The sequence below is a fragment of the Methylobacterium sp. TK31 genome (assembly GCF_055361545.1).
The window spans coordinates 2716589-2941545 of record NZ_CM143964.1 but is presented as its reverse complement, the minus strand read 5'-3'; the positions used below and the strand labels follow the sequence as shown (position 1 = coordinate 2941545).

The window sequence follows — 224957 nt, the reverse complement described above, 5'->3', positions numbered from 1 at the left end:
CGACGGTCGCGCAGGTAGTACAGCTTGGCGCGGCGCACCTTGCCGCGGCGGACGACGGCGATCGAATCGATCAGCGGCGAGTAGAGCGGGAACACGCGCTCGACGCCCTCGCCGTAGGAGATCTTGCGGACGGTGAAGCTCTCGTTGAGGCCGCCGCCGGAGCGGGCGATGCAGACGCCCTCGTAGGCCTGAACGCGGGTGCGCTCGCCTTCCTTCACCTTGACGTTCACGGTGACCGTGTCGCCGGGCTGGAAATCGGGAATGGTCTTGCCGAGCGAAGCGATCTGCTCCTGCTCGAGCTGCTGGATGATGTTCATGGGTTATGTCCTGCCGGTGCGCGCCCGTGATCCCCGGATGGGACCGCGTGCGTCAGGATTTCGGCATCCTGTTTTGAATTGAGGCGGGCCATACACGAGGCGGGGGCCCTTGTCCACGTTTCGTGGAACGGACCGGCGACCGGCCGTCGCGCGCCCGCGCAGGCGACACGCGCGCCCGGCGCGCGCGTCCGACGTGCGCATCCGACGTGGTTGAGAAATTCCCGCGCGCGGTCCACATGGGGAGAGCGGCGGGGACGTCCGCCGCCATTCCCGGCCGGCCTTGAACCGGCGCAGCGGACGAGGATCCTGTCCACCATGTTCATCCAGACCGAAGCCACCCCGAACCCCGCCACCCTGAAGTTCCTGCCCGGCCGGGTCGTGCTGCCCGAGGGCACCTTCGAGGCGCGCGATTCCGAGGCCGCCGCCCGCTCGCCGCTGGCCAGCCGGCTGTTCGACGTCCCCGGCGTCAGCGGGGTCTATCTCGGTCACGACTTCATCTCCGTCACCAAGGCCGAGGACGACAACCTCTGGCCCCAGGTGAAGCCGGCCGTCCTCGGCGCGATCATGGAGCACTTCCAGTCCGGCGCCCCGGCCCTGGCCGAGGGCCACGTCGCCGGCAGCGAGGATGCCGAGGAGTTCTTCGACCCGGCCGACATCGAGACCGTCGAGACCATCAAGGACCTGCTCGAGACCCGCGTGCGCCCGGCGGTGGCCGGCGACGGCGGCGACATCACCTTCCGGGGCTACAAGGAGGGCGTCGTCTACCTCGAGATGAAGGGCGCCTGCTCGGGCTGCCCGTCCTCCACCGCGACCCTGCGCAACGGCGTGCAGAACCTGTTCCGGCACTTCCTGCCGGAGATCCGCGAAGTCCAGGCGATCTGACCCGCGCGAATTCCGGCGCGCCGACGCAAAGCCGCAACAGGTTCGCCCAAATTCGTCCATGATGGCCGCTCCGCCCTGACGGAGCGGCCGTTTTTGTCTTAAACTCGTGTCCCCGGACGCCGTGGCGCGCTCCGGGCCTGTGGCACGATCGGGAGTGACGTTGCGTATCCTCGCCATCGACACGGCGCTCGACGCCTGTTCCGTCTGCATCGCCTCGGATTCCACCGACGATCTCCTCGCGCACGAGTCGATGGTCCTCGGCCGCGGCCACGCGGAAGCGCTGCTGCCGATGATCGAGCGGGTGGTCGCCCGGGCGGAGGGCGGCTTCGAGGCCCTGGATCGGGTCGCCGTCACGGTCGGGCCGGGCAGCTATACCGGCCTGCGGGTCGGGCTCTCCGCGGCCCGGGCCATCGGGCTCGCCACCGGTATTCCCGTGGTCGGCGTCACCACCCTGTCCGCCCTGCTGGCGCCGCTGCTCGCGCAGAATGGCGAGGGCCTGATCGTGGCCGCCATCGATGCCCGGCACGGCTCGGTCTATCTCCAGGCGATGAGCATGACCGACGGTATCGTCGTGCCGCCGAGCCACCTGCCGGTGGCGGAGGCGGCGGCGATGCTCGACGGCGCCGTCACCCTCGTCGGCTCGGGCGCCCCCCTGGTCGCCCAGGCCGCCAGGGCGCGGGGACTCGACATCGCGGTCGCCGGCACCGGGGCGGCGGAGATCGCCTGGGTGGCCTCGCTCGGCATGCTGGCCGACCCCGCCCAGGCGCTCGCCCGGCCGCTCTACCTGCGCGGCCCCGACGCCCAGCCGCAAGATCACGCGAGACTCGCCCGCCGATGACCCGTTCGCTGACGCCGTTCTGGCCCTTCGAGGTCTGGTCCGCCTGGTGGGAAGCCTGGGGCACGGCGCCCTACGTCACCCTGCTGCGGGATTCCGGGCAGGCGCGGGCCCTGGCCCGCATCCATGCCACCGCCTTCGCCCGCCCCTGGGACGCGCACGAATTCGAGCGGATGCTGTGCGAGCGATCCACCGAGGCGCATGCCCTGTGGAAGGGCGGCGCGATCCAGGGCTTCGTGCTCTCGCGCCGGGCGGCGGACGAGGCCGAGATCCTCACCGTCGTGCTGGCGCCGGCCGCGCGGGGCGGCGGCCTCTCGCACAAGCTCATCGCCGCCCATCTCGAGCACCTCGTCCAGGCCGGGGTCCGGACGGTCCATCTCGAGGTCGACGAGGGCAATGCGCCGGCCCTGAAGCTCTATGCCCGCCACGGCTTCCGGCAGGTGGGCGAGCGGACGGGCTACTACACCCGCGCCGACGGCGCCCGCGCCACGGCCCTGACCATGACGGCGGTGCTGGCGTGACGCCAGCCGGCGCGCGCTAGCCGCCCGATGTCCCGCCTCGGTGCCTTCTGCCGCCTGGCGCTCTGCGCCCTGGCGTTCCTCGTCATCGTCGGGCCCCACCTCATCAGCCTCCGGTACGGGCGAGGCCGCATCGCGGCCTGGATGCCGGTGCTGTTCCACCGGGTCTTCGTCGCCCTGTTCGGCCTGCGCGTGACTCAGAGCGGCACGCCGCCGGGGGAGGAGGAGCCGGCGCTCGTCCTCTCGAATCACGTCTCCTGGCTCGACATCATCGTGCTCGGCTCCCTGCGGCCGCTCTCGTTCGTGGCGAAGTCCGAGATCGCCGGCTGGCCGGTGGTCGGCACCCTGGCCCGGCTGCAGCGCACGGTGTTCATCGACCGGGCGCGCCGGGCCGACACCGCCAACGTCAACGCCACGGTGGCGCAGCGCCTCGCCCGGGGCGACCTGATCGTGCTCTTCGCCGAGGGCACCACCGGGGACGGCACCCGCCTGCTGCCGTTCCGCTCCTCGCTGGTCGGCGCCGCCCGGGCGGCGGTGGCCGGGGAGGGGCCCGCCCGCATCCGGCTCCAGCCGCTGGCCATCACCTATCCGCGCCGCAACGGCCTGCCTCTGGTGCGCGCCGAGCGCCCGGAGGTGGCTTGGTACGGCGACATGGACCTCGCCCCCCACCTCGCCGCCTTCTTCGACGGCGGCCCCATCGACGTGCACGTGGTCTGGGGCACGCCGATCGCCGTGGAGGCCGGCACCGACCGCAAGCGCGCCACCGCCTTGGCGGAGGCCTCGGTGCGGACCGCCCTCCAGCGCGGCGTCACGGGCCGGCCACCCCTGGGACCGGTCTGGTCGGGACGCCGGATGCAGCCGTTCCATGAGGACGCGGCGACTCCGGATCGAGGGGTCGCGACGCCGTTGACGAACCGTGCTATGCGCGGCGCTGAGATGGTGTCACCGGAATCGGACTGTTGAAGAAAGCCTACGTCAAATCCTACGGCTGCCAGATGAACGCCTACGACGCCGCCCGGATGGCGGACGTGCTGGGCGCCGAGGGCTACGCGGCGACCGACGCGGTGGAGGAGGCGGACGTCGTCATCCTCAACACCTGCCACATCCGCGAGAAGGCCGCCGACAAGGTCTATTCCGAGCTCGGGCGCCTGCGGGTGCTCAAGGGTGAGCGCGCCGCGGCCGGACACGAGACCCGGATCGTCGTCGCCGGCTGCGTCGCCCAGGCCGAGGGCGCCGAGATCCTGGCCCGCGCCCCCACCGTCGACGTGGTGGTCGGCCCCCAGAACTATCACCGCCTGCCGGACCTGCTGGCGCGCTCGGCCACGAAGCGCGTGGTCGACACCGAGTTTCCGGTGGAGGACAAGTTCGACCACCTCCCGGCCCGCCGCACCCACGGGGTCACCGCCTTCCTGACTGTGCAGGAGGGCTGCGACAAGTTCTGCGCCTTCTGCGTCGTGCCCTATACCCGCGGCGCCGAGGTCTCGCGTTCGGTGGCCGCGATCCTGGCCGAGGCGGAGAAACTGGTGCGGGGGGGCGTCCGCGAGATCACCCTGATCGGGCAGAACGTGAACGCCTATCACGGCGCCGGGCCGGACGGCACCAGCGCGACGCTGCCGACGCTGATGCACGCCCTGGAGCGCATCCCCGGCCTGCTGCGCCTGCGCTACACCACCAGCCATCCCAACGACATGGACGACGACCTCATCACCGCCCACGGCACGCTGCCGGCGCTGATGCCCTACCTGCACCTGCCGGTGCAGTCGGGTTCCGACCGGGTGCTCAAGGCGATGAACCGCAAGCACACGGGCGACGCCTACCGCCGGATCATCGAGCGCGTGCGCGCGGCCCGGCCGGACATCGCCCTGTCCTCCGACTTCATCGTCGGCTTCCCCGGCGAGACCGATGCCGAGTTCGAGGACACGATGCGGCTGGTGCGCGACATCGGCTTCGCCAGCGCCTTCTCGTTCAAGTACAGCCCGCGCCCCGGGACCCCGGCGGCCGAGAGCGCCGATGCGGTTCCCGAGGCCGTGAAGTCCGAGCGCCTCGCCGCCCTCCAGGCGCTCCTCGACGCGCAGCGCCACGCCTTCAACGCCTCCGCCGTCGGCCACGTGGTCGAGGTGCTGGTGGAGAAGCTCGGCCGCCATCCCGGGCAGGTCGCCGGCAAGACGCCTCACCTCCTCCCGGTCCAGTTCGACGCCCCGGCCGCCACGATCGGCACCGTGGTGCCGGTCCGGGTGATCCGCGCGGGCTCGAACAGCCTGTTCGGCGAGGCCGTCGGCGGCACGGCGGCGGCCGCTTGAGGGCGTGCCCCGGCCCTGTCGGTCGATACGCCGCGCCGCTGCGCCCCTGTCCGGCGCGCGCCTTGTGCCCATCTCGGCATCGTCTGCGACGCGGCGTGCTTGCGCAATGCCGGCGCGGATTTCCTGTAGCGAATGAAGGACGACGGCGTGCCAGGATCTGAAGGGGCGGGGGGACGCGGGGGCGCGCTGCGCGGGCGCGGCCCGGCGGCGCGGATCGGGGGACTGGTCGAGACCGAGGAAGTCTCCCTGACCTTCGACGACAATCGCCTCGCGAGCCTCGTCTTCGGCCAGTACGACCAGAACGTCGCCCATATCGAGCGGCGCCTCTCCGTCACCGCCACGGCGCTCGGCAACCACCTCGTGGTGAAGGGCAGCGTCGAGGCGGCCGAGAAGGCCCGCAAGGTCTTCGAGCGGCTCTACGCCCGGGTGCGGGCCAGCGGCCTGCCCCTGACCCTCGGCGACGTCGACGGGGCGATCCAGGAGACGACCCAGCAGGGCAACCTCTTCCCGGCCGCCGAGGTCAGCGCCGAGCCGGACCGGGCGGTCTTCGACCAGATCGCCACCCGCAAGCGCGGGGCGGTGCGCGCCCGCAACGCGGCGCAGGACGCCTACATCAAGGCCCTGCGCGGGCAGGAACTCGTCTTCGCCGAGGGTCCGGCCGGCACCGGCAAGACCTGGCTGGCCGTGGGCTACGCCGTCTCCCTGCTGGAGCAGGGCCATGTCGAGCGCCTGATCCTGTCGCGCCCCGCCGTGGAGGCCGGCGAGCGCCTCGGTTTCCTGCCCGGCGACATGCGCGAGAAGGTCGATCCCTACCTGCGCCCGATCTACGACGCGCTCTACGACTTCATGGAGGCGCGCCACGTCGATCGCGGCCTGCAGACCGGCGTCATCGAGATCGCGCCGCTGGCCTTCATGCGCGGCCGCACCCTCACCAACGCCGTGGTCCTCCTCGACGAGGCGCAGAACACCACCTCGATGCAGATGAAGATGTTCCTCACCCGCCTCGGGGAGAACTCGCGCATGATCATCACCGGCGATCCGAGCCAGATCGACCTGCCGCCGGGCCAGAAGTCCGGCCTCGTCGAGGCGGTGCGCGTCCTCGACGGCGTCGAGGGCATCGGCCGCGTCACCTTCCGCGACGTCGACGTGGTGCGCCACGACCTCGTCCGCCGCATCGTCACCGCCTACGAGGCCGCCTCCCACGGGGAGGGCGATGCCGACCGCAACGCGGTCTCGCGCCGGAGGCCGCTGTCGTGAGCGCCGGCCCCGCCTGCGCGGCGGAGATCGACGTGGCGGTGGAAGACCCGCGCTGGGAGAGCGTGGCGCCCGACCTCGAGGGCTTCGTGATTCGCGCCGTCGAGGCCGGCCTCGCCGTGGCCCCCGAGCCACCGGAAGGCGCCGTCGAGATCAGCATCCTGCTCGCCACCGACGCGGTGGTGCAGGACCTGAACCGGACCTGGCGCGGCAAGGACAAGCCCACCAACGTGCTGTCCTTCCCCGCGCCGGAGCAGCCCGCCCATGCGGGCATGCCGGTGCCGCTCGGCGACGTGGTTCTTGCGTATGACACGATGCTGCGCGAAAGTGCGGAGCAGTCGAAGCCGCTCAGCGACCATCTGGCCCATCTCCTCGTCCATGGCACCCTTCACCTGCTCGGTCAGGACCACGAGACCGGCGAGGCGGATGCCGACGCGATGGAAGCCCTCGAGGTGGCGGCCCTCCGCAGCCTCGGCGTTCCCGACCCCTACGCGGCGGACCCCTCCGCCGAGTGAGCGGCACCGTGGGCGGCCAGACCGCCCGACATCCCAGATCAGAGAGACATGACAAACGATCGAAGTCGCGGCGCGGCCCAGGCCGCGCCCAGTTCCGGTGACGGTGAGAGCCAGGCCCGCGAGCCCTGGTACGACCGCCTCCTGCACGTCTTCCACCTGCGTCCCCGCGATTCGCTGCGGGACGACATCGAGGACGCGCTGGCCGAGCCCGACACCGGCGAGAACGCCTTCTCGCCCCTCGAACGCGCCATGCTCAAGAACGTGCTCGGCCTGCACAAGGTGCGGGTCGACGACGTGATGATTCCCCGGGCCGACATCGTGGCGGTCTCGATGGAGACCAGCCTCGGCGATCTCCTGAAGCTGTTCCGGACCGCCGGGCATTCGCGCCTGCCGGTCTATGGCGAGACCCTCGACGATCCGCGCGGCATGGTCCACATCCGCGACTTCGTCGACCACATCGCCGCCCGGGCCGAGGCCGGCAGCCGCCGGACCCCGCCCGCGGGCCCGGCGGGCGAGGGCGAGGCCGCCCCCGTGCTGCCGCCCCGGGCGCGGCGCGGCACGCGGGCCCTGCGCACGCTCAACCTCGCGCATGTCGACCTCTCGGCCACCCTGGCGGCCACCCGCATCCAGCGCCCCGTGCTGTTCGTGCCCCCCTCGATGCCGGCCATCGACCTCCTGGTGCGGATGCAGGCGACGCGCACCCACATGGCCCTCGTCATCGACGAGTACGGCGGCACCGACGGCCTCATCTCCATCGAGGACCTGATCGAGATGGTGGTGGGCGATATCGAGGACGAGCACGACGTCGCCGAGGGACACCTCATCCAGCGCGTGGACGGGGAGGGCGACGTCTTCGTCGCCGATGCCCGGGCCGGCCTCGCCGAGGTCTCGGCGGCCAGCGGCGTCGACCTGGTGGCGGCGGTGGGCGAGATGGCCGAGGAGATCGACACCATCGGCGGCCTCATCGTCACCCTCGCGGGGCGGGTGCCCTCGCGCGGCGAGCTCATCAGCGGGCCCGGCGACCTCGAATTCGAGGTCCTCGACGCCGATCCGCGCCGGGTGAAGCGCCTGCGCCTGCAGCGCGGCGACGCGCGCATCACCGCCGTGGTGCCCCTGGCCCTGCCGGCCCCGACGCCGACGCCCGAATCGCCCGCCCCGTGACGGAGCCGGCATGACCACGATCCCCGCGGACCGCGCCGGGCGCGGTCCGGCGACGGGACCGCTCGCCGCCCTGGCCCAGTGGGTCATGCTCACCGCCGGCTGGCGCCGCCTCGCCGTGGCGATGGCCTCCGGCGCGCTCGGCGCCCTCGCCATGCCGCCTTTCGGGCTCTTCCCCGCCCTCGTCGTGTCCCTGAGCGTCGCCGTCTGGCTGATCGACGGGGCCGCCAGCGGGCGCAGGGCCACCCGCGGCGCGGTGCTCGCCAGCGCGGTGATCGGCTGGGCCTGGGGCTTCGGCTACCTCACCGCCGGCCTGTGGTGGCTCGGCTCGGCCTTCCTGGTGGAGGCCGAGGAATTCCTCTGGGCGCTGCCCCTCGGGGTCGTCGGCCTGCCGGCGGTGCTCGCCCTGTTCTACGCCCTCGGCTTCGCGCTCGCCCGGCTCGTCTGGTCGCGCGGCGCCCTGCGCATCGTCGCCCTCGCCCTCGGCCTGTCCGCCTGCGAGTGGCTGCGCGGGCACCTCTTCACCGGGTTTCCCTGGAACACTCTCGGCATGGCCCTCGGCCAGAACCTCTGGCTGATGCAGGGGGCGGCCGTCGTCGGCCTCTACGGCCTGACCTTCCTGGCGATCCTCGTCGCGGCGGCGCCCGCGACCCTGGCGGTCGCGGAGACCCGGCGCGGACGCTACGTCCCCCTCGGGCTCGCCGGCCTCGCCCTGGCGGGCCTCGCGGGCTTCGGGGCCCTTCGGGTTCCGGCGACGGCCGATCCCGTGGTCAAGGGCGTGCGCCTGCGCCTCGTCCAGCCGAACCTCAACCAGGACGCCAAGTTCCGGCCCGAGAACCGCCAGGACATCCTCGACCGCTACCTCGAACTTAGCGACCGGGCCGCCGCCCCCGACCGCACCGGGATCGCCGACGTCACCCATGTGATCTGGCCGGAATCGGCCTTCCCGTTCCTGATCCAGCGCGACCCGGAAGCCCTGGCCCGGATCGCCGCCGCCTTCCCGCCGGGCAAGCAGCTCATCACCGGCGCGGCCCGGGCCGAGGTGCCGGTGGGCGACGAGCGGCCACGCTTCTTCAACAGCATCCTGACGATCTCCGCCGGACCGAAGCTCGGCGACATCTACGACAAGGTCCACCTCGTGCCCTTCGGCGAGTACCTGCCGGGACCCCTGGACGCGACCCTGCGCGCCCTGCGCATCCGCCAGTTCGTCTCGATCCCGGGCGGCTTCACGGCGGGCGACCGGGCGACCCAGCGGATCATGAGCGTGCCGGGCCTGCCGCCGGTGGCGGCGACGATCTGCTACGAGGCGATCTTTCCCGGGGCGATTGTGCCGGGCGCCGCGCCCAGCGGCCCGCCCCCGGTGCCGGGCCTGATCCTCAACCTCACCAACGATGCCTGGTTCGGCGATACCCCGGGGCCGCGCCAGCACTTCGCCCAGGCGCGCCTGCGCGCCGTGGAGGAGGGGTTGCCCCTGGTGCGCGACGCCAATACCGGCATCTCGGCGGTGATCGACGCCCATGGCCGGATCACCGCGAGCCTGCCCCTCGGGGTCGAGGGCGTCCTCGACGCCGACCTCCCGGCGCGCCTGTCCGGGCGGACGGTCTATGCCAGCCTCGGCGATCTGCCCTTCGCCCTGGTCTGGCTCGGGGCGCTCCTCACCACCCTGGCGGCACGGCGGCGCAGCGCGTGAAGACAAGCCCTTCGGTGTCGGCCCGGCCGATCCTCCTCGGCCTCAGCATCATGCTGGTCGCCTTCAACATGCGCCCGGCCCTGACCACGGTCGGCCCGCTCCTCGAGCGCATTCGCGCCGAGACGGCCCTCACCGCCGCCGGGGCGGCCCTGCTCACCACCCTGCCGGTGCTCTGCATCGGCCTCGCCTGCACGCTCGGCCCCTGGGTGATGCGCCGCCTCGGGGCCGATCGCGGCGTTCTCCTCGCGGTCGCGATCGTCGCCCTCGGCTCCGGCCTGCGCGGGTTCGGCGGCCTGGGCCCGCTCTTCGTCGGGGCCTGCCTCGCCGCCCTCGGCATCGGCCTGTCCGGCGTGCTCCTGCCGGGGCTGGTCAAGCGCGACTTCCCCGGCCTCACCGGAATCGTCACCGGCCTTTACACGATGGTGCTCTGCCTCGGCGCCGCGGCGGGGGCGGGCCTGTCGGTGCCCCTCTCCGACGGGCTCGCCGGCTGGCCCGAGGCCCTGGCCCTCTGGGCCGTACCCGCCATCGTCGCCACCCTCGCCTGGGCGCCCTTCGCCCGGGCGCCCGAGACCGCAGGAAGCGCGGCGCGGCCGATCTCGCTCTGGCGCGACCGCCTGGCCTGGCAGGTCACCGGCTTCATGGGCCTGCAATCGTCGCTGGCCTACATCATGTTCGGCTGGCTGCCCCTGGTGCTGCACGACCGGGGCCTCAGCGCGGTCGAGGCCGGATTCGTGTCCTCGCTGATGAGCATCGGGCAGGCCCCGGCGGCGCTCCTGGTGCCGTCCTTCGCCGCCCGCGTCCGCGACCAGCGCGGCTTCGCCGCCGGCCTCCTCGGCCTCTGCACCCTGGCCCTGGTCACCCTGGTCTACGGGCCGCTCGCCTGGGCGCTTCCGGTCGGCATGCTGCTCGGCGCCGGCCTCGGCGGCCTGTTCGGTCTCGGGCTCACCATCATCGTCCTGAGGGCCCGCGACCCGGCCGCGGCCGGCAGCCTCGCGGCGATGTCCCAGAGCGTCGGCTACACCGTGGCCTCGCTGGGCCCCCTGAGCTTCGGGCTGGCGCACGACCTGACCGGCGGCTGGGCCGCCTCGACGGCCCTGTTCTGCGCGATCGCCGCCTGCGCGTTCCTGTGCAGCCTCCAGGCCGGACGCGACCGCTACGTCGGGGCGCCCTGACGTTCGGATCCGACGGGCCGAGCAGCGCCCGCGACGCGCGCGCCTCCCGTTACCTGCGCCGGCCGCATCGAATCGGGGGGTATCCCTGCTCTCTCGGACCGGCCCCCTGGATCGCCGACGCTGAGCCTGGCGATCCGGTCCCACGGCGGCGATCCGGATCGCACCCCCGCACAAACAAAAAAGGCCCCGCTCGCGCGGGGCCGTTTCACCGTCCGACCGGAGTTCAGACGGCGATCCGCTCTTCGCCCTCGTTGGGTTCGCGCAGGACGTAGCCGCGGCCCCAGACGGTCTCGATGTAGTTCTTGCCCTGGCTGGCATTGGCGAGCTTCTTGCGCAGCTTGCAGATGAAGACGTCGATGATCTTCAGCTCGGGCTCGTCCATGCCGCCGTAGAGATGGTTCAGGAACATCTCCTTGGTCAGCGTCGTGCCCTTCCGCAGCGAGAGGAGTTCCAGCATCTGGTACTCCTTGCCGGTCAGGTGAACGCGGCTGCCGGAGACCTCGACGGTCTTCTGGTCGAGGTTCACGATCAGGTCGCCGGTGGTGATCACCGACTGGGCGTGGCCCTTCGAGCGGCGCACGATCGCGTGGATGCGGGCGACGAGCTCGTCCTTGTGGAAGGGCTTCGTCAGGTAGTCGTCGGCGCCGAAGCCGAGGCCCTTCACCTTGTCCTCGATGCCGGCCATGCCGGAGAGAATCAGGATCGGGGTCTTCACCTTGGCGACACGGAGATTTCGCAGGACCTCGTAGCCCGACATGTCCGGCAGGTTCAGGTCGAGCAGGATGATGTCGTAGTCGTAGAGCTTGCCGAGATCGATCCCTTCCTCACCGAGGTCGGTGGTGTAGGTGTTGAAGCTCTCGGACTTGAGCATCAGCTCGATGCTCTGCGCGGTCGCGCTGTCGTCCTCGATCAGAAGTACCCGCATCGTCGGTCCCCAGCCCAGCCGGCCGTGTGCAGCGTACGGGCAAGCCCCCGCCGTTCGTCCGCCACCGGCCCGTGGCGAACGCTCCCTCGTCAATGACGTGAAACGCTATTCGTTAATCGTTAACAAACCCTGATTCACGGACGCAAGCACCCATTTGGCTCCGCGATCCGGCCACGCTTCCCGCCGTTGACGGTCTGTTCTCGTCCGACCGCCTCCGAACCGGATGCGAAACCTTCACCTGTACCGATAAGTGCCTCGCCCGCTTGAACTTGTCGCGCGCTGTCTCTTCGGAACAACGACACCGGAATGTCGCCTGCCGAACAGAAATCTTTTCCGCCCCGGCGTGAGCCGGCCGCGCGCTACAAGCCCGATGCACACAGTGTTAAGGAGGGAGGTAAACGAATGGTTGAGAGAACCGCCGATGACCGACCGGGACCCTGGCGTCGCACGCTTGCGCCTGGCTGACGCACGCGGCGCCCTCGACGGAATCCAGGTGCTGGAGACCTACGGGCGGGTGGTGGCGATTCGCGGCCTGCTGATCGAGGTGGCCGGTCCGGTGGCGGCGATGCGCCTCGGCGGACGGCTCGACATCGCCGTCGAGAACGGCCTCGGCGCCGTACCCTGCGAGATCATCGGCTTCCAGGGCGACCGGGCGCTGGCCATGCCGTTCGGGTCCCTGGAGGGGGTGCGGCGCGGCTGTCCGGCGATGGTGCGGGACGAGGCCGCCGGCGCGGTGCGGCCCTCGGCGGCCTGGCTCGGGCGGACCATCGACGCCCTCGGCCGGCCCATCGACGGACTCGGGCCGCTGCCCTCCGGCCCGGCCATCTATCCCCTCCGGGCCGATCCGCCCCCGGCCCATGCCCGCAAGCGGGTCGGGCCGCCCCTCGACCTCGGCATCCGCTGCATCAACACCTTCCTGACCATGTGCGCCGGCCAGCGCATGGGCATCTTCGCCGGCTCCGGCGTCGGCAAGTCGGTGCTGCTCTCCATGCTCGCCCGCTACACCGCCGCCGACGTGGCGGTGATCGGCCTCGTCGGCGAGCGCGGCCGCGAGGTGCAGGAATTCCTCCAGGACGATCTCGGGGCCGCCGGCCTCGCCCGCTCGGTGGTGGTCGTGGCGACCTCGGACGAGCCGGCCCTGATGCGGCGCAACGCGGCCTACGTCACCCTGGCGATGGCCGAGTACTTCCGCGATCAGGGCGCGCAGGTCCTGTGCATGATCGATTCGATCACTCGCTTCGCCATGGCCCAGCGCGACATCGGCCTCGCGGCCGGCGAGCCGCCCACCGCCAAGGGCTACACGCCGACGGTCTTCAGCGAGTTGCCCCGGCTGCTCGAGCGGGCCGGACCCGGGACGGGGCAGGGGGCGATCTCCGGCCTGTTCACCGTGCTCGTCGAGGGCGACGACCACAACGAGCCGGTCGCCGACGCGGTGCGGGGCATCCTCGACGGCCATATCGTGATGGAGCGCGGCATCGCCGAGCGCGGGCGCTACCCGGCCATCAACGTCCTGCGCTCGGTCTCCCGCACCATGCCGCGGGCCTGCGACCCCGAGCACCTGCCCACCGTCCGCCGGGCCCGGCGGCTGCTCTCGACCTACGCGGACATGGAGGAGCTGATCCGGCTCGGGGCCTACCGGGCCGGCGCCTCGCCGGAAGTCGACGAGGCGATCGCGCTCATGCCCGAAATGGAGGCTTTTCTGGGTCAGGGTAAGGAAGAAGCAACTTCGATCGGCGAGGGTTACCGTCGCCTGGCAGAGATCGTCGGCGCCCCCTGAGGGGACGCCCCGACACCGTCTCCCGAAGCCGGGCCCGGGGCGCGGCCAGTCGCGCACCGGCGAGCCGTGCGTTGCGTGGAGTGAGACCGCCCATGAAATCCCGTGACACGTTGATCCGGCTGCGGCGCTTCCAGGTCGACGAGAAGCGTCGGCGCGTGACGCAGATCGAGATGATGAAGGCGGACTTCACCCGCATGGCGATGGAACTCGACCGCGAGGTCGCCCATGAGGAGAGCCGCGCCGGCATCTCCGACCCCGCGCATTTCGCCTATCCGACCTATGCCCGGGCCGCCGCCACCCGCCGGGACAACATGCGCCAGTCGGCCGCCGCCCTCGAGGGGCAGCTGGCCGAGGCCAAGGCCGAGCTCGGCGAGGCCTTCGAGGACCTGAAGAAGATCGAGATCCTGGACGACCGCGAGCGCAACGCCGAGCGCGTCGCCGAGGCCGCCCGCGACCAGGCCGCCATGGACGGAATCGGCCTGTCGCGCATCCGCGCCTGACCGAGGCGCCGTGCCGGCCCGAGGAACGGCCGGCACGAAACCGTCATGATCCCGTGGGAAGAGCCCTCCCTGCCGGGGCTGCGCGGAACCTTGCTTGCGATGGCACGCGTCGTCGTGCAGGGAGGGCCCCGAAGAAGGGGCTCGTCCGAACGACTATGAAGAAGATCAGCGATTTCATCTGGCCGATCATCGGCCTCGCCGCCGTCATCGGTTCGGGCTACCTGCTCTACAAGGAGCTGGCGGGCATCTCGGTGGCGGAGATCAAGGGCAGCTTCGCCGCGATCCCGCTCCATCGCTTCCTTCTCGCCGCCCTCTCGACCCTCGTCGCCTACGCCGCCCTGGCTTGGTACGACCGGATCGCGCTGCTGCATCTCGGCATCCGCCACATCTCGTGGTTCTTCGTCTCGGTCTGCTCCTTCACCACCTACGCGCTCTCCCACAACATCGGCGCCTCGGTGTTCTCCGGCGCCGTGGTGCGCTACCGCGCCTACACCGCCAAGGGCCTCTCCGCCGCCCAGGTCGCGGTGCTGGTGGCCCTCTGCTCCTTCACCTTCGGCCTCGGCACGATCCTGCTCGGCGGCTTCGTCCTGACCGTCCTGCCCGATACCCTGACGCGCCTGAACGGCTACCTGCCGGCGATCCTGACCGACCCCGCCACCGCCCGCATCCTCGGCGCCGGCCTGCTCGGCTTCGTCGCCCTCTACGTCGCGGGATCGCTACTGCACCTGAAGCCGCTGACGATCCGCAAGTTCAAGCTCGAATATCCCCGCCCGCGCATCATGGGCCGCCAGCTGATCGCCGCGCCGCTCGAACTGCTGGGTGCCGCCGGCATCATCTACTTCGCCCTGCCGGAGGCCGGGAATCCGGGCTTCCTCGTCGTGCTCGCGGTCTTCCTCGCCTCGTTCTCGGCGGCCCTGGTGTCGAACGCGCCCGGCGGCCTCGGCGTGTTCGAGCTGGTCTTCGTGGTGGCGATGCCCGACATCGCCCGCCCCTCGGTGATCGCCGCCCTGCTGGTCTTCCGGCTGTTCTACTTCTGGCTCCCGTTCCTGATCTCGGTGGTGGTCGTGCTGATGTACGAGCGCAACCGCCTCGCCTCGGCCCTGAGGGACCAGCCGCACGACCCCTCCACTCCGGAGGCCCCCTTCACCGCCCCGGGCCTCGACGCGCACGCCATCGAGCGCCGTATGGAGAAGAAGCCGGTCTGATCCGCTGGGCGCTTCGCCAAGGTCAAACGCTCCCGGGCACGACCCTGAGGGCCTGTCGCCGATCTCCCGTCCGGAGGGGTCGGCGACAGGCCTTTTTCGTTGCCGGAGGCGAGCCGGGTCAGACCGAGCCGACGGTCCGGAGCCGGGCGCGGGGATGGATCTCCGCCTGGCTCATCACCGGGGTCTCGCGCCGGAAGCGCTCGATGATCGAGCGTACGAAGGGCCGGGCCTGGACCGAGGTGACCAGCACCGGCATCTCGCCCATGCGGGCGGCGGTCTCGAAGCGGTCGCGCACCGTGTTGACGAATTCCGAGAGGCGCGAGGGCTGCATCGCGAGGTAGCGCTCGTCGCGCTCGCCCGCGATCGATTCCAGGAAGGCCTGCTCCCAGGCCGGCGACAGGGTGATGATCGGCAGCATGCCGTCCGGCCCCTGGTATTGGGCGCAGATCTGGCGCCCGAGGCGGGCGCGGACGTGCTCGACGATGTCGCGCGGATTCTTCACGTGGCCGGCGACCTCGGCGATGCCCTCGATGATCGCCCCGAGGTCGCGGATCGAGACCCGCTCGGCCAGCAGGAACTGCAGCACGCGCTGGATGCCGGTGGTGCCGATCTGGCTCGGCATCACCTCCTTGAGAAGCTCGGCATGCTCCTTCGAGACCTCGCGCAGGAGCTTCTGCACCTCGACGTGGTTGAGAAGCTCGGAGACGTGGGCCTTGATGATCTCGGTGAGATGGGTCGAGACCACGGTGGCGGCGTCGACCACCGTGTAGCCCTTCAGCTGGGCCTGGTCGCGCAGCGAGGCGTCGATCCAGGTGGCGGGCAGGCCGAAGGTCGGCTCCAGCATGTGCTGGCCGGGCAGCTGCACCTGCCCGCCCATCGGGTCCATCGCCATGAACTGGCCGGGGAAGATCTGCCCCGTGCCGGCCTCGATCTCCTTGACGCGGACCACGTAGGCGTTGGCGTCGAGCTGGACGTTGTCGAGGATGCGCACGGAGGGCATCACGAAGCCGAGCTCGGCGGCGAGCTGCCGGCGCAGGGCCTTGATCTGATCCGTGAGGCGGTCCTGACCCTCCGGGCCGTTGACCAGGGCCAGGAGCGCGTAGCCCATCTCGAGCTTGAGGTCGTCGAGCTTGAGGAGGTCGGTGACGGTCTCCTCCTTGGCGGCGGCCGCCGCGGCCACCGCGGAGGCGTCCATCGGCGCGCCGTCGGCGTCGAGGGGCGGCGCCTCGCGGGCGATCTTGGCGAAGTGCCAGGCGGCGTAGCCGGAGGCGCCGGCCAGCGCCAGGAACGGCAGCATCGGCATGCCGGGCAGGAGGGCGATCAGCACCATCACGCCCGACGACATGCCCAGGGCCTTCGGGTAGTTGGCGAGCTGCTTGCCGAGCGCCTTGTCGGCCGAGCCCTTCACGCCCGCCTTGGAGACCAGGATGCCGGCGGCCGTGGAGACGATGAGCGCGGGCACCTGGGAGGCCAGGCCGTCACCGATGGTGAGCAGCGTGTAGGACTTGGCCGCCCCCAGGAACGGCATGCCCTGCTGGGCGACGCCGATGATGATGCCGCCGATGACGTTGATGAAGGTGATCAGCAGGGCCGCGATCGCGTCGCCGCGGACGAACTTCGAGGCACCGTCCATGGCGCCGAAGAAGGAGGATTCCTCCTCGAGGGCGGCGCGGCGGGCCTTCGCCACCTTCTCGTCGATGAGCCCCGCCGAGAGGTCGGCGTCGATAGCCATCTGCTTGCCCGGCATCGCGTCGAGGGTGAAGCGCGCGGCCACCTCGGCGATACGGCCGGAGCCCTTGGTGATCACGACGAAGTTCACGATGATCAGGATCGCGAAGACGATTATCCCGATGACGAAGTTGCCGCCCATCACGAAGTTGCCGAAGGCCTCGATGACGTGGCCGGCGGCCGCCGTGCCCTCGTGCCCGTGGCCGAGGATGAGGCGGGTGGAGGCGAGGTTGAGGGCGAGGCGCAGCAGCGTCGCCACGAGCAGCAGGGTCGGGAAGACCGTGAACTCGAGCGGATTGTCGATGAACAGCCCGGTCATCATGATCAGCACCGAGATGATGATCGAGACCGCGAGCAGCAGGTCGAGCAGGAAGGCCGGCAGCGGGAAGATGAGCACCGTGAGGATGCCCATCACGGCGGTGGCGAAGAACAGGTCCGTGCGCTTGGAGAGCGCGTTCAGGTTGGCCCGGTTCGGGATCGCGAAGCTCGCGAACTGTGTGAGGCTCCCTCCCGAGCCCCCCGCCGGAGCCGGCGCGGCAGCAGCCGTCTCGCTCATCGTCACCCTCACTGCCCCCGAGGTTCGGGAGCCCGGCAAGATTTGCCGGGTGCAGGGTTAGCGAAGGGTTAACGCCGGGCCGCCCATCGCCGGGCGCGGCCGGAAAACCTCCGTCAGGCGAGGTATTTGCGGGTGACCACCGCCAGGGCGAACACCATCGCGGCGCCCCCCGAGATCAGGCAGATCATCAGCAGGCGCCGGGGCTGCTGCGAGGATTCCGGCTTCACCGGCTCGACGATCATGCTGAAGAACTCGATCTGGCGCTCCGCGATGATCCGGGCGCGCTCGTTCGAGGCCAGCACCTTGGCGAAGTACTTCTCCGCCTCCGAGCGGTCGGTGTCGTAGGCCTCGAACCGGGTGAGCGCGTTGGCCAGGATGCGGCGCTGCTCCGGGTCCTCGCTCGCCGACTGGCGCTCGATCCGGGCGATGTTGTCGTCGAGGTCCTTGAGCTGGGCCTTCATGTCCTGGATGCGCCGGGTCTCCGGCGAGAGGTCGCGCTGCCCCTGGATGAGCTGGACCGCCAGGTTGATGCGGGCCGTCCGGAGCTCTCCCAGGACCTTGAGGTTGCTCTCGTTGGTCTTCTGGGCGTCGAGGACGCCGTCGCGGTTGCGCAGGGCCGCGACCTCGGTGCGGATCTTCATCATCCGCTCCTCGGCGCGCTTCAGCTCGCGCTGGCTCTCGAGGACGGCATCCTCCCGGGCCCGGCCGCTGAGGGCGTTCACCATGCGCTCGCTCTCGGCCAGGATCGCGTTCGAGAGATCAAGGGCGTCCTGCGGGTCGAAGGCGTCGACGGTCAGGCTGATGATGCCGGAGCCGGACTCGACCTTGGGATGCACCCGCTCGTGCCAGTACTTGACCAGCTTCTCGATCGGCTTGTCCGGATTGAAGCGCGAGAAAAAGTCGATCCCGGACCGGGAGAACATCTCCCGGAGGGGATACTTCTTCTCGATGATCTCGATCATCGGCCGGCTGAGGATGTAGTTGGTCGCGATCAGGGTGTCCTGCGCCACCATCTGGCGGGTCGGAGAGCCCGAATTGGTGCCGACCTGATCGGGTGAGGCCTTGTCGACGTTGCCCAGGGCGGGGCGCAGCGCGAAGCGCGATTCGACGACGAAGCGGTCGGAGGCGATGAAGCCGTAATAGGCGATGGCCGCCAGGGTCGGGATCAGGAAGCAGACGACGAACAGCACCGGGATCAGCGCGTCGGTCTTCACGTGGCTCTGGTAGGAGCGGATGCCCTTCTTGCGGTCGGCGAAGCGCGAGACGCGGGCGATCTGCTTCAGGGATTCCGCGACGGCATTCGAGCGGTCGGCCGTGGTGAGCGGCTGCCCCTGCGGGTTGCGGATTTCGATGCTCATGCGCCCCGGTATTCCATGTCGTCCGGCCGTCCGACGGCTACGATACACCCTTTGCACCGGCCGCGCGGCAAAACCGTGGCCGGCTCGCGCTCGTCAGGCGTTGAGGCGGCGATAGACCTCGATGGCGTCGTCGATGTTCTCGTAGACGATGGCGCGCCCGTTAATGATCACGATGCCCTGCTGGCACCAGGTGCGCAGGGTGTCCATGGCGTGCGAGACCATGATCACGTCGGCGTTCTCGCGGCGCGCCGCGAAGGCCTCCTCGCAGCGCTTCTGGAAGCGGGCATCGCCCACCGCCGTCACCTCGTCGATGAGGTAGCAGTCGAACGGGATGGCCATGCTCATGCCAAAGGCGAGGCGCGAGCCCATGCCGGAGGAGTAGGTCCGGATCGGCACGTCGAGGTAGCTGCCGAGCTCCGAGAAATCCTCGACGAATTCCAGCACCTTGCGCGGGTCCTCGCCGTAGATCCGGGCCACGAAGATGATGTTGTCGCGCCCCGTCATGGCCGGATGGAAGCCGCCGGCGAAGCCCAGCGGCCAGGACACGCGGGTGGTGCGGACCACGCGGCCCTTCGTAGGCATCTCGGTGCCGGCCAGGAGGCGCAGGGAGGTCGACTTGCCGGCGCCGTTGATCCCGAGGATGCCGTAGCTGACGCCCGGCTTCAGGGTGAACGAGACGCGCTCCAGGATCGTGCGGCGATGGCCGTCCGTCCGGTAGACCTTGGTCACGTTGTCGAAGCGGATCACGGCGGAGAACGACTCCCGGGGCCTTCGGGCGGCGCGACGCCGCCCCCAGCGCATCGGGTGCAAAAGCGGCGAATCTGAGAACCGTCGCACCGCGCCCGATCCCCGGACCTGCGAAATCGCGACGGATTCGACAGCTTTGCCGTTCGAAGGCTTGCACGCCGCCGGTGCGGCTTGTACAGGACGCCTCCCGGCGCCTTCGCGAAGCCCGGCCGCCCCCGGCGGCTGCGAGACGCGATGCCGGGACCGGAGGGGTGGCCGAGTGGTTGAAGGCGCACGCCTGGAAAGTGTGTATACCGGAAACGGTATCGCGGGTTCGAATCCCGCTCCCTCCGCCAACGCTTTGCTAAGTGGCTGATGCGCCACTAAATGCACCGAAATCAACGGCTTACGAGTAGGCGACTGCTACCCCACGGTGTTATCCGGGAGCATGTCCGACGTGAGCCGCCACACCTACCTAGCGCAGCGCAAAGGCTCGGCGGCTTGGTACTTCAAGGCCAAGGTGCCTCGGGACTTGGTAGCCGCCTTCGGACGGGAGCAGGTCTGGAAGTCACTTCGCACCGCTGATCTGGCGGAGGCCAAGCGCCGGGTCCGCGACGAGGCGGACGCATTCGACAAGCAGTGCCGAGCCCTGCGTGACCGGGCATCATCCGATGGCGGCGACACGGTCGGGAGCGTCCCGCTTACATCGTTGAGCGAGACCGCGATCGACCAAATGGCGATCGATTGGTTCGGCACCGTTGCTGCCGAAGGGGAGCATCGGGCGCGAATGGCGGTCCCGCTCGATCAGGACGAAGCGCTGATCGGCTTGGGCCAGGAAGAGGCGGCACTGAACGACCCGGACGACCTGGGCCTTGATGCGTCCTATCACACCGCGATCCGGCTTCTGAGGGCCGCCAACGTTCGATTGCTCCGGCGCCAACTAAGTCCGATCCGTACCGGCGGATTGCCGTTGCCATTCTTGGTGAGCCGAGAGGACGCGGCGTCTGCCCAATTTCGCCGGCTGCTGGCGCTGCTGCGCAGGGGCCGGCTTGAGGACATTCACCGCAGCCGAGCGCGGCTTTCGGGCGACTACCGGGATGTCGCGTTCGATCCGATGTTCCGCCCGCGTGCCGAGCCGGGCGGGAAGACCCTCGCACAGGCAATCGCCGCCTTCCGCGACGAGCCGCAGCGCGCCACCCTCATCGCCAAATCACAGCAGACCTACGACGTTGTCTTTCGCCTCGCTAGCGAGCTGTTCGGCGCCGATCGGCCCATCCGCGAGATCGGCCGCGAGGATTGCAAAGCGTTCCGTGCCACCGTCCAGGCGTTGCCGCCAAACGCCGCCAAGCGTTTCCCTGGGAAGACGCTGGTGGAGGTTGCTGAGCTGACCCTGCCAGCTTCGGATCGTCTGCACACAACCACGGTCAACCACTACGTGCACGGCCTTTCCGCCTTGATGAACTATGCGCATCACGAGGGGTGGGTCGCACAGAACCCGGGCAAGGGGCTCGCGATCAAGGGGGTGAAAAAGCGCCATCGGCGCGACCCGTTCACCGCCGCGGAGCTAACCAAAATCTTCAAAGCGCCGCTCTACACCGGTTGCCTGGACGATCAGAGCGGTTACGCGAAGCCCGGACCGAACCGGCCGCGGCGCGGGCGGTTCTGGATACCGCTAGTCAGCCTGTTCACTGGGATGCGCCAGGGCGAAGTAGCGCAGCTCCGCATAGAGGATGTGCGCCTCTTTCAGGGAGTGCTGTGCATGTTCATTGAGGCGGATGGCGACGACGTTGATGAGGCCGACCGCAAGCGCGTCAAGACTGAGGCTGGCGAGCGCTATGTGCCGGTCCATCCCACGTTGGAGCAGATCGGCTTCGCCCGACACGTCGAGAGGATGCGCAAGGCTGGCGCCGAGCGGCTATTCCCAGACATCGTGCGGGGTGCCGATGGGTACTTCAGCCCGTTCTCGAAATGGTTCTCGCGGTTCCTCGCAGAAGCGGGCGTGAAGCGCCAGCGGAACGCGTTTCATTCTTTCCGCCACACGTTCCGCGACGCAATGCGCGAGGCGAGCGTGCCGCCGGATATAGTGACAGCCTTGGGTGGGTGGGTCCGTGGTGGCCTTGAAGAGCATTACGGAAGCGGACGGATCACGGCGCCGGTGCTTCAGGAGCATATGACACGCATCCGCTACGATGGGCTGAACCTCTCACACCTGACTGATCGATGATGCGCATAACCCCGCTGCTAGATCCGGTCAGTGAAACCGGTTGCGCTCGGCCAGGGTCAGGCGTGCCCGGCGACCGGGTGTAAACGACCACCAGCAGCTAGGCGGGAAGCCGGCTAAGGGCGCGTTGCACCTGTACAGCGGTCCATGTGCCGCCCCTGGCAGTGGGGACGCGCCGCGCGGTAAGCGCTGCCGCTATATCACGCAACGACGTGGCCCCGGCTTCGCGAATGTCCGCGAGGATGGGGGCGAGATCCGCCGCCCTTTTGTCCGCCTTGGCGATCTGCAAGGCCCGGCCGGCAGGTGCCCCGGTCAGGTGGATCGTGGCGGAGTTCTTGCGCCAGCCGCCGAGTGGGATGCCGCGGGCCTTGGCAGCGGTGAGGGCCTTCCGGGTACGTTCACCAACCATCCCGGCCTCCAGCTCGGCCACGGACACCATTTGCGTAAGCAAAAAGCGCCCGGTGGCGCCCTCGATCTGGGGAAGGTCGCAGAAGCGCACGTCCACGCCAGCCTCCAGAAGCCGCGAGAGGAAGGCCACAGACCGGGTCAGGCGGGACACGTTGGCCACGATGAGGGTGGCTCCCATCACGCGGCACCGGGCGAGCGCCCTGGCGAGTTCCGGACGGGCATTGGACCGGCCGCTTTCAATCTCCACGAACTCGGCCGTCAACGTCCAGTCGCCTCCGTTCAAGAAGGTCCGGACCGTCTCCCGCTGCGCCTCCAGGCCCAGGCCGGAGACCCCCTGCCGAGAGGTACTGACCCTGAGATAGGCGACGAAGGTGCCGTTGGCCATCTTGCGCTCCGCTGCTCCCCGGAGGGTGCTGCCGATGGTACGATCAACTTATGCATCGAACGTTGCATTAGTTGTAACACCCCTGTCCTAGTCCGTTTCGACGGTGTACACAAGGCTCGATGATCCCGATTTCGCGGGAATGTGGAGGAGAGCATGGCTGTTAGAACAACGAAGGCGCTGAAGACGGTTATGGCAGACCATCAAACCGCGGGGCCACTCCCTCTTGGGAAGGAGTTCAAGGTTGCGCACGGGGGTGATCCGGCCAAGGGCGGGGCCGCCACTCGGGAAAGGGCAGACAGGCGCGCCGCGGAACTGACCCCGATCGTCGCCGAGCTGAAGGCGGCTGGTCACACGTCCGTCCGCAAGCTCGCGGAGGCCCTGAGTGCACGCAGGGTGCCCACCGAACGCGGTGGTCCCTGGCAGGTGACGGGGGTGCAACGCCTCTTGAAGCGGATCGAGCGGTTCAAGCCCGTGGGGGACGAGTACGGAACGTCTGTTGATCCCTAGATACGAATTGAGGCGGTACTCGTCTCATGCTAATGACTAATCATGCAACGCTCGACCGTTCGCCAGAACCACATCACTCCCCGCCCTGCTCATCCCGAGCGGAACTCGACGTTCGTTGCGCCGGCGATCAAGCAACGCCAGGCGCGCAAGGCGATCGCGCTTCGGCTACGCTTGGTCGCGGCGGCAGCCGAAGCCGACAAGGGTCTGTTGGGGACGGATGTGACCGATATGTCGTCGAAGGACTTCATCGCGCTTCTTCGCCGCTGACATCAGCCGGTACGGGGAATGCCCGTTAACCTGAAGCTTGCGCATCTTGAGCAAAAGCCGAAAAAAATCATCCTAGCTCCAACGTTCCGCGATCCCGCGGGCTTGGCCCAGGTCACGGCATTTGCGAACGCTGTTGATTACATCCGTAAGTGCATCGCCAACGGAACGCCTCTGCGATCCACTTTCTACAGCAAGGGTGCCGGTAAAACGCCGGACTACATGCTGGCGAACTACGGCATCATGCATCTGCATCTTGGAAACTGGAACACCAATGAACTGCTCTGGCTGGTCCAGTACCCAGAGCACGTAGTTTTCCTCGAACTAAGCGACCACCGACCGTTTAGAACGACGCCGCCGGGCATCCTCATGCACAACTTCCACCTCCAGGGCATCCGGCTTCGCGAGAGTGAGATCGACCAGCAGACGGCGGCAGATCTTGCGGCTGGGAAGGCCCCACGGCTGACGTTCGGCATGAAGCGACGGCTCGGGCTGATCGCAAGGCCGAAGAACCCGTCGAGGAAGTAGGGGTCGGCTCGTAGATGGGGTTCGAAGCCATCTGCCAGCAGCACGGGTCCGAAGAGAGCCTCCCTCATGCCAAAACCGACCTCCGCCGAGCGGCGCGCTCTTGATGCCGTGTTTGGGATGTCCGGCGGCTACGTCTTGGACTTCGTCGATCGCACCATGGCTGAGTGGTTCGAAGAAGGGTTCGGCCTCGATATCCAATCGGGTGCCTATGACGCTGCCGGCTCATCGAAGGCCAAGCGCCTGCGCACCTTCATCGAAGTCGAGGACGGGCATACTGTCGGTGCAGTGCTGCGTGCGTTGTGGGTCTACGCCGAGGAGATGAAGGACCAGCGCGTCGATCCGCCGGGCGAGGCGGAAGTGGCCACGGTCTTCGCCTTCATCGACCGCATCGAGGCCTCAGAGGGGCGGCCACGCACAGACGCCCTAGAGAGGTTCAAACGCGATGAGACCCTCGACGAGCTGATCGCTGCCATCCAGCGCGACATCGCTGCCAACAAGCCGGCCCCTGCCCTAGACCGGCTGCACCTCTACTGCATGAAGAAGTTCGCCCACCTTCTCGACGAACGACGTATCCCGTGGGATCGGCAGGAGCCGTTGCATAGCCGCGTCGGCAAGTACGTGAAGGCGCTGGAGCGTGAGCGCGAGCTACGGCGGATCACGGTGAGGGTGCTCAAGAACGCGATCGGTATCCTCGACGACCTGAACGATGTCCGGAACAACCGCTCCTTCGCCCACGACAACGATCTCGTCGATGCAGCGGAAGCGCGGTTCATCTTCGACGCGGTCAGCTCCATCCTTCGCTTCGTGAAGAGCGTCGATACGGGGCGGTTTGGGAGCTGAGCAGCGCACCTAGCACACGGCTCCATCGTGAGGGTCCGTTAATCACCAGGGAGCGATGGGAGGCCTGATCCCCCCACTGACGGCCCCACCCAACTCCCTATAGTTAGCCCATCCAGGGGGGTGTGATAGGCGCCTGAAGATCAGCCGGTTTTAACGCGTGGTGATCCGGCAGTGAAACGGGTTACCCTAAACCGAGCGCCAGAGGTCCAAGGATAAGGCCCCGTCCACTTCCCCTAGTTCCGCAAAGCCATCTGCGCAGCAGAAACTTCAATCAATCTTGCTCCGACATATCCTTGAAATATACCTGGAAAAATCTTCGGTAAGAAGAAACCATTTATATGATAAGCTCCATTTGCAAATATTATAGGAGAGCTTTTAGATCCATCTTCAGGACTTACGGAAAGCTCCATGCCACCGTTGGGAAGCCCTTCGTAAAGAGGATTTCTTAGCGTCAGGACATGATAAGTATTTCCCTCTTCATCAGAAACCTCGGACAATATATCTTCTTGATCCATAGATACGCGCGCACGTACTCTCACTATATTATTTTCATTTTTGTAGACGAAGTCCGAAAATTCTTTCGCGTTCGCTTCGGTTACCTCGCCAACGAATTCCGGTATGCGTTTCTTCTTCGGCTGCCTCGGGAACAGCCATGTGAGAAGGGCCACTACGAGGGCGATGACCGCGACGATAACGCCAACGGTATCCCAACCAATCTGTATCAACGCGCACCTTCCTGTGCCTTCGACCACCAAGCATCATCTAATAGCTGTGACGGGGAGCGGAAGGCCGTCCTCAAGCTGGGTTAATGGGTCCTTAAACCTGAGCGGCGATGGTGGGACTATGGGGGATCAGACCCCCTCACGAATGGTCCCATTCAACCCCCATAGGCGCCCCCATGTCCGGCGACGCTGTCCGGTGGATGACCTACGCGGAGATTGCCGACGCCCTCGGGATCGGCAGCGACAGCGCACGCAACCTTGTGCGCCGGAAACGATGGGTGCGGCAGGCTGGCAATGACGGGCTCGCCCGCATCGGTGTCCCGCTGGAGCACCTGGAGGCCCACAGCAGTGGGGGGTCCGATGCCCCCGCCGATCTCCCCCTCGGTCCCCCTACCAATGAAGATACTGATTGGGGGGACCATAGCCGCCATGGAGGCCCATCTTGGCAGCCTCCAGTCAGAGGTCGCGCGCCTTGCCGCCCTCAACGTCACCGGACGGGCTGATCTCGAACGGGAACAGGGCAGGGGCGATGCCCTCGTGCGAGAGCTGGCAGAGGGACGGGAAACGCTGGCCACGGTCGCCGCTGCCCGTGATGTAGAAGCGGCACGAGCTGGGCAGGTCGCGGTGTTGAACGCCGTCCTGGACCTGGGGCGTACCCGCCTCGCGGAGGCTCGGCAGGAAGCCGACAGATGGAGAAGAACCCGCGAGAGCTCCCGGGGGGCTGGCGGCCATCGTAGCGCGCTTCCGACGCCCTTCGGCCGCCTGATCACGGCGGTGGGACAGCCTCCTGGGACACAGGCCAGCTCAGTGAACCCGGTTTCACCTGCAGCTCGAAGAGCTAGGCGGGGGCCGCTGTACGTCGCGTAGGGGACCAGAAGGCGGAATGACCAACACGGGCCAGTACACCGCCGAATTCCTGGCCACGGCCTTCGAGAACGCCGAACTGCGCCAACCCTCGCCGAGGTGCAGGACCAGTGTGTTGAGCTGGCCGTGGAAGCCGGCGAGCTGCACGCCGAAATCGAGGCGTTGCGAGCCCGTCTGGTCGAGGCTTAGCGGGATCGAGACCGGTGTCGGGCGGAAGCCGAACGGAGGATGACCGCCTGACCACGGAAGCGGAAAGGAGCGGAACGGGTGTTTTTCGGCCGTAACGCGGCGATAGGGGCGCAGCTCCACCCTTTGCGAGGGTAGGAGATCGAGCCCCTTTCAAAGCCCAAGGCTAGATGCGGGTCGGGTAGCTCGAAAAAGGGCCTACAGGAGCAGATCGGGGCGATTTCTCTTTCCCTCCCTTCATAGAGGGGAAAAAGATGGAAAGGGTGGCTTGAAAAAAGGGTACCCAGGAGGATCGGAGGAGGCCCTAGGGATCTCGGGTGCTTCAGGGGATGCACTAGGGGGAGGGGGCTCCCGCGGACTTGAAATAACGGTACCCCCCGCGATCTCGGTGCAACCGGTTTCACTGGACAGCCCAACGTCTGCAAGGGGTGGCAACCGGACCTTGATCCTTGATCCGGAAGCAGACGTTCCGCCTCCGACCCAACGCAGTCGTTCACGCGCGGCCGCGCTGATCCCGTAAGCGGACGTGTGATGGACCGCCCCTCTGGCTGCTTCGCGCTCATCCCGATCATTCAGCCGCCTCTCTCGGCTTCTCCAAAGCGGACATCGACACGCCTTGCCACTGATTGCAGTCGCGCGAGTGGCAGGTTGACAGGCGGGAAGACCCAAAAGTTCGCAGATGGCTGTACGTCAATTATTGCGCGGACCGGTTCTGCAATCCTTCATCCTCTCGCTCACGCAGCAGATCCGGGTCGGCGACCATAGACCACGCGGCGCTTCCGTTGAGCGCTCTCCGACCAGCACAAGCGACGGCGCCCCGTTCCTTATTTGGCGGAAGGGTGTCGCGCGATGAGGAACGTGACGCGGCAAGCGGCTGCTCGAATGCTGTAGCCAACCATCTTCCGCGCGAGATTTCCACCTTCCAATCCAGAGACTTAGATCCGCTCTGTCAGCTCGATCAATGAACCATTATGCTTGGACGACATCTCACATGCTTGCTCAGCAGGTCGATCGGGCAAGCTTGGCCTCAGCCAGCAGTTCGGGCACGGTAGGCGCTATTCGCTAGGAAGACGCCTCCGTGAATGGGAAATCAGGTCTGCGAATGGCCGTGTTTACGGCCAGCATCACTGTATTGCAGGGTTGCATCGCCCTGGAGCCGCGGCAGCCGCTTCCATCCGCCCTTTCGGTCGGTGCGCGCCCGGAAGGCTTCCCCGACAGCATTCGATTTTGGGGAGACGCGGTGACGCCTGATCTTCGAGCCGCGCTCACGCGGCAGTACGGGCAGCTGCGCAACACCTCCGTAGGAGGGCGGCAGACCGTCGCGACGCAGGCCAATTTCCTAGCTATCTCCGGGGGGGGAGGCGATGGGGCTTACGCGGCTGGCCTGCTCAAGGGATGGACCGAGCGAGGTACGCGGCCCGTTTTCGAGGTCGTGACCGGCGTCTCAACCGGCGCGCTCGCCGCGCCCTTCGCGTTCCTTGGGCCGGCCTACGACGATAGTCTCGCCGAGATCTACACGGCCTACGGCGATGACGACCTCTACCGCAGCAACGGTCCGCTCGGCCTTCTCGGCACGTCCATGAACGATACGGCGCCGTTGCGCCGCCTTATCGAGCGCTACGTCACGGATGACTTCCTCGACCGCGTCGCGGCCGAGGGACGGCTTGGCCGACGCCTGCTGGTGCAAACGACCAACCTCGACGCGCAACGCCCGGTCATCTGGGACCTCACGGCGATCGCTTCCGGCGATCGTAGCGCTCGACGCGAGCTGTTCGTACGGCTTCTCCTGGCCTCCTCCGCCATCCCCGCGGTGTTCCCACCGCAGCGCATCCGTGTGACTGCCGGAGACAGTCGCGACTACGACGAACTGCACGTGGACGGCGGCGTTTCTTCCCAGGTCTTTTTCGCTCCGCCACAGATGCGGCTTGAGAACGTCGAGCTGCGAACGTTCGGGCACACCCGTGCACGCACGCTGTATGTCGTCCGGAACGGCAAGCTGGGGCCGGAGTATCAAACCTCGGAGGAGAAGACGCTTTAGATCGCGAAGCGGTCCATCGCCGCCCTCATAAAGGGGCAGAGCCTCGCAGATCTCGGCAACTTGGCAAGAGCCGCACGCGCAAGTCGCACGCGTTTCCACTACAGCGCAATACCCGAGAGCTTCAACGGGGTGGCAGACGGAAACTTTGACCGTCGATACATGTCACAGCTCTACGAGGTCGGCCGTAGCGTGGGGCGCGACGGGCGCTGGTCGCAAACGAGTTCGGCGCCGAACTTCTGATGTCTGCCACTTCAATACCGTCAAGCGACTGGCCGGCTCGTGCCCAACGTGACATTCGCTGCGGCGGCATTCGACAGGACATGGCGTAGCAGTTCAGATCTCACACGTGCCTGGCTGCCGGGAACCGTGCGGATCGACACCCCGAACCGGACAGAGGTCTCCGACAGTGCCATCGCCCCCAGAAAACGCGGTGTCGCTATCAGCAATGATTCAAGGTCTGCATCCGCTTCGACCGCGTCGATCGCCGCTCTGATGACGTCCGCGGCCGCCTCGTATGACACGCCGGGCGACACGAAGACCGGCACCTCCAGACCGGCCCAATCCCGCGAGAAGTTCGTGACCGCCTTAAGCTCGCCGAACGCGACGGTGTGCATGTGCCCATTGTCATCGCGCAGCCGCACAGAGCGCAACGAGAACGCCTCGACTTGGCCTTGCAGGCTGCCACTCTCGATGGTCTCGCCGACACGGAACGCATCATCCAGCAACAGAAACAATCCGGCGATGACGTCGCGCACCAGGGCCTGTGCGCCGAAACCGATGGTTAGGCCAACGACGCCCGCGCCCGCGAGGAGCGGCCCGATCCGCAAGCCGAAGGTCGAGGCCATACTCAGGGCTGCCGTGGCCGCTAGGGCGACGAGCACCCCTGTTCGGAAGGCCGGCAGGACAGTGGCGAGGCGATCCGCACGCCGGTCTTTTCCTACGCGAGCGAGACCGCGGTCGATCAGGCTGCTGATGATTTGCCACGCGAGATCCGTCCCGAGCAGGATCAGTAAAGCGGACCCGATCTCGGCCGTCATCGGTAAGCCCAAAGCCCCCTCCGCACCGGGACGGCCTTCGACTAGAAGGAGCAGAGCCGCGATGAAGGCGATATTGCGCGCCGCGCGCGCAACGATACGCTCCTCACGGCTGAACGTGCCGGAGCGATTCGGGCCGAACGCGATCGTCCGGGCTGCATCGCCCAGCACGAGGGACAGAGCCGGCGCTAGGCCCAGCACCAGGACAGCCCAGGCAGCTCCGGAAAGACCGGCCTGCGCCAGCAACCACGAGATCGCCGGAACAAGCGCCATGGCAACAGCGGCCGGCCGCGGCGCGCGGTGGTCCGCCCCTCGTGAGGATAGGACGACCGCACCGATCGCGAAGGGCACCAGCAATGCGGTGAGCAGCAACGTCGAATGCGCGACGGCATCGGCAACGGTCGCGTCGGCGCCACCCAATCGCAGCATGGCCGACCATAGGAGGCCCGCAGCCGCGACGAAGGCTATGGCTGTTGCGCCCCGTTGCGCACGCCACGCCGCGACTGTCGACAGGGCGACGAGGCGAAGCCGTGCACCGCCGGGGGCGAGCAGGAAGCGGCCGACCACGCGGGCGCTGCGCACTGCGACGATGGCCAGGAGCGCGTTGAGGGCCATGACGCCTGCCGCGCCCTGGGGTGCGGCGACGAGATAGGAAAGGCAGGAACCGGCCGCGAAGCAGACGACGAGACTCTGAGCGAACAGGAGGCGCTGTGCCTGCGCGGCGGCCCTCTGGCGCAGTGTCGCAAGAGGACTATCGGCGATCCGCCGCATCCAGACAGCGGACCAGCGCCAGAACAGCCGCTCGGCGAGCCACCCACCCAGCCAGAGTAGGCTGAGCCGAGTGACGAGCCCTCTCGGCGTCGTGCGCTCATCGGCGACGAGCATCGCCGCAGCTCGGCCAGTCGCTTCGCGGACGTTCGCCACGGCCGCGAACAGATCGTCCGACCGATCGCGGATCGTGTTCAGACGCTGGTCGATCTCGCGGCTAAGTGAGAAACCGCCGAGGTCGGGTGTGGAGTTCTGCGCGGGCGATGCTGTTGAGAACGCCGAGAGGACGGCGATGATCGTTAGGCGCCCTTGCCAGGACTTCATCAAGGATCACCTACCACGCCTGATCACGACCACGATGGACTGGACGGAATTGCTGACGGGCAAGATCGCGGTCCAATCCACCGCACGTGCTTCCTTGGCCTTACAGACGTTGCAGACCCTAGACTATTGGGGCAGCGGATTCGTTGTTGCGAACGAATAACGTGCAATCTTCCACGCGTCGCCATGTACCTTGTGCAGAATAAATAGCTCGTGGTTAGCGTCGGGAACGCGCTGTTTGATGGCGTTGACAGTTATGTGCCCGTTCGAACTGGTGCGAGCGAAAGCCCAGTCCGGCGCGACCTGCACGACCTCCTCGACCGTTAACTCGGTATCGAAGGTGATCGTCTGAAAAATGCCGTTGTAGGCAGCCCGTATTGCATCAGCGCCGACTGTCGAAGGGTTGTTCGGAGCCATGAAGACGCCATCGGGCGTGAATACGCTCATCACTCTGTCTGGATCCGAGGCGTTCAGCGCCGTCTCATAGGCGAGAAGTACGTTCTCGATGTCGGTTTGGACTGCTGCGGCATCTGTGTTTCTGATTGCCGAGTTCGCGAGTTTCTTCATAGGCTTGCATCCTTCTCCAATTTAGGGTCGTGATTTTCGGATTCAGATTCGCGGTGTTCCCCCGAGTCGCATTGGGGCTGTGAAGCTGTGTTGCGGGTTCCGGAACGCCGCACGCCGTGGTCGGAATCGGTGAGCTGCGGTATCCGTCGTCCCCCTTGAGCGCGGACCTGCGGCCTCGTCGCGTTAGCGAGTCCACCGTGGCACAGCCACTGGATCAGGCCCGCCTTCGCCAAGGAGCTTCCCGTGCGCGGATCAGCTTGCAGCGCTCGGGACCGGCGTGTTCAGCAGCTGTTGCTCCCAAAGATATGCGATCCCGCAACCTGCCGCGTGTTGCTTGAGGACTTCGGTAACCCCGACTGCCGTGTCCAGCCGGGCCCAGTCGCGCTGCCATTCGGCCATCACCGCCAGCCAGGTCATCATATTCACGCCGGCGCGGATCATGCGCTGAATAGCGACCTCGTGGGCCTCGATCGAGACACCGCCGCAGGCGTCGGTGACCACCGTGACGTCCCACCCTTCGCTGGCCGCCTGAATAGCCGGCATCGCGACGCAGACTTCGGTCCAAAGCCCCGCGATAGTCAGCTGCTTGCGATCCGTCGCCTTGACCGCGTCCACGACCTTCTCATCCTCCCAAGTGTTGATAAGTGTTCTGTCGATCACCTCCTGGCCCGCAAAGACTTCGGTCACCTGAGGAAAAATGACCCCACCCCGGTCGGCAAGCACGCTCGTCAGGATGGTCGGAACGTCAAACACCTTCGCGGCCTTCGCCAGAGCCGTTGTGTTGTTGACCACCATGTGCGGATCGTGGCTGTTCAAGCCCGCGAGCTGATATGGCTGGTGATCAATCAGGACGAGGATCGAGTCTTTCGGGCGAATGAGCGATGCAAGGCCATTGCGAACGGTCATGACGATCCTTTGCTGCCGTCGAATAAGATCGAGTTCGGAGAGACGTGCGCCGCCTGAGGCGATGCCGGACCGACAGTGCCCTTGCGCTTTGCGCTACGGTAGCGTCGGTTAAGGACACACTGTGTCGCGGAATCGGGAACGCCGCATTGGACATCGAAGAGCTGAGAACCTTTGTGGAGCTTGCGGATGCTGGAGGCGTAACACCCGCGGCACGGCGCCTTGGTGTCTCCAAATCGATCGTGAGCCGTCGGCTAGCGCGTCTCGAGGCCGACCTGGGCGTGCAGTTGCTCGCCCGGACCACCCGAGGCGCTGCGCTTACGGAAGCGGGAGCGACGTTCCGGGATCATGCGGCCAAAGTCTGCGCCGAGATCGATAGTGCTAAGGAAGCGATCCTGCCTGCTGGGGACGTTCGTGGTCGGTTACGGGTCGCCGCGCCGCTCTCCTTCGGCCCAACCCACCTTGCGGCCGTCTTCGCGGATATGGCTCGCCGTCACCCGCATCTTCAACTTCAAGTCTGCTACAGCGACCGCTTCGTAGATCTCGTCGCCGAAGGCTTCGACTGCGCGGTGAGGCTTGGTCATCTTCAAGACTCAAACCTGATCGCTCGGCGCGTTGGTCCCATCTACGGTAAGCTTGTCGCCAGTCCGGACTATATCAGTGCCCACGGCGCGCCCGAGACGCCCAACGAGCTGCTCAACCACCAAGCTCTCATGCAGGGCACCGAAGCCTGGCAGTTCATGGATGGCCAAAAGACCATCACCATCCGTCCGCAGGGAAGATTCAAAGCCGACAACGGGACCGCACTGGTCGCCGCTGCAACGGCCGGGCTGGGGATTGCTTATCTTCCGGAGAGGCTCATCGAGCAGCAACTCGCGTCCGGAGCGCTTGTCCCCGTCATGAGCAGCTACCCGATCCCGCCGGCAGGATTATTCGTCGTTCGGCCTCCTAGTCAGCATCCTGTGCGAACGGTGCGGATCCTCACTCAGATGCTCATCGAGTGCTTTGATAAGACGTCTTAGAGCCGGAACTCTGCGCGCAATCTCGGAGGGAGGTTCCGGCCCTGCTGGGCGGAGGCAGTGCTGCAATCTATCGAGAGCCGGGTGTTCGAAATCGGCCATTCTGCTTAAGGCCAGGCTCGGTCGTTCGGAATCGATCAGAATGCCGGCAAGCAGACCTTCCGAAGCACCGAGAAGGGTCGTAAGCGGTCCCACCGACTATGTCCGCTTGGATGCACACGCCGTTCGGAAGCGGACGAGCAGGAAACCACCCATCCCAGACGTAGCTCATCCTCTAGCAAGCTACCGCGGAGCAGACCTTCCGAGAGGCTCTGAAGGGTCGATAGCAACCTGAACGATGTGTCGGGTATCCGGTAGTTTACCAGACATATAAAGTTTTAGGCGCTGAGTCTTATCACCGAACGAGCCAAGTACCGACATATGAAAGTGCGGCTGAGTAGATGGAACGTCCCTCCTCGTCAGTGACCATTACTGTGAAGGCTTGATGCTCGCCATCCGCTGGCACCGCACTGGCTGCGATGAGGGGCAGTAATTTTTTCGCCTCCTGAGCAGCCTCATCCGGACCGGCAAGTTCCGTCCCTTCTTCATCGCGCGTCATTACACGATCATACGTGTCAAAGAAGTAGCGAGGCACAAGGTTCTCCGAATGCATCCGGCAAAAACACATAGGTCTCGCAAACGCACGCGCCAGGGAGGGAAAACAAATTTATTTGCGCTCCCGAAACAACGGGATCAAGCAACCGATTAAGTGCTTACCTCCCCTCGTACAGCGGGATTGATAACGCGACTGCGTGTCTTCAGGTACCTGTTAGCTCGGAGCCGAGGTGAAGATATCGAGGATTGAACTCTGAGAAGGCTGTAAGGGCTTTCAAGTTCAAGATATTTACGTGCTTGTCTCTAAATTCTACAAGCTTTTCACCCCTTAGCCTTTGAAGCATACGATTGACGTGGACCGTAGAAAGTCCGGTTGCATCGCCAATGTCAGCTTGGGTCAAGGGTAAGTCGTAACTTTCCTCTCGAGAAAGACCAACAGCTTGGAGGCGCATTAAAAATTCACAAAATAAATGTCCGACTTGTTTTTCAGCCGAACGACACTTTGCAGAGATGAGCCATTCACGCAAGATGCTTTCATCTAACAGGCTCATCCAACGAAAACTTTGGTCCAAAATAGGATGGCTCGAAAGGGTGCTATTTAATGCTTCGCGTGGGATTTGGATTATCTCGCAATCGCTGAGAGTTCGGACTGAGTAGTCGACGGATCCGAGGAGATGTGCGTTGAGATCGCAAAAGTCTCCCGGTATCAAGAAGCTCAGGATCAAACGAGTACCGTCCGCTAAGGCTTTGTAGCGACAAGCGAAACCACTGTAGATGAGGTGCGCATGGTCAGGCGCATCTCCTTCCAGGATGAAACTGTTTCGAGCGCGGACGGGTGCGACATGGACTTTTAGGTCCTCCAGCGCTGCCCTGGCGGCCTTCGAAATCGTGAAGCGGCGTTCGAGCTTTTTTATCAGGGGAGCAAGCATGCTTTTGGGTGCGAAGGTCAGGACGTGATCAATGCTATAAATACGCCTTAATCAGAAACATCAAGTCGATATTTAATTTCCGATTGCTATTACAAATTGTTGTGATCAGAATACTTCGATCTTATGTTAATTTTAGAAGTAAAAATTTGCTTGTAAAATAGTATTCATTATATTGTAGATGTTGTTCGGAATTAATTCATGGCTCAAATTATACGTGAGTTGTGCGTATTTTATTGGTTTTCTAATTAAAACTTATTAGTTACTAAATTTCATAGTTTTGATAAATCTACTTTTTTTAAGAGAAGAAACAAAAAGATTTTTTACGTTCAGCAAGCTCGTACACAAGCTCCTGAAGCGAATTATGAATTCAAATAGCTGGCGTCGAGCCTGAATTTTCGCTCCTTCTGTGACTTATCATACAATTCTCTGGCGTGGACTTTCTAGAGACTGACAGGCGCGTGTTGCAATCTTGCCAAGCGATTTCAGCTTGAAGCGAAGATTGCATCTACATTTCTCACATTATATTTTTGTTAACCAACTGTGTTATTAACTTCGATCATATCACAAATTGGTGACTCGGTCGATGATACGGATTGGGACAGTCAACGCTGACAAAGTTGGACCGCAGGATGAGATTTGGGCTGGACGTATAAGTCCGTTCCACGGACTTATCCTCTCATCGACGAGCTTGTTTGCGTTGCTATGCGCCACCTCTGCTCAGGCGCAGTCAAGTTCCCTTATCGATGTCTGTGCCGGGCTGTCCGTTCGCTTGCCTCACCTGACATCACCGACGCCGATCACAAATTCCTTCAGTCTCGTAAATGGACTTACCTCGACGCTTACGGGGTTGGTCGGTGACATCAATCAAGGGATTGTTGCACCCCTCTCTGATGTCACCCTGCGCGTGGGTGTTCTCGACGCAAACGGTAATCTGATCAGCGCGAACAGCCCCAGCGCTTGCAACCTGAGCGCTTCAACCCTGACCCTTAATTCCAACAAGGGCCTCGCGATTGGTGGCGGGCGCATCACCGGTCTGGGCAGTCTCACCGGCACAGTGGCGAACGCTGGCGACGTCACATCCATCGCGCTCGGCAGTGGCTCTACCACGGCCACGGCGAAGACCGACGCCATCGCGCTGGGATCAAGCGCCAGCGTAACCGCTAATCAAGCGCTCGCGATCGGTTTGCGCGGTAGCGTCAGTGCCGATGATGGCATTGCGCTCGGCACCGACGCGCGCAGTACGGCTGTTGCAGCTCTCGGCCTCGGTGCACGAAGCAACGCGAGCGTCGCAGGCGCTGTGGCGCTCGGAAGCGGTTCCATCGCAAACCGCTCAGGTCTGGCCGGAACTACGGAAGCCTTTAGCGGCGTCACGGTTACATCGACCAGCGGCGCAGTGTCGGTGGGGGATGCAGGTACCGAGCGGCAGATCGTCAACGTCGCGGGTGGGACGAAGCCAACCGATGCCGTCAATTTGCGGCAGCTCTCTGGTGTCGGCAGCAATCTCGCCAATGGACTTGGAGGCGGTGCCAAATTCGATGCCACCACGGGGCTGTTCACGGCGCCGAGCTTCACCATTCAAGGCAGCTCCTACAACAACGTCGGTGGAGCCCTCGGTGCGCTCGACCTTCGCCTGACTGGCAACACCACGGCAATCTCGACCACGGCGGCGAACCTGCAGACCCTGCAGGATCAGGTCACCGGCCTGCCCAACCACGTTCAGCAGGATGCCGTCACGCGCACGCTGACGATCGGAAAGGGTACCGACGGAACGCTCCTGAGCATTTCCGGGCTCAGCGGAGACCGTCGTGTCAGCGGCGTGAGTGCGGGCCTCAACGGCAATGATGCGGTCAATCTCACGCAGCTCCGCGCCTCAGGCCAGTCCCTTGCATTATCCCTGGGGGGCGGCGCCAGCTTCGATGCCGTGACGGGCAGCTATCAAGCTCCAGGTTACAGCATCGGCGGAACCTCGTACGCTTCGGTCGGCGGGGCTCTGGGGGCCCTCGATACCCTGTCGGTGCAGTATGTCCCCGGAAGCAACGGCACGGCGACCGCTTCGATCGACCTCAGTAAGGGCGGCATGCTTGGCGCCGTTGGCATCCATGGCTTGGCGCCCGGCCTTGTCGCCAGTGGCTCAGGCGACGCCATCAACGGTGCGCAGCTCTACGCCACCAACCAACAGGTTGCTTCAAACACCGCGGGTCTTACCAGCCTGCAGAACGTCATCGGCAGCAGTTCCCTCGGCCTCGTCAGCCAGGATCCGACCAGCCGCACCCTGACGCTGGGCGCGGCTACGGATGGCACGCGCGTCAGCGTCGCTGGGACGCTTGGTGCGCGTCAGGTCAGCGGGATCGCATCCGGAACCGTTAGTGCTAATTCGACGGATGCCGTGAACGGAGCGCAGCTCAACGCGACGAACCAGGCGCTAGCAGGCAACGCTGCGGCCGTCACCAGCGTACAAGGCCAGCTCACGAGTACGACCACCAACCTCAACGCCTCGTTGAGCACCTTGCAAGGTCAGCTCGGGACCACGGCAACGTCGTTGGCGAGTACCACGGGCGATCTCACCACCCTGCGCTCCGGCGTGCAGAACGGAACGATTGGTCTCGTACAGCAGAACGCAATCACCCGCGAACTCTCGGTCGGCAGTAGTAGCGATGGTGGCCGGATCAACCTTGCCGGGACCTCAGGCCCTCGACTGGTCACAGGGGTGGCCGCTGGTAGCATGGCGGCCGGCTCGACTGATGCGGTCAATGGCGGACAGCTCGCGGCGACGAACCAGGCCGTGGCCGGCAATGCCGCCGGTCTCGCCAGCCTGCAGGGTCAGGTGAGTGCCCACACGAGCGAGATTGCCAACAACGCCGCGAGCCTGACCACGCTCCAGGGTCAGACCACGACGAACACGAGCGGTCTGGCCAGCACTGCGAGCAGCCTTGCCAATCTGCAGCTTGGACTGGCCAACGGCAGCGTCGGCCTCGTGCAGCAGAATGGCGTTGCCGGAACCGTCACGGTTGCCGGTGATACGGGCGGGAGCCTCGTCAATGTTGCCGGCCGCAGCGCCGATCGTCGTGTGACCGGCGTTGCCGCCGCGACGGGCGCTAACGATGCCGTCAACCTGGCGCAGCTCAACACCATCGTGGCAGGGATCGGCGGCGGTGGCGTGACGGCCCTCGCCAGCAACAATCTCTCGGGTCTTACTTTGCCACAAGCGATGGGGCGCGATGCTGTCAGCCTCGGCTACGGCTCCCTGGCCACAGGTACCCGCAGCGTCGCGCTCGGTGCAGGCTCAATCGCCGATGCCGCCGACACCCTGTCGGTCGGAACCACGGCTGCAACGCGCCGCATCGTCAACGTCAGCGATGGGACTGTATCCGCTAGCTCAAGCGATGCCGTCACCGGGCGGCAGCTCTACGCAGCCAACGAGGCCCTGGCACTGACCGCTGGCCGGGTCGCAAGCGTGCAGGGAGGGCTCGCCAGCCTTGGCCAATCTTTGGGTGGGGGGGCTGCCTTCGACGCTGCCACTGGAACGTTCACGGCTCCTACCTTCACGGTTGCCGGGCTTGGCTATGGCACCGTCTCAGGAGCCATTGGGGCCCTCGATCAGCGTACAGGCCTGAACAGCACCGACATCACGGCCCTGCAGCGCGCCAGCTCGGCCAATGCCGTCACGGTCACGAGCCTCCAGGGACAGGTGACGACGAACACGACCAACCTGACAGGCGTAACAGCGAACCTGGCCAGCCTGCAGACCGGCATCGCCAGCGGTACCCTAGGGCTCGTGCAGCAGGATCCGACGAGCCGCAATCTCAGCGTCGGCGCGACCACGAACGGCACCCAGATCAGTTTGTCCGGAAACGCGGGTGATCGGCGCGTCACGGGCGTCGCCACGGGCCTGAGTGCCAACGATGCCGTCAATGTCGGCCAGCTCAGCGCAGCCTTGACGAACCTAAGCACAGGCAGTTCACCGGGTATTGCCATCAACGGTCAATCCGGCCTGCCGATCGCCGCGGCCACGGGAGGCGACGCCGTTGCCTTGGGCTACGGTGCCTCGGCAGGCGCAACGCGCTCGGTCGCGCTCGGCAGTGGCTCGGTGGCGACGCAGGCTGATACGGTCTCGGTCGGGGCCGTGGGAACTGAGCGCCGCATCGTCAACGTGGCCGGTGGCACGATCGCAGCGGGCTCCACCGATGCAGTCAATGGAGGACAGCTCTACAGCACCAATCAGCAGGTGGGCACGATCTCGACCTCGCTGACCGCACTCCGCGGCAGCCTGGACGATGGCACGATCGGTCTCGTGCAGCAGAACGTCACCAGCGGCAACATCACGGTGGCGGCAGGCACCGGCGGCAGCGTCGTCGATCTCAACGGCTCGCAGGGCACCCGGAAGCTGACCGGACTCACCGCTGGCACGACCGGCAGTGATGCGGTGAACGTTGCTCAGCTCAACGCGGCGGTGACGGGGGTGGGCGCGCGCATCGGCGATTTGCCGCTAGCCGCGAGCAATCAGTCCGGTTTGGCGACGCCGTCCGTCACCGCACGCGATGCCATCGCGCTGGGCCAGGGCGCAAAGGTCACGGCGGACCGCGCCATTGCTCTTGGGAACGGCTCGCTTGCAGATCAAGCCGATACGCTCTCGGTTGGCCGTGTCGGGGCCGAACGGCGCATCGTTCATGTTGCCAGCGGCGGTTTGAGCAGTGCTTCGACCGATGCCATCAACGGTGGTCAGCTCTTTGCCACCAACACGCAGCTGGCCGGTATGCTCGGCGGCGGAGCCCGCTTCGATGCCGCGGCTGGATGGACGGGGCCGAGCTACACCATCCGCGGCAGCACCTACGCGGATGTTGGCAGCGCCCTGAGTGCTGTCGATACGGCTCTGGCCCGGAACAGCTCGGAGATCGGTGCGGTGACGCAGAAGCTCGCTTCGCTGCCGGGCGGTACGGGCGGGGGAGGGGTTACGGTACAGCCAACGAGCACGGGCGGATCCGTCAACGTCGCGGCACAGGTCGGAGGCACGGTCGTCAACGTGTCCGGCATAGAGGGACCGCGTCAGGTCAGCGGTGTCGCCGACGGCAAAGCCGCTGGTGATGCGGTCAACCTTGGCCAGCTCAACACGACGGCGCAGGCTGTCGAGACCAAGCTTCAGGACTTCCCCGTACGGGCAAACAACAGCCGAGGTGCGGCAAAGCCGGTAGCGACCGGCACCGATGCCTACGCGAGTGGGTATGGAGCCAAGGCCATCGGAAGCGCGAGCGTTGCCGTGGGGTCTATGACCAACTCACGCGGCGTTGCGACCACCACCATCGGAAACGACAGCGATGCCATCGCCGACCGAACGACCGCGGTGGGCGCCAGCAGCATGGCGAGTGGCGTCGACAGCGCAGCTTTCGGACAAGGAAGCCAGGCGATGGCAGCTGCAGCGACAGCGATCGGCACGGCTTCTCAAGCGACTTGGGATGGAGCCACGGCCATCGGCTACGGCGCACGGGCCGTGGCCGATCCAACGACCGCTGTCGGCTTCAACACCCTGGCCAGCGGGAACGAAGCCTCGGCGTTTGGCGCCTTTGCCAGTGCAACAGGCGAGAACAGCACGGCGTTGGGTCGCTCAGCCAACACGAGCGGCGCGGGTGCTACAGCCATCGGCGTCAATGCCAGCGCTGAAGGCACAGACGCCGTTTCCCTCGGCCGAGGTGCCGTGGCCAAGCAGGACAACGCAATGGCAATTGGCGCTGGTGTGACCACGACGCGAACCAACCAGGTTGCGATTGGAACCCAGCGCAACAGCTACACCCTGGCGGGTGTCGGCTCGGCTCAGAGCAGGGCAGCGCAGACGGGCTCTACAAACTTCGTGACGGCTGATGCCTCCGGCAATCTAGCAACCTCCGACTATGGACCGGGCCATATCGCGAACCTGGCAAACCAAGTTGGTGCCTTGGGCGCGCAGATCAGCGGTGTCAGTCAGTACGCCACAGCCACGCGTCGAGAAGCACGTCAGGGCATTGCTGCTGCCATGGCGATGACCTCAGCCTCGATGCCTTCGCAGCCGGGCAAGACAAGCTGGACGGTCAACAGCGCCACGTTCCGAGGCGAGTGGGCCGGCGGCATCGGGCTAGCACATCGGCTCGACACCGCAATCCCGATCGCGCTGACCGCCGGCTATAGCTACAGCCAGGCCAATCAACAGGGCGTGCGGGCGGGCCTGGCGGGCGAATTCTAGAAAGACCGTCGCAAGGTGTTCATCCGGAAGCAGACGAGCCGGCTTCCATCCAACCCGGACGTAGATCATCCTCCACCAAGCTGCCAAGAAGCGAACCTTCTGAGGGTCCGCAAAGGGTCGGAAGCGGACCATGCGATCTCGGTGAAACCGGTTTCACTGGCGGATTTCGGGTCAGTCGAAGATGCCAACGGCATCCGCCTCCCGGACCGATGCCGGCGGTGGCCGCTTCAGCTTCAGTGTCCCCGCGGGGGTCGGCCGCATCTGCTTCATGACGGCCTCGAACACGAACCCCTGGAGCACTTCGGCCGGCGTGACCCTCCCGCCCTGCGGATACGCGGCGGTTCGGTGGTCACAGATCAGCTCCACCTGTTTCGCAAGCCAATCCGAGCATTCGAAGCTCATGATCGCCCGACCTTCGTTCGTCATCCCGTGCTACTATCCATCACTGCACCGGACAATCCTGCAAAATTCTCCTGTTTTGTCAAATAATTCTCAGATTACGGACGTTTGGTCCTGACTTTTTGAAATCTATTCTTCCGATTACAGATGTAATGTCACCATGACCCTCCGAAGATGATGCCCTCGAACATCGGCGTTCAGCACGAGAGCACCCCAGGCGGGACGGCGTTGCCTAGTGCATCGCTTTGACATCATCACCAAGCCAGTTTGATTGCGTCCCACGCGGCCGAACCAAAAATTCCGAGCGCTAGAGCGCCAAAAATAACTCGGTGCTTGGTTGCAGCGTCGGCATTCTCGCGGAGGGTATTCACCGGGAACGCCCATTTCGCGTAACCCATAAGGAAGCGGTGATTAGAAGCGCCATCCCCAAACCGTAAATGTAAGCGCCGATGCGGTAGGACGATCGTGGGCCATCGGCAGGGAACAGGCGGTCGACCAGCGATGTAACCATGTAGAGTGAATACGGCAGCCAAAGGAGCCAGAGCCCAATATCGTAGACGAACCGGCCATGGAAGGGAGAGTACCAGAGGCGATCATTCTTAAACGCGCCGTTGATCACACCTTGGACGGCCTGGAAGAAGACTATGTTGTCTGCCTTGACGTGGATCTTCGACAGATTGAGCGTGGGCTCGCTCTGAAGGGGGTTGGGATCGAAGAGCGGTGGCCCATCGAAATGGAGCCAGAGCTTGAAGTTGTTGGGTGGTTCCTCACCGTTTGCCATAGTGCGGTAGGCACTCGCATTAGTGAAAAAGATTGTCCGTATCGGCTTTGGCAGGGCAGTCGAATTGAAGATGCCCTCGCTGTCCCGGTAAGCACTCGCGCCGTCGTAGCCGTAGATCGAGACGGTCAGCCGGAAGGCCCCAGCTAGGATGCGCTCCTTCCGGCTCTCGAACACCTCCTCCAGCTCGTTCTCCGGCTTGACGAAGGATCGGACGATTTTGCGACCTTGATCATCATTGATCTTCTGCAGAGCGCGGTAGACTGCTTTGATGCCTTGCAGGTCGAACCGGTACCCCCGAAGTGGGATCTCAATATCGTAACTCTCGATGTCCTGTGGCACATCTTGCTGCAACTGCTCCGACACGCAAACTCCCGCCCTGGCCCGTCAGTAAGTTAAAAACTTCATAGGCCTCGATCGGCCGATCGACTACGGCTTCGGAACGCTCGCCCCCAAGGCGATCTTGAGCTGATCACCACCCTTCTCGGACGTTCGATGCGAGTACAAGCATCAGATTTTTCCACTAGTTGCTGAAGCTCGAACGCTCCCGCGATGCCCCGGACGCTCCCCCGCCACCCTGGACCGTACCTTCGGGCTGAAGTCCTTGATCGTTAGGGTACGGGGCGGCTCGCGCCGCCCCGCCCGTTCACCTTAGCAAGTAGATCGCCCAGGCGACCGCCGTAACGACCGCAGCAACGTCAACCTTCACGGCTACAATGCCGGTCAGGATGTGACCCAGGTCGTTGCGGCTGCCGCGTGGACAATCTGGGAAGCTAGTTAGGTGGTGGTGGTTAGTGAAACCGGTTTCACTGGCGGGACACGCCTTCCCGGACGCGGGTGTGAACCTTGGGTGGCGTCACCTCGACATCGGCGAGAGCACGGTTGACAGCCTCCCTAATGAAGGAGGCGCGAGAGAAGCTCTCGCCAGGATTTTCCCGACGCCGAGCCAGCACGACGCAGTCAATCTTCTCGACCACATCCGTGCTGTCCTTGTACGATAGCGAAATCACTGCGATCTCCTTCAATCTGTTTTGAGAGTGTATGCCATTTTATGCCGCGGCACAATACACACTACTTGACTATTTCCTACATCTAGAAGATAAAAAACCCTACCCAGGCGCAAACCTGCGGGGTTCTAAAATTGTTAGCACATCGTTCGTCTTGGCGGATCAGCGAAGTGCTCGGGTCAAAACCATGTCAGTGGGATGATGCTCTATCCTAGAGCTTGCTCCCGCAGAACGTCAAGGCAGAGGAGCCTTCGATGCACGCGGCAACTAAGTTTTCTGATACCAACAAGTTCGAAAAATCGTCGTTCGACTTCCTGTTGCTTGAGCGCGCCGTGACCCGGATCGCCGGCACCGTGATCAAAGACCCCTTCGCGATCCTGGTCCTGCGCTTCATCGCGGACCGGACCTTCGGCTGGTCCAAGACCGCCGAGTTCATCTCCTTCTCCCAGTTCATCAACGGTGTCGTGAGCCGGACCGGGGACTTGATCTGTGCCGGCATCCCGGTCGGCAAGACCAAGCTCTACGACAGCATCAACGTGCTGAAGGAAGCGGGCGCCATCGTCGCCGAGCACATCAACGGCCGCATCCGCTACGCCATCCCCCTGGAGTTCGCCATGCAACTGAAGCAGCGGAAGGCCGACCGGGTCGTGGTCAAGCAGAAGGTCGATGCGTCCGACTGGGGCAACGACTTAGAGGTGGAGCAGGCCCCCCCGGCAGTTCGTTCCGCGGACAGCTACCCCGTCAAGCAGGGCAAAGCAGTTCGCCACACGGACACAGAAGAGAGAACCAGTTCTTTCAGAACTATAACTAAACAGGAAAGTGGCGAAGCTGGCGCTTCGCTTTGCGCGGACCTCGTTCTTGCTGTCGTCAAGAAGCAGAGCGGGATCGAAGCGGCTATCGAGTTCGTCCAGGGCAAGGCTGACGCCATGAAGGCGAAGCGCGCTGCTCGCGCTACGGAGCACAACGGGGGGGCCTTGTTCGAGGCGTTCTCCGCTGTCGCTCGGGAGACCTGGGTCGAGGCAGGGCCGCTGCCGCTGCCCACGGGCAAGGATGTCGGCCGGCTGCGCAATCACTCGAAGGCATGGACCCACGAGGGCATCAGCTACCTGGAGTTCTTGAAGTGGTGCGCCGTGAATTGGCGCGGTGTGTGGGAGAGCAAGATGTCCCACGTCCCCGATCCGAAGGTGAAGGAGCTGTTCTCCGAGTACCCGTCGATCGCCAGCTTCCTGATCTATCAGCGGGCCTTCCGCGACAGCTACGACCGCCGGGACACTCAGGCCATCCGGGCTGGTCTGACCCGCCGGGATCGCCTGATCCGCTCCTACCTGTTCAAGGGCTGGTCCCAGGAGCACGCCGAGCGCGATGCCGATGAGGTGATCGCCCGCGAGAAGAAGCGGGAGGATCTGGACAAGCGGGCCCAAGAGGTGAACGCCGCCGCCCGCCGCCTCAAGAGCCGCGAGCAGGACATCGACAACCGCATTGCCATGGGCCGCGCTCGCCTCCCAGTGCAACCGGTTTCACTGACGAACCAACCGCCAAAGCACAAGGTGCTCTACGAGATGGAAGACCTCCCGAAGTTTAAACCGTTCCCTGAATGGAGGGATGATCCGGAGGAGGGGGCCCCCCTGAGTTGGGCTTCTGGGGCAGCGGTTTGAACTCCAGAAAATGCCTATCAGATTGACGTAGATAGCTGCTACCCCAATATGCTACCCCACGGCTAAAGCAGTCAGGTCTAAGTCATTGATTTTAATGCGTTCGGGGGACGCGGACGAATGTCCCGCTCCCTCCGCCAAAGCCGAGCTTTAACCCAGCCAGACCTCGCCCACCCGATCGAGCGAACCCCGCCGGGCGGTGACGCTCAGAACGCGTAACGGACCGTGCAATACGGCATCCGCTCCGCGAGCAGCGCCTTGAAGCGCGCCAGCCACTGTCCCTTCCAGCCGGTGCGGTAGCGCAGGTTGGCGCCGCCGCCCTCGGAGACCTTCGCCTCCTGGATGTCCGGGCGCCAGAGCAGGTCCTCGGCCTTGGGGTGCCAGCCGAGATTGACCGCGTGCAGGTCGGCGTTGTGGGTGAGGAGGATGATCTCCGCCTTGAGCTGCGCCCGGGCCGCGGGGCCGATCGCGCCGTCGATGGCCTCGAACAGCGCCGCCCAGTCCGCCTCCCAGCCCTCGTAGAGGATCACCGGCGAGAAGTTGACGTGGACCTCGTAGCCGGCGGCGACGAAGTCGTCGATCGCGGCGATGCGCTCGGGAATCGGCGCGGTCCGCACGTCGACGATGCGGGCGATGCGCTCGGGCATGAGCGAGAAGCGGATGCGGGTTTTGCCCTGCGGGTCGTAAGCGAGGAGGTCGCGGTTCACCGCCTTGGTGGCGAAGGAGGCCTTGGCGTTGGGAATGTTGCGGAACAGGACCACCAGGTCCCGCACCGTGTCGCTCACCATGGCGTCCACCGAGAGGTCGCCGTTCTCGCCGAGGTCGTAGACCCAGAGCGCGGGGTCGATGGTGTCGGGCTCGGTCAGCGGGCCCTGGCGGGCGGCGTGGCGCGCGATGGCGGCGGCCACGGCCTCGACGTTGACGAACAGCGAGATCGGGTTGGCGAAGCCCTTGCGCCGGGGCACGTAGCAATAGGCGCAGGCCATGGCGCAGCCGTTCGAGGTCGAGGGCGCGATGAAATGGGCGCTGCGCCCGTTCGGCCGCATGGCGAGCCCCTTCTTCACCCCGAGTACCAGGGTGGAGCGCTTGATCCGCACCCAGTCCTCCACCGAGCCCGCGTTGCCGTGCAGGCTCGGGATGTTCCAGTGCGAGGGCACGACGATGCGCTCGGCCTGCGGAAAGCGGTCGAGGATCGCCTGTCCGCGCGGGTAATCCGGCACGGCGGGCTCGTGGTAGATGGTCGAGACGTCGAGGAGGTCGCGGGATCGGGCCATCTGCCTCGCGGGGAACTGATTGCGGTCCGCGTCCGGTGCGCATCCGACCCGGGGCCAACGCCCCGGATTGCCCTGCGATCCGCGCTGCGGCGATCAGAGGCGGGCGAGGAGCTCCGCCTTCTTCGCGGTGAACTCGCCCTCGGTCAGGATGCCCTTGCGGCGCATCTCAGACAGGCGCTCGATCGTCGTCAGGACGTCGCCGCCGGGCGCGGCGGCCGGGGCCGGGGCCGGCGTCTCGGCCCCCGGGGAACCGGCCTCGAACGGCTCGGGCGCGAAGGGGCGCGCCTCGTTGCGCTCGGCCTCGTCGAGGCGCTTCAGGTTCGTCAGATCCACGGGCCCTCCGGGGCCGGAGAAGCGCAGGCCGCTGCTCCCGCCCTGCTGCTGCGAGACGCCGCTGATCGCATGCTCGCCGGTGTCGTAGATCACCGCCCGCCCGTCCGATTCGACGACGAGGCGCCGGTGGGCCGGGAAATAGGCGTAGCGCATGCCGTTCTGCGCCCCGGAGGTCGCCGGCGAGCCCCACTCGGCGGGCCACGCCGATCCGCCGGGGCGCGGCGCCTCGGTCCGGCCGGCCGAGGACGGGTCGGACCAGGCGCCGGCGGGCAGGGCCGCGGCGAGGGTGCTGCAGAGGGCATCGACCCGCGCCTTCAGGTCGGTGTTGAACATGTCGCCGATCATGGTCATGCCCGAGCCCGACCACTGGCCGAAGCCGCCGAGGTCGGGATGGTTGAACTGCGCCATCCGCCCGTTGCCGGCCTCGAGGGCGTGGACGAGGTGGCGCACGGCGTCGAGACTGACCCGGTAGCGGTCGGCGATCGCCTGCAGGCCGTTGGGCTGATCTGTCATGCGCCGGTCTCCTCGTCCACGCGGTCACGGCCGCGCCGCCCGTCGTCTTGCCGCTCACAGTCTTGCCGTTCACAGTCTTGCGCTCACAGTCTTGCCGCAAGCGCAGCCGGGGTGGAAGCCGCCGCGGCCGGTCGCGGCGTGCGATGCAAAAAGATTTCTCCGACAGCGGACCTTCCGGCGAAGCGTGAGCGTTCCTGTCGAGGTTTCCCGGACGGGGCGTCGCGCAGCGCCCTGTCTCGACGCACCCTATGATACCGCCCGGAGCGAACATGGCCGATACGACGAAACCCGCGGACCGCTCGAGCCCGCAGGGCCGCGCCAAACGTTCGCGCATCAAGGAGGGCTCGCCCTATCCGCTCGGCGCGAACTGGGACGGCCTGGGCGTCAATTTCGCCCTGTTCTCGGCCAACGCCACCAAGGTCGAGCTCTGTCTGTTCGACGACGCGGGCGAGAACGAGATCGAGCGCATCGAGCTGCCCGAGTACACGGACGAGATCTGGCACGGCTACCTGCCCGACGCGCGCCCGGGGACGATCTACGGCTACCGGGTGCACGGCCCCTACGAGCCGAAGGCCGGCCACCGCTTCAACCACAACAAGCTGCTCATCGACCCCTATGCCAAGGGCCTCGTCGGCTCGATCACCTGGAACCCGGCCCTGTTCGGCTACCAGATGGAGACGGGCGACGACCTGACCTTCGACGAGCGCGACTCGGCGCCCTTCACCCGGCGCAGCCGCGTCATCGACCCGGCCTTCACCTGGGGCCGGGACCGCAAGCCCCACGTGCCGTGGGAGAAGACCATCTTCTACGAGACCCACGTGAAGGGCTTCACCAAGCTGCATCCGGCCGTCTCGGAGAAGCTGCGCGGGACCTATGCGGGCCTCGGCACCCCGGCGGTGCTCGACTACATCAAGAGCCTCGGCGTCACCTCGGTGGAACTGCTGCCGGTCCACGCCTTCGTGCAGGACGACTACCTGCAGGAGAAGGGACTGGTGAACTACTGGGGCTACAACACCATCTCGTTCTTCACGCCCGCGCGGCGCTACTCGGCGGTGCCGGACTTCGCCTTCTCCGAGTTCAAGGAGATGGTCGCGCGCATGCACGGCGCCGGCCTCGAGGTGATCCTCGACGTGGTCTACAACCACACCGCCGAGGGCAATGAGAAGGGTCCGACCCTGTCGTTCAAGGGCGTCGACAACGCCTCCTACTACCGGCTCATGCCCAAGGAGCCGCGCTACTACATCAACGACACCGGCACCGGGAACACCTTCAACCTGTCGCACCCCCGGGTGCTGCAGCTCGTGACCGACTCCTTGCGCTACTGGGCCACCGAGATGCGGGTCGACGGCTTCCGTTTCGACCTCGCCACCATCCTGGGGCGCGAGCCGCACGGCTTCGACGAGGGCGGCGGCTTCCTCGACACCTGCCGGCAGGACCCGGTGCTGAACAGCGTCAAGCTGATCGCCGAGCCGTGGGATTGCGGTCCGGGCGGCTATCAGGTCGGCGGCTTTCCACCCGGCTGGGCCGAGTGGAACGACCGCTTCCGGGACGACGTGCGCGGCTACTGGCGCGGCGACGAGGGCATGCTGCCCGATCTCGCCGCCCGCCTCACCGGCTCGGCCGACAAGTTCAATAAGCGCGGGCGCAAGCCCTGGGCCTCGGTGAATTTCCTGACCGCCCATGACGGCTTCACGCTGAACGACACCGTGTCGTACAACGAGAAGCACAACATGGCCAACGGCGAGGACAACCGCGACGGCCACTCGCACAACCTCTCGAACAACTACGGCGCCGAGGGACCGACGGACGATCCGGAGATCCGTGCCGTGCGCCTGCGCCAGATGCGCAACATGCTGGCGACGCTGTTCCTCTCCCGCGGCACCCCGATGCTGCTGGCCGGCGACGAGTTCGCCCGCACCCAGAACGGCAACAACAACGCCTATTGCCAGGACAACGAGATCTCCTGGCTCGACTGGGAGGCCGTCGGTCCGGAAGAGCGGGATCTCGCCGAGTTCACGCAGCGCCTGACCCTGCTGCGCGAGGCCCTGCCGATCCTGACCCGCGGGCGCTTCCTGACGGGCGCCTACGACGAGGAGTTCGGCGTCAAGGACGTGACCTGGCTGCGTCCCGACGGCGGGGAGATGTCGCCCGAGAACTGGGGCCAGGGGGATGCCCGCGCGATCGCGGTGCTCCTCGACGGCCGGGCCCAGGCGTCCGGCATCCACCAGCGCGGCGGCGACGCCACCCTGCTGCTGCTCTACAATGCCTACCACGACCTCGTGACCTTCACGCTGCCGGAATCCGTGGGCGGCGTCGGCTGGACCCGGCTCCTCGACACCAACCTGCCCGATAGCCAGGACGTGGTCAGCAAGCCGATCGGCGCGACCTACGAGGTCACGGGACGCTCGATGCTGATGTTCGTCCTCAAGCCGGAGGAGGTCGAAGGCGTCGAGGCCAGCGACATGGAGCGCTCCTACCAGCACGTGATGCAGGCCTTCGAGCGCGCCAACGTCAACAGCGTGCGCTTCGAGACCGAGCAGCGCTGACGCACGAAATGCTGCGCGCTCGCTCCGGGCGCGCAGCAATCCTCGCCGGATCGTCATACCGTAACGGGACTGGCGGGGCGTTCTACCGGGAACGATGATGGTGCAGGGCGTTTGACCCGTGTTAGGGGCGGGCTGTCAGACCCGGCCTCCGAAGCCCCGCCGATGTGATTGCGCGACGATGATCGACACCCACCAGATGCCGTCGGCCGGCGTGCACGCGCAGGACTCGGCCGTTTCGTCGGGCCAGTCCCCCGTCAGCCCCGAAGCGGCGTTCTTCTTCGCGTCCGTGGCCGCCTCCCGCATGCCCATGGTCGTGAGCGACCCGCGCCTGCCCGACAATCCGATCATCTTCACCAACGACGCCTTCCTGGAGATGACCGGCTACCGCCGCGACGAGGTGGTGGACCGCAACTGCCGCTTCCTGCAGGGCCCGGAGACCGACCGGGCGGCCGTGCGCGAGCTCGCCCGGGCGATCGCCGCGCGCGAGAACGTCGCCACCGAGATCGTCAACTACCGCAAGGACGGCACGCCGTTCTGGAACGCGCTGTTCGTCTCGCCGATCTACGACGCGAACGGGACGCTGGTGTACTTCTTCGCCTCGCAGCTCGACGTCTCCCGTCGGCGCGATGCCGAGGAGGCCCTGGGCCAGGCCCAGAAGATGGAGGCGCTCGGTCAGCTCACCGGCGGCATCGCCCACGATTTCAACAACCTGTTGCAGGTGATCGTCGGCTACGTCGACATCCTCGGGGCCGGCCTCGACGATCCGGCGGCGGACCGCAGCCGCCTGCGCCGGGCCACGGACAACATTCGCACCGCCGCCGAGCGCGCCACCACCCTGACGCAGCAGCTTCTGGCCTTCGCGCGCAAGCAGCGCCTCGAAGGCCGCTCGGTGAACCTCAACGCCCTGGTCCAAGGCATGGCCGACATGGCGGGACGGACGCTGGGCGAGACGATCTCCCTCGGCTTCGACCTCAGCCCCGATCTCTGGAACTGCCGGGTCGACCCGAACCAGGCCGAGGTCGCGCTCCTCAACGTCTTCATCAACGCCCGCGACGCGATGCCGGACGGCGGCCGCCTCACGGTTCACACCGAGAACCACGTCATCACCGGCGAGGTCGCCGGACCGCTGGCGCCGGGCCGCTACGTCACGATCAGCGTCAGCGACACCGGCAGCGGCATTCCCCCCCATGTCCTGGCCCGGGTGATGGACCCGTTCTTCACAACCAAGGAGGAGGGCAAGGGCACCGGCCTTGGTCTCTCGATGGTCTATGGATTCGCCAAGCAGTCCGGCGGCGCCGCCCGCATCGAATCCGTCCTGGGGGAGGGGACCGTGGTGCGCCTGTCCTTTCCGGCGACCGAGAGCGCGGTGGTGGAGGTGGCCCCGGCCGCGGTCGGCGCGCAGGAGGGATCCGGCACCGAAACCATCCTCATCGTCGATGACCGCGAGGACGTGGCGGAGCTGGCAAGGACCATCCTGCGCGACTTCGGCTACACAACCCTGGTGGCGCAGAACGGTCGCGAAGCCCTCGACGTGGTGGACAGCGGCAGCACCATCGACCTGCTCTTCACGGACCTGATCATGCCCGGCGGCATGAACGGCATCGCCCTCGGGCGTGAAGCCAAGCGCCGGCGGCCCGAGCTCAAGGTCCTGCTCACCACCGGCTATGCCGAGGCGAGCCTGGAACGAACCGATGCCGGGGGTTCGGAGTTCGATCTGTTGAACAAGCCCTATCGCCGGACGGACCTGATCCGCCGGGTGCGGGCAATCCTCGACGGACCCGCCGCGGCCGGCTGAACCTCCGCCCGCGGGTCCCCCCACCGGAGTGCGCAGGGATGGCCCAGGGCGACAAGTCGAAATACACCGACAAGCAGATCCGGAAGGCCGAGCACATCGCCGAATCCTACGAGGCGCGCGGCGTGCCCGAGAAGGACGCCGAGGCGCGAGCCTGGGCGACGGTCAACAAGGACGACGGCGGCGGCAAGAAGCCGGGGGGCTCCGGACGGGGCAAGGCGAGCAGCCACCCGGCGGCCCATCGCGGCGGCGCGGTCGGCGGCAAGGCCTCGGCCGGCCGCACGGCGGAAGAGCGCTCCGCCTCCGCCAGGAAGGCGGCCGCCACGCGCAAGCGGAACGCGGAGGCCGGGCGCCACGCCTCCTGAGGGTTGTCTGGCTCGAGGGGGACTGGGCGCGGAAGGCCGACCGATCCGATCGCTCTCGGGTGTCCGACCGGCGGGTCGATCGCCGGGTGTCCAGACGCGAAGTCTAGTGAGGTTCCGGGCAATTTGCCGACGGCGCCTCCACGTCATTCCGGGGCGCCGCCGGCGAGCCCGGAATCCAGAGCCGCCAGCAGCGTCGAGTTCGGCGCCATCTGTGTTTCTGGATCCCGGGTTCCGCTGCGCGGCCCCGGGATGACGGGGTGCTGCGCGCGGGCGTTCACCGTATGATGCGCCAGAGCAGACGCCCCGATGACCGAACGCGGGGACCCGACGGACCCCCGCGATCACTCGAACAGAACGCCTCCGGCGAGCCCTGTCAGGCCATCGCAGCCTTGAGGTGCTGGTCGACCTTGTCGAGGAACCCGGTGGTCGAGAGCCACTTCTGGTCGGGGCCGACGAGCAGGGCGAGATCCTTGGTCATGAAGCCGGCCTCGACGGTGTCGACGCAGACGGTCTCCAGCGTGGTGGCGAACTTGGCGAGCGCCGCGTTGTCGTCGAGCTTGGCGCGGTGGGCGAGGCCACGGCTCCAGGCGAAGATCGATGCGATGGAGTTGGTCGAGGTCTCCTTGCCCTTCTGGTGCTCGCGGTAGTGGCGGGTGACCGTGCCGTGCGCGGCCTCGGCCTCGACGGTCTGGCCGTCGGGGGTGAGCAGCACGGAGGTCATCAGGCCGAGCGAGCCGAAGCCCTGCGCCACGGTGTCGGACTGCACGTCGCCGTCGTAGTTCTTGCAGGCCCAGACGTAGCCGCCCGACCACTTGAGGGCCGAGGCCACCATGTCGTCGATCAGGCGGTGTTCGTAGGTGATGCCGGCGGCATCGAACTTGGCCTTGAACTCGTTCTGGAAGACCTCCTCGAACAGGTCCTTAAAGCGACCGTCATAGGCCTTGAGGATGGTGTTCTTGGTCGAGAGGTAGACAGGGTACTTGCGGTTCAGGCCGTAGTTCATCGAGGCGCGGGCGAAGTCGCGGATCGAATCGTCGAGGTTGTACATCGCCTGGGCGACGCCGGGGCTCGGGAACTTGAAGACTTCCTTCTCGATGACCGTGCCGTCCTCGCCCTCGAACTTGATGGTCAGGCGGCCCTTGCCCGGCACCTTGAAGTCGGTGGCCTTGTACTGGTCGCCATAGGCGTGGCGGCCGACGACGATCGGCTGGGTCCAGCCCGGAACCAGGCGGGGCACGTTCTTGCAGATGATCGGCTCGCGGAAGATCACGCCGCCCAGGATGTTGCGGATCGTGCCGTTGGGCGACTTCCACATCTCCTTGAGGTTGAACTCCTTCACCCGCGCCTCGTCGGGGGTGATGGTGGCGCACTTCACGCCCACGCCGTGGCGCTTGATCGCCTCGGCGGCCTGGACGGTGACCTGGTCGTTGGTGGCGTCGCGGTGCTCGACGCCGAGATCGTAATATTCGAGGTTCAGGTCGAGGTAGGGGTGGATCAGCTTGTTCTTGATCTCGCTCCAGATGATCCGGGTCATCTCGTCGCCGTCGAGTTCGACGACCGGGTTCGCAACCTTGATCTTGTCCATCTGCAGCACGCCTTCCTGAGCCAGGTTGTCCGGCGCCACGCAAGGCGGATGCCGAACCCGCGCCGCTCTTAGCCCGCGCGCTCCCGGGGCGGAAGCAGGCTGGCCGCCCCGGGCGCATGACAAAAGTTTTGGCCTGTCAGGGGCCGGCGACGAGACGCGCCTTCTTGGTCGCCTGGTCGAACATCGCGTTCAGCGCTTCCTGTATCTCGCTCGCGGAACTGGCGGTCCGGAAATAGCCGGGGGAGGCGCAGTTCTGCAGGGTGCTCGGCACGGTGGGGATCAACCCGTTCACCACGACGTTCTCGTAGCCGACATTCGTGTTGAACGGGACCGCCAGCGGGACGTAGGGAATGTAGAGCACCGAGACCGTGACGCCCTTGTCCTTGAGCGGCTTGCAGAGGGCCGGATCGAGCAGCTTCGCCTGCGATCCGGTCCAGCCAGTCTTGTTGTCCCAGTACTGGTTGTTGCCGACACCGTCGGTGATGAGGAATACGAACGGCACGGGCTTCGCGGCGCTCGACCCGTCTCCGATCGCCTTGATCTTGGTGTTGATGGTGGAGAACACGTTCTCGTAGTGGGTCCCGCCGCTTCCGCGCGGAACGGTCGAGTCGCCGATATCCATGTAGTTCTCGAGGTTCACCGACGTCAGCGAACCGAGGTTCGTGGTGATGTCGGCCGCCGTCTCGAGATAGCTCACGAAGGGATAGAGGCCGATCCGGTACTGATTGGCCAGGGTCTGGTTCGTCTGAGCTTTCGAGATCAATTGCTGGACGGCATTGCTCACCGTGGCGATGCGCAGCTCGATGTTGTTGGATTTGGCGAGATTGAAGCCTTTCCAGCCGGAGAAATGGCAGGCGAAGGCGCAGTTGTTGCCCTTGGCATCCGCCATGTCGGGGTTCATCTTGGCGAAGGCCACCTGCGCGGCGCTGGAGGTGGGGAAACCCATCGAGCCCGAGGTGTCGAGCAGCAGGTAGAAATCGGCGAAATTGCCCAGCGTCAGGCTCGAGTTCGAGGTGCCGGCGACCGCGATCGAGGTCAGGTTGCCGAGGACCCGACTGAAGGGGGACTCGTAGTTCGATGCGTAGCTCAGAGTCGCCGACACGACTCCGGCGGTCCGGGTCACCGAGAGGTTCGGCTCCAGGGGCATGCTGTTGAGCATCGGCCCGGCATTGACACGGAAGGCCGCGAGGCCCCGCGTCTTGCCCAGCGCCAGGGCCGCCGGAGTCGGATTGGCCTCGTTGTTGGGATTGTTGGAGATGTAGTCTCGCGCCGTGGCGATCGCCGTGATCGTGGCGGCATCGGCGGCCCGGTCGAAATGGGTCCGGTAGTTGATGCCGCGCACGTAGTCGACGCCGAGCCCGGTCAGCCCGATGAGCGGGACGAGCGCGAGGGCGAAGACCATGAGGACGTTGCCGTCGCGCTCGTCGCGCAGGCGCCGCAGCTGGCGTCCGATCCGGGAACGACGGGAGGCGGCGGGGGCACGCATGGGTGAGTTCTCGGGGTCAGGGGCAGGCATTGGCGGAACTGGTTCCACCGCTCGAATCGAAGCTGATCGCCGCGACGTAGCGGGGCGCGAAGTAGAAGGACTTCGCGATGTCGATCGAGCCGACGACGGATTGGAGGATGAGGGGCTTGTAGCTGAACACCACGTCGGCCACGACGAGGAAGCCGGGTCCGAAGGTGTCGCTCGGCAGCGTCGCCGGGCTCGGGCCCGCGGTATTCGGGGCGGCCACCGGGGGGGTCGTGCAGGACCGCTTCTGGCCGGAGGTCCAGACCACCTTCGGCGTGTAGGTGCAGTTGGCGGTGCAGCTCGCCACGGTCTGCGTGAACTTGATGCCCGAGAGCGACCACCGCAGCAGGGTCCAGACCGAGACGTTGGCGTCCTTGGCGGCGGACATCGCCTCCGGGAACATCACCAGCTGGGAGCGCGAGATCGCCAGGATGTCGGTCTGGGAGATCTTGCCCGTGTCGTTGCGCGCCACGAGGTCGGCGAGCGTGCTGGCGGCGAGTTCGATCTTGCGCAGGTAGACGACGTAGCGGACGAGGTCGAAGGTCACGGCCGACAGCGTGATCAGCAGCGGCATGATCAGGGCGAACTCGACGATGGCGATGCCGCGCCTGTCGCGTCCGAAGCGTCTTAGGAGGGGGCGGGTCATCGCGCGTGCCATGCAGACGTCAGCATCCGGTCGTCACGCCGCCATTGACGTAGGGCTCGTTGCGGAACGCCACCGCCGCGCGGGCGAACGCGACCGAGCGAGCGTTCCAGTTCGTGCTGAGGTTCAGGGCGGTCCAGAGCGGGCTGAACACCGGAACCGCATAGAAGACCTGGATGTAGCCGTAGGTCCCCGGCGCGCCCGTGCAGTAGGGGGTCCGGTCATTGTCCATCGTCACCGGGACGAGGCTCTTCTCGTCCGGGCTGACGAAAACCGAATAACCGCCGCCCGAGCCGGACAGCGTGGTGGTCTGCAGGCTGGTGACGATGTTGTCGCAGGCCAGGCCGGCGATCAGCTTGGGGCAGACCACCGAGTTGCGGAAGCCGGCGGCGGTCGAGGCCGAATTGGGTAGCGCACCGACCATGATCGTGCGCGTCGCGTCAGCGGTCGCCTTCTCCAGCGCCGCGTAGCAGAAGACGTACAGGCCACCCTGGAGGATCTCTACGAAGACCAGGATGAAGAGCGGCATGATGAGGGCGAACTCGACCGCCGTCGCGCCGTCCGACGCGCGGCAAAAGCCTCGCAACCAGCCTTTCTTCTGCACGGGGCGGGACATGAGGGTGCCGGGATCGATCGAGTTCCGCTGACGGGGGTCGCTTGGCCTTGCCATCCCGTTCCGACCCGAAGGTTCCTCTGGCGTCGTCGCGAAATGCCGGTGCCCGTGTCCCGTATCGATCAGCGATGCACGCCAAGCCTTAAGGTCGACTTACCCAGGTGTACCAAGGTCGCGCACAATTGGATCGCGCTGTGGACAGGCGCGGGGCGGGGGCCATGCGGGGCGCGGGGGTGGACATTCCGGGCCACACCCGGAATCTGCCGTCCGCGCAGCGCCGACCGGATGGATCGACGCCCCGGTCCGGCACGTTCCGCCCCCGTCCATCCCGCCCCACGTCTTGAGAGATCCCCATGAGCGAACGCATCATCCTCCGAGCCGGCGAGGCCCTGGTGGCCGGAGGCCCGCCGAACACCGCGTCCGAGCCCGAGGTGATCATCGGCGAGCTCGACGGGCCGGTCGGCACCGCGCTCGCCACCCTGACGGGCGACCAGGTCGTCGGCCACAGCCGGGTCTTCGCGCTCCTCAACACCGACATCATGGTGCGACCGGTGACGCTCTGCGTCTCGAAGGTGAGCGTCACCGAGAGCAAGTACACCTCGATCCTCATGGGCACGGTGCAGTTCGCCATCGCCAACGGCGTCCTCGACGCGGTGCGGGCCGGCTACATCCCCAAGGAAAAGGCCAATGATCTCGGCATCATCTGCTCGGTCTGGCTCAGCCCGGGCGTGATCGAGGCGCAGAGCGTCGACCACAAGGCGCTGTTCGACATCCAGCGCCGGGGCATGACCGAGGCGATCCGCAAGGCGATGACGAACGAGCCTTCGATCGACTGGCTGCTGGAGAACCAGGACAAGATCGTCCACAAATATTACCAGATGGGCCTCGACGGAAAGATCTGACGCCGCCCCGGAGCGGGGCCAGCGGTCCTTTGCCGTCGCCCCCCGGCCATGCGAGAGGGCGCGGATGCCGTCACCGTCGCCCGAACCCCCCTCCGCCGCACCCAGCCCGTCCGATTCGATGAACCCGCCCGATCCCCCCGCCGGCCCCGTCGTCATCCTGGTCCAGCCGCAGCTCGCCGAGAACATCGGCATGACGGCCCGGGCCATGGCGAATTTCGGCCTGTCGGAGCTGCGCCTCGTGGCCCCGAAGAACGGGTGGCCCAAGAAGGGGGTGCGCGAGGCGGCCTCGGGGGCCACCCACATCCTCGACGGGGCGGTGGTGTACGACACTCTCGGCGCCGCGATCGCCGACATGCATTACGTGCTGGCCACCACCGCCCGCGAGCGCGGGCAGATGAAGCGCGTCTTCGCCCCGGACGAGGCCATGCGCGACGTCGCGGCCCGGGCGGGCCAGCGGATCGGCATCCTGTTCGGGCGCGAGCGCTCGGGTCTCGACAACGACGAGGTCTCGCTGGCCGACGCCATCGTCACCTTCCCGGTCGATCCGCGCTTCTCCTCGCTCAACCTCGCCCAGGGCGTCCTGCTGATGAGCTACGAGTGGCGGCGGGCGGCCGGTCTCTCGACGCTGCCCTTCACCGGCGAGATGCTGTCCCCGCCCGCGACCCGCGAGGCCATGGCTTCGCTGTTCGGGACACTGGAAGACAGCCTGGCCGCGGCCGGCTTCTACCCACCGGAGAAGCGGGACATCATCGCCCGCAACATGCGCGACATGCTCCATCGCATGGCGATGACCGAGCAGGATGTGCGCACGATGCGGGGCGCGCTGCGCGCTCTGACCGTCCGGCGCCCGCGCGGAAATTAATATAGCCGACCATCTGCACTTTTAACCGCGCCGCTAGATTTGACTGGCACGGTCCCGCGCCATGAAGAACGATCGTCTCATGACTTTCGGGGGTGAATTCGCCTCACGCCCCCGGGAAGCCGCGTTCCAGGCCGAGCGCCTGCCCGAGACCTTGCGCGACACGCAGCTGATCTTTCTCGTCTGCATCGCGGTCAACATGCTGCTTGCCAGCGACGGCAGCCTGAGCGAGACCCGCGACGTCCTCTGGCCGATCCTGACGGCGCGCCTCGGCATCGTCGGCGCGACCCTGGCCGGCCTGTGGGCGCTCTCGCGCATCCGGCGGTTCCAGCGCCTCCAGGCCGTGCTGATGGCCTGGCACTTCATCCTGAGCCTGGCTGGCGCCTACCTGTGCGCGTCGCAATCCGACATCGCCCTCGTGGCCACCCTGATGGTGCCGGCGGCCGTGATGTTGGTCCTGCCCCTCAGCTTCGCCTGGACGGCGGCGGCCAGCAGCATCTCCGTGATCGCGCTGCTTTCCGGATACCTGATGCCGCGGCCGCTCTCGGCGATGGTGCTCGGCCTGACGGTCGAGGTCTTCCTGGCGAACCTCACGATCGTCCTGTTCGTCACCCGGTGGAACCGTCTGCGCCGGCTCGAGTGGATGGCGACCGAGGCCGAGCGCAGGGCCAGCGACGAGCTGGCGGAGAGCCGGGAGCTATCGGAGACCATGTTCCGGGCCGTGCCGGTGCCGATCGTCGTATCCCTGGCGGCCAGCGGGCGGATCATCAGCACCAACGATGCCGGGGTGAAATTCTTCGAACTCGATTCTGGTGACGTCCTCTCGAACTACGCCACGCGCAACTTCATCACGGGCAAGGACCGCCGCGCGATGCAGGCGATCCTCGATCGGCGCGAGGCGATCCATGACCGCGAGACCGGCATCGTCGTGCGCTCGGGCGCGCGCCGCGACGTGCTTCTCTCGATCGAATGCGTCCAGATCGACGGGGTCGCCTGCCACGTCTCGAGTCTGGTCGACATCACGAGCCGCAAGGCCGCCGAGACGCAGATCCGCACGGCCGCCCATCACGACGTGCTCACGGGACTGCCGAACCGGGCTTTGTTCCAGTCTACACTGGACGTGGCGCTGGCGCGCGCCGAGCCCGACTCCGCGCCGGTCGGGCTCATCCTGCTCGATCTCGACGCCTTCAAGGAGATCAACGACACCCTCGGGCACGATTCGGGCGACGCCCTGCTGAAGGAGGTGGCCCAGCGCCTCTGCGCAGTCATCGGGCCCGACGATCTCGTAGCCCGCCTCGGCGGCGACGAATTCGTCGTCATCACCACGGGCCGCGAACCCTCGGGCGCGTCGAGCATCCATGCCCTGGCGGCGCGCATCCTCAATGCCCTGCATCCGCCGATGCCGATCAGCGGCCGCGTGGTGGCCCCCCGGGCCAGCCTCGGCCTCGCGCTCTATCCCGAGCATGCCCGCAACGCGGCCGACCTGTTCACCAATGCGGACCTCGCCCTCTACGCCGCCAAGGCCTCCGGGCGGAACCGGGCGACCCTGTTCATGCCGGCGCTGCGGGCCAGCATCGAGGAGCGGGTGACTGTGACGCGCGAGATGCGCGCGACCCTGGAGGCGGGTACCGGGCCGGTGCCCCACTACCAGCCCAAGATCCACCTCGGCTCCGGTGCGGTGATCGGGTTCGAGGCCCTGGCCCGCTGGCAGCATCCCACGCGCGGCCTGCTGATGCCCGGTGCGTTCTCGGCGGTGTTCGAACGATCCCGAGATCGGTATCGCCGTGGGCGACGCCCTGCGGCGGCGGATCATCGCCGACATCCTGCACTGGACCAGCCTCGGACTCGATCCGGGCCGCGTCTTCCTGAACCTCTCCTCGGCCCAATTCGCCCAGGGCGACCTCGCCGGCACCTTCCTGGACGACGTCGACGCGGCAGGGCTGCCGCGCAGCCGGATCGGGGTCGAGGTGACCGAGACCGTGCTGCTCGGCAGCCATGTGGACCGGGTCAGCGATGTGCTGGCGGCCCTGCACGGCGGCGGCATCCGCGTGGCGCTGGACGATTTCGGCACCGGCTACGCCTCGCTCACCCATCTCAAGCAGTTCCCGGTGGACGAGATCAAGGTGGACCGGAGCTTCATCCGGGACCTGGAACGCGACGCCAACGACGCCGCGATCGTCACGGCGGTGCTCCAGCTCGGCCGCAGCCTCGGCCTCGACGTCACCGCCGAGGGCGTGGAGACCCCCGAGCAGGCCGCCTTCCTGCGCACGCATGGCTGCACGCATGTCCAGGGCTACCTCTACGGGAAGCCGATGGCCGAGGGCCGGGTGCCCTGGTTCCTGCGCGAACACGCCGACCGCCTCGGCGCTTCCGAGACCACGCGGATGCTCCGGACCGCCTGAGGCGGCATCCGACATCGCGCTCCGGCCGTCTGGACGCGGCCTCACCCCGCTCGGGCGGTTCCCGACAGGGCGCCGACCCGCTCGGCCGCGAAGCGCGCGCGCAGCCAGGCCGCGGCAGGACCGCAGGGGCGCTGCTTGTGCCAGACGAGCTCCAGGGCGATCGGCCAGTCGCCCTCATCGAACTGGAGGTCGGGCGTCACGAGGTCCGGAGCGGTCTGGGACGCGGCGATGACGTGATCGGTGACGAAGGCCCAGCCGATCCCGTGCTTCACCAGTTCGAGGATCACCCAGTGGCTCTCGACCCACCAGACCTCGGCGGCGACCCGCAGGCGCCGCTTCTCCGGTCCGTCGCTGCGGGCGGCGACAAGGATCTGACGGTGGCGCTTCAGCTCCTCCCATTCCACCCGCGCCTTCGCCAGCGGATGGTCGCGCCCGCAGACGAGCTTGAGCGGCACCCAGCCGATGGTCTGGAAGCCGAGTTCGGTGGGCAGCACCTCCTGGCGCCACATCACGCCGAGATCGGCCGCCCCGGACTGCACTATCCGGCTGACGTCCTCCATCAGCGGGAAGAGCAGTTCCAGCTCGACGAAGGGAAAGCGCCGGGCAAAATCCGCGAACAGGGCGCCGAGAGCGTGCTCGGGATAGAGCTCGTCGATCGCGACCACGAGTCGGTTCTCGACCCCCTGCTCCAGGCTGCGGGCCACGCCGACGAGGTGCTCCCGACGCTCGAGCACCACGCGCGCCTCCAGGAGCAGCCGCTCGCCCGCCGGGGTGAGGACCGGGTTGCGGCCTGCCCGGCTGAACAGGGTAACCCCGAGATCCGCCTCGAGATTGGCCACCTGGGTGCTCACCGCGGACTGGGCCTTGCGCAGCACGCGGGCCGCGCCCGAGAAGGACCCGGCCTCCGCTGCGGCCACGAACGCCTGAAGCTGGTCGAGCGACACCGTCATCTATCTGATTTCCGGATACGTCCTAACTTGTCGGGCGGGCTGCGCCAGATAGAACCCGGCGCCCCAACCCAGCAGTTCCAGGCAACCCCATGCGCAGTACCCGAGACCGTATCCGCCACGCCATCCTGTTCGAGCTCGTCGGGCTCAGCCTCATGATCCCGCTCGGGACAGTGCTGTTCGGCCTGCACGCCTCGGCCATGGGCGTGATCGGCATGGGCAGCGCCCTGGCCGCGACGGCCTGGAACTACGTCTACAATCTCGGCTTCGACCGGACGATGCAGCGCCTGGCCGGGCATACGCGGAAGAGTCTCTGGCTGCGGGCGATGCACGCCGTGCTGTTCGAGGCCGGCCTGCTCGTGATCCTGCTGCCGCCGATCGCCTGGTATCTCGGCATCGGGCTCGTCGAGGCGTTCTTTATGGATCTCGCGATCGCGGCCTTCTACGTGGCCTACGCCTTCGTCTTCAACTTGGCCTACGATTGGGCCTTTCCCCTGCGGGACTGGGGCGCGGTGGCGACGGGACCGGCGCGCTGAGACGCAGCCTCGCCGCCCGGCTCCGCCCGCGCACATTCGCCCAAAGGGTCTCGATCTCTGAACGGCGGGCGCCGCCCGGGGGAAGGCGGCGTCCGCTACGCTCTCAGAACACCTTCTCGGCAGTGTCGCTGCGCGGGGCCGCCCCCGCGATGCCGGCCCTGGCGTCGGCCTGTTCGGCGGCGCGCTTGTCGAGGGCGCGCTCCACCACCTTGGCGATGCCTACCATGATGGTGTCGAGGACGTAGTCCTTCGGGGTGTAGACCGCCGTGACGCCCATGTTCTTCAGCACCAGCTCGTCGTCCGGCGAGATGATGCCGCCGACCACGAGCGGGATGTGATCGAGGCCGGCCTCGCGCATCTTCGCCCGCACGTCGCGCACCAGCGGCACATGGCTGCCCGAGAGGATCGACAGGCCGACCACGTGGGCGCCGGTGGACTTGGCCTTGGCGACGATCTCGGCGGGCGTCTGACGGATGCCGTCATAGGTCACGTCGAAGCCGACGTCGCGGGCGCGCAGCGCGATCTGCTCGGCGCCGTTGGAATGGCCGTCGAGGCCGGGCTTGCCGACCACGAGCTTCGGCGTCTCGCCCAGGCGCTCGCCGAGGTCCGCGATGAGCAGCTTGGCGTCCTGGGCCGCCCCGGAGGAGATGGTCTCCAGGGTGACGCCGGTGGGCGCGCGGTATTCGCCGAAGACCTGGCGCAGGCGGCTGCCCCACTCGCCGGTCGTCACCCCGGCCTTCGCCGCCGCGATCGAGACCGGCATGATGTTGGCGCCTGAGCGCGCGGCGGCCTCGAGATCGTCGAGGGCCTTCTCCACCGCCTTGCCGTCGCGCTTCGTGCGCCACTCGCGGATGCGCTGCTCGGCCTCCATCTCGACCGTTTCCGAGACGGTGAAGATCGCCCCCTCGCCGGCGGTCAGCGGGGAGGGCTCGCCCGCCTGGAACTTGTTCACGCCGACGACGACCTGATCGCCGGCCTCGATCGCCGAGATGCGCTTGGCGTTGGATTCCACGAGCGCACGCTTGAGGGCACCGGTCTCGACCGCCGCCACGGCGCCGCCGATGCCGCCGATCTCCTCCAGGGCCTTGCGGGTCTCGGCCTTCAGGGCCTCGACCTTGGCGTCGATGACCTTCGAGCCGTCGAAGATGTCGTCGTATTCCAGGAGATCCGTCTCGAAGGCGAGGATCTGCTGCATGCGCATGGACCATTGCTGGTCCCAGGGGCGCGGCAGGCCGAGGGCCTCGTTCCAGGCCGGCAGCTGCACGGCGCGGGCACGGGCGCGCTTCGACAGGGTGACGGCCAGCATCTCGATGAGGATGCGGTGGACGTTGTTCTCGGGCTGCTGCTCCGTGAGCCCGAGGGAGTTCACCTGGACGCCGTAGCGGAAGATGCGCTTCTTCGGGTCGGTAATGCCGTAGCGCTCCTGGGCGATCTCGTCCCAGAGTTCGGAGAACGCCCGCATCTTGCAGATCTCGGTGACGAACCGCATGCCGGCATTCACGAAGAATGAGATCCGGCTGAACACGTCGGCGAAGCTCGCCTCGTCGAAATCGGGATCGTCGCGCACCGTGTCGAGCACCGCGATGGCGATGGCCAGCGCGTAGGACAGCTCCTGCACCGGCGTCGCTCCGGCCTCCTGCAGGTGGTAGGAGCAGACGTTCATCGGGTTCCACTTCGGCACTTCCTTGGTCGTGAACAGGATCACGTCCTTGGTCAGCCGAAGGGAGGGCGCGGGCGGGAACACGTAGGTGCCGCGCGAGAGGTATTCCTTGATGATGTCGTTCTGGGTGGTGCCCTGCAGCCCCGCGAACGGCGCGCCCTGCTCCTCGGCCACCGCGAGGTAGAGCGACAGCAGCCACGGCGCCGTGGCGTTGATCGTCATCGAGGTGTTCATCTGCTGCAGCGGAATCTGGTCGAACAGGGTCCGCATGTCGCCCAGATGCGCGATCGAGACGCCGACCTTGCCGACCTCGCCCCGGGCGAGCTCGTGGTCCGGATCGTAGCCGGTCTGGGTCGGCAGGTCGAAGGCCACCGAGAGCCCGGTCTGCCCCTTGGCCAGGTTTCCGCGGTAGAGCGCGTTCGACTCCTTGGCGTTGGAATGGCCCGCATAGGTGCGGATGATCCACGGCTTGTCGCGCTTCGTCGTCTCGGCGACCGCTGCCTGTCCGCTCATCCCGGAACACTCCCTCAAGACTGAATTTGATGTGATCTCAAATTGCATTTGACTGCTGTCGACCACTTGCCGCGCACCCTAGCGAAGCGCGTTCGCCGCGTCATCAGCACCAAAGAACATCCGGAGCAGCCCGGCACTCCGGTCTCTCGCTGATGCCTCGAACTCACGAAAACGTGCCGCGCGCCCGGGGGGCGTTCGATCCGAGGCGCGCGCCACCGGCCGTCTTCCTCCGGGCGGGGCTTACTGCCCTGTGGACAAAATCCGCGAGCCTATGAGCAGTGGCCGGCTTCCCGACACTTCACAGGATTGGACATTGGTACAAGCCGATGCTCTGCCTGGACCGCCCCGTGCCGGCCGTCCGAAGATCGAAACTCTTCGGGCCTGGGTGAATAAGCCTGGGTATGAAGGGCGCTAAGGGCCCGGCAGACCACAATAATATTGAATACAGGATGGCGAGCCCCCAGGCCGCGGCTTCATCTTGAGGGCGTGAAGGTTTCTTGGCCCCAGTTGAAAAGATTCTTGCCCGTTCGGGCTCTTGGACGGCTCCCGGTTCGCCGATATAGCAAGCAGCACAAGAAGTCATGGGGAGAGCCAAGATGGCCGCGAGCGCTGCGTCGAGCACGACGGAACTGAAGGACCTGTACGAGATGGGCGAGGTTCCGCCCCTCGGTCATGTGCCGGCCAAGATGTACGCCTGGGCGATCCGGCGCGAGCGCCATGGACCGCCGGAGCAGTCGCACCAGCTCGAGGTGCTGCCCGTCTGGGAGATCGGCGACGACGAGGTGCTGGTCTACGTCATGGCCGCCGGCGTGAACTACAACGGCGTCTGGGCCGGCCTCGGCGAGCCGATCTCGCCCTTCGACGTCCACAAGGGCGAGTACCACATCGCCGGCTCGGACGCTTCGGGCATCGTCTGGAAGGTCGGCGCCAAGGTGAAGCGCTGGAAGGTCGGCGACGAGGTCATCGTCCACTGCAACCGCGACGACGGCGACGACGAGGAGTGCAACGGCGGCGACCCGATGTTCTCGCCCTCGCAGCGCATCTGGGGCTACGAGACGGGTGACGGCTCCTTCGCCCAGTTCTGCCGGGTGCAGTCGCGCCAGCTCATGGTCCGCCCCAAGCACCTGACCTGGGAAGAGGCGGCCTGCTACACGCTCACCCTCGCCACGGCCTACCGCATGCTGTTCGGCCACGCGCCCCACACCGTGCGGCCGGGCCAGAACGTGCTGGTCTGGGGCGCGTCGGGCGGTCTCGGCGTGTTCGCGGTGCAGCTCTGCGCGGCCTCGGGCGCCAACGCCATCGCGGTGATCTCCGACGACACCAAGCGCGACTACGTCATGAGCCTGGGCGCCAAGGGCGTGATCAACCGCAAGGAGTTCGACTGCTGGGGCCAGCTGCCCAAGGTGAACTCGCCCGAGTACAACACCTGGCTCAAGGAAGCCCGCAAGTTCGGCAAGGCGATCTGGGACATCACCGGCAAGGGCAACGACGTCGACATCGTCTTCGAGCACCCGGGCGAGTCGACCTTCCCGGTCTCGACCCTGGTGGCCAAGCGCGGCGGCATGATCGTGTTCTGCGCCGGCACCACCGGCTTCAACATCACCTTCGATGCCCGCTACGTCTGGATGCGCCAGAAGCGGATCCAGGGCTCGCACTTCGCCCACCTCAAGCAGGCTTCGGCCGCCAACCAGTTCGTGCTCGACCAGCGCATCGACCCCTGCATGAGCGAGGTCTTCCCCTGGGAGAAGATTCCCCAGGCCCATACGAAGATGTGGAAGAACCAGCACGCCCCGGGCAACATGGCCTGTCTCGTCAACGCCCCCCGCGCCGGTCTGCGCACGGTCGAGGACGTGATCGAAGCCGGAAAGCGCTAGGCGTTCCGCCGCTGCGCCGAACCCGACACGGCCCTCCCGCCTCGGCGGGCGGGCTCGAACCGTCCCTCACCTGCCCTTCTCGGAGGGCAGGTGCTTGGCGTATTCCTCGCGCTCTTCCTTCTGCTTGATCAGGTCCGCGTAGGCTTGGCGCATCTCGGGCGACACCGTCACCGAGCGGGCTTTCTCCTTCTTGCGCTTGGGCGCCTTCTTGAATTGGTTCGTGGTCTCGGCCATCGCTGCCCCCTGTCATGCCTGGACAGCGAGCATAGGCGCGATGCACGACGATCGCGAGACGCGGCGGCCCCGTCTTTCAGGGGCGCCCCCCGGCTGTTAGATGTCGCCCAAGCGCGACGCCCCGACCGTCCCTGGGAAAGGCCTCCGCGCATCGCGAGACCACGGCGACCGGCATCATGGAAAAGTTCACCACCCTGGAGGGCGTCGCGGCGCCCATGCGGATCATCAACGTCGACACCGACCGGATCATCCCGAAGCAGTACCTCAAGACCATCAAGCGCACCGGCCTCGGCAAGGGGCTGTTCTCCGAGATGCGCTACCGCGACGACGGCTCGGAGAACCCGGATTTCGTGCTGAACAAGCCGGCCTACCGCAACGCCCGGATCCTCGTCGTCGGCGACAATTTCGGCTGCGGTTCGTCGCGCGAGCATGCGCCCTGGGCCCTGACCGACTTCGGCATCCGCTGCGTCATCTCGACGAGCTTCGCCGACATCTTCTTCAACAACTGCGCGAAGAACGGCATCCTGGCGATCACGGTCTCGCCGGAGGATCTCGAGAAGCTGTTCGAGGATGCCGAGCGCGGCTCCAACGCGACCCTGTCGGTGGATCTCGAAGCCCAGACCATCAAGGGGCCGGACGGCGGCACCCTGCACTTCGACATCGATCCCGGCCGCAAGGAAAGCCTCCTCAACGGTCTCGACGAGATCGGCCTGACCCTCAAGCGCGCACCGGCCATCGACGCCTACGAGCAGAAGCTCGCCGCGCGCGGCTTCGCCTGAGGCCGTTCGAAGCCGGCTCTCCCGCCCGCTCAGCCGGGGGCCGGGCTCGGGGTGGCCGGGTTCGCATGTCGACCTTTCCGGTCATTCCACCCCGGCCTCAACCGTTCGTTAACCCTGGTATCGCCTGAATCGGCGATCACAGTCTCGACGAACGCATGGGCGGAGAACACGATGGCATTCGGCCGATCGGGCAAGACGGCGACCCTCTCCTGCGGAGCCGCCGCGGCGCTCCTGGCGATCTGCGCACCGGCCCGGGCCGATTTCCAGGATTGCCTCGGGAGCCTCCAGGCGCAGGCCGCCGCACAGGGCATCTCGGCTCAGACCTTCCGGGCGGCGACGGCCGGCATCAGCTACGACGAGAAGGTGATCGAGCTGAGCCAGGCCCAGCCCGAGTTCAAGACGCCGATCTGGGACTACATGGCCGCCCTGGTCGACGAGGAGCGCGTCGACGACGGCAAGGCCGCCATGCGCCAGCATGCGCAGGCCCTGGCCAATGCGGAAGCCCGCTACGGCGTCGACCGGCACACCATCGCGGCGGTCTGGGGCGTCGAGTCGAACTTCGGCAAGAACCTCGGCAAGATGCCGCTGGTGCAGTCCTTCGCCACCCTGATCTGCGCGAACCATCGCCGGAAGGAGTTCTTCAAGGGCGAGCTGATGGCCACATTGAAGATCATCGAGCGCGGCGACATCGATCCCTCTCGGCTGAACGGCTCCTGGGCTGGCGCCTTCGGGCAGACCCAGTTCATGCCCACCACCTATCAGCGCCTCGCCGTCGACGGCGACGGCGACGGGCGCCGCGACCTCGTCGATTCGGTGCCGGATGCCGTCGCCTCCACGGCGAACTTCCTGCGCGTGGCCAAGTGGAACAACGGCCAGCCCTGGGGCTATGAGGTGAAGGTGCCGCGCGGCTTCAATGCCGGCGCGGCCGGGCGCAAGAACAAGAAGGCGATCGCGCACTGGGCCTCCCTCGGGGTGACCCGCATCGACGGGCGTCCGCTCTCGGGCGAGGGCCCCGCCGGCATCCTGCTGCCGGCCGGCATCGACGGACCGGCCTTCCTGGTGACGAAGAACTTCGACGCGCTCTATTCCTACAACGCCGCCGAATCCTACGGCCTCGCCATCGCGGTGCTGTCCGACCGCCTGCGCGGCCGCGGCGGCATTCAGGCCGACTGGCCGACCGACGATCCGCCGCTGTCGCGGGCCGAGCGCCGCGACCTGCAGGCCCGGCTGACGAAGCGCGGCTTCGACGTCGGCGAGCCGGACGGCAAGGTCGGGTCCAAGACCCGCGACGCCATCAAGGAGGTCGAGCGCAGTCTCGGCATGCCGGCGACGGGACGGCCGGGCGCCAAGGTTCTGGAAGCGCTCCGGCGCGGATGAGCGCACGCCGCCTGATCGGGTCCGGCTCGCCCTTCGAGGCGGCCTACGGCTATTCCCGCGCCGTGGTGCAGGGCGGTTTCGTCTTCGTCGCCGGCACCACCGGCTACGACTACGCCACAATGACGATGCCGGAGACGGCCGCCGATCAGGCCGAGGCCTGCTGGCGCACCATCGCGGGCGTGCTGACCGAGGCCGGCGCCGGCCTCTCCGATATCGTCCGGGCGACCTACTACGTCACGGACCGGGCGGGGGCCGACGCGGTGCTCGAAGTCTGCGGCCGGGTCCTGGCCGAGGTCCGGCCCGCCGCGACGATCGTCGTGGTGGCCGGGCTGTTGCGTCCGGAGATGAAGGTCGAGATCGAGGTCACGGCGCTGCGGCCATAGGGAGGGCTCGACCATTGGGCGGACCGCTGATCGCACTCACCGGCGCCACCGGCTTCATCGGGCGCCACCTGCTGCAGAGCCTGACGGGACGCGGCTTTCGGGTGCGCGTCCTGCTCCGCCGCCCGGTGGAGGTCCCGGCGGGCGCGAGCAGCGCCGTCGTCGGCGACCTGGCCCGTCCGATGAATATGGCGGCGGCCCTCGCGGGGGTCGACGCGGTGGTGCATTCCGCCGGTCTGTCCCCGACGATGTCGGGGACGCCGGAGGACGATTTCCGCGCGTCGAACACCCAGGCGACCCTGCGTCTCGCCGAGGCGGCCGTCCGGGCTCGGGTCCAGCGCTTCGTCTTCCTGTCCTCGATCCGGGCCATGACCGGGATCTCGGCGCCCGACATCGTCACGGAGGCCGATGCCCCGGCGCCCACCGAGGCCTATGGCCGCTCGAAGCTCGCCGCCGAGGCGACCCTGGCCGGCACGGACCTCGACTGGGTCGCCCTGCGGCCGGTGCTGGTCTACGGCGCCGGTGTGAAGGGCAATGTCGCGACGTTGCTGCAACTGGCGCGCTCGGCCGCGCCGCTTCCCTTCGCGCGCCTCGACGCCCGGCGCTCCCTCGTCTCGATGGAGTCGCTGGCCGGGGCGGTCGCCGTCGCGCTCGCGGCGCCGGGTCCGCTGCGTCGTCCGCTGATCGTGGCCGAGCCCGATCCGCTGACGCCGGGCGAGATGGTGGCGGCGCTGCGGGCCGGCCTCGGACGGCGCGCCGCGCTGCTGCCGGCACCCACCTCTCTGCTGGGGCTCGCATGTCGGCTGACGGGACGGGAAGCGGTCTTCGCCCGCCTGTCCACCAGCCTCGTCGCCCGCGCCGATGCCCTGTCGGCGCTCGGCTGGGCGCCCGACTGTACGGCGCGGGACGGACTCGCGCGCTTCGCCCGCGGCCAGGCATGACGAAGGCCCGGTGCAGAGCGCCGGGCCTCCAAACACTCGGTATTTCGCGTCGTATACGCTGTCAGCGACGGACGTCGAGGACGTCGCCCGAGCGGCTGTCGAGCACGACGGTGATGTCGTCGCCGCGACGGTCCGAGCCCCGGACGATGAGGCGCGGTCCACGCCGGTCGACGCCGTCGACGTCGACGAGGCCCTCGCGGCGGGCGATGCGCGCCGCTTCGCCCCGGGTCAGCTCGCTGCGCGGCGGGCCGCGATCGTCGAAGCCGCGGCGATAGCCGGGATCGACCTGGACGCCGCCGGGCCCGATCGAGATCCCTTGCGCGACGGCGGGCGCCGCGGCGAGGCCGAGACTCAGGGCGATGAGCCCTCCGGCCCAGATGTTCGTGCGAATAGGCATGGTGTCTTCCCCCTTCTTGCGGGTCCGGCGCCGGTGGACAGCCTCCACCGCCCCAGGACCCGAGATCAGGGCCTCAATCGACCGATATCCGCTTTTGTTCCTTTTTCGCGTCAGCGCACGGACCGCAGGGCGGCCGCGACGGCATCGTCGGTCTGGTCGATATCGGGCGCATCGATGTGCCGGAAGCGCGCCTGGATCAGTCCGAAGGCCCCGAAGGCGAAATGGCCCGCCGCCACGATGGCGAGCAGGACCCAGCCGTAGGGCTGTGCCCGCAGGGCCGCGAAGGCGCCGGCGAGGCCCTTCACCTCGGAGGAGGCCTGATACCAAGCCGCCGCGATGAAGAACCCGCCGATGATCAGGAAGGCGACTCCGCGGGCGGCGTAGCCGAACTGTCCGACCGGTTTGGCCCAGCGGCAATGGTCGGCATCGAGCTTCAGGCGATCGGTCACGTCGCCCTTGAACGCCTTGACCAGGAAGGCGACGCCGCCGCCCATCACGCCGAGGCCGATCAGGCCGACCAGCCAGAGACCGAAGGGCTTGGCCAGCAGCCAGGCCGTCCAGTCCTGCGCGGCGTCGCCGCCCTTGCGCCCGAGCCCCAGGGCGAGGCTCGCCGCGGTGACAGAGAGGCCGGTATAGATCGCGGCGCTCAGAAGGTGGGCGAGGCGGACGACCACGCCCTTGAGGGAGGTCCCGCGCCGGTCGGCATCGGTGATGCTCTCGATGAAGCGCCAGACAGCGAAGCCCAGAAGACCCAGCGCGATCAGACCGACGAGGACGACGCCGAACGGGCCGGCCAGGACCCAGCGGAGCGCGCTCTCGCTGTCGCCGGCCCGACCGCCCTGGCCGATGGCGGCCAGCACCGCCAGCCCCCCGATGATGCAATAGACGATGCCGCGGGCGCCGTAGCCGAACCGAGCGACGCGCTCGATGGTGTTGTGTCCGAGGTTCAGCAAGGCGTTTCCCGGTATCCCGTGACGTCATCCGTCCGAGGAACGCGCAGCCTTCCCGGATAGTGCCACGTAGAATCCGAGGCCGTCGCCGGCCGGCAGGGTCTGGAGTCGATCGACGAGCCCCTTGCGCTTGGCGTCGAGGAGCAGGCGCCCGATCGGCTGGAACAGGGTCTCGCCGCCGCCCTCGGGGGGCGGGGCCAGGCGGATCGCCACCGTCTTGCCCTTCCCGAAGCGGCTGCGTTCCAGCATGTCCGCGAGCGATGCCTCCGCCGTCGGGCGATTGGTCTCGCGCAGGTCGAGGACGGATTCCGCATCGGTGACCCCGAGCGAGCCGCGCAGCTTGTTGGCGTAGAAATCTTCGAAGTGGGGCACCGGGCAACTCAGTCCTGGCTGGAGACGAAGACGGCGAGACGCTTTGCAGCGTCCCGCCATCGTAGACGTCCGTCAGTCCCAGGCACAACGGCCTTCCGATGCCTCACGCATCCTCCCGGCGCGGGCCGCCGTGCCGGGAGGGCGGGAGGGCGCCGGCTCAGCCGTGCACGAGCACGTTCCGGAACTGCCAGGGATCGCTGGTGTCGATGTCCTCGGGGAACAGGCCCGGGCGGCCGGTCAGCGGGGTCCAGTCGGTATAGACGCCGATGACGGGGCCGAGATACGGGGTCTGCACCTCGAGGCAGCGGCGGAAATCCATCTCGTCCGCCTCGACGATGCCGGCCTCCGGGTTCTCAAGCGCCCAGACCATGCCGGCGAGCACGGCGGAGGTCACCTGCAGGCCGGTGGCGTTCTGGTAGGGGGCGATCCGCCGGGTCTCCTCGATGGAGAGCTGCGAGCCGTACCAGTAGGCGTTCTTGGCGTGGCCGTAGAGGAGGACGCCGAGTTCGTCGATGCCGTCCACGATCTCGGTCTCGTCGAGGATGTGGTGCTGCTCCTGCACCTTGCCGCCGTTGCCGAACATCTCGTGCAGCGACAGCACCGCATCGTTGGCCGGATGGTAGGCGTAGTGGCAGGTCGGCCGGTAGGCGGCGCGCTCGCCCTCCAGGACCGTGTAGTAGTCGGAGATCGACACCGCCTCGTTGTGGGTCACGAGGAAGCCGAACTGCGACTGCGCCGTCGGCGTCCACGAGCGGACGCGGGTGTCGGCTCCGGGCTGAAGCAGGTAGATCGCGCAGCGCGAGCCCTTCTCCTGCTGGCGGCCGTTCTCCGGCATCCAGGTCTCGTGGGTGCCCCAGCCGAGTTCGGCGGGCTGGTTGCCCTCGGAGACGAAGCCTTCCACAGACCAGGTGTTCACGAACACGCCCATGGGCTTGGCCGACTTGGCGCGCTGCGTGTCGCGCTCGGCGATGTGGACGCCCTTGACGCCGACCTCGCGCATGAGCCCGGCCCAGCCGGCGCGGTCCTTCGGCTCGGCGGTCTTCAGACCGAGGTCGCCGGCGATGTTCAGGAGGGCCTGCTTGACGAACCACGAGACCATGCCGGGATTGGCGCCGCAGCAGGAGACGGCGGTGGTGCCGCCGGGCGCGGCGGTGCGGGCGTCCAGGATCTCCTGACGCAGCGCGTAGTTGGTGCGGTCGCCCTGGCTCTTGTTCTTGTCGAAGTAGAAGCCCGGCCACGGCTCCGCGACGGTGTCGATGTAGAAGGCGCCGAGTTCGCGGCAGAGCTCCATGATCGCCCGCGACGAGGTGTCGACCGAGAGGTTGACGCAGAAGCCCTGGCCGCCGCCCTCGGTGAGCAGCGGCGTCAGCACGTCGCGATAGTTCTCCTTGGTCAGAGCTACCTGCTCGAAGCGCAGGCCGTGCTGGTCGGCCAGGGCCTTGTGCGCGTCGGAGGGCTCGATGACCGTGAAGCGTGCCTTGTCGTACTCGAAGTGACGCTCGATCAGCGGGAGCGTGCCGCGCCCGATGGAGCCGAAGCCGATCATCACGATGGGGCCGGTGATGCGGCCGTGGACGGGCCAGGAGGAAGCGGCTTCGGTCATAGGCAGGAAATCCTTCTCAAACGCGTCTTGCGGTCGTCGTACGGCGACCGCATGCCTTAGGCGCCGGAAATGACGAACAAGCGACGGGGTCAGTGACGTTTGCAGACCCGGCGGTCAACCGCAGCCTCTCGTCCCGCACACGCGCAGGCGACCGATGCTTACGGAAGATTGAAACTGCGCATGCCCTACACGCAGGGCATCATCCCATTCCGATGTGTTGCGGGGCCTGCCCGCAATCGCAATATTGCAGTGCAACAGAACAAGACAAGAGCGATCTTTCGAGAGGAAGCGTCCGTCACCCTACGCCACGGACCTTTGCCATGCTCGCCCTCATCACCTCACGCCTGGCCGCTCCCGTCGACGAGCCCGTTGATCGCGATCCCGGCATCATCACCCTGGCCGCCTCGCTGCTCCGCGCCGTCACTCGCCGCCACGATGCCGCCTTCCAGCGCCGCTGCGATCTCGCCGCCAAGGCGGACCATCACACCAACGTCTGACCAGGGGCCATGCCGGGCCGCAGGCGCTGCGCCGGCCTGATCGTCAGGCGACCCGTCGTCGGGACGCCGCATCGGCCTCGGCAGCTACGGCCGGTTCCTCGACGAAGGCCGCCGCCTGGTCCCAGGCGCCCGTGGCCCGCAGGATGCCGCGTGCGCCGGCGAGCGCTCCCTGACGCAGTTCGAGTCCCAGGAAGCGCTCGCGTTCGAAGGGGCCGGGCATGAACAGTCCTGCCGCGAGCCCGGCCGAGAAGCCGAAGCGCGCATAATAGGGCGCATCCCCTATCAGCAATACCGCGCCGTGGCCGAGGATTTCCGCCCGGCGCAGGGCCGCCCGCATCAGGATCGAGCCGAGTCCGAGCCCCTGGATCGTCGGGTCGACCGCCAGCGGCCCCAGCAGCAGGGCGGAACGACGCGGGCCGGCCTCCACGTGCCACAGGCGGCAGGTGCCGACGATCCGGCCGTCCTGCTCGGCGGTGAGGGCCAGGCCCTCGGCCGGAAGCCGGCCCTCGCGCAGGCGCTCGGACGTCTTCAGGCGGCGTGCCTCGCCGAGGCAGGCATCGAGGAGGTGCTCGCGGGCGACGACGTCGCCGGCCACTTCATCACGGATCTGGACCAAGGCCGCACCCTTCCCGAACGTTGGGCAGGCGACGAGACGATCCGTGCAGGCGGGCTGCACGGGGCGATTGGAGCTGCGATGCCGGACGCCCCCGATCGGGAGCATCCGGCCTTCGCGTCATGACCTTGAAGAGGTTTAGATGACGTATTGCTGAAGGGGCGGGAAGCCGTTGAACGCCACCGCCGCGTAGGTGGTGGTGTAGGCGCCGGCGCCCTCGATCAGCACCTTGTCGCCGATGGAGAGGGATACCGGCAGCGGGTAGGGCACCTTCTCGTAGAGCACATCGGCCGAATCGCAGGTCGGGCCGGCGAGCACGCAGGGGGCCATGCGGTCCTCGTCGTGCTCTGTGCGGATCGCGTAGCGGATCGACTCGTCCATGGTCTCGGCGAGGCCGCCGAACTTGCCGATGTCGAGATAGACCCAGCGCACCTCGTCCTCCGCGTCGGACTTGCGCGAGACCAGCACCACCTCGGCCTCGATCACGCCGGCATTGCCGACCATGCCGCGGCCCGGCTCGATGATGGTCTCCGGCATGCGGTTGCCGAAGTGCTTGGTCAGCGCGCGGAAGATCGCGTCGCCGTAGGATTCCACGCCCGGCACCGCCTTGAGGTACTGGGTCGGGAAACCGCCGCCGAGATTGACCATCTGCAGGCTGATGCCGCGCTGGGCGCATTCCGCGAAGATCATCGCCGCGGAGGCGAGCGCGCCGTCCCAGGCGCCCGTGTTGCCCTGCTGCGAGCCGACGTGGAACGAGACGCCGTAGGCGGTCAGGCCCTGGCGGTAGGCGTGCTCCAGCACGTCGACGGCCATCTCCGGCACGCAGCCGAACTTGCGGGAGAGCGGCCACTCGGCGCCGGCCCCGTCGCAGAGGATGCGGCAGAACACCTGCACGTCACCGGCTTCGACCCCGACGGCCTCGGCCGCGCGGGCGATCTTCTCGACCTCGGCCTCGCAATCGACGGCGAACAGGCGCACGCCGAGCTTGAGGGCGCGGCCGATGCAGCGCTCCTTCTTGATGGTGTTGCCGAAGGAGACGCGGTCGGCGGTGGCGCCGGCGGCAAGCGCCATCTCGACCTCGACCACCGAGGCGGTGTCGAAGCAGGAGCCCATCTCGGCGAGGAGACGCAGCACCTCCGGAGCCGGGTTCGCCTTCACGGCATAGAACACGCGGGTGTCGGGGAGCGCACGGGCGAAGGCCGTGTAGTTGTCCCGCACGACCTCGAGGTCGAGCACCATCACCGGGCCCTCGTCCTGGCCCATGTCGCGGCGTGCGCGCAGGAAATCGCGGATACGATCGGTCATGGTCGTTCCAACCCACAGGTTCGCGAGCGCCCTGACGGGGCGCGCTGTCGAATGTCAGGACGACAGGATGCCGTCCGGCGTCTGGGGGCGCTGCGACGCGACGCGCCGCGTGCTTTGGAGACACGCGAGGGCGTCGCAGGCGCAAGAGCACCCGGAAGCTGCCTTGGATTGGAAGGGGGACCCCCACCGCACGCCGGGCAAAGAGAAACAAGCCTCTTCGGTGCCGGCCTTTGGAGGGCCGACGAGACCAAAAAAGCCCGTTCGTCGTTGCTTTAAGCTGCGTCCCCCGTGGAGAGCGGGGTTCGCCGGTTTCGCCTCCGGCTGCCGGTTGTTGTCGGGGTCCGGTGTCACCACCTGGATGCCGGCCGGAGGGAATCCACCCTGTCGACCATCGATCCTTTAAGACCCCTGGCGGCTGTCCGGCAGTTGGCCGGATGCCCACCAACCGACACGCGGCCACAGGCACGTGCGAAATTGGGCAAGGCGCATATACGTTCAGGCTGTTCTGGCGACAAGGGAAAACCGTGATTTTTCCCTCGATTTCCCCGTCATCGCCCGCACTGTTGCGCAAAGGCCTCGCGGGCGGCGTTCCGGAGAGCGATGAGCCCTTCCCAAGCGGGTGCGGACCGGTCATCAAGCGCACGGTTTTCCTTCCAGCCGCACCGGATCGCAGGACGATGTCAGAACCCAACCGGCGCAGAATCGTCCAGGGACTTGCCGTCACGACGATCCTGGCGTCGACCGGCGCGGCCCGGGCGCAGCGTCGCGACGGCCGGCCGGACACCCCGTTCGGCTTCGCCGACGTGGAGCGCCGGGCGCAGGATCTGGCGAAGGTCGCGTACGATCCGCGGGTTCCGGCGCTGCCGGCGCCGATCGCCAAGCTCGATTACGATGCCTGGCGCGACATCCGCTTCAAGCCCGACAAGGCCTTCCTCGGCGAGGGAAGCCCGTTCCGGCTCCAGCTCTTCCACCTCGGCTTTCTCTATACCCGCCCGGTGACGGTGAACCTCGTGCGCGGCGGCGTGGCGACGCCGATCGCCTACCAGTCGAGCCTCTACGACATGGGGCGGACGAAACTCGACAGGGCGCTGCCCGTCGATCTGGGATTCGCGGGCCTGCGGATCCACGCCCCACTCAACAAGCCGAACCTCCTCGACGAACTGATCGTCTTCCTGGGCGCCAGCTATTATCGTTTCCTCGGGCGCGACCAGCTCTACGGCCTCTCGGCCCGGGGCATTGCCGTCGACGTCGAGGGGCAGCGCGGCCCCGAGGAGTTCCCGGTCTTCCGCGAGTTCTGGGTCGGCGTGCCGGAGCAGGCGGACGCCGCCCTCACGATCTACGCGCTGCTCGACGGCCCCTCGCTCACCGGCGCCTACCAGTTCACCGTCACGCCGGGCGACGAGACCAGCGTGGCGGTGCGCACGACCCTGATCCCGCGGGTGGACCTCGCGACGGTGGGGCTCGCGCCCCTGACCTCGATGTACTTCATCGGCGAGAACGACCGCCGCCACGCCGACGACTATCGGCCGGAACTGCACGATACCGACGGGCTTCAGATGGCGGCGGGCAGCGGCGAGTGGCTGTGGCGCCCCCTGCATAACCCGCGCGACCGACGCATCTCGTCCTTCGCCGACCGCGACCCGAAGGGCTTCGGCCTGATGCAGCGCGATCGGCACTTCGAGAGCTACCAGGATCTCGAAGCGTCCTACGACCGCCGGCCCGGCTACTTCGTCGAGCCGGACGGCGCCTGGGGCGAGGGCGCGGTGATGCTGATGGAGTTGCCCACCGACACCGAGACCAACGACAACATCGTGGCCTGCTGGCGGCCGGCGCGGGCCTACCCGGCAGGGACGCCGGTGAACCTGTCCTATCGCGTCCGCGCGGTCGGCGGCACCGCGCTTCATCCGGGCGGACGGGTGGTGAACACCTTCAGCGTCGCCCCGGTGGCGAGCGGCACCGCCAAGGCCGAGGAGGCCAAGGGCGGCCTGACCCGGCGCTTCCTCGTGGATTTCGCCGGCGGCGACCTGGACTACTACCTGGCCGATCCGAGCCGGGTGGAGGTGGTGGCAAGCACTTCGGCCGGGCGCATCGGCGCGACCTCCGTGGCGCCCAACGCACACATCAAGGGTCTCCGGGCGGCTTGCGACGTCACCCTTGAGGCGCCGGGTCAGTCCGCCGACCTGCGCCTCTTCCTGCGCGCGTCCGGCCGCACCCTGTCGGAGACCTGGATCTATCCCTGGACCGCCCGGTGAGCGCGCCCTCGATCAAGACCGCTTCGGCGCCGCTGGTGGAAATCCGCCCCGCGACGCCGGAGGATCTCGACGCGCTGGTGGCCCTCGAACATGCCGCTTTCGTCAGCGACCGCGCCGAGCGACGGGCGATCCGCCACGCGATCCGGTCTCCGAGCATGTCGCTCCTGGTGGCGATCATCGCCGACGAGGCGGGGCAGGCGACCCTCGTCGGCTCCGCGACCCTGGAGCGCCGACGCGGCAGCCGCAGCGCACGGCTGTCCTCCATCGCGGTGTCTCCGGCCCGATCGGGCCTCGGCCTCGGCAGCCTCGTGCTCGATGCGGCCGAGGCCGAGGCGCGGGCCCACGGCTGTACCCGCCTCCGCCTCGAAGTCCGCGCCGATAACGGAGCCGGCATCCGGCTCTACGAGCGGCGCGGCTACACGCGCTTCGCCGTCATCCCCGACTATTACGAGGACGGGATGGAAGCCTGGCGCTACGTAAAGGCCCTCTGAAACGGGAAAGCCCGCCCCGGTCGGACCGGAGCGGGCACGGTTAGCCTCGGATAATCGGACGGCTGGGGTCTCAGTCGCAGCTCTCCTTGGTTACCGTCTTGCGGTCGCCGAGGTCGTTCTCCTTGGTCACCGTCTTGGAGGAGCAACCGTCGCTGGACTCGCGGCGCTCGACTGTGCGGCTCTCGGTGGACGGGCGGTCGACGACGACGGTGTCGGGCGCATCGCGACGGATGACCGTGGTCTCGGCCTGGACGGCCGAAGCGCCGAACAGCGTTGCCAGAGTCAACGCGGCGATGATGGGGTTGCGCATGAACATCTCCCTTCAGGAAAATCTGCTGCCCCAACGGCGACCCGAGCGAAACCGTTCCGCTTGATCCTGCTCCAAACTTGCGAATCCCTCGGCTGCCAGGATTTCATCTGTGGAAGTCTCGCACCGGGTCCGCGATGACCTTACCTGAGGGCATCGGCGATGACGGCCGCCAGCGGCGTCGTCGGCCGGCCGATCAGGGTGCGCAGGGCGTGGCCGTCGTCGAACAGGGCACCGCGGGCGGCCCCCGCATCGGAATCCGCCAGGAGGCTCGCCACGCCGTCCGGCAAGCCCGCGCCGAGGAGCGCCGCCCGGTACTCCGCGGGCGGCAGGTCCTGATAGCGGATGGTCCGACCGGAGGCGCGGGCGGCTTCGCTGGCGAAGTCGGCGAGGGTGTAGGCTTCGTCTCCCGCCAGTTCGTGGATGCGCCCAACCGGCGCCTCGGTGGCGAGCACGGCCGCCGCGGCTTCCGCGTAATCAGCGCGGGCCGCGCTGGCGATCCGGCCCTCGCCCGCGCTGCCCAGCATGACTCCGTGGGCGAGGGCCTGGGGCAGGGAGGCCGTGTAGTTCTCGGTATACCAGCCGTTGCGCAGGATCACGGTCTGCATGCCGGATTCCGCCAGGATCGCCTCCGTGGCCCGATGCTCCTCGGCAAGGCCGAGGGGCGAGGTGTCCGCGTGTAGCAGGCTCGTATAGGCGATGAGCCCGATGCCGGCGCGGCCGGCCGCTTCGATGACGTTGCGATGCTGGGGCACGCGCTGGCCGACCTCGCTGGAGGAGATCAGCAGCAGTCGGTCGATGCCCGCGAAGGCCTCCGCCAGGGTCTCGGGGCGTGCGTAGTCCGCGCGGCGGACCGCGACGCCTTGGGCGCGCAGATCCTGCGCCGCGGACGCCTCGGTGTCGCGAACCCCGGCCACGATCTGCGCCGCCGGCACCCGGCGGAGGAGCGCCGCGACGACGAGGCGCCCGAGCTGACCGCTCGCGCCGGTGACGAAGAGCTTTGCGGACGTGATCTCGGACATCTCTCGACCTCGCGTGGTTCTGAACCCAGACGAGGTCTATAAAAGAGACCGGAATGCCCCGTAAGGCGGCAGGTTTTCGATCCCAGGTTACCCGAAGGGAACCCGCCATGACCGAACACGCCGCGCCCGAACCTGCCCACCGCCCGGCGGCCACGGATCTCTCCGAGCGGTTCGCGGCTTGGCAGGATTCCGGCCTCGATCCGCATCACTGTCCGGTCCGCGACGTGCTGGATCACCTCGGGGACAAGTGGACCACGCTGATCATCGTCGTGCTGTCCGACGGCACCCGCCGGTTCGGGGCGATCCACCGGGCGATCCCCGACATCTCGAAGCGGATGCTGACGCAATCCCTGCGCGACCTCGAGCGCGACGGGCTGGTGACCCGCCGCGTCCATCCGACGAGTCCGCCGAGCGTGGAATACAGCCTCACGGCGCTGGGCGGGTCGCTGCTCGGCCCCCTGGCGACGTTGGTCGCCTGGGCGGAACGAAACCATCCCGCGATCCGCGCCGCCCGGACGCGGTTCCTGGCGGAGGCATGAGCCCCGAAGGGCGTCCGCTCAGCCCTCAATGCGCGAGAAGTCCGCGACCTCACGGGTCGCCGCCCGCAGGGCATTGAGCAGGGCGAGGCGGTTCCGGCGCAGGGCCGGGTCGTCGGCGTTCACCGTGACCCGCTCGAAGAACGCATCCACCGGCGCGCGCAGCGTCGAGAGGGCCTGCATGGCGCCGGCGAAATCCTCCGCCGCCACCGCCGCCGAGGCGGTCTGGCGCGCCGCCGCCAGGGCCTCGGCGAGCGCTTGCTCCTCGGGTTCGCCGCGGGCGGCCAAGCCCGCGTCCGGCGCGGCGTCGTAGGCGCGGTTGTCCTTCTTCTCCTCGATGCGCAGGATATTGGCGGCGCGCTTGTAGCCGGCCAGCAGATTCTTGCCGTCGTCCGTCTCGAGGAAGGTGCTCAGGGCCTCCACGCGGCGCACCACCATCAGCAGGTCGTCCTGGCCGGGCAGGGCGAAGACGGCGTCGATGAGATCGTGCCGGGCGCCCTTGTCGCGCAGGTAGACCTTCAGGCGGTCGGCGAAGAAGGCGAGGAGGCTCGTGGCATCCGCGTCCCCGGCGCTCCCCTCGGCGCTCGCCGTGCCGCCGTGATTCGCATGGCCGTCGGCGGCCGCCTGATAACCATCGCGAAGCAGCGACAGCTTGGCGGTGTTCTCGATCAGCAGCCGGATCACCCCGAGGGCTGCGCGTCGCAGGGCGTAGGGGTCCTTGCTGCCCGTCGGCTTCTCGTCGATGGACCAGAACCCCACGAGGGTGTCGAACTTGTCGGCGAGCGCCACGGCCACCGCGACGGGATCGGTGGGCACCCGGTCGGAGGGGCCGACCGGCTTGTAGTGGTCCTCGACCGCCGCCGCGACGCTCGAAGGTTCGCCCTGCAGCGCCGCATATTTGCGCCCCATCAGACCCTGGAGTTCCGGAAACTCACCGACCATCTCGGTCACGAGGTCGGCCTTGGCGAGCGTCGCGGCGCGTTCGGCCTGATCCGGGTCGGCGCCGACCAGGGGCGCGAGCTCGCGGGCCAGGGCCGCGATGCGTTTCACCCGCTCCCCCTGCGTGCCGAGCTTCTCATGGAACACGATGCTGTCGAGCTTCGGCAGCCGGTCCTCCAGGCGGATCGCCTTGTCGGTCTCCCAGAAGAACTTGGCGTCCGACAGCCTTGCGCGCACCACGCGCTCGTTGCCGGCGGTGATGGCGAGGCCGCCGTCGCTGGCGATGAGGTTCGACGTCAGGACGAAGGCCGGCGCCAGGGTGTCGGTGCCGGCCCGGCGCAGGACGAAGCACTTCTGGTTCGCCCGGATGGTGGCACGGATCGCCTCGGCCGGGATGTCCAGGAAGGCTTCGTCGAAGGAGCCCAGCAGCACCACCGGCCATTCGACGAGGCCGGCCACCTCCTCCAGCAGGCCGTCGTCCTCGACGAGTTCGAGGCCGCGCGCGAAGGCGAGGTCGCGGGCGTCGTGCAGGATGATGTCCTTGCGCCGCTCCACGTCGAGCACAACTTTGGCGCGCTCCAGGGCCTGGACGTAGTCGTCGAAGCGCCGGACCTCGATGGCCTCGGGCGCCAGGAAGCGGTGTCCATAGGTGGTGGTCCCGGCCGCGATCCCGTCCACTACGAACGGGACCACGTCCGGCGTCTCGGTCTCGGGTCCGAAGGTGGCCACGATCGATTGCAGCGGGCGCACCCAGCGCAAGGCGCCCGGCTGCGCCGAGGCCTTGCCCCAGCGCATGGATTTCGGCCACGGGAAGCTGCGAATGATTTGCGGTAGGATCTCCGCCAGGACGTCGAGGGTCTCGCGGCCCGGCCGCTCGATCACCGCCACGTAGAACTCGCCCTTCTTGGGGTCCGTCACGATGGTGGCCTGATCAAGGCTCGCCAGCCCCGCGCTCTTCAGGAAGCCCTGGACCGCGCCCTCCGGCGCCCCGACGCGCGGACCTTTCCGCTCCTCGCGCACGTCCTTCCCCCGCGGCGGCAGCCCGGCCACGTGCAGGGTCAGGCGGCGCGGCGTCGCGAAGGCCTTGGCGCCCTCGTAGAGGAAGCCGCGCTCCACCAGGGCGTCGGTGACGAGCTTCTTCAGGTCGTCGGCCGCGCGCCGCTGCATGCGGGCGGGAATCTCTTCAGAGCGAAGTTCGAGGAGGAGGTCGGGCATGGGATCAGGCGGCGTCCAGAAAGGGTGTTCGGGTTGGCGAGGTGCGGTCGGCGAGGCGGATCAGGCCGCGCCGCCCCCCGCCGTGCGCAGGTACGCCGCCCCGCAGGCCTTCGCGAGTTCGCGCACTCGCAGGATGTAGCTCTGGCGCTCGGTCACCGAGATGACGCCGCGGGCGTCGAGCAGGTTGAAGACGTGGCTCGCCTTGATGCATTGGTCATAGGCCGGCTGCGCCATCCGGTGCCGGCCGCCCTCGTCAACGGGCGCACCCGCGTCGAGGTAGGTCCGGCAGGCCTTTTCCGCGTTGGTGAACTGGCGGAACAGCATCGCGGTGTCGGCCGCCTCGAAGTTGTGCCGCGAATACTCCTGCTCGGACTGCAGGAAGACGTCACCGTAGGAGACCCGGTCCTCGCCGGTGCCACCGTTGAAGTTCAGGTCGTAGACGTTCTCGACGCCCTGGACATACATGGCCAACCGCTCGAGACCGTAGGTGAGTTCGCCCGCGACCGGGGCGCACTCGAAGCCAGCGACCTGCTGGAAGTAGGTGAACTGGCTCACCTCCATGCCGTCGCACCAGCACTCCCAGCCGAGGCCCCAGGCGCCGAGCGTCGGGCTCTCCCAGTCGTCCTCGACGAAGCGGATGTCGTGCAGCTTCAGGTCGACGCCGATGGCGTCGAGGGAGGCGAGGTAGAGCTCCTGGAGGTTGGGCGGGTTCGGCTTCAGGATCACCTGGAACTGGTAATAGTGCTGGAGCCGGTTCGGATTCTCGCCGTAGCGGCCGTCCTTCGGGCGACGCGACGGCTGGACATAGGCGGCCTTCCAGGGCTTCGGACCGAGGGCCCGCAGGGTGGTGGCCGGATGAAAGGTGCCGGCACCCACTTCCATGTCGTAGGGCTGCAGGATGACGCAGCCCTGCGCCGCCCAGAAGCGCTGCAGGGTCAGGATCAGGCCCTGGAACGACGTTTTGGGCGCGAGATCGACGGCGCTCGACATGGAATTTCCGGTCCGTGGAGGGGCGGCCAGCGTTTAAGAGGCGGCTCCCCCGTGTCAAGCGACGGGGCGGGACGATGGGCGTGTGCCGACGCACACAATTCTGCCACGATCCGTCATAGCGGTGGAACGGTCTCGCTTGCTGCCAAGTTTATCAGGCAATCAAGGGGTTCTCGCCGCCCTCCAGGGCGGTCGACAATTGGATCATCGCGCCATGCGCTCGTCTTTTGCAGTCTTCGCCGCCCTCGTCGCAACGTCCCTGGTCGCCACGCCGATGGTGATCTCCGCCTCGAACGCACTCGCCACGGCCGAATACTCCGATGCCGTGACGATGCCGGCCGCCGTGACGCCGATCGAGGTCTCGGCCGTCCCGGCGCCCGTCGCAGCGGAGACCTGCACCCGGAAGGTCCGGGTGGTCTATGCCGGCTACGGCACCGAGGCCTGCAAGCGCTGAGGCTCTACAAACCGTAACGGGCGAAAGCGGCGCGATCCTCGATCGCCGCCATGACTTCGCCCGCGACGCTGCTGCCCGGCGCCGAGCGCCGGAGCAGGCGGGCCACGAGCGAGCCTTTCTTCTCGGCGATGAAGACGAGCTCCACCTTGTCGCCATAGCGCGCCCGCAGGGTCGAGCGGGCGTCGCCCAGCGCATCCACCAGCCCGAGCGGCAGCGCCTGTTGGCCCGTCCAGACCGCTCCGGTGAAGAGATTCTCGCCGTTCGGCGCGAGCTTCGGACGGCGCGACCCGACGAGGACCGTGAACAGGGTTTGCACATAGGCCTGGATCGCCTTCAGACGCTCCACATCCGCGGGGTCCTCCGGCCGGAACGGGTCGAGCATCCCCTTTGCCTCGCCCTGGGTATGGACCCGGCGGTCGATGCCGATGCGCTCGATCAGGCGATCGAAGCCGAAGCCCGCCGAGACGACCCCGATCGATCCGGCGAGGGACATGGGATCGGCGATGATCTCGTCCGCCGCGCAGGCGATCATGTAGCCGCCCGAGGCCGCCACATCCTCCACGAAGGCCAGGACGGGTAGCTTCTTCTCGCTTGAGAGCGCACGGATGCGCTGGTGGATCAGGTGCGACTGGGCGGGGGCGCCGCCGGGCGAATTGATCACCAGCGCCACCGCCGAGATGCCGGGCGTCGCGAAGGCCCGCTCCAGGCTGCTCGCCAGACCGCCGATCGAGAGGCCCGCCCGGAAGGGCGACACCGCGCCGATCGCCCCGCTGAGGCGCAGGACGGCGACGCGCGGAACCTCCCGGCGCCAGCGCCGGGGCAGGAGCGCGCGCAGGGGACCCGGCAGGGAAACTGGCATGCTGTCGCGACTCTGGTTCGAGGGGAGGGGGCGGCACCACGCGCCGGCCGATACGGCCGGGTCGGCCGTTTCGAGCGCTGAGGTGGGGCGGGACGAACCATTTTGCCAGCGTCGTCGTTGTCGCCTCACGCCGCCGAACCTTGGCGGCTGTGGGCGTTCGAAATGCCCACGCAGCAGCAAGGGAGACGTGACCATGCGCGTGATGCGTTGGATGGTTCTCGCACTGGGAATGCTGGCCGGTGCGATGGGCTTCGGAGCGACGGCGAACGCCGCGCCACTACCGGTCGCGGCCGCCGCGACCCAGGCTGAGGCGCCCTTGCTGGCGCAGGCGCGTTGGCACGGCTACCGGCGCCACTGGCATCACCGCCGCCACTGGCACCATCGTCATCACTGGCACCATCGCCGCCACTGGCATCGCCGCCATCACTGGCATCATCGGCACCACTGGCGCCGGCATCATGGCTGGGGGCACCGCCACTACGGTTGGCATCGTCCCTACCGGGTGCGGACCTTCTACTGAGGGTATGCTCAGGCTGGATCGGCCGGTGCGCCGATCCAGCCTCGGCCCGCGCTGAGGCCCGCCAGAACCGGCGTGAAGCGGCCACCCTCGTCGTGCAGGTCCAGCGGGGGCAGGAGCGCGAACGGGGCCCGGCTTCCCTTCACGGCAGTGACCAAGATGCGGATCGCCGGCCGGTTCGCGTTCGCGTGGACCGGACGGACCGAGACCGCCCCGAAGCGTCCGGCCAGGGCTTCGAGACAGGCGGGCAGGTGATCCGCCCGATGAATCAGGCCCAGCCGTCCCTGCGGACGCAGCAGGTCGACGCAGGTCCGCAACCAGGCATCCAGCCCGCCTTCCACGAAGTCGTGCGCGCTCGCCTTGCCGGCGACCGGCGAGGATCGGTGCCGGCCCGGCTCGAAGAACGGCGGGTTGGTGAGAACGAGGTCGGCCAGCCCGGGCGCCAGCCCGGCGGCATGCCGTCGCGTCCCTGGGGCCAACACGTCCGCCTCGATGATCGTCGCGCGGGCGGCGAGGCCGTTCTCCTCGGCATTGCGCCGCGCGAAATCGGCGAGCGCGGGATCGCGCTCCACAAGCACCGCGCGGCAGCCGGGGCTGCGGAGCGCCACCGCGAGGCCGACCGCTCCACTCGCCGCACCGACGTCGCAGATCACCGCGCCGGGCTCAGGCGCGATGAGGCCCGCCAGCAGCACCGCGTCCGTTCCAGCTCGATGGGCGCCGCGCGGGGGTTGATGCAGGCGCAGCCGCCCTCCGAGCCAGAGGTCGGGGATGCTCTCAGGCATCGCGCAACTCATGGGCGAGGCCGGCGTCGATGAGGAGCCGGCGCGCCTGCATCGCCTGGTCGTGCGGCACCAGAAGTCGTCGTGCGAAGGCGCCGATCGAACCTTCGAGCAGGCTCATGTGCTGGTCGGCCACCATGGCCGGAATGGCAGCGGCTTCGAGAATCGACTGCGCGAAGCCGATCAGGACGACATCATTGCTGCGGATCAGTTCGGTCATACAACTTCTCCCGGGCATCGATCCGGATGCCGCCGTCGGCAATACCTTGCGGCATGGTGCGTGTTGCAGCGCCCCCGGGCGCATGCGATGGGGTGTCACGGACGCGGCCGATCAGGCTGCGCCACGTTGGCGTAGGGAAGCGGGAGGCCTCAAGGTCTTGGGCGTCGTAGTTCCGATCGATGAGAGAAGCCCCGATCCGGAGGCGAGCCTGGCCGACCTCGTCGCCCTGGTGTCCGGGGGGATGGAGCGCGTCAACGCGACGATCCTGTCCCGGACCGGCTCCGACGTCCAGATGATCCCGGAGGTCGCCAACCACCTCATCTCCTCCGGTGGGAAGCGCCTGCGTCCGATCCTCACCCTCGCGACCGCCGACCTGTGCCACTATGCCGGCGAGGGCGCGGTGAAGCTCGCCGCCAGCGTCGAGTTCATGCACACGGCGACCCTGCTGCACGACGACGTCGTCGACGGCAGCGACATGCGACGCGGCAAGGTCGCGGCACGGATCAAGTGGGGCAACGAAGCGAGCGTCCTCGTCGGCGATTTCCTCCTTGGCCAGGCCTTCCGCATGATGGTCGAGGTCGGGTCCCTAAAGGCCCTCGACATCCTGTCCGCGGCGGCCACCATCATCGCCGAGGGCGAGGTGATGCAGCTCACCGCGGCCAAGAACACCGGAACGAGCGAGGACGAGTACCTCGCGGTGATCAGCGCCAAGACCGCCGAGCTTTTCGCTGCCGCCTGCGAGGTCGGACCCGTTCTTGCGGAGCGCGGCGAGGCCGAGCAGGCGGCCTGCCGGGCCTACGGCATGAATCTCGGCATCGCCTTCCAGCTCATCGACGACGTGCTCGATTACGGCGGCACCAGCGACACCCTGGGCAAGAACGTCGGCGACGATTTCCGCGAGGGCAAGATCACGCTCCCCATCGTCCTGGCGGTACGGCGCGCCACGGGCGTCGAGCGGGCCTTCTGGAAACGCACCCTCGAACTCGGCGAGGTCACGGATGCCGACCTCGACACCGCGCGCGCGATCCTGCGGCGGCACGGAGCCCTCGAGGAGACGATGGCCCGGGCCCGACTCTACGGCGATCGCGCCCGGGACGCCCTCAAGGCGTTTCCCGCCAGCCCGATGAAGCAGGCCCTGCTGCAGGTGGTCGATTTCTGCATCGCCCGGGCGCACTGAGCGCCCCGGCGCGACGGTGGTCCGTCAGGCCGCCGCCTGACGCATCGCCGGCGTCGGCGCGAGGGCGACGAGACCGCAATCGGTGCCCTCGGACGTTTCGGCTTCAGACGGCGCGATCACGATCCGGCCGTCCGCATCGGACCATTGCGTGAGGAGCCCGTCGGTGGTTGTCTTGTCCATGGGCCGCCCGAAGAGGTAGCCCTGGCCGTAGGTGCACCCCTGGCCAGCCAGCCAGTCGACGCTGGTCCCACTCTCGATGCCCTCGGCGGTGGTGAGAAGGCCGAGGCTGGAGCCCAGGGCGATGATCGCATCCACGAGCTTGGCCCGATCGCTGCTCTGGCGCATCGATTCCACGTAGCTGCGATCGATCTTGAGCTTGTCGAATTGCAGCTCGCGCAGGTGGTACAGGCTGGAATAGCCCGTCCCGAAATCGTCAAGGGCGATGCGGACGCCGAAGTTCTGAAGCGACTTGAGGGCGATCCGCGCTGCTTCGAGATCGTTGACGAGCGCCGTCTCGGTGATCTCGATCTCCAGGCGGCCCGGCGCGAAACCGGTCTCCGTCAGGATGCCGAGGATGTGCTCGGGCAGGTGCGGATCGCGCAGTTGCAGCGGCGAGATATTGATCGCCAGTTGGAGATGGGCCGGCCAGAGCCGAGCGTCCCGGCAGGCCCGGCGCATCAGCGACCAGGTGAGCTCGGCGATCAGGCCGGTCTCCTCGGCCAGGCTGATGAAATCGGCAGGGGTGAGGACGCCCAACCGGGGATGATTCCAGCGGGCCAGCACCTCGAACCCGATCAGATCGCGGCCGGGCAGGGACACCACCGGCTGGTAGAACGGCTCGATCTCGCCCCGCTCGATGCCGGCCCGCAATTCGCCCTCGAGCCGGGCGCGCGCCTTCAGGGCCTGGCCCATGTCGAGATGGAAGAAGCGGTAGGTCCCGCGCCCATCCCGCTTACCCTGGTACATGGCGACATCGGCGGCGTGCAGCAGCGCCTCGGCGGTGCGGCTCTCCTCCGTCGCCGTCGCGATGCCGATGGTCGCGCCGATCTCGAGACGGCTCTGGGTCCAGGCGATCGGCTGTGAGAGCGAGGCGATGACGCTCTGTGCGAGGCGGGCCAGGACTTCCGGATCGCTGCCGGTGTCGAGGAGAAGAGCGAACTCATCGCCCCCGAGACGCGCGACGAGGCTCTGGGTCGGGGCAAGGGCCCGCAGACGATCGGCGATGACGCAGAGGACCGCATCGCCCGCGGCATGACCGTGCACGTCGTTGACCGGCTTGAAGCGGTCGAGGTCGATCAGCATCACGGCGACCCGCGGAAGACCAGAGACCATGCGGATGCGCGCTTCGAGGGTTTCCCGGAACAACCGACGATTGGCGAGACCCGTCATCGCATCGTGGCGTGCGACGGCCTCGGCACGGGCCTCAGCCCCGTCCCGATCCTGCATCGCCTTGCGCAGCTTGAACGACTTGCGAATCGCCGCAACGACCACGCCCAGGCTCATGCAAAGGGACAGCATCAGGAGATCGTGAAGCTGATGCGTCCGGGTCGCGTCGAGGAGAACCGTGAAGAATCCGAGCTGGGTGCCGACGATCCAGATGCAGCAGCCGATCATCATCAGGCACAGGAGTTCCCTGAGTTCGCCCTCTCCCCAAGAGTTGTTTTTGTGATCGGGCATGCACCGCTCCTTGCGCGGGCCGATCCTGCAGACTCAAATCTTGAGCGAGCGTAAAGCTGACGTCGCAAGTCGGCGTGGATGCACGAGAAGTTGCTATCCGACTGGGATGCTGAATGCTTAGCGCAGCATCGCCGCGCTGACCCACCAACCAGGATGAGCTCGCCCGATGCTGCGCGCGGCGCGGGCCGCATCGGATCGATGCCCGAAGATTCCGAACACCGTCGCACCGGACCCCGACATCCGTGCCAGACGGCAGCCGGGGGCGGCCCGCAGGGCGTCGAGGGCCACATCGATCACCGGGGCGATGCTCAGCGCCGGGGCTTCGAGGTCGTTGCGCGCGGGGGTGATCGCGCGCAGGAGCGCATCCGCCCCGAGGCCGGCGGCGATGACGGGATGTGCGCCTGTGCCATGGCGATCGCCGACTGCTAGACCGAGGGCCCGGAACACCGGCGCGGTCTCGACCGGGACGCCCGGATTGATGAGGACCGCCGGCAGCGCGGCCAACTCCAGGGCGGGTCCCACGGCCTCGCCTGCCCCCCGCATCATGCGGGCACGGGGCACGAGGCAGACCGGGACGTCGGCGCCCGTCGCCCGCGCCGCCGTCAGGAGGTCCGGGTGATCCGATGGTAAATCGTTCAGGCGGCCGAGGAGGCGCAGGGCCGCTGCGGCATCGGAGGAGCCGCCGCCGATGCCCGCGGCCACCGGAAGCCGCTTCACCAGATGAAAGGCGCCGTGGCGCAGGCCCGGCCGCAGGCGCGCAAGGTGACGCGCCGAGCGGATGACGAGATTGTCGTCGAGGGGGCCGGCCGGGCCTGCCGTCGGGCCTGAGACGGTGAGCGCCAGCTCGGGTCCCGGCGCCAGGGTGAGCGTGTCGCCCGCTCCCGTGAAGACCACGAGGCTTTCGAGCTCGTGGTAGCCGTCGCCGGCCCGGCGGCCCAGGACGTGGAGGGTGAGGTTGATCTTCGCCGGAGCGCGGGTGACGAGGAGGGACACGGACACTCGGAGCTGAAGGGTCGGGCAATCGCGAGGCCGGTCTGACCCCGCGATGCGCGTCCCGTCAAGCCTCCGGCGCGATCAGCCGCCGCTCTTCTTGTCGGCCGCGCCCGGAGGCTCGTTCGGGGCCGGAGCCCCCTTCGGCAGTTCCGGGTTGACCTTGCTTTCGGGCGGGTTCTCAGCGGTGGCCGCGGGCTTGTCGAGTTCCGGCAGGCCGTCCTTCAGCTTGGCGTTGATCTTCTCGAGATCGTCCGGCTCGGGGTTCAGGTCCTTGGCGTGCTGCCACTGGAACTTGCCCTCCAGGCGACGGCCGGCGCGCCAGTAGGCGTCGCCGAGATGGTCGTTGATGGTCGGGTCGCCAGGCTTCAGCTCGATCGCCTTCTCCAGCTCACGCACCGCATCGTCCCAGCGGCCGAGACGGAAATAGGCCCAGCCGAGGCTGTCGATGATCATGCCGTCGCGAGGCGCCGCATCGACGGCCTGCTTCAGCATCGTGAAGGCCTCGTCGATGTTCATGTTCTGGTCGACCCAGGAATAGGCCAGGTAGTTCAGCACCTGGGCCCGGGCGCCGGGCTGGCTCGCGGGCACCAGTTCCAGAGCCTTCTTCAGGTCCGCCTCGGCCTTGGGCCACTGCTTGGCGCGCTCGTAGGCGGTCCCGCGGAAGTAGAACGTCGTCCAGTAATTCGAGGCCGGCCGGTCGCCGATCAGCGCGATGGCGCGGCTGTAGGTCTCGGCCGCCTCCTCGTACTTCTTGCGCGAGCGCTGGACGTTGCCGAGTGCCGTGACGACGTCGATATCGTCCGGATGCGCCTTCATGGCGGCGTCGAGATGGGCGATGGCCTCGTCGCCCTTGCCCATCTGCTCGAGGTTCAGCCCGACCTGGACATCGGCGTTCAGGCGCAGGGGGGACGTGGTCGGGATCTGTGAATAGGCTTCGTTGGCCCGCTCGGTCTGCTTCATCCGGTCGAGGATGTCGGCGAGGGTCAGCCGGGCCAGAGCATGCTCGGGCGCGAGGTAGAGGGCGAGACGCAGGTAGACCACCGCCGGCAGTTCGTCGCCCTGCGTCGAGCCGGCCGAGCCGAGCCCGTACAGCACCTCGCCGGCCCCCTCCTGGGCCGAATTGACCAGGCGGCTGAGGGGCTTGCCCTCCTTTAGCTTGGTCAGGGCGTCGCGCACAATGGGGTGGCGCGGCAGCAGCTTGTCGAATTCGGTGTAGGCCTGGATCGCGAGGTCGGTGCGTCCGGCCTGGGCCTCGAAACGGGCATAGGCGTCGACGATGCGCAGGGTGTTGCGGTCGGCATCGTAGGCGGCCTTGAGGCGCCGCTCGGCTTCCGCCTGGTCGCCGACCAGGCTGGCGATCAGGCCGGCATGGAAGTCGCGGAAGGTGTTGTAGTAACGCTCGCCCTTCAGCTTGTTGATGGTCTCGAGCGCGCGCTTGCCGTCGTTGGCCCCGGCGAAGGCCCAGGCCGTGAGCAGCGTGCCGGTGAGGTCGGCGGCGGCACCCCGGCCGCTGCGGGCGAAATTCTGGCGGGCCTGCGCGAACTGGCCGGCCTTGATCTGGCGTACGCCGAGGGCGAGCTGGGCGAGGCCGTTGGAGCCGTCGCGGCTCGTCAGCCGCTCGGCGGCCCGGAAGGCATCGGGCAGGGAGCCGTCGGCGAGCAGCGACACGAAGGCGCGCTCCAGCAGTTCGGCGTTGCGCGGGTCGGCCTTCACCGCCTCGCGATAGAAGCTCGCGGCGGCCGCGGTGTCCTTCGAGGCGCCGGCGATATAGGCGGAGAGGAAGTTGCCTTCGAGGGATTCCGCCGGCTCGTACTCGGAGACTGGCGCGGATTCCCGCGGCTGGGCGGCGTAGGCCGCCGGGGAGGCCGCGAGGCAGACGGCGAGGGCCGAGAGGACCCGGCGTCCGGTCCGGCTGGTTTTGGCGTTTCCGTTCATGGGCACCGATCGCGGCTCCTGCGCACCGGCCATCTCGACGGCCGGGCTCGATTGGGGCGGGACACTGGACTCTTACCGCCATCCTCGCAAGGCGGAAGGATGGCGGCGCTCGTCGCCCGCCATCCCGTCTCTCTCATCCGTGAAGGCGTCTTCCCTCACATGTTCGGATAGTTCGGTCCGCCCGGTCCTTCCGGGGTCTCCCAGTTGATGTTCTGGTTCGGATCCTTGATGTCGCACGTCTTGCAGTGGACGCAGTTCTGGGCGTTGATCTGGTAGCGCACGCCGTCACTCGCGCTCTCGTCCGCCACCCATTCGTAGACACCCGCCGGGCAGTAGCGTGCCGACGGCCCGCCGTAGACATCGTGCTCCGAGGCCTTCTGCAGCTCCATGTTCCGGACCTTGAGGTGGGCCGGCTGGTCTTCCTCGTGGTTGGTGTTCGAGAGATAGACCGAGGAGAGCCGATCGAAGGTCAGCTTGCCGTCGGGCTTCGGATAGACGATCGGCTTCACGTCCTTGAGCGGCTTCAGCGTCTCATGGTCCGGCTTGCCGTGCTTGAGCGTTCCGAAGGGCGAGGTCTCCAGGATCGTGTTCGCCCACATGTCGAGGCCCCCGAGGCCGACGCCGACGAGGGTGCCGTATCTCGACCAGAGCGGCTTGACGTTGCGGACCCGCTTCAAGTCCTGCCCGATGGCGCTGTCGCGCCAGCCGTTCTCATAGGTCGCGAGCTCGTCGCCCTGGCGACCGGAGTCAAGTGCCTGGGCCAGGGCCTCCGCCGCCTGCATGCCGGAGAGGACCGCGTTGTGCGAGCCCTTGATGCGCGGCACGTTCACGAAGCCGGCGGAATCGCCGACGAGACAGCCGCCCGGGAAGACGAGCTTCGGCACCGATTGCCAGCCGCCCTCCATGATCGCGCGGGCGCCGTAGCCGATGCGCTTGGCCCCCTCGAAGGTCTCGCGGATCATCGGGTGGGTCTTGAAGCGCTGGAACTCCTCGAACGGCGACAGGGTCGGGTTCTCGTAGTTCAGGTGCGTCACGAAGCCGACCGAGAGCAGGCCGTCGTCGAAATGGTAGAGCCAGGAGCCGCCGCCGGCCTTGTTCGGCAGGGGCCAGCCCATCGTGTGCTGCACGAGCCCGGCCTGGAACCGGTCGGGAGCGAGTTGCCAGAGTTCCTTGACGCCGAGGCCGTATTTCTGGTGGTCGCTGTGGGCATTGAGCTTGAACCGGTCGATCACCGTCTTGGTCAGCGAGCCGCGCGCGCCCTCACCGAAAACCGTGTACTTCGCCCGAAGCTCCATGCCGCGGGTATAGTCCTCGCGCGGCTCGCCGGACTTGCCGATGCCGAGGTCACCCGTAGCGACGCCCACGACGACGCCGGACTCGTCATAGAGCACCTCGGAGGCCGGAAATCCGGGATAGATCTCCACGCCGAGCTCCTCGGCCTTGGCGCCGAGATACTTCGTGACGTTGGAGAGCGAGCCGACGAAATTGCCGTGGTTCGACATCAGCTTAGGGAAGAACAGGTTTGGCATGGTGACGCCGCTGTTCTTGGTCAGGAACATGAACTCATCGCGCTCGACCGCCGTCTTCAGCGGCCGGGCGCCGTCCTCGCGCCAGCCGGGAAGCAGGCCGTCGAGCCCGGACGGGTCGATTACCGCACCCGACAGGATGTGCGCGCCGACCTCGGAGCCCTTCTCCACCACCACGATGCTCACATCCGGCGCCAGTTGCTTGAGGCGGATGGCGGTGGCGAGCCCGGCCGGACCGGCGCCCACGATCACCACGTCGAATTCCATCGCCTCGCGTTCGGGCAGCGCCATCCGTCATCCTCCTGTGGTGCATCCGCTTTCCGCGGACGCGTTCGTCGTGCGATCCCATGTTTGAGGTTCACTCTCAACCCATTCCAACCTGGGAACGCAAGCGCACCGCCGGCGCGGCGCCCTCGGTGGTGACGATGTTGCACGGGGTAAAAGGTGGTGCGTGACGTCGCACGCCCGGTTGTCCACAACCCCTTCAGGCGCCACATCTGCTGCCATGAGCCACGGTGAAGACCGACACAGGAATCTGATCGCGAACCTCGACTTCCACGTCGAGGCAGGGCTCGACCTGTTCCTGGACGAGGCGCCGCATGATCGCTTCGCGGAAACCGACGCGCCGGAGCTGGCGCGGTCCACCCTTGATCGGCCGGCACCGGAACGGCGGGCTCCCGAACGGACTCGCCCGCCCCTCGACGACACCTTCCGCACCGAACTGCCCCCGCGCGATGTTCCTGCGCCCGCACCGGCCCGGACCTACGGGCAATCGGCCTCGGCCAAGCCTGGCGATGCCGTGGGCGACGCCCGCGCGCGCGCGAAGGACGTCCAGACCCTCGAGGAATTGGAAGCGCTGCTGGCGGGCTTCGACGGCTGCCCGCTGAAATTCACTGCCAAGAACCTCGTCTTCGCCGACGGCAATCCGGCCGCCAAGCTGATGTTCATCGGCGAGGCGCCGGGCGCCGACGAGGACCGAATCGGCAAGCCCTTCATGGGTCGTTCGGGCAAGCTCCTCGACCGGATGATGGCGGCGATCGGACTCGACAGAACCAACGCCTACGTCACCAACATTGTGCCGTGGCGGCCGCCGGGCAACCGCAACCCGACCCCGCAGGAAGTCTCGATCTGCAAGCCGTTCATCGAGCGGCAGATCGAACTCGCCGATCCCGATCTCATCGTCTGCCTCGGCAGCCCGGCCACCCAGGCGATCACCGGCACCAAGGACGGCATCCTGAAAGCACGCGGCCGCTTCTATCCGTACCGGGTCGGGACCCGCGAGATCCGCGCCCTGGCGACGCTGCATCCGGCCTACCTGCTGCGCCAGCCGCTGCAGAAGCGCCTCGCCTGGCGGGATTTCCGGACCCTGCGCGCGGCCCTCGACGGCAAGGCCTGAGCCGGGTAGGCCCTGCGGGCAAGCGGAACCGTATCCCGCGCCTGCGACTTACTTCACGCGGCCGTGTGTGGGCCCGCGTGTCCGGACAGGGTGTAACGAGATCATGCGCTGGGAAGACTTCCGCTCTTCGGACAATGTCGAGGATCGGCGCGGCGAGGGCGGCGGCGGCGGCGGTTTCGGCTTCCCCGGCGGCGGTGCCGGCGGCCTCGGGATCGGCACCATCGTGATTCTGTGCATCATCGGGTGGGTCACCGGCATCAACCCGGCGATCCTCATCGGCGGTGCCGAGCAGATGTCCGGCGGCGGGCGCCCACGCCAGGAGCAGGTCGACCCGCAGACCCAGGCCCAGCGCAAGACCAAGCCCACCGACGAGAGCGGACGCTTCGCCGCGGCGATCCTCGGCAACACCGAGGATGTCTGGAAGGAGGTCCTGCCGAACCAGACGGGACGTCAGTACCGACCGACCGCGATGGTGCTCTACACCGGAGGTACCCGCAGCGGCTGCGGTTCGGCCCAGGCCGCGATGGGGCCGTTCTACTGCCCGCTCGACAAGAAGGTTTATCTCGACACGTCCTTCTTCAAGGAAATGGAGCAGAAGTTCGGTGTGAAGGGTGACTTCGCCTACGCCTACGTCATCGCCCACGAGGTCGGCCATCACGTCCAGGACGAGCTCGGCATCCTCGGCAAGGTCCAGAGCCGCCAGCAGAACGCATCCAGCAAGACGGAGGCGAACCAGCTCTCCGTGCGCATCGAGCTGATGGCCGATTGCCTCGCCGGCGTCTGGGCCAAGAACTCCAACGACAAGTACAATTCCCTCGAGCAGGGCGACATCGAGGAGGCCATGCAGGCCGCGAGCGCCATCGGCGACGACAAGCTCCAGAAGCAGTCCCAGGGCTACGCCGTGCCGGATTCCTTCACGCACGGTTCGTCCGAGCAGCGGATGCGCTGGTTCATGACCGGCTACCGCAGCGGGCAGACCAAGTCCTGCGACACGTTCCGGGCAGCGCGTAACTGAGGTGCAGGGGACGCGCTGTCGGGCTTTCGTGCTTTGGGATACCATCGTGCTGGTTCCACCCGGGTTCGGTTGAAGGCATTTTGTGATGGTCGCATCGGACAAGACCCGCAGCTTCATCCCGCTGGCCATCGCGGTGCTCACGGTCTCGGACACCCGCGTCGAGGAGGATGACCGCTCCGGCGACACCCTCGTGGAGCGCCTGAAGGCGGCGGGCCACACCCTGGCGGCCCGCGCCATCGTCCCCGACGAGATCGAGGCGATCCGCGGGCAGGTGGAGTCCTGGAGCCGGGACCCGGCGGTCGACGTCGTCATCACCACCGGCGGTACCGGGTTCACGGGGCGCGACGTCACTCCGGAAGCGATCGAGCCGCTCTTCGAGAAGCGGATGGACGGCTTCTCGGCCGTCTTTCATCGAATCTCCTACGACAAGATCGGGACCTCGACGCTACAGTCGCGGGCCACGGCGGGCGTCGCCAACGCCACCTACATCTTCGTCCTGCCCGGCTCGCCAGGGGCGTGTCGCGACGCCTGGGACGGCATTCTGGCGGCGCAGCTCGATTACCGCCACCGCCCCTGCAACTTCGTCGAGATCATGCCCCGGCTGGACGAGCATCTGCGGCGGGGCGCTTCGATCACGGTCTGAGGCTCGGCGAGAGACCTGCCGTTCGGATCAGGCCCTGTCGAGGCGGGCCGAGAGCGCACGGACCTTCAGGCGGCGGCCGAAGGTCGGACCAGCCAGGAGACGTTCGCGCCGGACGAGGTCGCCCGGGCGCGGAGCATTGACGCCGATGACGCTCTCGCCACGGGCAGCGAGGCGTGCCGGCAGGCCGGCATGCGGGCGCCGGAGTCGGGCCAACGCGACCTCCGGCCGGGCCGTGCCGATGAAGCGGTCGACGAGGCGGATCCAGCCTTCCGCCGGAACGTCGCCGGCCTCGAGGCAGAGGACCCAGTCCCGCCGCGCGGCCTTCGCCCCCGCCGACCAGGGCGACGACCCGCGTCCGCGCAGCACTACCTTGGCGCCGGTTGCCTCGGCCACCGTCTCGATCACCGGGTTGGACGCGGCCACGATGATCACCGCATCGCCGACGAGCCCCGCCGCGACACCCGCCACCAGCGCGCCGAGCGTATCGGCGAGCTGATCGACGGCATCGGGGTCGTGGGGCTGGGTCACTGAAATGAGAGCCGAGAGCATGCGCGCGCATACCGCATTTTTGCGTCGAGCAAAGCCATTCCACGGCAACGCATCGTGGGCAGGCAGGTAGAAACGCTGGGAGAGGGACGATCTGCCTGAATTATCCGCAATCTCTTCCGCGAATGTTCGTGATATGTTCTAAGAGAACCCTCTGGATGACCATTGCCAATGCCTGCAGACGCGTCCCGTTCCTCACCACCTGTCTTGGAGGTGGCACGACGCCTCGGCGAGACGACGCCGGAGCCGGCGGGACGGCGCGGACGGGGTGCAACAGCCAATCCGAGCGGACGCTACGAGGCGGCAAGGCGGGACGCCTTCGACGACGGTTGGCCCGGCATCGGGCAGGCGGCACCCCTGCGGACCGAGGTGAGGCCGGAGCATGCCCGCACGCTCATCACCCGCAACACCTCGCCGGACATCTCGTTCGATCGGTCGATCAATCCCTATCGCGGCTGCGAGCATGGTTGCGTCTACTGCTTCGCGCGACCGAACCACGCCTATGTCGGTCTCTCGCCGGGCCTCGATTTCGAGACCAAACTGTTCCGGAAGGTGGATGCCGGCGCCCTGCTCGAACGGGAATTGTCGGCGCCGGGCTACAGCCCGGCCACCATCGCGCTCGGCACCGCCACCGATCCCTACCAGCCGATCGAGCGGGAACACCGCGTCACCCGCGCGGTACTGGAGGTCCTGGCGCGCTTCCGCCACCCGGTCGGGATCGTGACGAAGTCGAATCTCGTCGTCCGCGACCTCGACCTGCTCACCGATCTCGCGCGGGACGGCCTCGTGAAGGTGGCGGTCTCGGTGACCACGCTCGATCCGGAACTGGCGCGCCGGCTGGAGCCTCGGGCACCCCATCCGGCGAAGCGCCTGGAGGCGATCGGACGGTTGAGTGCGGCGGGCATCCCCGTGATGGTCATCGCCGCGCCGATCATCCCGTCGCTGAACGACCACGAGGTCGAGGCGATCCTGGCCCGGGCCCGCGACCTCGGCGCCGTGGAGGCGAGCCACGTGCTCCTGCGCCTGCCGCTCGAACTCGATGCCCTGGTGAACGACTGGTTCGCCGAGCACTACCCGGGTCGCCAGCGGCACGTCATGTCGCTGGTCCGTGCGGCACGCGGCGGACGCGCCTACGACGCGACCTACGGAACGCGGATGACGGGCACCGGCGCCTATGCCGACCTGATCCGCCAGCGCATGCGCCTCGCCCGGCAGCGTCTCGGCTATCCCGAGGTGCGGCGGCGTCTGCGCACCGACCTGTTCAGGGTCCCGACGGACCAGTTGAGCCTGTTCTGAGGTCGTAGGCGCGGGTGAAACTCAGGCGGTGGTGGGGAGAGCGGCCCCGGAGTGCGAGCCCGGCGAGGTGGGTACGCGTGCCGTAGCCGACATTGCTCGCCCAACCGTAATCCGGATAGCGGTGGGCGAGCCGCCGCATCAACCCATCACGCAGGGTCTTGGCGACGATGGAGGCGGCAGCGATCTGCGGCACCAGCCGGTCGCCGCCGATCACGGCCCGCCCGGGCAGTGCAAGACCGGGAACGGGGTCGCGACCGTCCACCCAGACCGGCGCTTCGAGCCCCAGTGCCAGCACGGCCCGCCGCATGGCGTCGAGGGTGGCGGCACGGACGTTGATCCGATCGACAAGGGCGCGCGAGCCGGCCGCCACGGCGACGCGGGTCTGCGCGCGGATCAGCGGTGTCAGCGCCTCGCGTTCCGCCGCCTTGAGGCGCTTGCTGTCGTCGAGGCGGGCGAGCAGGGTGGGCGCGAGAGCGGCCGGGTCGAACCAGACCGCCGCGACGATCACGGGTCCGCAGAGAGCACCGCGTCCAACCTCGTCGCAGCCGATGACGGCCGGGAAGGTCTCCGCCAGGCGCGGGTCGAACGGCGGCATCGGGCATGTTCCGGGGCGGAGGACTGGCCCGACCCCCTAACGCGGAGCGCGCGGCCGGTCCACGCCTCAGCCGAGTTCGACGACACCGCGCGGAGCGTCGCCCGAGGCCCGGAGGCGCATGGGTGCGGTGCCGTGGGCGCGGGCGATGTTGTCGTAGAACTGGCGCGCACTCTCGGCCCAGGTGTAGCGCAGGGCTTCGCTGCGGCAGCGGGCGCGCGGGATCGCCAGGGCGCCCATAGCGGCCGTACGCAGGTCGTGGTCGAGCACGCCGGCACCCGTCCGGCCGATCACGTCGAGGGGGCCGGTGACGGGATAGGCGGCCACGGGCACCCCGCAGGCGAGGGCTTCGAGGAGTACGATCCCGAAGGTATCGGTAAGGCTCGGAAACACGAAGGCGTCGGCGCCGGCATAGAGCGCGGCGAGGTCGGCGCCGGTCCGGGTGCCGAGGAAATGCGCCTCGGGCGCGATCGCCGCGAGGCGGGCCCGGTCCGGCCCGTCTCCAACGACGACCTTGGTACCGGGCAGGTCGAGACGCAGGAACGCTTCGAGATTCTTCTCCACCGCGAGCCGCCCCACCGACAGGAAGATCGGACGGGGCAGGCCGGCGAGATCGGCCGGCTCCGGCATCTCCGGCGAGCGTGGCCGGAACAGGTCGGTGTCGACCCCGCGGGTCCAGCGCATCAGGTTGGTGAAGCCGCGCGCTTCGAGGTCGCGCTCCAGGGAGGGGGTCGACACCATCGTACCGTTCGCCGCGCCGTGGAAGCGGCGAAGCCAGGCGTAGCTCCAGGCCTCCGGCACCGGCGCCCGGGCCGAGAGGTATTCCGGAAACCGGGTGTGGTAGCTCGTCGTGAAGGGCCGGCGATGGGCGAGGCAGTAGCGCCGGGTGGCGTAGCCGACCGTTCCCTCCGTCGAGATGTGGACATGGGTCGGCCGAAGGTCGTTCCAGAGCTGCGACACATGCCGCTTGGTCGCGTAGGCCAGCCGGATCTCCGGGTAGCCCGGCAGCGGCACGGATGCGAAGTCCTGGTGCGTCAGGAACACCGGATCGAAGCCGTAGGCGGCCCCGGCCGCCGCCATGTTCTCCAGGGAGCGTACGACGCCGTTCACCTGCGGGTGCCAGGCATCCGTGGCGATGAGGAGCCTCACGCGACCGCCCGGGCTCCGTCGGGACGCTGGCGTCCGACGAGGTCGGCCCGCGCGGTGCGTGCCCGCACCAGGCTCGGATAGTGCAGCACCTCCATGGTGCCGTCGTAATGCTCGACGATGGCGGTGCAGGATTCCACCCAATCGCCGGTGTTGAGGTAGGTCAGCCCGTTGATCTGGCGTTTGGCCGCATGGTGGATGTGACCGCAGATCACACCGTCGGCTCCGACGCGCTTGGCTTCGGCGCTCAGCAATTCCTCGAACTTGCCGATGAAGTTGACCGCATTCTTCACCTTGAGCTTGGCCCAGGCCGAGAGTGACCAGTAGGCGAGCCCGAGGCGACGGCGCGCGGTGTTGACGTAGGTGTTGATGAAGAGCGCGAAGGTGTAGGCGCCGTCGCCCAGGAACGCGAGCCATTTTGCGTGGCGCACCACCATGTCGAACTGGTCGCCATGGATGACGAGGTAGCGCTTGCCGTCGGCGGCCTCGTGCAGGCGCTGGTCGGCGATCTCGATGCCGCCGAAGGTCATGCCGATATAATCGCGCAGGAATTCGTCGTGATTGCCCGGGACGTAGACCAGCGTCGAGCCCTTGCGCACCTTGCGCATCAGCTTTTGTACGACGTCGTTGTGGCTCTGGGGCCAGTACCAGCCGGATTTGAGTTGCCAGCCGTCGATGATGTCGCCGACGAGATAGATCTCGTCTGCATCGTAATCGCGCAGGAATTCCAGCAAGAGGTCGGCTTGGCATCCCTTTGTGCCGAGATGCATGTCGGACAGGAACAATGTCCGGACGCGGGTCGTCTCGGTGTCTTCGCCCACGCTCGCCTCCGGGACAGCCTTCCGTTGCCAGGAGCCAAACCGGATTCCCGTATCAGTTTGATGACGTCGCGGGTCGGGGACAGGGCGTCTTCTGCGCCGCGACGTAAGCTCTTCTTCCACAAAAAAAATTTTGATTTGCGACCAAGTATTTCGGGTTTTCCTTTCTGCGGGAAGCCGGGCATAGTCCCGCTCAAGGTGCCCCACCGGGCCGCGTCCGAGGACGCATGACCGGAGCCCGTCGAGGCGAACTAAGGGTGCCGTCCCCGGGGACGACGACGCTGACAACGGCCCAGCGGTAAACGCGTTTCGAGCGCGACCCGGCCCATGGAGAAGAGGCTTGAGGTATTCGGTGGCGCGCGCGGCGACGGGCGTCGAAGGTCAGCCTTCGACGGCGACGGACATTGGTCCGGCATCCACGCGGACGTTGCGTGCGAACGAGTTCGTCCCGCGATTCATTTAACCAGCGGCTGCCAGGAACGTCCGGGTTCGACCCGGACGTTCCGACGCGGTCCGCTTCAACCCTCGGCGCATCTGTGTCGCCGCACGCGGAGTGCGTGTCGGCGCAACGTAAGAAACGGAGAAAACCCCATGGCGGCAACGCGACGTCCCGGCCGGAACCACCTGTTCGTCCCGGGCCCGACGAACATCCCGGATCGCGTGATGCGCGCGATGATGGTGCAGTCCGAGGACCACCGCTCGGTGGATTTCCCGGCGCTGACCAAGCCCCTCTTCGAGGACACCAAGGCCGTCTACGGCTCGAAGGACGGCACCATCTTCCTGTTCCCGGCCTCGGGCACCGGCATCTGGGAGTCTGCCCTGTCGAACACCCTGTCGCGCGGCGACAAGGTGCTGGCCGCCCGCTTCGGCCAGTTCAGCCATCTCTGGATCGACATGGCCCAGCGCCTCGGTCTCGAGGTCGTCGTGCAGGACGAGGCCTGGGGCACGGGCGCGAACCCGGAACGGATCGGCGAGGCCCTGCGCGCCGACAAGAACCATGAGATCAAGGCCGTCATGGTGGTCCATAACGAGACCGCCACCGGCGTCACCAGCGATATCGGTGCCGTGCGCAAGGCCATCGACGCCGCGGGCCATCCGGCCCTGCTGTTCGTGGACGGCGTCTCGTCGATCGGCTCGCTGCCGTTCAAGATGGACGAGTGGAAGGTCGACTGCGCCATTGCCGGTTCGCAGAAGGGTCTGATGCTCCCGGCCGGTCTCGGCGTGATCTGCGTCAGCCAGAAGGCGCTCAAGGCGGCCGAGACCTCGTCGGGCCAGAACGACCGCCTGGCGCATGTCTATTTCGACTGGGCCGACCACCAGAAGCAGAACCCGGCCGGCTACTTCCCCTATACCCCGCCGCTGCCGCTGCTCTACGGCCTGCGCGAGGCGCTCGCCTGCCTCAACGAGGAGGGCCTGGAGAACGTCTACCACCGCCACCACGTGCTCGGCGAGGCGACCCGCCAGGCCGTGGCCGCCTGGGGCCTGAAGACCTGCGCCCAGGAGCCCAAGTGGAACTCGGACACCGTCACGGCGATCCTCGTGCCGGAGGGCGTCGACGCCGCCGCGATCATCAAGCACGCCTACGTGCGCTACAACCTGGCGCTGGGCGCTGGCCTCAGCCAAGTCGCCGGCAAGGTCTTCCGCATCGGTCACGTCGGTGACATGAACGAGCTGTCGCTCCTGGGCGCCATCGCGGGCGCCGAGATGGCGATGCTCGACCACGGTGTGAAGGTCCAGCCCGGTTCCGGCGTCGCCGCCGCATCGAGCTACCTGCGCGAGAACCCGCTGTCGAAGTCCTGAGCCCTTGGCGCCGGAGCGGGTCCGCCCGCTCCGGCGCCCTCGAACATCCTATCCGTGACCCGGCCGGATCGGCCAGAGGATTCCATGACGAAGAAGATCGTGTTCCTCGACCGCGAGTCCCTGGACGCCAAGGTCCGTGAGTTCAACTTTCCGCACGAATACGTCGAGTACGAGTCGACCTGGACGCCGGAAGAGATCGTCGAACGCCTGACGGGCGCCGAGATCGCGCTGATCAACAAGGTCCCGATGCGGGCCGACACTCTGAAGCAACTGCCCGACCTGAAGCTGATCGCGGTGGCCGCCACCGGGACCGATGTGGTCGATAAGGAGGCTGCCAAGGCCCAGGGCATCACGGTCGTCAACATCCGCAACTACGCCTTCAACACTGTGCCCGAACACGTGATCGGCCTGATGTTCGCCCTGCGCCGGGCCATCGTGCCCTATGCCAATTCGGTGCGCCGGGGCGATTGGGCGAAATCGACCCAGTTCTGCTACTTCGACTATCCGATCCACGACATCGCCGGCTCGACCCTCGGCATCGTCGGGTACGGGGCCCTGGGCAAGTCGATCGCCAAGCGCGCGGAAGCCCTCGGCATGAAGGTCATCGCCTACGACGTGTTTCCCCAGGATGGGCTCGTCGATTTCGAGACGATCCTGACGGAATCCGACGTCATCACGCTGCATGCGCCGCTGACGCCCGAGACCCGCAACATGATCGGGCGCGAGCAACTGGCGAAGATGAAGAAGCACGCGCTCCTCATCAACACCGCCCGCGGTGGCCTGGTGGACGAGGAAGCCCTGGCCGAAGCGCTGAAGGCCGGTACCATCGGCGGCGCGGGCTTCGACGTCGTGATGACCGAGCCCCCCAAGAACGGCAACATCCTCTGCGAGCTCGACCTCCCGAACCTCATCGTCACGCCCCACGTGGCCTGGGCGAGCAAGGAGGCGATGCAGATCCTGGCCGACCAGCTGGTCGACAACGTCGAGGCCTACGTCGCCGGCAAGCCGCAGAACGTGGTGTGATGCGTCTGCGCGCTCCCGGATGCCGAGGAGCGCAGGCTGATCGCCGAGGCGATCGATCATTCGAGATTCAATAGTAGCCGCGCCGGGCGCGGGACCGACAAGGATCATGAGACGATGAAGAAGCTGCTGTTCCAATTCGACACCGACGCCGTCCCGAGCGTGTTCGACGTGGTCGTCGGTTACGATGGCGGCGCGGATCACATCACCGGCTACGGCAACGTCACCCCGGACAACGTCGGCGCGCTGGTCGACGGCACGATCTACACCCGCGGCGGCTCGGAGAAGAAGTCGACCGCGATCTTCGTCGGCGGCGGCAGCATGGCAGCCGGCGAGGCGGTGTTCGAGGCGGTCAAGAAGCGCTTCTTCGGTCCGTTCCGCGTCTCGATCATGCTGGATTCGAACGGCTCGAACACCACCGCGGCCGCCGGCGTCGCCCTGGTGCAGAAGGCCGCCGGGTCGCTCGAGGGCAAGAAGGCCGTCGTCCTCGCTGGCACCGGTCCGGTCGGCATGCGCTCGGCCGCCCTGCTCGCCCAGGAAGGCGCGGAGGTGACCCTCTGCGGCCGCTCCCTCGACAAGGCTCAGGCCGCCGCGGACCAGATCAACACGCGCTTCAAGGTCAACATCAAGGCCGCCGAGACCCCCGACGCCGCCTCGCGCGCCAAGATCGTCAAGGGCCAGAACCTCGTGTTCTCGGCCGGCGCGATCGGCCTCGAGCTGCTGGCCGAGGATGCCTGGAAGGACGAGGCGAGCATCGAGTTCGTCGCCGACTACAACGCTCAGCCGCCCCTCGGCTTCGGCGGCATCGAGGCCATGGACAAGGGCAAGGACCGCCACGGCAAGAAGGTCTTCGGTGCGCTCGGCATCGGCGGGCTGAAGCTCAAGCTGCATCGCGCCTGCGTCGGTCAGCTCTTCGACAACACCGAGCAGGTTCTCGACGCCGAGGCGATCTACGCACTCGCCAAGAAGATGGCCTGACCGCCATGGCCGAGAAAGAGAACGCCGCGAACGAGACCATTCAGACCTTCCTCGACGGTCTGGCGAGCTCGGCCCCGACGCCCGGCGGCGGTGGTGCCGCCGCCATCTCCGGTGCCATGGGCGCCGCGCTCCTGAGCATGGTGTGCAATCTCACCATCGGGAAGAAGAAGTACGTCGAGGTGGAGGAGGAGCTGAAGCAGATCCTCGGCCAGTCCGAGGCGCTGCGCACCGAACTCACCGGCATGATCGCCGACGACGTTGAGGCGTTCGACGCGGTAATGGGCGCATACGGCCTTCCCAAGGTGACGGACGAGGAGAAGGCGGCGCGTCAGGACAAGATCCAGGCCGCCCTCAAGGTCGCCACCGACGTGCCGCTCGCCTGTTGCCGCGCCTGCCGCAAGGTCATCGACCTCGCCCAGATCGTCGCCGACAAGGGCAACCTCAACGTGATTTCGGATGCCGGCGTCGCGGTGCTCTCGGCCCATGCGGGCCTGCGCAGTGCCGCTCTCAACGTCTATGTGAACGCAAAGGGCCTGGAAGATCGGGCTTTCGCGGAGGAGCGCCTGCGCGAACTCGAAACCCTCATGGGATCGGCTGGTCCCCTCAACGAGTCGATCTACGAGATCGTCAAGGCGAAGGTGAACTGAGCATCTGTCTCGGGCATCGGCGCCCCACGCGAAGTCAAGCCGCGTGATCTGATATACCAAGAGCTGCTCCCGACGCCATCGGGGCAGCTCTTGTGCAAAGTGAATACAGTCCAGCTGCCTTCAAGGCAGAGTGAAAGAGGCTGTAAAAAAATATAAGTCGCAAAGCACTTTCCGTGAAGTGAAATTTACGAGACAGTCGCTGCAAGGAAGAAACGCCGAGGAGAACGCCCATGGACGTGCACGAGTACCAGGCCAAGGAACTGCTTGCCGGTTTCGGCGTCGCCGTTCCGAAGGGAGCCGTCGCCTTCAGCGCCGATCAGGCGGTCTATGCGGCGACCGAGCTCGGCGGCTCCTTCTGGGCGGTGAAGGCTCAGATCCATGCGGGCGCCCGCGGCAAGGCCGGCGGCATCAAGCTGTGCCGGACCTACAACGAAGTCCGCGACGCCGCGAAGGAACTGCTCGGCAAACGCCTGGTGACCATCCAGACCGGACCCGAGGGCAAGCCCGTCCAGCGCGTCTACGTCGAGACCGCCGACCCCTTCGAGCGTGAACTCTACCTGGGCTACGTCCTCGACCGGAAGGCCGAGCGGGTTCGGGTCATCGCCTCCCAGCGCGGCGGCATGGACATCGAGGAGATCGCCGCCAACGAGCCGGACGCCCTGATTCAGGTGGTCGTCGAGCCGGCGGTGGGCCTTCAGCAGTTCCAGGCCCGCGAGATCGCCTTCCAGCTCGGCCTGAACATCAAGCAGGTCGCGGCCGCCGTGAAGACGATTATGAACGCCTACCGGGCGTTCCGCGATTGCGACGGCACCATGCTGGAGATCAACCCCCTCGTCGTGACGAAGGACGATCGGGTGCTGGCGCTGGACGCCAAGATGTCCTTCGACGACAACGCGATGTTCCGGCGGCGCAACATCGCCGACATGCACGATCCCTCGCAGGGCGACCCGCGCGAGGCCCAGGCCGCCGAGCACAACCTCTCCTATATCGGTCTCGAGGGCGAGATCGGCTGCATCGTCAACGGCGCCGGCTTGGCCATGGCCACTATGGACATGATCAAGCATGCGGGCGGCGAGCCGGCGAACTTCCTCGACGTCGGCGGCGGAGCCTCGCCGGACCGGGTCGCGACGGCCTTCCGGCTCGTCCTCTCCGATCGCAACGTGAAGGCGATCCTCGTCAACATCTTCGCCGGCATCAACCGCTGCGATTGGGTCGCTCAGGGCGTCGTCCAGGCCGCGCGCGAGGTGAAGATCGACGTGCCTCTCGTCGTCCGGCTCGCCGGCACGAATGTGGAGGAGGGTCAGAAGATCCTGGCCGAGAGCGGTCTCGACCTCATCACCGCCGACAGCCTGTCGGACGCGGCCGCCAAGGCGGTCCAGGCCTGCGAAGCCGCCAAGAAAAGTCACTGAGCCGCGGGGGAGGATACGTCATGAGCATTCTGATCGACGAGAAGACCCCGATCCTGGTCCAGGGCATCACGGGCGACAAAGGTACCTTCCACGCCAAGGAGATGATGGAGTACGGCTCCAACGTCGTCGGCGGCGTCACCCCCGGGAAGGGCGGCAAGACCCATCTCGGCGTGCCGGTCTTCAACACCGTCAAGGAGGCGGTCGAGGCCACCGGCGCGACCACCTCGATCACCTTCGTGGCGCCTCCCTTCGCGGCCGACGCCATCATGGAGGGGGCCGACGCCGGATTGAGCCTGATCTGTTCGATCACGGACGGTATCCCGGCCCAGGACATGATGCGGGTGAAGCGCTACCTGCGCCGCTACCCGAAGGAGCGTCGTACCATGGTGGTCGGCCCCAACTGCGCCGGCATCATCTCCCCCGGCAAGTCGATGCTCGGCATCATGCCCGGCCACATCTACCTCCAGGGCAATGTCGGCGTGATCTCGCGCTCGGGCACCCTCGGCTACGAGGCCGCCGCGCAGATGAAGGCCGAGGGCATCGGGATCTCGACGTCGGTCGGCATCGGCGGCGATCCGATCAACGGCTCGTCCTTCCTGGATCACCTCGCGCTCTTCGAGCAGGACCCTGAGACCCGGGCCGTGCTGATGATCGGCGAGATCGGCGGTCCTCAGGAGGCCGAGGCCTCGGCCTGGATCAAGGAGAACATGTCGAAGCCCGTGGTCGGCTTCGTCGCCGGCCTGACCGCTCCGAAGGGTCGGCGGATGGGCCATGCCGGCGCGATCATCTCGGCCACTGGCGACTCCGCCGCCGAGAAGGCCGAGATCATGCGCTCCTACGGTTTGACCGTGGCACCGAGCCCCGGCGAGTTCGGCTCGACCGTGGCGCAGGTGATGCGCAAGCTCGCGGCCTGACCATCGAAACCCTCCCCCGCGGCGGGGGAGGGCGGCTCGCGGAGCGACCGAGAGATTGAGCGCTCCGGAGCCGGTGCTTCCCGCCGCAAGGCCGCCGTTTCCGCCCGCTCCGCGTCACGGGCCAGCCTTTTCCACCGCGGGAACTCTTCCACCGCGGGATGACGCATCATACGGGACCCATCCGTAGACCGCTTCCGTCGCGGTCCATCGGCGAAGAACTTTTTCAAGGTGGCCTTCGATGACGGATACTCTTCACGCCCCGGTCGGAGCCGTCGACCACACCTTCGCGCCCCCCGTCATCACGGGGACCTCCTCGAAGGAAGCCCTCGACATCCTGTTCCACGCCCTGCTCGCCGTGGCGCGCCGTCACGAGCCCGAGCTCGAAGACGTGCTGCACGGGCGGGCCAACATCTCGGAATTCTCGCCCGAACTCCTGGCGCGCGCCCTCCAGGTCCAGGGGATCTGGTTTCAGCTGCTTTCCATCGCCGAGCAGAACGCAGCCATGCGTCGGCGCCGGCAGGTCGAGCGTACCAAGGGCCGCGAGGCACTGAGCGGCAGCTTCAGCGCCGTCCTGGCGGATGCGGCGGCGAGCGGCATCAAGGCCCCCGAGATCCACGCTCTGCTCAAGGACCTGCGGATTCGCCCGACGATCACGGCCCATCCCACCGAGGGCAAGCGCGTGACCGTGCTGGAGAAGTTCCGCCGCATCTATCTCGTGCTGCGCGAGTTGGAACTGCCGCGCTGGACCGAGCGCGAGCGCAACGGCCTGATGAACGAGCTGCGCGATCAGATCGAGCTCGTCTGGATGACGGGCGAGCTTCACCTGGAGAAGGCCACCGTCGAGCGTGAGGTCGCCTGGGGCCTGCACTTCTTCGACGAGACGCTGTTCGAGATGCTGCCCGAGGTGCTCTACTCCCTGGAGGAGAGCCTGGCGCAGTACTATCCGGACGAGAAGTTCGAGGTGCCGCCGTTCTTCCAGTTCGGCTCCTGGATCGGCGGCGACCGCGACGGAAACCCCTACGTCACATCGTCCGTGACCCGTGCCACCTTGCAGCGCAACGCGCTGGCCTCACTGCGGCGCTACCGCGACGGCGTCACCGCTCTCGGCCGGACGCTCTCGCTGACCGAGCGCTCGCTGCCGGTGCCGGAGACGTTCAAGGCCGCTCTGGCGCAGATGCTGACGGAGAGCGGCGACGGCCGCGCCATCGCCAACCGCAATCCGGGCGAGGCCTACCGCCAGTTCCTCACCTGCGTGCTGCGCAAGCTCGAGGCGACCATCCTGCGCAACAAGGGACAGCGCTCGACCGGGCCGGACTATCCGAGCGCGGACGGCCTGATCAGCGACCTGCGAACCCTGGAGCAGGGGCTCGCCGACGCGAAATGCCCGTCCTTGGCGGTCGACCTCGTGCGCCCGGTCCGCCGCATGGTCGAGATCTTCCGCTTCTCCACCGTGCGGCTCGACCTGCGAGAGAACACCACCCGTACCACGAAGACCCTGCAGGCTCTCTGGACACAGGCCAACGGGCAAAACCGCACGCCGCCCGACGTCGACTCGCTCGATTGGAAGAAGTGGCTCGTCGACGAGCTGGCCCGGCCGCGCAGCGGCGAACGCAGCTTCGAGGATCTGCCGGACGACGCCCGGGAGACCCTGGAGACCTTCGCCCTGGTCGGCGAGATGCGCGAGCAGCTCGATCGGGAGGCGTTCGGCTCGTTCATCCTGTCGATGACCCGTTCGGTGCAGGACATCCTCGGCGCCTACCTGCTCGCCAAGGAAGCGGGCAACTTCCTCGATGCCGCCGGCACCGAGATCTGCTGCCTGCCGATCGTGCCGCTGTTCGAGACCATCGACGACCTGCGCGCCGCGCCGGCGATCATGAAGGAGCTGTTCTCGATTCCTCTCGTCCGCCGCTCCACGCGCTGGCAGGGCGGCGTGCAGGAGGTCATGATCGGCTATTCGGATTCCAATAAGGACGGTGGCTTCGTCGCCTCGAACTGGGAACTCTACAAGGCACAGGACAAGCTGACCCGGCTCGGCAAGGAATCCGGCGTGCCGATCGCGTTCTTCCACGGCCGCGGCGGTTCGGTGAGCCGGGGCGGCGCCCCGACGGCACGCGCCATCGCGGCCCAGCCCCCCGGGTCGATCAACGGTCGTTTCCGCACCACGGAGCAGGGCGAGGTCGTCTCGTTCAAGTACGCCAACCGGGGGACGGCTGCCTATCAAATGGAGCTTCTCGCCTCCTCGGTCTTCCAGCATGCCCTGAAATCGGAGCGCGAAGCGTCCCGGACGCCGCGCAGCGAGTTCGACGATTGTCTGGAGGCCCTGTCGGGTGCCTCGCGGGCGGCCTACGTCAACCTGATCCAGCACCCGGACCTCGTCACCTATTTCGGGGCGGCGAGTCCCCTGGACGAGATCGCGCTCCTCAACATCGGATCGCGTCCCGCCCGTCGCTTCGGTGCGCGCTCGCTCTCCGACCTGCGCGCGATCCCCTGGGTCTTCGCCTGGTCGCAGAATCGGCACGTCATCACCGGCTGGTACGGAGTCGGATCGGGGTTGAAGAGCTTCCTCGATGTGCGCGGCCAGCAGGGCGAGGCGCAGCTGCAGCGGCTCTTCGCGGAATCGAAGCCGTTCCGCCTCATCCTCGACGAGGTCGAGAAGACTTTGCTGATGGTCGACCTCGAGATCGCCCGCGACTATGCGAGCCTCGTCCCCGACCAGGGTGCCCGCAACAGCATCTTTCCGCTGATCGAGGCCGAGTATGCGCTCACCCGCGAGATGGCCCTGCGGGTCAGTGGCGGCAGCGAACTGGCCGAACGCTTTCCCCTCTTCCGCGACCGCCTGAACGGCCGGCTGCCGACCATCAATCAGGTCAGTCGTGAGCAGGTCGAGTTGCTGCGCCGCTTCCGCTCGGAGGAGGACGAGGATCAGCGCGAGGCGGTCAAATCTGCCCTTCTGCTATCGATCAACTGCATCGCCGTCGGCTTCGGCGCGACGGGTTAACGGTTTTGTCACGATCTCGCCGGCTCGCCATGGCCTTCGGCCTAGCGCGCCAACGCGTCTTGCCCGGTATGGTGGCCCGACTTTCGGGTCTCATGAACATCCAGAACACGTCGAACAGGAAGGATACCCAATGAGCTTCACCTTGATCCAGCAGGCGACGCCGCGCCTCCACCGCTCGGAACTCGCCGTCCCCGGCTCCAACCCGACCTTCATGGAGAAATCGGCGTCCTCCAAGGCCGACGTCATCTTCCTCGACCTCGAGGACGCGGTGGCCCCCGACGACAAGGAACAGGCCCGCAAGAACATCATCCAGGCGCTCAACGACCTGGATTGGGGCAACAAGACCATGATGATCCGCATCAACGGTCTCGACACCCACTACATGTACCGCGACGTGGTCGACATCGTTGAGGCCTGTCCGCGCCTCGACATGATCCTCATCCCCAAGGTCGGCGTGCCGGCGGACGTCTACGCCATCGACGTGCTGACGACCCAGATCGAGCAGGCCAAGAAGCGCGAGAAGAAGATCGGCTTCGAGGTGCTGATCGAGACGGCGCTGGGCATGGCCAACGTCGAGGCCATCGCCACTTCCTCGAAGCGCCTGGAAGCCATGTCGTTCGGCGTCGCCGACTACGCCGCTTCGACCCGCGCCCGCTCGACCGTGATCGGCGGCGTGAACAAGGACTTCTCGGTGCTGACCGACAAGGACGAGGCCGGCAACCGCGAGACGCATTGGCAGGACCCGTGGCTGTTCGCGCAGAACCGCATGCTGATCGCCTGCCGCGCCTATGGCCTGCGCCCGATCGACGGCCCCTTCGGCGACTTCTCCGATCCGGACGGTTACACCTCCGCCGCCCGCCGCTGCGCCGCCCTCGGCTTCGAGGGTAAGTGGGCGATTCACCCCTCGCAGATCGACCTTGCCAACGAGGTGTTCACCCCCTCCGAGGCCGAGGTCACCAAGGCCCGCCGCATCCTCGAGGCCATGGAAGAGGCCGCGAAGGCCGGTCGCGGCGCCGTCTCTCTCGACGGCCGCCTCATCGACATCGCCTCGATCCGCATGGCCGAGGCGCTGATCGAGAAGGCCAACGCCATGTCCGGCCGCTGAGGGGCGGACGCACCGAGAGAGTAGAACCCGCAACTCGGCCGCCCCTCTCGGGGCGGCCCTTTTGTTTGGGGGCCGTCGTTCCGAACACGCCGCACCAAAGAAGGCGGTCATCCGTTTCGGGAGGGCGCCCGGCGGACTGTGCTGTCGGAAAACCATCAGATCAAGCTGGCTGGCTTTCGCCGTATACAAAGCCCTCACACTGTATTCAGGGAGATCCCATCATGCACGTGACCATTGAAGACGCGCACAAGGCCATCGAGGCGGCCCGCGCCAAGGCCGTGGAGCTCGGCACGCAGATGTGCATCGCCGTCGTGGATTCCGGCGGGAACCTGAAGGCTTTCTACCGGATGGACGGCGCCTGGGTCGGCTCCATCGACATCTCGCAGAAGAAGGCCAAAACCTCGGTGTTCTTCGGGATGATGACCGGCCAGATCGGTCAGCTCTCGCAGCCCGGGGGCCCGCTCTACGGCATCGAGCATTCCAATGACGGTCTCATCACCTTCCCGGGCGGCATCCCGATCGTGGACAAGGACGGTGAGATGTCTGGCGCGATCGGTGTCAGCGGTTCGACGGTGGAGAACGATCACGCTGTGGCGCTGGCCGGCGCCAGCTGTATCGGCTCGACCGAGCTGCCGGCGCATCCCTGGCGGACCTGATCCGAATTCCGGTTGGAGACCGACAGCAAAAAGCCCCGCTCGCGAGAGCGGGGCTTTTCCGTCAAGTCCATTGGTGCGGCAGCTCCCGGAGCTGCCGAAGCCAGGTTTAGAGCGAGCCGAACTTGTAGTTGAAGCCGGCCTTGATCAGGTTGCCCTCGGTGTTGAAGCGCGAGGTGTACGAGCCGGTCGCAGGGGTGAGGCCAGTCGTGTTCACGAGAACGTTGCGGCTGCCGAGGTCGTAGCGGAGGTACTCGGCCTTCAGCGTGATGGCGCTGGCGCCGAGAAGTCCGCCAATGAAGTTGAAACGGTTTAGGAAGCTGTCGGTCGGGATCGCGTACTCGATGCCGCCGCCGTAAACGTAGCCCGTCTCCATGCCCTTGAAGCGGCCGAGATAGGCAAGCTGGTTGGCGCCATTGAAGAAGTCAGCCTGATACTTGACTTCACCGTAGGCGAAGCCGCCGGTTCCGTAGACCAGGAACCGGTCGAAGGCGTAGCCGAGGCGGCCCTGCACGGTGCCGAGGTAGTTCAGACGGTTCCGGAAGCTGCTCGGGTCCGGAATGAAGTTGTTGGCGGCGAGGGCCGGGCCGAAGTAATCGCGGCGCTTGCCGATATCCGTCCAGGTCACATCAGCCTCGGCGCCGACGACGAAGCCGGAGCCGGGCGTGAACTGGTAGTTATAGCCGATGCCGCCGCCGATGTTACCGATGCCGTCCTGCTCAGCCTTGAAGCTTGCAGGGCGACGGCCCAACGCAACATTGCTTTGCGTGTTGGTGATGCCACCGGCACCGTTGTTGTTGCCGACCGTGCGAATGGTCTGGTTGTCGCTGAAGGTGTAGGAGCTGTGCGTGCCCAGGTAGAAGCCGGTCCAGGTGAAGACCGGCACCGGCACGAAGACCGGCGGCGGCGCCTGACGGCGCGGAAGGTCGGCGGCATGGGCTGCGCCGAGAGCGACGAGCGAAGCGACGCCAGCCAGGAGGAATTTTGCGATCATCGGGGTGTCTGTCCCAGGGTCGGAGAATTGCCGTCAAGCTACCCGCGGTTGTCCGCCGACACTATGCCCCGCAAGACACACCCCTCCCGGAAGCGTCACGCGGCGTACCGAATTTCGTTGGAGCGCAGGTCCGCCGCCCATCGGGTGGTGCGGTGCGAAGATCGACAACGGCCGGTTAAGCACGTCACGCTATCGAGACTGGGCAAACCTCCAGCCGTGACAGGAGCGACGATGACACGGGACCAACTCGCCGCCGAACTGAAGCGCATCGCGACCGATCAGGTCAGCGACATCGAGCGCGCGGTCAAGGATGGGCACAAGACGATTGCCCTGAATGAAATTGCCGACCTCAACCGCAACTTGAAAGCTCTTGCCGCGGCCGTGAAGGGCAAGGGGCTCGTTCGGGCCTGAGATCATTGCCGGCACATCTTCGTGTGCCGGTGCCATCGCCGTCATGCGATCGGGGAAAAGCGCCGTAACCCGGTTGACCATCTCAGCCTCTCGGCCGCATGTTCCTGATATGTTCTCAATCAGGATCGCCGATGCAGCCCCGTCCCATCCCAGCGCCCGCCTGGACCGCGCCGGCGGAGGCCATCGCTGCCGCCTACCTGGAAGAGGCCGGCGGTGATGCGATCCTGGCGCTGCACCGCGCGGTGGCCGATGCCCTGACGGACCTGTGCGAGGCAGAGCGGCGGACCCAGCGCCGGGACCGCCTCATCTCGCACGGCTACGTTCGGGGTCGGCCGGACCGAGACGATTGAGGCAGCTCATGCCTCGGCCTTGCCCGCGACCTATCGGAAGAACGCCGCCACCGGAACAGGACCGCCGGAGGGCTTGCCGATGAGCGTCCGCAGGAAAGGACGACCAGTCGGGTTGGTTCAGGCGGGTATGCCGCTGCGCAATCCGTCGAGCAGCGTATCGATGTCCGCCCGGGCGGCGGCCAGTGCCGCGGCGTCCCGGCCGCGCACGACGATGCGATTGGCAAAACCGTTCTGAGTCATCGACGGATATGAGCCGATCGATACCGTGGCGTGAGCCTTTGCGATGGTGGCAAGGCCGCCCGCATAGGTGCCCTCGGGCAGGTTGCCGGCCTCGATCGTCTCCGACAGGACCTTGGCGCCCGTCACCAGGGTCGGCCCGACATTGTCGAGCATGGCCTGCATGATCCCCGGCACGCCCGCCATGACGATGACGTTGCCGATGCGGAAGCCCGGCGCCTTCGAGATCGGGTTCGCGATGAGGTCGGCCCCCGCCGGGATGCGCGCCATGCGAAGCCGCGCCTCGTTCAGGTCCTCGGGTTTGTGGCGCTCCAGCAGCATCGTCTTCGCGCGTGGATCGATGTCGATCGACACGCCGAAGGCGGCGGCGATGCAATCGGCGGTGATGTCGTCGTGGGTCGGGCCGATTCCGCCGGTGGTGAAGAGGTAGGTGTAGGCGTCGCGTAGCGCGTTGACGGCGGCGACGATGCGGTCGGCCTCGTCGGGGACGATGCGCACCTCCTTCAGGTCGATACCGACGGCGGAGCAGTAATCGGCGATCGTGCCGATGTTCTTGTCCTTGGTCCGTCCGGACAGAATTTCATCCCCGATGACCAGGACGGCGGCGGTGATGGCGGCTTCGGGAATTTCGGGCACGGCGAATCCGGGGCAGGGGGGACAGCCCCTGCCAAGTAGCGCGGCCGGACCCGCCTGACCACGCGTTCTCAGCGGGCGCCGCGCTGGAGGTCGCCGTCGATGAGGAGGGCGCTCTTGCCGTCCAGGCGGTTTCGGTAGACCTGCAGGTTCTCCATCACCCGCTGAACGTAGTTGCGGGTCTCGGTGAAGGGGATGCGCTCGACCCAGTCGATGGGATCGACCCCGCCCTTGCGCGGATCGCCGTAGGCATCGATCCACTTCTTCACGTTGCCGCCGCCGGCATTGTAGGAGGCAAAGGCGAGGATGTACGAGCCGCGCCAATCCTCCATGAGTTCGCCGAGATGGGCCTGCCCGAGGCGGGCATTGTAGGCGGGGTCGCTGGTCAGGCGGTCCTGGTCGAAGCTCGCGCTCACCCGCCGCGCCGTGCGCTGGGCGGTGGCCGGCATCATCTGCATCAGTCCGCGGGCGCCGACGCTGGATTGGGCCTGCGGGTCGAACTGGCTCTCCTGCCGGGCGATGGCGAAGACCATGGCCTTCTCGACAAGGGGGACTGCCGAAGAGGCCTCGTAGTTCGGGATACCGATGGTTGGGTAGGCATGGGCGTCGAGGGGCAGACCACGCTGGACGGCGATCTTGCCGATGGCCACCAGGGCGCGCGAATTCCGCACCTCGGAGGCGACATTGCCGAGCGCTTCGAGTTCGGCCGCATCGGTGAGGCGGTTCGCGGTGTCGATGTAGAGCGGCAGCGCCAGATCGCGTATCGCGGCGGCCTCCAGCATCTTCAGGGCCCGGACGTAGAGGCGCTGGTCGAAGGCGGCCTGCTGGGTGGTGTCGAGGCCGGGGATGCTACGCAGCGAAAGGCTCGAGCGTCCGAGCTTCGTTCGCGCCAACTGGCCGTAATAGGCGATGGGCTGGAGGGCGGCGCGTTCGTAGAAGCCCTTGGCGGCATCGGCCTGACCCAGTGCCTCGGCGGCGCGGCCCTGCCAGTAGGCTGTGCGGGCGAGCGAAATCGGTGTCTCTGCGATCCGGGCCGCCTCCGCGAAGTGCTGCGCGGCCTTGGCGGCATCGTCCTGGAAGCGCAGCGCGATCCAGCCGGCGTGGAATTCGGCCTCGATCCGCTTCTCGACGGTGCGGGCGCAGGGTGCGCGCGCCACCGCGTAGGCCGCGACCGGATCATTCGAATCGATCAGCTTACGGGCGACGATCCGGCGCTCGACCCACCACTCGTCGCCGTCGACCAGCACTTCGGGGTTCGAAGGCGCGGTGGCGAGCAACGCGGCGGCTTCCGCGAACTTGTCGTTCCGGCGCAGGTACTGCGCCCGTGACAGGATGTAGGAGGAATCGCTGCGCAGGGACGGCGGCACGGCGTTGAGGGCCGCAGGCGCGGACGAGCTCTTATCCTCGACCGCCCGTCGCGCACGGACCAGCGTCGCGTAGCTGCCGCCGGCTAGGCTCGCCGCCCGCCCGGCGGTGTCGTAATCCTCCTTCAGCAGCGCGCGCTCCATCCGATAGCGGTGGTCGATGCGGGACAGGACCGTCGGAAAGGCGTCCAGAACCTTCGTCTCGAGGTTCCGCCCGAAGGTCTCGGAGCGCCACAAGTCGCGCACCAGAGCGGCGGCGTCCTCGTCCAGGCCGTCAGCCTTGAAGGCGAGCGCCAGGGCGAACTTGCCCGGGGCGCTCGCTGGCCGCGAAGCAGCGAAGAAGGCCCGGACCGTCGCGGAGTTGCGGCGTTCGGTGAGTAAGGCCTCCTCGGCCCGGCGCCGGAGGAGGGGGCCTGCCGGCCAGTCGGGATTGCTGCGGGTGAAGGCGACGGTGCGCTCGAATCCGATGCCAGCGCCGGCCCGGATCGCGACCCATTCGAGGAGAGCGCGGGCGGCCGGATCCTTGAAGCCGTCCCGCAGTCGGTCGCCGTCGGTGACGCGGCCCTTGCGATAGGCATCGATCGCCTGGCGCAGGGCCGGCAGGTCGACATCGGGGGCCACCTGCGCCGCGCGGCTCAGGTCGGGTACCTCCGGAACGGGCGCCGCCGGGGAAAGGGTCGCGTCGGGCATCGGGAAGGCGATGCCCGCCTCGGGATCGGCGGAGGCGTAGGCTTTGGCAGCGGCTGGCGGACCCTGGCTCGGAGCGGCTTCCGGCGTCTTCGCCTCGATCTTCAAGGCATCCGCCGCAATCGGATCGGCGACCTTGGCCTCGGGCAGGGCTGCGGAGGGGGCGACCGCATCGCTGGCTGGACGCAGGCTCGGTGCGTCCCCCTCCAGGCCGGAGGGAGCTGCGAGGGCGCCGGCCGAAACCAGGCTCAAGGCCAGCATCAGGGCTGCGCGTTGCGTCGAGAACACCATGGTTCTTCCAGTCCCATCACCGTGGACAGACCTTCAAGCTCACCCGAAGGGCATTAAGAAGGCATTAACCCCATGAAAGCAGCGTTTGCGCCGGTGCGGGCGAGGGCCTATGTCTGCCCGTCCGCGCGAAGCGGTGCCGCTGCCGGACAACCGGCGCACGACGAGACCGACGGCTGGGAACGCCAGGATGACCGAGACCTCCACACGACGCCTCAGGGGCGCGATGTCCGCCCTCGTGACTCCGTTCAAGGACGGTGCCTTCGACGAAGCGGCCTTCCGCAAATTCGTGAATTGGCAGATCGGGCAGGGCGTCCACGGGCTCGTTCCCACCGGCACCACCGGCGAGAGCCCGACCCTGAGCCATGCCGAGCACGACCGCGTGGTCGAGATCTGCATCGAGGAATCTGCCGGCCGGGTGCCCGTGATCGCCGGCGCCGGCTCCAATTCCACCGCCGAGGCGGTGGAGCGCGCGCGCCACGCCGAGAAGGTGGGTGCGGATGCCGTGCTCGTGGTCACGCCGTATTACAACAAGCCGACCCAGGCCGGCCTCTACGCGCATTTCAAGGCCGTGAACGACGCCATCGGCATTCCGATCATCCTCTACAACATTCCCGGGCGCTCCATCGTCGACATGAGCGTCGAGACGATGGCGCGCCTGTACGAGCTGAAGAACATCGCCGGCGTGAAGGACGCCACGGCCAAGCTCGACCGGGTCAGTCTGCAACGCCAGGCCATGGGCGAAGACTTCATCCAGCTTTCGGGCGAAGATGCGACCGCGCTCGGCTTCAACGCCCATGGCGGCCAAGGCTGCATCTCGGTGGTGTCGAACGTCGCGCCACGGCTCTGTGCCGACCTCCAGGAGGCGACCCTCGGCGGTGACTACGCCAAGGCGCTCCAGATTCAGGATCGGCTGATGCCCCTCCATGCCAGCATGTTCGTGGAGCCGAATCCGTCGCCGGTGAAATACGCCCTCGCGCGCCTCGGCCTGATGACCGACGAGGTGCGCCTGCCGCTCCTCACGGTGAGTGCCGAGACCAAAGCCCTGGTCGACGCTGCCCTGCGTCACGCGGGCTTGCTCGACGCCTGAGACCGTCTGGCAAAGCCGCCCGCGCAGAACCATATTCCTCGGCCCGGTCGCGATGGCGCGACCGGCCTGACCCGACGTTGTGATGGCTCCCAAACCCGAATCGAACCGCCGCGTCGTCGCCGACAACCGCGCCGCCCGCTACCACTATGAAATCACCGATACGCTGGAAGCCGGGCTCGCCCTGACGGGGACCGAGGTCAAATCCCTGCGCAAGGGCAAGGCGACCATCGGGGAGGCCTATGCCGGTCCGTCCGGCACCGACCTGATGCTGTTCAACGCCTATATCCCGGAATACGTCGAGGCGAACCGCTTCAACCACGAGACCAAGCGCCCGCGCCGGCTGCTGCTCCATCGCAAGCAGATCAACAAGCTGATCGGTGCCACCCAGCGCGAGGGGTTCACGGTCGTACCCCTGAAGATCTACTTCAACGAGCGTGGACGGGCCAAGATCGAGCTCGGGCTCGGCCGGGGCAAGAAGCTGCACGACAAGCGCGAAGCCTCGAAGGAGCGCGATTGGCAGCGCGACCGCGCGCGCATCATGCGCGACAAGGGCTGACGTGGAGAACCGGAGAGGGACTGGGGCAGCGCCCCGGCGGCCGGATTGGGATCAGACGTTCCGCGACGCCGCGTCCGCCCTCCGGGTCCGCCAGCGGGCTGATCGGACCATTATCGCCAAGTCGAGGCCGCCCAACGCGAGGACTGCTCCTGCCTGGCGGAGGCTCAGACCTCGGAGTGCATCGCCGGTCGCAGGGATGGGCCGCGGGCGTCGAAACCAAATGAGCCGGTGACCATCAGGGTGGCGCCCGAGATCGCGAAGGCGACTGGCTCGTTGTCGCCGAAGCGGCGCAGTTGCACCAACGTCGCCTCCAGGATTCTGCGTACCGTGGGTCGGTCCGTACCCCACACGCCATGCGGAGGCGCCAGGCGAGCCGGCGCCGATTCAGGCGGTGCGCGATCCCGGCACCTACGCGGAGGGGGCCTCGTCGGATGACACGTCGTTCCGGTACAGCCACGCCTCCATCGTCGAATGGAGGGTATCGATCGAGAAGTGTGCCCGGGCTATGCGATGGCCCGGACCGCTGATTTGCGCACAAGACCTTTTCGCATCCGACGACCGACTATGAGCCGACCGGCTCGTCGTCCTGGCGGATGCCGTAACGGCTCTCGAGGGCCGGGCTCGGGCGGGCCGAGCGTTCCGGCGTCTCGCCGCGAGAGCGGGTTCCGGTATCTCCACCGTTCCGGTTGTCCGGACCGCGCGAGGCACGCTCGCCGGGATCGCGACCAATCCGCGAGATCAGATGCGCCAGATCCACGAACTCGTCCGCCTGGCGGCGCAGGTCGTCCGCGATCATCGCGGGTTGGGTCTGGATCGTGCTGACGACGGTGACACGGACTCCGCGGCGCTGCATCGCCTCTACGAGGGAGCGGAAATCGCCGTCGCCGGAGAACAGAACCATGTGATCGATATGGGCGGCGAGCTCGAGCGCATCGATCGCCAGCTCGATGTCCATATTGCCCTTGACCTTGCGTCGACCCATCGAGTCGACGAATTCCTTCGCGGGCTTGGTGACGACCCGAAATCCATTGTAGTCGAGCCAGTCGATCAGCGGACGGATGGAGGAATATTCCTGATCCTCGACGATCGCCGTGTAATAGAAGGCTCTGAGAAGCGAGTCTCTCGACTGAAACTCTCGCAGAAGCCGCCGGTAGTCGATGTCGAAGCCGAGAGCCTTGGTTGCTGCGTAGAGATTGGCGCCATCGATAAACAAGGCGCTGCGCTGTTGTGCGCTCATGCGTTGATCCACATAAGAGAAAGAATGAAAAACGAGTATTCTAGAAAATAGATACAGAGCTTATCGGGTATTTCCCCGGCCAATTTGCATCATCATTGTAGGCTCGAAAAAGCTGCGCGAGACGAGAAAGATCGGAGAAAACGCGCAACGACGATGTGTCGACTGAAATACCTTCTGTTTGTTTAATGCCTGGATCGACCAAAAGTCAAATTTTGCCGGATATGGGGAATATCCGGCAGCAACCGTCTCCCTACAGGGAAATATACAACCCGAGAGTCGCATCGCTTTCGCTCATGCGCGTCCCGGATGTGGCGACGAGACACGGTGGGCGAGCAGTGTACGACGGCGAACGGCTTGGCTGACGGGAGCTTGTCGTCAAGCCGGCGCCGAATGAGCGGACGTGGCGAACGTGCCTACCCGTTCACCCGCTCGACCTTGTTCACCGTCCGCTTGCCGCGAAGTTCGGAGACGATGGCGTTGAGGTGCTTCAGGTCCCAGACCGAGAGGTCGATGACGATCTGGGTGAAATCCTGCGTCTTCCGCTTCATGGAGACATTGTCGATGTTGCCGTCATGATCCGCGATGACCTGGGCGATCTGGGCGAGAACGCCGGGTTCGTTGATCGATTGTAGGGCGAGGCGTGCCGGGAAGCGTTCGCTGGTTCCGGCCTCCACGTCCCAACGCACGTCGAGCCAGCGGTCGGGTTCGTTGTCGAAGGCCGCCAGGGCTGCCGACTGGATCGGGTAGATCGTGACGCCGACCCCGGGGGTCAGGATGCCGACGATCCGGTCGCCGGGCACCGCACCGCCGTCGGGGGCGAAGCTCACCGGCAGGTCGCTGTCGAGCCCACGGATCGGAATACCGTCCGAGCGACCATGCTCCGCGCCCCGCCCGTCCGGGAAGGTCAGACGCATGGTCTGGTCCTTGGCGAGGCTGAGGCGACCGGCGCCGTCCGTGGAGGCCGGCTGTGGAAGGGGCGCCGGGGCACTGCGGCGCTCGTCCTTGTGATCCGGATAGACAGCCCGCACGACATCGCCCGAGAACATTTCGCCGCGTCCGACGGCGGCGAAGACATCTTCGGTGCTTTGGCGGGCGAGGCGGGGCAGGGCACCGCGCAGCTTGTCCTCGGAGAAACTCTTGGCCGCCCGTTCGAAGGCCCGGTCGAGAATTTGCCGTCCGAGGCCGGCGTATTGGCGCCGCACGGCCGAGCGCGTCGCCCGACGGATCGCCGAGCGCGCCTTGCCGGTCACCACCAGGGCTTCCCACGCCGCCGGCGGCGAGGCGCCGTCCGAGCGAGCGATCTCGACCTCGTCGCCGTTGACGAGCTCGTGCAGCAGCGGCGCCATGCGGCCGTTGATCTTGGCGCCCACCGCCGTATTCCCGACATCGGTATGGACGGCGTAGGCGAAGTCGATCGGGGTCGCGCCGCGGGGAAGGGCGATCAGGCGGCCCTTCGGCGTGAAACAGAACACCTGATCCTGAAAGAGCTCGAGCTTCGTGTGCTCCAGGAACTCCTCGGGACTGTCGCCCTCGGCCAGCAGTTCGATGGTCCGGCGCAGCCACTGGTAGGCGCCGCTTTCCGTTGCGAGGCGGGGATGCCCGCCGCCGATCTCGTCCTTCCCGCCGCTTTCCTTGTAGTGGGCATGGGCCGCGATGCCGTACTCGGCGATCTCGTCCATGGCGGCGGTGCGGATCTGCAACTCGACGCGCTGGCTCTTGGGGCCGATCACGGTGGTGTGGATTGAACGATAGTCGTTCTGTTTCGGTGTCGAGATGTAGTCCTTGTAGCGCCCAGGCACCATCGGCCAGCTCGTATGAACGACGCCGAGGGCGCTATAGCAATCGGCCAGGGTCTCGACCACGACCCGGAAGCCGAAGATGTCCGACAATTGTTCGAAGGCGACCGACTTGCGCTCCATCTTGGCCGAGATCGAGTAGGGCCGCTTCTGCCGGCCTGTGACGACGGCCTTGATGCCCTGCGCCGCAAGCTTCGCCGTGAGATCATGCTCGATGCTCTCGACGAGGCGCTCGGACTTTGCCGAAAGGTCGGCGAGGCGCTGCGCGATGGTCGCGTAGATCTCCGGCTTCAGGTTGCGGAGGGCCAGATCCTCCAGTTCCTCGCGCAGCTCCTGCATGCCCATACGACCGGCGAGCGGCGCGTAGATGTCCAGGGTCTCCTCGGCGATGCGCTCGCGCTTGTCCGCCCGCATGTGGTGGAGCGTCCGCATGTTGTGCAGGCGGTCGGCGAGCTTCACGAGGAGCACACGGACGTCGGCCGCCACCGCCAAGAGCAGCTTGCGGAAATTCTCACCCTGCGCCGCCCGCTTCGAAACGAGGTCGAGGCGCTTCAGCTTTGTCAGGCCATCCACCAGCGCGCCGATTTCCGGGCTGAAGAGCTCACGGATTTCGTCGAGGGTGGCTGCCGTATCCTCCACGGTGTCGTGCAGCACTGCCGCCACGATGGTCGCGTCGTCGAGACGGAGATCGGTGAGGATGCCCGCGACTTCGAGCGGATGGGCGAAGAACGGATCGCCCGAGGCACGCTTCTGCGTGCCGTGGGCGCGCATGGCGTAGACGTAGGCGCGGTTGAGCAGGGCCTCGTTCGCGGCGGGGTTGTAGCGCTTCACCCGCTCGACAAGTTCGTATTGGCGCATCATCCGCCGGCAGACCCTTTCACGCGTGGCGAGCCCGATACCGACCCCGCTGCCTCGATGTGTCCCGCATCGCACGCGGGCACGCCAGCCCCACGGCGTCGCATGGGCGGCGAATCCGGCCCGGGAAACGAAAAAACCCGGCGCTGGCGCCGGGTTCTTCCAAGATTGTCGTGATGGCGAAGGCTTATTCGCCCTCGTCGTCCGTCTCGGTCGGGGGGGCGAGGTTCTCGAGACCGCGCAGGAGGTCTTCCTCACTCATGCGGTCGAACTGAACCGCGCTGTCGTCGCTCGACGAAGGCGGGGCGACGGCGGCGGCGGCGGGCGAACTCGACAGCAGCGGCACGGTCTCCGCCTCGGGCTCGTCGACCTCGACGTACTTCTGCATCGAGTGGATGAGCTGTTCCTTGAGGTCGTCCGCGGTGATCGTCTCGTCGCCGATCTCGCGCAGGGCGCAGACGGGGTTCTTGTCGCGGTCGCGGTCGATCGTCAGCGGGGCGCCGGCAGCGAGCAGGCGGGCGCGGTGGCTGGCCAGCAGAACCAGCTCGAAGCGGTTCTCGACCTTGTCGATGCAGTCTTCAACGGTGACGCGAGCCATGGCGGACGGCTCCTTCCTCGGACGGAATTTCTGGGCTGAGCCCGCTCCATACACCCCTTGACGCTGCGCAACAAGCGCTGCAGCCGCTCTATCCCGTTGCCCACGTTCGACGATCCCCCGGCAATCCGCGGCCGGGCTCCCGCATAACGCCTCAGCGACGCGCCAGTGCGGGCGGTTGTAGACGGGAAGCGCCGCGAACGACCCGCGCGGCGAGGGGGACAGATTCGCTCATGCGTGCACAGCTTACTCGACGTGGCCTCCTCGGCTGCGGATGCCGGCTCGGTGCCGGCTGCTTCGCGGCCACGGCCCTGCCGGGCCTCGCCCTGGCGGCGGCTCCCTCGACCAAGAAGACCACGATGAGCGCCGACCAGGCGTTGGAGGCCCTCAAGGAGGGCAACCGCCTCTACCAGACCGACAGTCCGGTCCGGTCGGTACAGGGCCGCGAACGCCGGATCGAGATCGCGCTGGGCCAGACCCCTTTCGTGGTGCTGGTGAGCTGCTCCGATTCGCGCGTGTCGCCGGAGATCCTGTTCGGGCGCGGCCTCGGGGAGCTGTTCATCGTGCGCAACGCCGGCAATTGCGTCGATACGGCAGCCCTCGGCTCGATCGAATACGGCGTGTCGCAGCTCGGCGTACCGCTGGTTCTGGTGATGGGCCACAGCCGCTGCGGCGCGGTCGAGGCCGCCATCGACGTCGTCAAGAACAATACGGTCTTCCCGGGCTCCATCGGCCGGATGATCGAGCCGATCGTGCCCGCGGTGCTGTCGCAGCGCGACAAGCCGGGCGATTTCACCGAAAATTGCGTGCGTGCCAACGTCAACCGGGTGGTGGAGCGCCTGCGCAGCGCTTCCGAGCCGTCGCTGCTGGACCCGCTGAAGGCGGGCAAGCTGCGGATCGTCGGGGCCTCCTACAGCCTGGATTCCGGCACGGTCGACTTCTTCAACGAGGGATGAAAGCGCTCCGCCTCGCTGCGGTGCCATGTTGACACAGGTGGCGGGCGGTGCGACTGCGCCGCCCTTCCAGCCTGGGGAACCCCGGCCCGACGACGAGGACACCACATGGCGCGCGCTTGCATCTTCCCCGGCCAGGGCAGCCAGGCCGTCGGCATGGGGCGGGCGCTGGCCGAGCACTTTCACCAGGCCCGCGACGTGTTCGCGGAGGTCGACGAGGCCCTGGGCCAGCCGCTCTCGCGCCTGATGTTCGAGGGGCCGGTGGAGGAACTCACCCTCACCGCCAATGCCCAGCCCGCCCTGATGGCGGCGAGCCTCGCGACCCTGCGGGTGCTGGAGGCCGAGCGCGGCCTCGACCTGAAGCGCGACGTCGCCTGCGTCGCCGGCCATTCCCTGGGCGAATATACGGCGCTGGCGGCCGCCGGCACCTTCTCCATCGCGGATGCCGCCCGGCTGCTGCGCATCCGCGGCACCGCCATGCAGGACGCGGTGGCGCCCGGCGCCGGCGCCATGGCGGCGCTGATCGGGGCCGAGGCCGAGGCCGCGCGGGCGATCGCCGCGGAGGCCGCCGAGGGCGCGGTCTGCGAGGTCGCCAACGACAATGGCGGCGGCCAGGTGGTGCTCTCCGGCGACCGGGCGGCGGTCGAGCGCGCGGTCGCCCTGGCGCAGGCGCGGGGCATCAAGCGCGCGGTGATGCTCAACGTTTCGGCCCCGTTCCACTGCTCGCTGATGGCACCGGCGGCCGCTCGTATGCAGAGAGCACTCGTCGAGGTCACGATGCACAGCCCCGTCGTGCCGGTCTACGCCAACGTGCTGGCCGCGCCCCTCACCGATCCGGCCGCGATCCGCGAGGCGCTGGTCGCCCAGGTCATCGGGACCGTGCGCTGGCGCGAATGCGTCGCCGCCATGGCCGCCGCCGGAATCGACCAGTTCAGCGAGATCGGCACCGGCAAGGTGCTCACCGGACTCGTCAAGCGAATTGCGCCCGGCGCGTCGGCGAGCGCGGTCGGCACCCCCGACGACATCGCCTCCTTTCCCGCCTTCGGCTGAACCACAGGAAAGCCCATGTTCGACCTGACCGGCCGCAAGGCCCTCGTCACCGGCGCCACCGGCGGCCTCGGCGGCGCCATCGCGCGGGGCCTGCACGCGCAAGGGGCGACCCTCGCCGTCTCGGGCACCCGCCAGGCGGCCCTGGAGGCCTTCGCGGCGGAGCTCGGGGGCGAGCGGGTCCACGTCGTCCCGGGCGACCTCTCCGACAAGGCCTCGGTGGAGGCCCTGGTGCCGGCGGCGGAAGCCGCGCTCGGCGGCCTCGACATCCTGGTCAACAACGCCGGCATCACCCGCGACAACCTCGTGCTGCGCATGAAGGACGACGAGTGGGACGCGGTGATCGCCGTCAACCTCTCGGCGGCCTTCCGCCTGTCGCGGGCCGCCGTGAAGGGCATGATGAAGCGCCGCCACGGCCGCATCGTGAATATCGGCTCGGTGGTGGGCGCCACCGGCAACCCGGGCCAGGTGAACTACGCCGCCGCCAAGGCCGGCCTCGTCGGCATGACCAAGGCGCTGGCCGCGGAGGTCGCCACCCGCAACCTCACGGTCAATTGCATCGCGCCGGGCTTCATCACCTCGCCGATGACCGACGCCCTGAACGACAAGCAGCGCGAAGGCATCCTCGGGCGCGTCCCCATGGGCCGCCTCGGCACCGGCACGGACATCGCGGCGGCCGCGATCTACCTCGCCTCCGACGAGGCCGCCTACGTCACCGGCCAGACGCTCCACGTGAACGGCGGCATGGCGATGTACTGAGGCGCGGGCGCCGCGGTTTCGCTGCGGCGCACAGGCCAAAAAACAGGCGATTGGCTCGAAAAGGCCACACCGATGAACGGGTTGTGAACAGCCTCTCGCCAGCGTCGGAACCCTGTGTTAACACCCCGGCTGCCGTGCGAGGGGGGTGCCGATTCAGCGTGTTGCGGATGTTTGAAAATCGTGGGTCACTGACTGGACAAGTACGGTGACTTGCCCGAAACGCGCGATCGAACACACCGGCCGCTCAATCCGAACAGTCGATCCCGGGGACGGGACGGCGGCCACGGCACCTTCACCGACCTTCCACCAGCAAGACTCTTCACCAACAAGATCCTTGCACCATCACGACCTTGAAGAGCTAAGGACCAAGACCGATGAGCGATATCGCTGAGCGCGTGAAGAAGATCGTTGTCGAGCACCTCGGCGTTGAGCCGGAAAAGGTGGTCGAGGGCGCGAACTTCATCGATGATCTCGGCGCCGACAGCCTCGACACCGTCGAGCTCGTGATGGCGTTCGAGGAAGAGTTCAACGTCGAGATCCCGGACGACGCCGCCGAGACCATCCAGACGGTCGGCGACGCGGTGAAGTTCCTCGAGAAGAACTCCGCTTAAGGCCACGGGTCGCGCGCCAGCGGGGTCTCGTGAAACGGACCCCGCGCGCCATTCGTTGTGATGACAGGACCGGTTCGGGATAGCGCGATGCGTCGGGTAGTGGTGACGGGCTTGGGGATGGTGACGCCGCTGGCCAGCGGGGTCGAAGCCACCTGGAGCCGGTTGATCGCCGGCGAATCGGCGGCCAAGGTCGTGACGGCGTTCCCCGTCGACGACCTCGCCTGCCGCATCGCGTGTTCCGTGCCCTTCGGCGACGGCACGGACGGCAGCTTCGATCCCGACGCCTTCATGGAGGCCAAGGAGCAGCGCAAGGTCGATCCGTTCATCGTCTATGCGATGGCGGCCGCCGGCGAGGCCCTGAACGACGCCGACTGGCACCCGACCTCCTACGAGGACCAGTGCGCCACCGGCGTCATGGTCGGCTCCGGCATCGGCGGCATCGGCGGCATCTACGACGCCTCGGTGACCCTGCACGACAAGGGCCCGCGCCGGATCTCCCCCTTCTTCATTCCCGGCCGCATCATCAACCTGGCCTCCGGCCAGATCTCGATCGCGCACGGCCTGAAGGGCCCGAACCACGCGGTGGTGACGGCCTGCTCCACCGGGGCGCACGCCATCGGCGACGCGGCCCGGCTGATCCAGTTCGGCGATGCCGACGTCATGGTGGCGGGCGGCGCCGAATCGCCGGTGAACCGCCTGGCGCTCGCGGGCTTCGCCGCATGCCGCGCCCTCTCCACCGGCTTCAACGACGACCCGACCCGGGCCTCGCGCCCCTACGACCGCGACCGCGACGGCTTCGTGATGGGCGAGGGCGCCGGCGTGGTCGTGCTCGAGGAATACGAGCACGCCAAGGCCCGCGGCGCCCGGATCTACGCCGAGGTGATCGGCTACGGCCTCACCGGCGACGCCTACCACATCACCTCGCCGGCCCCGGACGGCGACGGCGCCTTCCGCTGCATGAGCGCCGCCGTGAAGCGCGCCGGCATCCAGGCCAGCGACCTCGACTACATCAACGCCCACGGCACCTCGACGCCCATGGGCGACGAGCTGGAGCTGAAGGCCGTGGAGCGCCTGCTGGGCGACCACGCGGCGAAGGCCTCGATGTCCTCCACCAAGTCCTCGATCGGCCACCTCCTCGGCGCCGCCGGCTCCGTGGAAGCGATCTTCTCGATCCTGGCCATCCGCGACGGCATCCTGCCCCCGACCCTCAACCTCGACAATCCCTCCGTCGAGACCGCGATCGACCTCGTGCCGCACGAGGCCAAGCGCAAACGGGTGGATACGGTGCTGTCGAACTCGTTCGGGTTTGGTGGGACGAATGCGAGCTTGGTGATGCGGCGGGTGGATTAGCCAATCGGAAGGGGCAATCGTTTTGCCCCATGCACTTTTTATGTCGTGAAAGCAGGTAGGCACCTATCCATAACTACAACTTCGGGTATGATTGCATCAGAATGGTGCTGAGACCTCTGCTATCAACGAGGACAGCATTAACCACGCATATATTTGCGAAAGTCCTGATGACTATACTCGAACGCAGCGCCAGATTTGAGCCTTTGGCTTGGTTTAATGATTTATATACACGAAATTTACTAGATTTAGAGCCTCCATATCAGAGGCGAAGTGTTTGGAATGATACTTTTCGTTCCTATTTTATTGATACCCTGATTCAAAATTTCCCATGCCCCGCTGTATTTCTTTATGAAGAGATCTCATCCTCGGGCATAGCTTCCTACCGTGTTGTAGATGGAAAGCAGAGACTGACAACTCTGTTTAAGTTTGTCCGAGATGAAATGCCGATTTCCGAGTCCAGCCCCGTTACCGCTATGCGGGGGAAGTACTTTTCCGAATTACAAGACTCTGACAAACGTCGTATTTGGCGATATCAACTTTCAGTTGAGTTCGTTCCGCAAGAGAACGAGACTGTTATAAATGAAATATTTGATCGCATTAATAGAAATGTTGCAAGATTAACGCCGCAAGAGCTCAGACACGCAAAATATAATGGGGCTTTTATATCTGAAGTTGAGGGCTTGACCGCTTGGACCGAAGAAAAGCTTGGAGTAGATTTTCCCCGAATTGCGTCACAGTCAAAACGGCAGATGAAAGATGTCGAATTTACTGCGCAACTTGTGTTGTTTCTTGAGCAAGGCGAGCAGTCTACTTCTCAGGGTGATCTAGACAATGCGTTTTCGGTTCGTGATGAAACTTGGGAGCGTAAGCAGTCTTCAACAGCAGAATATCAGACCGTCATCACTCAAGTAAAAGCTTTGATTGCAGAAAACGGTCAACTTGAAGATAGCCGACTCCGAAATCAAGCGGATTTCTATTCACTATTCGGTGCACTCGCAGAATTAAACCGAGAAACATATTCCTTCAACGCAAAGAAAGCTGCTGCGAAGCTTGATGTGTTTGTCAAGCTTATAGCTGATGATAGTCAAAGAGCATCGAACAGCGAAGCGACAGAATATTTTTCGGCGGCGAGGTCTGCGTCCAATGACGCGGGTCCGCGGAGAAAGCGCATAAACATTCTGAAAAGTATTATCAAATGACTATTTCAGATCTCGATCGAGCGATTTCTCGCCTCTCTAGCTCACTAAGAGCGCTCGAACAAGCCGTGAAATCAAGCATTGATCCATTTTGCTCGAAATATAACTACCCTATGGTCGCTAGAGTGAAGGGTTCTGCCTCCATCTCGCAGAAGATCGAAACTGGAAGATATCGAAATATTCTAGATATTGATGATCTGGTCGCTCTTACGATAATAATCCCAACTGGATAGCATGAAAGCAGGTGTTTAGAGTTTCTTCATTCTACTTTTAACGTTCTTAATATAAGAAACAGATCTCATTCATCAAAGAATCCTAAACAATTCACCTTCGACTCAACTCGTGTCTATGCAAGACGGATATGTCCGGAGTGGGAGGACGACAAAGAAAATCTGGGGTATAAAATAATATTCGAAGTACAGATACAGACAGCTCTTGAGCACGCTTGGGTGGTTGCAACCCATGATGTTGTCTACAAATCAGATACCATCGATTGGCAAAAAGTAAGGCTTGCAGCGCAAACGAAAGCACAGATTGAAACTATTGATGTAATCTTTAATAAATTCGAGTATTTTGCACAATCTCTTGATCCCTATGGTTGGAAAGAGGGTGAGCAAATCGCGGAAGTAATCAAATTCTTTATGACGATGAGCGAAGCTGGAATAATCCCGCACGAAGTGATTCCAGATGATCGAGTAAGATTGGCTGAAAACGCTCTAAAAGTTCTCTCGAGAAACGCCGCTTCTCAATTAAGTGGCTCTCTAGAAGAAATATCAGTAAAATTTACAGAGATAGCAGCTGAGGGTTTTCCAAGAAATCTTACCTTATTCCAGACCTTTCTACTTGCAGCCACCAGATCTGGCAAAAATATGAGTTCGAGCGATAGGTTTGTACCGCACATCACAGAGTCTTTTGAAAGAATGTTCCCCGAAATCAAGATTTGGAATGGCCGATTCGATTACGAATTGAACAATCGTTGAATCGTACTAAGAGTTTGATGCCATAAGTTACATCAGCGTATTTCCACACTATCGTGTTAGCAGCAGTGGGCTTTGAGTCTGTTTTTCGCCACAAAACCCACCAAGTTCGCGCGCCAGAATGCCCGTCCCGTGCGCCCCCCCTCGACTCGGGCGTACGGACTCCCCTAAAAAATCCGGCGGCGGCCGGGGTGGGGACCTGAGGCCCGAACAGGATGTCCATGTTCTTCCGCAAACGCCCAGATCCGGCGCCGACACCGGTACCCTCCGACGAGCCGGCCCTGCCCAACCGCCTGTCGCCGCGAAGCCCCAGCGAGGCGATCAAGCCCACCGCCGCGCCGCCGCCGCCCGACCGTCCGGTCCGTGAGCGCGGCGGGCTGCTCGCCCGCATCTCCGGCCTGCTCACCGCTTCCGTGGTGCTGGCCATCGCCGTGATGATCGGCGTGACCCTGTTCGAGCGCCAGACCCGGGAGCCGGGGCCGCTGCCCGCCGACAAGGTCGTGGTCATCCCGCCCCGCAGCGGCACCACCGAGATCGCCGAGGCGCTCTCCCGCGAGGGCGTCATCACCCACACCGCCCTGTTCGAGTGGGCCGCCCGCTTCTCGGGCAAGGCGCTCAAGGCCGGCGAGTACACGTTCAAGGCCCATGCCAGCATCGGCGAGGCCATCGACACCCTGGCCTCCGGCCGGCAGGTCCAGCACGCCATCACCTTCCCGGAGGGGCTGACCTCCGAGCAGATCGTGATGCGCCTCAACGACAACGACGTGCTCACCGGCGACGTCAACGAGATCCCGCCCGAGGGCTCGCTCCTGCCCGACACCTACAAGTTCGAGCGCGGCGCCACCCGCCAGCAGATCGTCAACCTGATGCGCGCCAAGCAGCGCGAGGTCCTGAACCAGATCTGGCTGCGCCGCTCGGCCGAGATCCCGGTGAAGACGCCGGCCGAGATGGTGACGCTGGCCTCCATCGTCGAGAAGGAGACCGGCCGGGCCGACGAGCGGCCCCGCGTCGCCGGGGTGTTCGTCAACCGCCTCAACAAGCGCATGAAGCTGCAATCGGACCCGACCATCGTGTACGGGCTGGTCGGCGGGCGCGGGACCCTCGGGCGCGGCATCCAGCGGGCCGAGATCGACCGGGCGACGCCCTACAACACCTACGTGATCGAGGGCCTGCCCCCGGGCCCCATCGCCAATCCGGGCCGGGCCGCCCTGGAGGCGGTGGCCAACCCCTCGCGCACCAAGGACCTGTTCTTCGTGGCCGACGGCACCGGCGGCCACGCCTTCGCCGAGACCCTGGAGGGCCATTCCCGCAACGTCGCCCGCTGGCGCCAGGTCGAGCGCGCCCGCCAGACGCCGACGCCGGACGCGGTGGTCGACAAGGCCGACCCGCCGGGCGCCCCCACCGTCCCCGGCACCGCCTCGGCCTACGCCCCCGAGGGCACCAACATGGCCGCGACCCCGGAGGGCGGCGCCAACCGGCCGAAGGCCTTCGACGCCTCGGAGGGCACGCGCCTCGATCCCCTGCGCAACCGGACCTTCGACCTGAACTCGCCCAAGACCGTGCCGGTGCTGAAGCAGCCGTAGCGTCCGCCCACGCAACCGGACGAACCACCCCGTCATCCCGGGGCCGCGCAGCGGAGCCCGGGATCCAGAACCGCAGTGGGTGCAAGGCTTTCCACCGTCGGCGGCTCTGAATGCCGGGCTCGCCTGCGGCGCCCCGGAATGACGGGGTACCATTCCCTGCGACCGACCCGCCTCCACACCCGGCAGGGTCCCCCGACCACCCCACCCCCAGCCCCTCCCCAGCAGGGGCCGGGACGAACGCGAAGACAGCCATGATCCTCTCCAGCATGACGGGCTTCGCCCGCGCCGCGGGCAGCACCGGGCCGGTGCAGTGGGCCTGGGAGGTCCGCAGCGTGAACGGGCGCGGGCTCGACGTGCGCCTGCGGGTGCCGAACGGCTACGACGCCGTGGGCGAGGTCGCCCGCACCGCCCTGCAGAAGAGCCTGGCGCGCGGCCAGTGCCAGCTCTCCCTCGCGCTGACCCGGCCGGAGGCGGCACCCCGGATCCGGATCAACGAGGCGCTGCTCGGCCAGCTCGCCGCCGCCATCGCCCGGGTGCCGCGGCCCGAGGGGCTGGCGCCCGCCACCCTCGACGGACTCCTCGGCATCCGCGGCGTGATCGAATCCGACGAGGAGCCCGGCGCCGACGCGGAGGCCCTGGCCCGGGACCTCGCCGCGGGCGTGGTCCGCCTCGTCTCCGATCTCCTGGAGGCGCGCCGGGCCGAGGGCCGGGCCCTGCGCGGGGTGATCGAGGGCCAGCTCGCCGAGATGGCCCGGCTCACCGCCGCCGCCGAGGCCTGCCCGGCCCGCCGGCCCGACGCGGTGAAGGCGCGCCTTTCCGCCACTGTCGCGACGCTGCTCGAGGCCGGCGGCCTCGACCCCGACCGCCTGCACCAGGAGGCGGTGCTGCTCGCCGCCAAGGCCGACGTGCGCGAGGAGCTCGACCGGCTCCAGGCCCATCTCGCCAGCGCGGCCGAGCTGCTGGCCGCCGGCGGCGCCGTCGGCCGCAAGCTCGATTTCCTGGCCCAGGAGCTCGGGCGCGAGGCCAATACCCTGTGCGCCAAGGCGAATGACATCGCGCTGTCGCGGATCGGACTCGACTTGAAGGCCGTGGTGGAGCAATTCCGGGAGCAGGTTCAGAACGTCGAATAGGTTTTTCCGGACATGCAGGCGACGACGATCGGGCGGCGCGGGTTCATCCTCATCCTGTCCTCGCCCTCCGGTGCGGGCAAGACCACGCTGACGCGCCAACTGGCGTCCGATCACAGATGGGGCCTCGACGTTTCGATCTCGGTGACGACCCGGCAGCGCCGGCCCTCCGAGATCGACGGCAAGCACTACAACTTCATCGACCGGGAGGCCTTCGACGCCCTGCGCAGCGCCGACAACCTGCTCGAATGGGCCGAGGTGCACGGGAATTTCTACGGCACCCCGCGCCGCCCGGTGGAGAAGGTGCTCGGCGCCGGCCGGGACATGATCTTCGACATCGACTACCAGGGAACCCGGCAGGTGCGGGCCAAGCTCACCGAGGACGTGGTGACGGTGTTCATCCTGCCGCCCTCGCTGGCCGAGCTGCGGCATCGCCTGGAGCGCCGGGCCGAGGATTCGCCGGACACCATCGAGAAGCGCCTCGCCAACGCCCGGATGGAGATCCAGCGCTGGAGCGAATACGACTACGTCATCGTCAACGACGACCTCGACGACGCCTTCCGCTCCCTGGAGGGCATCCTCATCGCCGAGCGCCTGAAGCGGGCCCGCCGGACCGGCCTGACCGCCTTCGTCGAGGGCCTGCTCGCCGAGCCCGACTGACGCGGGTTGCCGCAGACCGGAACGTTGGCTGCGGCCGGAGGTTGGCCCGCGATTCCGATGGTCGGGGTCGTGAGGCGCGAACCCGAGAGCCGGCGCGATGCGCGAGAGAGCCTGTGACATCGCCGTGATCGGCGCCGGCACCGCCGGCCTCGCCGCTGTCCACGCCGCCCGCGAGGCCGGCGCCGACGCCGTGCTGATCGAGGCCGGGCCCGGCGGCACCACCTGCGCCCGCGTCGGCTGCATGCCCTCGAAGCTGCTGATCACCGCCGCCAACGCCGCCCACGCGGCCCGTAACGCCGCCATCTTCGGCATCGAGGCCGGCCCGGTGCGGGTGGACGGCCCCCGGGTGATGGCGCGGGTCCGGCGCGAGCGCGACCGCTTCGTCGCCGGCGTCTTCGAAGGCGTCGACGCCCTGCCGGCCGAGGCGCGCATCGCCGGGCGGGCCCGCTTCACCGGACCCGACACCCTGGCGGTGGACGACCACACCACCCTGCGCTTCCGCGCCGCGATCGTCGCCACCGGGTCGAGCCCGGCCGTGCCCGAGCCCCTGCGCGACCTCGGCGACCGGCTGCTGACCAGCGACACGGTGTTCGAGATCCCCGACCTGCCGGACTCGCTGGCGGTGCTCGGCGGCGGTGCGGTCGGCATCGAACTGGCGCAGGCCATGGCGCGCCTCGGCGTCGCCGTCACCCTGTTCGACCCGGGCGAGGCGCTCGCCGGCCTGCGCGATCCCAGCCTCGCGGACGACGCGCGCCGGCTCTTCGGCGCGGAGATCACCCTCCATCTCGGCTGCGAGGTCACCGAGGGAACCCGTACGGGCGACGGCGTCCGCCTGTCCTGGACGGACGCAGCCGGGACCGGCGCGACCGGCACCTTCGCGCGGGTGCTGGCGGCGGCGGGCCGTCCCCCCAACGTCCGGCATCTCGGACTCGCGGAAGCGGGCCTCGACCTCGACGACCACGGCCTGCCGGACTTCGATGCCCGCAGCCTGCTCTGCGCCGGCGGCCCGATCTTCCTCGCGGGCGACGCCAATGCCGACCGTCCGGTGCTGCACGAGGCCGCCCGGCAGGGGCGGATCGCCGGCGCCAATGCCGCCCGCCTCATCGCCTCCGGCCGCGCCGCCGTCGAGGCGCCCCGGCTCTGGACCCGCCTCACCATGGTCTTCACCGAGCCGCAGGCGGCCAGCGTCGGCGAGCCCTACGATCCCGAGGATACGGGCCTGATCCTCGGCACGGTGGATTTCGGCGACCAGGGCCGGGCGCGGATCATGGGCGAGAATGCCGGCGCCCTCCGGCTGCACGCCGACCGAGACGGCCGCCTGAAGGGCGCCGAGATGCTCGGGCCGGCCTGCGAGCACCTCGCCCAGTTCCTCGCCCTCGCGATCGAGGACGGGCTGACGGCCCAGGCGCTTCTGGATCGGCCGTTCTACCACCCGACGGTGGAGGAGGGCCTGAAAACCGCGCTGGAGGACATCGTCTCGGCTCTGGACAAGCAGGACTAGGCGAGGCCGGCCCGCCTTCAACGTCCGGTCGTGAGGCGCGAACGACTGCCGGATGCGTCGATCCCGGCCTTGCGGACTGCCGTTCGACTTGGCGTCGTATGCGGTCTCGGGGCGAATACGGACCCAATCAAATCGGCCGCCTTCGGCATAGCCGCGAAATCGATCGAAATCGATCCGAAAATCTGGAAAAGAACGGTCGAATCAGTGTGGCGAAGCAAGATTTACGTATAGAAATACGATATCGCGAAATTAATTACTGTCCAAGTGTAAATCTTATCAGAGCAATAAAATCAAACAAAACGATTGAGGTTTATTAACGCTCCATTTCAAATTGAATGACACGATACCGCGGTAAATATTTCAACTATATCCTAACCCGGTAAAAATAATGCATATCGCTGCGTCGCTCCGGGGCAAGCTCATCGCTTGCTTCTCGCTCATGCTGGTCCTGATCTTCGGATTAGCCGCTCTGTCCTATTATCAGATCGAGACCATCAACCGCGCCGCCACCGAGCTGCGCACCGCGCGGCTCCCCGCCACCCAGGCGCTGGGAGCGATCCAGACCCTGACCCTTCGCATCCGGGTCAACGGCAGCCGCGTCCTGTCGGCCAAGACGCCGCAGCAGAAGACCGACGCCCTGAGCTCGATCCAGCAGCGGCTCGCCGAGCTCAAGGTGCAGCAGACGGCCTATGCCCGCCAGATCCAAAATCCGGCGACCCGGGAGCTCTACGCCACCTTCGAGCGCCAGTGGGCGACCTATCTCGGACAGCAATCCGACAGCATCGCCGCCGCGGAACGCGGCGACCTGACGGCGGCGCAGGAGCAGTACAACACCACGATGTCCGACATGATCCGGACCGTCGTCGCCAGCCTGACCAAGCTCTCGGAGATCGAGGTCGCGGCGGCCGCGACGAGCGGCGCCGAGGCCCAGGGCGCCTACGAGGACGCCCGGACCCAGATGCTGGGCTTCGTCGTCCTCGCGGCGATCCTGGCGGTCGGTGCCGTCGTGATGCTGGTCCTGGCGATCAGCCGGCCCCTGGCGCACATGACGGCCGCCATGCGCCGCCTCGCCACCGGCGATACGGCGGCGGAGGTCCCGGCGACCGGCCGTCGCGACGAGATCGGCGCCATGGCGGCCGCCGTGCTGATCTTCCGGGAGAACATGGTCCAGGCGCGGGCCCTGGAAGCGGAGACGGCGCAGGCGCGGCTGGATGCCGAGCAGCAGCGCAAGGCGGGCATGCGCCAGATGGCCGACGCCTTCGAGCAGGCGGTGGGCGGCATCGTCGGGATGGTGTCGTCCTCCGCCACCGAGCTGCAGGCGACCGCGCAGACGATGACGGTCACGGCGGCCGCGACCGCCGACCAGTCGGTCGGCGTGGCCGCCGCCGCCGAGCAGGCGGCCGCCAACGTCCACACCGTGGCCGCCGCCGCCGAGGAGCTCGGGAGCTCGGTTCAGGAGATCGGCCGCCAGGTCTCGGGCTCCTCCGACCTCGCCCGCACGGCCGTGGGCGAGGCGGACCAGACCATGCAGCTGGTCCAGGCCCTGAGCCAGGCCTCGGCCCGCATCGGCGACATGGTCGGGCTGATCTCCAACATCGCCAGCCAGACCAATTTGCTCGCGCTCAACGCCACCATCGAGGCGGCCCGCGCGGGCGAGGCCGGGCGGGGTTTCGCGGTGGTGGCCACCGAGGTCAAGGAGCTGGCCGCCCAAACGGCGCGGGCGACGGAGGAGATCGGCACGCAGATCGGCCAGATCCAGGGCGTCACGGGTCAGGCGGTGGCGGCGATCGGCTCGATCACCACGCGCATCCGCGAGATCAACGGGGTGGCCTCCTCGATCGCGGCGGCGGTGGAGGAGCAGGGCGCGGCGACCCAGGAGATCGTGCGCAACGTCGCCCAGGCCTCGACGGGCACCACCGAGGTCACCAGCAACATCGCGGGCGTGGCGCAGGCCTCGGAGGCCACCGGCGCCGCCGCCGGCCAGGTGCTGTCGGCGGCCTCGGAACTCTCGCGCCAGTCCGAGCACCTCAGCACCGAGGTCGCCCGCTTCCTCGACACCGTCCGCGCGGCCTGAGGCGGCGCGGGTCCGGGACCCCGGGGAGGGGCGCCGCGCGCGGCCCTCCCGACCGATCCGGCGTGGGGAACGCTCAGGTCGGGGTCATGGCGGCCGCGGCGGCGGCCCGGCCACGATGACCGCTGATGGTATTGCCCACCGACGCCACGACGATCAGGACGATCGCCAGCCACTCGGTGGGGCTGAGGCGCTCGCCGAGGATCGCCAGCCCGGCGAGGGAGCCGACGGCGGGCTCCAGGCTGAGCAGGACGCCGAAGCTCTGCTTCGACAATCGCTTCAGGGCGACCATCTCCAGGGTGTAGGGCAGGGCGCTCGACAGGGCCGCCACCGCGAGGCCGAACCCGAGCAGCGTCGGCTCGAGCAACTGCGCGCCGGCCTTCGCGATCCCGAAGGGCATCACCACCAGGGCCGCCACCGACATGCCGACCGCCACGGCCCGCCCGCCGTGGAGATGCCCGACCCGCTGGCCGAAGACGATGTAGAGCGCCCAGCACAGGGCCGCGCCGAGGGCGCAGGCGACGCCGACCGGATCCAGCCCCGCGGAGACGCCGCCGAGGGGCAGCAGGAGCGACAGGCCCAGGATCGCGCAGCCGATCCAGGCGAAGTCGATCGCCCGTCGCGAGACCGCCAGCGCGAGGGCCAGCGGCCCGGAAAACTCGATGGCGATGGCGAGGCCGAGCGGGACCGTGCGCAGGGACAGGTAGAACAGCAGGTTCATCGCCCCCAGCACCGCCCCGTAGAGCAGGAGCGCGCGGCGATCGGCGGCGCCCGGGCGCAGGCGCCAGGGCCGCCAGATCGCCACCAGCATCAGCGCCGACAGACCGACCCGCAAGGTGGTGGTGCCTTCCGCGCCTAGGACCGGGAACAGGTGCTTGGCGAAGGAGGTGCCGACACTGAGGGAGACGATGCTGCCGAGGAGTGCTGCGACCGGCAGCAGCGTCGCGGCCAGGCCGCCGGTGACCGCCGACGGCCCGCGTGATGGGACGCTCATGGCTGCCGGGTCGGGTCCGCCGGAGGCAGGATCAGGGCGCGGCGCGCCTCCAGGGCCTGCCAGAGCAGCAGGGCCGGCAGGCCGAGGACGACGTCGGGCACGCGCTTGATCAGCGACAGGGCGAGGGCGGTGCCCGCATCGATGCCGAACAGGCTGCCGAGGAGGACGAAACCGCCCTCCTGGACGCCGAGCCCGCTCGGCACCGGAAACGCCGCCGACTTGATCGCCTGGCTCAGCGCCTCGATCACCACGACTTCGGTGAAACTCACCGACTCGACGCCGATGCACGCCAGGGCGATCCAGATCTCGAGGGCGCCGAGCCCCCAGGCCGCCAAGTGGAGCAGGATCGACGCGGCGAGCTTCCCGCGCCGGCCCGGCCCCCAGACGGCATCGAGGGCGTCGTAGACGCTGTCTCCCGGCGCCGAGGCCTCGGCGGCCTCGCCCCGGAACATCCGGCGCAGGCCGTTGACGGCCCGCCGGCCGACCGCGCGCGCGGCCGGGCTGCGCTGGACCGCCAGGAAGGCCGCCAGCAGCAGGGCGGTGATCGCCAGCGCGCGCAGCACCCAGGTGGCCAGGGCCTGGGCCGCCTCGCCGCCCACCTGCAGCAGCAGCCCGACGCCGGCGAAGGCGAACACGGCCTGCGTGCCGGCCTGGAACAGCATGTCGACGAGGATCGAGGCCGCCGCCAGGGTGCCGACGGTGCCCCAGAAGGTGAGCAGGCGCCCGCCCACCACGTCGCCGCCCACCGAGGCGACGGGCAGCAGCACGTTGATGCCCTCGCGGACGAGGCGCAGCAGGACGAAGGCGCCGGTGCCGGCGCGGCCCAGGCCGGGAAGGCCCTGGACGACGCAAGCCCAGGCGAGCCCGCACAGCAGGATCACCATCGCCCGCACCATCACGATCGCGGCGAGCCCGGCGGCGCCGACCCGGCCGAAGGCGTCGGCTACGGCGGCGAGGTCGTTGGTGGCGATCAGCCAGATTCCGAGGCCGAGGCCCAGGAGGGTGCCGAGCAGCGGCAGGCGGCGCAGGAGTTGGCGCCCGAGCCGCGCCGGCCGCAACCCGCCAGCCTCCGGGCGCGCGATCGTCCGCGTCGCGTCGGATCGCGGTTCGTCAGAGATCCGATCGGTCAAGATTCGTCCGCTCCGAACATCGTCCGCCCCCTGCACCGGGCGTCTGCTCCGGACCCGGGTGCCGACGCGCTACCGGCCCGGCGGCGTGACGGCCTCCGGGAGGCTTAGGCGTCCTTTGGGGCCGAAATCGGGGAACAGCGCATCGACGGATTGGCTCGCCGGCCCGGCCGGGTCAAGCAGGTGGATGCGCTGCTTGGCGAGGCTGTCCGCGGTCACCACCGCCAGGGCCCGCTTCGGACAGGGCCCGAGGCAGCCGACCTCGACGATCCGGACCTTGCGCGCCGTGTCCCGCAGCTTCAACTCACGCTTGATCTGGCGCCGGACCGAGCCCTTCTTCAGGCCCTGGCGCTTGACGCACTTGCTGCAGACGAGCACGAGTTCGGAATACCCCGCGCGAGCCATGCGAATCCGCCCCGGGCGTGGAGCCGCCCCATCCTTGTCAGCCATTCCTGCCATCCATGCCGCGAGCCTTGCCCCGTGCGGCGCCCGCGCGACCGCACTCCCGGCGTCTCGGCGCGACGCCTTAAAAAGGGCCGAAAAATGAAGGATTCACCGGCTCAACACGAAGATGGCGAGAGGGCTCCGCAGGCGTGACCATATGCATCGTCGTCGGGCCCGCGCGCACGCTCCACTCATGATGGTGCTTCGTCAGCCTGGCTGGATCGAGCCGCGTCTCGGGAACCTGAAGTCATGAATTCCGACGAGGTCAAGCAGACGGACCGCGTGCGGGGGGTGATCGACATCGCCCTGCGCTCGCTGCCGGACCTGCGACGCAACGCCGAGACCGTCGATCCCGTCTCGCCCGGCCGCGTTCCCGCGCTCCTGCGCCGGGCGCAGGAGCGTCTCGACTGGCGCCAGCTGCCCGGCATACGGCCGCCGTCGAGCAAGCCCAAGAACCTGATCGCCGGCCTGCTGCGCCAGTTCGGCTTCTTCGTGCTGCTGCCGACCCTCCTGTCGGCGATCTACTTCTACGCCTTCGCCGCCGACCAGTACGTCGCCGTCTCGCAATTCGCCGTCCGCGGCAACGTCGAGCCGATGGACGAAAGCCCCGGCGGGCAGTTCTCCGACCTGATCATGAAGCACAACAGCCAGGACAGCTTCATCATCCGCGATTTCGTCGAGAGCCGGGCGATGGTCGCGAAGATGGAAGACAGCTTCCAGGTCTCGAAGATGTTCTCCCGGCCGGAAGCCGACTTCTGGACGCGCTACAACGTCGACAAACCCATCGAGGAGCTGGTGAAGTACTGGAACAAGCATGTCGGGACGCGGATCGAGGTGCTTTCGGGCATCATCACGCTCACCGTGCGGGCCTTCACGCCGGAGGACGCCCTGACGATCAACCGCGGGATCGTCGAGCGCAGCGAGGCGCTGATCAACGACATCTCGCGGCGGGCACAGGCCGACATGGTCAAGCACGCCGAAGCCGAGGCGGCCAAGGCGCAGGAACGCCTGCGCAATGCCCACCTGGCCCTCCAGGTCTTCCGCAACCGCTGGGGCATCATCGACCCGGCCAAGGCGGCGGAATCCACGCTGACCACGATCGCCATCCTGCGGAAGGACCGGCTCAAGGCCGAATCCGACCTCGCGGTGCTGCGCGGATCGAATCTCGACGAGAAGTCCCGCAGCATCCAGAACCTCGCCGCCACCGTGGCGGCCCTCGACCAGCAGATCCGGAAGCTGACCGACCAGCTGACCACCGACGGCCTGTCCGGCTCGGATTCCACCAGCAACATGACGCGGGCGCTGTTGGAATACGAAGGCCTCCAGGTCGAGCGCACCATCGCCACGAAGCTCAACGAATCAGCGAACCTGATGGTCGATCGGGCGCGCATCGCGGCGAGCAAGCAGCAGATCTACCTCGCGACCTTCGTCGAGCCGGCGCTGCCGGACGATTCGATCTTCCCCCAGCGCGGCTACAGCATCATGGTGGTGTTCTTCGGCTGCCTCGTGGTCTGGAGTTCGATCGCCCTGATCTTCGCCGGCATCAACGATCAGCGCCTCTAGCCCGGCCCGCCTCGGTTTCCCGCCCCCGCACGCATGTCCGAATTCACCGATCTCATCGCCCGGGCCGTCAATCCCGCCATGTCGCGCCCCGAGCGCGAAGCGGTCTACGCCGTGGTCAAGCAGGCGGTGGAGCGGCTGCAGGTGCGCGACGGCCTCGAGCCCGACGATCCCCGGGCCGCCCTGCAACAGCACCTCGTGGAGGAGACGATCCGCGACGTGGAGGCGGACATCGCCCGCTTCCACTCGCTGGAGAAGCTGGAACGCGCCCACGCGGCGCAGATGGCCGCCGAGCGCATCCACGGCGCATCCTGAGCGCGGCGGCGCTCAGCCGTAGGCGGCGACCGCGCGGACGCTGCCGGGCTCGGCCACCGAGAGGCCGGCATCGACGTATTCGTTGAGCTTGTTGCGCAGGGTCCGGATCGAGATGCCGAGAATCTTGGCGGCATGCGTCCGGTTGCCGAGGCAATGGTCCAGGGTGTCGAGGATGAGGTCGCACTCGACCTGCGCCACGGTCTGGCCGACGAGCCCCCGGGTCGCGGCCTCCGCCACCCGGGCGGCACGCTCCGCCGGCCCGGCCGAGACGGGCGCGATGCTGTCGCCCTCGGGCGTGAGGATCGCGTCGGGGCCGATCTCCGGCCCGGAAGCGAGCAGCACCGCGCGGTGCAGGGTGTTCTCGAGCTCGCGGACGTTGCCGCGCCAGGGGTTGGCGCGCACCAGCCCCTGCGCCTCGAGGCTGAGGGGCCGCACCGGCGCCCCGTTCATCTCGGCGTATTTTCGGGCGAAATGCGCCGCCAGCTCCAGGATGTCGGCGGGGCGCTCGCGCAGCGCCGGCAGGCGCAGGTGCACGACGTTCAGCCGGTAATACAGGTCCTCGCGGAAGGTGCCCTTGCGGACCTCCTCCACCAGGTTGCGGTTGGAGGTGGCGAGCACGCGGATGTCGACCTTCACCGGCGCGGTGCCGCCGACCCGGTCGATGACCCGCTCCTGCAGGGCGCGCAGCAGCTTCGACTGCAGTCGCACGTCCATCTCGGAGATCTCGTCGAGGAGCAGGGTGCCGCCATGGGCCTCCTCGAACCGGCCGATGCGCCGCGCCACGGCGCCCGTGAAGGCGCCCTTCTCGTGGCCGAACAGCTCGGATTCGAGCAGCGCCTCGGGGATCGCCGCGCAGTTGACGGAGACGAAGGGCCGGTTGGCCCGGTTCGACTTGCCGTGGAGGTGGCGGGCCAGGACCTCCTTGCCGGTGCCGCTCTCGCCGGTGATGAGCACCGAGGCCTCCGAGCGCGCCACCTGCTCGGCGAGCTTGACCACCTTCTCCATGGAGGCGTCGCGCCAGACGAAGGCGCGCCCGTCCTCCGACACCGCCTGCAGCACCGCGGCGATCAGCTCCGGGTCCGGCGGCAGCGGGATGTATTCCCGCGCGCCCGCCTGGATCGCCGCGACCGCGGCCTTGGCGTCCGTGGCGACCCCGCAGGCGATGACGGGGGTGCGGATGCGTTCCTCGGTCAGGGCCGTGACGAGGTCGCGGATCGCCAGGGCGACATCGATCATGATCAGGTCGGCGCCCTTGGCGCGCAGCACCGCCAGCCCCTGCGCCAGGCTCTCGGCGTTGGTGACGGCCGCGCCCCGGCTCATGGCGATCTTGGAGGCGGTGATCAGCTCGCCGTTGAGGCGTCCGATGATGAGAAGCCGCATGGCCCAGGGTCTCCGTCAGGTTTGGCTTCGCGCGGTCGCGCGGCGGCCGGAAGGGCTTCGGGGTGTCAGTGGTCGCTCTTGATGATCTCGGTCATCGTGACGCCGAGGCGGTCCTCGACCAGCACCACCTCGCCGCGCGCCACGAGGCGGTTGTTGACGAAGATGTCGATGGCCTCGCCGACCTTGCGGTCGAGTTCGAGCACGGCCCCGGGCTGGAGCCGGAGCAGGTCGCCGATCGGCATGCGCGAGGAGCCGAGCACCGCCGAGACCACCACCGGCACGTCGAAGACCTGTTCCAGATCGGCGGCGCTCTTCGGGGTGGTGGGCGTCTCGCGGATCGACTCGGTGCCGAGACCGTCGAAGGAGGCATCGCCGCTGTTGAGCTGCGGCAGGCTGAAATCGTCGGACATGCGGGTTCTTCTGGACTGGAGAGCGGGTCAGACGGACGGATCAGGCCGGAGCGCCGATGGCGGAGAGGACGGCGGCCTCGATCTGGGCGCGGTCCCGGACCACGCCGCCATCGGCCCATTCCATGCGGGCGTCGCCGGGCGCGAGGTCGGGCTCGCCGAGAACCACGAGGCGGCCCTCGAAGCCGCGCTCCCGGGCGAGGCGCTTCACCAGCGCCTCCGATTCGTCGACGAGGCTCTCGTGCACCCGGACGACGAGGTGCGGCACGCCGCGCAGGTGCTGGAGCGCGGCGCGGGCGGCGTCGCCGATGGCCGCCAGCGGCTGCGCGTCCAGGGCCTCGCCCGCGATCTTGCGCGCGAGCAGGATGGCGAAGTCGAGCGCCTCGTCCTCGCGCGCCTGGTCCCGGGCGTCGGACTGCCCGATCAGGCCCGCCGCGGACAGGCCGAGCCGGGTCAGCGCGTCGGCGAGGCGCGCCTGGATCTGCTGCTCGGCCATCGCCTGGCCCTCGCGCAGGCCGCGGGCATAGCCCTCGGCCTCGGCACGGGCGACGGTCTCGGCGAGCGCGGCCGCCTCCCGGACGGTGACGGGGTTGTCGGGCCGGGGCCGGAAATCGTTGTCGAAGAGGAAGAGGCGCGCGTTCAATAGACCAGCTCCTCCTCGCCGCTCGACTTGGCGATCATGATCTCGCCCTTCTCGGCGAGGTCCTTTGCCAGTTCGGTCATCTTGGCCTGCGCCTCGTCGACGTCCTTGAGGCGGATCGGGCCCAGGGAGCCCATCTCGTCGGTGATGTTCTTGGCCGCGCGGGTCGACATGTTCTTCAGGAAGAAGTTGCGCACCCGGTCGTCGGCGCCCTTCAAGGCCCGGCACAGGGTCTCGTTGTCGACCTTGCGCAGCAGGGTCTGGACGCTGCCGGCATCGAGCTTGAGCAGGTCCTCGAAGGTGAACATGAGCTGGCGGATCTTCTTGGCCGAGCCGCGATTGGCCTGGTCGAGGGCCGTGAGGAAGCGGCCTTCGGTCTGGCGGTCGAAGGCGTTGAAGACGTCGGCCATCAGCTCGTGCGCGTCGCGCCGCGTGGTCTGGGCGATGGTCGAGACGAACTCGACGCGCAGGGTCTCCTCGATGTGGCGCAGCGCCTCCTTCTGCACCGTCTCCATCCGGAGCATCCGGTTCAGCACGTCGATGGCGAATTCCTCGGGCAGGATCGTCAGCACCCGGGCCGCATAGTCCGAGCGCACCTTGGAGAGCACCACCGCGACGGTCTGCGGGTACTCGTTGCGCAGGAAGGACGCCAGGATCTCGGGATCGATCTGAGTCAGGCTCGCCCAGACGCGCTTGCCCGAGGCGCCCTTGATCTCCGCCATGATCGAGGAGACCTGCTCGGACGGGAAGATCTTGAGGAGCAGGGATTCCGTCCGCTCGAAGTTCGAGGTGATGCCGCCGCCGGAGGACAGGCGGGACACGAAGTCGACGATGAGCTTCTCGACCGTCTCGGCCTCCAGCGAGCCGAGCTGCACCATGGCGTGCGAGACGAGCTTGACCTCGTCCTCGTCGAGCATCTGCCAGATCGGCGCGCCCTCGCTCTCCCCGAGGAGGAGGAGGAGCGCGGCGGCGCGCTGGGCGCCAGTCATGGCGCCGAAGGCGCCGTTGCTGCCCTTGGCGAGTTCCGCCTGGAGGTTCAGTCCGGACGACATGGTCTCAACGCCTCACGGTCGGTACGGGGAACGGGGCACGCATCAGTTTTCGTGAATCCAGTTGCGGAGCACTTCCACGGTCTCGCTCGGGCTGGCCCGAACCATGTCGACCACGCGCTGGACGGTCTCGGCCTGGACCTTGCCGTTGAGCTGCGCGAAATCCACGAGGCGCGCGGTCGGGTTGTCGGGCGGCACCATCAGCGCCTCGCCGCCGGCCATCGCACCGGCCGCGCCGGCTCCCGAGACCAGGGCGATCTGGATCGGCTCCGACGCCAGCACCTTCTTCAGGAGGGGACGCACCACCGCCATCAGGACGATCAGGGTCAGCATCGTCAGCACGGCGAGCTCGACGATCCGCATGATCTCCTCCTTGGAGGGCGAGAGCAGCGACTGGACCAGGGACGGTTCGGCGAATTCGGCCGGGACCGGCGTCTCGGCGAAGCGCAGGTTCACCACCTCGACCTGGTCGCCGCGGGCCTTGTCGAAGCCGATGGCCGAGCGCACCAGGGCGGCGATGCGGTCGACCTCGGCCGCCGGGCGCGGCTGGTAGACGGGCTTGCCGTCCGGGCCCGGGACGTAGGCACCGTCGACGACGACCGCCACCGAGAGGCGCTTGACCCGGCCGCCCTCGGCGATCTCCGTCTTGGTCACCCGGGAGATCTCGTAGTTCGTGGTCTCCTCGTTCTTGTTCGTGGAGTCCTTCTGGGTGGGCGTCTGGCCGGGCTGATTGGCGCCCGGAAGCTCGTTGCCGACGCTGACCGCGCCCTCGGCGCCGCCGGTCAGCGAGTTCTCGCTGCGGGTCTGGGTCGAGCGCACCACCCGGCTCTCGGGGTCGAAGCTTTCGGACTTGCTCTCGATCCGGTTGAGGTCGAGCTCGGCGCTGACCTGAATGCGGGCGCGTCCCGCCCCGACGATGCCGGCGACGATCTCCTCGATCTGCGCGCGCAGGCGGCGCTCGATGCCGACCTGCTTCTCCTCCATGCCGGCGCCGGTCTCGGCCTCGGCGCCGCGGGCCCCGTCGGCCAGCAGGCGGCCGCGCTCGTCCACGATGGAGACCCGCTCCGGCTTCAGTCCCTCGACGGCGGAGGCCGCCAGGTGGCGGATGGCGCGGACCTGGGACGGGTCGAGATCACCCATCAGCTTGAGGACGATGGCGGCGCTCGGGGTCTCGCGGTCGCGCTCGAACAGGCGCCGTTCGGGAATCACGAGATGGACGCGGGCGGCCTGGACCCGGCCGATGGCGCGGATCGAGCGGGACAGCTCGCCCTCGAGGGCGCGCAGGTGGTTCACGTTCTGCACGAAGTTGGTGGACGAGAAGGCGTCGCCCTTGTCGAAGATCTCGTAACCGACGCCGGCCGCGCTCGGCAGGCCCTTGCCGGCGAGGTCCATGCGCAGCCGGGGCAGGTCGGCGCGCGAGGCGAGGATGGTCTGGCCCGCGTCGCCCTTGGTCTCGTATTTGATGCCGCGCGCGTCGAGGTCACGGATCACGGCCGAGGAATCGGACATCGACAGGTCGGCGAAGAGCACGCCCATGTCGGGCTTCGAGACGCGCAGGATCACGAAGGCGAAGAAGCCGATCAGCGTCATCGTGACGGCGGCCATGGCGGCGAGGCGCGCCGGGCCCAACTTTGTCACGAGGTCGAGGACCGATTTCACGACGCGACGCACCTACCCCGGACGGGGCGCCGGACTGCCGGCACCCGCTCGGCAAAATTTGCCTGGGACGTGGTTAGCGTGGAGTTAACGAACGTGAACGAAACCGGGCGGGACGGCGCCCCGGAAACGCGAAAGCCGCGCCCGGGTGAGGGGACGCGGCTTCCGGGTTCGAAGGGGAGGGGACGGGGTCCGACGGGGACCCCGGCCACCGCGCGGCTCAGTGGCGGTAGTGCTGGATGCGCGTGGTGCGCAGGCCGGCCAGACCGTGCTGATCGATGGAGAACTGCCAGCTCAGGAATTCCTCGGTGGTGAGGGTGTAGCGCTGGCAGGCCTCTTCGAGGCTGAGCAACCCGCCCCTGACGGCGGCGACCACCTCGGCCTTGCGCCGGATGACCCAGCGACGGGTGGTGGTCGGAGGAAGGTCCGCGATGGTTAACGGACTTCCATCAGGCCCGATGACGTACTTCACTCTCGGGCGGCTTGGTTCGGTCATGATACGCTCTACAACTCGACTGACCTGTCGAGATTGGAAGCTACTTGCGCCCACTTAAGATATCTTGAAGCGGATCGATCGCATTGGATTCGCCCTGTTCGTCATGTGGACAACCCGGCGCCGATGTCCTGTACGGTCGAGACCGGCACCCGCGATTTGCCCACCAGGAGCACCGGCTCGGAGCCGCTGAGATCGACGCTGTCGACGGTCCCCTTGACCTTGGTGTCGACGGTCACCTTGGTGCCGGTCGCGTCCACCGCATCGACCTTGATCGAGTAGGTGCCGTTGGGCGAGCTGAAGCCGCTCGACGAGCGCCCGTCCCAGGTGAAGGTCTGGGAATCGGCGGTGAGCGCCTTGGTCTGGGTCGCCACCACGTTGCCCTTGGCGTCGCTGATGGTCATCGTGGCCTGCTTGGCCGCCCGCGCCGGGGTCAGGGTCCAGCTCGCCGCGCCGTCCTTGAGGGCGGTGGACTTGCCGTCCGCCGTGATCGTCTGCCCGATGAAACCGGTGGCCGAGGCGGCGCTCGACGACTTGGCGTTGCTCAGGATCGAGTCGAGGCGGTCGTTCGACTTCAGCTGCTGCTCGACACCGGCATATTGCACCAATTGCTGGGTGAACTGGTTGGTGTCCATCGGGTCGAGGGGGTTCTGGTTCTTGAGTTGCGTCGTCAGCAGGGTCAGGAACTGCGTGAAGTTCCCGGCCAGCTCCTGCTGCGAGGTCTTGGTCGTGCCGCTCGACAGGGTCGAACTCGCGGCGCCGGTGATGCCTGAAGCCATGTTCGGGTTCCTCAGATGCGGATGTCGATGCCGGTAAGGGCGCCGTAGCGGCGCATCGGAACGGCGGCGATGGGGTTCGGGTCGGGGCCGTCGGCACGCGCGTTCCGGCCCGTCTCGGACCGTTGCCCGTCGCCGCCGGAGCCGTTGGAGCGGCCGTCGGACTGTCCGTCTCCGCGCAGGGACAGGTCGATGCTGCCCTCGCCGGGATTCAGCCCGGCCTGGGCCAGGGCCTGCTGCAGATTGCCGGCATCGCGCTGGAGCAGCGCCAGGGTCTCGGGCCGGTCGACCACGAGCCGGGCCTGGACGGCGCCGGTCTCCTTGTCGATGTCGAGGTTGACGTCGATGCGCCCGAGATCCTTCGGATCGAGGCGGATCTCGAACTGGTTGCTGCCCGAGAGGGAGCGCAGGCCGATGGTCATCGGCACCGCCCCGAGGGGAACCGGCGGCTGGGCCGGGGCCGCCGGCAGGTTCGGCGCGGCCGCCTCCGTGGGCCGGACGTGGCTCGGTGCCGGCGCCGCGGTGGCGGCGGGCGCCAGATCGGTGCGGGCGGCGCCCTCCAGGGCCGGGGCGAGGCTGGCGGCGAAGTCGCCCTGCGGCTTGCCGCTGCCCAGCTCGCCGCCCTCGGCGCCCTCGCCGCGGCCGGCCGGCGCGTGGATCGTCAGTCCCTGGGGGACCGGGCCCGCCGCGCCCTCCGCATCGGGGCCCGCGGCCACGACCGGGGCGGCGGATCCGGCCGGATCCTCCGCGGGAACCGCCTCGCCCGATCCGTTCGAGGCGGCGGTCTGCGCGGCCAGGGCCGTCGCGGTCGGCGACGGGGCGATCGGCAGGGGGACGATCGGGGCCGCGGCGCCGGCCTGCGCGGCCGGCTCCTTGTCCTCGGCGGTCTCGGCCTTCGCGGTCTCGCCGGTTAGGGTCTCGCCGGTCGGGGTCTCGTCGGTTGGAGTCTTCGGCGCCGAGGCGCCGCCCCGGGCGGGCGCAGCCAAGTCCGGGGTTGCCGGCGCCCCGGGCGGGACCTTGGTGTCGGCCCGCGCCGCCGGCGTCGGGTTCGCGGCGGCCGGGCGCGGCGCGTCCGGGTCGCTCGGGGTCTGCGCGGCGATGGTGCGGGGACGGGGCGGCGCCGGGGGGCGGGTCTCCTCCGCCTTGCCGGCGCGGGCCGCCGCGGCCGCCTTCGCTGTGTCGCGGGCCTCGGCGGCCTCGCGGTTCGCCGCCGCGTCGGCGGCCCGCTCGGACGCGATCCGTTCGGCGCGGTCCGCCGCCGCCGCGCGGTCGTCCCGGGCGCGGGCTTCGGACACCCGCGGACGGGGATCGGGCGCGGGCGCGTCGAGCGTGAAGGTCGCCGCCGTGCGCGACGGAACCGCGCCGGGCGAGACCGGGCGCCGGGCCGGGATGTTCCATTCGATCGACGAGACAGCCATGGGCGACAATCCTCTACGGCCTTCGTTCAGCAAGGCGCAGGCCAGCCGTCGCGAACCGTAAACCTTTGACAATGCGTGCGATTTTCGAAGACGTCCTGTCCCGCCCCGGCACGGGCGGGCAAATCCTGCCGGGAGGCCGGCAGCTTTCGCCCGGTGGGAGCCGCCGGGCGCGGGCGTGCAGCCGGGTGGCGCGGTCTCCCTGGAACTCCCGGGCGAGGATCGCTATAGACTCCCGCGCGGGACCCGGCCGGTCCCTCCCGGCAAACCCTGGCGTGATGAATTCCCTCGATCTTCCCAAGGCTCCGCACGAGACGCGCGTCGTCGTCGCCATGTCGGGCGGCGTCGATTCCTCCGTCGTGGCCGGGCTCCTGAAGCGCCAGGGCTACGACGTCGTCGGCATCACGCTCCAGCTCTACGACCACGGTGCCGCCACCCACCGCAAGGGCGCCTGCTGCGCCGGGCAGGACATCCACGACGCCCGCCGGGTGGCCGAGACCCTCGGCATCCCGCATTACGTGCTCGACTACGAGGACCGCTTCCGGGAATCGGTGATCGACCGCTTCGCCGAGAGCTACCTCGCGGGCGAGACGCCGATCCCCTGCGTCGAGTGCAACCGCTCGATCAAGTTCCGGGATCTGCTGCGCACCGCCCGCGACCTCGAGGCCGACTGCCTCGCCACCGGCCACTACGTCGCGAGCCGGCGCGAGGCTTCCGGCCAGCGCGGGCTCTACCGCGCCCTCGATCCGGCCCGCGACCAGAGCTACTTCCTCTACGCGACGACCGCCGAGCAGCTCGACTTCCTGCGCTTTCCCCTCGGCGAGCTCCCCAAGGACGAGACCCGGCGGCTCGCCCGCGATCTCGGCCTCGCCGTGGCCGAGAAGGCCGACAGCCAGGACATCTGCTTCGTGCCCCAGGGGCGCTACGCTGACGTGATCGCGCGGCTGCGGCCGGATGCGGCCCGGGCCGGGGAGATCGTCGATCTTGGCGGGCAGGTGCTCGGCCGGCACGAGGGCATCATCCACTATACCGTCGGCCAGCGCCGGGGCCTGCGCCTCGCGGTGGGCGAGCCGCTCTACGTCATCCGCCTGGAGCCGGATACCGCCCGCGTCGTGGTCGGGCCGCGCGCCGCGCTCGCCACCAGCCGCATCCGGATCGCCGACCTGAACTGGCTCGGCGGCGCCGGCGCCGTCGCGGACCTGCCGGTGGCGGTGCGCGTGCGCTCGACCCGGGAGCCGCGGCCGGCCCTGCTCAGCCGCGACGCGGCGGGTGACACGGCAGAGATCGTCCTCGCCACGCCGGAGGACGGCGTCTCCCCCGGGCAGGCCTGCGTGATCTACGCCGATGACGGCCCGCGCGCCCGGGTGCTCGGCGGCGGCACCATTCGGCGCATCGACGCGTTGGCGACCGGCGCGGCCGAAGCCGCCTGAGCGCGACGGCCCGAACCAATCCCATCCCCTCATAGGACGACGAGATCGACATGCTGAGCGAGCCGCGGGAGGCCGGTCCGAGCACCGCCCTGATGCGCAAGGCCTATGCGCGCTGGGCGCCGGTCTACGACGTCGTCTACGACAAGCTCACGGAGCCCGCCGCCCGCGACGCGGTCGAGGCCGCCGTCGCCTGCGGTCCGCGCATCCTCGAGGCCGGCGTCGGCACCGGCCTGTCGCTGGGCTACTACCCGCCGACGAGCTTCGTCTGCGGCGTCGATCTCTCCGAGGACATGCTGAAGCGCGCGCGCGCCAAGGTGCTGCGCCGCGGCCTACGCCACGTGCGCGGCCTCCAGGTGATGGATGTCTGCCGCCTCGGCTACGCCGATGCGAGCTTCGACGCCGTGGTGGCGCAGTTCCTGATCACCCTGGTGCCGGACCCGGAGGCCGCCCTCTCCGAATTCCTGCGCGTGGTCCGGCCGGGCGGCGAGATCGTGCTCGCCAATCATTTCGGCCAGACCGCCGGCCCCGTCGCCAAGGTCGAGGAGATCGTGGCGCCGCTCTGCACCAAGATCGGCTGGTCGTCGGCCTTCAAGTCGACCCGGATCGAGGCCTGGGCCCGCGCCCACGGCGTCGAGTTCATCGGCGTGTCGCCGACCTTCCCGGGCGGGTTCTTCAAGATCCTGCGGATGCGCAAGCGCGGGTGAGCGCGCCGACGCCTCCGGACGCTCCCGAAGCGCCGACGCGGCTGCGGCGCCTCCTGCGCTGGGGGCCGCTCCTGCTCCTAGTCTGCGCCTCCGTCGCGGTGCTGGCCTCCGGTGCCTCGCACCTGCTCAGCCTCGACCGGCTGCTCGCCTCGCGGACCTGGCTCAACGCCTGGGTCGCGGAGGACCGCTTCCGCGCCATGGTGGTGGCCTATCTCGTCTATGTCGGCGCCGTGGTGGTGTCCGTGCCGGCCTCGCTCTTCCTGACGATGCTGTGCGGATTCCTGTTCGGGATCGTGCCCGGCGCCCTCGTGGCCGTCGCCGCGGCCACCACGGGCGCCGCCATCGTCTTCACGATCGGGCGCGGGGCGGCCTCCGACCTGCTCCTGCGGCGGGCCGGGCCGCGCCTGGCCGGCCTCGCAGCGGGCTTTCGCGAGGACGCCTTCGGCTACATCGCGTTCCTGCGCCTGCTGCCGATCTTCCCGTTCTGGATGACCAACCTCGCCCCGGCGGCCTTCGGCGTGAAGCGCAGCACCTTCGTGCTCGCGACGCTCGTCGGGCTCCTGCCCGGCGCCTTCGTCTACGCCTCGACCGGCGCGGCGATCGAGGACGTGGTCCTGGCCCACGAGACCGCCAAGGCCGCCTGCCTCGCGGCCCAGGGCCTCGACTGCGACAACGCCCTGACCCTGCGCGCCCTGATCACCCCCAAGATGGTGCTGGGCCTCGGCGCGCTCGCCGCCCTGGCCCTGGTCTCGGTAGTCCTCAGACGTCGCGCTCCCGGCCGGCGACGGCTAGAATCCTGATAGAAATCAGTCAGACAGCTGATATAAAATGTTGTATCTCCGGACGCAGCCGAATGCGGTCTGGGGCGTTGGTGGGCAGTTGCGCTTCGGGCGATCGGCCTGACAACGCAACTGGGCCGTCTCCAAGTCGAAATCGCGCCGTCACACGCCGTACCCTTGGGACACCGGAAACGCTAAGTGCCGAGATGGGTGTGACGTCGCGCGTCGGATTTCAGCAGGAGGCGATCGCCACCAACCCCGTAGCGGAGCGCGGCCTCGGCCGGCATCTAGGCCTGTCGGGACGCCTGTTCCTGCTCACCGTGGCCTTCGTCGCGCTGATCGAGGTGCTGATCTACGTGCCCACGGTGGCGAACTACCGGCGCATGTGGCTGTCGGACCGGATCGCGGCCGCCCAGGTCGCCGCCCTCGTCCTCGATGCGGCCCCCGACCAGCAGGTCTCGGAAGGCCTGTCCCAGCGCCTGCTCGCCGGTGCCGGGGCCCGCGCCATCGCGGTGCGCGGCAACGGCACCCGCCGGCTGCTCGCCAACGAGACCGTGCCCGATACGATCTCCGACACCATCGACCTGCGCTCGGAGCACTGGGTCCGGTCGATCCGCGGCGTCGCCCGCACGCTGCTCATCGAATCCAACGCCCCGATCCGCGTGGTCGGGCACGGCCGCGACGGCTTCGACCTCGTCGAGATCCTGATGGACCCGGCCCCCTTGCGGGAAGCGGTGGTGGATTTCTCGATCCGCCTCGCGCTCTCATCCATGGCCCTCGCGGCTGCGGTGGCCGGCCTGATCTTCTTCGTTCTGCAGCGGGCGATCGTGCGGCCCGTCCGGCGGCTCGTCGAGAATATCACGGAGTTCGCAGACGATCCGGAGGCGATCGACGGCGTGATCGTGCCCTCGCGCCGCACCGACGAGATCGGCCATGCCGAGATCGCCCTGGCGCGGATGGAGACCGCGCTGGCGAGCGAGCTGCGCGAGAAGCGGCGCCTGGCCGGCCTCGGCCTCTCGGTGAGCAAGATCAACCACGAGCTGCGCAACCTGCTGACGACGGCCCAGCTCCTCAGCGACCGCCTCGACGGCGTCGCCGACCCCGTGGCCCAGCGGGTGGCGCCGCGCCTCGTCGCGACCCTCGATCGCGCCATCCGGTTCTGCGAGGAGACCCTGGCCTATGGCCGCGCGACCGAGCGCAACCCGAACCGGCGCCTCGTGCAGATCGCCCCGATCGTCGCTGAGCAGGCGGATCTCGCCGGACGCGGGCGCGATTCGAAGATCGTGATCCGGGAGATCTGTCCGAGCGAGCTCCGGATCTTCGTCGATCCCGACCAGTTCTCGCGGGCGCTGGCCAACATCGTCCGGAACGCGGTGCAGGCGCTGAGCCCGCAGGGCACCGGCCACGAGCCGCCGACGCAGGAAAATCCCGAGATCACCATCCGGGCCCGGCGCCAGGGCCAGCCCGGCGCGGGCGAGACCACGATCTTCGTGGTCGATAACGGCCCGGGCCTGCCCCCGCGTGCCCGCGAGCACCTGTTCTCGCCCTTCAAGGGCTCGTCGCGCTCGGGCGGCACCGGCCTCGGCCTCGCCATCGCGTCGGAACTGATCCAGCTGAACGGCGGGCGCCTCAGCCTCGACGACACCGCCGTCGGAACCTGCTTCCGCATCGTGATTCCCGATCCGGTGGGGTGAGGGACGGCGGGTTCTCGACGTCCTGGCGACGCGTGGACGGGATCGGATGCCCGCTGGGCGGGCCGGTGGTTCTCAACCGACGGAACGCTGGCACGCTACGTGCTGAAGTTGTGGTGGTTCGGTCCGCTCTCGTGAGGGTCCACGTTCATGTCTGACGCAATCTCGATGACGACGCCCACGAGCCTGCGCCCCTTCATCCCCGCGCTGGACTTCGACGCCTCCCGACGCTTCTACGAAGGTTTGGGCTTCTCAATGGTGTTCACGGATGGCCGGGTGGCCGTCATGCAATCCGGGCCGGTCGGATTCATCCTCCAGAACTTCTACGACACATCGCTCGCCGAAAACCTGATGCTTCAACTGACGGTCGACGATGCCGATACCTGGTGGTCCGCCCATCAGCCGGAACACCTCGCCCAGGCCTTCGCGCTTCGCGATCCGAAGCCGCCCGCCATGCAGCCCTGGGGGCGCAAGGTGGGCTACATCACCGATCCGGCGGGCGTCCTGTGGCACATCGCCGAGGCATGAAACGGGGCTACTCCGCCGCCGCCAGGGTCAGGCCCGGGACGGCGATGCCGAGGTCGCGCAGCAGTTCGGCATCGGAATCGGTCTCGTTGTTGGCCGTGGTCAGCAGGCGCTCGCCGTAGAAGATCGAGTTGGCCCCGGCGAGGAAGCACAGGATCTGCGCCTCGCGGGTCAGGCCCTTGCGGCCGGCGCTGAGGCGGACCCGGGCACGCGGCATCACGATGCGGGCGGTGGCGCACATGCGCACGAGGTCGAGGGGATCGACCGCCGGCCGGTCCTCCAGCGGCGTGCCCTCCACCGCCACCAGGGCGTTGATCGGCACGCTCTCGGGGTGCGGCGCGTGGTTGGCCAGCACCTGGAGCATGCTGGCCCGGTCCTTCACGCCCTCGCCCATGCCGACGATGCCGCCGCAGCAGACGCCGATGCCGGCGTCGCGCACGTTCTGCAGCGTGGTCAGCCGGTCCTCGTAGGTGCGGGTGGAGATGATGTCGCCGTAGAAATCCGGGCCGGTGTCGAGGTTGTGGTTGTAGGAGGTCAGCCCGGCCTCGGCGAGGCGCTCGGCCTGCGAGGGCGAGAGCATGCCGAGGGTGACGCAGGCCTCCATGCCGAGGCCGCGCACGCCGCGCACCATCGCCAGCACCGCGTCGAATTCCGGTCCGTCCTTGGGCTGGCGCCAGGCCGCGCCCATGCAGAACCGGTGGGCACCGTTGGCCTTGGCTGCGGCCGCCTCGCGCAGCACGGCGTCGACCGGCATCAGCCGCTCGCGGGCCATGCCGGTGCCCTTGTGGTGGGCCGATTGCGGGCAATAGGCACAATCCTCGGGGCAGCCGCCGGTCTTGATCGAGAGCAGGGCGGCCCGCTGGATGTCGGCCGGATCGTTGTGGGCGCGGTGGATCTCGGCCGCCCGGAAGACGAGGTCGAGGAGCGGCAGGTCGTGGATCGCCTGAATCTCGGCCACGCTCCAGTCGTGACGGATGGCGGCCGTCGCGGGGGCCGGGCGGGAGGCGAGGGGGGCCAGGGTATCGGTCATGCCCCCCATGAGGCGAATCTCGGGCCGAAAATCAAGCCGGCCCGGGACCCTCAATGCGTCGGCTCGCCCGCCGCCACCTTGGCGGTCCAGTCGTCGAAGGCGATGATCTCCTGGCGCTGCTCGCCGAGGCCGGCGATGCCGAGGGTCATGACGTCGCCGCTGCGCAGGAAGCGCGGAGGCTTGCGCGCCATGCCGACGCCGGGGGGCGTGCCGGTGGTGATGATGTCGCCGGGCTCCAGCATCATGAAGTGCGAGACGTAGGCGACGAGCTGGGCCGCGTCGAAGATCATGGTGGCGGTGGAGCCCGTCTGCATCCGGGTCCCGTTCACGTCGAGCCACATGCCGAGGTTCTTCAGGTCCGGGATCTCGTCGAGGGTGACGAGCCAGGGGCCGAGCGGCCCGAAGGTCGGGCAGCCCTTGCCCTTCGTCCAGGTGCCGCCGCGCTCCATCTGGTACTCGCGCTCGGACACGTCGTTGCAGATGCAGGCGCCGGCCACGTAGGACAGCGCCTCGTTGGCATGGACGTAGGAGGCGCGCGCGCCGATCACGAGGGCGAGTTCCACCTCCCAGTCGGTCTTGGCGGAGCCCTTGGGCAGGATCACCCGGTCGTTCGCGCCGGCGAGGCAGGAGGGCGCCTTGTTGAAGATGATCGGCTCCGGCGGGATGTCGGCGCCGATCTCGGCGGCATGGTCGGTGAAGTTCAAGCCGATGGCGACGAAGTTGCGGGTGCCGCCGACGCAGGGGCCGAGGCGCGTCTCCGCCGGCAGGGCCGGCAGGCTCGCCGGATCGATCCGGCGCAGGCGCTCCAGCGTCTCCCGCGAGAGGAACGGACCGGCGATGTCGCGCACATGGGCCGAGAGATCCCGCAGGACTCCCTGCGAATCGATGAGACCGGGCTTCTCGTCTCCACTCGCGCCGTGGCGTACCAGTTTCATCGTCCCTGCCTCCGCTGACCTGTTCGACGCCTGACATCGATCGGAGCAGGGCGGGCGGCAAGGGGCTTCGGCCATCGCGGCCCGGCGATCCGGCCGCGTGGCCCCCCTGGCGCGGCCGGTTCGCGTGATTTTTGTCACCGAAAGGTCACACCGCCTCCCGGAGATGCGCCGATGGCGCTTTTTCCGGCAGCGCGCTTACTCACGGAGACGAGAGTTTAGATGTGAACCATTCTGCAGGCCCGCACGCCAGGCGGCGCAAATTCCTGCAATATCGCGCTTATACTGATTTGATTTCGAAGATAGACTTGGTTTTTACTTGCTTGACGCAGGATTGCGAAGTTGCGGCAGCCGCGTCATTGTCTCTCCCAAGGTGCAGGGCCGCCCCGATCGGGACGGGACAAGCGTGCATCATCAGCAGGGGTGGGTCTTACGTCATGACGGGCACGAATCGGAGCCGTTCCCTCCGCAGCATCGCGTATGCGGGCGTTTCCGCGGGCATCCTCTGCGCCGGCGTGACCGGCGCCTCGGCCGGCGCCTTCGGTATCCGCGAACAGAGCGCCCAGGCCCAGGGTCTCGCCTGGGCGGGCGCCGCCTCCGGCTCCGGCGGCGTCTCCTCGATGTTCTGGAACCCCGCCACCGTCACCATGCGGCCGGGCTGGGTGACCGAGCAGAACCTGTCGTTCATCAACCTCTCGGCGAAGATCACGCCCGAGGTCGGCACCAACCCGGCCTTCGCCCGCCTCGGCGACAGCGGCGAGCTCGGGCAGGGCGCCGTGGTGCCGGCCGGCGCCACCTCCTACCAGCTCAACGACCGGCTCTGGGTCGGCATCACCTCCGGCGCGCCCTTCGGCCTCGTGACGAAGCCGCGTCAGACCTGGTCGGGCGAACTCTACGGCCGCTCCAGCCGGATCTTCTCCCTGGCCTTCAACCCGGTCATCGGCTTCAAGGTCAACGAGTGGCTCTCGATCGCCGCCGGCCCGAACATCGAGTACTTCAAGCTCGTCCTGCGCCAGGCCTTCATCCCGTCGCCCGTCTTCAACCCGGCCGCGCTGCCGAGCTCCGGCCTGAAGGGCGATTCCTGGGGCGTCGGCTTCACCGCCGGTGCGCTGATCACGCCCTTCGACGGCACCGCCATCGGCGTCGGCTACCGCTCCTCGGTGCACCATGACATCGGCGGCCAGCTGATCCTGCCCGGAGCCCTCTCGGTGCTCGGCGGCGACATCAAGGCCAAGCTCAACACCCCCGAGAAGCTGAGCGTGGGCCTGACCCAGGCGATCACCCCGGTGGCGCGCGTCAATCTCGGCTTCGAGTGGGACAACTGGAGCCGCCTCGGGCTGATCAATATCGTCTCGGCCGGCGCCCGCGCCGCGGCCCCGCCCCTGACCCTGAACTACAAGGACGGCTACACCTACTCGATCGGCGGCGAGTACGACTGGTCGCCCGCCCTCACGGTCCGGGCCGGCGTCGCCTACGAATCCTCGCCGATCGACTTCTCGAACCGCTCCGTGCGCCTGCCCGACGGCGACCGCGTCAACGTCTCGGTCGGCGGAAGCTACCGCTGGAGCGAGAAGCTGACCCTCAACTTCGCCTACTCGCACTTCTTCGTCGACAAGGGCCGCATCCTCGCCGGGCCGGGACGCGACTACAACGTCCAGAACGTGGTCTTCGCCGGCGTGGCCGACAGCAGCGCCGACATCGTCTCGGTGGGCTTCCGCTACGTCTTCGGCGAGCCGGCCGTCGCCGCGCCCCAGCCCCTGGTGCGCAAGTTCTGAAGCCGGCGAGCGTTCAGGCCGGCGGATTTCCGCCGGCCGCGAAGCGCTTCACGTAGAAGATCCGGTCGTGGCCGGGCGGGTAGTCGCTGATCCGCCCGCACTCGGTGAAGCCGAGGCGCGCGTAGAAGCCGGGCGCCTGGAAGGTCCAGGTGTCGAGCCAGATCCCGGACAGGCCGCGCCGGCGCGCCTCCGCCTCGGCGTCCCGCATCAGCCGCCGCCCCAGGCCCTGCCCGCGCGCCGGCCCGAGAGCCAGCAATTCCACGAAGAGCATGCCGTAGCCGTGCCGGCCCCAGAGGCCGCCGACGACGGCGCCGTCCGGGCCCCGCACCGTGAGGGCGAGGAGGCCCCAGTCGCCGCCCGGCGCCTGCGCCTCGTTGTAGGCGACGAGGGGCGCCAGGATCGCCGCCCGCATCGCCGGGTCGGGCTCGGCCTCCAGGCGGATCGTCCAGTCGGGGCTGGGCGTCGCGGCGCTCACGCCTTCATGCGCACGTAGGTGCCGGGCGCCGGTCCGAGCGAGGCGAGACCGCCCTCGCCGGGGACCCGCGCCGGGACGCGGGCGGGCGCCTGGTGCTCCAGCCACCGGAACCAGTAGGGCCACCAGGAGCCCTTGGTCTCGGTGGCGGCCGCGACCCAGTCCTCGAAGCGGCCCTTGGCCGTCCCGCCGGTCCAGAACCCGTATTTCGGCTTGGCCGGCGGGTTCACGACGCCGGCGATGTGGCCCGAGCCGGCCAGCACGTAATCGACCGGGCCGCCGAACTTCGAGGAGCCTTCGAACACCGACAGGGCGGGGGCGATGTGGTCCTCCTTCGTGGCGAGGTTGAAGATCGGGATCTTCACCTTCGCCAGGTCGAGGCGGACGTTGCCGAGGATCATCTTGCCCTGGGCGAGGGTGTTGTTGAGGTAGCAGTTGCGCAGGTAGAACGAGTGGTTGGCCGCCGGCATCCGGGTGGAATCGGCGTTCCAGTACAGGAGGTCGAAGGGCATCGGCGTCTGGCCCTTGACGTAGTTGTTGACCACGTAGGACCAGATCAGGTCGTTGGGGCGCAGCATGTTGAAGGCGGTCGCCATGCCGGTGCCCTCGAGGTAGCCGCGCTTCTGCATCCGCGCCTCGATCAGGCGGATCTGCTCCTCGTCGGCGAAGACCTTCAGGTCGCCCGCATGGGTGAAATCCACCTGCGTGGTGAGGAAGGTGGCGCTCTTGATGCGCTTGTTGCCGGTGGCGGCCTGCATCGCCAGGGTTACGGCCAGCAGGGTGCCGCCGACGCAGTAGCCCGCCGCCGCGACCTCGCTCTCGCCGGTGGCGACCCCGATGGCATCGATCGCGGTCTCGATGCCCTCCCGCATGTAGCTCTCGAAATCCTTGTCGGCGTGGCGCGCATCCGGGTTGACCCAGGAGATGCAGAACACCGTCAGGCCCTGGCCGACCATCCAGGCGATCAGGCTCTTCGAGGGGTTGAGGTCGAGGATGTAGAACTTGTTGATCCAGGGCGGCACGATCAGGAAGGGGCGCTTCAGAACCGTGTCCGTGGTGGGCGCGTACTGGATCAGCTCCATCAGGTCGTTGCGGAACACCACCTCGCCCGGCGTCACCGCGACGTTGACGCCGACCTCGAAGCCGGCGGCGGGATCGGTCTGGCGCACCCGGAGCTGGCCCTTGCCGGCCTCGATGTCCTCGGCGAGCATCTTCATGCCGCGCACGAGGTTGGCGCCGTTCTCCTGGAGGGTGTGCCGGATCAGCTCCGGGTTGGTCATCACGAAGTTGGAGGGCGACAGGGCGCCGGTGATCTGGCGCAGGTAGAATTGCGCCTTGTGCCGGGTATGCTCGTCGATGCCCTCGGCCTCGTCCACCAAGCCTTCGGCCCAGCGCGCGGTGATGAGGTAGCTCTGTTTGATGAAGTCGAAGATCGGATTGGTGGACCATTCCGCGTGGGCGAAGCGGTTGTCCTTCGGCTCGGGCTCGACCACGGGCGGGGCGTTCTCGCCCTGCAGCCGCTGCCAGGTGGAGCCCCACAGGGTGATGAAGGCCTCGCTGAGCTTCGTCTGGGCCTCGACGGTCCGCTTCGGGTCCGCGAGCCAGGTCTCGGCGACGCTGCCGAGGGTGCGGACCACGTCGTTGACCTCCTTGGGCGGCTCCACGGCCTCGACCGGCAGGGCGTCCGGCGTGCCGACCGGCTTCATGTAGCGCGACGCGGCGCGCCCGAATTCCTCGATCAGCAGGCTCGCGTTGCGGGACAGGGCCTCGATGTCGGGCAGCGGTGTCGTCCGTTCGGTCGTCACGCGTGCATCTCTCCCCGAGTGTGGCCCGACCTTTCGCCGTGCGACGCCTGCCGCGCGGCCGAGGGGGCCTCGTTTCCGACAAATTAACGCGCCATCCGCAGGTTCCGCCAGAGCGCACGCCACCAAAACGGCCGACTTCACCCATGTCCCGGCTTCACAACCCCCAGTTTGTCGCGGTCCTGGCGCTCGTCGTCCTGCTCGGCGGATGTTCCGGCGACCTGAATCCGATGCGGATGGCCTACGGCACCGGCGAGGCCGGCCCGCCGCCCAAGGCGCCCGATTTCGTGGCGCAGTCCCGCCGCAGCGGCGACGACTTCATGCCCGTCGGCGTCTCAGCGCCGGCCCGCCCGATCCGCGCCAAGACGCCCGAGGGCACCAAGGCGCTGGAGGACGAGCTCGTCGCCGCCCGCGGCCGCAATGAGGCGCGCGGCCGCTCCGCCGAGAGCGCGGCCCAGGGCGCCAAGCCGTAGGGTCCCGGCGGATCAACGCGCGCGCCATCGCCAGATATCGTTCGGCCTCGCCGCACAAAACTGCTAGAGATTCGCGAAGCGTGCGAATTCTGCGACGGCCCTGCGCAAGGCAATGCCGTCAAAAGACGTCCGGATTCCGCCCGAGGGACCGCCGGACTAGACCACGCCCCGTCTCGGGATGATGACAGCTTCGCGCCGGGTGACGCCCGTCACCCCGCGCCCCAATTTCATTTCGGACATCGTGAAGGCCATGACCGACTTCCACCGCATCAAGCGCCTGCCCCCCTACGTCTTCGAGCAGGTGAACCGGATCAAGGCCCAGGCCCGCGCCAACGGCGCCGACATCATCGACCTCGGCATGGGCAATCCGGATCTCGACGCCCCGAAGCACGTCATCGCCAAGCTGGTGGAGACCGCCGGCCGGCCGCGCACCGACCGCTATTCCGCCTCGAAGGGCATCGCCGGCCTGCGCCGCGCCCAGGCGAACTATTACAAGCGCCGCTTCGGCGTGAGCCTGAACCCCGACACCCAGGTAGTGGCGACGCTCGGCTCGAAGGAGGGCTTCGCCAACATGGCCCAGGCGATCACCGCCCCGGGCGACGTGGTGCTGGTGCCCAACCCGAGCTATCCGATCCACGCCTTCGGCTTCCTGATGGCCGGCGGCGTCATCCGCTCGGTGCCGGCCGAGCCGACGCCCGCCTTCTTCCCCGCGGTCGAGAAGGCGATGCAGCACTCGATCCCGAAGCCGGTGGCGATCGTGGTCTGCTACCCCTCGAACCCCACCGCCTACGTGGCGAGCCTCGACTTCTACCGGGACCTCGTCGCCTTCGCGAAGCGCCACGAGATCATCATCCTGTCGGACCTGGCCTATGCCGAGGTCTATTTCGACGGGGATCCGCCGCCCTCCGTCCTGGAAGTGCCCGGCGCCATCGACTGCACGGTGGAGTTCTCGTCCCTGTCGAAGACCTTCTCGATGGCCGGCTGGCGCATGGGCTTCGCGGTGGGCAACGAGCGCCTGCTCGCCGCGCTCACCCGCGTGAAGTCCTACCTCGATTACGGCGCCTTCACGCCGATCCAGGTCGCCGCCACCGCGGCCTTGAACGGGCCGGAGGACTGCATCGTCGAGATGCGCTCGATCTACCGCAAGCGCCGCGACGCGCTGATCGAATCCTTCGGCAAGACCGGCTGGAAGATCCCGACGCCCTCCGCCTCGATGTTCGCCTGGGTTCCGATCCCGGAGAAGTACCAGGCGCTGGGGAGCCTCGAATTCTCGAAGCTGCTGCTGGAGAAATCGGACGTCGCGGTGGCGCCCGGCATCGGCTTCGGCGAGCACGGCGACAATTACGTCCGCATCGCCCTCGTCGAGAACGAGCAGCGCATCCGGCAGGCGGCGCGCAACGTCCGGCGCTTCTTCGAGACCGCCGATAAGACGCTGCACAACGTGGTGCCGCTGACCGAGGCCCCCCTGTCGAAGGCCGGCTGAGACCGTCCCGGCCGGATGTTGCGGCCGGGAGACAGGCGCCCGCAAAGCTTGGCGAAACGCACCGTTGTGCTTGTCACGGCGGTGCGAGGTCAGCAGGGTCGAACGCGGCCGCATCGGGAATTCTTCGCGCGGTCGTTTCGCCGAGGCCCGAGGTTCGTATGCGTCGCCTGACCCTTGCCGTCGCCCTGGTGCTGAGCGCCTCCGCCGGAGCCTGCGCTCCGAAGCCGATCGTCGCTCGCGACCCGGTTCCGGCGCCCGAGCCGACCCTCGGCTACGAGTGCAATTCGCGCCCGACCGTGCTGAACGGCTTCTATTCCACCTGCGAGCCCATGCTGCAGGAGCGTTCGGTGGTGCTTCGCGCCAAGGGCTGACGCCACCGGATCGTGTCGCGGGGCCGGGCCGATGCCCGGCCTTTCTCGTTTCGGGCGCCCACTCACAGGGATTTTCCCACAGGGAGCCGCCGAATGTCGGGGCGGCGCGACCGAACGGACACGGACAACGCCGTCCGGTTGGGGCATGATGGCGCCGGGCGCGTCCCTCCCGGCTTCAGGTCGCCCGCCGGCTCTTCCACGTGGTGCTGATGATGCGAACCCTCGTTGCTGCTGGCCTGATCGGTCTCGGGTTCACCGTCGCCGCGCCCGCGCAGACCCTCTTCCTGGGAGCCCAGGGGCCCGTCGTCCTGCCGACGAGCCCGAGCAGCGGCCGGCCGATCCCGGACGTGCCGAACGCCATTCCGGTGCCGAGCGTGATGAACGGCGGCGGTTTCGGCCTGACCGGCACGGATTACTTCAGCGACGGCCTCAGTGAAGGCCCGCTGAACCAGCGCCATCGCCCGCGCGAGTACGTGCTGGCACCGGCCCGCATCGGCCCGCAGGACTACGTTCGCCCCGCGTTGCGCTAGCGCCCGGTCGATCGGGCGCGCGGCCAGGATTCAGCCCGCGCCGGAACGGCTGCCCCGCCGCCACTCCCACGATCCTTAGGTGCGGCACCGGCAAGCCGGCATCCACCGGGACGCCCGGACCAGTGGGCGCGGCTTCGTGCCGTCGATCTCCGTCACTCCGGATGCTCTTTTGGAGAGCACGCGACGCACTCGCGGTTTCGGTCGCGCCGTTTACACCATCCGGCCGGCCCGGTATCACCCGCTCCCACACCCCATACAGACGAGCCCGAAACACCAGATGCGCGCCGAGATCGAACAACTCTCGGATGCCGCCAAGCAGTCGATCGGACTGCTGAGGAGGCATCTTTGACTGGGATACCGTCGAGAAACGCCTCGCGGAGCTGAACGCGGCTTCCGAGAACCCCGAACTCTGGAACGACGCCGAGGCGGCCCAGAAGGTCATGCGCGAGCGCACCCAGCTCGATGACGCCGTGACCGCGATCAGGAAGCTGAGCCAGGACCTCGAGGACGCCCATACGCTGATCGAGCTCGGCGAGATGGAGGGCGACGAGGCCACCATCCAGGAAGGCGAGGCCGGCGTCCGCGCCGTCGAGAAGGAGGCCGCGCGCCGCCAGATCGAGACCCTGCTCTCCGGCGAGGCCGACGGCTTCGACACCTATCTTGAAGTCCATTCGGGCGCCGGCGGCACCGAGAGCCAGGACTGGGCCAACATGCTCCAGCGCATGTACGCCCGCTGGGCCGAGCGCCGGAAGTACAAGGTCGAGATCGTCGAGTGGTCGGACGGCGACGAGGCCGGGATCAAGGGCGCCACGCTCCTGATCAAGGGCCACAACGCCTATGGCTGGCTCAAGACCGAGTCCGGCGTGCACCGGCTCGTGCGCATCTCGCCCTACGATTCGAGCGCGCGGCGCCACACCAGCTTCGCCAGCGTCTGGGTCTATCCGGTGATCGACGACCGGATCGAGATCGAGATCAAGGAATCGGACTGCCGCATCGACACCTACCGGTCGTCGGGCGCCGGCGGCCAGCACGTCAACACCACCGATTCGGCGGTGCGCATCACGCACATTCCGACCGGCATCGTGGTGGCGTGCCAGCAGGAGCGGTCGCAGCACAAGAACCGGGCCACCGCCTGGAACATGCTGCGTGCCCGCATGTACGAGGCCGAGCTGAAGAAGCGCGAGGAGAAGGCGAACGCCGAGGCCGCCGCGAAGACCGATATCGGCTGGGGCCACCAGATCCGCAGCTACGTGCTGCAGCCCTACCAGCTCGTGAAGGACCTGCGCACCGGCACCCAGTCCACCGATCCGGACGCGGTGCTGGACGGCTCCCTCGATCCGTTCATGGAAGCCTCGCTCGCCCAGCGTGTCTATGGCGGGGCGGACGTGGTCGAGGACATCGAGTAGGGGGCGCTTCCCCGGATCCCGGGCATCGCCGCGCCGCTCGCCTCGCGATCAGAGCGCGTCGGCCGCCCTCAGGAACCGAACCGGATCGACGGGCTCGCCGTCGATCCGGGTCTCGTAGTGCAGGTGGCTTCCGGTCGAGCGTCCGGTGGAGCCGACCCGGCCGACGATCGTGCCGGGCTCGACCCATTGGCCGGCCACCACGTCGAAGGCCGAGAGGTGGGCGTAGCGGGTGACGAGCCCGTGTCCGTGGTCGACCTCGACCATGTTGCCGTAGCCGCCGTTGTAATCCGCCGCCGTGACCCGTCCCGCCGCCGTGGCGCGGGCCGGCTCGCCGGTCTCCGCCCGCATGTCCATCCCGGTATGCATGGCGTAGCCGCGGGTGAAGGGATCGAGGCGGGCGCCGAAATTGCTCGACAGGCTGATCTCGCCGGAGAGCGGACGGCGTACCGGCAGTCCCGCGGTGACCCGGCGCAGATGCGCCTCGTCGGCGAGGGAGCGCTGCACGTCCGCCAGCGACAGTCCGAAGGCGTCCCCATTCAGGGGCACCAGGGGGCCGCCGATGCCGGCGGGACGCTCGCGCTCGAAGCGGGCAGGGTCGAGGCCGAGCCGCGCGACGAGGCTGCGCAGGCGCTGGGCCTGCCGGCCGGCCCGCAGGCCGAGATTGGTCAGCACGCGCGACTGCGCTTCGGCGAGCCCGTCGAGGCGCTGCTCGAGGGCCGCGACCCGGCCCTCCACCGCGCGGGCGGATTGCCGCCCGGGGACGGCCTCGGCCTCGGTGCGCAGCTGCAGGGCGTCGGGGGTCGGGAAAGGCTTGCCGCCGGGCACGGGTCGCGGCGCGGGCTCGGGGATCTCGGCGGACGGGGGCGGCAGCGATGCCGCGCCGGTGTCGCCCGCGAGATTCGCGAGCACGGCCTGGCGCGCTTCCATCGCGGCTTGGCGCCGGGCGAGCTCGGCCATGCGCTGGGCGATCCCGTCGCGCGCCGCCGCCTGCTCCATCGTCACCCGGTCGAGCTGAAGGCGCAGCGCGCCGATCCGCTCCTCGTAGCCGTACTGGATCGCGCTCTGCTGCGAGACGAAGCGGGCGAGCACCTCGTCGTGGAAGACGAGGTAGTACGTCGCCCCGCCGGCCCAGGCGACCGCGAGGGCCAGCGCTCCGGTGAGGAGGCGCGACCGAAGCGCTGAGCCCGGGGCGGCGGAGACGACGCGGGTCGCCTTCGAGGAGGTCTTCCGAGAGGACGATGGCATGGGACGCGTGACCTGATCCACCGCGTCACCCTGCCCGGATCAGGGTTAACGAACCGCCAAGGCGGCGCACCCACGATTCATCATGCGGAGCGATCCGTCAGGCGAGCGCGCGCGCCGCCGCCAGCACCTCCTCGGCGTGGCCCGGCACCTTCACCTTCGGCCAGATCCGGGCGATGCGGCCCGTCCGGTCGATCAGCATCGTGGTGCGCTCGACGCCCATGTACTTGCGGCCGTACATGCTCTTCTCGACCCAGACGCCGTAGGCCTCCAGCATCGCCTTGCTCTCGTCGGAGGCGAGCGGGAAGGTGAGGGCGTACTTGGCGCGGAACTTGTCGTGGCTCTTCACCGAGTCCGGCGAGACCCCGATCACGATGGTGTCAGCGGCCGCGAAGTCGGGGCCGAGGGCGTTGAAGCCCTGCGCCTCCAGGGTACAACCGCTCGTGTCGTCCTTGGGGTAGAAGTACAGGACCGCCTTGCGGCCCTTCAGTGCTCCGAGGCTGATCGTCTCGTCGCCGGCGCCCGCCAGCGTGAAGTCGGGCGCCTGATCTCCGGTATCGAGGGGCATCATGCCTTCCTTTCGGCCGATTGATGGTGTGCCTCTGGCGTTGCACCGCGACGGGGTCCGAGGCCCCGGCGCCGCAGGGCCCGAGAACGCAGAAGACCCGCGGTAGAAGACTCGCGAAAGCTGAAACCCGTAGGACAGCCGCTCGATAGCCCGAGGGGACGTTCCGATCCAGCGGCACAAGGATTGATGGACCAGGAAACGGCCACAGGTTTGCGACCCGCGCGGCGCGCCGCCCGGCGGCGGCCGCTGCTCTGGATCGTGGCCGCCCTGGTGATCGGCCTGGTGATCGCCGTCGGGGGCCTGATCGGCCGCCTGTCCATGGGGCCGCTGCGCATCGACGGCATGTCGGAGCGGGTCGCCTCGGCCATCGCCGGCAGCATCGGCCCCGGCTGGCGCGTGAACCTCAGCGACAGCGCCCTCGAACTCGATTCCGAGCAATCCCTCGCGCTCCGGGTGGCGGGGCTCGACATCCACAATCCCGAGGGCGCCCTGGTGGTCCGGGCGCCCCTCGCGGTGGTCAGCCTCGACACCTGGAGCCTGCTGCGCCTCGCGGTGCAGCCGCGCGCCATCGAATTCCGCGACCTGCAGATGACCGCCCTGGTCCACCGCAACGGCAGCATCGCCTTCGCGGCCTCGGACAGTAGCAGTCAGGCCGGGGCGGTGGTGCCCCATACCCTGCCCAGCGTCGACGCCGCGGCGGGACACGTCTCGCCGATCTCCGCCAGCGTCGCCTCGATCTTCGGCGTCGTCCTCGATTCCGCCGGGGTCATCGGCGCCCTCGACCGGGCCCGGATCACCAACGGGCGCCTCACGCTGATCGACGACGACGCCCGCCAGCGCGCTGTCTTCGAGCACGTCAACGGCCTGTTCCGGCGCGACGCCGTGCGCGATGCCCGGGTGTTCGAACTGCGCATCGACGGACCGCACGGGGAATGGCGCTTCGGCGGCGACCTGCACGAGGCCGGCGGCACCAAGCGCACCGGCATCATCACCCTCGACGACCTGCCGATCACCGACCTGCTGCTCCTGTCCGGGCAGTCGAAGCTGCCGGTGGAGACCGACCTCAAGCTCTCGGCCAAGGCCGACGTGGCGATCGATGCCGGGCGCATCGAGACGATGACGGCCGAGATCCGTACCGGCGGCGGCAACGTCCTCATCGAGGAGAAGGACTTCAACCCCGTCACCATCGACAGCCTCGCGGCCGCGGTGAGCTGGGACGAGGCGGGCCGGGCCATGAAGCTCGACGCCCTCGACTATCGCGGCGCCGGCAATGCCGTGCATCTCACCGGCGCCTGGACCGCCGCGCCGCCGGGCGCCGAATCCGCCTGGACCCTCGAACTGGCGGGCAAGGGCGCGGTGCTGCGCGGGGCCAATCCCGCCGACAAGCCGGTGACCCTCGACACGGTCTCGACCCACCTCACCGGCAAGGCCGGCGGCGTGGTCATCGACGACTTCTCCGTCCGGGCCGGCGCGGCCAACGGCCGGATCACCGGGACCATCGGGACCGCGGCCGACGACGACGGGCTAACCCTGCACATCGTGGCCGCCGACACCGACGGGCGCATGGCCCTGCGCCTGTGGCCGGAGCACGTGGCGCCGCCGGCGCGCAACTACCTCGTCGACAACCTGCGCGGCGGCAAGGTGAACGCGGTCGACATCACCGTCGACATGAGCGGCACCGAACTGGCCGCCGCCACCCGCGGCGAGCCGATGCCCGACAACGCGGTGCACATCGACTTCTCCGTCTCCGATGCGAGCCTCCTGGTCACGTCCGACGCCCCGCCGCTCACCCGCGGCCGCGTGACCGGCACGATCACCGGACTGACGACGACGATCCGCAACGTCACCGCCGACCTGCGGATGCCGGACAGCCGCACCCTGTCGATCTCCGACGGCTCCTTCGTCATCCCGAAGATCACACCCGACACCGTGGTGGCGCAGATCGGCCTGCGGCTCGGAGGCGGCGCCGACGCGCTGGTCTCGCTGCTGCAGACGAAGATGTTCAAGAGCCTGACCGGGGTCGACCTCGATCCGGCGACCGTCAAGGGCAGCGCCGACCTGCGCATCGATTTCCCCCTCAACCTCAAGCACATCCCCGACCTGCCGGACCTGCCGGTGACGATGACGGGGACGCTGGCCGACATCGCCGTCGACAAGGCCTTCGGCAAGGAGCGCCTGGAGGCGGGCCGCTTCACGGTCTCCTACGACCGGGGCGCCTTCGCCCTGAAGGGCGACGGCAAGGTGATGGGCTCCGCACTCACCGTCGACCTGCGCCAGCCGAAGGCCGGAGCGCCCGGCGAGATCAACGTGGCGCTCGCCCTCGACGAGGCCCTGCGCGCCCGCAAGGGCCTGCCGGTGGCACCGCTCCTCTCCGGCACGATCCCGGTGCGGATCAACGTCCCGATCGGGCGGCCGAATGCCGGCAAGCCGCCGATCCGCGTCGAGGCCGACCTCGCCCGCGCCGGCAGCGACGGATTGCTGCCGGGCTTCACCAAGGCGGTCGGCAAGGCCGGCCGGGCGAGCTTCACGATGCAGGAGACCGCGGGCGGCGGCATGGAATTGCGGGACCTCGCGGTCGAGGCCGCGCCCCTGCTGGCGCGGGGCAGCGCGACGCTGAACGGGGAGGGTGGCTTCGAGCGGGCGGACCTGGCGAGCTTCAAGCTCTCGCCCGGCGACGACATGCGCCTCCAGGCCGAGCGCAACGGCAACGGCTACCGCGTGACCGTGAAGGGCGCCGTCGCCGATGCGCGCCCCTTCCTGCGCAACCTCGCCGGGGCCGACGCCAAGGGCGGCCGCGACGCCGCTCCGAAGGATATCGATGCCGACCTCAGCGTCGGCATTCTCACGGGCTTCAACGGGGAATCGCTGACCAACGCCACCGTCAAGCTCGCCTTGCGCGGCCGCGACATCCGCAGCGGGCGCATCCAGGGCAAGTTCACCAGCGCGCCGTTCTCCGCGCAGGTGACCCATACCGACCGGGGCGGGCCGGGCCTGACCATCGAGACCCTGGATGCCGGCTCGACCCTGCGCTTCGCCGACATCTACAAGCGGATGTACGGCGGCAAGCTGATCATGACGAGCGGCTTGAACGACGGGCCGCAGCCGGGCTCCGTGCAGATCCGCAACTTCATCCTGCGCAACGAGCCGGCCCTGTCGAGCATCATGGCGCAGGGGCCGGCGACCAGCGAGGTCACGGATGCGCGCGGCCGGAAATACATCGTCCAGAACGCCGGCAACGACGTGGAATTCGACCGCCTGCGGGCGATCTTCACCCGCACCGGCAGCCGCATCGACATCAGCGACGCGGCGATCTCGAACCCCGCCATGGGCTTCACAATGACGGGCTTCCTCGATACGGCCAAGGAACGCACCGATATCAACGGCACCTTCGTGCCCCTCTACGGCCTGAACAACGTCGTCTCCCAGCTGCCGATTCTCGGCCAGCTCCTCGGCGGCGGCCGCAACGAGGGGCTGTTCGCCCTGAACTTCCGCGTGTCCGGCCGCCTCGCCAAGCCGGACGTGAGCGTGAACCCGCTCTCGGCCCTCGCCCCCGGCATCCTGCGCAAGCTCTTCAGCGCCGGCGGCGGCAATGACGGGCTCGCCGCCGGCACGCCGATGAACGAGACCGAGCGCTGACGTCCACCGCCCTCGGCCTCGTCTGCTCACCCGGGGAGCGCGAACCGTCAGCCCGCCCCGGCGATCCCGTCGAGTTCCCGCCTCGCGTCCTCGGGCAGCTTCAGGCTCGCGGCGCCGAGGTTCTCGCGCAGGTGCTCCGGCGACGACGTGCCGGGAATCAGCAGGATGTTCGGTGACCGGGCGAGGAGCCAGGCGAGGGCCACCTGCATCGGCGTCGCGCCAAGGCGCGCGGCCACCGCCGAGAGCGTCGTCGACTGGAGCGGGCTGAAGCCGCCGAGGGGGAAGAACGGCACGTAGGCGATGCCGGCCGCGGCGAGATCGTCGACCAGGGCGTCGTCGGCCCGGTGGGCGAGGTTGTAGGCGTTCTGCACGCAGGCGATCGGCACGATCGACCGACCCTCGGCCACCTGCCGCGCCGTCACGTTGCTGAGCCCGATCTGGCGCACCAGACCCTGGCGCCGGAGATCGGCGAGGACGCGCAAGGGCTCCGCGATCGAGCCTTCGGCGGGGCCGTGCACGTCGAACATGATGCGCAGGTTGACGACGTCGAGGGCCGCTAGGCCGAGGTTCCTCAGGTTGTCGTGGACCGCGTCCGTCAGGTCGCCGGCCGAGATTGCCGGGTTCCAGGACGCATCCGGGCCGCGGCGCGCGCCGATCTTGGTGACGATGACGAGGTCGTCCGGATAGGGGTGCAGCGCCTCGCGGATGATCTGGTTGGTGACGTGCGGGCCGTAGAAGTCGCTGGTGTCGATGTGGTCGACGCCGCCGGCGATTGCCGCGCGCAGCACCGCGACGGCCTGGGCCCGATCCTTCGGCGGGCCGAACACCTGCGGCCCGGCCAGTTGCATGGCGCCGTAGCCCATCCGGTTCACCGTCCGGTCGCCGAGCCGGTAGGTGCCGGCAGTGTCGAGGTCGTTCATGGGGGTCTCTCCTGTGCGGTGAGCCCGATCTAGACCCCGGGACCGGATGCGATAATACGGGACAATCCGCACGGGTTGTGCGTCGGAGCGAACAGCGATGACGGATCTCAGCGATCTCGCGGCCTTCGTCGCCGTGGCCGAGGCGGGCGGTTTCCGCAATGGCGCCCGCGCCAGCGGATCGAGCGCCTCGGGCCTGAGTGAGGCGGTGCGGCGGCTGGAGACCCGTCTCGGCGTGCGGCTCCTGAACCGCACCACGCGCAGCGTCGCACCGACCGAGGCCGGCCTGCGGCTTCTGGAGCGCCTGAAGCCGGCCTTAAGCGAGGTCGCGGCGGCGGTGGACGTCGTCAACGGCTTCCGCGACCGGCCGGCCGGGACGCTCAAGCTGAATGTGCCGGTCAGCGCCGCCCGGCTGGTGCTGCCCCGGATCGTGCCGCCGTTCCTGGCGGCCTATCCCGACATCCGCCTGGAGGTGATCGCCGACGACAGCTTCGTCGACGTGCTGGCGGCAGGCTGCGATGCGGGGATTCGCTACGACGAGCGCCTGGAGCAGGACATGGTCGCGGTGCCGATCGGCCCGCGCGAGCAACGCTTCGCCACCGTCGCGGCCCCGGCCTATCTCGACCGGCGCGGCCGCCCGGACCACCCGCGCGACCTCCTCGGCCACGCCTGCATCGGCGGCCGCTTCGCCAGCGGCGCGATGACCGCCTGGGAGTTCGAGCGCGACGGCGAGACCGTCACGGTCGACCCGACCGGGCCGCTGATCGTCCGGGTCGGGGCCGCCACCGATCTCGCCGTCGAGGCAGCCATCGCCGGCGTCGGTATCCTCAGCCTGTTCGAGGACTGGCTCCGGCCGCATCTCGACAGCGGCGCCCTGGAGCCCGTGCTGGAGCCCTGGTGGCCACGCTTTCCGGGGCCGTTCCTGTATTATCCCGGGCGGCGCTACCTGCCGGCGCCGCTCCGGGCCTTCGTCGATTTCATCGGGCGGCAGCGGCGCAGGGAGCCTCCGCAGGCGGATCCGTCCCGGCAGGCGCCGGGGACGCCTCCGTAGCGACCGCGCTCCGACGCCCGAGGAGTCGCAACAGCGCTACGGCAGGAGCGGATAGCGGTGGACGATCGCCTGCGAGACTCCATCGCGGATCTCGGCGGAGGTCGCTCGAACGCCCGCCGGCGGCTCATCGATCAGCTTTTTCACATGCGATTTCGCCGAATCCAGGTCGCCGGTCCAAGCCTTCGAACCAAGGGCCGAGGCTTCGTGGCGGAGAATAATACGGAACATAGGTCGCCCTTTTTCTAAATATATCAACGATCATACACATGTTTTCGCAGTCTCCTACAAATAAAAAACTCGCTGCATTTGTTTTTCCAGGATTGCCAGAACCCTGCGCCGAGCGCATCACTGACAGCGCATCTTGCGCGTCGGCGACGGACCATTCGCATGATGGCGCTCCCAGATCTGTCTTGCGAGGACCGCCGATGGACGTCGTACTCACGCCGGTGATTTCGGATCGCGATGCCTGGTCTCTGAAGGACCGACTGGGTCGCGACCTCGGAACGATCCGGAGAAGCGCGGCGGGGGATACCGTCACCGTCAGACCGGAGCCGGGGACGATCCTCGCGACGGTCAAGGTCCAACACCCGAGCCTCGATGAGGCCATGACGGCCATCGCCAAGCTGACGAACGGCGCCTGCAACCTCGACAGCCAGCAATGGGATTAGGTCAGCCGGGATGACAGACCTCCTCGAAGCGGCGCTCGACGTGGCGGTTGCGACGGCCGTTTTGGCGATCGGCGCCAGGATGGTCTGGGCTCGGCCCGGCCGTCAGGCGAAGGCGCTTCCTCGGACGACGTCTCCCGCGCTGCCCATCTGTGCAGCGGCGATCGTCTTCATCATCGGGACGTGCATCGGTGCACCCTGGACCCCGCACTGATCGCGATGGGAGATCCGAACTCGCGCCGCTCCCCGGTCCCGGGGCCCAAGCAATGTCGGTCGGCCACCGTGCGTCTCGATCCGGCATGCGGATCAACGGTACGGCATCGAGTCCGGTCCGAGGCGAACAAGGACGATCGGGTCGAGGACCGGCGCGGGCGGTCCAGGGACGTCGTCCGGACCATGGCTGGGTCCCGGTGGGACCTCGGCAGCCTCATGCGCCCCCGGCGGTCCGTCGCGTTCGCTCACGCGAGGTCTGCCGCGGGCCGGCTCCAGATCAGCAGGCCACTGCGACGGTATCCTCCCGCGCGGCGAGCTTGTCCAACGCGATGAGGGCGGCCAGGGCCCGGCCCAGACGATTGAGCGTCTCGTCGTTCTCGATGAGGGGAAACGCCATTTCCAAAGCACGCGTCGCACCGACGACCGCTGCCTGTGCTGCCGATGATCGACGCCGACGGACGAGTTCTTGAATTGTCATAGAGCATCCTGACCCAACGATCAGTATGCGCTCCGATCTCCGGATCGCCTACACTTATTGTCGTTGGGTCCGCGTGCCGTCGTTCGGGTGACGATGCGCGTCAGCCCGGGTCGACAGCCTGACCCCGGCGTCGATCCGTCATTCCGCATCCTCTGATCCCGATCGGCCCGGGAGATCTCCCGGGCTTCTCAGCGCCGAAAGCGGCGTCGGCGCGAATCCCGTTTCAACCGGCGCGGACGAGCACGTGCTTCTTGCGACCGAAGGAGAGTTTGATCACGCCGTCCGCCGTGAGGTCGGCCGTGCGCAGAACCGCGCGCTCGTCGGTCACCGGCACGTCGTTGACGCGCAGGCCCCCGCTCTTGATCTGGCGGCGTCCCTCGCTGGTGGAGGGCAGGAGCTTGGCGTAGTCCGGCCCGAAGGCCGAGAGCACGCCGAGGCCCGCTTCCAGCAGGTCGGGCGAGACGGTGATGCTCGGCAGGTCCTGGGCGACGGTGCCCTCGACGAAGGTCTTGCGGGCGGTCTCGGCGGCGGCCTCCGCCGCCTCGCGGCCGTGCATCAGGGCGGTGGCCTCCGTGGCCAGCACCTTCTTGGCCTCGTTGATCCCGGCGCCCGTCAGGGCTTCGAGGCGCGCGATCTCGTCCATCGGCAGCAGCGTGAACAGCTTGAGGAAGCGGCCGACATCGGCGTCCTCGCTGTTGCGCCAGAATTGCCAGTAATCGTACGGGCTCAGCATCCCGGCATCGAGCCAGACCGCGCCGGCGGCGGTCTTGCCCATCTTGGCGCCCGAGGCGGTGGTGAGCAGCGGACAGGTCAGCCCGTAGAGCTGCGGCGTACCCATGCGGCGGCCGAGATCGATGCCGTTGACGATGTTGCCCCACTGGTCCGAGCCGCCCATCTGCAGCACGCAGCCGTAGCGGCGATTCAGCTCCACGAAGTCGTAGGATTGGAGGATCATGTAGTTGAATTCCAGGAACGAGAGTTCCTGGTCGCGCTCCAGGCGCATCCGCACGCTGTCCATCGACATCATGCGATTGACCGAGAAGTGGCGCCCGATGTCGCGCAGCATCTCGATGTAGTTCAGCTTCGTCAGCCACTCGGCGTTGTCGATCATCGTCGCGCCGTTGCCGCCGGCCTCGAAGCTGAGGAACCGCGAGAAGGTCTTCTGGATGCCGGCCTTGTTTTCCTCGATCTGCTCGAGGGTGAGGATCTTGCGCGATTCGTCGCGGCCCGAGGGGTCGCCCACCCGCGTCGTGCCGCCGCCCATCAGGGTGATCGGCGTGCCGCCGGTGGCCTGGAGCCAGTGCAGCATCATGATCGAGAGGAGGTGGCCGACATGCAGGGAGGCGGCGGTGCAGTCATAGCCGACATAGGCCGTCAGCCGGCCCTCGCGCGCGGCCGCGTCGATGCCGGCGAGGTCCGACCCCTGGTGGATGTAGCCGCGCTCCGTCAGCACCTTCAGGAAGTCGGATTGCGGCACGAAGGCATCGACGGGCTTGGCGGGGGCGGCCTGGGAGGCGTCGGGGGACATGCGAGGTTCCGGTCTAATGGATCGCGGCGCGGGACAGGGCCGAAGGCCGCGTGATAGCACCGCACGGGTTGTTGGGGCGGCTCTTAGCAGGGCTGCGGACGGATGGCACGGGCATCGAGGCCCGCGGAGGGCACCATGACGATGATGCGCGCGATCGGGCTGATGAGCGGCACCTCCCTCGACGGCGTCGACGTCGCCCTGATCGAGACCGACGGCGAGACCGTGCGCGTGGTCCAGAGCCACAACGGCTACCTCGAACCCCTCGGCCCGACCGGCTATCGCGGCTACACCGAGGAGGACCGGGCCCTGCTGCGCCAGGCCCTGATCGATTCGGAAGGGGTCAGCGCCCGCGAGGACCGGCCCGGCTGCCTCGCCGAGGCCGAGGCCTTCGTCACCGCCGCCCATGCCGAGGCGGTGGAGAGTTTCCTGGCTGATAACGGCCTGACGCCGGCCGACATCGACGTGATCGGATTCCACGGCCAGACCGTGGTGCACCGGCCGGACCAGCGCATGAGCGTGCAGATCGGCGACGGCGCGGCGCTCAGCCGGCGCCTCGGCATCGCGGTGGTGTCGGACCTGCGCCATGCCGACGTGGTGGCGGGCGGGCAGGGCGCCCCCCTGGTCCCGGTGTTCCACCAGGCGCTCGCCCGCGCCTCCGGCTTCGAGGGCGCGCTCGGCATCCTGAACATCGGCGGCGTCGCCAACGCCACCATCCTGTCCTCGAACGGCGACGTCATCGCCTTCGACACCGGCCCCGGCAACGCGCTGATCGACGACTGGATGCGCGAGCGCACCGGCCGCCCCCTCGACGATGGCGGCCGCACCGCCGCCCGCGGGCGCCCCGACGAGCCGCTGCTGGCCTGGCTGCTGATCCACCCGTTCTTCGCCCGGCGCCCGCCGAAATCCCTCGACCGCAACTGGTTCTCGCACAAGCTCGCGGGCCAGCTCTCCACGGAGGACGGCGCCGCGACGCTGACCGCCTTCACCGCCCGCGCGGTGGCCCGCGCCCTCGACCACGCCCCCGAGATTCCGTCGCGCTGGATCGTGGCCGGCGGCGGCGCCCGCAACGGCGAACTCGTCCGGCTGCTGAACTACCACCTGCGGGCCGAGATCACGACGGCGGACGCCATCGGCTGGTCCTCGGCCTACCTCGAGGCGCAGGCCTTCGCGCATCTCGCGGTGCGCTCGCTCAAGGGTCTGCCGATCACCTTCCCGTCGACCACCGGCGTGCGCGAGCCGACGACCGGCGGCGTGCTGGCGCGGCCGGACGCCTGAGCAGATCGGCCACGCCGGGAGGGATATCGACCCGGCGGGTCGCACCGCAAGGCCTCTGGCGAGGCATCTTGAATGTGATCGCGCGCGGCCCGAACCCGCGCCCGACAGACCGGTTCACGGGAGGAAACCCTTCCCGAAAGGCGAGCCATGGCCGGTCCCGAAACCTATCTGCGCTATCACGACGGCATCGAGACACCCGCCCCCGACGAGGACCGGGTGATCGAGGAAATCATCGCCTCGATGACGCGCGAGAGCGAGGTGACGGCCAAGCGCTACGATCACGCCGTCCGGGCGTCGCACGCCAAGGTCAGCGGTGTCGTCGTCGGCGAATTCGTTGTCCCGGACGATCTGCCGGAGCCCCTGCGCCAGGGGCTCTTCGCCCGAGGAGGTACCTATCCGGCGGTGGTCCGCTTTGCGCAGGGGCCGGGCGAGCGTCTGTCGGACACGGTCTCGACCCATCGCGGCATGGCGATCAAGCTGTTCGGCGTCAGCGGCGAGATGCTGCCCGGACACGAGGGCCGGACGACGCAGGATCTGGTCCTCGCCACCGGTCCGGTCTTTCCCAATCCGGATGCCGCCGGATTCCTCGGCAGCATGAAGCAGCTCGAACGCGGCACCCGGGCCCCGGAGGCCGTGAAATCGGCGGTCTCGCACCTCGCGCGCGGCGCCAACACGGTGGTCCGGAGCGTGACGGGGAAGGATTCGGCGCTGCTCGACTTTTTCGGGCACGCGCCGGTTCATCCCCTGTCCGAGGCCTATTACAGCCAAGCCGCCCTGCGCTTCGGCGACCACGTCGCCAAGATCGCGGCGTTCCCGGCCTCGCCGGCCCAGGCGGCGCTCGCCGGCGATCTCCTCGATCCGTCCAAGGATCCCGACGTCTTCCGGCATGCGGTAACCGCGTTTTTCCGAGGCGACGGCGCGGTGTTCGAGATCCGGGCGCAGCTCTGCACCGACCTTGAGACGATGCCCGTGGAGGACGCCTCGAAGGAATGGCCTGAATCGGCGAGCCCCTACCGGACGGTCGCGCGCCTGGTGATCCCGGCCCAGGCGGCCGACAGCCCGGCCCGGCTGGCCTATGCCGACGATTGCCTGTCCTTCCGTCCGGGGCACGGGCTCGCGGCCCATCGTCCGCTCGGCTCGCTCATGCGCGCCCGCCTGAAGACCTATCCGGCGCTGTCGCGCTTTCGGCATGCCCGCAACGGCATCCCGGAGGCCGAGCCGCAGGCGGTCTCCGACATACCCGCCTGACAATCGCATGCCTGACATGGCCGCCCGCCTGAATACCGCCGGACCAGGTGGAGGGGGCGATATGCCCGTGCGCAGCCGCAGGGGCGACCTGCGCCGGACGCGGGCCGCGCGCTGGCCCTCGGGCCAAACCCGCGCTAGAGCGGGGGCGCCATGTCGCACAATACGTTCGGACACCTGTTTCGCGTCACCACCTTCGGCGAGAGCCACGGGGTGGCCCTCGGCTGCGTGGTCGATGGCTGCCCGCCCGGGCTGGCCCTCTCGGCGGAGGACATCCAGGCGGAGCTCGATCGGCGCAAGCCCGGCCAGTCGCGCTTCACCACGCAGCGCCGCGAGCCCGACCAGGTCCGCATCCTCTCCGGCGTCTTCGCCGACGACCGCACCGGCGGCGTCCAGTTGACCACTGGTACGCCGATCGCGCTGGAGATCGAGAACACCGACCAGCGCTCGAAGGATTATTCCGAGATCCGCGACAGCTACCGGCCGGGCCACGCCGATTACGCCTACGACGCCAAGTACGGCATCCGGGACTATCGCGGCGGCGGCCGCTCCTCGGCCCGCGAGACTGCCGCGCGGGTGGCGGCCGGCGCGGTCGCCCGCAAGGTCCTGCCGGCCGGCGTCACCATCCGGGCCGCCCTTGTCCAGATGGGGCCACACGCCGTCGACCGGTCCCGCTGGGACTGGGAGGCGGTGAACGCCAACCCGTTCTTCTGCCCGGACCCGGAGACCGCACGCTTCTACGAGGACTATCTCGACGGCATCCGCAAGGACGGCTCCTCGGTGGGCGCCGTGATCGAGGTCGTGGCCGAGGGCGTCCCCCCCGGGCTCGGCGCGCCGATCTACGGCAAGCTCGACGCGGACCTCGCCGCCGCGATGATGTCGATCAATGCCGTCAAGGGTGTCGAGATCGGCGACGGCTTCGCCTCCGCCGCGCTCCGGGGCGAGGAGAACGCCGACGAGATGCGCTCGGGCAACGGCGGCGCCCCGACCTTCCTCGCCAACCATGCCGGGGGCATCCTCGGCGGCATCTCCACCGGCCAGCCGATCGTCTGCCGCTTCGCCGTGAAGCCGACCTCGTCGATCCTCACCCCGCGCATGAGCGTGACGCGGGACAATCGCGACGTCGACCTCGTCACCAAGGGGCGCCATGATCCCTGCGTCGGCATCCGCGCCGTGCCGGTGGCGGAGGCCATGATGGCATGCGTCCTCGCCGATCACTATCTGCGCCATCGGGGACAGGTCGGCGCGCGGGACTGAACCCGACCGCGCCCTCCTCCGCCCGATCCGCGAACGCCAAATATCCGCGAAACGCCAAGTGTCCGCGAAACGCCAAGAGACAGCCCGTGCCCCATACCCACATCACGCAGGCCATCGAGGCCTATGCCCGCGGCGAGATCGTCGTCGTCACCGACGACGACGACCGTGAGAACGAGGGCGACCTCGTCGTCGCCGCCTCGCTCTGCACGCCGGAGAAGATGGCCTTCATCATCCGCAACACCTGCGGCATCGTCTGCGCGCCCCTGACCCGCGCCGAGGCGCGCCGCCTGCGCCTCGACCCGATGGTGGCCTCGAACGATGCGCCTCTGGGCACCGCCTTCACGGTGACGGTCGACGTCAAGCACGGCCTCACCACCGGCATCTCCGCCGAGCAGCGCTGCAACACGGTGCGGGCGCTCGCCAACGGGAACATGGGCGAGGACGATTTCGTCCGCCCGGGCCACGTCTTCCCGCTCATCGCCAAGGACGGCGGCGTGCTGATGCGCTCCGGCCACACCGAGGCGGCGGTGGACCTGTGCAAGCTCGCGGGCCTGCCCCCGGTGGGCGTGATCTGCGAACTCGCCAACGACGACGGCACGGTGATGAAGGGGCCGCAGATCACGGCCTTTGCGGAGCAGCACAATCTCCAGCGCGTCTCGGTGGCCGATCTCATCGCCTATCGCCAGGCCCGCGAAACGCTGGTGGAGCGGGTCGGCACCTTCCCGGTGAAGACCGAGTTCGGCGAGATGACGGGCTACGCCTACACCACGCCGTTCGAGACCGTGCAGCAATTCGCCTTCGTCCACGGGCGCATCGGCGACGGCAAGGACGTGCTGGTGCGGCTGCACCGCTCCAACGTGGTGGCGGACGTGATCGAGGGCGGGCGCCAGATCGAGGCGGTGATGCGCCGCTTCGCCGAGGAGGGCCGCGGCGTCCTGGTCTACCTGCGCGACGGCACCGCCGGCGTGCCCCTCAAGCCCTTCGCCGAGGAGGGCTCGGAGGCCCAGCGCGTGGCCCAGTGGCGGGAGGTCGGGCTCGGAGCGCAGATCCTGCGTGATCTCGGAATCTCCTCGATCCGCAACCTCGCGACCTCGTCGCGCGCCTATGTGGGCCTGTCGGGCTTCGGGATCGAGTTCCTCGGCGACGAGCGCCTGGAGGGCTGAGGCGGCGCTCCCGCCCCGCCTGCCGGTCCGGCGGTGCTATCGCCGGGATCTGATCGTCGGGACCCGACGATCAGGACTCAGCATCAGGATTCCGCTTCCGCCCCTGACTTTTGGATTTGGCTTCAGGATTTGGAGCCGCCCGACCAGGACAGTCGACGCGGCTGGGGGAGGGGGCGATCGTGTTCGGTGTCGCGGCGCGTCAGGATCTCGCGTGCCGCCAGGACGGTGAAGCGGTACCAGATATAGGCATTCCTCAGGAGCCGCCGTCGGCCCGTCGCATCGACATCATCGATCAACCGCATTCCGATTCCCTCTTCGCTCGACGAGCACCTACGTAGAGTCTACGTAGATTTCCCGGGGATGGAACCAACTTTGTTTACCATGCCGGCGAGAAACGCATGCGGAGGGCGCCGGTCTCGACACTGCCGCTGCTGAAGCAAGTGCCGGGCCGCCGCAGTCGGGATCCGATCATGGAAGGCTCGGCGCGCCATCCGGTTCCCTGACCTCAGCAACATTGTGACTGAATTCGCGTATGCCGGTCCCGTTTCGTCGAGCCCCGGGGCGCGACCCGGTCGGGGACCGGCAGCCACCGTTTCGGGAGGTTTCATGCGGGACGAGAGGGACGGTCGGGTGCTCGTGGCCGGCGGCGGCATCGCGGGGCTGGCGATGGCCCGGGCGCTGCAGCGGCGCGGCGTTCCCTCCCTGACCCTGGAGCGCCGTACCGACGCCCGCGATGCCGGCCTCGCCATCAACCTGCCCGGCAATGCCGTCCGGGCCCTGGCGCAACTCGGGCTCGCCGCGGACCTGCGCCGCTACGGCGCGCCCGTGCGGCGGCGAGACTACCGGACCGAGCGCGGCCGCCTGATCTTCTCCGTCGACGAGGATGCGTTCTGGGGCGAGGCCCTGCGCCCGCACTGCCTGCGCCGCGGCGACCTCCTGCGCCTGCTGGCCGATGGCCTACCCACGGACGCTCTGCGGCGAGGCTCCGCGATCGCGTCCGTCCGCCAGGCGGCCGAGGGCGTCACGCTCGAGATGTCCGATGGATCGACCGAGACCGGAAGCCTGCTGGTCGGTGCCGACGGGGTGAACTCGGCGGTCCGGCGATCCGTGTTCGGGGCGCTGGCGCCGCAATCCGCGGTTTTGGCCGAGGCGAGCTGGCGCTTCATGGCGCCGAACCCGGGCATCGAGGCCTGGACGCTCTGGGCCGGTGCCGGCGGCCTGTTCCTGCTGATCCCGGTCGACCGCGACGAGGTCTACGGCTGGGTCTCGGTGAGCGGGGCGGGAGCCGCCGGCCGCGATCTCGCGGTTCTGCGCGGGGTCTTCGACCGGTTTCCGCAGACCGTCCACGACACGCTGGACCGGGTCCTGCCGAATTCGGATGCGATCCATCATTCGCCGCTCGAAGAGGTCCGCATCCCGCGCTGGAGCGAGGGCCGCGTGCTCCTGGCGGGCGATGCCGCCCACGCCACCGCGCCGGTCTGGGCCCAGGGCGCGGCGCTGGCCCTCGAGGATGCCCTGGTGCTGGCCGGCCTGCTCGGTGAGGGAATGGACCGGGACGCGGTCGGCCCGGCCTGGGAGGCGCTGCGCCGTCCCCGCGTCGCCCATGTCCAGGCGATGACCGACCGCCTGTCGCGCACGGCCAACCTGCCGGACTGGGCGAGGAACCTGCTGCTGCCCATCGTCGGCCCGCGCAGCTACCGCACGACCTACGAACCGCTCCGCGTGCCGGTGCCGGTCTGAGGACAGACGATGGGACGCACCGAACCGGTCGAAGAGCGATCGCGCCTCGATCGTCGAGACAGATTTGAATGTCGGGAGATATCAGGAGGCCCGGTAGCGGCCTCATCGTTCCGGAGGGGAACACCCACTCCGTTGAGTTGGTGCGGCCAAGAGGACTCGAACCTCCACCCCTTGCAGGACTAGCACCTCAAGCTAGCGCGTCTACCAATTCCGCCATGGCCGCATCGTCAACACACCGTTCGCGTCGGTCACCGGGCCCGGAGATCCTGTCTCACTCGGCTGCGGCGGCCGATCTCTCGGGGCGCGGCGCAGCCAATAACAGAGGGATTTCCGTCCGACAAGCGCCGCAAGGGCGGGATCAGAGAAAATCGACGCCGCCTTCGAGGACCGGGACTGCGCCCTCGCCGATGGTGACGCCGGCGAGGCGCACGACCTCGGCCTTCCGGATCAGCTCGGTGATCTCCACGGAGATGCGGTTGCCGGTCACCACGATCTGCCCGCGCGCGATCGGGTGGTCGTTGGCGAGAATCTCGACCATATCGGATTCGGTGGATTCGAGTTCGATCACGGCGCCCCGGCCCATGCGCAGCAGCATGTGCAGCGGCATGTGACTGCGTCCGAGCACCACCTTAAGATCGACCTTCAGGTCTTCGAGAACCGCCACGCGACCCGTCCTTCGTTCCGGGGCGACGCGCGACGCGGCGCCCGCCCTCCCGTCCACCTTCCACGCGCGATGGTGAAGTCTTGGTAAACGAACCCATAACCGCCGCCCGGTTGGCGCTCCCATCGGGGGACTTCCGGGCTGCAGCCGGCTCGGCCCCGGTGGAGTGGCGGATCAGCGACGCGCCCGTTCCCTACGCGGAGGCCGTCGCCGCCATGGAGGAACGGGCCGAGGCCATCGCGGCCGGCCGGGCGCCGGAGCTCGTCTGGCTCCTGGAGCACCCGCCGCTCTACACCGCCGGCACCTCGGCACAGGAGGCCGACCTCGTCGAGCCGGAGCGCTTTCCCGTGCACCGGACGGGGCGGGGCGGGCAATATACCTATCACGGGCCCGGCCAGCGCGTGGCCTACGTGATGCTCGACCTCGACCGGCGGCGCCGGGACCTGCGCGCCTACGTGGCCGCCCTGGAAGCCTGGATCATCGCCACCCTGGAGGCCTTCAACGTGCGCGGCGAGCGCCGGGAGGACCGGGTCGGCGTCTGGGTCCGTCGGCCGGAGCGGGGGGAGGGCGTCGAGGACAAGATCGCCGCCATCGGCATCCGGGTCCGGCGCTGGGTGAGCTTCCACGGCATCAGCCTCAACGTGGAGCCCGAGCTGTCCCACTTCTCCGGGATCGTGCCCTGCGGCATCGCCGGCCACGGCGTTACCAGCCTCGTCGATCTCGGGCACCTCGTGTCGATGCCGGAGGTGGACATGCAGCTGCGCGCCGCCTTCGAGGCGATCTTCGGCGCGACGGTGACGGTGGACTAGATCACCGGCACGCCGCGGCCCTTGGCGTGCTCACCCGGCTCGACGTGGATGACCACCACCGAGCCCTCGATGGCGCTCTCGATCGCGGCTTCGAGCCGGTCGCAGATCGCGTGCGAATCCTGGACCGTCATCGTGCCGGGCACCACCAGGTGGAAGTCGATGAACGTCGCCTGCCCCGCGTGGCGGGTGCGGACGTCGTGGGCCTCCAGGGCACCGGTGCTGTGGATCGAGATCAGTTCGCGGATCTGGGCCACCATCTCGCTGGGGGCCGCCTTGTCCATCAGGCCGCTGACCGACTCGCGGACCATGCCCCAGCCGGACCACAGGATGTTCAGGGCGACGAGCCCGGCGATGAGCGGATCGAGGATCGCGTAGCCGGTGACCGCCACCAGGGCGACGCCGAGGAGGACGCCGCCGGAGGTGACGACGTCGGCCATGACGTGGCGGGCATCCGCCACGAGGGCGGGGGACCGCCATTCCCGGCCCCGCCGGAGCAGGATCATGGCCCAGGCGCCGTTGATCGCGGTGGCGACGAGGTTGACGGCGAGGCCGGTCACCGGTGCGTCGAGGGGTCTGGGGTCGAGGAGACCGTGGAACGATTCCCGCAGGATCAGGATGGCCGCGACGATGATCAGCGCGCCCTCGATCACCGCCGAGAAGTACTCGGCCTTGTGGTGGCCGTAGGGATGGTCGTCGTCGGCCGGGCGCGAAGCCACCCGCAGGGCGACGAGGGCGAACATCGCCGCCACCACGTTGATGATGCTCTCGAGGGCGTCGGAATACAGCGCGAGGCTTCCGGTGACCCAGTAGGCGGCGAACTTGAGCCCCATCACCAGGGCGCCGAGGCCGGCGCTCAGGAGGGCGGCTTTCTGGGTACGGTCCATCACGACGTCCGGTCTCGAGCCGGACGGAGCGGTGCCGCCCGGTGGCGGTGCCATAGCGCCCGTACCGGCGCCAAGGCCACGGCAAAGGTTGAACCCGTCGCTGAACGATTGAGCCGGGGCTATGCCGGGCCGGAATCCTCCGGCACCTCCGGCGCGGCTTGCGCGTCCGGGCTCGGGGATCGGCGTGCCGCCTCGCGGGCGGCGAAGCGTGCGCCTTCGGCCCGCGCGCGCTCCGCCTTGCGCCGCAGGCTCCGGGCGCTCCAGTTCCAGCGAGCCGCATCGGCGAGGGCGTCGAGACGCTGCGCCTCCCGCTCCCAGTACGACACCAGTTGCCCGTCCAGGGTGACGCGGCCCGGCCGTACCAGCCGGGTGATCCCGTCGCTCATGCCATCTTCTCCCGCCATGCTCGCGCGCCGCCCGCGACCGCCTGCAACGATTCTTGTATGGAGCGGACCAACGAATGCAACCTGAGGTCTGAAAACCGAGGCGGCCTCGGCGCTCGCCCGCCAGGAAGTCGGAACCGGCCGGCCCGCCGCAGGTTCCGGCCCATTGATCCGCGCCCGCAAACCATGCAGTTGGCGCGGCATGCGCGTCGATCTCTTCGATTTCGAGCTGCCCGAAGCCAGCATCGCCCTGCGTCCGCCGGTGCCCCGCGACGCCGGGCGCCTCCTCGTGGTCCGTCCGGGCGCGGGCCTGGAGGATTGTCGGGTGCGCGACCTCGCGCAGCTCCTGCGCCGGGGTGACGCCCTGGTCTTCAACGACACCCGGGTGATCCCGGCGCGCCTCACCGGCCTGCGCCACCGCCCGGGCTCGCCGGGCCTTCGGATGGAGGCGATGCTGCACCTGCGCGAGGCGGCAGACAGCTGGCGCGCCTTCGCCCGGCCGGGCAAGCGCCTCGCCCTCGGCGACCGGGTCAGCTTCGGCCGGCACGGCGCCGGCGAGCCCTGTGCCCTCGGCGGTCTCGACGCCACCATCGCGGCGAAGGGGGAGGGCGGCGAGATCACCCTGCGCTTCGATCTCGCAGGACCCGCCCTCGACGAGGCCATCGCGGCCATCGGCGACCTGCCGCTGCCGCCCTACATCGCCGGCAAGCGCTCCACCGACGCGCAGGACGCCACCGACTACCAGACCGTCTATGCCCGCGAGCCCGGAGCGGTGGCGGCCCCCACCGCCGGCCTGCACTTCTCCGAGGCGATGCTGGCCGACCTCGACGCCGCCGGCATCGCCCGCCATACCGTGACGCTCCATGTGGGGGCCGGCACCTTCCTGCCGGTCAAGGCCGACGACACCGCCGATCACCGCATGCATGCCGAGATCGGTCGTCTCGACGCCGACACCGCCGAGGCTCTCAACGCCGTGCGGGCGCGGGGCGGGCGCATCGTCGCCGTGGGCACCACGGCGCTGCGCCTCCTCGAGAGCGCAGCCGATGCCGATGGCCGCCTCCGCGCCTTCGCCGGCCAGACCGAGATCTTCATCACCCCGGGCACCCGCATCCGCGCGGTGGATGCGCTGATGACCAACTTCCACCTGCCGCGCTCGACCCTGTTCATGCTGGTCTCGGCCTTCTCGGGCCTGGAGACCATGCGGGCGGCCTATACGCACGCCATCGCGACGGGCTACCGCTTCTACTCCTACGGCGATTCGAGCCTGCTGTTTCCGGCGCAAACCTGAGGCGCGCCGACGGGTTTGCCTCGAAACCGGTGCAGGCTCTAAGACGGCGGCCATGTCCGAGCCCGTTCCCGCCGCTTCCCGCCTGCCCACCGATTTCACCTTCCGCGTCGACGCCACCGACGGGGCGGCGCGCACCGGCGCCATCACGATGCCGCGCGGCACCATCCGGACGCCGGCCTTCATGCCGGTGGGCACGGCCGCCACCGTCAAGGCGATGTATCCCGGCCAGGTTCGTGACCTCGGCGCCGACGTGGTCCTGGGCAACACCTACCACCTGATGCTGCGCCCCGGCCCCGAGCGCATGGCGCGGCTCGGCGGCCTGCACCACTTCATGAACTGGCCGCACCCGATCCTCACCGATTCCGGCGGCTTCCAGGTCATGTCGCTCTCGGCCCTGCGCAAGCTCGACGAGCAGGGCGTCACCTTCCGCTCCCACGTCGACGGCTCGACCCATCACATGAGCCCGGAGCGCTCCATCGAGATCCAGGGGCTGCTCGGCTCCGACATCCAGATGCAGCTCGACGAATGCGTCCGCCTGCCCGCCGACCACGCCGCCATCGAGAAGGCGATGCACCTGTCCCTGCGCTGGGCCGAGCGCTGCCGGGTCGCCTTCGGCAGCCAGGCCGGCAAGGCGATGTTCGGCATCGTCCAGGGCGGCGACGTGCCGGCCCTGCGGGCGGAGAGCGCCCGCGCCCTCGTCGATCTCGACCTCAAGGGCTACGCCATCGGCGGCCTCGCCGTGGGCGAGCCCCAGGACGTGATGCTGGCGATGATCGAGACCGTGGAGCCGCACCTGCCCGCGGGCAAGCCGCGCTACCTCATGGGCGTCGGCACGCCGGACGACCTGATGCGCTCGGTGGCGCGCGGCATCGACATGTTCGACTGCGTGATGCCGACCCGGGCCGGCCGCCACGGCCTGGCCTATACCCGCCACGGCCGGATCAACCTGCGCAACGCCCGCCACGCCGAGGATACCCGCCCCCTCGACGAGGCCTCGGCCTGCCCGGCGGCCCGCGACTATTCCCGGGCCTACCTCCACCACCTCGTGCGCAGCGACGAGATCCTGGGCATGATGCTGCTGACCTGGAACAACCTGTCCTACTACCAGGACCTGATGGCCGGCCTGCGCGCCGCCATCGCGCAGGGGCGCCTCGCCGATTTCTGCGATGAGACCCGCGCGGCCTGGGCCCGGGCCGAGGCCGAGCGCGCCGCCGCCTGAGCCGCCATCCCCCGGGGACGGCCGCGAAGCCGGTTGACCCCATACCGCCGACCCCCTATTGCGAGCCTCGCTGTTCGACACGGCGCGGCCCCCGGTGCCGCAACGCCCCGTCGCACACGAGCGCGTAGCTCAGTTGGTAGAGCAACGGACTTTTAATCTGTAGGTCCTGGGTTCGAGTCCCAGCGCGCTCACCATTTTCTCATTCTTTGCAATGCTTTAGACGCACTTACAAATTTGGTGCTACCCAATCGTTAGATGGGGTTGCACGGGGGAAGCACCTTGTGGGGTCGCCACCTCGGGATTGTGATACGATGGTTGCGGCCTACGGCGCGTTCGGCCGTGGCGCTGCTTCATCAAGATGCCGACTTTCGCCCAGATGTAGAGCGAGAGCAGCGCCACCGGCAGCTCGATCAGCGAAGTCCCGACGAAGAACTAGGTGAAGCCTGTGTGCTCGATGGCGAAGCCGGAAACGCCCGCCAGGACGCTGCCCGGGAAGGCACACAACGATGTAAGGGGCCCGACCTGGCTCGCCGCGTGATCGGCCGATGCGAGGGTCGACATGTAGGTGATGAGTACGACCGACGCGAAGGCGTAGGCGAAACCGTCGATGCTCACGGCGGCCGCGAACGTCCAGAACGCCGTTCCCCCATCGCCTCCGTGCGCGGCGAGGTAGGCGAGGCTGAGATGGGAGGCCGAGCCCGCCACCGTGCCGATGAGAAGGCTCGGCAGCATGCCGATCCGCGGGATTAGGGCACCGGCCATGAAGGTGCCTCCGAGAGCGATCCAGAAGCCGAAGAGCTTGGTGGCGATGTCGGTGTTCGAGAACCCCTGGTGCTTGAACAGCGGAATGGCCATGGCGCTCGCCACATAGCCCGGCATGCGAAAGCCGGTGACGAGGAGCAGGATCACGGGCGCCATCGGCCCGAGCCGGGTCAGAAGCTCCCGGATCGGCGCCCAGATCGTATCGAGGAAGCTGGCCCGGGCCAGGTGGGAGAGCTTGTCCGAGGGCGGCTCCGGCGCGAACAGGGCGGCCAGCATGCCCGGCAGCATGAGTGCGGCCATGCAGAGGTAGGCTCCACGCCAGCCAATTTTGTCCGCCAGGAACAAAACGCCTGCGCCGGCCGCGAGGTTGCCGACGCGCCAGCCGATCTCCGTCCATGACGAGAGCACGGCCTGCTTCGCTGGAGGACTCACAAGGGTGACCGTCGCTAACCTAAGCCAAGCCCCATAGCGACAATTTGCAACACCTACCGAAAGGTCCGTCATACTGATCGACGCGGGAAGCGCCATCGGTAGAGAAAGACAGCTACGTTGTGCGGTGTTCAGGCGACCGCCTCTCTCTTTACAAGGGGCCGAGTGATGGGCAAAAGAACGGCTCCCCCGGGTATTCTTGCAGGCTTCGCCTGACCATCTCATCTAGCTCAAGCGAGCGCTTCTGGCCCAATCACCTTCGCTGGACGGTTCAACGTTCACGGCGGACGTTTACCGTGCGAGTGGCAGAGCCGAGGACTTATCAACCTACGACGCATGCGGACCTCTTCGCGCAGGTGATCACTCAATTGGTGAGCCCGAGCCCGCCGGAACTGACCGATGTGGGATATCAATCGCTGACCACGCCGGAGCCGTTTGATCTACTGGTATTTCCCGAGGCATTCGCGCCACTGGACATGGTGCTTGAGGTTCTTCGAGCCTTGGCCGTTCTCAACGTGCCCGGCTTGATCCATGTAGGCTTGCGCTCGTCGCGCGACTTGACTAGCCACCTGATCGGCGCCGAGGAGTTGCGCTGTTTCATGGATGCCCTCAGCTCCATACCAAATCTTGCGACGGAAGACCTCGACAATTTCTTGTCTTGGTTGCGCCGCCAGAATCAGACTGGAAGTTTTAATGTTGGCTGTCTCTTTGCGAGTGATGTGCAGGGTCGGCTCCGCATCTGCCTGCATCCAAAGCTAATACGTTCGCAGTGGGAAACCAGCCCGATACCGGACGGGACAATGGTGGAAGGAGACCTTTTAACTCTCGTGACTTTACAGCCGTCCGATCGAAGGTTCTTCCCAGTCACAATTCAGCCGATGATCTGCTCCGACGTTCTTAACCTGCAGACGGACCGCGGGACGCAGTCGCCTCTCCAGGAGTTGCATCGAGAAGCGAATATTTTCGAAGCCCCCCCCGATTACGTGGACATCGTTTCTGTCACCACCTGTACACCGCAAAAACGAAGCATGTCGGCAGATGGACGGGCGTATAGGGAATGGCACCAAGATTTTCGCGCTGCTTTCGACCGCGCAGCCCACGACGGGGGCCTGCCGCGCCACCACTTCGCAAGCTTTGTGCTCTCAAACTTCCATACGCTTCCCGAGCAGCAGCCGGGCGGCCTCTCCGGAATTTTTGAGCCGGTAGCACCCGGCCACGTTATCCCGCATCGACACATCGACCTAACCTGCTTTGGGAACCCGAAAGCCAATTCCGGCAACAATCGCTGGTCAACGCCTGACGACGACCCGATCCAGACTTGGCGGGTGCGCGGCTACATAGCCGCGCTAGACCCGGAGGTCGATGATCCAGACGCGGCAGTGGCAATCTTCGGCTTCACCCTGCCAACTCTGCTCCGTGACACGTCGCCTTGGAAGCCGCGGTCGGGCGTGCGTAACTGTGATGTTATAATTGCGAGATGGGTCGATCCGCGGACCATTGCCCTAACTCGGTCCGGAAATTCGCTATGAAAACCGCCTTTTGTGCAGAGAGCTTCGAAACAGACCTGTTACTGTGGATCGTAGTGAGTCATCTGCTCACCGCCGACCTCGTAGCAGACCTTGCTCGCGCCCTAGTCAAGGTCAGCAGTGAGGGTGGGGTGCAGTGGGACGATCTATTTGAGGATCAGCTTGCCGGAGGCCCGCCCCACCTTGCAAACCTCCTTGTCCGACACCGGACGACCAGCCAACCCGTCGCATCATTCCTCCAGCGGGCTATATGGCCTCTCATCGCTTCCAACGACGATCCCCCAATCGCGTTTGACGACAAGCTCTCCGGTGCTGAAATGGCCCGCTTTCAGGCTGTACGCTACGCCTTCGAGTTGGCACGTCGGGATCTAGCCACCTATGGGGAGCTCAAACGCTCTCTAGGCGCCCCTCCGGAGGCGCTGGTACCGCTGCTCGCAGCCTATGATTTGGTGGCAGACCTCGCCAAAACCGGGTCGGTGGAGGGTATTGAGAAACTAGATCTCAGCCTTCCGCAGAGCCCGAGCGTCCTGTCCGCCGTATTGCTGAAGCACCTCGGCGACCTTTGCTTAGATCTGGACCGGCCTCATCACGCGCGGTCCCTTTACCGTAAGGCTGCTTTAAGACTCAGCCCGCAAACGCCACCGGCCTGGGCGGCTCTCCAAGAGGGCCTGAAATGGATTATTCTTCAGTCTGATGCCTCGGCGAGACGCGATGTTGAGGGACCGGGAAGAGCAGCCGAGGTCCTTTTGCCGCCGCTGCAGAGCCAGTCGCTTGCAACCGCGCCGATCTTCCGTGTCAACGCCCCCCACGATGCCTTAAACGCCGAAATTCTAGCCGCCGACAGCTTTAGCTTCCCTACCATCGAACGGACTCAAGTGCTTTTCGCGCCGCACTTGGTCGTAGCGCACGACCTAAATGCCGCGTTGGACGCTTGGCGCAGGAAGGAATGGCGTGACGCCAACCGCTTTTTCTGGGCAACGCTGCGTCGACAGATTGCCTTGGGAAGCGCTAGCGATGCTCGCCGAACGAAAGCCTTGTTCGGCGTATTCATTTCAGAAGAGCTCACTGAGAGCATCCGGCGCGTGCGGCGGCCGGAGGGCTTTGTCATGGCTATGAGACTTATGATCGAAAGCGGTGACCCCGAAATAGTTAATAAGACGCATTGGTCAAAGCCGCTGCTTTCCGCCTACTTGAATAAGAATTTGATTGAAGACCTTCTCGCACGGGCGGACGCGCACGCCGGCGTGCGTTCGGAGCGACGCAGCGTGCTGATCCGCTTGTTCGCCGAATGGCTCATCGAGATGCCGGCTGACCAGAAGCCGCTGGCAGCGCCCCTTATTGACGCAATCGCTGTCGCCGCGCGCGACGAGCCATTCTCGACACTTCAAGGCAGAGGTCTTGCAGGCGAGAGCCTGAAAGCGCTGCAGCGGATCGCGGAGGTCCGGCCGGAGCTAGCCCGGACGGCCTCAACCGCAGTGGCGGACGGGATAATTGCACACTTGGCAACAGGAGCGTTCCGTCCGGCTTGGGCGGCGCTCGACACAGCCTACTCCTATGCTGACGTGTTCGAACCGACGGACCTGCGTCGTTGCATTGAGGCGACTCTGGCACTGCTCGACACGATTGATCCGGGCGATGCTGCTTGGCCCGTCATCCGGCCAGCGCTCGGTCTCCTCTCGGATGTGCCCACACAATCCCTCTGGTGCGACGACCCTTCTCTGGGCAAACGTTGCGCCGAGACAGTCGTGCGCTTTGGACTAGCATCGCGCAGTGAAAACGTCCGGCTGATGTTCCTGCTTAAAGATATTACTCCACACTTAGTCCTGTCTAAAGATCAAGAAAACGCAATTTCTGAGATCGTGCAAGACCTTCGGCAGCGTGTTCACGAAATTAATTCCTCGGCGGTGTCGGGTTGCATCGCCAGCCTGCTTGAGGCGCCCGGCGTTTCCGGCAAAGCGGGCGTGGAAGAGGCGCTCTCCGCCCTGCGCGCTGTGATAGATAGCGCGGCGAGCGCGCATCGCAGCATTGGCCTACCACTCGCCTACCAACCCCTTTTGCAGCTGGTACAAGGGGAAACTCGCCTACGTCGTGACCTGTCTCTCAGCAATGAGGGCATTCGTGAATTACTCAGCCCCTTGCTACCCAGCATTCTGAGGCTATGGCACGCTGCGGCGAAGAACCCACTGATCTTCGCCAGCTTCGCCATCCCGCCGCGTACCACGCCTGACGCGGCAATCGTCCATAATTGGTCCTTCGCTAGCATAGCATTTGCTGACTTCCTGGGCGTCCGGGAAGAGGTTGAGTCGGCGCTCGCGGAAGCGGCCCAGCGTCCGGAGTTGGCTGCCTCAATTACTGTTGGCCGCGCAGTGCGACTATCTGGGGATCCGCAAACGACGCTGGACCCTAATACCATTCGCACGGACACTGAGCATGCCTTTTACGCGGCACTCGGCCAGCGGCTTGTGCTCCTCCGCCAAGAGCCCGAAGCGGTCCGCCACGCCGTGCTCCAGGCGCTCACGGAGCAATGCATACGTCTGGGCCCCACCGGACTCGATGCCGCAGTATTTGCTCTTGCGGCCGTAGATGGTGTCGTGACGTCAGCACCGGATGCCGTTGATGCGTACCGCCAGAGGCTCTCGCGAAATGAGGCGCTGAAATTTAGTCTCGGCGCTTTGTTGGATTCACTCTATTCTATCAACCCAAGATCAGTATCATGAATATCAGTACCGCAGCGATAAATAGTATTTGCAGCAAGTAGACCTCCTGATCGTCTGAGAGAGGTCGGGACCCGCCGTGCAGCGGCGCTACCTGTTCAAGATTTATGTGCCTTCCAATCCAATTTACGCTGTAATATAGTTGCTCGTCGCATATGATCGTATGACGCGCTGCCGCGGAGCGCGTCTTGGCTCTCCCTGATGGGAAATCGAGTTGCGGTTGCCGGCCCAGGGCCGGGGTGAGACAAAGGGTAAAGACCTCTTGAGCCCGTTCGGTGTCGCGCCGGACGGGCTCAATCGTTTCCGTGAGGCGTCGCCTCGCAACGCGCTTCGAGGCGTCGTCTTTCGGGTGCACATGATCCCGTACTCCCTGTGTCGGTGTACATAAATTCTGCACATAGCGAATGTAATCGCAGATCGCTTGAACAGCTTTTATGTTCAAGGGGATCAAAAATGAGAATGTTTAATTATTTGTGTTGCGCTTAGTTTTCTATTGCGTTAGTCGGTTTATTGACTCGAAGAATTCAATCGTCCTTAAAATGGTTCTTGTATAGTACGGAGGTATGTCGATGAATTTGCACGAAGAAGCAAATCTTGCAGGAATTGAGTTTGGCCATGTATTTGGATCAATAAGGCGGGTGGATGTTCTTGGGTCGGCCATCCACATGATGCTTGGGGGCTTATCGAAAGACGCCATTGATGAGGAGCGCCACAGGGCTTTGTCTCATGTCGTATCGGCGATGCAAGACGAAGCTGCACAAGCTGAAAAGATGCTCGAAAAGCTGGTGATGTTGCACGCGCCAGAGCAGGCCATACCTTCACGGCAGCGCGAATTGGACGCTGCATAGCGTTTCGGCGAGAAGAGCGTTTGGCCGGAACGTTTTGTTGGTAGGCGAGTGACGGAAGTAGCTTGTTCCATGTGGACGCCTATCTGGGCAATGCCGAACGTATTGCTGTCCGAGCCGATCAATTCGCCATTTATGGCAATGGTCGGATGCCGAGACGACCGAGTGCAGCAGGTCGCAGCCGACCACCCCATCCTGACGAAGTTCCTTAGTCGTTTCCAAGATGAGTTCGGGTCGCGCGTCTGGCCGACCGTTCTAATGTGCCGCAACGATGCTCCCGAAAGCATCCGTACCAAGGAGGCGCTTGGGGCCTTTCGGGATATGGTTTCGATCAGCGCCGTTAGCTCCTCCCATAGCCGCGTGCTGAAATGGCTGCGTCCGACCGGCATCCAATTTTCGGATGCCTTCGACATCTACCCTTGGCACCTAGGGAATGATTGGAGCGATCACCTCTACGCCTTCACGCCAGCAATTACTGGCGTCCATGAGGTTGTCCAGTTACGTGGTCAATCTGCACCTGCGCTAGGGGAGCGCATGCTAGGTGAAAGGGATTTAGATGAGCCGTTATTGTCCGCGCTGTTGGGTTGCTGGCATGATCACTATGGCGCTGGGAATCAGACCTCAGAGCACCGACGCTTGTTCCGTGCGCTTGATATGGCCCGGGCTGCCTCCAGAATGCCTGGCGGTGCCGACTCGACGTTTTATGACGGTGGTCGCGCCGTTGCGCTTTGGGTAAGCGCGTTTGAGATCCTAGCCCACGACGGTCGTGCTGACCTGTCCAGGGTACTTGCCCTCCTCAATCGTGCACCATGGGAGCACGAAGCGCTTAAGAGGATGGACCGAGTTGTGCACCGCGGGCCGAAGGTGTCTGCGGTCCAGACAAATACAGCTGGTGAGGTCTGCCGCGCGCTCTATGGTGTACGAAACGCCTTCCTCCACGGCGAGCCAGTTACCCCTGAAAGCCTGCGTCTTCCGCGATGCCAGCGGTACGTCCTGCAGTTTGCCGCCCCGCTATTTCGAATGGCGCTGGCCGCCTACCTCGATCTCCGATTTCGTGACGAGATCCCGGATTTTGCGGTCGATCCCGAAGGTGCGGGGCGCTTCGTTACAGATCGAATGGACTTTCTCGCCCCCCAACGGCTCGCGGAGGGGGCGATCCTTCTTGCAGACGAGCCCCCCCGCAGGTGACGGATAATAGGCTAGATAGCGTTGGACGGGCTCAAAGACATCGAGCGCTTGAGGCGCGTGGTCACCAAACCCTTAAAGCCTGTTAGAGATCCTGCTGTGACATTCGTCCAAACGCTCGATCGGTCGGATGCAACGGGGACGGCTTGTGGCGCGCAACATCGACATCCCATATCGCGGGTACCGCATCATCGCTGCGGTCCTCAGCGGCCAGCACCTTGCGCAGGTCTACGTCGGCAAGACGTTGGCGATCCGGGATCGCTTCGAAGGCAGCTCCCTAGGGGAGGCTGCCGACAATGCACGTACCTGGATTGATGCTCACCGCTCCCGGATGATCCAAAGCCGCCGGCTCGCTCAGGTCGGTACGGCAGAAGAGTACATCTCGTTCTTCTCCGCTCATCCCCCAGCTCAGCACCACCGAGCTATGCTCGTGGCTCACGCAGCCGCTCCGGATCGCACACTCACTGCCGGCGCTCTGGCAGCTGCGGCCGGATGGTCCGACTTCGGATCTGCAAACCTGCACTACGGGCTCCTCGGCGAGCAAGTGGCGCATGCGCTTGAGCTGGAGCTTCCACGCCGCGGGGACGGAACGCCTGTCGCGACGGCAGCCCTTGCTAAGTCTGCTGACCCAGATTGGAAGCCCGTAGACGGCTCTTTCCGCTGGCGCATGCACGATGAGGTCGCCGAGGCCTTACACCGCCTCAACATCCGGTAGAGGCGGCTCCATGGCTCAAGGATGCCTTTGTCTCCTACCTGCGGGTCTCTACGGAGCGCCAGGGACGCTCAGGCCTTGGTCTGGAGGCTTAGCGGCGGGGCCGTAGCTGACTTTCTCGCAGGCGGCTCCTGGCGTCACGTAGCCGAGCTTGTCGAGGTCGAGAGCGGGGCGCGTGATACGCGTCCCCGGCTCGCAGAAGCCCTGGCACTCTGCCGGCTGCACAACGCGACGCTGGTGATCGCGAAGCTCGATCGCCTGTCGCGCGACGCTGCCTTCCTCCTGAACCTGCAAAAGGGTCGGGTTCGATTCGTGGCGGCCGACATGCCGGAAGCGAACGAGCTGGTTGTCGGCATCATGGCGGTCGTCGCGCAGGCCGAGCACAAAATGATCTCGGCTCGTAACAAGGTTGCGCTGGCAGCGGCCAAGGCGCGCGGTGTGCGCCTTGGTCGGCCGGAGAACCTGCGCAACAAGGATAAGGGTCGTGCCAGAGGACGAGCCTCACAGACGGCGCGGAGCGAGACGCGAGCAACGGACCTGTGCCCCATTACTCGAGCGTTGGAGGCAGGAGGTCTGCGCTCCCTACGTTCTATAGCTGCAGAGTTAAATACGCGTGGTATCCCAGCAGCGCGTGGAGGGACTTGGTGAGCGACACAGGTTCAGCGAGTACTAAAGTCAGTCTGATCTAACTTCCAATGCCTTACCAGCGCATGTTTCCCGAAAGACGGGTTAGGCTTTCACACATCAGCTCAAGGAACTCCCTATCTCCCCCGCAAAATCCAGCTTCGAGCAATGGACGTTGAACCTCTGGTTTTGCAAGTTCAGTGAACAAAACTCGTTGGGTCTGAGTATGCCACCCGATGCGGCCAAGCGGAATTCTTGCGTAATTGTGCTGGCTCTGAGAATTTAAGATAGATCGGAGGTTGTCTTTCACATATCCATGGGTGCCATTTGCTAAGGAGGCGTATAGCTCAAATTTTTCGAAGAGGACTGTGAAATCTTCCAAATCTAGGGCGTAATCAGGGATCATTGTCGCGAAAACGTCCAGGAGATGGTCGCTGAGGGCGGTTCTTCTATTCTCAAAGCCTTCAAGGCGCTTCCATATTTCACCTTCGTGCCCAGCCCAAAACCAAAGAAACAGCGAGTTTGATGCCGGAACAAACACGCTGCGGCTTTCCATTTCTATTGGTGTGCTAAGCCACTGAAAAAGCTCCTTGAGGCGCCCAGCTTTTAGTAATCCTATGCCAAAAGCGTAAAACAAAATAACGGCAGGATATGTTCTTATGTTTATATAAATCGTCAGCCCACTAAGAGATCGATTTTTACCAAAATATTTAAGGAGGTCTGTGACAAGAGAAAGTTCTTCACCTGTACCCCATCGACCGAGTACAGCAAATATTTTTCCTAGCGGTTCTGTGCTGCTTTCATAAAGAGAAACTTTATCGCGGAAGCTGGTGTCACTCCAAGTCTCATTTGCACCGAGCCGCGGGTCATCAAGCAAGGTCTTTAAGCGCCGTGCTTCTTCATCTAACAGGTCGTGAAGCTGGACACGATATTCCGGTTTGGACATGTAGCGCTTTGCGCTTGCTACAAGCAGCTCAGTGCTACGTGGATTAGCCTGTCCCAAAGCAAATTGAACGTCTATCCTCTGTTGCAGTCGTTCAAAAAATTCGTCTGCATCAGAAATCGGTATGGTAACTCCTCTGCGGTTAGCAATCAGATCCTGAGCAACCCGGGAGGGAGTTCCACGGCTTGCCCAAAATAAGGGGTAACGCCGATTTGGCGTGCGTTGAATGACAGCACGCAAGGCATGGTCCCAATCGGCAGACCACCCACACACTACTAAACCATGATCGTCCAATACGCGGTCTAGTAGACCGTTCATAGCTTCAGAATATCCTTGTAATTCTTCCTCAGTATTTCTGATACGCGTATCGAGATAATCACCATGTATCTTGATGACGGTGCAGCGACTATGAATTAGCGGAACCGCCCCTGCCAAATCATCATCTGATCGGATCACGCTCGGCTGCACACCCTCATCCTGTAGGGCACGCTCTATGAGGCGATCAAAGTTAGTCGTGACAATCACCCTGACTAAGCCTTCGCGTACAAGTTTAGCGATCGCACGGTGTGCTTTCGTCGGTATTTTGCGACCTTCTTCGATATCCTCCGCTGTAGGCTCAATATAATGATGAAGGATCGCGCGCCGCTCATCCGGCGTGTTAGATAGCATATCTAGCAAATCAGAGTAATTTGGGTCTTGACCAAACCTGTTACGATACCAGGCAGCCCAATCCGCTTGCTCCCCTGCCTCTTCTAACGCGCCTACTTTACGTGCCAGATCTAAAATGATTTCCCAACCCGTAGGGATTTGCGAGGCGCGTGATACACCGCTTCCTAGTAGCAGCGCATAAACGCCTTTGTTTTCATACATCGAGAAGGCGAGCGCTGTAGCTGGTTCAATCATCGATGATGGCCCCTCGTGTGGTTCCCTGCCTCCGGGCAACTTAGCCCGGTCTCAGCCGCAGGTCAGCAGAACTCTGCAACTCTTCATCGTATGAACGATGCGACCGAGTTCATGCTGGCGCTCCTATCGAAGTCCGTGGCGATGAGGGCCAGTCCGGCGACCAAGGGGAGGCTCTCCCCTTGGTCGCTGATTATCCGCGGCTGTGCTTTGCCAGAACGTGCTCGATCCCCTCCGACACCATCGCCTCGATCGAGTTGCTAGCCCTGCCATGCTTGCTCACGAGTGTGCGACCGGGGCAGCAGCGGCAGCCTAAGGGGACCGGTTGTGGGGATGGTCTGACCGAGTGCTTGATGCCATCGCAACCGAGCGATCCTCGAGTCCAAAAGGCCTTGCGGTGAAGCTCCAGGCCATCGAGCACGTGAACCGGATCGGCGAGCTGACGCCGGATGACCGGGTAACACTGGCAGAGACGATATCCGACCGACTCGCCTGGGCGATCGTGCGGGATCTCCTCGCGCAGCAAGCGGCAGCGTAGGGACCAAAAGAAAAGGCCGGGTCGATGCCCGGCCTCCCTTCACTCGAAGCTTATCGGCTTATCATGATCCTTGTGTCGCAGAATGAATTATAAGTTTTTTGATTACCCCATTTACACTTATAATCTCTTGACAATAAATATTGACGTCATTGGTTAGGCCGCGAGCTGCCCTATCAAAGCTTCGAGAAAGCGCTTGGTAAGTACCAGCTAATGGCTCTTTGATTACACTAAAAGCGAAAGTCTTACCTATATCCGGTAGATATGCTCTTCCATTACCGGTATTTACGTTGAGTGCGCCTACGCTTACCTCTCTTTCGATTATATCAGTTTCCAGAATACTCGTTTTCACATAGGAGCGGGTTGCCCTGTTAAATTCTAAAAGCGGAGTTCTTCCCTTTTGTATTGAAAGGCGCTCTGCCCCTTCGCCAATTACACCATGCGCTCGAGATACAGACGGTTCTATACCGTCTACAAGAGCTTCCAAATCTCCGGAAGGAAGGCCGCTTAACTTTCCAATATTTTTGTCGTCACCGGGCACAACAAGACCAAAAACTGCATTAAAACTGTATTTTATGAGACCATTAATTACGTTACCTGCGGTGGCAACCGTATAAGTTCCAACAACACTGGTAAGGAATATGTTATTGGGGTCGCTTACATATGCAACGATATCAGTAACAAAGCTTCCCCTGCTAGGTGGATGTATAAAAAATTTTATGCGAGGATCTAAGTTACCTCGTTTTCTGATCTGACCAGTCGCAGCATAGTTACCAATAAGGCTAAATGACCACGCCATTGCTTCAATTGACTGTGCGCCTTCATGTGCGGGGAGAAGGTTCTCATCGGCATCGCCACCCAAGTACCTCAACCGATAATTTAGTTTGAGCATGATGCCTCCGGTTTTCGATATTCCAACTCGGAGTTGCGCTCGTCAAGATATGAAGCTTGTCGCTGGGAAAAATTCGTATCTAGGCAAACTCAGCTGCGCTAGCTACATAATTAATTTTTATAATTCTGCAGAACACAGTTTTACCCCATAGATAGCTGAATTTAGTCCGAATAAAGGCCCTGTTAGAGCACAGATTGACTGTTTTAGCCCGTACGGTTCACTCAATCCCATTCGGAAGCTCGCGCAAAGGAACTACGCGGCGTAATTTCGGCCCCTCGGCTGCTTTCGCAGCCTTCCTCGTGACGCGCTTGGCCGCCGCGCGGATCTGGCAGGACGACGGCGTACCCTTCGTTGCGGCGTTCCGCATGGCTGGGTAATCGAGCCGGCCATCCTCACGGTAGATGAAGATCGGGCGAGGCGGCGTCACTGCATGCGCCCCTTGCCAGCCGGCGGCTCTGCCAGGAGAGACCGCACGGCGGTGTCGACCTCCCCAGGCATGCCGGCGGCGATGGCAAGCGCATGGTCCATCGGGACGCCGACCTGGCCGATCAGCTCCACGAGGGCGCGGGCGATGACATTCTGAGGTGTAGTTTCTGCGAATTGCATCGCGAAGAGCTGGGGTTCACCTGGATGTCTGAGAAAGGTAGTTTTCGGACTTTAAGCGGTGGGCTCCAGAATGTCCGGTCTGCACGCAAAAGCGGATCTCCGTACCTTGCTGGAGCATACTGCTTTCGGCATGGTCTGGCAGAATGCGGTCGGTCCGAAAATCCCGCCGCCACTGGCTGAAGCCGAAGTGTTCGGTTGTTTTTCTCACCATTCGCCCACCCGGTAGCCTGTTGCAGCTACGCGCGTGATCACGGATGTCGGAACGGGGCTGCGCGCTGACTGGAACTTGGCAGCGATCGCTTCGGCAAAGTACCGATGACTGGAAGGATATGGCCCCAACAGCACTGCCATGGCAGCATCCCGCTCGATAGTGCCAGAGGGGTGATTCGACAGTGGATGTGGCGTGGGGCGATACAGCGGAGGACCGCACGGCCGGCTTGGACATCGCCGGGGTCAGGGGGCTCGATCAGCAGATGGAGGCCTCGCTCGTCAACGGCATCACGACCGTCTCGCTGCGAGGGCGATACATAACCATTTTGCCTTGGGCGGTCGCGGAGTTCTTCTCGTCCGAGGCCGCAGCCGGAGAGGTGAGCTACTCGAAAGACCGCTTCGCTGCGTTCCTGCGCCGTATCGAGTTCCTTGTGCTGGCCTGCACGACCGTCGACGCGGGCGAGGACGCGTCCGGAGCCATCGGTAGGCTGACGTTCGAGAGCCAGATGAAGGCGCTCGCAGCCGGCGAGGTCGTGTCCTTCCCGGCGACAGGGGGTGACGCCATGCTTGGCACCTACTTCGAGCCGTGCCGCTCCGTGGGGCTGCTCACGAACCCGCCGGCGGACTCGGCCGTTCCGGTCGCCGTGACTCCGCGCGGGAGTGCCGTTTGGGAGGTCCGCCGAAAGGCGCTCAATGGCACGGCGTGGAGAGCGGTTGCATCGGCCGAAAGTATCGGATTGGAAGATGCGCGCGCCCTTGCCGCTCACTTCTCGCTAAGGTCACTGACGACCTCGCCGAACGAGCGCGCCGCATTACGGAGCGCATTATTGGAACCGTGGCACCCCCACCATGAAGGTGCTGAGCGGGTCGCCGACGCGTACCGCCGCTTTGCGCAGACCGTCGATTGGCTGCGCGCCGGAAGCGGCCCCGGGCCATTGCGCGCGGACGCCCTGCTGGCCGCGGCGTGGCGCCGGGCCGCTACCGGTGAGAGTTACGGTCTGGTTGACCTCGCCTGGGCTGAATACGAGTGGCGCTGCCGTCTGCATTTCGCGATCGAGCTGATGCTGAGCGCGGTGTCGGCGGCGGTAGACGCGCAAGGAGAGGCTACTCTCTCTGGGCTGGTCGACGCGTGGCTAGCAGAGGCGGATCTGCCCGCTCAGCTCGTGGCCGCCTGGCCGAGGGCCGGCGAAGCAGGCGCCATGTCCGACGTCGAGGCACGTGGAAGTATCCCACCGGAACTGTGGCTCGGCGAAGCCATCCCAAGCGACCTCGGATCGCTCAGCCCGCACGCGCGGGCCCTCGCCGCCTTCGCGCTCGTGGCCGCGCTGGCTGCCCAAAGCGCGGAACTTCGGGCCACGGGGCGCTTCGCCGACCGGCAGGCTGTCGGCGAGCGCGCGCTCGCGTGCGTCGCTGCCGCAAAAGTAGGTTCCTTCGCCGAGATCCTGAAGTCCTTGGCTGCGGTCGCGATCGAAGCACATCTTGCGACGACCTTCCGGAAGATGGGCGTCGGCCAGAAGTGCTCGCTCCGCTTCTTCCCCGAAGGGCCGAAACTGCTGGCGACGAGGAAGCCGACAAGCCCCGGTCGGAGTGGGACGCGGTTGTGGAACACGATCAAGATGCTCCAGGACGCAGGCGTACCCGGCCTCGTGGCCGTATCGTGAGGCGGAACGTCCTGGGTTGGCTGACCGACAAGGTGCCCGACGCTCGGCACGCCTTGGTCCTGACCCACAATATCGATTTCCTCTTCCTGCAATCCGTGATGGCGCCGATGCTCAGCCGAGCGGGCGATCCGCGCCTCGTCGTGTTCGCCGACGCCGCCTGCGCATCCCAGGCGTTCGCTGCCCAATCCGGCCTGCTCGACGGCCTCGGCGACCGGTACCGCGTCGTGCCCGTCGACCTCGGGGGTGCAAGGCGTTTCCACCCGAAGGCGCTCCTGCTCTCCGGTCGGGCCGGGGCGTCGCTGGCAGTGGGCAGCGGGAACCTCACTCACGGGGGGATGTCCGCCAATCACGAAGCGTGGGCGTTTGCCGCGACGGGCGGCGAGGGCGCGTCGCTTATCGCTGCGCTGCGCGACTACGTAACCTCCCTGCTTCCGCTTCTGCCGCTTTCGGAACCGCTCAGCGACTAGCTACGGGCGGTCTTCGACCGCGAGCAGGCCTGGGCCGCGGGGCTGCCGGCGCCGGCGGGTCTCGTCGGCTCGCCCGCGGCGAGCAACCTCCTCGATCAGATAGCAGCCCATGTCCACGAGCCGGTGCGTGGGGTCGAAGTGCTCGCTCCCTATCACGACGATCGCGGGGCCGCCCTTGCAGCCGTCGCCCGAAGATTCGCGGCGCCGGTGACATGCTGGATGCAGCCTGGCAGGGCCGGCCTGTCGCGCGCCGCGGCGAAGGAGTTGCCAGCGACCGTCACCCTGCGATCCATAGATTGCGAGCTGGACCGACGCCCAAGCTTCATCCACGCCAAAGTGTTGGCTTTGCGGGGCGACGCTCGGACAATCCTGGCCGTCGGCAGCGCCAACTGCTCGCAGGCCGCGCTCCTCGCCGAGGGCTCATGGGGCAACGCCGAGCTGATGGCCGTCGAGGCGGTCAGGCATGAAGACGCGGAAGCGCTGTTTGCCGGGCTCGTGCGGGGCGATGGTCCCCCGCCGCTGCCGGAGTCGCCCCCTTCCGAGGGTTGGGACATCCCGGCCGATGCGCCGCTCCGGATTCTCGCTGCACGATTCGAGGCCGGCCGGCTGCGGATCGCCTATCGCGCCCCTATGGGGGTTGATCGCGTCCGGGCCGTGCTGTCTGGATCGGGCCAGCCCGCGGTCGAGCACGACCCCGCGGCCGGCGTCGTGGCCTTCGATGTCCCTCTGAGGCCGAGGACGGTTTCGATCGAGGCCCTCGCGCCGAACGGAACGACACTGACTAGCGCCGAGGCATGGGTCGACGACGAGGCGAGCCTCTCGGCCCCAGCGACGCTCCGACGCGTTATTCAGCGCCTTCGAGACGAGGGCGATGCGGCTTGGCTGCCGAGCCGCACGTTCCGCGACGTGCTCGAACTGTTCAGGGACTACGTCTGCGATCCGCAAGCCGCCCGGCGGCACTTCGAGCGGGCGCCGCCGCCCAGGGGCGCCGCCCAGCCTTACAATCCCCTAGACGCCTTCTCAGAGAAATTCGGGCGACCTTCGGCGCGGGCTGCCGACGGTCACGCCGGGACCGTTTCCGCCGACCTTCTCTCCATCGTCGAGGCGCTGTTCGCGGTCGGCGGGGCAGCCAACGATCCTCCCGCGGCGCCCTCAGACCCGGGCGAAACCAACGAGGAGCCGGATGCCGAAGTCGAAGAGCGGCGATTGCTCGGTCTAGGCTCCCCCGGGCCAGACGAGCGCGAGGGCGTTAGGCTGCGACGCGCCCTGTCGGCGATGGAGCAGGCGCTGCGAGCGCCGGCCTTCGTGGAGACGCGGACGCCTGCATTGCTCGGGGCCGACCTCGCCATGGCGGCCGTCCTCCTCGTCAAAGGGCTCGCCGCCGGGCTTTTGGAGCCCAGCGACTACCGACGCGCCACCCGAGGCCTGTGGGGCGCCCTATTCTTCGGGGACGGCGATGCGCCTGGGACGCTCTCCACTCGAATCGGCTCCATCGCGGCTCCGGACAGGGACGCGTTCATGGCGGCGCTCTGCTCTCCGCGGCTGTCGGCCGCCCTCGCCCTCTGGTGCGCGACAGAGTGGGCAGCAGAGGATGCCGACGCGCTCTGGTTCCGTCTTTCGGCCGCGGTGTTCCACCAAGCGCATCCATCGCTCTTCGGCGGCGGGTCGGCTGAGGCCGTGCTGGCCGAGCTCGACCGATTGGCGTCGACGCTCCTGAACCCTAACGACCACCTTGCCGCCACCCGCGCTTGGCTCGGCGCGGTTAGGGCGGGTGAGGCGTTGCGCCTGTTATCGGACTCGATAAGGGCACGTCCCGAAGCCGAACTCCGCTCCGCCACAAGCTCCGAGCGGGTGGAGCCCTCAACCTTGGTGTGGGTCGACGGCCGTCTAGGCTTCCCGACGGCTCCCGCCACCCGAGGTGCGAAATCGAAGGTCCACGTCCAATTCTTGGGGCAACAGACGCCGAAGCTCTACCGAACGAACTTTCTCGTGCCCATCCACGACGTACTGCGTGCGGGCGTGCTTACGCTGCCTCCGATGGTCGCCGATGAAGTCGGCAAGCTTTCGGAAACTGCGGTGGCCGCAAGATCAGACCTTCGGAGCGGGCAAGCCTAACTTCCGGGTTGGGTCGATAACGGATGGCCGGATGAATTAAAGCCGCCAGGAGCGCGACCCCCCGGCGGCCTGGCGCTGACCCGTAGCGGCGCCTACAGCGCCCCCCGATCCAAGGCCGAGCTGAACTGGAAATTGATGCCGACTTGTAAACCTTGACCGCACCTACAGCTTTCGCCGAGCGGAGCACGGAGGGTTACTTTCCGTTGTTGAATTGTCGGCGTAAACCTCAAAAAGGTGCTCCGCTTTATTACCGACTGAAACTCGCAAGAAAGGTCGGCAATTCTTGAAACTCTATGCGCCGTGGCCCATCGCCATTCGGTCGAGCCGGGACGGGGCGGCCTTCGTGACCTCGCGGGCCGGGCCCTGCGGCCTCATCTCCGTCACCGGCCGTCGATCCCGCGCCTGGGGGATGATGGGGAAGGCGTCCGGGACCAGCAGCGCGACGTCGAGGGACGGGGGTACGACACCGGGTTCGGCCGGCAGGTACTCCACGACTTCGATGGGTCGCTTCTTCGTGAAGACCCTTAGGTGATGCGCCTGGGGAAGCATGAGCGAGCCGGCACCATCGCCGCGCGTGGTGATGCGATCTTGGTATCCAGAGGCGTTCCCAGCATCGTCACACCAGAGGTCACGCACCTCCCGGCTCAGCTCCTCGCGGGGGCGGCCGGGCAGGGCCCGGAAGGCCTCGACGCCAGGGAGCGGTTCACCGCCCTCGTCCGCCGTGGCAATCGCTTTGTTGGCTATGGCCGTTGCCCGCTCTGCGTCGGCTCGAAGGGCGAGGATCGTCCGCGCCTTTTCAGCCATGACGGGAAGGTCGCGCTCGACGGCCTCACGAAACGCACCTTGGGCAGCGACGGCGGCCTCTACGATGCTCGCCAGAGCCGCTTTGGCCTTTGCCTCGTCGGATGCTGCAGCCTGCGCTTTGAAGCGCTCCACGAGCCGCTTTGCGCGATCCAGGCGGATTGCAGCGGTACGGCGGGCGTCATCAAGCGCACGCAGGCCCTCGTCGGTCGCACCGAGCAAGGCGGTCTGGTAGGCGGCCTCGGCCTCACCAACACCATCGCGGGCAGCGGCGAGTTCGGATGCGGCGGCCTCTCGGTCCTGCGCGAGCTGCGGAGCCGGAGCAGGGACATCCTGGCGGGCCCGGGTCAGCAGGCTGCGGAATTGTGCGAGGCGAGACATGCGCTTAGCCTTTCACAGGAGCTGAGACGCCAGCCCGGGCGTTCTCCTCGGCGACGATGGCGCCCCAGTCCAATACCTCCGGCTCGGCCTTGGCCTTTGCGGCGGTGGCGGGCTCGTTGCCCTTTAAGGTGCCTGCTTCGACCCATTTGGCCCGCTCGGCGGCAATCCCGGCCTCGAATCCGGTGTTGTAGGCGTCGCGTTCACGCCCGGAGGCTGACTTTGGGGGCAGCGTGAGGTTCAGGCTCATCGATCGGCACGCGGATTGAGGGTGACGGGGGCGGTGTTCTCGACCGCACTCTCGACCGCCTCGCGCACCAGGGCCGAGACGGGCTTCCCGGCCCGCTTCGCGGCCTCGGTGAGGGCCACCTTCGTGTCGTGCGTGATGCCGACGCGCACATGCTCGGTGAGCAGGTCTCGGGTGGATCGGAGAAAGGCGGGGCGGTCGTTCATGGGTTGAACGTACCGCCCCGCTTGTCATCAGGTCAGATACTACCGTTCACGATTTGTACTGACCGTTACCGTTTCCGATGGAGCCCGGCGATGTATTCGGTCAGCACGTCCATGTTGATGCACCAGGGGCAGTTCGCGATGTCCCCGGGCTGATAACCCAGTTGGGGCAGATCGGGATGCCGGGCCCGACGTGCGATATGGTCGCGAAGCCGGGGGATGCGCCACTTCGTGCGGTGCGCCGCCTCCTTCAAGGACACGATCTCACCAGAGGGTGGGGTCGGACGTCCGGTCTCGGCTTCCAGCAGTTCAGCCAGCAACACCTTCAGGGCCTCGGTGTGTACGAGGATGTCGGCGCGGATAGCGGAGGTAGATCGGGGCTCTGCCGGCCGCCGTAGAGGGGTCGGAGCCGGCATCAGGCAGCCTCCCAGAGGGCGCCGATCAGCGCGAAAAAGGGCCCCCGGAGCCGCTGGAGCGCCTGGGCGCTCTGAAATGAAACCGGCGTTTCAAAAACAAAGTAATCGATAAGGTACCGGGCTGCGCGGCAAGTGCGGCTCTCTTCTGCCCTCGTACGGTCCCTTAATGCGCTGGAAGCCCCGTGGAAGCCCGCGGGTGTCAGCCGGCCTCTGACTGCAGGCCGAGCGTGCCGTGCCCGCCCACGCCCTCGCCAGCTCACGCAATCGGCATAGGACCAGGATAGGCCGCGGCACATCGGCTGAAACGGCACGCGTGTGAAACGAAGGCGCGCCGGTTGCATTTGACCCTTCATGCCCGCCGCCGACGATGACGACTTCCGCACCCAGATCGCCCAGGCCCTCGCAGGGGAACCGTCGTATGCTAATATGCAGGCGGATCTGGCTGCTCGCGTTCTGCGCTGGATCGCGACGCCGGAGCACCGCCCCTCGTGGCCTGAGCTTCCCCTGTCCCCGCCGACTGATGAGCCGTCCGCGCCTGATCGAGACACTGAGGAAGAACGGTCGCGAGTTGAGGAGGAGGGGCATGAGGGCCAGGGCGACGACACGGGCACCGAGGATAACGGACGTGATAGGCCGAGCTCCCCCTCGCGTGCCCTGTGAGCCAGGGTAGCGTTATCGAGAAGAGGGCGTGGCACGGGCGGTGTCATCCGCCAACGCGAGGGGCGACGCGCTCGCGTCTGCCCCCAGGCAGCGTGAGCGCGCGCGTCGCCCCGCCTCACGCAGGCGCAGAGGTGAGATGCCAGGTCCCCTACCTTGAGCCCAGCGCGACGTTGTTCGATCCCGTCGTGGGAATGCTGTCCGAACGTGGCAGAGATAGCGCTATCTGCGACCTCACCGAATGGTGCCGGGATTGGGTCGGCTAAGGCCGCCCGACCCGCCTGAGCGATCGGCGGAGCGGCATACGAAAACCGCGGGGGCATGAGGGAGGCAACGCCGGCACCGCTCAGCGTGGAAGCGCGCCGGACGGATCGGACGCCCGAGGGCGCCGACCGCCGGACGCTCGCCGCGCGCGCCCTTCCTGGAAAAATCCTGGTCTGTACATGGATAGTGCGCAGTCCAGACTGCGCACCCCCTGCGCACTCCAGACTGCGCACCCCCTGCGCACAAGCTACTGCGCATTTCCCGGGTGGGATTAATGCGCACTTGCACTGCGCATTTATAGGCGTGTGCCGGGACGAATTAATGCGCACTCCAGACTGCGCATTTTTGGGCTGAAGAAAGGAGGAAGGGAGCCTGGTCATTTGGCGGCCCTCGCCTCGCGCCTGACCCGCAGCCGGTAGCGGTTCGCCTGCCCAGCCCCGCGGCTCACTCGCACATCGAGGTGCTCTCGATCCTGAAGCTGGCTCAGCGCGTTTTGTACGCCTCGCCGGCTGGCCGCCAAATCGGCAGCCAGCGTCGCGTGCGACGGGTGGGCGTAACCTTTCCGGCGATCCACATGCTGGCTCACCTCGATCGCTACGCGCAAGGCCAGGGGCGACAGATCGGAGTCGCGAGCGATCTGGCGGAGCCACTCGAAAACCTCGCGCGCAGCTCCCTTCCCTTGAGGTTCGGCCGAGACCTGGCCTGGTTGAGGCTCGCTGACCGCATCGAGATGGGTAGGCTCCTCCAGGTCAGGGGAAGCCGTTGTGAACCGCGACGGCATCTGGATCACGCTCACGCGGCATGCCCTCCGCTTGAGGTTATCGCGGGGCAGCCATCGAGACGCCAGACGGAGCGCGCAACGGCGGCTTCGAGTTGAGCAAGCTCGTGCTCAACTGAGACAGCCGGTACACCCATCCTGCGCAAGTGCGCGCCGATCGGCTTGAAATGCCTCGCGATCAGTAGGGCGCGGCACCGCCGGCCGTGGCGCTGCCGCAGGTTTAGGAAGGCCGCGACGAGGTCGGCGATCAGGCGAGTGTCTCGACACGGCGGATACGGCAGCACCAACGCGCTGCCGATCACAGATGGTGACAAGGGCCCGGCGGAGGACGCGACGCGCTCAGCGTCAGGGCTGAGCCTTTTACAACGGTGCTTCTTCGATTGTAGGGGCTCGGCTGTAGGGACGCCGCTGAAGAGTGGGAGATCGATGAGGTCACACATGGTGTCCCTCACGCTGCCACATCGGACGTCGAACCACGGACCTGCGCTTCGATCCAGGCGTCGAGATCAGCGCCTCGGTAGAACACCTTGCCGCCGATCTTGTAGTACCTCGGTCCTTTACCTTTGACGCGCCAAGCCCTCAATGTCGAAGGCTTCGATCCAAGCTGATCCGCAGCATCTGCCTCACAATGGAAGCCGCGCTGCTCTAAGGCTGATGGTTTGTTCATTTGCACCGCTCTCGGTTGGTTTTACCGTCCGCGGTTCGACAACTTAATCAGATTTTCACGAGGCGCCACACAAACAATTCGCTCACCCGCCGGCCTTTTTTTGCGTGTTGGAACAGATAGCGTCGAGCGCTGCGTCCACGTTGGGTTTGTTCCGTCGCCTCTCGACCTCGTCGACACGGGCCGCTGCAACCGCCCTTGTCAAAGCACGTCTGATGTCACGAGAATGGTCCAAGCCTGCTGATCGCGCACAGCTCGCTAGCTCGACCAATAGATCGATAAATTTTGGCGAGGTAGAACCTGTCTTATCTTCTAACGCCCATTGCTCCTGCCGAGCAAGATCGAATATTTTCCCTACAAATGCAGGCAGATCGGAGTCGACGGGCCGCCCTCGCGAAGGCTCGCCAATCGACCGAAGTCCTTTGTCGAGCATCCAATCTGCGCCATCCGCGCATTTCTGGACTGTTTTTGCAAATTTCAACCGCTTTTGCACGTCATTGTACATAATTTCATTGCCAAATATCTTGTCTTCTTCGGCTTCCAATCTGCAAATTTCTGCAATCTGCTTCAGTGCATCGGACAAATCGGTTGCAGCATCATATACGCGACGGAAAAGGATAGTTTTTTGCTTCTCAAAATCTTTGAAGTCAAATACCCGGTTGATATAGCCTTCAATCTCTCCCTTGACCCAATCGGTTGGAACTCCGCCAACCCGCTCTATACACCGGCCAACGCCTTCCCACTGCACCTCAGTAAAATGGAAGGACATCACTGGCCTCCCGATCGAAGGGGAAAGATATTCGAATTCTCAAGCGCCTTGCGAGCTGCTGCGAGCGATAACGCTCGCTTCTTCGAACTAGCCTCTGCTTCCTGCTTGACCGCATCCATTTGCAGCTGTGCGTAACGCATGGCCGTCGCCACAGATTTGTGGCCACAGATGCGCATTTGGTTCGGAAGGGGGATCGTCGGATCGGAGTATATCTGTGTGCAGAACCAGTGACGGACCAAGTGGGTGGTCGCGTTTTCCTTCGCCGTGACTCCCGCGCTCGCCATCACCTTTTCGAAGGCCCCTTCCAACGTCTCGACCCGCATCGCCTTGAGGTTCCTCGAAGGACACACAGCCGACGCACCGGCGATCCGCGGCGCAGCCTCCAAGAGGCTGCGCGCCTCGTCTGTCAAAGGCTTCACCAGGGCGCCGGTTTTGGTGTCAGGCCACGCGATGACGCCCTCCTCGAAATTAACGAAGGACCATTCGAGACCGGTGATCTCCCCGACGCGGCAGCCAGTGGCGAAAAGCAGGCGGATGCCGAGGGCTTGGAACTCCGTAATTGTTTCCGCCGCTGCCAGTGCCTCCACAGCGTTCAGCAGCTTTGCCACCTCGATGTCCGAGAACAGCCGCTCCCGGCGGCGCGAGCCAAACTTACGGACTCGACACGGGTTAGAGCCGGGCTCGCGTAGTCCCCAGGTCTCAGCGAGTGACATAGCCGACGACAGGACGCGAACGATCTGGTCCGCATGAGTGCGGGTATTCCTGCGCTTGTGGTGAAGTTCGGCTACGTGGGCCGGTGTGAGTGCCCGCGCCGGCAGGTCGCCAAGCTCCGGGATCAGCACCTTTTGAACGATGTGGCGATAACCATAGGCAGTCCGGTCCTTGAGGCGGACATCGACATGCTCGGCGATGAAGCGATCGAGGAGGTCACGGACTTTTGGGGCCTTCCGCTCCTCAGCCTGCGCCACTTTCACGGCAGCGAGTTCAGCAGCGGGGTCGGCACCGAGCGTAGCGCCAGCGAGGATGCGTTCGGCTTCCTGCCGAGCCTGGTCGGGGGAGAGTTTGGTGGTGGCTCCGATCGTCTGCCGCCGGTAGGGCGCGCTTCGACCGCGCCCGGCCCGGTAGGCCGCGATGTAGGCCTTCGTGCCTGTTGACCGGACCCGGACGCCGAAGCCAGTTAGGTCGCGGTCCCAGACGGTGTACTCCGCGGCCCGGGGCTCCAAGCCGTCGACCATTCTTTTCGTGATCCGTTGCTCAGCCATCACGCCCACCCTCCGCGACGCTGCCAGGAAGCTTTCACGAGGAAGGGCTAGGTCGGATCAAGCCCTGTCTGGGGAAGCACCGGGGAAGCACGCGGCATCAACAAGGAGCGACACCTATCGCCGCCCATCGACAAGGTATGGCGCTAAGCCGCTACAAATCAAGCGTATTATCAACCGGCATCCACACGGGGCAGCACCGACAGCAGGGCTCATTGCAAGCTTTTAATCTGTAGGTCCTGGGTTCGAGTCTCAGCGCGCTCACCATTCTTTTCAATGACTTAGCTGAGCCCTGCACGGTCTGACGTTTATATCGGGTAACGCAGCGGGTAACGGCAGCCGAAAAATTTCTTAGGCTCGGTATCTTCCTTACAATTCAGACACGGCTACATCTCGCTTCGAATTCCATTCGGGGAGTATCGATGCCGATTATGGACCTTTATTCGACCCGGGGGCGTACCGACCCTGACGTTTGGATTTTCGATGCCCCGCCCCCGAAACTCCGAGTGCAAATCTCTCAGATTGTAACGAGTGCCCTTGGTCCTACTTTCAACCCGAGAGGCGACGACTCCTCACATTTGTACAAAATAATTGAGGACGCCGTCGCGCATGAGCACGGCATCGACAGCGTAGGACGCGGCCGTGAGCCAGACGAACGCATTCATCATTGCCTGAGGAATGGCGAAACAGAGCTATTCATCGACTTGGTAGAGGTCTGCTGTCGATTTATCGCCCTCGTGGTGGGAAGCTATACAGATCACCAATTGCTGAGGCGACAAATCCAAACTCATCCTAAACAGGCTATCGAAGAAATAAACGAAAGATGCAAACGCGCCGGTTTTGGATATCGATTTGAAGGGAAGGACATTGTTCGAGTGGATAATGAACTTTTGCATCAAAAAATAACAAAACCGGCTTTATCTATCTTGCTAGACACTCGCTTTTCGGGGGCGAATTCTGAATATCTTGAGGCGCACGAGCACTACAAAGCCAATGAGTATAGAGACTGTGCCGTAGACGCGCTGAATGCCCTCGAGAGCACCATGAAGATAGTTTGCGACCTCAAACTTTGGGAATATAATAAAGGCGCACGTGCAACCGACCTACTGAAAGTGTTGCGCAAAAATAATCTGTTCCCCGAGTATGCCGATGGGTCGTTTGAGCAACTTTTCGCGACTCTCAAGTCAGGCCTACCTGTCTTAAGGAATGAGGTAGGTGGGCATGGGGCCGGCGCAGAAGCACCCCGTATACCTGAATACGTCGCGACCTACGCTCTTCATCTCTCGGGAGCTAAGATCCGATTTCTGTATGAGGCGTTCGAGGAATCGGGTGGCGCTGTAGAATAGAGAAAGGGCGCGCTCCGAAGAGCGCGCCCTTACGTCAAAGAAGGCAACGGAGAATTGACCTGTGCTGAGCCTTCATATCCCTCCTCGAGTGATACGGCCGAGATCAATTACAATATAGGTTCGTGCCTCAGCTGCCCAATCCAGTCGCAGATCCAGGAATCAATCCTGTTCATCCGGGACCGGAATGAGTGCAACCCATCCCAGACGGGCAATCTCAGGATCCTCTCTTAAGCGCATTTTGGCAAATCCCAGGAGCGCTTCCGACAGATCCGCACCGTGTCCGGTGATCCCAAGGCCAAGGCGGCTCATCTGCGAGATGATGGCAGCGTAAAGCGCCTGAGATAGGGTGTATGCCCGATCTGTACGGGCGCCGATCCGTGCGACCTTCATCGTGCCGCGCTGCTGCCACCTCTTAATCGTAGGGCCGTCGACACCCGAGATCTCCACCATGCGCCGGAGATTGAAGCGCGGTGGCGAAACCGGCCACTGCATCGAATTACCCCGTGACGGTCGCTCTGTACCCGATGATACGGAGGAAGGCTTCGCCGTCCGGATCTTGGGTACCGGTAGACTGTGCAATCCCCAACCGGTTGTTCGCACACGTACGGTCCCGATGACTGCGGACGCTCTGATATTGAAGTCTAACGCGCGGGACTAAGCCGTTTTCATTATCGGCTTCTCCGAAACCACGATCGTCCCGAGCGATTGACCTCCGGAGGGAGGTTGTCATGCGGAGGGAGGTGGTCATGCGGATCTGGATCTGTGCCTTCATCCTGATGGGTCTGACGGCGCCGGTCTCGGCCCAGACGACGCCCCCGGCTCGTCTGGGGGAGGGGCGGGGCGATCTCCTGCTGAATGAACTGCGTTCCGCACCCCGGCCGAAGCCGGCCACGGATATCGATACCCTCCGGTTGGCCTCCGCCCAGCGCGAGCGAGCCACGTCGGTGGAGGAAAGAACGAACGGGCTGTGGCAATCCTGGCTGGTGTCGATCTGCGAAGGCTGCGGCGATACGGCTTCCTACCGGAAGACCGTCGGGGACGATTTCATCAAGCGGAAGGGCCTCTATCTAGCCCGCTCCGAGGGCAGGGCCCTGCGGCGCCAAGCCCTGCTGGCGTCGACGCGAACGCCACGCGGTACCGGTCGCAGCCTCTACGCGGACCTCTCGCCCCGGAACATCGGGCAGATCCGGCGCATGCCCGGCCCGTAGCGGGCTCGTCTCCCCGCCGAGGCCAGCCACCGCCCCGCGCGCCGCCACGCAATGGTAACCAAATGGCCGCAAGCTTCGGTGCCGGCCACAGGTTCGACGCCGGCCTGAAGGGGATTGCGTGGCTCGTCTTCTCGTTACCGGCGGCTCAGGCTTCCTCGGCTCGCTGCTGATCGCGCGCCTGCTCGAAGACGGGCATGCGGTGACCAGTATCGACCGGCTCGAATGTCGGACGGCCCATCCGAACCTGACCGCCATCGTCGGCGACATCCGCGATCGCTCCCTGCTCGACCGAGCGTTGCAGGGTCGCGAGCACGACGGCGTCTTCCATTGTGCGGCGCTCCTCGCGCACGGCTCGATTCCGGCGCGCGAATTGTGGTCGGCCAACGTCGAGGGCACGCGGACGCTCGCGGCGGCCGTCGCCGCGGCCGGCATCCGCCACCTGGTCTACGTGTCGAGCAACTGCCTGTGGGGGCGCGGCTTCAGCCGCCCGGTCCACGAGGACGACCCGCCGGAGCCCTGCGAGATCTACGGCGCGAGCAAGTGGGAGGGCGAGAAGATCCTCGCCGCGCATGCGGGCGATTTCGCCACGACGGTACTTCGCTCGCCCACCATCCTGGACGCGGGGCGGCTCGGCCTCCTGGCGATCCTGTTCGAGTTCATCGCCGATGGACGGCGGGTCTGGGTCGTCGGCGACGGCTCGAACCGCTACCAGTTCATCGCCGCCCGGGACCTGATCGCCGCGATGCTGCTGGCCTGGCACCGGCGAGCCGTCGGGACCTTCGGCATCGGCTCGGACGATGTCGGCACGATGCGCGACAGCTACGCCCACGTCATCGCGCAGGCCGGCAGTTCGTCGCGGATCGGCAGCCTGCCCAAGGCGCCCACGGTCCTGGCGATGCGCGTCGCGCATGCCCTGCGGGTGTCGCCCCTCGGGCCGTACCACGCCCGGATGATCGCCTCGGACTTCGTCTTCGACACGACGCGGATCAAGGCCGAACTGGGCTGGCAGCCGACGCTGACGAACCGCGAGATGCTCCTCTGCGCCTACCGCTACTACGAGGCCAACCGCTCCGAGATCGTCAGCCGCCACGGCGTGTCCGCCCATAGCCGCCCGACCGACATGGGCGCGATCCGCCTCCTGAAATGGGTCTCCTGAAGCCCGCCGAGGCCGGGATGGGGTCGCTCGCATCGCCGAGCCGGGCCGCGCCGTCCCGATCGCGGGCGACGTTCCTGGCGGCCCTCGGCGCGGCCCTGTTCGCCGCGGCCCTGATCGCGGTCGGCGCGCACCACGAGGCGTGGTTCGACGAGGCGCAGGCCTGGCTGCTCGCCCGCGACAGCACGCTGCCGGACCTTCTCCTCGAGCGCCTGCACTACGAGGGGTCGCCCGGCCTCTGGCACGGGCTGTTGTGGCTGGCCGTGCAGGCCGGCTACCCGTTCTCGGGTCTCTGGCTTCTCAGTTCCGCGCTCGCGGTGTCGGGCGCGTTCCTCGTCCTGCGGGCCGCGCCGTTTCCGATCTGGCTCCGGATCGGCCTGATCGGCTCGTACTTCTTTGCCTACCAATACGCGATCGTCGCCCGCAGCTACGCGCTCGATCTCCTGCTGATCCCGTTGGCCGCCATCCTGTTTCCGGGCCGGGTCACCCGGCCGCTGCCCTACGCGATCGTCCTCGGCCTCCTCGCCAACGCCAACGCGCACAGCTTTTTGGTGGCCGGCACGCTGGGCGCCGAGGCGACGCTCAAGGCCTGGCGGACCGGCGCCTGGAGCCGAACAGCCTTCCTCGGCAGCATGGCCCTGGCCGCCATCCTCGCCCTGGCCGCCGTGCTGCAGGCCTGGCCGGCTCCGGACCTGGCCTTCGGCGCGGCGACGGAGGTCAGTCTCAACCGCGCGATCCGGCTGCTCCGGGAGGCCCTCGTCGACCGCGTGCCGCTCGGCGAGCCGGTCCTGGTCGCGACGCTGGTGTCGTTCGCGCTGCTGATCCCCTCGCTGCTCCTGTTCCGCCGGGCCGGGACCCTCGGCCTCTCGGCCTCGCTCCTCCTCTGCCTGATGGTGTTCTCGGCGCTGAAGCCGGCCAATGTCTGGCACTCGGGCATCCTGTTCCTCGTCTGGGTCTTCTGCCTCTGGATCAGCTGGCCGGGTCTCCGCGCCTGCGGCCGCGGACTGCGCGGGCTCGTCCTGGCGAGCGTCGGCGCCGTCGTGCTGTTCCAGGATGCCGAGACCGCGAGCGCCTGGTTCCGGGAGGTGTGGGAGCCCTACGCGTCGGGCCCGCAGGCGGCCGCGATCGTGCGGGCCGCGCGGGCGCGCGATCCGGAGGCGCGGGTCGCGGCGGTGGGTTTCAAGACCTTCTCTCTCCAGCCCTGGTTCGCCCGAAACGTGTTCGCGAACTACGATGGCGGCGCGTCGAACCCGGCCTTCTACGTTTGGCGCCGGCAGCAGCCCGTCTCGCCGGACGCGGACCTCGCCTCCTTCCGCAGGGCCGTGGCGGGCGGCTACGACCTGATCGCCCTCTCGACCTATCTCCCGGGCGGTTCCGAACTCGGCACCTACGTTTCCGTGGGATCGGAGAATGGCTACTGCCCGAGCGCGGAGGTCCCCGGCCATCTGATCTGGAAGACCGAACGCCGCGAACCGGACGGCATCGTCTTCTTCGCGCCATGCCCGCCCGCGCGCGGCGGCGCCGACTGACATCGCCCGGCCCGCGATGCCCGGCTTCGGGCCGGCGAGCGCGTTGCCGACCGCGCCCGTCGGTCAGGCAGCCCGGATCGGTTTCGGCCGAGCTTGCGTTACCGTCGAGCAAGGCAGGCAGGCGGCACCCACGCGGCGCTGCCGGTGCCGCCGTATCGAAAGGACAGACGCTCGATGGGAACGATAGCGGCAACGCTGGCGACGATCGCCGCATCCACCTACTCCAACACCCTCGCCGGCCTTCCCGCAGGCTTCGCGCCCCTCTCGGCTAGCGGGCTCACGAACGGCACCTTCGCCAATCAGAACGCCTACGGCGCCGCCGTCACGGGCAGCTTCGGCAACCAGTCCGTCGTCGTCCTGAGCTTTCGCGGAAGCGACGACCGCCAGGACTGGCTGAACAACCTGCGCAACATCAACGCCGACTACGACAAGCTCGCCCCGCTGGTCTCGGCCGTCGACACCTACGCCGCGCTGCACGACGCGACCGTGGTCGTCACCGGCCACAGCCTCGGCGGCGCGCTGACGCAGGTCTTCATGGCCAATCACCCCGACACCGGCGACGTCCTCTACCAGGCCGCCACCTTCGGCTCGCCAGGAGCCCTGATCTCCGCCACGCCCGACGACCGCATCGTCAATTACGAGATCGCGGACGATCCGGTGCCGTATCTGGGAGCCTACAGGGCTCAGATCGGCCAGACCGCCAGCGTCGACCCGATCTATGCCGGGACGGTGTCCGTGGCCTTGTCCACGGCCATCGGCGACGGGGTCACGCCCCAGGATATCGCGGCCTCGATCCCGAGCCTGACCACCAACTACGTCAACCGCGGCACGATCGATTACCTCCCCGGCACCGATGGGACGGAGACGACGCTGACGCCGTCGCAATTCCTCGATTCGGGGAAGTTCGTCGATACCTTCCTCCGGTACGGCGCGGAGCACGACGTCTCCGTCTACGCGGCGCGCAGCGCCAGCTCGGCCGCCGTCGATCCGGTGATCCGCAGTTCCGGCACGGCGGCGAACCAGCCCGATCCCGTCTTCCGCTTCTTCGACACCAAGACGGGCGACCACTTCTACACGACCAGCGCGACCGAGAAGGCGCAGATCCAGGCGACGATCCCGTATTTCAACTTCGAGGGTTCGCCCTGGTCGACCCCGGACGAGGGCGCCGACACCCACGACGTGTTCCGGTTCTTCGACACGAAGAGCGGCAACCATTTCTATACGGAGAGCGTGAACGAGCGCGACAGCATCATCGCGAACATCGCCAGCTACAAGTTCGAGGGCGTCGCGTTCGAGGCCTACAATGCCGCCGACGGCGCCGGCCACATCACGCTCGAGCGCTTCTACAACACGCAGACGGGTCAGCATCACTTCGCCGGCAATGCCGAGGAAGCCGCGAGCCTCAAGCAGGGCCTCCAGGGGCCGGGCTGGATCGACGAGGGCAAAGCCTTCACGGTGCATGTCCCGACGGACGGCCTGCTGCACGCCTGAGGCTCCGAGGCCTTCCCCGCTCGCACGCCGAACCGGCGACCGTGGGCGGGGCTCTGCGGAAACACCGCGCGCCGAGCCCGTCCGCGGGCGGCGTCAAGCAAAAAGAACCCGCCGCGGCGAGGCCGGGCGGGTTCCGAGAATCACGCGTCGGGACGAGGGATCAGCGGCTGCTGCCGTTGGGCACGGCCTGCTCGGGCTTGTTTGCATTGCCGCCGGCCGCGGAATCCGTCGTCGCGGTCTCGGCGCCCGTGGCGCCGCGTGAGACGGACACGCTCGGATCGTTGCCCGTCGTGTTCGGCTGGCCCTGAACCACGGCTCCGCCCGTCTGGCCGGGAACGGCGCCCGGTGCGGTTGCGGGCTGCGCCAGGGCCGACAGGCTGACGAGGGAGGCGCCGAGGGCGAGGGCGACGGTTCTGATCATGATGATTCCAGGTTGAGGGGTCGCGTGGGCAACGACCCGCCCGCTCTTGTCGTTCCGGGGAAAGTCTGGCCTGAACACCGTATACGGCCCCGAAGGGTCGCCAGCGGGATGGACGGGGGCGATCGACGGTTCGAAGGCGGACATCACCATTCATCCCCCGATCTCCCAAACGTGTTCCGGTGGGATATCGATCTCTGATGACGACGTGCGGCGTTTGATGAGAAAAAGGGCACTACCCTGCGTTGGAGTCAAATATGTCGCAAGTCGATATCGTGTCCTCAGAATTCCAAGACTGGCAACGTACGATGGATACCGTCGCGAGTCTGGAAGCCAGCCTTGAGATTTCCGACAAGGAAAAAACGATCCAGCTGTTGGCCTTGATCGCCCGCGGGATCGCGGACCTAAACTACCACACGCTCTCGATGAAAGAGATGTTGCAGAAGATATCACTTAAGAACCAGACCCAGGAGAGCGACAGCTCCGGCATCGGCGTCTGATTTCTGCCCCTTTACCGACGACCTTCGACGGTCGTTCGGGCGCAGCAATGCTCGCGGGACGTCCATCGATGCGGTGGAACTCTCCGGCGGGCTCCACGCCGGAGGGTCGCCCCCGACGTCAGTGATGCCCGGCCATGTGCCGGCCGATGCTGCGCGCATCGGCCTCGGCGCCGCTCACCGCATGCACGATGCGGCCTTCGGACATCACCACGATGCGGTCGGAGAGCTCCAGGATCTCGTCGAGATCCTCGCTGATCAGCAGCACTGCCGCCCCGGCGTTGCGGGCCGCCATGATCCGGGTCCGGATCTCGGCCACCGCGGTGAAGTCCAGTCCGAAGCACGGATTGGCGACGATGAGGAGGTCGACCGGATCGGTGAGCTCGCGCGCCAGCACGGCGCGCTGCACGTTGCCGCCCGACAGGGTGGCGATCGGCGCCTCGGAGGAGGCGGTCTTCACGCCGAAGCGCGCGATCAGGTCCCGGGCGCGGCGCCGCATGGCGCCGGTGTCGAGCCAGAGGGTCGGCCGCCCCCCCGCCGCGTCCCCCGGTATGGCCCCATCGTCCCCCCGCCGGTCGAAGGCCCGGAAGGCCAGGTTCTCCGAGACCGACATGCGCGGCGCGCAGGCATTGCGCAGCGGCTCCTCCGGGATGACCCGCACGCGCCGCGCCCGGCTCTGCGCGCGCCGTCCGTCATAGGCCTCGCCCGCGACCTCGACCCGGCCGCCGGTCGCGCCGATCTGGCCGCCGAGCACGTCGGCGAGTTCCTTCTGGCCGTTGCCCGAGACCCCGGCCACCCCGACGATCTCGCGGGCCTGCACCGCGAGATCGTCGATGGCGAGGTGGCGCAGCCCGGAGGCGTCGGTGGCGCGCAGGTCCGCGACGCGCAGGACGACCCGGTCCGGATCGGGCCGGCCGACACGGCTAGTGGCGGCGCGCGCCGGGCGCACCCCCATCATCATCGTCGCCATGTCGCCGCGGCTGAGCTCTCCGACCCGCCCGCCGCCCGCCAGCGTGCCGCGGCGCAGGACGCTGACGCTGCGGGCGAAGGCCTCGACCTCGCGGAACTTGTGGCTGATCATCAACACCGTCAGGGCCTGCCGGTCCGCCATGTCGCGCAGCAGGCCCAGCACCTCCTCGGCCTCCGCCGGGGTCAGCACCGAGGTCGGCTCGTCGAGAATCAGGAACCGCGCCTCGAGATAGAGCTGCTTGATGATCTCGAGCTTCTGCTTCTCCCCGGCCGCCAGTTCGGCCACCGGCCGGTCGAGGTTGAGCCGGAACGGCATCCGCTCCATGAAGGCGGCGAGGGCCGCGCGCTCGGCGCGCCAGTCGATCACCGCCGGCACCCGGGGCCGGGCGATGACGAGGTTCTCGAGCCCGGTCAGCGACGGCACCAGGGTGAAATGCTGGTAGACCATGCCGAGGCCGCGCGCCTGGGCGCCCTTCGGGTTGGTGATCGCGACCTCGCGGCCGTCCACCAGCACGCTTCCGGCGCTCGGCGCGTAGAAGCCCATGATGCACTTGACCAGCGTCGACTTGCCGGCGCCGTTCTCGCCCAGCAGGGCGTGGAAGCCGCCGGCCTCGATCTTCATCGAGACGTCGTCGAGGGCCGCGAAGGCGCCGAAACGCTTCGTCATGCCGATGGTCTCGACCGCGATGGCGCCGAGCGCCGGAGCCTCAGGCTGCATCGGCGCCACCCCTCCGTCCCAGGGCACCACGTCGCGGACCGATTGCGGGAAGGGCACCATCGCGGATCATCCCATCGCCGCCAGGAGCGCCTCGGACGTCGCCACCGCGCCGAAGACGCCACCCTGCATCGTCACCATCCTGAGGGCGGCCGCGTGGTTGCCCGGGTCGGTCGCCGCACAGGCGTCGGAGACGATCACGCATTCGAAGCCCCGGTCGTTGGCCTCGCGCATGGTGGTGTGGACGCAGACATCCGTGGTGATCCCCGTGAGGATCAGGTTGCGGATGCCGCGCCGCCCCAGGATCAGCTCCAGGTCGGTGGCGCAGAACGAGCCCTTGCCGGGCTTGTCGATGACGGGTTCGCCCGGCACGGGCGCCAGCTCGGGGATGATCTCCCAGCCCGGCTCGCCGCGCACCAGCACGCGTCCGCACGGTCCGGGATCGCCGATGCCGGCTCCGATCCGGCGCGAGCGCCAGCGCTTGTTCTCCGGCAGGTCCGCCAGGTCCGGACGGTGGCCCTCGCGGGTGTGGATGACGTGATAGCCGAGGCGCCGGGCCGCCCCGAGCAGGCGTCCGATCGGCCCGATCGGCGCCCGGGTCAGGCCGATATCGTAGCCCATGGCGTCGACGTAGCCGCCGGGACCGCAGAAATCGATCTGCATGTCGATGATGACGAGGGCGGTGTTGTCGGGCCTCAGCGCCCCGTCGAAGGGCCAGGGATAGGGCTCGGCGGCGGCGTAGCGCGCCGCCTCCGCCGCCGGCGGGCCGAGCGCCGCCGCGCTCACTCCGCCGCCTCCCGGGCGTCCGGCGTCTGGCCGGCGCCGTAGGAGCGGGTCGGCGCGGCGAACCCGCAGGACGTGCCATCGACGACTTGGACGCCGTCCTCCCAGGGCAGGCGGTAGCGACCGGCGGCGAGGTCCTGCATGTAGGTGTAGGGGCAGTCGCCGGCACCGCCCTTCACGGCCGTGTAGCCGCGGTGTCCGAGCTGGTAGATGTTGTTCTCGACGCCCCAGTGCAGGCGGGCCTCGCGCACGAGGTCGGGCCGGACCTCCGCGGTGATGATCTCGTCGACGCGTCCCGTGGTGCCGTGGGCGACGACCTGCCCGTCGAAATTGACGATCATGCCCTCGCCCATGGAATCGAACGAGCCGTCCGAGCCGCACATGCAGACGTTGGCGGTGACCATCAGGTTGCAGAAGGCGTTCGCCTGGTTGGTGAAGCGCCAGGAGTCGCGGATCGGCGCGGTGTAGCCCGCCGTGCGGATCATGATCTCGGCGCCCTTGTAGGCGCATTCGCGCGCCATCTCAGGGAACATCCCGTCGTGGCAGATGATGAGGGCGATCTTGGCGCCCCGCGGCCCCTCGATGACCGGGATGCCGATGTCGCCCGGCTCCCAGGGCTCGACCGGCACCCAAGGGTGCATCTTGCGATAGTAGAGCTTCACCGCGCCGGCGTCATCGATGATGATCCCGGTGTTGTAGGGGTTCCCGTGCGGGTTGAACTCCATGATGGAGAAGCAGCCCCAGATCCGGTTGTCGACGCAGGCCTTCGCGAAGGCCGCGACCTCCGGCCCGTCCATCCGGCACAGGATCTCGGTGTTGGTGTCCATCGACAGGCCGTGGAGCGCGTATTCGGGAAAGATCACGAGGTCCATGGTGGCGAGGTTGCGCCGGGCCTTGCCGACCATGTCGACGATGCGCTGCGTCTGCGCGGCGAGGTCCGCCGCGGTGGCGACGGTCGGCAGCTGCAGCTGGACCAGACCGAGCACGACGCCGTTCGGGGATTTGTTGAGGCCGCCGAGTCCATTCATTGGAAATACCCGTTTGCTGAGGTTTTACTTCGCCTGGCCGAGTTCGCCCGGCGCTCCGGCCAGGGCGTGGTTGGGCGACGAGGTGGCGATCAGGACGCCGAGGGTGAGGACGTAGGGCGCGGCGTAGAACAGGTAATAGCCCTGCGAGACGCCCACCGACTGGAGCGCGGGCCCGAGCGCCCCGGCCCCGCCGAACAGCAAGGCCGCGCCGAAGCAGGCCAGCGGATTCCAGCGGGCGAACACCACGAGCGCCACCGCCATTAGGCCCTGCCCGGAGGAGATGCCCTCGTTCCAGGAGCCGGGATAATACAGCGACAGGTAGGCCCCGCCGATCCCGGCGAGCACCCCGCCGGCCCCGGTCGCCAGCAGCCGGACGCGGTCGACGTCGTAGCCCATGGCGCGGGCCGCCTCGGCGCTGTCGCCGACGATGCGGACGACGAGGCCGGTGCGGGTGTTGCGCAGCGCCCACCACAGCACGACGCTGAGTACCGCGCCGATCAGGAACAGCACGTTGACCCGGAGTGCGGCCCGGACCTGGGGCAGGTCCGACCAGTCGCCGAGGGGGATCGCCGGCAGTTGCGGCGCCGAGGGCTGGATGAAGGCCTTGCCGAAGAAGAAGGCGAGGCCCGAGCCGAACAGCATCAGGGCGATGCCCAGCGCCACGTCGTTGACCCGCGGCAGCCGGCAGATCCAGCCGTGCAGCAGTCCGAACAGGCCGCCCGCGAGCCCCGCCACCGCGACGCCGGCCCAGGCCGAGCCGGTGAGCACCGCCGTGGCATAGGCCGACATCGCCCCGAACACGAGGGTGCCCTCGAGGCCGAGATTGATCCGGCCCGAGCGCTCCGTGATGGTCTCGCCGAGGCTGACGAAGAGGAACGGCGTCGAGACCCGGATGGCTCCGCCGATCACCGCGATGAGGACGCTCCAGAGGCCGAGATCGCTCATGGCACGGTCCTGCCCGAGACGGCCCGCTTCTCGCCCCAGAGATGCGGGCTGAACACCTTGAAGCGCCCGTAGAGCGTCTCCCCCATCAGGACGAGGAGGAAGAGCAGGCCCTCCAGCAGCAGGATGGTGGCGTCCGGCAGGTGCAGGCGTCGCTGGATCAGGCCGCTCGACGCTTCGATCCCGCCGAGGAGGAAGGCGACGGGTGGGATCGCCAGCGGATTCTGGCGGGCCAGGAACGCGATCAGGATGCCGGTATAGCCGTAGCCGGCGATCAGCGACGCGTTGGCGTTGCCGTGCACCGCCGCGACCTCGAAGAAGCCGGCCAGCGCCGCCAGCGCCCCGCCGAGGGCGGTGAAGCCGGCGATCAGGCGGCCCACCGCCAGGCCCTGGATCTGGGCCGCGCGCACGTTGCCGCCGGCGATCCGGGCGGCGAAGCCCAGGGTGGTGCGCTCGGTCAGGACCCAGGCGAGGAAGCAGGCGAGAACCCCGACGCCGAGGCCCCAATGCACCTCGAGGCCGGGCATCGGGCCGACGCGGAAGGCCTCGTCGATGGTCCGGGTCGACGGCTTGTTGAGGCTGCCGGGGTCGCGCAGCAGGCCCTCGATCAGGTGGTTGGCGAGCGCGATGGCGATGTAGGACATCAGCAAGCTGGCGATGGTCTCGTTGACGCCGCGCCACGCGCGCAGGGCACCCACCGCCCCGAGCCAGAGCGCCCCGGTGAGGAGGGCGGCGAGCGCCATGGCGGCGATGCCCAGGCCGGAAGGCGCGCCCGACAGGGGCGCGGCCACCGCCGCCGCCGCGAGGCCCCCCAGCACGATTGCGCCCTCGCCGCCGATGACCACGAGGCCGAGGCGGGCGGGCAGGGCCACGCAGAGGGCCGCGAACAGCAGGGGCGCGGCGCGCTGGAGGCTGTTCTGCAGGGCGAAGGACGAGCCGAAGCCGCCCCGGTAGACGAGGTCGAGGAAAGCCGCCGGCGACTTGCCGAGGGCGAGGAGGAACAGGCTGAACAGGCCGAAGCCGAGGGCGAGCGCCCCGAGCGGAATGGCGAGGGCCTCCGCCCGGCGCGCCGCCCAGGCCCGCAATTGCAGGTTGGCCGAGGGGCGGGGCGCCGCGACGACCATGTCCGACGGAGCAGTCTCGGCGACCAAGGACGGGTCCTCCTGCTGGCGGCGTGCGGGGCGTGCTCTCGCGGTCAGGCCGAACCCTTCACGCCCTCGACGAGGTAGCCGGTGCTCTCCAGTTCGGGCGCGTTCTCGGCGAAGCCCTTGCCGGCCTCGGCGATCGTGTTGCCCTTGTTGTCCTTCAGCGGCCCGCGGATGATCGCGAACCCGCCCTTCATCATCTCCGCCTTGACCGCGTCGGCATTCTTGCGCGCCGCCTCGGAGACGCCGGGGCCGTAGGCGCTCATCTTCACGAACCCGTCCGCGAGGCCGCCGCGCAGGAAGTTCGGCGGCGCCTTTCCGGCCTGCATGCCGGTGACGAAACCGTTGTAGATCGGCGCCCAGTCCCACTCGGCGCCGGTGAGATACTTGTCCTTAGCGAGCGCCGACTGGTCGGCATGGTAGCCGCAGACGAAGGCGCCGCGCCGGGCGGCGGTCTCCACCGTCACCTTCGGGCTGTCCACGTGGCAGGTGATGACGTCGGCGCCGCCGTCGATCAGCGCGTTGGTGGCCTCCGCCTCCTTCACCGCCAGCGACCACTCGCCGGTGAAGATGACCTGGCAGGTGATGGACGGGTCGACGCTGCGGGCGCCGAGCAGGAAGCCGTTGATGTTGTTGAGCACCTGCGGAATCGGCTTGGCCGCCACGAAGCCGAGCTTCTTCGACTTGGTCGCGTGCGCCGCCACGATGCCGTTCAGGTACTGGCCTTGCGCGATATAGCCGAAATACGAGCCGGCATTCTTCGGGTTCGCCTCGGTCCAGAGGCCGCCGCAATGGCGGAACTGCACCTTCGGGTTCTTCTTCGCCTCGATCAGCACGTGCGGATCGAAATAGCCGAAGGAGGTGGGCAGGAGCAGGCTCGCCCCGTCCATGTTGATCATGCTCTCCATGGTCTTCTGGACGTCGTTGGTCTCGCGGACGTTCTCCTCCTCGACCACCTCGACCCCGGGCAGCCCCTTCAAGGCCGCCGCGCCCTTCGCGTGGGCCTGGTTGTAGCCGTAATCGTCCTTGGGACCGACATAGATCACGCCGACGGTCATCGGTCCGGCCGCCCGCGCCCGTGTCGCCGAGAGAGCCGAGAGGCCGAGGACGGCCGTGCCGCCCAGGAGGGTTCTGCGCGAGATCGAATGATGAGCCACGGGGCCTCGTTCCGTCGTTTGCCGAGCGATGGCGGCGCCTTTGCAAGGTCCGGGCCGCAGGCCGAGGATGTTCCGGCCCACGCGGGTCCGGTCGGGCGAGAGTGGACCCGGGGCCTGGAGGATCACGGGCGCCGTTGCCGAAGACGTGATCCGCACCGGCGCCTGCACGTGAAGATCGCACCGCGCCCGCGACGGCGTTCGATCAGGGCTTCATGGGCTCGGATGCTGCCCGACGAACGCGCGAGGACGCTTGGCGCGTGCGCGACGTCTGGAACCGGCCCGGCCGACAGCTTCACGCGGGCTCGAGACATCTGTCGCCGCCACCGGCTCCATCGCCCGTCGGCAGCGGCTCGGCATCCGGGCATCTCGACGCCGAAACTCCGCCGCGTCATATGTCGTAGCGCTGTCTCCAGCGCGGCTCGACGGTGCCGCAACGCGACGGGCAGGGAGGGCGCGAGTGGATCTCT

Annotated in this window: 209 protein-coding genes, 3 tRNA genes and 1 pseudogene (2 of these 213 running past the window's edge); 115 read left to right on the top strand and 98 right to left on the bottom strand. The window is 67.2% G+C overall.

Features of this window, described 5'->3' with window-relative positions:
* On the bottom strand, positions 1 to 317 hold the 5' portion of the coding sequence (gene rplS / locus ACXJY8_RS13645) for a 50S ribosomal protein L19 (RefSeq protein ID WP_055957797.1). The gene continues 139 nt to the left of window position 1, outside the view; only the first 317 of its 456 coding nucleotides appear in the window; its start codon is at positions 315 to 317; its stop codon lies beyond the left edge, outside the window.
* A gap of 315 nt (positions 318 to 632) precedes the next feature.
* Here rplS and ACXJY8_RS13640 point away from each other — a divergent pair, with 315 nt between their 5' ends.
* The 10 genes from ACXJY8_RS13640 to ACXJY8_RS13595 all read left to right on the top strand — a co-directional run bounded on the left by ACXJY8_RS13640 (position 633) and on the right by ACXJY8_RS13595 (position 10641).
* A complete protein-coding gene (locus ACXJY8_RS13640; RefSeq protein ID WP_463769733.1) occupies positions 633 to 1199 on the top strand; it encodes a NifU family protein in 567 nt (188 codons plus the stop codon).
* Positions 1200 to 1359: 160 nt separating this feature from the next.
* Positions 1360 to 2037 (top strand): tRNA (adenosine(37)-N6)-threonylcarbamoyltransferase complex dimerization subunit type 1 TsaB, encoded by a 678-nt coding sequence (gene tsaB, locus ACXJY8_RS13635; RefSeq protein WP_463780608.1) that lies wholly within the window; start codon positions 1360 to 1362, stop codon positions 2035 to 2037.
* Complete coding sequence (locus tag ACXJY8_RS13630) at positions 2034 to 2555, top strand: GNAT family N-acetyltransferase (RefSeq protein ID WP_463769731.1); 522 nt, start codon at positions 2034 to 2036, stop codon at positions 2553 to 2555. Before tsaB ends, ACXJY8_RS13630 begins: the two co-directional genes overlap by 4 nt.
* Before the next feature lie 27 nt (positions 2556 to 2582).
* The gene (locus ACXJY8_RS13625) at positions 2583 to 3515 is read left to right on the top strand and encodes a lysophospholipid acyltransferase family protein (protein WP_463769729.1); all 933 of its coding nucleotides are present in this window, start codon (positions 2583 to 2585) and stop codon (positions 3513 to 3515) included.
* Positions 3512 to 4852: a tRNA (N6-isopentenyl adenosine(37)-C2)-methylthiotransferase MiaB gene (miaB, locus tag ACXJY8_RS13620; protein ID WP_463769727.1), complete on the top strand. Its 1341-nt coding sequence runs from the start codon at positions 3512 to 3514 to the stop codon at positions 4850 to 4852. Before ACXJY8_RS13625 ends, miaB begins: the two co-directional genes overlap by 4 nt.
* Before the next feature lie 132 nt (positions 4853 to 4984).
* Positions 4985 to 6109 carry a PhoH family protein gene (locus tag ACXJY8_RS13615; RefSeq protein WP_463769725.1) on the top strand — a complete coding sequence of 375 codons (1125 nt, stop codon included), beginning with the start codon at positions 4985 to 4987 and terminating at the stop codon, positions 6107 to 6109.
* Positions 6106 to 6621, top strand: coding sequence for an rRNA maturation RNase YbeY (gene ybeY, locus ACXJY8_RS13610; RefSeq protein WP_463769723.1), 516 nt, complete (start codon positions 6106 to 6108; stop codon positions 6619 to 6621). The genes ACXJY8_RS13615 and ybeY overlap by 4 nt, the downstream gene beginning before the upstream one ends.
* A gap of 48 nt (positions 6622 to 6669) precedes the next feature.
* Entirely contained in the window at positions 6670 to 7782 is a 1113-nt protein-coding gene (locus ACXJY8_RS13605; protein ID WP_463769721.1) for a hemolysin family protein, read from the top strand.
* A gap of 10 nt (positions 7783 to 7792) precedes the next feature.
* Positions 7793 to 9469 (top strand): apolipoprotein N-acyltransferase, encoded by a 1677-nt coding sequence (gene lnt, locus ACXJY8_RS13600; protein ID WP_463769719.1) that lies wholly within the window; start codon positions 7793 to 7795, stop codon positions 9467 to 9469.
* Positions 9466 to 10641 (top strand): MFS transporter, encoded by a 1176-nt coding sequence (locus tag ACXJY8_RS13595; RefSeq protein WP_463769717.1) that lies wholly within the window; start codon positions 9466 to 9468, stop codon positions 10639 to 10641. The genes lnt and ACXJY8_RS13595 overlap by 4 nt, the downstream gene beginning before the upstream one ends.
* Positions 10642 to 10864: 223 nt before the next feature.
* Here ACXJY8_RS13595 and ctrA read toward each other — a convergent pair whose 3' ends face one another.
* Positions 10865 to 11566: a response regulator transcription factor CtrA gene (gene ctrA, locus ACXJY8_RS13590; protein WP_056222591.1), complete on the bottom strand. Its 702-nt coding sequence runs from the start codon at positions 11564 to 11566 to the stop codon at positions 10865 to 10867.
* 421 nt (positions 11567 to 11987) lie between these two features.
* Between ctrA and fliI the strand changes: the two genes are divergently transcribed.
* From fliI to ACXJY8_RS13575, 3 genes are all read left to right on the top strand, one after another.
* Positions 11988 to 13343, top strand: a complete 1356-nt coding sequence (gene fliI / locus ACXJY8_RS13585; RefSeq protein WP_463769715.1) for a flagellar protein export ATPase FliI — start codon at positions 11988 to 11990, stop codon at positions 13341 to 13343.
* A 92-nt stretch (positions 13344 to 13435) separates the two neighbouring features.
* On the top strand, positions 13436 to 13843 hold the full coding sequence (fliJ, locus tag ACXJY8_RS13580; protein ID WP_463769713.1) for a flagellar export protein FliJ: 408 nt from the start codon (positions 13436 to 13438) through the stop codon (positions 13841 to 13843).
* A 155-nt stretch (positions 13844 to 13998) separates the two neighbouring features.
* The gene (locus tag ACXJY8_RS13575; protein WP_463769711.1) at positions 13999 to 15048 is read left to right on the top strand and encodes a putative bifunctional lysylphosphatidylglycerol flippase/synthetase; all 1050 of its coding nucleotides are present in this window, start codon (positions 13999 to 14001) and stop codon (positions 15046 to 15048) included.
* A 118-nt stretch (positions 15049 to 15166) separates the two neighbouring features.
* Here ACXJY8_RS13575 and flhA read toward each other — a convergent pair whose 3' ends face one another.
* The 3 genes from flhA to ACXJY8_RS13560 form a co-directional block, all read right to left on the bottom strand.
* Positions 15167 to 17332: a flagellar biosynthesis protein FlhA gene (gene flhA / locus ACXJY8_RS13570; RefSeq protein ID WP_463769709.1), complete on the bottom strand. Its 2166-nt coding sequence runs from the start codon at positions 17330 to 17332 to the stop codon at positions 15167 to 15169.
* 113 nt (positions 17333 to 17445) lie between these two features.
* Positions 17446 to 18690: a KpsE/RkpR family capsule polysaccharide export protein gene (locus ACXJY8_RS13565; protein ID WP_463769707.1), complete on the bottom strand. Its 1245-nt coding sequence runs from the start codon at positions 18688 to 18690 to the stop codon at positions 17446 to 17448.
* A 93-nt stretch (positions 18691 to 18783) separates the two neighbouring features.
* Positions 18784 to 19437 carry an ABC transporter ATP-binding protein gene (locus ACXJY8_RS13560; RefSeq protein WP_463769705.1) on the bottom strand — a complete coding sequence of 218 codons (654 nt, stop codon included), beginning with the start codon at positions 19435 to 19437 and terminating at the stop codon, positions 18784 to 18786.
* Positions 19438 to 19682: 245 nt separating this feature from the next.
* On the opposite strand from ACXJY8_RS13560, the gene ACXJY8_RS13555 reads away from it, so the two are divergent.
* A tRNA-Ser gene (locus ACXJY8_RS13555) sits at positions 19683 to 19772 on the top strand.
* Positions 19773 to 19873: 101 nt separating this feature from the next.
* The gene (locus tag ACXJY8_RS13550; protein WP_463769703.1) at positions 19874 to 21640 is read left to right on the top strand and encodes a DUF6538 domain-containing protein; all 1767 of its coding nucleotides are present in this window, start codon (positions 19874 to 19876) and stop codon (positions 21638 to 21640) included.
* 97 nt (positions 21641 to 21737) lie between these two features.
* Here ACXJY8_RS13550 and ACXJY8_RS13545 read toward each other — a convergent pair whose 3' ends face one another.
* The gene (locus tag ACXJY8_RS13545; RefSeq protein WP_463769701.1) at positions 21738 to 22430 is read right to left on the bottom strand and encodes a recombinase family protein; all 693 of its coding nucleotides are present in this window, start codon (positions 22428 to 22430) and stop codon (positions 21738 to 21740) included.
* Between the two features lie 153 nt (positions 22431 to 22583).
* On the opposite strand from ACXJY8_RS13545, the gene ACXJY8_RS13540 reads away from it, so the two are divergent.
* The 4 genes from ACXJY8_RS13540 (at position 22584) to ACXJY8_RS13525 (ending at position 24569) form a co-directional block, all read left to right on the top strand.
* Positions 22584 to 22937, top strand: a complete 354-nt coding sequence (locus ACXJY8_RS13540; RefSeq protein ID WP_463769699.1) for a hypothetical protein — start codon at positions 22584 to 22586, stop codon at positions 22935 to 22937.
* A 42-nt stretch (positions 22938 to 22979) separates the two neighbouring features.
* The gene (locus tag ACXJY8_RS13535; RefSeq protein WP_463769697.1) at positions 22980 to 23204 is read left to right on the top strand and encodes a hypothetical protein; all 225 of its coding nucleotides are present in this window, start codon (positions 22980 to 22982) and stop codon (positions 23202 to 23204) included.
* Positions 23205 to 23222: 18 nt separating this feature from the next.
* A complete protein-coding gene (locus ACXJY8_RS13530; protein WP_463769695.1) occupies positions 23223 to 23729 on the top strand; it encodes a hypothetical protein in 507 nt (168 codons plus the stop codon).
* Between the two features lie 66 nt (positions 23730 to 23795).
* Positions 23796 to 24569: an abortive infection family protein gene (locus ACXJY8_RS13525; protein ID WP_463769693.1), complete on the top strand. Its 774-nt coding sequence runs from the start codon at positions 23796 to 23798 to the stop codon at positions 24567 to 24569.
* A 233-nt stretch (positions 24570 to 24802) separates the two neighbouring features.
* On the opposite strand, the gene ACXJY8_RS13520 is transcribed toward ACXJY8_RS13525, so the two are convergent.
* Both ACXJY8_RS13520 and ACXJY8_RS13515 read right to left on the bottom strand, forming a co-directional pair.
* Complete coding sequence (locus tag ACXJY8_RS13520; RefSeq protein ID WP_463769691.1) at positions 24803 to 25321, bottom strand: hypothetical protein; 519 nt, start codon at positions 25319 to 25321, stop codon at positions 24803 to 24805.
* A gap of 426 nt (positions 25322 to 25747) precedes the next feature.
* A complete protein-coding gene (locus ACXJY8_RS13515) occupies positions 25748 to 26023 on the bottom strand; it encodes a hypothetical protein (protein WP_463769689.1) in 276 nt (91 codons plus the stop codon).
* A gap of 1420 nt (positions 26024 to 27443) precedes the next feature.
* Here ACXJY8_RS13515 and ACXJY8_RS13510 point away from each other — a divergent pair.
* Entirely contained in the window at positions 27444 to 28379 is a 936-nt protein-coding gene (locus ACXJY8_RS13510; protein WP_463769687.1) for a patatin-like phospholipase family protein, read from the top strand.
* Positions 28380 to 28639: 260 nt separating this feature from the next.
* Here ACXJY8_RS13510 and ACXJY8_RS13505 read toward each other — a convergent pair whose 3' ends face one another.
* The 3 genes from ACXJY8_RS13505 to ACXJY8_RS13495 form a co-directional block, all read right to left on the bottom strand.
* The gene (locus tag ACXJY8_RS13505) at positions 28640 to 30505 is read right to left on the bottom strand and encodes a mechanosensitive ion channel family protein (RefSeq protein ID WP_463769685.1); all 1866 of its coding nucleotides are present in this window, start codon (positions 30503 to 30505) and stop codon (positions 28640 to 28642) included.
* A 123-nt stretch (positions 30506 to 30628) separates the two neighbouring features.
* Positions 30629 to 31069: a YybH family protein gene (locus tag ACXJY8_RS13500; protein ID WP_463769683.1), complete on the bottom strand. Its 441-nt coding sequence runs from the start codon at positions 31067 to 31069 to the stop codon at positions 30629 to 30631.
* 252 nt (positions 31070 to 31321) lie between these two features.
* A complete protein-coding gene (locus ACXJY8_RS13495) occupies positions 31322 to 31975 on the bottom strand; it encodes a hydrolase (RefSeq protein WP_463769681.1) in 654 nt (217 codons plus the stop codon).
* 146 nt (positions 31976 to 32121) lie between these two features.
* Here ACXJY8_RS13495 and ACXJY8_RS13490 point away from each other — a divergent pair, with 146 nt between their 5' ends.
* A complete protein-coding gene (locus ACXJY8_RS13490) occupies positions 32122 to 32994 on the top strand; it encodes a LysR family transcriptional regulator (RefSeq protein ID WP_463769679.1) in 873 nt (290 codons plus the stop codon).
* Positions 32995 to 33385: 391 nt separating this feature from the next.
* Here ACXJY8_RS13490 and ACXJY8_RS13485 read toward each other — a convergent pair whose 3' ends face one another.
* Together ACXJY8_RS13485 and ACXJY8_RS13480 are read right to left on the bottom strand one after the other, a co-directional pair.
* Positions 33386 to 33625, bottom strand: coding sequence for a DUF6894 family protein (locus tag ACXJY8_RS13485; protein ID WP_463769677.1), 240 nt, complete (start codon positions 33623 to 33625; stop codon positions 33386 to 33388).
* 163 nt (positions 33626 to 33788) lie between these two features.
* Positions 33789 to 34514 carry a Crp/Fnr family transcriptional regulator gene (locus ACXJY8_RS13480; RefSeq protein ID WP_463769675.1) on the bottom strand — a complete coding sequence of 242 codons (726 nt, stop codon included), beginning with the start codon at positions 34512 to 34514 and terminating at the stop codon, positions 33789 to 33791.
* Between the two features lie 688 nt (positions 34515 to 35202).
* Between ACXJY8_RS13480 and ACXJY8_RS13475 the strand changes: the two genes are divergently transcribed.
* Positions 35203 to 40725 (top strand): beta strand repeat-containing protein, encoded by a 5523-nt coding sequence (locus tag ACXJY8_RS13475; RefSeq protein WP_463769673.1) that lies wholly within the window; start codon positions 35203 to 35205, stop codon positions 40723 to 40725.
* A 171-nt stretch (positions 40726 to 40896) separates the two neighbouring features.
* On the opposite strand, the gene ACXJY8_RS13470 is transcribed toward ACXJY8_RS13475, so the two are convergent.
* Together ACXJY8_RS13470 and ACXJY8_RS13465 are read right to left on the bottom strand one after the other, a co-directional pair.
* Positions 40897 to 41151: a hypothetical protein gene (locus tag ACXJY8_RS13470; RefSeq protein WP_463769671.1), complete on the bottom strand. Its 255-nt coding sequence runs from the start codon at positions 41149 to 41151 to the stop codon at positions 40897 to 40899.
* A 340-nt stretch (positions 41152 to 41491) separates the two neighbouring features.
* A complete protein-coding gene (locus ACXJY8_RS13465; RefSeq protein ID WP_463769669.1) occupies positions 41492 to 42268 on the bottom strand; it encodes a hypothetical protein in 777 nt (258 codons plus the stop codon).
* 895 nt (positions 42269 to 43163) lie between these two features.
* On the opposite strand from ACXJY8_RS13465, the gene ACXJY8_RS13460 reads away from it, so the two are divergent.
* The gene (locus ACXJY8_RS13460; RefSeq protein ID WP_463769667.1) at positions 43164 to 44564 is read left to right on the top strand and encodes a prefoldin domain-containing protein; all 1401 of its coding nucleotides are present in this window, start codon (positions 43164 to 43166) and stop codon (positions 44562 to 44564) included.
* 203 nt (positions 44565 to 44767) lie between these two features.
* Here the strand turns inward: ACXJY8_RS13460 and ACXJY8_RS13455 are convergent, their stop codons facing one another.
* Positions 44768 to 45835 carry a spore photoproduct lyase family protein gene (locus ACXJY8_RS13455; RefSeq protein WP_463769665.1) on the bottom strand — a complete coding sequence of 356 codons (1068 nt, stop codon included), beginning with the start codon at positions 45833 to 45835 and terminating at the stop codon, positions 44768 to 44770.
* Positions 45836 to 45928: 93 nt separating this feature from the next.
* Positions 45929 to 46681 carry an SHOCT domain-containing protein gene (locus ACXJY8_RS13450; RefSeq protein ID WP_463769663.1) on the bottom strand — a complete coding sequence of 251 codons (753 nt, stop codon included), beginning with the start codon at positions 46679 to 46681 and terminating at the stop codon, positions 45929 to 45931.
* Positions 46682 to 46950: 269 nt separating this feature from the next.
* Between ACXJY8_RS13450 and glgX the strand changes: the two genes are divergently transcribed.
* From glgX to ACXJY8_RS13435, 3 genes are all read left to right on the top strand, one after another.
* Complete coding sequence (glgX, locus tag ACXJY8_RS13445) at positions 46951 to 49227, top strand: glycogen debranching protein GlgX (RefSeq protein WP_463769661.1); 2277 nt, start codon at positions 46951 to 46953, stop codon at positions 49225 to 49227.
* A gap of 178 nt (positions 49228 to 49405) precedes the next feature.
* Positions 49406 to 51022 (top strand): histidine kinase famiy protein, encoded by a 1617-nt coding sequence (locus tag ACXJY8_RS13440; RefSeq protein WP_463769659.1) that lies wholly within the window; start codon positions 49406 to 49408, stop codon positions 51020 to 51022.
* Positions 51023 to 51060: 38 nt separating this feature from the next.
* A complete protein-coding gene (locus ACXJY8_RS13435; protein ID WP_463769657.1) occupies positions 51061 to 51384 on the top strand; it encodes a plasmid stabilization protein in 324 nt (107 codons plus the stop codon).
* A 373-nt stretch (positions 51385 to 51757) separates the two neighbouring features.
* Here the strand turns inward: ACXJY8_RS13435 and ACXJY8_RS13430 are convergent, their stop codons facing one another.
* The 4 genes from ACXJY8_RS13430 to ACXJY8_RS13415 form a co-directional block, all read right to left on the bottom strand.
* Entirely contained in the window at positions 51758 to 52969 is a 1212-nt protein-coding gene (locus ACXJY8_RS13430; protein ID WP_463769655.1) for an NADP-dependent isocitrate dehydrogenase, read from the bottom strand.
* A gap of 136 nt (positions 52970 to 53105) precedes the next feature.
* Positions 53106 to 54455 (bottom strand): TadE/TadG family type IV pilus assembly protein, encoded by a 1350-nt coding sequence (locus tag ACXJY8_RS13425; RefSeq protein ID WP_463769653.1) that lies wholly within the window; start codon positions 54453 to 54455, stop codon positions 53106 to 53108.
* 16 nt (positions 54456 to 54471) lie between these two features.
* Positions 54472 to 55137, bottom strand: a complete 666-nt coding sequence (locus tag ACXJY8_RS13420) for a TadE/TadG family type IV pilus assembly protein (RefSeq protein ID WP_463769651.1) — start codon at positions 55135 to 55137, stop codon at positions 54472 to 54474.
* A 7-nt stretch (positions 55138 to 55144) separates the two neighbouring features.
* Positions 55145 to 55738 (bottom strand): TadE/TadG family type IV pilus assembly protein, encoded by a 594-nt coding sequence (locus ACXJY8_RS13415; protein WP_463769649.1) that lies wholly within the window; start codon positions 55736 to 55738, stop codon positions 55145 to 55147.
* Positions 55739 to 56088: 350 nt separating this feature from the next.
* Between ACXJY8_RS13415 and ACXJY8_RS13410 the strand changes: the two genes are divergently transcribed.
* The gene (locus ACXJY8_RS13410; protein ID WP_447675971.1) at positions 56089 to 56637 is read left to right on the top strand and encodes a formaldehyde-activating enzyme; all 549 of its coding nucleotides are present in this window, start codon (positions 56089 to 56091) and stop codon (positions 56635 to 56637) included.
* Between the two features lie 118 nt (positions 56638 to 56755).
* Positions 56756 to 57499, top strand: a complete 744-nt coding sequence (locus tag ACXJY8_RS13405; RefSeq protein WP_463769647.1) for an RNA methyltransferase — start codon at positions 56756 to 56758, stop codon at positions 57497 to 57499.
* Between the two features lie 103 nt (positions 57500 to 57602).
* Here ACXJY8_RS13405 and ACXJY8_RS13400 read toward each other — a convergent pair whose 3' ends face one another.
* On the bottom strand, positions 57603 to 57857 hold the full coding sequence (locus ACXJY8_RS13400; protein WP_463769645.1) for a hypothetical protein: 255 nt from the start codon (positions 57855 to 57857) through the stop codon (positions 57603 to 57605).
* Positions 57858 to 57880: 23 nt separating this feature from the next.
* Complete coding sequence (locus tag ACXJY8_RS13395) at positions 57881 to 58264, bottom strand: hypothetical protein (RefSeq protein ID WP_463769643.1); 384 nt, start codon at positions 58262 to 58264, stop codon at positions 57881 to 57883.
* On the opposite strand from ACXJY8_RS13395, the pseudogene ACXJY8_RS13390 reads away from it, so the two are divergent.
* Positions 58206 to 59204: pseudogene (locus ACXJY8_RS13390) on the top strand (diguanylate cyclase domain-containing protein); the annotation flags it as partial. The gene ACXJY8_RS13395 and the pseudogene ACXJY8_RS13390 overlap by 59 nt on opposite strands.
* A 76-nt stretch (positions 59205 to 59280) precedes the next feature.
* Positions 59281 to 59898 (top strand): EAL domain-containing protein, encoded by a 618-nt coding sequence (locus tag ACXJY8_RS13385; protein WP_463769641.1) that lies wholly within the window; start codon positions 59281 to 59283, stop codon positions 59896 to 59898.
* A 41-nt stretch (positions 59899 to 59939) separates the two neighbouring features.
* On the opposite strand, the gene ACXJY8_RS13380 is transcribed toward ACXJY8_RS13385, so the two are convergent.
* Positions 59940 to 60848 carry a LysR family transcriptional regulator gene (locus ACXJY8_RS13380; protein WP_463769638.1) on the bottom strand — a complete coding sequence of 303 codons (909 nt, stop codon included), beginning with the start codon at positions 60846 to 60848 and terminating at the stop codon, positions 59940 to 59942.
* 89 nt (positions 60849 to 60937) lie between these two features.
* Between ACXJY8_RS13380 and ACXJY8_RS13375 the strand changes: the two genes are divergently transcribed.
* Complete coding sequence (locus ACXJY8_RS13375; protein WP_463769635.1) at positions 60938 to 61381, top strand: PACE efflux transporter; 444 nt, start codon at positions 60938 to 60940, stop codon at positions 61379 to 61381.
* Between the two features lie 103 nt (positions 61382 to 61484).
* Here ACXJY8_RS13375 and ACXJY8_RS13370 read toward each other — a convergent pair whose 3' ends face one another.
* Positions 61485 to 63554, bottom strand: coding sequence for a protein meaA (locus tag ACXJY8_RS13370; protein ID WP_463769633.1), 2070 nt, complete (start codon positions 63552 to 63554; stop codon positions 61485 to 61487).
* A gap of 596 nt (positions 63555 to 64150) precedes the next feature.
* Here ACXJY8_RS13370 and ccrA point away from each other — a divergent pair.
* Positions 64151 to 65428 carry a crotonyl-CoA carboxylase/reductase gene (ccrA, locus tag ACXJY8_RS13365; RefSeq protein WP_108034181.1) on the top strand — a complete coding sequence of 426 codons (1278 nt, stop codon included), beginning with the start codon at positions 64151 to 64153 and terminating at the stop codon, positions 65426 to 65428.
* Positions 65429 to 65494: 66 nt separating this feature from the next.
* Here ccrA and ACXJY8_RS13360 read toward each other — a convergent pair whose 3' ends face one another.
* Positions 65495 to 65662 (bottom strand): hypothetical protein, encoded by a 168-nt coding sequence (locus tag ACXJY8_RS13360; RefSeq protein WP_181017318.1) that lies wholly within the window; start codon positions 65660 to 65662, stop codon positions 65495 to 65497.
* Between the two features lie 176 nt (positions 65663 to 65838).
* On the opposite strand from ACXJY8_RS13360, the gene leuD reads away from it, so the two are divergent.
* The 4 genes from leuD to ACXJY8_RS13340 all read left to right on the top strand — a co-directional run bounded on the left by leuD (position 65839) and on the right by ACXJY8_RS13340 (position 69139).
* Complete coding sequence (leuD, locus tag ACXJY8_RS13355; RefSeq protein WP_463769630.1) at positions 65839 to 66441, top strand: 3-isopropylmalate dehydratase small subunit; 603 nt, start codon at positions 65839 to 65841, stop codon at positions 66439 to 66441.
* Positions 66442 to 66612: 171 nt separating this feature from the next.
* A complete protein-coding gene (locus ACXJY8_RS13350) occupies positions 66613 to 67818 on the top strand; it encodes a lytic murein transglycosylase (RefSeq protein ID WP_463769628.1) in 1206 nt (401 codons plus the stop codon).
* Entirely contained in the window at positions 67815 to 68201 is a 387-nt protein-coding gene (locus ACXJY8_RS13345) for a RidA family protein (RefSeq protein ID WP_463769626.1), read from the top strand. The genes ACXJY8_RS13350 and ACXJY8_RS13345 overlap by 4 nt, the downstream gene beginning before the upstream one ends.
* Positions 68202 to 68215: 14 nt before the next feature.
* Positions 68216 to 69139, top strand: a complete 924-nt coding sequence (locus ACXJY8_RS13340; RefSeq protein WP_463769624.1) for an NAD-dependent epimerase/dehydratase family protein — start codon at positions 68216 to 68218, stop codon at positions 69137 to 69139.
* A gap of 61 nt (positions 69140 to 69200) precedes the next feature.
* Here the strand turns inward: ACXJY8_RS13340 and ACXJY8_RS13335 are convergent, their stop codons facing one another.
* From ACXJY8_RS13335 to ACXJY8_RS13320, 4 genes are all read right to left on the bottom strand, one after another.
* Positions 69201 to 69536, bottom strand: coding sequence for a PepSY domain-containing protein (locus ACXJY8_RS13335; protein ID WP_463769622.1), 336 nt, complete (start codon positions 69534 to 69536; stop codon positions 69201 to 69203).
* 110 nt (positions 69537 to 69646) lie between these two features.
* Complete coding sequence (locus tag ACXJY8_RS13330) at positions 69647 to 70489, bottom strand: DUF1206 domain-containing protein (RefSeq protein ID WP_463769620.1); 843 nt, start codon at positions 70487 to 70489, stop codon at positions 69647 to 69649.
* Positions 70490 to 70513: 24 nt separating this feature from the next.
* A complete protein-coding gene (locus ACXJY8_RS13325; RefSeq protein WP_103709738.1) occupies positions 70514 to 70858 on the bottom strand; it encodes a hypothetical protein in 345 nt (114 codons plus the stop codon).
* Between the two features lie 157 nt (positions 70859 to 71015).
* Positions 71016 to 72461 (bottom strand): homospermidine synthase, encoded by a 1446-nt coding sequence (locus ACXJY8_RS13320; RefSeq protein WP_463769618.1) that lies wholly within the window; start codon positions 72459 to 72461, stop codon positions 71016 to 71018.
* A gap of 320 nt (positions 72462 to 72781) precedes the next feature.
* Here ACXJY8_RS13320 and ACXJY8_RS13315 point away from each other — a divergent pair, with 320 nt between their 5' ends.
* Positions 72782 to 72958 (top strand): hypothetical protein, encoded by a 177-nt coding sequence (locus tag ACXJY8_RS13315; protein ID WP_292501913.1) that lies wholly within the window; start codon positions 72782 to 72784, stop codon positions 72956 to 72958.
* Between the two features lie 43 nt (positions 72959 to 73001).
* On the opposite strand, the gene ACXJY8_RS13310 is transcribed toward ACXJY8_RS13315, so the two are convergent.
* On the bottom strand, positions 73002 to 73574 hold the full coding sequence (locus ACXJY8_RS13310) for a GNAT family N-acetyltransferase (RefSeq protein WP_463769615.1): 573 nt from the start codon (positions 73572 to 73574) through the stop codon (positions 73002 to 73004).
* A gap of 135 nt (positions 73575 to 73709) precedes the next feature.
* On the bottom strand, positions 73710 to 74876 hold the full coding sequence (locus tag ACXJY8_RS13305; RefSeq protein ID WP_463769613.1) for a type III PLP-dependent enzyme: 1167 nt from the start codon (positions 74874 to 74876) through the stop codon (positions 73710 to 73712).
* 677 nt (positions 74877 to 75553) lie between these two features.
* Here ACXJY8_RS13305 and ACXJY8_RS13300 point away from each other — a divergent pair.
* Both ACXJY8_RS13300 and ACXJY8_RS13295 read left to right on the top strand, forming a co-directional pair.
* Entirely contained in the window at positions 75554 to 77128 is a 1575-nt protein-coding gene (locus ACXJY8_RS13300) for an OpgD/OpgG family glucan biosynthesis protein (protein WP_463769611.1), read from the top strand.
* The gene (locus ACXJY8_RS13295; protein WP_463769609.1) at positions 77125 to 77619 is read left to right on the top strand and encodes a GNAT family N-acetyltransferase; all 495 of its coding nucleotides are present in this window, start codon (positions 77125 to 77127) and stop codon (positions 77617 to 77619) included. Before ACXJY8_RS13300 ends, ACXJY8_RS13295 begins: the two co-directional genes overlap by 4 nt.
* A 70-nt stretch (positions 77620 to 77689) precedes the next feature.
* Here ACXJY8_RS13295 and ACXJY8_RS13290 read toward each other — a convergent pair whose 3' ends face one another.
* Positions 77690 to 77929 carry a hypothetical protein gene (locus ACXJY8_RS13290; RefSeq protein ID WP_056211425.1) on the bottom strand — a complete coding sequence of 80 codons (240 nt, stop codon included), beginning with the start codon at positions 77927 to 77929 and terminating at the stop codon, positions 77690 to 77692.
* Positions 77930 to 78069: 140 nt separating this feature from the next.
* The gene (locus tag ACXJY8_RS13285; RefSeq protein WP_463769607.1) at positions 78070 to 78948 is read right to left on the bottom strand and encodes an SDR family oxidoreductase; all 879 of its coding nucleotides are present in this window, start codon (positions 78946 to 78948) and stop codon (positions 78070 to 78072) included.
* Positions 78949 to 79055: 107 nt separating this feature from the next.
* Between ACXJY8_RS13285 and ACXJY8_RS13280 the strand changes: the two genes are divergently transcribed.
* Positions 79056 to 79487: a winged helix-turn-helix transcriptional regulator gene (locus ACXJY8_RS13280; RefSeq protein ID WP_463769605.1), complete on the top strand. Its 432-nt coding sequence runs from the start codon at positions 79056 to 79058 to the stop codon at positions 79485 to 79487.
* An 18-nt stretch (positions 79488 to 79505) separates the two neighbouring features.
* Here the strand turns inward: ACXJY8_RS13280 and glyS are convergent, their stop codons facing one another.
* Positions 79506 to 81638, bottom strand: coding sequence for a glycine--tRNA ligase subunit beta (glyS, locus tag ACXJY8_RS13275; protein WP_463769603.1), 2133 nt, complete (start codon positions 81636 to 81638; stop codon positions 79506 to 79508).
* 60 nt (positions 81639 to 81698) lie between these two features.
* Complete coding sequence (locus ACXJY8_RS13270) at positions 81699 to 82628, bottom strand: glycine--tRNA ligase subunit alpha (protein ID WP_463769601.1); 930 nt, start codon at positions 82626 to 82628, stop codon at positions 81699 to 81701.
* Positions 82629 to 82839: 211 nt separating this feature from the next.
* On the opposite strand from ACXJY8_RS13270, the gene ACXJY8_RS13265 reads away from it, so the two are divergent.
* Positions 82840 to 83079, top strand: a complete 240-nt coding sequence (locus ACXJY8_RS13265) for a hypothetical protein (protein WP_463769599.1) — start codon at positions 82840 to 82842, stop codon at positions 83077 to 83079.
* A gap of 4 nt (positions 83080 to 83083) precedes the next feature.
* Here the strand turns inward: ACXJY8_RS13265 and ACXJY8_RS13260 are convergent, their stop codons facing one another.
* The gene (locus tag ACXJY8_RS13260) at positions 83084 to 83938 is read right to left on the bottom strand and encodes a S49 family peptidase (RefSeq protein ID WP_463769597.1); all 855 of its coding nucleotides are present in this window, start codon (positions 83936 to 83938) and stop codon (positions 83084 to 83086) included.
* Positions 83939 to 84149: 211 nt separating this feature from the next.
* Between ACXJY8_RS13260 and ACXJY8_RS13255 the strand changes: the two genes are divergently transcribed.
* The gene (locus tag ACXJY8_RS13255; protein WP_463769595.1) at positions 84150 to 84458 is read left to right on the top strand and encodes a hypothetical protein; all 309 of its coding nucleotides are present in this window, start codon (positions 84150 to 84152) and stop codon (positions 84456 to 84458) included.
* Between the two features lie 8 nt (positions 84459 to 84466).
* On the opposite strand, the gene ACXJY8_RS13250 is transcribed toward ACXJY8_RS13255, so the two are convergent.
* Complete coding sequence (locus ACXJY8_RS13250; protein WP_463769593.1) at positions 84467 to 85237, bottom strand: tRNA1(Val) (adenine(37)-N6)-methyltransferase; 771 nt, start codon at positions 85235 to 85237, stop codon at positions 84467 to 84469.
* Positions 85230 to 85454 carry a putative signal transducing protein gene (locus ACXJY8_RS13245; RefSeq protein ID WP_463769591.1) on the bottom strand — a complete coding sequence of 75 codons (225 nt, stop codon included), beginning with the start codon at positions 85452 to 85454 and terminating at the stop codon, positions 85230 to 85232. The genes ACXJY8_RS13250 and ACXJY8_RS13245 overlap by 8 nt, the downstream gene beginning before the upstream one ends.
* Positions 85455 to 85611: 157 nt before the next feature.
* Between ACXJY8_RS13245 and ACXJY8_RS13240 the strand changes: the two genes are divergently transcribed.
* Positions 85612 to 86631 carry a polyprenyl synthetase family protein gene (locus ACXJY8_RS13240; RefSeq protein WP_463769589.1) on the top strand — a complete coding sequence of 340 codons (1020 nt, stop codon included), beginning with the start codon at positions 85612 to 85614 and terminating at the stop codon, positions 86629 to 86631.
* A gap of 24 nt (positions 86632 to 86655) precedes the next feature.
* Here ACXJY8_RS13240 and ACXJY8_RS13235 read toward each other — a convergent pair whose 3' ends face one another.
* The 4 genes from ACXJY8_RS13235 to ACXJY8_RS13220 form a co-directional block, all read right to left on the bottom strand.
* On the bottom strand, positions 86656 to 88308 hold the full coding sequence (locus ACXJY8_RS13235; protein WP_463769587.1) for a putative bifunctional diguanylate cyclase/phosphodiesterase: 1653 nt from the start codon (positions 88306 to 88308) through the stop codon (positions 86656 to 86658).
* Between the two features lie 117 nt (positions 88309 to 88425).
* Entirely contained in the window at positions 88426 to 89301 is an 876-nt protein-coding gene (locus tag ACXJY8_RS13230) for a 4-(cytidine 5'-diphospho)-2-C-methyl-D-erythritol kinase (protein ID WP_463769585.1), read from the bottom strand.
* Positions 89302 to 89382: 81 nt separating this feature from the next.
* Positions 89383 to 91236 (bottom strand): tetratricopeptide repeat protein, encoded by a 1854-nt coding sequence (locus tag ACXJY8_RS13225; protein WP_463769583.1) that lies wholly within the window; start codon positions 91234 to 91236, stop codon positions 89383 to 89385.
* Positions 91237 to 91391: 155 nt separating this feature from the next.
* Positions 91392 to 93053 carry an electron transfer flavoprotein-ubiquinone oxidoreductase gene (locus ACXJY8_RS13220; RefSeq protein WP_463769581.1) on the bottom strand — a complete coding sequence of 554 codons (1662 nt, stop codon included), beginning with the start codon at positions 93051 to 93053 and terminating at the stop codon, positions 91392 to 91394.
* Between the two features lie 214 nt (positions 93054 to 93267).
* Here ACXJY8_RS13220 and ACXJY8_RS13215 point away from each other — a divergent pair, with 214 nt between their 5' ends.
* From ACXJY8_RS13215 to moaB, 3 genes are all read left to right on the top strand, one after another.
* Positions 93268 to 94158 carry a uracil-DNA glycosylase gene (locus ACXJY8_RS13215; RefSeq protein WP_463769579.1) on the top strand — a complete coding sequence of 297 codons (891 nt, stop codon included), beginning with the start codon at positions 93268 to 93270 and terminating at the stop codon, positions 94156 to 94158.
* 103 nt (positions 94159 to 94261) lie between these two features.
* Positions 94262 to 95173, top strand: coding sequence for a KPN_02809 family neutral zinc metallopeptidase (gene ypfJ, locus ACXJY8_RS13210; protein ID WP_463769577.1), 912 nt, complete (start codon positions 94262 to 94264; stop codon positions 95171 to 95173).
* A gap of 85 nt (positions 95174 to 95258) precedes the next feature.
* Positions 95259 to 95816: a molybdenum cofactor biosynthesis protein B gene (moaB, locus tag ACXJY8_RS13205; protein WP_463769575.1), complete on the top strand. Its 558-nt coding sequence runs from the start codon at positions 95259 to 95261 to the stop codon at positions 95814 to 95816.
* Between the two features lie 27 nt (positions 95817 to 95843).
* On the opposite strand, the gene ACXJY8_RS13200 is transcribed toward moaB, so the two are convergent.
* The gene (locus tag ACXJY8_RS13200; protein ID WP_463769573.1) at positions 95844 to 96365 is read right to left on the bottom strand and encodes a glycosyltransferase family protein; all 522 of its coding nucleotides are present in this window, start codon (positions 96363 to 96365) and stop codon (positions 95844 to 95846) included.
* 168 nt (positions 96366 to 96533) lie between these two features.
* Here ACXJY8_RS13200 and ACXJY8_RS13195 point away from each other — a divergent pair, with 168 nt between their 5' ends.
* Positions 96534 to 97658: a PA0069 family radical SAM protein gene (locus ACXJY8_RS13195; RefSeq protein ID WP_463769571.1), complete on the top strand. Its 1125-nt coding sequence runs from the start codon at positions 96534 to 96536 to the stop codon at positions 97656 to 97658.
* Here the strand turns inward: ACXJY8_RS13195 and rnhB are convergent.
* The 3 genes from rnhB to ACXJY8_RS13180 form a co-directional block, all read right to left on the bottom strand.
* Complete coding sequence (gene rnhB, locus ACXJY8_RS13190) at positions 97624 to 98253, bottom strand: ribonuclease HII (RefSeq protein WP_463769569.1); 630 nt, start codon at positions 98251 to 98253, stop codon at positions 97624 to 97626. The genes ACXJY8_RS13195 and rnhB overlap by 35 nt on opposite strands.
* 66 nt (positions 98254 to 98319) lie before the next feature.
* On the bottom strand, positions 98320 to 99399 hold the full coding sequence (locus tag ACXJY8_RS13185) for a glycosyltransferase family 4 protein (protein ID WP_463769567.1): 1080 nt from the start codon (positions 99397 to 99399) through the stop codon (positions 98320 to 98322).
* On the bottom strand, positions 99396 to 100217 hold the full coding sequence (locus ACXJY8_RS13180) for a UDP-2,3-diacylglucosamine diphosphatase (RefSeq protein ID WP_463769565.1): 822 nt from the start codon (positions 100215 to 100217) through the stop codon (positions 99396 to 99398). The genes ACXJY8_RS13185 and ACXJY8_RS13180 overlap by 4 nt, the downstream gene beginning before the upstream one ends.
* A 588-nt stretch (positions 100218 to 100805) precedes the next feature.
* Here ACXJY8_RS13180 and ACXJY8_RS13175 point away from each other — a divergent pair.
* From ACXJY8_RS13175 to ACXJY8_RS13135, 9 genes are all read left to right on the top strand, one after another.
* Positions 100806 to 102014, top strand: a complete 1209-nt coding sequence (locus tag ACXJY8_RS13175; RefSeq protein ID WP_463769563.1) for an aminotransferase class V-fold PLP-dependent enzyme — start codon at positions 100806 to 100808, stop codon at positions 102012 to 102014.
* 84 nt (positions 102015 to 102098) lie between these two features.
* Positions 102099 to 103037: a D-2-hydroxyacid dehydrogenase gene (locus tag ACXJY8_RS13170; protein WP_463769561.1), complete on the top strand. Its 939-nt coding sequence runs from the start codon at positions 102099 to 102101 to the stop codon at positions 103035 to 103037.
* A gap of 114 nt (positions 103038 to 103151) precedes the next feature.
* Positions 103152 to 104012: an NADP-dependent methylenetetrahydromethanopterin/methylenetetrahydrofolate dehydrogenase gene (locus tag ACXJY8_RS13165; RefSeq protein WP_463769559.1), complete on the top strand. Its 861-nt coding sequence runs from the start codon at positions 103152 to 103154 to the stop codon at positions 104010 to 104012.
* A gap of 5 nt (positions 104013 to 104017) precedes the next feature.
* The gene (gene fchA / locus ACXJY8_RS13160; RefSeq protein WP_463769557.1) at positions 104018 to 104659 is read left to right on the top strand and encodes a methenyltetrahydrofolate cyclohydrolase; all 642 of its coding nucleotides are present in this window, start codon (positions 104018 to 104020) and stop codon (positions 104657 to 104659) included.
* Between the two features lie 230 nt (positions 104660 to 104889).
* Entirely contained in the window at positions 104890 to 106068 is a 1179-nt protein-coding gene (locus tag ACXJY8_RS13155; protein ID WP_463769555.1) for a malate--CoA ligase subunit beta, read from the top strand.
* 20 nt (positions 106069 to 106088) lie between these two features.
* Positions 106089 to 106982: a succinate--CoA ligase subunit alpha gene (sucD, locus tag ACXJY8_RS13150; protein ID WP_463769553.1), complete on the top strand. Its 894-nt coding sequence runs from the start codon at positions 106089 to 106091 to the stop codon at positions 106980 to 106982.
* A 238-nt stretch (positions 106983 to 107220) separates the two neighbouring features.
* The gene (locus tag ACXJY8_RS13145; RefSeq protein ID WP_463769551.1) at positions 107221 to 109980 is read left to right on the top strand and encodes a phosphoenolpyruvate carboxylase; all 2760 of its coding nucleotides are present in this window, start codon (positions 107221 to 107223) and stop codon (positions 109978 to 109980) included.
* A 130-nt stretch (positions 109981 to 110110) separates the two neighbouring features.
* Positions 110111 to 111085 carry an HpcH/HpaI aldolase/citrate lyase family protein gene (locus tag ACXJY8_RS13140; protein WP_463769549.1) on the top strand — a complete coding sequence of 325 codons (975 nt, stop codon included), beginning with the start codon at positions 110111 to 110113 and terminating at the stop codon, positions 111083 to 111085.
* Positions 111086 to 111306: 221 nt separating this feature from the next.
* Positions 111307 to 111741 carry a GlcG/HbpS family heme-binding protein gene (locus tag ACXJY8_RS13135; protein WP_056272827.1) on the top strand — a complete coding sequence of 145 codons (435 nt, stop codon included), beginning with the start codon at positions 111307 to 111309 and terminating at the stop codon, positions 111739 to 111741.
* A gap of 106 nt (positions 111742 to 111847) precedes the next feature.
* On the opposite strand, the gene ACXJY8_RS13130 is transcribed toward ACXJY8_RS13135, so the two are convergent.
* Complete coding sequence (locus tag ACXJY8_RS13130) at positions 111848 to 112732, bottom strand: outer membrane protein (RefSeq protein ID WP_463769547.1); 885 nt, start codon at positions 112730 to 112732, stop codon at positions 111848 to 111850.
* 231 nt (positions 112733 to 112963) lie between these two features.
* On the opposite strand from ACXJY8_RS13130, the gene ACXJY8_RS13125 reads away from it, so the two are divergent.
* Both ACXJY8_RS13125 and ACXJY8_RS13120 read left to right on the top strand, forming a co-directional pair.
* Positions 112964 to 113143 (top strand): hypothetical protein, encoded by a 180-nt coding sequence (locus tag ACXJY8_RS13125; RefSeq protein WP_056189372.1) that lies wholly within the window; start codon positions 112964 to 112966, stop codon positions 113141 to 113143.
* A 131-nt stretch (positions 113144 to 113274) separates the two neighbouring features.
* Positions 113275 to 113493, top strand: coding sequence for a hypothetical protein (locus ACXJY8_RS13120; RefSeq protein ID WP_463769545.1), 219 nt, complete (start codon positions 113275 to 113277; stop codon positions 113491 to 113493).
* Between the two features lie 117 nt (positions 113494 to 113610).
* Here the strand turns inward: ACXJY8_RS13120 and ACXJY8_RS13115 are convergent, their stop codons facing one another.
* Together ACXJY8_RS13115 and ACXJY8_RS13110 are read right to left on the bottom strand one after the other, a co-directional pair.
* Positions 113611 to 114366 carry a competence/damage-inducible protein A gene (locus ACXJY8_RS13115; RefSeq protein WP_463769543.1) on the bottom strand — a complete coding sequence of 252 codons (756 nt, stop codon included), beginning with the start codon at positions 114364 to 114366 and terminating at the stop codon, positions 113611 to 113613.
* A 68-nt stretch (positions 114367 to 114434) separates the two neighbouring features.
* A complete protein-coding gene (locus ACXJY8_RS13110) occupies positions 114435 to 116705 on the bottom strand; it encodes a lytic transglycosylase domain-containing protein (protein WP_463769541.1) in 2271 nt (756 codons plus the stop codon).
* 187 nt (positions 116706 to 116892) lie between these two features.
* On the opposite strand from ACXJY8_RS13110, the gene dapA reads away from it, so the two are divergent.
* Positions 116893 to 117792 (top strand): 4-hydroxy-tetrahydrodipicolinate synthase, encoded by a 900-nt coding sequence (gene dapA, locus ACXJY8_RS13105; RefSeq protein ID WP_463769539.1) that lies wholly within the window; start codon positions 116893 to 116895, stop codon positions 117790 to 117792.
* Positions 117793 to 117874: 82 nt separating this feature from the next.
* Positions 117875 to 118348 carry an SsrA-binding protein SmpB gene (smpB, locus tag ACXJY8_RS13100; RefSeq protein WP_055957959.1) on the top strand — a complete coding sequence of 158 codons (474 nt, stop codon included), beginning with the start codon at positions 117875 to 117877 and terminating at the stop codon, positions 118346 to 118348.
* A 164-nt stretch (positions 118349 to 118512) separates the two neighbouring features.
* Here the strand turns inward: smpB and ACXJY8_RS13095 are convergent, their stop codons facing one another.
* The 4 genes from ACXJY8_RS13095 to rpoZ all read right to left on the bottom strand — a co-directional run bounded on the left by ACXJY8_RS13095 (position 118513) and on the right by rpoZ (position 122834).
* Positions 118513 to 118650, bottom strand: a complete 138-nt coding sequence (locus ACXJY8_RS13095) for a hypothetical protein (RefSeq protein WP_463769536.1) — start codon at positions 118648 to 118650, stop codon at positions 118513 to 118515.
* A 260-nt stretch (positions 118651 to 118910) separates the two neighbouring features.
* Positions 118911 to 119585, bottom strand: coding sequence for a LabA-like NYN domain-containing protein (locus tag ACXJY8_RS13090; protein WP_463769534.1), 675 nt, complete (start codon positions 119583 to 119585; stop codon positions 118911 to 118913).
* Between the two features lie 413 nt (positions 119586 to 119998).
* Positions 119999 to 122242, bottom strand: coding sequence for a RelA/SpoT family protein (locus ACXJY8_RS13085; RefSeq protein WP_463769532.1), 2244 nt, complete (start codon positions 122240 to 122242; stop codon positions 119999 to 120001).
* Between the two features lie 181 nt (positions 122243 to 122423).
* Positions 122424 to 122834, bottom strand: a complete 411-nt coding sequence (gene rpoZ, locus ACXJY8_RS13080; protein ID WP_463769530.1) for a DNA-directed RNA polymerase subunit omega — start codon at positions 122832 to 122834, stop codon at positions 122424 to 122426.
* A 230-nt stretch (positions 122835 to 123064) separates the two neighbouring features.
* Here rpoZ and ACXJY8_RS13075 point away from each other — a divergent pair, with 230 nt between their 5' ends.
* The 12 genes from ACXJY8_RS13075 (at position 123065) to ACXJY8_RS13020 (ending at position 136669) form a co-directional block, all read left to right on the top strand.
* Entirely contained in the window at positions 123065 to 123787 is a 723-nt protein-coding gene (locus ACXJY8_RS13075) for a carbonic anhydrase (protein WP_463769528.1), read from the top strand.
* 105 nt (positions 123788 to 123892) lie between these two features.
* Positions 123893 to 124834: an ACP S-malonyltransferase gene (gene fabD / locus ACXJY8_RS13070; RefSeq protein ID WP_463769526.1), complete on the top strand. Its 942-nt coding sequence runs from the start codon at positions 123893 to 123895 to the stop codon at positions 124832 to 124834.
* A 15-nt stretch (positions 124835 to 124849) separates the two neighbouring features.
* On the top strand, positions 124850 to 125590 hold the full coding sequence (fabG, locus tag ACXJY8_RS13065; protein WP_056475210.1) for a 3-oxoacyl-[acyl-carrier-protein] reductase: 741 nt from the start codon (positions 124850 to 124852) through the stop codon (positions 125588 to 125590).
* 374 nt (positions 125591 to 125964) lie between these two features.
* Positions 125965 to 126201 (top strand): acyl carrier protein, encoded by a 237-nt coding sequence (locus ACXJY8_RS13060; protein ID WP_018044468.1) that lies wholly within the window; start codon positions 125965 to 125967, stop codon positions 126199 to 126201.
* Between the two features lie 87 nt (positions 126202 to 126288).
* Positions 126289 to 127551, top strand: coding sequence for a beta-ketoacyl-ACP synthase II (fabF, locus tag ACXJY8_RS13055; protein WP_463769523.1), 1263 nt, complete (start codon positions 126289 to 126291; stop codon positions 127549 to 127551).
* A gap of 167 nt (positions 127552 to 127718) precedes the next feature.
* A complete protein-coding gene (locus tag ACXJY8_RS13050) occupies positions 127719 to 128750 on the top strand; it encodes a GmrSD restriction endonuclease domain-containing protein (RefSeq protein WP_463769521.1) in 1032 nt (343 codons plus the stop codon).
* A 446-nt stretch (positions 128751 to 129196) separates the two neighbouring features.
* The gene (locus tag ACXJY8_RS13045; RefSeq protein ID WP_463769519.1) at positions 129197 to 129727 is read left to right on the top strand and encodes a hypothetical protein; all 531 of its coding nucleotides are present in this window, start codon (positions 129197 to 129199) and stop codon (positions 129725 to 129727) included.
* A 218-nt stretch (positions 129728 to 129945) separates the two neighbouring features.
* Complete coding sequence (gene mltG / locus ACXJY8_RS13040; RefSeq protein WP_463769517.1) at positions 129946 to 131307, top strand: endolytic transglycosylase MltG; 1362 nt, start codon at positions 129946 to 129948, stop codon at positions 131305 to 131307.
* Positions 131308 to 131558: 251 nt separating this feature from the next.
* Positions 131559 to 132437, top strand: a complete 879-nt coding sequence (locus tag ACXJY8_RS13035) for a YicC/YloC family endoribonuclease (RefSeq protein WP_463769515.1) — start codon at positions 131559 to 131561, stop codon at positions 132435 to 132437.
* Between the two features lie 12 nt (positions 132438 to 132449).
* Entirely contained in the window at positions 132450 to 133094 is a 645-nt protein-coding gene (gene gmk, locus ACXJY8_RS13030; protein WP_463769513.1) for a guanylate kinase, read from the top strand.
* Between the two features lie 97 nt (positions 133095 to 133191).
* On the top strand, positions 133192 to 134595 hold the full coding sequence (locus tag ACXJY8_RS13025; protein ID WP_463769511.1) for a dihydrolipoyl dehydrogenase: 1404 nt from the start codon (positions 133192 to 133194) through the stop codon (positions 134593 to 134595).
* 388 nt (positions 134596 to 134983) lie between these two features.
* On the top strand, positions 134984 to 136669 hold the full coding sequence (locus ACXJY8_RS13020; protein WP_463769509.1) for a methyl-accepting chemotaxis protein: 1686 nt from the start codon (positions 134984 to 134986) through the stop codon (positions 136667 to 136669).
* Positions 136670 to 136742: 73 nt separating this feature from the next.
* Here ACXJY8_RS13020 and ACXJY8_RS13015 read toward each other — a convergent pair whose 3' ends face one another.
* The 3 genes from ACXJY8_RS13015 to ACXJY8_RS13005 all read right to left on the bottom strand — a co-directional run bounded on the left by ACXJY8_RS13015 (position 136743) and on the right by ACXJY8_RS13005 (position 139192).
* Positions 136743 to 137660 (bottom strand): EamA family transporter, encoded by a 918-nt coding sequence (locus ACXJY8_RS13015; protein WP_463769506.1) that lies wholly within the window; start codon positions 137658 to 137660, stop codon positions 136743 to 136745.
* Entirely contained in the window at positions 137657 to 138718 is a 1062-nt protein-coding gene (locus tag ACXJY8_RS13010) for a lysylphosphatidylglycerol synthase domain-containing protein (RefSeq protein ID WP_463769504.1), read from the bottom strand. Before ACXJY8_RS13010 ends, ACXJY8_RS13015 begins: the two co-directional genes overlap by 4 nt.
* A gap of 141 nt (positions 138719 to 138859) precedes the next feature.
* On the bottom strand, positions 138860 to 139192 hold the full coding sequence (locus tag ACXJY8_RS13005; RefSeq protein WP_463769502.1) for a (2Fe-2S) ferredoxin domain-containing protein: 333 nt from the start codon (positions 139190 to 139192) through the stop codon (positions 138860 to 138862).
* Between the two features lie 288 nt (positions 139193 to 139480).
* Here ACXJY8_RS13005 and ACXJY8_RS13000 point away from each other — a divergent pair, with 288 nt between their 5' ends.
* Positions 139481 to 140794, top strand: coding sequence for a KpsE/RkpR family capsule polysaccharide export protein (locus tag ACXJY8_RS13000; RefSeq protein WP_463769500.1), 1314 nt, complete (start codon positions 139481 to 139483; stop codon positions 140792 to 140794).
* A gap of 33 nt (positions 140795 to 140827) precedes the next feature.
* Positions 140828 to 141106 carry a hypothetical protein gene (locus ACXJY8_RS12995; protein ID WP_463769498.1) on the top strand — a complete coding sequence of 93 codons (279 nt, stop codon included), beginning with the start codon at positions 140828 to 140830 and terminating at the stop codon, positions 141104 to 141106.
* 12 nt (positions 141107 to 141118) lie between these two features.
* Here the strand turns inward: ACXJY8_RS12995 and flbD are convergent, their stop codons facing one another.
* From flbD to ACXJY8_RS12955, 8 genes are all read right to left on the bottom strand, one after another.
* Positions 141119 to 142486, bottom strand: a complete 1368-nt coding sequence (gene flbD / locus ACXJY8_RS12990; protein ID WP_463769495.1) for a sigma-54-dependent transcriptional regulator FlbD — start codon at positions 142484 to 142486, stop codon at positions 141119 to 141121.
* A gap of 65 nt (positions 142487 to 142551) precedes the next feature.
* Positions 142552 to 142896, bottom strand: a complete 345-nt coding sequence (fliN, locus tag ACXJY8_RS12985) for a flagellar motor switch protein FliN (RefSeq protein ID WP_463769493.1) — start codon at positions 142894 to 142896, stop codon at positions 142552 to 142554.
* Between the two features lie 40 nt (positions 142897 to 142936).
* On the bottom strand, positions 142937 to 143536 hold the full coding sequence (locus ACXJY8_RS12980) for a FliH/SctL family protein (RefSeq protein WP_463769491.1): 600 nt from the start codon (positions 143534 to 143536) through the stop codon (positions 142937 to 142939).
* On the bottom strand, positions 143533 to 144585 hold the full coding sequence (gene fliG / locus ACXJY8_RS12975) for a flagellar motor switch protein FliG (RefSeq protein ID WP_463769489.1): 1053 nt from the start codon (positions 144583 to 144585) through the stop codon (positions 143533 to 143535). Before fliG ends, ACXJY8_RS12980 begins: the two co-directional genes overlap by 4 nt.
* Before the next feature lie 42 nt (positions 144586 to 144627).
* A complete protein-coding gene (gene fliF / locus ACXJY8_RS12970) occupies positions 144628 to 146241 on the bottom strand; it encodes a flagellar basal-body MS-ring/collar protein FliF (protein ID WP_463769487.1) in 1614 nt (537 codons plus the stop codon).
* Between the two features lie 217 nt (positions 146242 to 146458).
* Complete coding sequence (gene sciP / locus ACXJY8_RS12965) at positions 146459 to 146734, bottom strand: CtrA inhibitor SciP (protein ID WP_018044452.1); 276 nt, start codon at positions 146732 to 146734, stop codon at positions 146459 to 146461.
* 101 nt (positions 146735 to 146835) lie between these two features.
* On the bottom strand, positions 146836 to 147510 hold the full coding sequence (locus tag ACXJY8_RS12960; RefSeq protein WP_463769484.1) for a flagellar hook assembly protein FlgD: 675 nt from the start codon (positions 147508 to 147510) through the stop codon (positions 146836 to 146838).
* An 11-nt stretch (positions 147511 to 147521) separates the two neighbouring features.
* Positions 147522 to 148925 (bottom strand): flagellar hook-length control protein FliK, encoded by a 1404-nt coding sequence (locus tag ACXJY8_RS12955; protein ID WP_463769482.1) that lies wholly within the window; start codon positions 148923 to 148925, stop codon positions 147522 to 147524.
* Between the two features lie 275 nt (positions 148926 to 149200).
* Here ACXJY8_RS12955 and mnmA point away from each other — a divergent pair, with 275 nt between their 5' ends.
* The 5 genes from mnmA (at position 149201) to ACXJY8_RS12930 (ending at position 154054) form a co-directional block, all read left to right on the top strand.
* The gene (mnmA, locus tag ACXJY8_RS12950; protein ID WP_463769480.1) at positions 149201 to 150352 is read left to right on the top strand and encodes a tRNA 2-thiouridine(34) synthase MnmA; all 1152 of its coding nucleotides are present in this window, start codon (positions 149201 to 149203) and stop codon (positions 150350 to 150352) included.
* A 50-nt stretch (positions 150353 to 150402) separates the two neighbouring features.
* Complete coding sequence (locus ACXJY8_RS12945; protein ID WP_463769478.1) at positions 150403 to 151056, top strand: class I SAM-dependent methyltransferase; 654 nt, start codon at positions 150403 to 150405, stop codon at positions 151054 to 151056.
* The gene (locus ACXJY8_RS12940) at positions 151053 to 151856 is read left to right on the top strand and encodes a TVP38/TMEM64 family protein (RefSeq protein ID WP_463769475.1); all 804 of its coding nucleotides are present in this window, start codon (positions 151053 to 151055) and stop codon (positions 151854 to 151856) included. The genes ACXJY8_RS12945 and ACXJY8_RS12940 overlap by 4 nt, the downstream gene beginning before the upstream one ends.
* A gap of 185 nt (positions 151857 to 152041) precedes the next feature.
* Complete coding sequence (locus ACXJY8_RS12935; protein ID WP_463769473.1) at positions 152042 to 153529, top strand: sensor histidine kinase; 1488 nt, start codon at positions 152042 to 152044, stop codon at positions 153527 to 153529.
* 165 nt (positions 153530 to 153694) lie between these two features.
* Entirely contained in the window at positions 153695 to 154054 is a 360-nt protein-coding gene (locus ACXJY8_RS12930) for a VOC family protein (RefSeq protein ID WP_463769471.1), read from the top strand.
* Between the two features lie 7 nt (positions 154055 to 154061).
* Here ACXJY8_RS12930 and bioB read toward each other — a convergent pair whose 3' ends face one another.
* Both bioB and ACXJY8_RS12920 read right to left on the bottom strand, forming a co-directional pair.
* Complete coding sequence (bioB, locus tag ACXJY8_RS12925) at positions 154062 to 155081, bottom strand: biotin synthase BioB (protein WP_463780605.1); 1020 nt, start codon at positions 155079 to 155081, stop codon at positions 154062 to 154064.
* A gap of 50 nt (positions 155082 to 155131) precedes the next feature.
* A complete protein-coding gene (locus ACXJY8_RS12920; protein WP_463769469.1) occupies positions 155132 to 156016 on the bottom strand; it encodes a fumarylacetoacetate hydrolase family protein in 885 nt (294 codons plus the stop codon).
* A gap of 434 nt (positions 156017 to 156450) precedes the next feature.
* On the opposite strand from ACXJY8_RS12920, the gene ACXJY8_RS12915 reads away from it, so the two are divergent.
* A complete protein-coding gene (locus ACXJY8_RS12915) occupies positions 156451 to 157788 on the top strand; it encodes an OmpP1/FadL family transporter (RefSeq protein WP_463769467.1) in 1338 nt (445 codons plus the stop codon).
* A gap of 13 nt (positions 157789 to 157801) precedes the next feature.
* On the opposite strand, the gene ACXJY8_RS12910 is transcribed toward ACXJY8_RS12915, so the two are convergent.
* Both ACXJY8_RS12910 and ACXJY8_RS12905 read right to left on the bottom strand, forming a co-directional pair.
* A complete protein-coding gene (locus ACXJY8_RS12910) occupies positions 157802 to 158263 on the bottom strand; it encodes a GNAT family N-acetyltransferase (protein WP_463769464.1) in 462 nt (153 codons plus the stop codon).
* A complete protein-coding gene (locus ACXJY8_RS12905; RefSeq protein ID WP_463769462.1) occupies positions 158260 to 160065 on the bottom strand; it encodes a PHA/PHB synthase family protein in 1806 nt (601 codons plus the stop codon). Before ACXJY8_RS12905 ends, ACXJY8_RS12910 begins: the two co-directional genes overlap by 4 nt.
* Before the next feature lie 143 nt (positions 160066 to 160208).
* On the opposite strand from ACXJY8_RS12905, the gene ACXJY8_RS12900 reads away from it, so the two are divergent.
* The 5 genes from ACXJY8_RS12900 to prfB all read left to right on the top strand — a co-directional run bounded on the left by ACXJY8_RS12900 (position 160209) and on the right by prfB (position 164325).
* A complete protein-coding gene (locus ACXJY8_RS12900; protein WP_463769460.1) occupies positions 160209 to 160535 on the top strand; it encodes a hypothetical protein in 327 nt (108 codons plus the stop codon).
* 250 nt (positions 160536 to 160785) lie between these two features.
* Positions 160786 to 162018, top strand: a complete 1233-nt coding sequence (locus ACXJY8_RS12895; protein WP_463780603.1) for an LL-diaminopimelate aminotransferase — start codon at positions 160786 to 160788, stop codon at positions 162016 to 162018.
* Positions 162019 to 162176: 158 nt separating this feature from the next.
* On the top strand, positions 162177 to 162389 hold the full coding sequence (locus ACXJY8_RS12890; protein WP_463769458.1) for a hypothetical protein: 213 nt from the start codon (positions 162177 to 162179) through the stop codon (positions 162387 to 162389).
* Positions 162390 to 162598: 209 nt separating this feature from the next.
* Complete coding sequence (locus tag ACXJY8_RS12885; protein WP_463769456.1) at positions 162599 to 162919, top strand: hypothetical protein; 321 nt, start codon at positions 162599 to 162601, stop codon at positions 162917 to 162919.
* A gap of 277 nt (positions 162920 to 163196) precedes the next feature.
* Positions 163197 to 164325 (top strand): peptide chain release factor 2 gene (gene prfB, locus ACXJY8_RS12880; RefSeq protein WP_463769454.1). Its coding sequence is split into 2 segments (ribosomal slippage): positions 163197 to 163265 and positions 163267 to 164325, totalling 1128 coding nucleotides; the frame shifts between segments, so codons are not numbered across the junction.
* Between the two features lie 48 nt (positions 164326 to 164373).
* Here the strand turns inward: prfB and ACXJY8_RS12875 are convergent.
* Complete coding sequence (locus ACXJY8_RS12875) at positions 164374 to 165570, bottom strand: M23 family metallopeptidase (protein WP_463769452.1); 1197 nt, start codon at positions 165568 to 165570, stop codon at positions 164374 to 164376.
* 97 nt (positions 165571 to 165667) lie between these two features.
* Positions 165668 to 166135, bottom strand: a complete 468-nt coding sequence (locus ACXJY8_RS12870) for a peroxiredoxin (RefSeq protein WP_463780600.1) — start codon at positions 166133 to 166135, stop codon at positions 165668 to 165670.
* A gap of 186 nt (positions 166136 to 166321) precedes the next feature.
* Between ACXJY8_RS12870 and ACXJY8_RS12865 the strand changes: the two genes are divergently transcribed.
* Complete coding sequence (locus ACXJY8_RS12865; RefSeq protein WP_463769449.1) at positions 166322 to 169771, top strand: hypothetical protein; 3450 nt, start codon at positions 166322 to 166324, stop codon at positions 169769 to 169771.
* Positions 169772 to 169818: 47 nt separating this feature from the next.
* On the opposite strand, the gene ACXJY8_RS12860 is transcribed toward ACXJY8_RS12865, so the two are convergent.
* Positions 169819 to 170691, bottom strand: coding sequence for an aldo/keto reductase family oxidoreductase (locus tag ACXJY8_RS12860; RefSeq protein ID WP_463769447.1), 873 nt, complete (start codon positions 170689 to 170691; stop codon positions 169819 to 169821).
* Positions 170692 to 170788: 97 nt separating this feature from the next.
* On the opposite strand from ACXJY8_RS12860, the gene ACXJY8_RS12855 reads away from it, so the two are divergent.
* Positions 170789 to 171739 carry a LysR family transcriptional regulator gene (locus tag ACXJY8_RS12855; RefSeq protein ID WP_463769445.1) on the top strand — a complete coding sequence of 317 codons (951 nt, stop codon included), beginning with the start codon at positions 170789 to 170791 and terminating at the stop codon, positions 171737 to 171739.
* Between the two features lie 36 nt (positions 171740 to 171775).
* On the opposite strand, the gene ACXJY8_RS12850 is transcribed toward ACXJY8_RS12855, so the two are convergent.
* Positions 171776 to 171967, bottom strand: a complete 192-nt coding sequence (locus ACXJY8_RS12850; RefSeq protein WP_463769442.1) for a hypothetical protein — start codon at positions 171965 to 171967, stop codon at positions 171776 to 171778.
* Positions 171968 to 172164: 197 nt separating this feature from the next.
* On the opposite strand from ACXJY8_RS12850, the gene ACXJY8_RS12845 reads away from it, so the two are divergent.
* A complete protein-coding gene (locus ACXJY8_RS12845; protein ID WP_463769440.1) occupies positions 172165 to 172407 on the top strand; it encodes a hypothetical protein in 243 nt (80 codons plus the stop codon).
* Positions 172408 to 172417: 10 nt separating this feature from the next.
* The gene (locus ACXJY8_RS12840) at positions 172418 to 172618 is read left to right on the top strand and encodes a hypothetical protein (RefSeq protein WP_463769437.1); all 201 of its coding nucleotides are present in this window, start codon (positions 172418 to 172420) and stop codon (positions 172616 to 172618) included.
* 700 nt (positions 172619 to 173318) lie between these two features.
* Here the strand turns inward: ACXJY8_RS12840 and tyrS are convergent.
* On the bottom strand, positions 173319 to 174623 hold the full coding sequence (gene tyrS / locus ACXJY8_RS12835) for a tyrosine--tRNA ligase (RefSeq protein WP_463769435.1): 1305 nt from the start codon (positions 174621 to 174623) through the stop codon (positions 173319 to 173321).
* A 135-nt stretch (positions 174624 to 174758) separates the two neighbouring features.
* On the opposite strand from tyrS, the gene ACXJY8_RS12830 reads away from it, so the two are divergent.
* The 4 genes from ACXJY8_RS12830 (at position 174759) to ribB (ending at position 179563) form a co-directional block, all read left to right on the top strand.
* The gene (locus tag ACXJY8_RS12830) at positions 174759 to 175898 is read left to right on the top strand and encodes an anhydro-N-acetylmuramic acid kinase (RefSeq protein ID WP_463769433.1); all 1140 of its coding nucleotides are present in this window, start codon (positions 174759 to 174761) and stop codon (positions 175896 to 175898) included.
* Positions 175899 to 176045: 147 nt separating this feature from the next.
* On the top strand, positions 176046 to 177146 hold the full coding sequence (locus ACXJY8_RS12825) for a catalase family protein (RefSeq protein ID WP_463769431.1): 1101 nt from the start codon (positions 176046 to 176048) through the stop codon (positions 177144 to 177146).
* A 150-nt stretch (positions 177147 to 177296) separates the two neighbouring features.
* A complete protein-coding gene (aroC, locus tag ACXJY8_RS12820; protein ID WP_463769428.1) occupies positions 177297 to 178400 on the top strand; it encodes a chorismate synthase in 1104 nt (367 codons plus the stop codon).
* An 86-nt stretch (positions 178401 to 178486) separates the two neighbouring features.
* Entirely contained in the window at positions 178487 to 179563 is a 1077-nt protein-coding gene (gene ribB, locus ACXJY8_RS12815; protein ID WP_463769426.1) for a 3,4-dihydroxy-2-butanone-4-phosphate synthase, read from the top strand.
* Between the two features lie 122 nt (positions 179564 to 179685).
* Here the strand turns inward: ribB and ACXJY8_RS12810 are convergent, their stop codons facing one another.
* Positions 179686 to 179865, bottom strand: coding sequence for a hypothetical protein (locus ACXJY8_RS12810; RefSeq protein WP_463769422.1), 180 nt, complete (start codon positions 179863 to 179865; stop codon positions 179686 to 179688).
* A 304-nt stretch (positions 179866 to 180169) separates the two neighbouring features.
* On the opposite strand from ACXJY8_RS12810, the gene ACXJY8_RS12805 reads away from it, so the two are divergent.
* Positions 180170 to 181303: an FAD-dependent monooxygenase gene (locus ACXJY8_RS12805; protein WP_463769419.1), complete on the top strand. Its 1134-nt coding sequence runs from the start codon at positions 180170 to 180172 to the stop codon at positions 181301 to 181303.
* 138 nt (positions 181304 to 181441) lie between these two features.
* Here the strand turns inward: ACXJY8_RS12805 and ACXJY8_RS12800 are convergent.
* Positions 181442 to 181526: transfer RNA gene (locus ACXJY8_RS12800), tRNA-Leu, on the bottom strand.
* 135 nt (positions 181527 to 181661) lie between these two features.
* Entirely contained in the window at positions 181662 to 181967 is a 306-nt protein-coding gene (locus ACXJY8_RS12795; protein WP_056211093.1) for a FliM/FliN family flagellar motor switch protein, read from the bottom strand.
* Between the two features lie 80 nt (positions 181968 to 182047).
* Between ACXJY8_RS12795 and lipB the strand changes: the two genes are divergently transcribed.
* Complete coding sequence (lipB, locus tag ACXJY8_RS12790; protein WP_463769417.1) at positions 182048 to 182773, top strand: lipoyl(octanoyl) transferase LipB; 726 nt, start codon at positions 182048 to 182050, stop codon at positions 182771 to 182773.
* Here lipB and ACXJY8_RS12785 read toward each other — a convergent pair.
* Together ACXJY8_RS12785 and ACXJY8_RS12780 are read right to left on the bottom strand one after the other, a co-directional pair.
* A complete protein-coding gene (locus tag ACXJY8_RS12785) occupies positions 182770 to 183657 on the bottom strand; it encodes a cation diffusion facilitator family transporter (RefSeq protein ID WP_463769415.1) in 888 nt (295 codons plus the stop codon). The genes lipB and ACXJY8_RS12785 overlap by 4 nt on opposite strands.
* Before the next feature lie 119 nt (positions 183658 to 183776).
* Complete coding sequence (locus ACXJY8_RS12780; protein ID WP_463769413.1) at positions 183777 to 184043, bottom strand: hypothetical protein; 267 nt, start codon at positions 184041 to 184043, stop codon at positions 183777 to 183779.
* A 199-nt stretch (positions 184044 to 184242) separates the two neighbouring features.
* Here ACXJY8_RS12780 and queA point away from each other — a divergent pair, with 199 nt between their 5' ends.
* The 3 genes from queA (at position 184243) to ACXJY8_RS12765 (ending at position 186741) form a co-directional block, all read left to right on the top strand.
* Positions 184243 to 185328, top strand: a complete 1086-nt coding sequence (gene queA, locus ACXJY8_RS12775) for a tRNA preQ1(34) S-adenosylmethionine ribosyltransferase-isomerase QueA (RefSeq protein WP_463769411.1) — start codon at positions 184243 to 184245, stop codon at positions 185326 to 185328.
* Positions 185329 to 185380: 52 nt separating this feature from the next.
* Entirely contained in the window at positions 185381 to 186547 is a 1167-nt protein-coding gene (gene tgt, locus ACXJY8_RS12770; protein WP_463769409.1) for a tRNA guanosine(34) transglycosylase Tgt, read from the top strand.
* A gap of 118 nt (positions 186548 to 186665) precedes the next feature.
* A tRNA-Lys gene (locus ACXJY8_RS12765) sits at positions 186666 to 186741 on the top strand.
* A gap of 238 nt (positions 186742 to 186979) precedes the next feature.
* Here ACXJY8_RS12765 and ACXJY8_RS12760 read toward each other — a convergent pair.
* Entirely contained in the window at positions 186980 to 187813 is an 834-nt protein-coding gene (locus ACXJY8_RS12760) for an MFS transporter (RefSeq protein WP_463769407.1), read from the bottom strand.
* Positions 187814 to 188094: 281 nt separating this feature from the next.
* Between ACXJY8_RS12760 and ACXJY8_RS12755 the strand changes: the two genes are divergently transcribed.
* The 6 genes from ACXJY8_RS12755 (at position 188095) to ACXJY8_RS12730 (ending at position 195368) form a co-directional block, all read left to right on the top strand.
* On the top strand, positions 188095 to 189267 hold the full coding sequence (locus ACXJY8_RS12755; RefSeq protein ID WP_463769405.1) for a hypothetical protein: 1173 nt from the start codon (positions 188095 to 188097) through the stop codon (positions 189265 to 189267).
* Positions 189264 to 191981: a hypothetical protein gene (locus ACXJY8_RS12750; RefSeq protein ID WP_463769403.1), complete on the top strand. Its 2718-nt coding sequence runs from the start codon at positions 189264 to 189266 to the stop codon at positions 191979 to 191981. Before ACXJY8_RS12755 ends, ACXJY8_RS12750 begins: the two co-directional genes overlap by 4 nt.
* 566 nt (positions 191982 to 192547) lie before the next feature.
* The gene (locus ACXJY8_RS12745) at positions 192548 to 192826 is read left to right on the top strand and encodes a hypothetical protein (RefSeq protein WP_463769401.1); all 279 of its coding nucleotides are present in this window, start codon (positions 192548 to 192550) and stop codon (positions 192824 to 192826) included.
* A gap of 69 nt (positions 192827 to 192895) precedes the next feature.
* Positions 192896 to 194011, top strand: coding sequence for a hypothetical protein (locus tag ACXJY8_RS12740; RefSeq protein ID WP_463769399.1), 1116 nt, complete (start codon positions 192896 to 192898; stop codon positions 194009 to 194011).
* Positions 194012 to 194156: 145 nt separating this feature from the next.
* Positions 194157 to 194723 (top strand): hypothetical protein, encoded by a 567-nt coding sequence (locus tag ACXJY8_RS12735; protein WP_463769397.1) that lies wholly within the window; start codon positions 194157 to 194159, stop codon positions 194721 to 194723.
* Between the two features lie 21 nt (positions 194724 to 194744).
* Positions 194745 to 195368, top strand: a complete 624-nt coding sequence (locus ACXJY8_RS12730) for a recombinase family protein (RefSeq protein WP_463769395.1) — start codon at positions 194745 to 194747, stop codon at positions 195366 to 195368.
* Between the two features lie 52 nt (positions 195369 to 195420).
* Here ACXJY8_RS12730 and ACXJY8_RS12725 read toward each other — a convergent pair whose 3' ends face one another.
* The gene (locus tag ACXJY8_RS12725; RefSeq protein ID WP_463769393.1) at positions 195421 to 197190 is read right to left on the bottom strand and encodes an SIR2 family protein; all 1770 of its coding nucleotides are present in this window, start codon (positions 197188 to 197190) and stop codon (positions 195421 to 195423) included.
* 343 nt (positions 197191 to 197533) lie between these two features.
* Between ACXJY8_RS12725 and ACXJY8_RS12720 the strand changes: the two genes are divergently transcribed.
* A complete protein-coding gene (locus tag ACXJY8_RS12720) occupies positions 197534 to 197725 on the top strand; it encodes a hypothetical protein (RefSeq protein WP_463769391.1) in 192 nt (63 codons plus the stop codon).
* A 61-nt stretch (positions 197726 to 197786) separates the two neighbouring features.
* Here ACXJY8_RS12720 and ACXJY8_RS12715 read toward each other — a convergent pair whose 3' ends face one another.
* Positions 197787 to 198614, bottom strand: coding sequence for a DUF7946 domain-containing protein (locus tag ACXJY8_RS12715; RefSeq protein ID WP_463769389.1), 828 nt, complete (start codon positions 198612 to 198614; stop codon positions 197787 to 197789).
* A gap of 1043 nt (positions 198615 to 199657) precedes the next feature.
* On the opposite strand from ACXJY8_RS12715, the gene ACXJY8_RS12710 reads away from it, so the two are divergent.
* From ACXJY8_RS12710 to ACXJY8_RS12700, 3 genes are all read left to right on the top strand, one after another.
* Positions 199658 to 201091, top strand: coding sequence for a hypothetical protein (locus tag ACXJY8_RS12710; protein WP_463769387.1), 1434 nt, complete (start codon positions 199658 to 199660; stop codon positions 201089 to 201091).
* A gap of 53 nt (positions 201092 to 201144) precedes the next feature.
* Positions 201145 to 201558: a phospholipase D family protein gene (locus ACXJY8_RS12705; RefSeq protein ID WP_463769385.1), complete on the top strand. Its 414-nt coding sequence runs from the start codon at positions 201145 to 201147 to the stop codon at positions 201556 to 201558.
* A 219-nt stretch (positions 201559 to 201777) separates the two neighbouring features.
* Entirely contained in the window at positions 201778 to 203673 is a 1896-nt protein-coding gene (locus ACXJY8_RS12700) for a phospholipase D-like domain-containing protein (RefSeq protein WP_463769383.1), read from the top strand.
* Positions 203674 to 203964: 291 nt separating this feature from the next.
* On the opposite strand, the gene ACXJY8_RS12695 is transcribed toward ACXJY8_RS12700, so the two are convergent.
* The 8 genes from ACXJY8_RS12695 to ACXJY8_RS12660 form a co-directional block, all read right to left on the bottom strand.
* On the bottom strand, positions 203965 to 204855 hold the full coding sequence (locus ACXJY8_RS12695) for a hypothetical protein (RefSeq protein WP_463769381.1): 891 nt from the start codon (positions 204853 to 204855) through the stop codon (positions 203965 to 203967).
* Positions 204856 to 204859: 4 nt separating this feature from the next.
* A complete protein-coding gene (locus tag ACXJY8_RS12690; protein WP_463769379.1) occupies positions 204860 to 205102 on the bottom strand; it encodes a hypothetical protein in 243 nt (80 codons plus the stop codon).
* Entirely contained in the window at positions 205099 to 205305 is a 207-nt protein-coding gene (locus tag ACXJY8_RS12685) for a hypothetical protein (RefSeq protein ID WP_463769377.1), read from the bottom strand. Before ACXJY8_RS12685 ends, ACXJY8_RS12690 begins: the two co-directional genes overlap by 4 nt.
* A gap of 65 nt (positions 205306 to 205370) precedes the next feature.
* Entirely contained in the window at positions 205371 to 205718 is a 348-nt protein-coding gene (locus ACXJY8_RS12680) for a hypothetical protein (RefSeq protein WP_463769375.1), read from the bottom strand.
* A 1297-nt stretch (positions 205719 to 207015) separates the two neighbouring features.
* Positions 207016 to 207435 (bottom strand): hypothetical protein, encoded by a 420-nt coding sequence (locus ACXJY8_RS12675; RefSeq protein WP_463769373.1) that lies wholly within the window; start codon positions 207433 to 207435, stop codon positions 207016 to 207018.
* Between the two features lie 430 nt (positions 207436 to 207865).
* The gene (locus ACXJY8_RS12670; RefSeq protein WP_463769371.1) at positions 207866 to 208084 is read right to left on the bottom strand and encodes a helix-turn-helix transcriptional regulator; all 219 of its coding nucleotides are present in this window, start codon (positions 208082 to 208084) and stop codon (positions 207866 to 207868) included.
* 82 nt (positions 208085 to 208166) lie between these two features.
* A complete protein-coding gene (locus ACXJY8_RS12665) occupies positions 208167 to 208850 on the bottom strand; it encodes a hypothetical protein (RefSeq protein ID WP_463769369.1) in 684 nt (227 codons plus the stop codon).
* Positions 208850 to 210112, bottom strand: coding sequence for a tyrosine-type recombinase/integrase (locus ACXJY8_RS12660; protein ID WP_463769367.1), 1263 nt, complete (start codon positions 210110 to 210112; stop codon positions 208850 to 208852). Before ACXJY8_RS12660 ends, ACXJY8_RS12665 begins: the two co-directional genes overlap by 1 nt.
* A gap of 419 nt (positions 210113 to 210531) precedes the next feature.
* On the opposite strand from ACXJY8_RS12660, the gene ACXJY8_RS12655 reads away from it, so the two are divergent.
* Entirely contained in the window at positions 210532 to 211455 is a 924-nt protein-coding gene (locus ACXJY8_RS12655; protein WP_463769365.1) for an abortive infection family protein, read from the top strand.
* Between the two features lie 159 nt (positions 211456 to 211614).
* Here ACXJY8_RS12655 and ACXJY8_RS12650 read toward each other — a convergent pair whose 3' ends face one another.
* On the bottom strand, positions 211615 to 211947 hold the full coding sequence (locus tag ACXJY8_RS12650; RefSeq protein ID WP_463769363.1) for a hypothetical protein: 333 nt from the start codon (positions 211945 to 211947) through the stop codon (positions 211615 to 211617).
* 254 nt (positions 211948 to 212201) lie between these two features.
* Here ACXJY8_RS12650 and ACXJY8_RS12645 point away from each other — a divergent pair, with 254 nt between their 5' ends.
* The 4 genes from ACXJY8_RS12645 (at position 212202) to ACXJY8_RS12630 (ending at position 216836) form a co-directional block, all read left to right on the top strand.
* On the top strand, positions 212202 to 212663 hold the full coding sequence (locus ACXJY8_RS12645) for a hypothetical protein (protein WP_463769361.1): 462 nt from the start codon (positions 212202 to 212204) through the stop codon (positions 212661 to 212663).
* 118 nt (positions 212664 to 212781) lie between these two features.
* Positions 212782 to 213819 carry an NAD-dependent epimerase/dehydratase family protein gene (locus tag ACXJY8_RS12640; RefSeq protein ID WP_463769359.1) on the top strand — a complete coding sequence of 346 codons (1038 nt, stop codon included), beginning with the start codon at positions 212782 to 212784 and terminating at the stop codon, positions 213817 to 213819.
* Entirely contained in the window at positions 213807 to 215345 is a 1539-nt protein-coding gene (locus ACXJY8_RS12635) for a hypothetical protein (protein WP_463769357.1), read from the top strand. The genes ACXJY8_RS12640 and ACXJY8_RS12635 overlap by 13 nt, the downstream gene beginning before the upstream one ends.
* 174 nt (positions 215346 to 215519) lie before the next feature.
* Complete coding sequence (locus tag ACXJY8_RS12630) at positions 215520 to 216836, top strand: Tle-like phospholipase domain-containing protein (protein ID WP_463769355.1); 1317 nt, start codon at positions 215520 to 215522, stop codon at positions 216834 to 216836.
* Between the two features lie 160 nt (positions 216837 to 216996).
* Here ACXJY8_RS12630 and ACXJY8_RS12625 read toward each other — a convergent pair whose 3' ends face one another.
* Positions 216997 to 217257 carry a hypothetical protein gene (locus tag ACXJY8_RS12625; RefSeq protein WP_463769353.1) on the bottom strand — a complete coding sequence of 87 codons (261 nt, stop codon included), beginning with the start codon at positions 217255 to 217257 and terminating at the stop codon, positions 216997 to 216999.
* 254 nt (positions 217258 to 217511) lie between these two features.
* On the opposite strand from ACXJY8_RS12625, the gene ACXJY8_RS12620 reads away from it, so the two are divergent.
* A complete protein-coding gene (locus ACXJY8_RS12620) occupies positions 217512 to 217754 on the top strand; it encodes a hypothetical protein (protein ID WP_463769351.1) in 243 nt (80 codons plus the stop codon).
* Positions 217755 to 217872: 118 nt separating this feature from the next.
* On the opposite strand, the gene ACXJY8_RS12615 is transcribed toward ACXJY8_RS12620, so the two are convergent.
* The 6 genes from ACXJY8_RS12615 to ACXJY8_RS12590 form a co-directional block, all read right to left on the bottom strand.
* Positions 217873 to 219438: an ABC transporter ATP-binding protein gene (locus ACXJY8_RS12615; protein WP_463780598.1), complete on the bottom strand. Its 1566-nt coding sequence runs from the start codon at positions 219436 to 219438 to the stop codon at positions 217873 to 217875.
* 66 nt (positions 219439 to 219504) lie between these two features.
* Positions 219505 to 220221 carry a biuret amidohydrolase gene (gene biuH, locus ACXJY8_RS12610; RefSeq protein ID WP_463769349.1) on the bottom strand — a complete coding sequence of 239 codons (717 nt, stop codon included), beginning with the start codon at positions 220219 to 220221 and terminating at the stop codon, positions 219505 to 219507.
* Positions 220218 to 221246, bottom strand: a complete 1029-nt coding sequence (locus ACXJY8_RS12605) for a formamidase (protein WP_463769347.1) — start codon at positions 221244 to 221246, stop codon at positions 220218 to 220220. Before ACXJY8_RS12605 ends, biuH begins: the two co-directional genes overlap by 4 nt.
* A 24-nt stretch (positions 221247 to 221270) precedes the next feature.
* Positions 221271 to 222191 carry an ABC transporter permease gene (locus ACXJY8_RS12600; RefSeq protein WP_463769345.1) on the bottom strand — a complete coding sequence of 307 codons (921 nt, stop codon included), beginning with the start codon at positions 222189 to 222191 and terminating at the stop codon, positions 221271 to 221273.
* The gene (locus tag ACXJY8_RS12595; protein WP_463769343.1) at positions 222188 to 223339 is read right to left on the bottom strand and encodes an ABC transporter permease; all 1152 of its coding nucleotides are present in this window, start codon (positions 223337 to 223339) and stop codon (positions 222188 to 222190) included. The genes ACXJY8_RS12600 and ACXJY8_RS12595 overlap by 4 nt, the downstream gene beginning before the upstream one ends.
* Before the next feature lie 44 nt (positions 223340 to 223383).
* Complete coding sequence (locus tag ACXJY8_RS12590) at positions 223384 to 224490, bottom strand: BMP family ABC transporter substrate-binding protein (protein WP_463769341.1); 1107 nt, start codon at positions 224488 to 224490, stop codon at positions 223384 to 223386.
* A gap of 457 nt (positions 224491 to 224947) precedes the next feature.
* On the opposite strand from ACXJY8_RS12590, the gene ACXJY8_RS12585 reads away from it, so the two are divergent.
* On the top strand, positions 224948 to 224957 hold the beginning of the coding sequence (locus ACXJY8_RS12585; RefSeq protein WP_463769339.1) for a hypothetical protein. It continues 209 nt past the right edge of the window; the window shows 10 of its 219 coding nt (coding positions 1-10); its start codon is at positions 224948 to 224950; its stop codon lies off the right edge, out of view.

Excerpts from the sequence above, each read along its gene's own strand:
- ACXJY8_RS13640 (WP_463769733.1), top strand. The coding sequence starts at position 633 with ATGTTCATCCAGACCGAAGCCACCCCGAACCCCGCCACCCTGAAGTTC.
- ACXJY8_RS13630 (WP_463769731.1), top strand. The coding sequence starts at position 2,034 with ATGACCCGTTCGCTGACGCCGTTCTGGCCCTTCGAGGTCTGGTCCGCC.
- ACXJY8_RS13625 (WP_463769729.1), top strand. The coding sequence starts at position 2,583 with ATGTCCCGCCTCGGTGCCTTCTGCCGCCTGGCGCTCTGCGCCCTGGCG.
- ACXJY8_RS13615 (WP_463769725.1), top strand. The coding sequence starts at position 4,985 with ATGAAGGACGACGGCGTGCCAGGATCTGAAGGGGCGGGGGGACGCGGG.
- ACXJY8_RS13605 (WP_463769721.1), top strand. The coding sequence starts at position 6,670 with ATGACAAACGATCGAAGTCGCGGCGCGGCCCAGGCCGCGCCCAGTTCC.
- lnt (WP_463769719.1), top strand. The coding sequence starts at position 7,793 with ATGACCACGATCCCCGCGGACCGCGCCGGGCGCGGTCCGGCGACGGGA.
- ctrA (WP_056222591.1), bottom strand. The coding sequence starts at position 11,566 with ATGCGGGTACTTCTGATCGAGGACGACAGCGCGACCGCGCAGAGCATC.
- fliI (WP_463769715.1), top strand. The coding sequence starts at position 11,988 with ATGACCGACCGGGACCCTGGCGTCGCACGCTTGCGCCTGGCTGACGCA.
- fliJ (WP_463769713.1), top strand. The coding sequence starts at position 13,436 with ATGAAATCCCGTGACACGTTGATCCGGCTGCGGCGCTTCCAGGTCGAC.
- ACXJY8_RS13575 (WP_463769711.1), top strand. The coding sequence starts at position 13,999 with ATGAAGAAGATCAGCGATTTCATCTGGCCGATCATCGGCCTCGCCGCC.
- flhA (WP_463769709.1), bottom strand. The coding sequence starts at position 17,332 with ATGAGCGAGACGGCTGCTGCCGCGCCGGCTCCGGCGGGGGGCTCGGGA.
- ACXJY8_RS13565 (WP_463769707.1), bottom strand. The coding sequence starts at position 18,690 with ATGAGCATCGAAATCCGCAACCCGCAGGGGCAGCCGCTCACCACGGCC.
- ACXJY8_RS13545 (WP_463769701.1), bottom strand. The coding sequence starts at position 22,430 with ATGGCCAACGGCACCTTCGTCGCCTATCTCAGGGTCAGTACCTCTCGG.
- ACXJY8_RS13540 (WP_463769699.1), top strand. The coding sequence starts at position 22,584 with ATGGCTGTTAGAACAACGAAGGCGCTGAAGACGGTTATGGCAGACCAT.
- ACXJY8_RS13535 (WP_463769697.1), top strand. The coding sequence starts at position 22,980 with ATGCAACGCTCGACCGTTCGCCAGAACCACATCACTCCCCGCCCTGCT.
- ACXJY8_RS13530 (WP_463769695.1), top strand. The coding sequence starts at position 23,223 with ATGCCCGTTAACCTGAAGCTTGCGCATCTTGAGCAAAAGCCGAAAAAA.
- ACXJY8_RS13525 (WP_463769693.1), top strand. The coding sequence starts at position 23,796 with ATGCCAAAACCGACCTCCGCCGAGCGGCGCGCTCTTGATGCCGTGTTT.
- ACXJY8_RS13515 (WP_463769689.1), bottom strand. The coding sequence starts at position 26,023 with ATGGCCGCCAGCCCCCCGGGAGCTCTCGCGGGTTCTTCTCCATCTGTC.
- ACXJY8_RS13510 (WP_463769687.1), top strand. The coding sequence starts at position 27,444 with ATGGCCGTGTTTACGGCCAGCATCACTGTATTGCAGGGTTGCATCGCC.
- ACXJY8_RS13505 (WP_463769685.1), bottom strand. The coding sequence starts at position 30,505 with ATGAAGTCCTGGCAAGGGCGCCTAACGATCATCGCCGTCCTCTCGGCG.
- ACXJY8_RS13500 (WP_463769683.1), bottom strand. The coding sequence starts at position 31,069 with ATGAAGAAACTCGCGAACTCGGCAATCAGAAACACAGATGCCGCAGCA.
- ACXJY8_RS13495 (WP_463769681.1), bottom strand. The coding sequence starts at position 31,975 with ATGACCGTTCGCAATGGCCTTGCATCGCTCATTCGCCCGAAAGACTCG.
- ACXJY8_RS13480 (WP_463769675.1), bottom strand. The coding sequence starts at position 34,514 with ATGCTTGCTCCCCTGATAAAAAAGCTCGAACGCCGCTTCACGATTTCG.
- ACXJY8_RS13470 (WP_463769671.1), bottom strand. The coding sequence starts at position 41,151 with ATGACGAACGAAGGTCGGGCGATCATGAGCTTCGAATGCTCGGATTGG.
- ACXJY8_RS13460 (WP_463769667.1), top strand. The coding sequence starts at position 43,164 with ATGCACGCGGCAACTAAGTTTTCTGATACCAACAAGTTCGAAAAATCG.
- ACXJY8_RS13455 (WP_463769665.1), bottom strand. The coding sequence starts at position 45,835 with ATGGCCCGATCCCGCGACCTCCTCGACGTCTCGACCATCTACCACGAG.
- ACXJY8_RS13450 (WP_463769663.1), bottom strand. The coding sequence starts at position 46,681 with ATGACAGATCAGCCCAACGGCCTGCAGGCGATCGCCGACCGCTACCGG.
- glgX (WP_463769661.1), top strand. The coding sequence starts at position 46,951 with ATGGCCGATACGACGAAACCCGCGGACCGCTCGAGCCCGCAGGGCCGC.
- ACXJY8_RS13440 (WP_463769659.1), top strand. The coding sequence starts at position 49,406 with ATGATCGACACCCACCAGATGCCGTCGGCCGGCGTGCACGCGCAGGAC.
- ACXJY8_RS13435 (WP_463769657.1), top strand. The coding sequence starts at position 51,061 with ATGGCCCAGGGCGACAAGTCGAAATACACCGACAAGCAGATCCGGAAG.
- ACXJY8_RS13430 (WP_463769655.1), bottom strand. The coding sequence starts at position 52,969 with ATGGACAAGATCAAGGTTGCGAACCCGGTCGTCGAACTCGACGGCGAC.
- ACXJY8_RS13425 (WP_463769653.1), bottom strand. The coding sequence starts at position 54,455 with ATGCGTGCCCCCGCCGCCTCCCGTCGTTCCCGGATCGGACGCCAGCTG.
- ACXJY8_RS13420 (WP_463769651.1), bottom strand. The coding sequence starts at position 55,137 with ATGGCACGCGCGATGACCCGCCCCCTCCTAAGACGCTTCGGACGCGAC.
- ACXJY8_RS13415 (WP_463769649.1), bottom strand. The coding sequence starts at position 55,738 with ATGTCCCGCCCCGTGCAGAAGAAAGGCTGGTTGCGAGGCTTTTGCCGC.
- ACXJY8_RS13410 (WP_447675971.1), top strand. The coding sequence starts at position 56,089 with ATGAGCGAACGCATCATCCTCCGAGCCGGCGAGGCCCTGGTGGCCGGA.
- ACXJY8_RS13405 (WP_463769647.1), top strand. The coding sequence starts at position 56,756 with ATGAACCCGCCCGATCCCCCCGCCGGCCCCGTCGTCATCCTGGTCCAG.
- ACXJY8_RS13395 (WP_463769643.1), bottom strand. The coding sequence starts at position 58,264 with ATGATCCGCCCGCTGGCCGCCAGGGATACGACGATCGGCACCGGCACG.
- ACXJY8_RS13380 (WP_463769638.1), bottom strand. The coding sequence starts at position 60,848 with ATGACGGTGTCGCTCGACCAGCTTCAGGCGTTCGTGGCCGCAGCGGAG.
- ACXJY8_RS13375 (WP_463769635.1), top strand. The coding sequence starts at position 60,938 with ATGCGCAGTACCCGAGACCGTATCCGCCACGCCATCCTGTTCGAGCTC.
- ACXJY8_RS13370 (WP_463769633.1), bottom strand. The coding sequence starts at position 63,554 with ATGAGCGGACAGGCAGCGGTCGCCGAGACGACGAAGCGCGACAAGCCG.
- ccrA (WP_108034181.1), top strand. The coding sequence starts at position 64,151 with ATGGCCGCGAGCGCTGCGTCGAGCACGACGGAACTGAAGGACCTGTAC.
- ACXJY8_RS13360 (WP_181017318.1), bottom strand. The coding sequence starts at position 65,662 with ATGGCCGAGACCACGAACCAATTCAAGAAGGCGCCCAAGCGCAAGAAG.
- leuD (WP_463769630.1), top strand. The coding sequence starts at position 65,839 with ATGGAAAAGTTCACCACCCTGGAGGGCGTCGCGGCGCCCATGCGGATC.
- ACXJY8_RS13350 (WP_463769628.1), top strand. The coding sequence starts at position 66,613 with ATGGCATTCGGCCGATCGGGCAAGACGGCGACCCTCTCCTGCGGAGCC.
- ACXJY8_RS13345 (WP_463769626.1), top strand. The coding sequence starts at position 67,815 with ATGAGCGCACGCCGCCTGATCGGGTCCGGCTCGCCCTTCGAGGCGGCC.
- ACXJY8_RS13335 (WP_463769622.1), bottom strand. The coding sequence starts at position 69,536 with ATGCCTATTCGCACGAACATCTGGGCCGGAGGGCTCATCGCCCTGAGT.
- ACXJY8_RS13320 (WP_463769618.1), bottom strand. The coding sequence starts at position 72,461 with ATGACCGAAGCCGCTTCCTCCTGGCCCGTCCACGGCCGCATCACCGGC.
- ACXJY8_RS13315 (WP_292501913.1), top strand. The coding sequence starts at position 72,782 with ATGCTCGCCCTCATCACCTCACGCCTGGCCGCTCCCGTCGACGAGCCC.
- ACXJY8_RS13305 (WP_463769613.1), bottom strand. The coding sequence starts at position 74,876 with ATGACCGATCGTATCCGCGATTTCCTGCGCGCACGCCGCGACATGGGC.
- ACXJY8_RS13300 (WP_463769611.1), top strand. The coding sequence starts at position 75,554 with ATGTCAGAACCCAACCGGCGCAGAATCGTCCAGGGACTTGCCGTCACG.
- ACXJY8_RS13290 (WP_056211425.1), bottom strand. The coding sequence starts at position 77,929 with ATGCGCAACCCCATCATCGCCGCGTTGACTCTGGCAACGCTGTTCGGC.
- ACXJY8_RS13285 (WP_463769607.1), bottom strand. The coding sequence starts at position 78,948 with ATGTCCGAGATCACGTCCGCAAAGCTCTTCGTCACCGGCGCGAGCGGT.
- ACXJY8_RS13280 (WP_463769605.1), top strand. The coding sequence starts at position 79,056 with ATGACCGAACACGCCGCGCCCGAACCTGCCCACCGCCCGGCGGCCACG.
- glyS (WP_463769603.1), bottom strand. The coding sequence starts at position 81,638 with ATGCCCGACCTCCTCCTCGAACTTCGCTCTGAAGAGATTCCCGCCCGC.
- ACXJY8_RS13270 (WP_463769601.1), bottom strand. The coding sequence starts at position 82,628 with ATGTCGAGCGCCGTCGATCTCGCGCCCAAAACGTCGTTCCAGGGCCTG.
- ACXJY8_RS13265 (WP_463769599.1), top strand. The coding sequence starts at position 82,840 with ATGCGCTCGTCTTTTGCAGTCTTCGCCGCCCTCGTCGCAACGTCCCTG.
- ACXJY8_RS13260 (WP_463769597.1), bottom strand. The coding sequence starts at position 83,938 with ATGCCAGTTTCCCTGCCGGGTCCCCTGCGCGCGCTCCTGCCCCGGCGC.
- ACXJY8_RS13255 (WP_463769595.1), top strand. The coding sequence starts at position 84,150 with ATGGTTCTCGCACTGGGAATGCTGGCCGGTGCGATGGGCTTCGGAGCG.
- ACXJY8_RS13250 (WP_463769593.1), bottom strand. The coding sequence starts at position 85,237 with ATGCCTGAGAGCATCCCCGACCTCTGGCTCGGAGGGCGGCTGCGCCTG.
- ACXJY8_RS13245 (WP_463769591.1), bottom strand. The coding sequence starts at position 85,454 with ATGACCGAACTGATCCGCAGCAATGATGTCGTCCTGATCGGCTTCGCG.
- ACXJY8_RS13235 (WP_463769587.1), bottom strand. The coding sequence starts at position 88,308 with ATGCCCGATCACAAAAACAACTCTTGGGGAGAGGGCGAACTCAGGGAA.
- ACXJY8_RS13225 (WP_463769583.1), bottom strand. The coding sequence starts at position 91,236 with ATGAACGGAAACGCCAAAACCAGCCGGACCGGACGCCGGGTCCTCTCG.
- ACXJY8_RS13220 (WP_463769581.1), bottom strand. The coding sequence starts at position 93,053 with ATGGCGCTGCCCGAACGCGAGGCGATGGAATTCGACGTGGTGATCGTG.
- ACXJY8_RS13215 (WP_463769579.1), top strand. The coding sequence starts at position 93,268 with ATGAGCCACGGTGAAGACCGACACAGGAATCTGATCGCGAACCTCGAC.
- ypfJ (WP_463769577.1), top strand. The coding sequence starts at position 94,262 with ATGCGCTGGGAAGACTTCCGCTCTTCGGACAATGTCGAGGATCGGCGC.
- moaB (WP_463769575.1), top strand. The coding sequence starts at position 95,259 with ATGGTCGCATCGGACAAGACCCGCAGCTTCATCCCGCTGGCCATCGCG.
- ACXJY8_RS13200 (WP_463769573.1), bottom strand. The coding sequence starts at position 96,365 with ATGCTCTCGGCTCTCATTTCAGTGACCCAGCCCCACGACCCCGATGCC.
- ACXJY8_RS13195 (WP_463769571.1), top strand. The coding sequence starts at position 96,534 with ATGCCTGCAGACGCGTCCCGTTCCTCACCACCTGTCTTGGAGGTGGCA.
- rnhB (WP_463769569.1), bottom strand. The coding sequence starts at position 98,253 with ATGCCGCCGTTCGACCCGCGCCTGGCGGAGACCTTCCCGGCCGTCATC.
- ACXJY8_RS13175 (WP_463769563.1), top strand. The coding sequence starts at position 100,806 with ATGGCGGCAACGCGACGTCCCGGCCGGAACCACCTGTTCGTCCCGGGC.
- ACXJY8_RS13170 (WP_463769561.1), top strand. The coding sequence starts at position 102,099 with ATGACGAAGAAGATCGTGTTCCTCGACCGCGAGTCCCTGGACGCCAAG.
- ACXJY8_RS13165 (WP_463769559.1), top strand. The coding sequence starts at position 103,152 with ATGAAGAAGCTGCTGTTCCAATTCGACACCGACGCCGTCCCGAGCGTG.
- fchA (WP_463769557.1), top strand. The coding sequence starts at position 104,018 with ATGGCCGAGAAAGAGAACGCCGCGAACGAGACCATTCAGACCTTCCTC.
- ACXJY8_RS13155 (WP_463769555.1), top strand. The coding sequence starts at position 104,890 with ATGGACGTGCACGAGTACCAGGCCAAGGAACTGCTTGCCGGTTTCGGC.
- sucD (WP_463769553.1), top strand. The coding sequence starts at position 106,089 with ATGAGCATTCTGATCGACGAGAAGACCCCGATCCTGGTCCAGGGCATC.
- ACXJY8_RS13145 (WP_463769551.1), top strand. The coding sequence starts at position 107,221 with ATGACGGATACTCTTCACGCCCCGGTCGGAGCCGTCGACCACACCTTC.
- ACXJY8_RS13140 (WP_463769549.1), top strand. The coding sequence starts at position 110,111 with ATGAGCTTCACCTTGATCCAGCAGGCGACGCCGCGCCTCCACCGCTCG.
- ACXJY8_RS13135 (WP_056272827.1), top strand. The coding sequence starts at position 111,307 with ATGCACGTGACCATTGAAGACGCGCACAAGGCCATCGAGGCGGCCCGC.
- ACXJY8_RS13130 (WP_463769547.1), bottom strand. The coding sequence starts at position 112,732 with ATGATCGCAAAATTCCTCCTGGCTGGCGTCGCTTCGCTCGTCGCTCTC.
- ACXJY8_RS13125 (WP_056189372.1), top strand. The coding sequence starts at position 112,964 with ATGACACGGGACCAACTCGCCGCCGAACTGAAGCGCATCGCGACCGAT.
- ACXJY8_RS13120 (WP_463769545.1), top strand. The coding sequence starts at position 113,275 with ATGCAGCCCCGTCCCATCCCAGCGCCCGCCTGGACCGCGCCGGCGGAG.
- ACXJY8_RS13110 (WP_463769541.1), bottom strand. The coding sequence starts at position 116,705 with ATGGTGTTCTCGACGCAACGCGCAGCCCTGATGCTGGCCTTGAGCCTG.
- dapA (WP_463769539.1), top strand. The coding sequence starts at position 116,893 with ATGACCGAGACCTCCACACGACGCCTCAGGGGCGCGATGTCCGCCCTC.
- smpB (WP_055957959.1), top strand. The coding sequence starts at position 117,875 with ATGGCTCCCAAACCCGAATCGAACCGCCGCGTCGTCGCCGACAACCGC.
- ACXJY8_RS13090 (WP_463769534.1), bottom strand. The coding sequence starts at position 119,585 with ATGAGCGCACAACAGCGCAGCGCCTTGTTTATCGATGGCGCCAATCTC.
- ACXJY8_RS13085 (WP_463769532.1), bottom strand. The coding sequence starts at position 122,242 with ATGATGCGCCAATACGAACTTGTCGAGCGGGTGAAGCGCTACAACCCC.
- rpoZ (WP_463769530.1), bottom strand. The coding sequence starts at position 122,834 with ATGGCTCGCGTCACCGTTGAAGACTGCATCGACAAGGTCGAGAACCGC.
- ACXJY8_RS13075 (WP_463769528.1), top strand. The coding sequence starts at position 123,065 with ATGCGTGCACAGCTTACTCGACGTGGCCTCCTCGGCTGCGGATGCCGG.
- fabD (WP_463769526.1), top strand. The coding sequence starts at position 123,893 with ATGGCGCGCGCTTGCATCTTCCCCGGCCAGGGCAGCCAGGCCGTCGGC.
- fabG (WP_056475210.1), top strand. The coding sequence starts at position 124,850 with ATGTTCGACCTGACCGGCCGCAAGGCCCTCGTCACCGGCGCCACCGGC.
- ACXJY8_RS13060 (WP_018044468.1), top strand. The coding sequence starts at position 125,965 with ATGAGCGATATCGCTGAGCGCGTGAAGAAGATCGTTGTCGAGCACCTC.
- fabF (WP_463769523.1), top strand. The coding sequence starts at position 126,289 with ATGCGTCGGGTAGTGGTGACGGGCTTGGGGATGGTGACGCCGCTGGCC.
- ACXJY8_RS13050 (WP_463769521.1), top strand. The coding sequence starts at position 127,719 with ATGACTATACTCGAACGCAGCGCCAGATTTGAGCCTTTGGCTTGGTTT.
- mltG (WP_463769517.1), top strand. The coding sequence starts at position 129,946 with ATGTTCTTCCGCAAACGCCCAGATCCGGCGCCGACACCGGTACCCTCC.
- ACXJY8_RS13035 (WP_463769515.1), top strand. The coding sequence starts at position 131,559 with ATGATCCTCTCCAGCATGACGGGCTTCGCCCGCGCCGCGGGCAGCACC.
- gmk (WP_463769513.1), top strand. The coding sequence starts at position 132,450 with ATGCAGGCGACGACGATCGGGCGGCGCGGGTTCATCCTCATCCTGTCC.
- ACXJY8_RS13025 (WP_463769511.1), top strand. The coding sequence starts at position 133,192 with ATGCGCGAGAGAGCCTGTGACATCGCCGTGATCGGCGCCGGCACCGCC.
- ACXJY8_RS13020 (WP_463769509.1), top strand. The coding sequence starts at position 134,984 with ATGCATATCGCTGCGTCGCTCCGGGGCAAGCTCATCGCTTGCTTCTCG.
- ACXJY8_RS13015 (WP_463769506.1), bottom strand. The coding sequence starts at position 137,660 with ATGAGCGTCCCATCACGCGGGCCGTCGGCGGTCACCGGCGGCCTGGCC.
- ACXJY8_RS13005 (WP_463769502.1), bottom strand. The coding sequence starts at position 139,192 with ATGGCTCGCGCGGGGTATTCCGAACTCGTGCTCGTCTGCAGCAAGTGC.
- ACXJY8_RS13000 (WP_463769500.1), top strand. The coding sequence starts at position 139,481 with ATGAATTCCGACGAGGTCAAGCAGACGGACCGCGTGCGGGGGGTGATC.
- ACXJY8_RS12995 (WP_463769498.1), top strand. The coding sequence starts at position 140,828 with ATGTCCGAATTCACCGATCTCATCGCCCGGGCCGTCAATCCCGCCATG.
- flbD (WP_463769495.1), bottom strand. The coding sequence starts at position 142,486 with ATGCGGCTTCTCATCATCGGACGCCTCAACGGCGAGCTGATCACCGCC.
- fliN (WP_463769493.1), bottom strand. The coding sequence starts at position 142,896 with ATGTCCGACGATTTCAGCCTGCCGCAGCTCAACAGCGGCGATGCCTCC.
- fliG (WP_463769489.1), bottom strand. The coding sequence starts at position 144,585 with ATGTCGTCCGGACTGAACCTCCAGGCGGAACTCGCCAAGGGCAGCAAC.
- sciP (WP_018044452.1), bottom strand. The coding sequence starts at position 146,734 with ATGACCGAACCAAGCCGCCCGAGAGTGAAGTACGTCATCGGGCCTGAT.
- ACXJY8_RS12960 (WP_463769484.1), bottom strand. The coding sequence starts at position 147,510 with ATGGCTTCAGGCATCACCGGCGCCGCGAGTTCGACCCTGTCGAGCGGC.
- ACXJY8_RS12955 (WP_463769482.1), bottom strand. The coding sequence starts at position 148,925 with ATGGCTGTCTCGTCGATCGAATGGAACATCCCGGCCCGGCGCCCGGTC.
- mnmA (WP_463769480.1), top strand. The coding sequence starts at position 149,201 with ATGAATTCCCTCGATCTTCCCAAGGCTCCGCACGAGACGCGCGTCGTC.
- ACXJY8_RS12945 (WP_463769478.1), top strand. The coding sequence starts at position 150,403 with ATGCTGAGCGAGCCGCGGGAGGCCGGTCCGAGCACCGCCCTGATGCGC.
- ACXJY8_RS12935 (WP_463769473.1), top strand. The coding sequence starts at position 152,042 with ATGGGTGTGACGTCGCGCGTCGGATTTCAGCAGGAGGCGATCGCCACC.
- ACXJY8_RS12930 (WP_463769471.1), top strand. The coding sequence starts at position 153,695 with ATGACGACGCCCACGAGCCTGCGCCCCTTCATCCCCGCGCTGGACTTC.
- bioB (WP_463780605.1), bottom strand. The coding sequence starts at position 155,081 with ATGACCGATACCCTGGCCCCCCTCGCCTCCCGCCCGGCCCCCGCGACG.
- ACXJY8_RS12920 (WP_463769469.1), bottom strand. The coding sequence starts at position 156,016 with ATGAAACTGGTACGCCACGGCGCGAGTGGAGACGAGAAGCCCGGTCTC.
- ACXJY8_RS12915 (WP_463769467.1), top strand. The coding sequence starts at position 156,451 with ATGACGGGCACGAATCGGAGCCGTTCCCTCCGCAGCATCGCGTATGCG.
- ACXJY8_RS12900 (WP_463769460.1), top strand. The coding sequence starts at position 160,209 with ATGTCCCGGCTTCACAACCCCCAGTTTGTCGCGGTCCTGGCGCTCGTC.
- ACXJY8_RS12895 (WP_463780603.1), top strand. The coding sequence starts at position 160,786 with ATGACCGACTTCCACCGCATCAAGCGCCTGCCCCCCTACGTCTTCGAG.
- ACXJY8_RS12890 (WP_463769458.1), top strand. The coding sequence starts at position 162,177 with ATGCGTCGCCTGACCCTTGCCGTCGCCCTGGTGCTGAGCGCCTCCGCC.
- ACXJY8_RS12885 (WP_463769456.1), top strand. The coding sequence starts at position 162,599 with ATGATGCGAACCCTCGTTGCTGCTGGCCTGATCGGTCTCGGGTTCACC.
- ACXJY8_RS12875 (WP_463769452.1), bottom strand. The coding sequence starts at position 165,570 with ATGCCATCGTCCTCTCGGAAGACCTCCTCGAAGGCGACCCGCGTCGTC.
- ACXJY8_RS12870 (WP_463780600.1), bottom strand. The coding sequence starts at position 166,135 with ATGCCCCTCGATACCGGAGATCAGGCGCCCGACTTCACGCTGGCGGGC.
- ACXJY8_RS12865 (WP_463769449.1), top strand. The coding sequence starts at position 166,322 with ATGGACCAGGAAACGGCCACAGGTTTGCGACCCGCGCGGCGCGCCGCC.
- ACXJY8_RS12860 (WP_463769447.1), bottom strand. The coding sequence starts at position 170,691 with ATGAACGACCTCGACACTGCCGGCACCTACCGGCTCGGCGACCGGACG.
- ACXJY8_RS12855 (WP_463769445.1), top strand. The coding sequence starts at position 170,789 with ATGACGGATCTCAGCGATCTCGCGGCCTTCGTCGCCGTGGCCGAGGCG.
- ACXJY8_RS12850 (WP_463769442.1), bottom strand. The coding sequence starts at position 171,967 with ATGTTCCGTATTATTCTCCGCCACGAAGCCTCGGCCCTTGGTTCGAAG.
- ACXJY8_RS12845 (WP_463769440.1), top strand. The coding sequence starts at position 172,165 with ATGGACGTCGTACTCACGCCGGTGATTTCGGATCGCGATGCCTGGTCT.
- ACXJY8_RS12840 (WP_463769437.1), top strand. The coding sequence starts at position 172,418 with ATGACAGACCTCCTCGAAGCGGCGCTCGACGTGGCGGTTGCGACGGCC.
- tyrS (WP_463769435.1), bottom strand. The coding sequence starts at position 174,623 with ATGTCCCCCGACGCCTCCCAGGCCGCCCCCGCCAAGCCCGTCGATGCC.
- ACXJY8_RS12830 (WP_463769433.1), top strand. The coding sequence starts at position 174,759 with ATGACGATGATGCGCGCGATCGGGCTGATGAGCGGCACCTCCCTCGAC.
- ACXJY8_RS12825 (WP_463769431.1), top strand. The coding sequence starts at position 176,046 with ATGGCCGGTCCCGAAACCTATCTGCGCTATCACGACGGCATCGAGACA.
- aroC (WP_463769428.1), top strand. The coding sequence starts at position 177,297 with ATGTCGCACAATACGTTCGGACACCTGTTTCGCGTCACCACCTTCGGC.
- ACXJY8_RS12810 (WP_463769422.1), bottom strand. The coding sequence starts at position 179,865 with ATGCGGTTGATCGATGATGTCGATGCGACGGGCCGACGGCGGCTCCTG.
- ACXJY8_RS12805 (WP_463769419.1), top strand. The coding sequence starts at position 180,170 with ATGCGGGACGAGAGGGACGGTCGGGTGCTCGTGGCCGGCGGCGGCATC.
- ACXJY8_RS12785 (WP_463769415.1), bottom strand. The coding sequence starts at position 183,657 with ATGGACCGTACCCAGAAAGCCGCCCTCCTGAGCGCCGGCCTCGGCGCC.
- ACXJY8_RS12780 (WP_463769413.1), bottom strand. The coding sequence starts at position 184,043 with ATGAGCGACGGGATCACCCGGCTGGTACGGCCGGGCCGCGTCACCCTG.
- queA (WP_463769411.1), top strand. The coding sequence starts at position 184,243 with ATGCGCGTCGATCTCTTCGATTTCGAGCTGCCCGAAGCCAGCATCGCC.
- tgt (WP_463769409.1), top strand. The coding sequence starts at position 185,381 with ATGTCCGAGCCCGTTCCCGCCGCTTCCCGCCTGCCCACCGATTTCACC.
- ACXJY8_RS12760 (WP_463769407.1), bottom strand. The coding sequence starts at position 187,813 with ATGACGGACCTTTCGGTAGGTGTTGCAAATTGTCGCTATGGGGCTTGG.
- ACXJY8_RS12750 (WP_463769403.1), top strand. The coding sequence starts at position 189,264 with ATGAAAACCGCCTTTTGTGCAGAGAGCTTCGAAACAGACCTGTTACTG.
- ACXJY8_RS12745 (WP_463769401.1), top strand. The coding sequence starts at position 192,548 with ATGAATTTGCACGAAGAAGCAAATCTTGCAGGAATTGAGTTTGGCCAT.
- ACXJY8_RS12740 (WP_463769399.1), top strand. The coding sequence starts at position 192,896 with ATGTGGACGCCTATCTGGGCAATGCCGAACGTATTGCTGTCCGAGCCG.
- ACXJY8_RS12730 (WP_463769395.1), top strand. The coding sequence starts at position 194,745 with ATGCCTTTGTCTCCTACCTGCGGGTCTCTACGGAGCGCCAGGGACGCT.
- ACXJY8_RS12725 (WP_463769393.1), bottom strand. The coding sequence starts at position 197,190 with ATGATTGAACCAGCTACAGCGCTCGCCTTCTCGATGTATGAAAACAAA.
- ACXJY8_RS12715 (WP_463769389.1), bottom strand. The coding sequence starts at position 198,614 with ATGCTCAAACTAAATTATCGGTTGAGGTACTTGGGTGGCGATGCCGAT.
- ACXJY8_RS12700 (WP_463769383.1), top strand. The coding sequence starts at position 201,778 with ATGCAGCCTGGCAGGGCCGGCCTGTCGCGCGCCGCGGCGAAGGAGTTG.
- ACXJY8_RS12695 (WP_463769381.1), bottom strand. The coding sequence starts at position 204,855 with ATGTCTCGCCTCGCACAATTCCGCAGCCTGCTGACCCGGGCCCGCCAG.
- ACXJY8_RS12690 (WP_463769379.1), bottom strand. The coding sequence starts at position 205,102 with ATGAGCCTGAACCTCACGCTGCCCCCAAAGTCAGCCTCCGGGCGTGAA.
- ACXJY8_RS12685 (WP_463769377.1), bottom strand. The coding sequence starts at position 205,305 with ATGAACGACCGCCCCGCCTTTCTCCGATCCACCCGAGACCTGCTCACC.
- ACXJY8_RS12680 (WP_463769375.1), bottom strand. The coding sequence starts at position 205,718 with ATGCCGGCTCCGACCCCTCTACGGCGGCCGGCAGAGCCCCGATCTACC.
- ACXJY8_RS12670 (WP_463769371.1), bottom strand. The coding sequence starts at position 208,084 with ATGAACAAACCATCAGCCTTAGAGCAGCGCGGCTTCCATTGTGAGGCA.
- ACXJY8_RS12665 (WP_463769369.1), bottom strand. The coding sequence starts at position 208,850 with ATGTCCTTCCATTTTACTGAGGTGCAGTGGGAAGGCGTTGGCCGGTGT.
- ACXJY8_RS12660 (WP_463769367.1), bottom strand. The coding sequence starts at position 210,112 with ATGGCTGAGCAACGGATCACGAAAAGAATGGTCGACGGCTTGGAGCCC.
- ACXJY8_RS12655 (WP_463769365.1), top strand. The coding sequence starts at position 210,532 with ATGCCGATTATGGACCTTTATTCGACCCGGGGGCGTACCGACCCTGAC.
- ACXJY8_RS12650 (WP_463769363.1), bottom strand. The coding sequence starts at position 211,947 with ATGCAGTGGCCGGTTTCGCCACCGCGCTTCAATCTCCGGCGCATGGTG.
- ACXJY8_RS12645 (WP_463769361.1), top strand. The coding sequence starts at position 212,202 with ATGCGGATCTGGATCTGTGCCTTCATCCTGATGGGTCTGACGGCGCCG.
- ACXJY8_RS12635 (WP_463769357.1), top strand. The coding sequence starts at position 213,807 with ATGGGTCTCCTGAAGCCCGCCGAGGCCGGGATGGGGTCGCTCGCATCG.
- ACXJY8_RS12630 (WP_463769355.1), top strand. The coding sequence starts at position 215,520 with ATGGGAACGATAGCGGCAACGCTGGCGACGATCGCCGCATCCACCTAC.
- ACXJY8_RS12625 (WP_463769353.1), bottom strand. The coding sequence starts at position 217,257 with ATGATCAGAACCGTCGCCCTCGCCCTCGGCGCCTCCCTCGTCAGCCTG.
- ACXJY8_RS12620 (WP_463769351.1), top strand. The coding sequence starts at position 217,512 with ATGTCGCAAGTCGATATCGTGTCCTCAGAATTCCAAGACTGGCAACGT.
- ACXJY8_RS12615 (WP_463780598.1), bottom strand. The coding sequence starts at position 219,438 with ATGCAGCCTGAGGCTCCGGCGCTCGGCGCCATCGCGGTCGAGACCATC.
- ACXJY8_RS12605 (WP_463769347.1), bottom strand. The coding sequence starts at position 221,246 with ATGAATGGACTCGGCGGCCTCAACAAATCCCCGAACGGCGTCGTGCTC.
- ACXJY8_RS12600 (WP_463769345.1), bottom strand. The coding sequence starts at position 222,191 with ATGAGCGATCTCGGCCTCTGGAGCGTCCTCATCGCGGTGATCGGCGGA.